Source organism: Brevibacterium sp. S111 (assembly GCF_004745075.1).
Classification (GTDB): domain Bacteria; phylum Actinomycetota; class Actinomycetes; order Actinomycetales; family Brevibacteriaceae; genus Brevibacterium.
On record NZ_RHFH01000008.1, the window covers coordinates 1 to 230,686 of the forward strand.

At 66.2% G+C, this 230,686-nt stretch carries 203 protein-coding genes, 2 pseudogenes and 1 riboswitch (1 of these 206 cut by a window edge); of the genes and pseudogenes, 95 read left to right on the plus strand and 110 right to left on the minus strand.

The window, feature by feature from the left end; all coding sequences use genetic code 11:
• Positions 1-67: 67 nt before the first annotated feature.
• Positions 68-907: an alpha/beta hydrolase gene (locus EB836_RS10340; RefSeq protein WP_240689838.1), complete on the minus strand. Its 840-nt coding sequence runs from the start codon at positions 905-907 to the stop codon at positions 68-70.
• Positions 908-954: 47 nt separating this feature from the next.
• Here EB836_RS10340 and EB836_RS10345 point away from each other — a divergent pair, with 47 nt between their 5' ends.
• Positions 955-1,536, plus strand: a complete 582-nt coding sequence (locus EB836_RS10345; RefSeq protein WP_167854425.1) for a CGNR zinc finger domain-containing protein — start codon at positions 955-957, stop codon at positions 1,534-1,536.
• A 190-nt stretch (positions 1,537-1,726) separates the two neighbouring features.
• Here EB836_RS10345 and secA2 read toward each other — a convergent pair whose 3' ends face one another.
• The 4 genes from secA2 to EB836_RS10365 form a co-directional block, all read right to left on the minus strand.
• The gene (gene secA2, locus EB836_RS10350; RefSeq protein ID WP_135540113.1) at positions 1,727-4,066 is read right to left on the minus strand and encodes an accessory Sec system translocase SecA2; all 2,340 of its coding nucleotides are present in this window, start codon (positions 4,064-4,066) and stop codon (positions 1,727-1,729) included.
• Positions 4,067-4,338: 272 nt separating this feature from the next.
• The gene (locus EB836_RS10355; RefSeq protein WP_135540115.1) at positions 4,339-4,785 is read right to left on the minus strand and encodes a protein-tyrosine phosphatase family protein; all 447 of its coding nucleotides are present in this window, start codon (positions 4,783-4,785) and stop codon (positions 4,339-4,341) included.
• A gap of 10 nt (positions 4,786-4,795) precedes the next feature.
• Positions 4,796-5,431 carry a transcriptional regulator gene (locus EB836_RS10360; RefSeq protein ID WP_135540117.1) on the minus strand — a complete coding sequence of 212 codons (636 nt, stop codon included), beginning with the start codon at positions 5,429-5,431 and terminating at the stop codon, positions 4,796-4,798.
• On the minus strand, positions 5,428-5,823 hold the full coding sequence (locus tag EB836_RS10365; RefSeq protein ID WP_135540119.1) for a DNA-binding protein: 396 nt from the start codon (positions 5,821-5,823) through the stop codon (positions 5,428-5,430). The genes EB836_RS10360 and EB836_RS10365 overlap by 4 nt, the downstream gene beginning before the upstream one ends.
• A gap of 59 nt (positions 5,824-5,882) precedes the next feature.
• On the opposite strand from EB836_RS10365, the gene EB836_RS10370 reads away from it, so the two are divergent.
• The 5 genes from EB836_RS10370 to EB836_RS10390 all read left to right on the plus strand — a co-directional run bounded on the left by EB836_RS10370 (position 5,883) and on the right by EB836_RS10390 (position 10,868).
• Positions 5,883-7,040 carry a PEP/pyruvate-binding domain-containing protein gene (locus EB836_RS10370; RefSeq protein ID WP_135540121.1) on the plus strand — a complete coding sequence of 386 codons (1,158 nt, stop codon included), beginning with the start codon at positions 5,883-5,885 and terminating at the stop codon, positions 7,038-7,040.
• 64 nt (positions 7,041-7,104) lie between these two features.
• Positions 7,105-7,707 (plus strand): histidine phosphatase family protein, encoded by a 603-nt coding sequence (locus EB836_RS10375; protein WP_135540123.1) that lies wholly within the window; start codon positions 7,105-7,107, stop codon positions 7,705-7,707.
• A gap of 61 nt (positions 7,708-7,768) precedes the next feature.
• On the plus strand, positions 7,769-8,710 hold the full coding sequence (locus EB836_RS10380; RefSeq protein ID WP_240689841.1) for an ATP-binding cassette domain-containing protein: 942 nt from the start codon (positions 7,769-7,771) through the stop codon (positions 8,708-8,710).
• On the plus strand, positions 8,707-9,510 hold the full coding sequence (locus EB836_RS10385; protein WP_135540127.1) for an ABC transporter permease: 804 nt from the start codon (positions 8,707-8,709) through the stop codon (positions 9,508-9,510). The genes EB836_RS10380 and EB836_RS10385 overlap by 4 nt, the downstream gene beginning before the upstream one ends.
• 470 nt (positions 9,511-9,980) lie before the next feature.
• Positions 9,981-10,868, plus strand: coding sequence for a helix-turn-helix transcriptional regulator (locus EB836_RS10390; protein WP_346763088.1), 888 nt, complete (start codon positions 9,981-9,983; stop codon positions 10,866-10,868).
• Here EB836_RS10390 and EB836_RS10395 read toward each other — a convergent pair.
• Positions 10,801-11,487, minus strand: coding sequence for a hypothetical protein (locus tag EB836_RS10395; protein WP_135540131.1), 687 nt, complete (start codon positions 11,485-11,487; stop codon positions 10,801-10,803). The genes EB836_RS10390 and EB836_RS10395 overlap by 68 nt on opposite strands.
• Before the next feature lie 338 nt (positions 11,488-11,825).
• On the opposite strand from EB836_RS10395, the gene EB836_RS10400 reads away from it, so the two are divergent.
• Positions 11,826-12,185, plus strand: a complete 360-nt coding sequence (locus EB836_RS10400; RefSeq protein ID WP_240689843.1) for a DNA cytosine methyltransferase — start codon at positions 11,826-11,828, stop codon at positions 12,183-12,185.
• A 125-nt stretch (positions 12,186-12,310) separates the two neighbouring features.
• Here EB836_RS10400 and EB836_RS10405 read toward each other — a convergent pair.
• A pseudogene (locus EB836_RS10405) lies at positions 12,311-13,551 on the minus strand (integrase core domain-containing protein).
• A gap of 239 nt (positions 13,552-13,790) precedes the next feature.
• Here EB836_RS10405 and EB836_RS10410 point away from each other — a divergent pair.
• The 16 genes from EB836_RS10410 to EB836_RS10485 all read left to right on the plus strand — a co-directional run bounded on the left by EB836_RS10410 (position 13,791) and on the right by EB836_RS10485 (position 28,694).
• Positions 13,791-14,219 carry a hypothetical protein gene (locus EB836_RS10410; RefSeq protein WP_135540135.1) on the plus strand — a complete coding sequence of 143 codons (429 nt, stop codon included), beginning with the start codon at positions 13,791-13,793 and terminating at the stop codon, positions 14,217-14,219.
• An 11-nt stretch (positions 14,220-14,230) separates the two neighbouring features.
• On the plus strand, positions 14,231-14,404 hold the full coding sequence (locus EB836_RS18170; RefSeq protein WP_167854426.1) for a hypothetical protein: 174 nt from the start codon (positions 14,231-14,233) through the stop codon (positions 14,402-14,404).
• A gap of 262 nt (positions 14,405-14,666) precedes the next feature.
• Complete coding sequence (locus EB836_RS10415) at positions 14,667-15,761, plus strand: ArdC-like ssDNA-binding domain-containing protein (protein WP_135540136.1); 1,095 nt, start codon at positions 14,667-14,669, stop codon at positions 15,759-15,761.
• 38 nt (positions 15,762-15,799) lie between these two features.
• Positions 15,800-16,693 carry a bifunctional DNA primase/polymerase gene (locus EB836_RS10420; RefSeq protein ID WP_135540447.1) on the plus strand — a complete coding sequence of 298 codons (894 nt, stop codon included), beginning with the start codon at positions 15,800-15,802 and terminating at the stop codon, positions 16,691-16,693.
• A complete protein-coding gene (locus EB836_RS10425; RefSeq protein WP_205683350.1) occupies positions 16,690-17,514 on the plus strand; it encodes a DUF2637 domain-containing protein in 825 nt (274 codons plus the stop codon). The genes EB836_RS10420 and EB836_RS10425 overlap by 4 nt, the downstream gene beginning before the upstream one ends.
• Positions 17,495-17,884 carry a hypothetical protein gene (locus EB836_RS10430; RefSeq protein ID WP_135540138.1) on the plus strand — a complete coding sequence of 130 codons (390 nt, stop codon included), beginning with the start codon at positions 17,495-17,497 and terminating at the stop codon, positions 17,882-17,884. Before EB836_RS10425 ends, EB836_RS10430 begins: the two co-directional genes overlap by 20 nt.
• 101 nt (positions 17,885-17,985) lie before the next feature.
• Entirely contained in the window at positions 17,986-18,855 is an 870-nt protein-coding gene (locus tag EB836_RS10435) for a hypothetical protein (RefSeq protein ID WP_135540140.1), read from the plus strand.
• A 31-nt stretch (positions 18,856-18,886) separates the two neighbouring features.
• A complete protein-coding gene (locus EB836_RS10440) occupies positions 18,887-19,975 on the plus strand; it encodes a ParB N-terminal domain-containing protein (RefSeq protein WP_135540142.1) in 1,089 nt (362 codons plus the stop codon).
• A 60-nt stretch (positions 19,976-20,035) separates the two neighbouring features.
• Entirely contained in the window at positions 20,036-20,716 is a 681-nt protein-coding gene (locus tag EB836_RS10445) for a hypothetical protein (RefSeq protein ID WP_135540144.1), read from the plus strand.
• 23 nt (positions 20,717-20,739) lie between these two features.
• Positions 20,740-22,389: a M23 family metallopeptidase gene (locus EB836_RS10450; protein ID WP_135540146.1), complete on the plus strand. Its 1,650-nt coding sequence runs from the start codon at positions 20,740-20,742 to the stop codon at positions 22,387-22,389.
• Entirely contained in the window at positions 22,389-22,655 is a 267-nt protein-coding gene (locus EB836_RS10455; protein WP_135540148.1) for a DUF6112 family protein, read from the plus strand. Before EB836_RS10450 ends, EB836_RS10455 begins: the two co-directional genes overlap by 1 nt.
• Positions 22,656-22,785: 130 nt before the next feature.
• Positions 22,786-23,112, plus strand: a complete 327-nt coding sequence (locus EB836_RS10460; protein WP_135540150.1) for a DUF6112 family protein — start codon at positions 22,786-22,788, stop codon at positions 23,110-23,112.
• A 41-nt stretch (positions 23,113-23,153) separates the two neighbouring features.
• The gene (locus tag EB836_RS18285; RefSeq protein WP_205683351.1) at positions 23,154-24,590 is read left to right on the plus strand and encodes a conjugal transfer protein TrbL; all 1,437 of its coding nucleotides are present in this window, start codon (positions 23,154-23,156) and stop codon (positions 24,588-24,590) included.
• Between the two features lie 5 nt (positions 24,591-24,595).
• Positions 24,596-26,077 carry a PrgI family protein gene (locus tag EB836_RS10470; protein WP_205683352.1) on the plus strand — a complete coding sequence of 494 codons (1,482 nt, stop codon included), beginning with the start codon at positions 24,596-24,598 and terminating at the stop codon, positions 26,075-26,077.
• 61 nt (positions 26,078-26,138) lie between these two features.
• Positions 26,139-27,089, plus strand: a complete 951-nt coding sequence (locus EB836_RS18175; RefSeq protein WP_167854427.1) for a hypothetical protein — start codon at positions 26,139-26,141, stop codon at positions 27,087-27,089.
• A gap of 120 nt (positions 27,090-27,209) precedes the next feature.
• Positions 27,210-28,694 (plus strand): ATP-binding protein, encoded by a 1,485-nt coding sequence (locus tag EB836_RS10485; protein WP_135540154.1) that lies wholly within the window; start codon positions 27,210-27,212, stop codon positions 28,692-28,694.
• 113 nt (positions 28,695-28,807) lie between these two features.
• Here the strand turns inward: EB836_RS10485 and EB836_RS10490 are convergent, their stop codons facing one another.
• Positions 28,808-29,173 (minus strand): hypothetical protein, encoded by a 366-nt coding sequence (locus EB836_RS10490; RefSeq protein WP_135540156.1) that lies wholly within the window; start codon positions 29,171-29,173, stop codon positions 28,808-28,810.
• Between the two features lie 116 nt (positions 29,174-29,289).
• Between EB836_RS10490 and EB836_RS10495 the strand changes: the two genes are divergently transcribed.
• From EB836_RS10495 to EB836_RS10510, 4 genes are all read left to right on the plus strand, one after another.
• Complete coding sequence (locus EB836_RS10495; protein WP_135540158.1) at positions 29,290-29,799, plus strand: hypothetical protein; 510 nt, start codon at positions 29,290-29,292, stop codon at positions 29,797-29,799.
• Entirely contained in the window at positions 29,796-31,580 is a 1,785-nt protein-coding gene (locus EB836_RS10500; protein ID WP_135540160.1) for a TraM recognition domain-containing protein, read from the plus strand. Before EB836_RS10495 ends, EB836_RS10500 begins: the two co-directional genes overlap by 4 nt.
• 87 nt (positions 31,581-31,667) lie before the next feature.
• Positions 31,668-32,243, plus strand: a complete 576-nt coding sequence (locus EB836_RS10505; RefSeq protein WP_135540162.1) for a single-stranded DNA-binding protein — start codon at positions 31,668-31,670, stop codon at positions 32,241-32,243.
• 17 nt (positions 32,244-32,260) lie between these two features.
• Positions 32,261-32,878, plus strand: a complete 618-nt coding sequence (locus EB836_RS10510) for a hypothetical protein (protein ID WP_135540163.1) — start codon at positions 32,261-32,263, stop codon at positions 32,876-32,878.
• A gap of 108 nt (positions 32,879-32,986) precedes the next feature.
• Here EB836_RS10510 and EB836_RS10515 read toward each other — a convergent pair whose 3' ends face one another.
• Positions 32,987-34,549 carry a recombinase family protein gene (locus EB836_RS10515; RefSeq protein ID WP_135540166.1) on the minus strand — a complete coding sequence of 521 codons (1,563 nt, stop codon included), beginning with the start codon at positions 34,547-34,549 and terminating at the stop codon, positions 32,987-32,989.
• Between EB836_RS10515 and EB836_RS10520 the strand changes: the two genes are divergently transcribed.
• From EB836_RS10520 to EB836_RS10535, 4 genes are all read left to right on the plus strand, one after another.
• The gene (locus tag EB836_RS10520) at positions 34,543-35,979 is read left to right on the plus strand and encodes an ATP-binding cassette domain-containing protein (RefSeq protein ID WP_240689845.1); all 1,437 of its coding nucleotides are present in this window, start codon (positions 34,543-34,545) and stop codon (positions 35,977-35,979) included. The two genes, EB836_RS10515 and EB836_RS10520, sit on opposite strands and share 7 nt — an antisense overlap.
• Positions 35,980-36,330, plus strand: coding sequence for a TraR/DksA C4-type zinc finger protein (locus EB836_RS10525; RefSeq protein ID WP_240689847.1), 351 nt, complete (start codon positions 35,980-35,982; stop codon positions 36,328-36,330). It begins immediately after the preceding gene.
• 113 nt (positions 36,331-36,443) lie between these two features.
• Entirely contained in the window at positions 36,444-37,943 is a 1,500-nt protein-coding gene (locus tag EB836_RS10530; protein ID WP_135540167.1) for an acyltransferase family protein, read from the plus strand.
• A 239-nt stretch (positions 37,944-38,182) separates the two neighbouring features.
• Positions 38,183-39,232 (plus strand): homocysteine S-methyltransferase family protein, encoded by a 1,050-nt coding sequence (locus tag EB836_RS10535; RefSeq protein ID WP_135540169.1) that lies wholly within the window; start codon positions 38,183-38,185, stop codon positions 39,230-39,232.
• Positions 39,233-39,375: 143 nt separating this feature from the next.
• Here the strand turns inward: EB836_RS10535 and EB836_RS10540 are convergent, their stop codons facing one another.
• From EB836_RS10540 to EB836_RS10560, 5 genes are all read right to left on the minus strand, one after another.
• The gene (locus EB836_RS10540) at positions 39,376-40,713 is read right to left on the minus strand and encodes an MFS transporter (protein ID WP_135540171.1); all 1,338 of its coding nucleotides are present in this window, start codon (positions 40,711-40,713) and stop codon (positions 39,376-39,378) included.
• 137 nt (positions 40,714-40,850) lie between these two features.
• Complete coding sequence (locus tag EB836_RS10545) at positions 40,851-42,482, minus strand: class I adenylate-forming enzyme family protein (RefSeq protein WP_135540173.1); 1,632 nt, start codon at positions 42,480-42,482, stop codon at positions 40,851-40,853.
• Positions 42,483-42,623: 141 nt separating this feature from the next.
• Positions 42,624-43,778 carry a helix-turn-helix domain-containing protein gene (locus EB836_RS10550; RefSeq protein ID WP_135540175.1) on the minus strand — a complete coding sequence of 385 codons (1,155 nt, stop codon included), beginning with the start codon at positions 43,776-43,778 and terminating at the stop codon, positions 42,624-42,626.
• Positions 43,779-43,822: 44 nt separating this feature from the next.
• Complete coding sequence (locus EB836_RS10555) at positions 43,823-44,965, minus strand: alanine--glyoxylate aminotransferase family protein (protein ID WP_135540177.1); 1,143 nt, start codon at positions 44,963-44,965, stop codon at positions 43,823-43,825.
• Between the two features lie 114 nt (positions 44,966-45,079).
• Positions 45,080-46,684: an NADP-dependent decarboxylating phosphogluconate dehydrogenase gene (locus EB836_RS10560; protein ID WP_276606435.1), complete on the minus strand. Its 1,605-nt coding sequence runs from the start codon at positions 46,682-46,684 to the stop codon at positions 45,080-45,082.
• A gap of 120 nt (positions 46,685-46,804) precedes the next feature.
• Between EB836_RS10560 and EB836_RS10565 the strand changes: the two genes are divergently transcribed.
• Positions 46,805-47,317, plus strand: a complete 513-nt coding sequence (locus EB836_RS10565) for a gluconokinase (RefSeq protein ID WP_135540179.1) — start codon at positions 46,805-46,807, stop codon at positions 47,315-47,317.
• A gap of 50 nt (positions 47,318-47,367) precedes the next feature.
• A complete protein-coding gene (locus EB836_RS10570) occupies positions 47,368-48,771 on the plus strand; it encodes a GntP family permease (RefSeq protein ID WP_135540181.1) in 1,404 nt (467 codons plus the stop codon).
• Between the two features lie 49 nt (positions 48,772-48,820).
• On the opposite strand, the gene EB836_RS10575 is transcribed toward EB836_RS10570, so the two are convergent.
• The 3 genes from EB836_RS10575 to rsmA are packed head-to-tail and all read right to left on the minus strand — an operon-like array spanning position 48,821 to position 51,530.
• Positions 48,821-49,597 carry an FCD domain-containing protein gene (locus EB836_RS10575; RefSeq protein WP_135540183.1) on the minus strand — a complete coding sequence of 259 codons (777 nt, stop codon included), beginning with the start codon at positions 49,595-49,597 and terminating at the stop codon, positions 48,821-48,823.
• Positions 49,597-50,547 (minus strand): 4-(cytidine 5'-diphospho)-2-C-methyl-D-erythritol kinase, encoded by a 951-nt coding sequence (locus EB836_RS10580; protein WP_135540185.1) that lies wholly within the window; start codon positions 50,545-50,547, stop codon positions 49,597-49,599. Before EB836_RS10580 ends, EB836_RS10575 begins: the two co-directional genes overlap by 1 nt.
• Positions 50,544-51,530 (minus strand): 16S rRNA (adenine(1518)-N(6)/adenine(1519)-N(6))-dimethyltransferase RsmA, encoded by a 987-nt coding sequence (gene rsmA, locus EB836_RS10585; RefSeq protein ID WP_135540187.1) that lies wholly within the window; start codon positions 51,528-51,530, stop codon positions 50,544-50,546. Before rsmA ends, EB836_RS10580 begins: the two co-directional genes overlap by 4 nt.
• Positions 51,531-51,646: 116 nt before the next feature.
• Between rsmA and EB836_RS10590 the strand changes: the two genes are divergently transcribed.
• The 3 genes from EB836_RS10590 to EB836_RS10600 all read left to right on the plus strand — a co-directional run bounded on the left by EB836_RS10590 (position 51,647) and on the right by EB836_RS10600 (position 54,971).
• Positions 51,647-52,864, plus strand: coding sequence for a class I SAM-dependent methyltransferase (locus tag EB836_RS10590; RefSeq protein ID WP_135540189.1), 1,218 nt, complete (start codon positions 51,647-51,649; stop codon positions 52,862-52,864).
• A 67-nt stretch (positions 52,865-52,931) separates the two neighbouring features.
• Positions 52,932-53,765 (plus strand): sulfurtransferase, encoded by an 834-nt coding sequence (locus EB836_RS10595; protein WP_135540191.1) that lies wholly within the window; start codon positions 52,932-52,934, stop codon positions 53,763-53,765.
• 339 nt (positions 53,766-54,104) lie between these two features.
• Complete coding sequence (locus tag EB836_RS10600) at positions 54,105-54,971, plus strand: C40 family peptidase (protein ID WP_135540192.1); 867 nt, start codon at positions 54,105-54,107, stop codon at positions 54,969-54,971.
• Positions 54,972-55,038: 67 nt separating this feature from the next.
• Here the strand turns inward: EB836_RS10600 and EB836_RS10605 are convergent, their stop codons facing one another.
• From EB836_RS10605 to EB836_RS10625, 5 genes are all read right to left on the minus strand, one after another.
• The gene (locus tag EB836_RS10605; protein WP_240689849.1) at positions 55,039-56,703 is read right to left on the minus strand and encodes a glycoside hydrolase family 3 N-terminal domain-containing protein; all 1,665 of its coding nucleotides are present in this window, start codon (positions 56,701-56,703) and stop codon (positions 55,039-55,041) included.
• 52 nt (positions 56,704-56,755) lie between these two features.
• The gene (locus EB836_RS10610) at positions 56,756-58,270 is read right to left on the minus strand and encodes a mannitol dehydrogenase family protein (protein ID WP_135540194.1); all 1,515 of its coding nucleotides are present in this window, start codon (positions 58,268-58,270) and stop codon (positions 56,756-56,758) included.
• On the minus strand, positions 58,267-59,226 hold the full coding sequence (locus EB836_RS10615; RefSeq protein ID WP_240689850.1) for a carbohydrate ABC transporter permease: 960 nt from the start codon (positions 59,224-59,226) through the stop codon (positions 58,267-58,269). Before EB836_RS10615 ends, EB836_RS10610 begins: the two co-directional genes overlap by 4 nt.
• The gene (locus tag EB836_RS10620; RefSeq protein WP_240689852.1) at positions 59,223-60,164 is read right to left on the minus strand and encodes a sugar ABC transporter permease; all 942 of its coding nucleotides are present in this window, start codon (positions 60,162-60,164) and stop codon (positions 59,223-59,225) included. The genes EB836_RS10615 and EB836_RS10620 overlap by 4 nt, the downstream gene beginning before the upstream one ends.
• A gap of 204 nt (positions 60,165-60,368) precedes the next feature.
• A complete protein-coding gene (locus EB836_RS10625) occupies positions 60,369-61,727 on the minus strand; it encodes a sugar ABC transporter substrate-binding protein (protein WP_135540196.1) in 1,359 nt (452 codons plus the stop codon).
• 130 nt (positions 61,728-61,857) lie between these two features.
• Between EB836_RS10625 and EB836_RS10630 the strand changes: the two genes are divergently transcribed.
• The 4 genes from EB836_RS10630 (at position 61,858) to EB836_RS10645 (ending at position 66,763) form a co-directional block, all read left to right on the plus strand.
• Positions 61,858-62,853, plus strand: coding sequence for a sugar-binding domain-containing protein (locus EB836_RS10630; RefSeq protein ID WP_167854429.1), 996 nt, complete (start codon positions 61,858-61,860; stop codon positions 62,851-62,853).
• Positions 62,850-64,421 (plus strand): xylulokinase, encoded by a 1,572-nt coding sequence (gene xylB / locus EB836_RS10635; RefSeq protein ID WP_135540200.1) that lies wholly within the window; start codon positions 62,850-62,852, stop codon positions 64,419-64,421. Before EB836_RS10630 ends, xylB begins: the two co-directional genes overlap by 4 nt.
• A gap of 6 nt (positions 64,422-64,427) precedes the next feature.
• Positions 64,428-65,525: a sn-glycerol-3-phosphate ABC transporter ATP-binding protein UgpC gene (gene ugpC / locus EB836_RS10640; RefSeq protein WP_135540202.1), complete on the plus strand. Its 1,098-nt coding sequence runs from the start codon at positions 64,428-64,430 to the stop codon at positions 65,523-65,525.
• Between the two features lie 110 nt (positions 65,526-65,635).
• Positions 65,636-66,763 (plus strand): glutamate--cysteine ligase, encoded by a 1,128-nt coding sequence (locus EB836_RS10645; RefSeq protein WP_135540204.1) that lies wholly within the window; start codon positions 65,636-65,638, stop codon positions 66,761-66,763.
• A gap of 403 nt (positions 66,764-67,166) precedes the next feature.
• Here the strand turns inward: EB836_RS10645 and EB836_RS10650 are convergent, their stop codons facing one another.
• From EB836_RS10650 to EB836_RS10695, 10 genes are all read right to left on the minus strand, one after another.
• The gene (locus tag EB836_RS10650) at positions 67,167-67,472 is read right to left on the minus strand and encodes a hypothetical protein (RefSeq protein ID WP_135540206.1); all 306 of its coding nucleotides are present in this window, start codon (positions 67,470-67,472) and stop codon (positions 67,167-67,169) included.
• Positions 67,473-67,688: 216 nt separating this feature from the next.
• Positions 67,689-68,300 carry an NUDIX hydrolase gene (locus EB836_RS10655; RefSeq protein ID WP_135540208.1) on the minus strand — a complete coding sequence of 204 codons (612 nt, stop codon included), beginning with the start codon at positions 68,298-68,300 and terminating at the stop codon, positions 67,689-67,691.
• A complete protein-coding gene (gene tsaD / locus EB836_RS10660; protein ID WP_135540210.1) occupies positions 68,287-69,366 on the minus strand; it encodes a tRNA (adenosine(37)-N6)-threonylcarbamoyltransferase complex transferase subunit TsaD in 1,080 nt (359 codons plus the stop codon). Before tsaD ends, EB836_RS10655 begins: the two co-directional genes overlap by 14 nt.
• Positions 69,363-69,962 carry a hypothetical protein gene (locus EB836_RS10665; RefSeq protein WP_135540212.1) on the minus strand — a complete coding sequence of 200 codons (600 nt, stop codon included), beginning with the start codon at positions 69,960-69,962 and terminating at the stop codon, positions 69,363-69,365. Before EB836_RS10665 ends, tsaD begins: the two co-directional genes overlap by 4 nt.
• Entirely contained in the window at positions 69,959-70,906 is a 948-nt protein-coding gene (locus EB836_RS10670; protein ID WP_135540214.1) for an aldo/keto reductase, read from the minus strand. Before EB836_RS10670 ends, EB836_RS10665 begins: the two co-directional genes overlap by 4 nt.
• A gap of 101 nt (positions 70,907-71,007) precedes the next feature.
• The gene (locus EB836_RS10675; RefSeq protein WP_167854430.1) at positions 71,008-73,353 is read right to left on the minus strand and encodes an HtaA domain-containing protein; all 2,346 of its coding nucleotides are present in this window, start codon (positions 73,351-73,353) and stop codon (positions 71,008-71,010) included.
• Positions 73,354-73,400: 47 nt separating this feature from the next.
• Entirely contained in the window at positions 73,401-74,657 is a 1,257-nt protein-coding gene (locus EB836_RS10680) for a hypothetical protein (RefSeq protein ID WP_135540218.1), read from the minus strand.
• A gap of 2 nt (positions 74,658-74,659) precedes the next feature.
• Positions 74,660-75,505, minus strand: coding sequence for a heme ABC transporter ATP-binding protein (locus EB836_RS10685; protein WP_135540220.1), 846 nt, complete (start codon positions 75,503-75,505; stop codon positions 74,660-74,662).
• A complete protein-coding gene (locus EB836_RS10690) occupies positions 75,502-76,713 on the minus strand; it encodes an iron ABC transporter permease (protein WP_135540221.1) in 1,212 nt (403 codons plus the stop codon). Before EB836_RS10690 ends, EB836_RS10685 begins: the two co-directional genes overlap by 4 nt.
• Complete coding sequence (locus tag EB836_RS10695) at positions 76,710-77,777, minus strand: ABC transporter substrate-binding protein (protein ID WP_240689853.1); 1,068 nt, start codon at positions 77,775-77,777, stop codon at positions 76,710-76,712. Before EB836_RS10695 ends, EB836_RS10690 begins: the two co-directional genes overlap by 4 nt.
• Here EB836_RS10695 and EB836_RS10700 point away from each other — a divergent pair.
• Both EB836_RS10700 and EB836_RS10705 read left to right on the plus strand, forming a co-directional pair.
• The gene (locus EB836_RS10700; protein ID WP_101639127.1) at positions 77,769-80,243 is read left to right on the plus strand and encodes an HtaA domain-containing protein; all 2,475 of its coding nucleotides are present in this window, start codon (positions 77,769-77,771) and stop codon (positions 80,241-80,243) included. The genes EB836_RS10695 and EB836_RS10700 overlap by 9 nt on opposite strands.
• Before the next feature lie 142 nt (positions 80,244-80,385).
• The gene (locus tag EB836_RS10705) at positions 80,386-81,024 is read left to right on the plus strand and encodes a biliverdin-producing heme oxygenase (RefSeq protein ID WP_101639126.1); all 639 of its coding nucleotides are present in this window, start codon (positions 80,386-80,388) and stop codon (positions 81,022-81,024) included.
• Here the strand turns inward: EB836_RS10705 and EB836_RS10710 are convergent.
• From EB836_RS10710 to EB836_RS10725, 4 genes are read right to left on the minus strand one after another with little or no spacing between them, the layout of a single operon-like run.
• Positions 81,021-81,530, minus strand: a complete 510-nt coding sequence (locus tag EB836_RS10710; protein ID WP_101639125.1) for a GNAT family N-acetyltransferase — start codon at positions 81,528-81,530, stop codon at positions 81,021-81,023. The genes EB836_RS10705 and EB836_RS10710 overlap by 4 nt on opposite strands.
• A complete protein-coding gene (gene tsaB, locus EB836_RS10715) occupies positions 81,527-82,330 on the minus strand; it encodes a tRNA (adenosine(37)-N6)-threonylcarbamoyltransferase complex dimerization subunit type 1 TsaB (protein WP_101639124.1) in 804 nt (267 codons plus the stop codon). The genes EB836_RS10710 and tsaB overlap by 4 nt, the downstream gene beginning before the upstream one ends.
• Positions 82,327-82,929, minus strand: a complete 603-nt coding sequence (gene tsaE / locus EB836_RS10720; protein WP_135540223.1) for a tRNA (adenosine(37)-N6)-threonylcarbamoyltransferase complex ATPase subunit type 1 TsaE — start codon at positions 82,927-82,929, stop codon at positions 82,327-82,329. The genes tsaB and tsaE overlap by 4 nt, the downstream gene beginning before the upstream one ends.
• Positions 82,926-84,158: an alanine racemase gene (locus EB836_RS10725; RefSeq protein WP_101639122.1), complete on the minus strand. Its 1,233-nt coding sequence runs from the start codon at positions 84,156-84,158 to the stop codon at positions 82,926-82,928. The genes tsaE and EB836_RS10725 overlap by 4 nt, the downstream gene beginning before the upstream one ends.
• Before the next feature lie 253 nt (positions 84,159-84,411).
• Here EB836_RS10725 and EB836_RS10730 point away from each other — a divergent pair, with 253 nt between their 5' ends.
• Positions 84,412-85,089 carry a hypothetical protein gene (locus EB836_RS10730; protein ID WP_135540225.1) on the plus strand — a complete coding sequence of 226 codons (678 nt, stop codon included), beginning with the start codon at positions 84,412-84,414 and terminating at the stop codon, positions 85,087-85,089.
• A gap of 16 nt (positions 85,090-85,105) precedes the next feature.
• On the opposite strand, the gene EB836_RS10735 is transcribed toward EB836_RS10730, so the two are convergent.
• Together EB836_RS10735 and EB836_RS10740 are read right to left on the minus strand one after the other, a co-directional pair.
• Entirely contained in the window at positions 85,106-86,725 is a 1,620-nt protein-coding gene (locus EB836_RS10735) for an NAD(P)H-hydrate dehydratase (protein WP_135540227.1), read from the minus strand.
• Positions 86,726-86,828: 103 nt separating this feature from the next.
• Entirely contained in the window at positions 86,829-88,145 is a 1,317-nt protein-coding gene (locus tag EB836_RS10740) for a M20 family metallopeptidase (protein ID WP_101639119.1), read from the minus strand.
• 72 nt (positions 88,146-88,217) lie between these two features.
• Here EB836_RS10740 and EB836_RS10745 point away from each other — a divergent pair, with 72 nt between their 5' ends.
• The 5 genes and pseudogenes from EB836_RS10745 to EB836_RS10765 all read left to right on the plus strand — a co-directional run bounded on the left by EB836_RS10745 (position 88,218) and on the right by EB836_RS10765 (position 92,660).
• Positions 88,218-89,453, plus strand: a complete 1,236-nt coding sequence (locus tag EB836_RS10745) for a histidine kinase (RefSeq protein WP_101639118.1) — start codon at positions 88,218-88,220, stop codon at positions 89,451-89,453.
• Positions 89,450-90,120, plus strand: a pseudogene (locus EB836_RS10750) (response regulator transcription factor). Before EB836_RS10745 ends, EB836_RS10750 begins: the two are co-directional and overlap by 4 nt.
• A gap of 111 nt (positions 90,121-90,231) precedes the next feature.
• Positions 90,232-91,137: an ABC transporter ATP-binding protein gene (locus tag EB836_RS10755; RefSeq protein ID WP_101639117.1), complete on the plus strand. Its 906-nt coding sequence runs from the start codon at positions 90,232-90,234 to the stop codon at positions 91,135-91,137.
• Between the two features lie 2 nt (positions 91,138-91,139).
• Entirely contained in the window at positions 91,140-91,889 is a 750-nt protein-coding gene (locus EB836_RS10760; protein ID WP_240689855.1) for an ABC transporter permease, read from the plus strand.
• 3 nt (positions 91,890-91,892) lie between these two features.
• Positions 91,893-92,660: an ABC transporter permease gene (locus EB836_RS10765; RefSeq protein ID WP_101639115.1), complete on the plus strand. Its 768-nt coding sequence runs from the start codon at positions 91,893-91,895 to the stop codon at positions 92,658-92,660.
• Positions 92,661-92,699: 39 nt separating this feature from the next.
• On the opposite strand, the gene EB836_RS10770 is transcribed toward EB836_RS10765, so the two are convergent.
• Positions 92,700-93,170: a holo-ACP synthase gene (locus EB836_RS10770; RefSeq protein WP_101639114.1), complete on the minus strand. Its 471-nt coding sequence runs from the start codon at positions 93,168-93,170 to the stop codon at positions 92,700-92,702.
• A gap of 75 nt (positions 93,171-93,245) precedes the next feature.
• Entirely contained in the window at positions 93,246-95,120 is a 1,875-nt protein-coding gene (glmS, locus tag EB836_RS10775) for a glutamine--fructose-6-phosphate transaminase (isomerizing) (protein ID WP_135540229.1), read from the minus strand.
• A gap of 176 nt (positions 95,121-95,296) precedes the next feature.
• Here glmS and coaA point away from each other — a divergent pair, with 176 nt between their 5' ends.
• The 3 genes from coaA (at position 95,297) to EB836_RS10790 (ending at position 100,521) form a co-directional block, all read left to right on the plus strand.
• Positions 95,297-96,334: a type I pantothenate kinase gene (coaA, locus tag EB836_RS10780; RefSeq protein WP_135540231.1), complete on the plus strand. Its 1,038-nt coding sequence runs from the start codon at positions 95,297-95,299 to the stop codon at positions 96,332-96,334.
• A gap of 347 nt (positions 96,335-96,681) precedes the next feature.
• Complete coding sequence (locus EB836_RS10785; protein ID WP_135540233.1) at positions 96,682-98,544, plus strand: ABC transporter ATP-binding protein; 1,863 nt, start codon at positions 96,682-96,684, stop codon at positions 98,542-98,544.
• A gap of 270 nt (positions 98,545-98,814) precedes the next feature.
• Positions 98,815-100,521: a BTAD domain-containing putative transcriptional regulator gene (locus tag EB836_RS10790; protein WP_135540234.1), complete on the plus strand. Its 1,707-nt coding sequence runs from the start codon at positions 98,815-98,817 to the stop codon at positions 100,519-100,521.
• Here EB836_RS10790 and EB836_RS10795 read toward each other — a convergent pair.
• From EB836_RS10795 to rplM, 5 genes are all read right to left on the minus strand, one after another.
• Positions 100,490-101,917: an FAD-binding oxidoreductase gene (locus tag EB836_RS10795; protein WP_135540236.1), complete on the minus strand. Its 1,428-nt coding sequence runs from the start codon at positions 101,915-101,917 to the stop codon at positions 100,490-100,492. The genes EB836_RS10790 and EB836_RS10795 overlap by 32 nt on opposite strands.
• A 434-nt stretch (positions 101,918-102,351) precedes the next feature.
• A complete protein-coding gene (locus tag EB836_RS10800; RefSeq protein WP_135540238.1) occupies positions 102,352-103,332 on the minus strand; it encodes a hypothetical protein in 981 nt (326 codons plus the stop codon).
• A gap of 262 nt (positions 103,333-103,594) precedes the next feature.
• On the minus strand, positions 103,595-104,947 hold the full coding sequence (glmM, locus tag EB836_RS10805; RefSeq protein WP_135540240.1) for a phosphoglucosamine mutase: 1,353 nt from the start codon (positions 104,945-104,947) through the stop codon (positions 103,595-103,597).
• A gap of 249 nt (positions 104,948-105,196) precedes the next feature.
• On the minus strand, positions 105,197-105,706 hold the full coding sequence (rpsI, locus tag EB836_RS10810; protein WP_135540242.1) for a 30S ribosomal protein S9: 510 nt from the start codon (positions 105,704-105,706) through the stop codon (positions 105,197-105,199).
• Between the two features lie 32 nt (positions 105,707-105,738).
• The gene (gene rplM, locus EB836_RS10815) at positions 105,739-106,182 is read right to left on the minus strand and encodes a 50S ribosomal protein L13 (protein ID WP_135540244.1); all 444 of its coding nucleotides are present in this window, start codon (positions 106,180-106,182) and stop codon (positions 105,739-105,741) included.
• A gap of 268 nt (positions 106,183-106,450) precedes the next feature.
• On the opposite strand from rplM, the gene EB836_RS10820 reads away from it, so the two are divergent.
• The gene (locus EB836_RS10820; protein WP_135540246.1) at positions 106,451-109,084 is read left to right on the plus strand and encodes a hypothetical protein; all 2,634 of its coding nucleotides are present in this window, start codon (positions 106,451-106,453) and stop codon (positions 109,082-109,084) included.
• The gene (locus EB836_RS10825) at positions 109,081-111,453 is read left to right on the plus strand and encodes a hypothetical protein (protein ID WP_240689857.1); all 2,373 of its coding nucleotides are present in this window, start codon (positions 109,081-109,083) and stop codon (positions 111,451-111,453) included. Before EB836_RS10820 ends, EB836_RS10825 begins: the two co-directional genes overlap by 4 nt.
• 403 nt (positions 111,454-111,856) lie before the next feature.
• Here EB836_RS10825 and EB836_RS10830 read toward each other — a convergent pair whose 3' ends face one another.
• The 3 genes from EB836_RS10830 to EB836_RS10840 form a co-directional block, all read right to left on the minus strand.
• A complete protein-coding gene (locus tag EB836_RS10830) occupies positions 111,857-114,451 on the minus strand; it encodes a bifunctional UDP-sugar hydrolase/5'-nucleotidase (RefSeq protein WP_135540248.1) in 2,595 nt (864 codons plus the stop codon).
• A gap of 278 nt (positions 114,452-114,729) precedes the next feature.
• Complete coding sequence (gene truA / locus EB836_RS10835; RefSeq protein ID WP_135540250.1) at positions 114,730-115,584, minus strand: tRNA pseudouridine(38-40) synthase TruA; 855 nt, start codon at positions 115,582-115,584, stop codon at positions 114,730-114,732.
• Positions 115,581-116,201: a LemA family protein gene (locus tag EB836_RS10840; RefSeq protein WP_135540252.1), complete on the minus strand. Its 621-nt coding sequence runs from the start codon at positions 116,199-116,201 to the stop codon at positions 115,581-115,583. The genes truA and EB836_RS10840 overlap by 4 nt, the downstream gene beginning before the upstream one ends.
• Before the next feature lie 230 nt (positions 116,202-116,431).
• Between EB836_RS10840 and EB836_RS10845 the strand changes: the two genes are divergently transcribed.
• Positions 116,432-117,613, plus strand: a complete 1,182-nt coding sequence (locus tag EB836_RS10845; protein ID WP_240689859.1) for a glycosyltransferase family 1 protein — start codon at positions 116,432-116,434, stop codon at positions 117,611-117,613.
• Positions 117,614-117,660: 47 nt separating this feature from the next.
• On the opposite strand, the gene EB836_RS10850 is transcribed toward EB836_RS10845, so the two are convergent.
• The 10 genes from EB836_RS10850 to EB836_RS10895 all read right to left on the minus strand — a co-directional run bounded on the left by EB836_RS10850 (position 117,661) and on the right by EB836_RS10895 (position 127,361).
• The gene (locus EB836_RS10850; RefSeq protein WP_240689861.1) at positions 117,661-118,239 is read right to left on the minus strand and encodes an isochorismatase family cysteine hydrolase; all 579 of its coding nucleotides are present in this window, start codon (positions 118,237-118,239) and stop codon (positions 117,661-117,663) included.
• A gap of 99 nt (positions 118,240-118,338) precedes the next feature.
• On the minus strand, positions 118,339-119,043 hold the full coding sequence (locus tag EB836_RS10855; protein ID WP_240689863.1) for an energy-coupling factor transporter transmembrane protein EcfT: 705 nt from the start codon (positions 119,041-119,043) through the stop codon (positions 118,339-118,341).
• Positions 119,040-119,768 (minus strand): ABC transporter ATP-binding protein, encoded by a 729-nt coding sequence (locus EB836_RS10860; RefSeq protein WP_135540254.1) that lies wholly within the window; start codon positions 119,766-119,768, stop codon positions 119,040-119,042. The genes EB836_RS10855 and EB836_RS10860 overlap by 4 nt, the downstream gene beginning before the upstream one ends.
• A complete protein-coding gene (locus tag EB836_RS10865) occupies positions 119,765-120,484 on the minus strand; it encodes a biotin transporter BioY (protein WP_135540256.1) in 720 nt (239 codons plus the stop codon). The genes EB836_RS10860 and EB836_RS10865 overlap by 4 nt, the downstream gene beginning before the upstream one ends.
• A 218-nt stretch (positions 120,485-120,702) precedes the next feature.
• Positions 120,703-122,286 carry a glutamine-hydrolyzing GMP synthase gene (gene guaA / locus EB836_RS10870; RefSeq protein WP_135540257.1) on the minus strand — a complete coding sequence of 528 codons (1,584 nt, stop codon included), beginning with the start codon at positions 122,284-122,286 and terminating at the stop codon, positions 120,703-120,705.
• 56 nt (positions 122,287-122,342) lie between these two features.
• Complete coding sequence (locus tag EB836_RS10875) at positions 122,343-122,780, minus strand: DUF3817 domain-containing protein (RefSeq protein ID WP_135540259.1); 438 nt, start codon at positions 122,778-122,780, stop codon at positions 122,343-122,345.
• A 2-nt stretch (positions 122,781-122,782) separates the two neighbouring features.
• A complete protein-coding gene (locus EB836_RS10880; protein WP_135540261.1) occupies positions 122,783-123,775 on the minus strand; it encodes an SURF1 family protein in 993 nt (330 codons plus the stop codon).
• Positions 123,776-123,806: 31 nt separating this feature from the next.
• Positions 123,807-124,940 carry a GuaB3 family IMP dehydrogenase-related protein gene (locus tag EB836_RS10885; protein WP_135540263.1) on the minus strand — a complete coding sequence of 378 codons (1,134 nt, stop codon included), beginning with the start codon at positions 124,938-124,940 and terminating at the stop codon, positions 123,807-123,809.
• A gap of 143 nt (positions 124,941-125,083) precedes the next feature.
• Positions 125,084-126,151: an IS110 family transposase gene (locus EB836_RS10890; protein ID WP_135540265.1), complete on the minus strand. Its 1,068-nt coding sequence runs from the start codon at positions 126,149-126,151 to the stop codon at positions 125,084-125,086.
• Positions 126,152-126,401: 250 nt separating this feature from the next.
• On the minus strand, positions 126,402-127,361 hold the full coding sequence (locus EB836_RS10895) for a LysR family transcriptional regulator (RefSeq protein ID WP_135540267.1): 960 nt from the start codon (positions 127,359-127,361) through the stop codon (positions 126,402-126,404).
• Between the two features lie 161 nt (positions 127,362-127,522).
• On the opposite strand from EB836_RS10895, the gene EB836_RS10900 reads away from it, so the two are divergent.
• The gene (locus EB836_RS10900; protein ID WP_240689864.1) at positions 127,523-128,239 is read left to right on the plus strand and encodes a LysE family translocator; all 717 of its coding nucleotides are present in this window, start codon (positions 127,523-127,525) and stop codon (positions 128,237-128,239) included.
• 46 nt (positions 128,240-128,285) lie between these two features.
• Here EB836_RS10900 and panC read toward each other — a convergent pair whose 3' ends face one another.
• Complete coding sequence (panC, locus tag EB836_RS10905) at positions 128,286-129,143, minus strand: pantoate--beta-alanine ligase (RefSeq protein WP_135540272.1); 858 nt, start codon at positions 129,141-129,143, stop codon at positions 128,286-128,288.
• Entirely contained in the window at positions 129,143-130,060 is a 918-nt protein-coding gene (gene panB, locus EB836_RS10910) for a 3-methyl-2-oxobutanoate hydroxymethyltransferase (protein WP_135540274.1), read from the minus strand. The genes panC and panB overlap by 1 nt, the downstream gene beginning before the upstream one ends.
• 369 nt (positions 130,061-130,429) lie before the next feature.
• On the opposite strand from panB, the gene nadA reads away from it, so the two are divergent.
• From nadA to EB836_RS10940, 6 genes are all read left to right on the plus strand, one after another.
• Complete coding sequence (gene nadA, locus EB836_RS10915; RefSeq protein ID WP_135540471.1) at positions 130,430-131,713, plus strand: quinolinate synthase NadA; 1,284 nt, start codon at positions 130,430-130,432, stop codon at positions 131,711-131,713.
• A complete protein-coding gene (nadB, locus tag EB836_RS10920; RefSeq protein ID WP_135540277.1) occupies positions 131,713-133,344 on the plus strand; it encodes an L-aspartate oxidase in 1,632 nt (543 codons plus the stop codon). The genes nadA and nadB overlap by 1 nt, the downstream gene beginning before the upstream one ends.
• Positions 133,338-134,201, plus strand: coding sequence for a carboxylating nicotinate-nucleotide diphosphorylase (gene nadC, locus EB836_RS10925; RefSeq protein WP_135540280.1), 864 nt, complete (start codon positions 133,338-133,340; stop codon positions 134,199-134,201). The genes nadB and nadC overlap by 7 nt, the downstream gene beginning before the upstream one ends.
• Position 134,202: 1 nt before the next feature.
• A complete protein-coding gene (locus EB836_RS10930; protein WP_135540283.1) occupies positions 134,203-135,381 on the plus strand; it encodes a cysteine desulfurase family protein in 1,179 nt (392 codons plus the stop codon).
• Between the two features lie 103 nt (positions 135,382-135,484).
• Positions 135,485-135,700, plus strand: a complete 216-nt coding sequence (locus EB836_RS10935) for a hypothetical protein (protein WP_135540285.1) — start codon at positions 135,485-135,487, stop codon at positions 135,698-135,700.
• Between the two features lie 58 nt (positions 135,701-135,758).
• Positions 135,759-136,286: a DUF1648 domain-containing protein gene (locus EB836_RS10940; protein WP_240689867.1), complete on the plus strand. Its 528-nt coding sequence runs from the start codon at positions 135,759-135,761 to the stop codon at positions 136,284-136,286.
• Here EB836_RS10940 and EB836_RS10945 read toward each other — a convergent pair.
• The 5 genes from EB836_RS10945 to EB836_RS10965 form a co-directional block, all read right to left on the minus strand.
• Complete coding sequence (locus EB836_RS10945) at positions 136,270-137,019, minus strand: TenA family protein (RefSeq protein WP_135540288.1); 750 nt, start codon at positions 137,017-137,019, stop codon at positions 136,270-136,272. The two genes, EB836_RS10940 and EB836_RS10945, sit on opposite strands and share 17 nt — an antisense overlap.
• A gap of 83 nt (positions 137,020-137,102) precedes the next feature.
• Positions 137,103-138,017: a bifunctional hydroxymethylpyrimidine kinase/phosphomethylpyrimidine kinase gene (thiD, locus tag EB836_RS10950; RefSeq protein ID WP_135540290.1), complete on the minus strand. Its 915-nt coding sequence runs from the start codon at positions 138,015-138,017 to the stop codon at positions 137,103-137,105.
• Positions 138,014-138,793, minus strand: a complete 780-nt coding sequence (gene thiE / locus EB836_RS10955; protein ID WP_135540292.1) for a thiamine phosphate synthase — start codon at positions 138,791-138,793, stop codon at positions 138,014-138,016. Before thiE ends, thiD begins: the two co-directional genes overlap by 4 nt.
• Complete coding sequence (gene thiM / locus EB836_RS10960) at positions 138,790-139,704, minus strand: hydroxyethylthiazole kinase (protein ID WP_135540295.1); 915 nt, start codon at positions 139,702-139,704, stop codon at positions 138,790-138,792. The genes thiE and thiM overlap by 4 nt, the downstream gene beginning before the upstream one ends.
• A riboswitch (TPP riboswitch) is annotated at positions 139,692-139,824 on the minus strand. (Overlaps the previous gene by 13 nt.)
• 87 nt (positions 139,825-139,911) lie before the next feature.
• Positions 139,912-140,376 (minus strand): helix-turn-helix domain-containing protein, encoded by a 465-nt coding sequence (locus EB836_RS10965; protein WP_135540298.1) that lies wholly within the window; start codon positions 140,374-140,376, stop codon positions 139,912-139,914.
• Between the two features lie 112 nt (positions 140,377-140,488).
• Between EB836_RS10965 and EB836_RS10970 the strand changes: the two genes are divergently transcribed.
• Entirely contained in the window at positions 140,489-140,995 is a 507-nt protein-coding gene (locus tag EB836_RS10970; protein WP_135540300.1) for an SRPBCC domain-containing protein, read from the plus strand.
• 35 nt (positions 140,996-141,030) lie between these two features.
• On the opposite strand, the gene EB836_RS10975 is transcribed toward EB836_RS10970, so the two are convergent.
• The 8 genes from EB836_RS10975 to guaB form a co-directional block, all read right to left on the minus strand.
• Positions 141,031-142,242 carry an ABC transporter permease gene (locus EB836_RS10975; RefSeq protein ID WP_135540302.1) on the minus strand — a complete coding sequence of 404 codons (1,212 nt, stop codon included), beginning with the start codon at positions 142,240-142,242 and terminating at the stop codon, positions 141,031-141,033.
• Positions 142,239-143,063: an ATP-binding cassette domain-containing protein gene (locus EB836_RS10980; protein WP_135540305.1), complete on the minus strand. Its 825-nt coding sequence runs from the start codon at positions 143,061-143,063 to the stop codon at positions 142,239-142,241. Before EB836_RS10980 ends, EB836_RS10975 begins: the two co-directional genes overlap by 4 nt.
• 95 nt (positions 143,064-143,158) lie before the next feature.
• On the minus strand, positions 143,159-144,253 hold the full coding sequence (locus tag EB836_RS10985) for a substrate-binding domain-containing protein (protein ID WP_135540308.1): 1,095 nt from the start codon (positions 144,251-144,253) through the stop codon (positions 143,159-143,161).
• A 70-nt stretch (positions 144,254-144,323) separates the two neighbouring features.
• Entirely contained in the window at positions 144,324-145,418 is a 1,095-nt protein-coding gene (locus EB836_RS10990; protein ID WP_135540310.1) for a LacI family DNA-binding transcriptional regulator, read from the minus strand.
• A gap of 252 nt (positions 145,419-145,670) precedes the next feature.
• Complete coding sequence (locus EB836_RS10995; protein WP_135540312.1) at positions 145,671-148,223, minus strand: GNAT family N-acetyltransferase; 2,553 nt, start codon at positions 148,221-148,223, stop codon at positions 145,671-145,673.
• Positions 148,220-149,635, minus strand: coding sequence for a SidA/IucD/PvdA family monooxygenase (locus EB836_RS11000; RefSeq protein ID WP_135540314.1), 1,416 nt, complete (start codon positions 149,633-149,635; stop codon positions 148,220-148,222). The genes EB836_RS10995 and EB836_RS11000 overlap by 4 nt, the downstream gene beginning before the upstream one ends.
• Complete coding sequence (locus EB836_RS11005; protein ID WP_346763089.1) at positions 149,632-151,248, minus strand: pyridoxal-dependent decarboxylase; 1,617 nt, start codon at positions 151,246-151,248, stop codon at positions 149,632-149,634. Before EB836_RS11005 ends, EB836_RS11000 begins: the two co-directional genes overlap by 4 nt.
• A 523-nt stretch (positions 151,249-151,771) precedes the next feature.
• Complete coding sequence (gene guaB, locus EB836_RS11010) at positions 151,772-153,298, minus strand: IMP dehydrogenase (RefSeq protein WP_135540318.1); 1,527 nt, start codon at positions 153,296-153,298, stop codon at positions 151,772-151,774.
• A gap of 156 nt (positions 153,299-153,454) precedes the next feature.
• Here guaB and EB836_RS11015 point away from each other — a divergent pair, with 156 nt between their 5' ends.
• Positions 153,455-153,763 carry a hypothetical protein gene (locus tag EB836_RS11015; RefSeq protein WP_135540320.1) on the plus strand — a complete coding sequence of 103 codons (309 nt, stop codon included), beginning with the start codon at positions 153,455-153,457 and terminating at the stop codon, positions 153,761-153,763.
• Between the two features lie 4 nt (positions 153,764-153,767).
• Here EB836_RS11015 and EB836_RS11020 read toward each other — a convergent pair whose 3' ends face one another.
• Both EB836_RS11020 and EB836_RS11025 read right to left on the minus strand, forming a co-directional pair.
• Entirely contained in the window at positions 153,768-154,430 is a 663-nt protein-coding gene (locus EB836_RS11020) for a GntR family transcriptional regulator (protein WP_135540324.1), read from the minus strand.
• 18 nt (positions 154,431-154,448) lie between these two features.
• Entirely contained in the window at positions 154,449-155,474 is a 1,026-nt protein-coding gene (locus tag EB836_RS11025) for a pseudouridine synthase (protein WP_135540327.1), read from the minus strand.
• Positions 155,475-155,624: 150 nt separating this feature from the next.
• Here EB836_RS11025 and EB836_RS11030 point away from each other — a divergent pair, with 150 nt between their 5' ends.
• Complete coding sequence (locus tag EB836_RS11030) at positions 155,625-156,071, plus strand: hypothetical protein (RefSeq protein WP_135540329.1); 447 nt, start codon at positions 155,625-155,627, stop codon at positions 156,069-156,071.
• Between the two features lie 37 nt (positions 156,072-156,108).
• Here EB836_RS11030 and EB836_RS11035 read toward each other — a convergent pair whose 3' ends face one another.
• Positions 156,109-157,809, minus strand: a complete 1,701-nt coding sequence (locus EB836_RS11035) for an acyl-CoA dehydrogenase family protein (protein ID WP_135540331.1) — start codon at positions 157,807-157,809, stop codon at positions 156,109-156,111.
• Complete coding sequence (locus EB836_RS11040) at positions 157,806-158,423, minus strand: TetR/AcrR family transcriptional regulator (RefSeq protein ID WP_135540333.1); 618 nt, start codon at positions 158,421-158,423, stop codon at positions 157,806-157,808. The genes EB836_RS11035 and EB836_RS11040 overlap by 4 nt, the downstream gene beginning before the upstream one ends.
• Before the next feature lie 137 nt (positions 158,424-158,560).
• On the opposite strand from EB836_RS11040, the gene EB836_RS11045 reads away from it, so the two are divergent.
• A complete protein-coding gene (locus EB836_RS11045) occupies positions 158,561-160,078 on the plus strand; it encodes an AMP-binding protein (protein WP_135540335.1) in 1,518 nt (505 codons plus the stop codon).
• 37 nt (positions 160,079-160,115) lie between these two features.
• On the opposite strand, the gene EB836_RS11050 is transcribed toward EB836_RS11045, so the two are convergent.
• The 13 genes from EB836_RS11050 to EB836_RS11110 form a co-directional block, all read right to left on the minus strand.
• A complete protein-coding gene (locus tag EB836_RS11050; RefSeq protein WP_167854432.1) occupies positions 160,116-160,784 on the minus strand; it encodes a DUF1707 domain-containing protein in 669 nt (222 codons plus the stop codon).
• Positions 160,785-161,042: 258 nt separating this feature from the next.
• Positions 161,043-162,464 (minus strand): ABC transporter permease, encoded by a 1,422-nt coding sequence (locus EB836_RS11055; protein ID WP_135540338.1) that lies wholly within the window; start codon positions 162,462-162,464, stop codon positions 161,043-161,045.
• On the minus strand, positions 162,461-163,237 hold the full coding sequence (locus EB836_RS11060) for an ABC transporter ATP-binding protein (protein WP_135540339.1): 777 nt from the start codon (positions 163,235-163,237) through the stop codon (positions 162,461-162,463). Before EB836_RS11060 ends, EB836_RS11055 begins: the two co-directional genes overlap by 4 nt.
• A gap of 210 nt (positions 163,238-163,447) precedes the next feature.
• Positions 163,448-165,040 carry a chaperonin GroEL gene (gene groL, locus EB836_RS11065; RefSeq protein ID WP_135540341.1) on the minus strand — a complete coding sequence of 531 codons (1,593 nt, stop codon included), beginning with the start codon at positions 165,038-165,040 and terminating at the stop codon, positions 163,448-163,450.
• A gap of 36 nt (positions 165,041-165,076) precedes the next feature.
• The gene (gene groES / locus EB836_RS11070) at positions 165,077-165,370 is read right to left on the minus strand and encodes a co-chaperone GroES (protein ID WP_039209993.1); all 294 of its coding nucleotides are present in this window, start codon (positions 165,368-165,370) and stop codon (positions 165,077-165,079) included.
• 394 nt (positions 165,371-165,764) lie between these two features.
• Positions 165,765-166,973, minus strand: a complete 1,209-nt coding sequence (locus tag EB836_RS11075) for a resuscitation-promoting factor (RefSeq protein WP_135540343.1) — start codon at positions 166,971-166,973, stop codon at positions 165,765-165,767.
• A gap of 319 nt (positions 166,974-167,292) precedes the next feature.
• Positions 167,293-168,264, minus strand: coding sequence for a TatD family hydrolase (locus tag EB836_RS11080; protein WP_135540345.1), 972 nt, complete (start codon positions 168,262-168,264; stop codon positions 167,293-167,295).
• Entirely contained in the window at positions 168,264-169,979 is a 1,716-nt protein-coding gene (metG, locus tag EB836_RS11085; protein ID WP_135540347.1) for a methionine--tRNA ligase, read from the minus strand. The genes EB836_RS11080 and metG overlap by 1 nt, the downstream gene beginning before the upstream one ends.
• A gap of 245 nt (positions 169,980-170,224) precedes the next feature.
• The gene (locus EB836_RS11090) at positions 170,225-171,289 is read right to left on the minus strand and encodes a hypothetical protein (RefSeq protein ID WP_135540349.1); all 1,065 of its coding nucleotides are present in this window, start codon (positions 171,287-171,289) and stop codon (positions 170,225-170,227) included.
• Between the two features lie 311 nt (positions 171,290-171,600).
• Positions 171,601-172,575, minus strand: a complete 975-nt coding sequence (rsmI, locus tag EB836_RS11095) for a 16S rRNA (cytidine(1402)-2'-O)-methyltransferase (protein WP_240689869.1) — start codon at positions 172,573-172,575, stop codon at positions 171,601-171,603.
• Entirely contained in the window at positions 172,572-173,003 is a 432-nt protein-coding gene (locus EB836_RS11100) for a DUF4190 domain-containing protein (protein WP_135540351.1), read from the minus strand. The genes rsmI and EB836_RS11100 overlap by 4 nt, the downstream gene beginning before the upstream one ends.
• 189 nt (positions 173,004-173,192) lie before the next feature.
• On the minus strand, positions 173,193-173,705 hold the full coding sequence (locus EB836_RS11105) for a DUF4190 domain-containing protein (protein WP_135540353.1): 513 nt from the start codon (positions 173,703-173,705) through the stop codon (positions 173,193-173,195).
• 164 nt (positions 173,706-173,869) lie between these two features.
• Positions 173,870-174,715 carry a DUF4190 domain-containing protein gene (locus EB836_RS11110; protein ID WP_240689871.1) on the minus strand — a complete coding sequence of 282 codons (846 nt, stop codon included), beginning with the start codon at positions 174,713-174,715 and terminating at the stop codon, positions 173,870-173,872.
• 166 nt (positions 174,716-174,881) lie between these two features.
• On the opposite strand from EB836_RS11110, the gene EB836_RS11120 reads away from it, so the two are divergent.
• The 3 genes from EB836_RS11120 to EB836_RS11130 all read left to right on the plus strand — a co-directional run bounded on the left by EB836_RS11120 (position 174,882) and on the right by EB836_RS11130 (position 179,822).
• Positions 174,882-176,867 (plus strand): phospholipid carrier-dependent glycosyltransferase, encoded by a 1,986-nt coding sequence (locus EB836_RS11120; RefSeq protein WP_240689873.1) that lies wholly within the window; start codon positions 174,882-174,884, stop codon positions 176,865-176,867.
• 775 nt (positions 176,868-177,642) lie between these two features.
• Positions 177,643-178,938 (plus strand): acylneuraminate cytidylyltransferase, encoded by a 1,296-nt coding sequence (locus EB836_RS11125; RefSeq protein ID WP_240689900.1) that lies wholly within the window; start codon positions 177,643-177,645, stop codon positions 178,936-178,938.
• Positions 178,935-179,822, plus strand: a complete 888-nt coding sequence (locus EB836_RS11130) for an N-acetylneuraminate synthase family protein (protein ID WP_135540355.1) — start codon at positions 178,935-178,937, stop codon at positions 179,820-179,822. The genes EB836_RS11125 and EB836_RS11130 overlap by 4 nt, the downstream gene beginning before the upstream one ends.
• 145 nt (positions 179,823-179,967) lie before the next feature.
• Here EB836_RS11130 and EB836_RS11135 read toward each other — a convergent pair whose 3' ends face one another.
• Complete coding sequence (locus EB836_RS11135; protein ID WP_135540357.1) at positions 179,968-181,803, minus strand: polysaccharide pyruvyl transferase family protein; 1,836 nt, start codon at positions 181,801-181,803, stop codon at positions 179,968-179,970.
• A gap of 213 nt (positions 181,804-182,016) precedes the next feature.
• Between EB836_RS11135 and EB836_RS11140 the strand changes: the two genes are divergently transcribed.
• The 4 genes from EB836_RS11140 to EB836_RS11155 are packed head-to-tail and all read left to right on the plus strand — an operon-like array spanning position 182,017 to position 186,760.
• On the plus strand, positions 182,017-182,988 hold the full coding sequence (locus EB836_RS11140; protein WP_135540359.1) for a glycosyltransferase family 2 protein: 972 nt from the start codon (positions 182,017-182,019) through the stop codon (positions 182,986-182,988).
• A complete protein-coding gene (locus EB836_RS11145) occupies positions 182,988-184,412 on the plus strand; it encodes a polysialyltransferase family glycosyltransferase (RefSeq protein ID WP_135540361.1) in 1,425 nt (474 codons plus the stop codon). Before EB836_RS11140 ends, EB836_RS11145 begins: the two co-directional genes overlap by 1 nt.
• Positions 184,405-185,514, plus strand: a complete 1,110-nt coding sequence (locus EB836_RS11150; protein ID WP_240689875.1) for a hypothetical protein — start codon at positions 184,405-184,407, stop codon at positions 185,512-185,514. The genes EB836_RS11145 and EB836_RS11150 overlap by 8 nt, the downstream gene beginning before the upstream one ends.
• Entirely contained in the window at positions 185,501-186,760 is a 1,260-nt protein-coding gene (locus EB836_RS11155; RefSeq protein WP_240689877.1) for a DUF6716 putative glycosyltransferase, read from the plus strand. Before EB836_RS11150 ends, EB836_RS11155 begins: the two co-directional genes overlap by 14 nt.
• A gap of 112 nt (positions 186,761-186,872) precedes the next feature.
• Here EB836_RS11155 and EB836_RS11160 read toward each other — a convergent pair whose 3' ends face one another.
• The 4 genes from EB836_RS11160 to EB836_RS11175 form a co-directional block, all read right to left on the minus strand.
• Positions 186,873-187,385, minus strand: coding sequence for a GtrA family protein (locus EB836_RS11160; protein ID WP_135540363.1), 513 nt, complete (start codon positions 187,383-187,385; stop codon positions 186,873-186,875).
• 150 nt (positions 187,386-187,535) lie between these two features.
• Positions 187,536-188,810 carry a metallophosphoesterase family protein gene (locus EB836_RS11165; protein ID WP_240689879.1) on the minus strand — a complete coding sequence of 425 codons (1,275 nt, stop codon included), beginning with the start codon at positions 188,808-188,810 and terminating at the stop codon, positions 187,536-187,538.
• An 81-nt stretch (positions 188,811-188,891) separates the two neighbouring features.
• The gene (locus EB836_RS11170) at positions 188,892-190,547 is read right to left on the minus strand and encodes a hypothetical protein (protein WP_135540364.1); all 1,656 of its coding nucleotides are present in this window, start codon (positions 190,545-190,547) and stop codon (positions 188,892-188,894) included.
• Positions 190,544-191,566 (minus strand): glycosyltransferase, encoded by a 1,023-nt coding sequence (locus EB836_RS11175; protein WP_135540366.1) that lies wholly within the window; start codon positions 191,564-191,566, stop codon positions 190,544-190,546. The genes EB836_RS11170 and EB836_RS11175 overlap by 4 nt, the downstream gene beginning before the upstream one ends.
• 380 nt (positions 191,567-191,946) lie before the next feature.
• Between EB836_RS11175 and EB836_RS11180 the strand changes: the two genes are divergently transcribed.
• The 4 genes from EB836_RS11180 (at position 191,947) to EB836_RS11195 (ending at position 195,183) form a co-directional block, all read left to right on the plus strand.
• The gene (locus EB836_RS11180; RefSeq protein ID WP_135540368.1) at positions 191,947-192,915 is read left to right on the plus strand and encodes a methionine ABC transporter ATP-binding protein; all 969 of its coding nucleotides are present in this window, start codon (positions 191,947-191,949) and stop codon (positions 192,913-192,915) included.
• The gene (locus tag EB836_RS11185) at positions 192,915-193,589 is read left to right on the plus strand and encodes a methionine ABC transporter permease (protein WP_135540370.1); all 675 of its coding nucleotides are present in this window, start codon (positions 192,915-192,917) and stop codon (positions 193,587-193,589) included. Before EB836_RS11180 ends, EB836_RS11185 begins: the two co-directional genes overlap by 1 nt.
• Positions 193,590-193,677: 88 nt before the next feature.
• On the plus strand, positions 193,678-194,514 hold the full coding sequence (locus EB836_RS11190) for a MetQ/NlpA family ABC transporter substrate-binding protein (protein ID WP_135540372.1): 837 nt from the start codon (positions 193,678-193,680) through the stop codon (positions 194,512-194,514).
• Positions 194,515-194,616: 102 nt separating this feature from the next.
• The gene (locus EB836_RS11195) at positions 194,617-195,183 is read left to right on the plus strand and encodes an antibiotic biosynthesis monooxygenase (RefSeq protein ID WP_135540374.1); all 567 of its coding nucleotides are present in this window, start codon (positions 194,617-194,619) and stop codon (positions 195,181-195,183) included.
• Between the two features lie 70 nt (positions 195,184-195,253).
• On the opposite strand, the gene EB836_RS11200 is transcribed toward EB836_RS11195, so the two are convergent.
• Both EB836_RS11200 and EB836_RS11205 read right to left on the minus strand, forming a co-directional pair.
• Positions 195,254-197,041, minus strand: coding sequence for a formate--tetrahydrofolate ligase (locus tag EB836_RS11200; protein WP_135540376.1), 1,788 nt, complete (start codon positions 197,039-197,041; stop codon positions 195,254-195,256).
• A gap of 129 nt (positions 197,042-197,170) precedes the next feature.
• Positions 197,171-197,533 carry a MerR family transcriptional regulator gene (locus EB836_RS11205; RefSeq protein WP_135540378.1) on the minus strand — a complete coding sequence of 121 codons (363 nt, stop codon included), beginning with the start codon at positions 197,531-197,533 and terminating at the stop codon, positions 197,171-197,173.
• Positions 197,534-197,587: 54 nt separating this feature from the next.
• Between EB836_RS11205 and EB836_RS11210 the strand changes: the two genes are divergently transcribed.
• Entirely contained in the window at positions 197,588-198,577 is a 990-nt protein-coding gene (locus EB836_RS11210; protein ID WP_135540380.1) for an alpha/beta hydrolase, read from the plus strand.
• Positions 198,578-198,675: 98 nt separating this feature from the next.
• Positions 198,676-199,227: a hypothetical protein gene (locus EB836_RS11215; protein ID WP_135540382.1), complete on the plus strand. Its 552-nt coding sequence runs from the start codon at positions 198,676-198,678 to the stop codon at positions 199,225-199,227.
• Here EB836_RS11215 and EB836_RS11220 read toward each other — a convergent pair.
• A complete protein-coding gene (locus tag EB836_RS11220) occupies positions 199,224-200,459 on the minus strand; it encodes an FAD-dependent oxidoreductase (RefSeq protein ID WP_135540384.1) in 1,236 nt (411 codons plus the stop codon). The genes EB836_RS11215 and EB836_RS11220 overlap by 4 nt on opposite strands.
• A 51-nt stretch (positions 200,460-200,510) precedes the next feature.
• On the minus strand, positions 200,511-201,113 hold the full coding sequence (locus EB836_RS11225; RefSeq protein ID WP_135540385.1) for a CueP family metal-binding protein: 603 nt from the start codon (positions 201,111-201,113) through the stop codon (positions 200,511-200,513).
• Positions 201,114-201,290: 177 nt separating this feature from the next.
• Here EB836_RS11225 and EB836_RS11230 point away from each other — a divergent pair, with 177 nt between their 5' ends.
• A complete protein-coding gene (locus tag EB836_RS11230) occupies positions 201,291-201,935 on the plus strand; it encodes a YdhK family protein (RefSeq protein ID WP_135540387.1) in 645 nt (214 codons plus the stop codon).
• Between the two features lie 20 nt (positions 201,936-201,955).
• Here the strand turns inward: EB836_RS11230 and galE are convergent, their stop codons facing one another.
• Positions 201,956-202,954, minus strand: a complete 999-nt coding sequence (galE, locus tag EB836_RS11235) for a UDP-glucose 4-epimerase GalE (RefSeq protein WP_135540389.1) — start codon at positions 202,952-202,954, stop codon at positions 201,956-201,958.
• A gap of 275 nt (positions 202,955-203,229) precedes the next feature.
• Here galE and EB836_RS18480 point away from each other — a divergent pair, with 275 nt between their 5' ends.
• From EB836_RS18480 to EB836_RS18180, 5 genes are all read left to right on the plus strand, one after another.
• On the plus strand, positions 203,230-203,646 hold the full coding sequence (locus EB836_RS18480; protein WP_240689881.1) for a hypothetical protein: 417 nt from the start codon (positions 203,230-203,232) through the stop codon (positions 203,644-203,646).
• Positions 203,647-203,757: 111 nt separating this feature from the next.
• Complete coding sequence (locus EB836_RS18485; protein ID WP_240689883.1) at positions 203,758-204,285, plus strand: hypothetical protein; 528 nt, start codon at positions 203,758-203,760, stop codon at positions 204,283-204,285.
• Between the two features lie 85 nt (positions 204,286-204,370).
• Positions 204,371-204,895 (plus strand): DNA starvation/stationary phase protection protein, encoded by a 525-nt coding sequence (locus tag EB836_RS11245; protein ID WP_135540391.1) that lies wholly within the window; start codon positions 204,371-204,373, stop codon positions 204,893-204,895.
• Between the two features lie 713 nt (positions 204,896-205,608).
• On the plus strand, positions 205,609-208,899 hold the full coding sequence (locus tag EB836_RS11250) for a choice-of-anchor G family protein (protein WP_167854433.1): 3,291 nt from the start codon (positions 205,609-205,611) through the stop codon (positions 208,897-208,899).
• A 328-nt stretch (positions 208,900-209,227) separates the two neighbouring features.
• A complete protein-coding gene (locus EB836_RS18180) occupies positions 209,228-209,371 on the plus strand; it encodes a GPGG-motif small membrane protein (RefSeq protein ID WP_167854434.1) in 144 nt (47 codons plus the stop codon).
• An 86-nt stretch (positions 209,372-209,457) separates the two neighbouring features.
• Here EB836_RS18180 and dgt read toward each other — a convergent pair whose 3' ends face one another.
• Positions 209,458-210,987, minus strand: a complete 1,530-nt coding sequence (dgt, locus tag EB836_RS11255; RefSeq protein ID WP_167854435.1) for a dGTP triphosphohydrolase — start codon at positions 210,985-210,987, stop codon at positions 209,458-209,460.
• A gap of 98 nt (positions 210,988-211,085) precedes the next feature.
• Between dgt and EB836_RS11260 the strand changes: the two genes are divergently transcribed.
• Positions 211,086-211,265 carry a hypothetical protein gene (locus EB836_RS11260; protein ID WP_135540397.1) on the plus strand — a complete coding sequence of 60 codons (180 nt, stop codon included), beginning with the start codon at positions 211,086-211,088 and terminating at the stop codon, positions 211,263-211,265.
• An 8-nt stretch (positions 211,266-211,273) separates the two neighbouring features.
• On the opposite strand, the gene EB836_RS11265 is transcribed toward EB836_RS11260, so the two are convergent.
• Positions 211,274-211,963 (minus strand): peptidyl-tRNA hydrolase, encoded by a 690-nt coding sequence (locus EB836_RS11265; RefSeq protein WP_240689885.1) that lies wholly within the window; start codon positions 211,961-211,963, stop codon positions 211,274-211,276.
• 172 nt (positions 211,964-212,135) lie between these two features.
• Between EB836_RS11265 and EB836_RS11270 the strand changes: the two genes are divergently transcribed.
• Positions 212,136-213,452, plus strand: a complete 1,317-nt coding sequence (locus EB836_RS11270; protein ID WP_135540399.1) for an MFS transporter — start codon at positions 212,136-212,138, stop codon at positions 213,450-213,452.
• 64 nt (positions 213,453-213,516) lie between these two features.
• A complete protein-coding gene (locus EB836_RS11275; protein WP_240689887.1) occupies positions 213,517-214,572 on the plus strand; it encodes an alpha/beta hydrolase fold domain-containing protein in 1,056 nt (351 codons plus the stop codon).
• Between the two features lie 92 nt (positions 214,573-214,664).
• On the opposite strand, the gene EB836_RS18185 is transcribed toward EB836_RS11275, so the two are convergent.
• The 3 genes from EB836_RS18185 to EB836_RS11285 are packed head-to-tail and all read right to left on the minus strand — an operon-like array spanning position 214,665 to position 216,832.
• On the minus strand, positions 214,665-214,841 hold the full coding sequence (locus tag EB836_RS18185) for a hypothetical protein (RefSeq protein ID WP_167854424.1): 177 nt from the start codon (positions 214,839-214,841) through the stop codon (positions 214,665-214,667).
• A gap of 27 nt (positions 214,842-214,868) precedes the next feature.
• The gene (locus EB836_RS11280; protein WP_135540401.1) at positions 214,869-215,750 is read right to left on the minus strand and encodes a YihY/virulence factor BrkB family protein; all 882 of its coding nucleotides are present in this window, start codon (positions 215,748-215,750) and stop codon (positions 214,869-214,871) included.
• On the minus strand, positions 215,747-216,832 hold the full coding sequence (locus EB836_RS11285) for an AI-2E family transporter (RefSeq protein WP_135540403.1): 1,086 nt from the start codon (positions 216,830-216,832) through the stop codon (positions 215,747-215,749). The genes EB836_RS11280 and EB836_RS11285 overlap by 4 nt, the downstream gene beginning before the upstream one ends.
• 160 nt (positions 216,833-216,992) lie before the next feature.
• On the opposite strand from EB836_RS11285, the gene EB836_RS11290 reads away from it, so the two are divergent.
• Both EB836_RS11290 and EB836_RS11295 read left to right on the plus strand, forming a co-directional pair.
• The gene (locus EB836_RS11290; protein ID WP_135540405.1) at positions 216,993-218,069 is read left to right on the plus strand and encodes a phosphatase PAP2 family protein; all 1,077 of its coding nucleotides are present in this window, start codon (positions 216,993-216,995) and stop codon (positions 218,067-218,069) included.
• Positions 218,070-218,408: 339 nt separating this feature from the next.
• Positions 218,409-219,959, plus strand: a complete 1,551-nt coding sequence (locus EB836_RS11295) for a DEAD/DEAH box helicase (RefSeq protein ID WP_240689902.1) — start codon at positions 218,409-218,411, stop codon at positions 219,957-219,959.
• 154 nt (positions 219,960-220,113) lie between these two features.
• On the opposite strand, the gene madM is transcribed toward EB836_RS11295, so the two are convergent.
• The 5 genes from madM to EB836_RS11320 form a co-directional block, all read right to left on the minus strand.
• On the minus strand, positions 220,114-220,878 hold the full coding sequence (madM, locus tag EB836_RS11300) for a malonate transporter subunit MadM (protein WP_135540407.1): 765 nt from the start codon (positions 220,876-220,878) through the stop codon (positions 220,114-220,116).
• Complete coding sequence (madL, locus tag EB836_RS11305) at positions 220,875-221,270, minus strand: malonate transporter subunit MadL (protein WP_135540409.1); 396 nt, start codon at positions 221,268-221,270, stop codon at positions 220,875-220,877. The genes madM and madL overlap by 4 nt, the downstream gene beginning before the upstream one ends.
• Positions 221,271-221,491: 221 nt before the next feature.
• Entirely contained in the window at positions 221,492-223,057 is a 1,566-nt protein-coding gene (gene crtI, locus EB836_RS11310; RefSeq protein WP_135540410.1) for a phytoene desaturase family protein, read from the minus strand.
• Positions 223,054-224,064: a squalene/phytoene synthase family protein gene (locus tag EB836_RS11315; protein WP_135540412.1), complete on the minus strand. Its 1,011-nt coding sequence runs from the start codon at positions 224,062-224,064 to the stop codon at positions 223,054-223,056. The genes crtI and EB836_RS11315 overlap by 4 nt, the downstream gene beginning before the upstream one ends.
• Positions 224,061-225,227 carry a polyprenyl synthetase family protein gene (locus EB836_RS11320; RefSeq protein WP_135540414.1) on the minus strand — a complete coding sequence of 389 codons (1,167 nt, stop codon included), beginning with the start codon at positions 225,225-225,227 and terminating at the stop codon, positions 224,061-224,063. Before EB836_RS11320 ends, EB836_RS11315 begins: the two co-directional genes overlap by 4 nt.
• 115 nt (positions 225,228-225,342) lie before the next feature.
• On the opposite strand from EB836_RS11320, the gene EB836_RS11325 reads away from it, so the two are divergent.
• From EB836_RS11325 to EB836_RS11350, 6 genes are all read left to right on the plus strand, one after another.
• On the plus strand, positions 225,343-225,921 hold the full coding sequence (locus EB836_RS11325) for a MarR family transcriptional regulator (RefSeq protein WP_135540416.1): 579 nt from the start codon (positions 225,343-225,345) through the stop codon (positions 225,919-225,921).
• Positions 225,922-226,055: 134 nt separating this feature from the next.
• A complete protein-coding gene (locus tag EB836_RS11330; protein WP_240689889.1) occupies positions 226,056-227,168 on the plus strand; it encodes a cytochrome P450 in 1,113 nt (370 codons plus the stop codon).
• Positions 227,168-227,524, plus strand: a complete 357-nt coding sequence (locus tag EB836_RS11335; protein ID WP_135540496.1) for a lycopene cyclase domain-containing protein — start codon at positions 227,168-227,170, stop codon at positions 227,522-227,524. The genes EB836_RS11330 and EB836_RS11335 overlap by 1 nt, the downstream gene beginning before the upstream one ends.
• Positions 227,514-227,837, plus strand: a complete 324-nt coding sequence (locus EB836_RS18490; RefSeq protein WP_135540418.1) for a lycopene cyclase domain-containing protein — start codon at positions 227,514-227,516, stop codon at positions 227,835-227,837. The genes EB836_RS11335 and EB836_RS18490 overlap by 11 nt, the downstream gene beginning before the upstream one ends.
• On the plus strand, positions 227,834-229,402 hold the full coding sequence (locus tag EB836_RS11345; RefSeq protein WP_240689890.1) for an FAD-dependent oxidoreductase: 1,569 nt from the start codon (positions 227,834-227,836) through the stop codon (positions 229,400-229,402). The genes EB836_RS18490 and EB836_RS11345 overlap by 4 nt, the downstream gene beginning before the upstream one ends.
• A protein-coding gene (locus tag EB836_RS11350) for a deoxyribodipyrimidine photo-lyase (protein ID WP_135540422.1) crosses the window boundary here: on the plus strand, positions 229,399-230,686 show its 5' portion. Its footprint extends 191 nt past the window's final position; the window shows 1,288 of its 1,479 coding nt (coding positions 1-1,288); its start codon is at positions 229,399-229,401; its stop codon lies beyond the right edge, outside the window. The genes EB836_RS11345 and EB836_RS11350 overlap by 4 nt, the downstream gene beginning before the upstream one ends.

Genomic DNA, 230,686 nt, shown 5'->3' on the forward strand with positions numbered 1-230,686 from the left:
CAGTGACGGGCGACACGGACGTGCCGCCCCACCGCTCAGAAGACCACCGAAATCACGGCAGTACCACCTATCCAGAAAACTGATACCAGGTACGTGGACTATCGGGACCAAGTAGCGCTACGCGCCATTCAAGGAGAGACGTGCTATCTCGGGTTTCTTCGACGTAGTCTCTCCACTTACTCAGCACTGGAGCTTGGGCCGCGAGCCCGTGATCTCCCCAAAGGGCCAACGTGGGAACGGTGACCCGGTACCCCACCTGATGGTCGTGTTCATCGTGATCGAGGTCTTCCCAGGTCGCTCGGTAGTCCTCGAATCCCGCATGCATTGCGCCCGGTTGCTTGAAGGACTCGATGTAGTGACCGATCATCGGTTCGAGACGGTCGCGCCGCAGTGTCCATCGATGGAATAAATAGCGAAGATACTCTTCTTCCCGACCAGATGTCATTGCCTCGGGGAGGTCGTGCTGCATATGGAAGAGCCAGTGGAAAAATCCGGCCGCCGTCGCGGTATCGGATTGGAACATCGCATGCGTGGGCACGACATCCAAGACCGCGAGCGTCCTGATCCGGTCAGCCTGGTCGAGCGCGAACCTGTGCGCTACTCGTGCCCCACGGTCGTGGCCGACCACATGGGAACGTTCGACGTCGAGTGCGTCGAGAAGTTCCACGATGTCGGCAGCCATGCGACGTTTGGAGTACCCGCCCTGGGGCTTGTCGCTGAGCCCGTAGCTGCGCAGATCGGGGGCGATGACCCGATAGGCGTCTGGCAGGAGCGGGGTGAGCTGATCCCAGCAGGCTGAGGTTTGCGGCCAGCCATGCAGGAGCACGACCGTCGGAGCATTCGGGTCAGTGTTCCCTGACAGCGTGTAGTGCAGGCGAATCGAAGGCAAGCTCAGAACATCAATCACAATTCGATACTAACCGCATAAAAGGGTTAGCTCATAGAATGAGGTCTGTGACTGCATCACAGCGTTTCGAGCCTTGGCTGTTCTACGGCGGATCAGTGGCGCTCGATTTCGTCAACACACTGCGAGACCGGGCTACGACGCCCCGCGAGACACTGACCTCCCCGGAAACACTGAGGGTGTGGGCAGGGCAAGCCCGGCTCGTTCCACCTGAATCTGGGTTCGGCGTCGAGACCTCCATCACGGACCAGGATCTGAGCGACTGCCTTGATCTGCGTGAGAGTATTGATGCCTTGCTTGTCCCTCAAACAGCGCTGCATTCGCGGCACATTTTGCTGGTCAACCGATGGGCTGCTGCGGCTCCGCGTCAGGAGATTGACGAATCAGACCCTGAGTTGGTCATAACCAAAATGGCATCGATAGAGAACGTGTTTGGAGTGCTCGCGGCAGATGCAATCTCGATTATTGCCCAAGGAGAACAGTCACGGATCAAGGTGTGTTCGCACCAGAGGTGCGGAATACGTTTTATCGATCGGTCACGCTCGCAGCAGCGCCTCTGGTGTTCCATGCAACGATGCGGCAACCGCGCTAAGGTCGCCCGCCATGCCGCCGGGCGAGACAACAAGTCTTAGCTCAGGCTGTCGGTAAGGTTGTGAACAGAAAGCACCGATCAGGACCGTGTTACTTTTGCAGGCCCACGGGGTTCCTTCCTCGGTGTAATACCGCGTCAACGGTGTCGAGAGAGAGCGGTCGTCATCGATCGCGTCGGTGAGCGCGCCAAGCTTCGCTGGCGGAGTAGCGGACGGTGGTTGGGGCTGGCGGTCAGGTGTACGTGATCGACGGTGGTCTGCCGCCCCTGATGAAGTTTCCGAGGTAGGCGACCACGCGGTCTGCTTCGGAGCCGAATGGGTTGTCGGTGACCATGTACGTCCAGGTCGATGACGGGCGGCGCAGGCCGAGATCGCCGAGGGTTGTGGCGTCGTCGGGTGCGTTGTCGAGAACCCGCCGGACTGCTGCGAGGGCGTCGGGGCCGAGGCTGCGGAACGAGTCGCCGGCGATTCGATTGAACTCGTCCAGCGGGTTCTGCCTACCCAGAACTCGCAGGTGGATGCCCTCGCGGACGGCGGCGAGGTGGTTCAGGTGATCGGTCCAGGCGCGGTCGAGCTGGTAAAGCACGACTTCCGTGGCGAGGCGGCGACGTTGCGCCGCCCATGCGCCCGCCCGGCCGGGAGCATCCGTGAAGACCTGCTGGAGGTAGTCATCGAGCGCGTCGGGTTCGGTGAGGAGGCGTTCGCGGGTATCCAGGATCGCCTGTCGATGCTGGTCGGTCATGGTGTGGTAGCTGCGGGTGGTGCGGTGCAGCTGCAGCAATTTGCCCTCGGCGACGCGCTGCGAGTGCTCGTAGAGACGCGCGAACTTCCGGTCGCCGATGAGCCCGTCTGGGGCGATGGAGCGGGGCTGGTCGCTGATGCGGAGCTGTTCGGTCACCACGTCGTCTTCGAGGCTGGTGTAGAACACGGACCTGCCGGGGTCGCCTTGCCTGCCCGACCTGCCGCGCAGTTGCCGGTCGAGGCGGGCCGAGTCGTATCGTCCGAGCCCGATGACGAGCAGGCCGCCGGTCTCGGCAGCTCCTGGACCGAGTTGGATGTCGACGCCTCGGCCGGCCATCTGTGTGGACACGGTGACCGCACCGTGCTCGCCGGCGCGGGCGATGATTTCAGCCTCGGCAGCGTCGTTCTTCGCGTTGAGTACCCGCGCTTCGACACCCAGCTCGGCGAGCAATCGGGCGAAGCGCTCAGAATCGGCCACGCTGCCGGTACCGATGAGCACCGGCTGTCCCGCATCATGGGCTGCACGCACGGCGTCGGCTGCGGCGGTGTCGCGTTGCTCGACGGTGGCGAACAGCCGGTCTGCGGCGTCCTCGCGGATGCAGGGGCGGTGGGTGGGGATGACCCCGGTCTTGATGTCGAGGTCTTCGGCGAGGCGCTCGGCCGCTTCGAGGGCGGTGCCGCTCATCCCGGTGAGGGTCCGATAGCCGCGGGCGACTGTCTCCACGAGCACCTGGTCGAGGATCTCAGCTTGCCCGGTCACCTCCAGTCCCTCTTTGCGCTCGATGGCGGCGTGGAGACCGTCCGGCCAACGCTGACGATCCGCGACCCGGCCACGGGCATCGTTGACCAGCTGCACCCGTCCATCGGTGACGAGGTAATGCACGTCGCGTTCGACCAGCGCGTGCGCGTGCAGTGCGACATGCGCCGCCGTCAACAGTTCGACATGCTCCTGCGCATATAGGTCATCGATGCCGAGCGCCGATTCGACACGAGCGATACCTGCCTCGGTGAACGCGACGCTGCGCCGGTCGCCCTCGACCTGATAGTGCTCCTCCTCGGTCAGTTCCGCGATGACCTGCGCCAAAGATGCTTCTTCTGGTTGCGGGTCGGCGTCGCCGGCGATCACCAGCGGCACCATCGCGTCATCGAGCAGCACGGCGTCGATCTCATCGACCACCGCGGCGTCCAATCCCGGCACCAGCCGCCGTGCCTCGGGGAGGCGCTGGCGGTCGCGCAGCAGATCGAACCCGATCTGGTGCACCGTCGCGTACACGACGTCAGCCCGGTACGCTTCGGAGCGATCCGGCTGACCCATTCCGTCGACGACCGCAGCGCAGGTTAGGCCGAACGCGGAGAACAACGGTTCTCCGGCATCGGCGTCTCGGCCCGCCAGGTAGTCGTTTGCCGAAAGCACGTGCACGCGCCGGCCGGCCGCGGCGAGACCGGCGGACACGAGGAACCCGACCAGCGTCTTGCCCTCGCCCGTGGCCATATCGACTACCCGGCCGCGTAGCATGCTCACGGCGGCGAGCAGCTGCACCTCGAACGGCTCCAACCCCAGCCGACGCCGCGCCACCTCACTCGCCACGCCGAGAAAGCGCGCCAGCTCGTCATCATCGTCCAAACTGATCGACACGGACCCAGCCGAACGTCTCAGAAGATCGTCGTCAGTGAAGCAACGCAGCGACGCGCGCTGGGAGACGATGCCCTCGACCAGCGACGCATACGTGCGCAGGTTCGCCGTGCCAGGATCCTGGCGGAAACGACTCACCCACCTCAGAGGGCGCTGCCACCACGCCCCCTGTTCACGCAACGGCTCGGGTCCGACCATCACCTCACGCTACCTGACCACCCTGACCGGGATCAGGGAACAGCTACTGGCACGGACTCGGCTCGACCTCGCTCAAGCCGCCTCCTGGAAGCGGTAAGTCCGCATCCGAGTAGGCTGAGCAGCGCAGAATCAGGCCAATCAGGACGCTCGTACTTTTGCAGGACTACGGGGTGTCTTTCTCTGTGTATAGACGGTTCAGTATCGATCGCATTATGTTAATCGGGGTCGTTCGCCTTTGCTGTCGCCATGATGAAAGCAGAAATGAGTAGTGATTATGTTCTCAATTGCGAGGAGACGTTGCCGATCCAGCGTCGTTGTTCCGGGGTTTCCACCGCTTGCGGATGGTAGTTCTTTCTTACCCAGGCCACGGCGGCATTGGCGGGTACCCCACCGATGATGGCGAGCGCGGCTAAGGCCGTTCCCGTTCGGCCTATGCCGCCGTCGCAGGCGATCTCGACCCGTTCGATTGCGGCTCGTTCGTACGCCTCATGGAGTGCTGCGACGGCGTCAGCCGTGGAGGTCGGGAGGGAGAAGTCCTGCCATAGAACCCAGCGGTGTGGCCAGAGATCGATACGCGGGGCGCGTCCCAGGAGATAGAACCCGAACTGAGGATCGAGTCCGTTGGGAAGCGGCGCGAGTAGGCCACGCCCTCGAACCCGGCGGCCATCGGGAAACTCAACCACGCCGTTACCGGTTTCCCATGTCTCGATCGCGTTCATGTCGCGGTGCCTATGCTTCATTTCGTCGGTCGATACAGAGGGTTGCGACGAGGTCTTCGTGGAGTTGGAACCAGACGCGGTGGCAGGAGTCGATGTCGGTCTTGTCGATCCAGTCAAGTTCCCCGCTCATGGCCCTGCGTAACGCCAACTCGTACCGCGCGACGTAGCCGTCGAACCTTGCGAGAACGGCAGATAGATTCTCGATCAAAGGAGCAAGTTCCGTTCCGAGGGCCGTCAGTTCTTCGAGAACCCGCCCATCCCATGCGCGATCGAAATGATCATTGGGCGCGAACTGATGCGTTTCGGTCGGTTTGATCTGCCAGTCGGTGACCGCTCGCAACAAGCGAGCGTTGAGCGGGAGGAAGACCCGGTAGGTGGACGCAACTACGCCATCGGGGTCGGCGCTCACGCGCTCTGCCGCGAGTTGGCGCTCGTTCTCCGCCTTGCCAAAGTCGGTGAGCGACCACCCATCGAGGTCGGCGAACGCGACGTGCTGCACCCACCCCGCATGTTCCGCGACGCTCAACTGGCGCAGCGCGTCGGCGTGGCTCGTTCCTGCACGCTCGGCAACCGCTTCGCTGTCGGCGAACCCCACGAGCCGCACGGCGTGCAGCACGAGTAGTGATGCCGCGGAATGATGGGTCATATTCGCTTGTCCTGCCGGGCGCTAAGGCGGTTGACGTACTGCTGGCACGCCTGTGGCGAGCGGAAGCCCATCGCCTCGGCGATCTGCGCCCAGGTCAGCCCCTCGTTGCGAGCTGCGAAGAGCAGACCGATCTCCACGCTCTCAACCTCGGCGCGAGCGGCCGGGAGCAACGAGAGCGCTCCCAGGAGTTCATCCGGGGTCAGTTCGGATGAACGCCACAGGGCGTACTGCGTCAGCTCGACCGCTGACGGCGGAGCCGGTTCAGGTCGCCACGGCCGCGGCTCCAACTGGTCTGCACCTTTGTCGAGAAGCATGCCTTGGGCGTTGCGCTCACGCTCGGCCTGCGCATGGTCGGCGGGGCCGGGTCGTTCGAGGTCGTGCTTGCGTTCCATGCCACCCATCCTGCTACGATCAACACACTGTTGTCAATACTTCATTGATTGGTGGTGTGATGCTCACAACGCTCTCCGAGGCGAGCCGGACGGACACGGGCGGGAAAGCGGCGACGCTCGGAGTGCTGCTGCGCGCGGGGCTGCCGGTACCCGATGGGTTCGTCGTGCCGAGCGGCATCCAGCGGACCGGCATCGAGGTCGGGCGCTCGTTGCGCGATGCGGTTGCCCGTGAACTGGCGCGGATGGGCGACCCTGTGGTGGCCGTGAGGTCATCGGCGACGGACGAGGACAGCGCAGAGGCGTCGGCCGCGGGCCAGTACGAGACCGTCCTCGGCGTGCGCGGCGCAGACGATGTGTGCCAGGCGGTCGCGACCTGCTGGGCTTCGGCCCGCGCCACGCGAGTGGGCGACTACTGGACTCGCTCAGGTGACACGTCGCCGCAGGCTTCGGGCATGTCAGTGCTCGTGCAGCCGGTCATCGAGGCCGATGTCTCAGGAGTCATGTTCACCCCTCAGCACGCCGATGAGCCGACGCGGATCGAAGCGTCTTGGGGGCTGGGTCTGCCAGTCGTGGGCGGTACCGTCGCCCCCGACGCCTACGAGGTCACCCCGGACGGGATCGTCGGCTTCTCGGCGGGAAGCAAGCAGACCCGTGTCGACCTGGATCACGAGCACGGCGGTGTCGCGACCAGTGCCGTCGCCCCCGACCGGCAATCCGCGCGCACCCTGGACGACGCCACGGTCACAGCCTTGGCCGACCTGGGCTGGATCGCGACTGCGCTTGGCGGGCCGCAAGACGTTGAATGGGCGGTTGCTGACGGCACTGTCTGGATTCTTCAAGCACGTCCGATCACCGCCGCGCTTCCGGCCCGCAAGGTTCATGATTCGTCCGATCAGGCCGGGGTGCTGAGCGGCACTCCGGGTGCTCACGGAACCGTCACCGCGGCGGCTCGTGTCGTGCGCGGGCCTTCGGACTTCCCGACTGTCCGCGCGGGTGACATCGTGATCTGCCCGTACACCGGTCCCGCTTGGACGCCGCTGTTCACTGTCGCCGCCGGGGTCGTCACCGAGACCGGCGGCGCGCTCTCGCACGCCGCGATCGTCGCCCGCGAGTACGGCATCCCTGCCGTGCTCGGCATCGACGGCGCCACTGCCCATATCGAGAACGGTGACCGAATCACGCTTGACGGGACAGCCGGAACTGTGACCGTTCTTTGACCCCAAACCCTACCCCCGACTGAAAGGAGAGCGGGAGCATCGTCATGATGCTCCCGACCCACTCATGGCAACCAGGTATCTCTACATTGCCCGGCACGGTGACGCCGACGCGTTCGGCAACCTCACTGACACCGGGCACGAACAGGCCCGCCTGCTGGGTCAGCGATTGGCGCATCTTCCCATCGACGCCGTGTACCACTCGCCTTTGCCACGAGCCGCCGATAGCGCCCAACAACTCAACATCTTCCTCACTGGCACTGCGCCCGTCAGCGGAGCACCCGAGCTGATCGACCACGTACCCTACGTGCCCACACCGGAAGAGACTCCACCGTCGTGGGTGCCGTTCTTCGACGGCTACGACACCAACGAGGCCGAGGCCGGGCACAAGATCGCCCGGAGCCTCACCGCGAGATTCGCCACACCGCCCGAGGGCGACGACGATGCGCACGAAGTGCTCATCACCCATGCCTACCCGATCGCGTGGCTCATCCGTCATGCCCTGGACGCACCGGCGGTGCGGTGGCTCGGCCTCAGCAGCGCCAACGCCGCTCTGACCGTGATCGAGAACCGGCCCGAGCTGCCGCCGAGCATCACCATGTTCAACGACATGAGCCACCTTCGCCCCGAACTGCAATGGACGGGTTTCCCCAAGACGCTGCGCCCCTGAACGCCGCGAGAAAGACAAGGAGATTCGAGTGAGTGACTATGTAATCGAGGCCGAGGGGCTGGTGAAGCGGTATGGCAAGCACACTGCGCTGGACGGCGTGGATCTGCGTGCCCGCCCTGGAACCGTTCTCGGCGTCCTCGGCCCGAACGGGGCCGGGAAAACAACGGCGATCCGCATCTTGGCGACCCTGACCGGCCTCGATGCCGGAACCGCCAGAGTCGGCGGCATGGACGTAACCCGCGACGCGGCCAAGGTGCGACGGATCATCGGTTTGACCGGCCAGTACGCGACGCTGGACGAAGAACTCACAGGAGTAGGCAACCTGATCCTGATCGGGAGTCTGCTCGACCTGCGCAAACCCGAGGCCGCCCGCCGAGCAGACGCGCTGTTGGATCGTTTCGGCCTGACGGAGGCCGCGGGAAAGCCCGTGGCTACCTACTCCGGTGGGATGCGCCGACGCCTCGATCTGGCGGCAAGCCTGGTCGGTCATCCTCGCGTCGTGTTCCTCGATGAACCCTCGGTCGGCCTCGACCCCGGCAAACGCGAAGAACTGTGGCGGATCATCCGCGAACTCACCACGGATGGCGTCAGCGTCCTCCTGACGACGCAGTACCTCGAAGAAGCCGACGCGCTGGCCGACGAGATAAGCGTGATCGACCACGGGCGCGTGATCGCCCACGGCACCCCGCCTGAACTCAAGCAGATCGTCGGTGGGCAGGCCATCGCCATTCGCCCCAAGAATCCCGTAGACGTGGAGAAAGCCGCTGCCATCCTCGCCGCCGTGTCCGGCCACCCGGTCGAGCACGCCGCTCAACAAGAGTTGGTCGCGCCAGTGGACAGTGACCGGGCGATGTTCGACATCGCCCGCCGCTTCGAAGCGGAGAGCATCGAGGTTGCCGAGTTCGCGTTACGGCTCCCCAGCCTTGACGAAGTGTTCTTCACCCTGACCGGCGCACCCGCCACCAGCGGCAAGACCGACGAGGCCGAAAGGAGCCACGCATGAGCACCGTCTCCATCACAGCCACCAGTTCTGAGAGACGCCCAGCGGGGCTACTACGGCACAGCCTGATCCTGGCCCGCCGGAGCCTGGCCAAGTCCGCCAGGAACCCCGGCGCACTGGTCAACGGAGTCGTCACACCAGCGATCTTCCTGCTGCTGTTCGTCTACCTGTTCGGCGGCTCAGTAGCAGGCTCCACCGACGACTACCTGCTCTATCTCTTCCCCGGAATCGTGGTCATGGGCGCAGGACTCTCAGGGATGCTGTCCAGCGGCCTGAGCATCAACATCGACATGAAGAAAGGCGTCTTCGACCGATTCCGCAGCCTGCCCATTGGACGATCAGCACCACTGCTCGGGTCGATCATGGCAGACATGGTGCGCTACGTCATCGCCATCGCTTTGCTGTTCGGTATCGGCTACCTCATGGGCTTCCGCGTCCAGACGGATACCGGATCAGCCTTGGCTGCAGTCGCGCTCGTGCTCGCGTTCGGATTCTGCCTGAGTTGGGTGACGGTGTTCCTCGGGGTGCTGGTCAAAGACGAGGGCGCAGTCATGGCGTTCGCGTTCATCGTCTTCATCCCACTCATGCTCGGTTCCAGTCTCGCGGCCCCCATTGACACGCTCCCTGAATGGCTCCAAGCCTGGGCGAACGTCAACCCCGTTACTCACGCGATGGACGCTGCCCGAGCACTGCTGGCCGGTGTGCCGACTGGAAACTCGATCATCCAGACCATCCTCTGGTCGGCTGGAATCTTGATCGCTTTCTGCCCGCTGGCGATCGCTGCTTACAACCGCAAACGTTGATAGTCGCACCGTTACCTCACCCGGCTGCGCTGCGGGCCATAGCCGACAAGCACTCACCCTTACCAGTCGCCCGACCCACCGCCGCGCCAGACTCGTCACCGATCTCAAACTTCTGGATGTACGGGGTTCTGCGGAGTCACAAAGCCAGCAGCTCTTGACTGGCGACTTCCTTGATTATGGACAAGAGGAAGAAGTCCACAGCGATCGTTGGACCCGTGCCGCCTTTGGTGACCACCGATGCTGAGCGAGAACTGTCCGACACCATCTCGTGCTTTCTGGCTCAGCTACGCGATCTGCCATCGGAGAGACGCCGTTGACAGAGGTCTGCATGACTTACAGGCAGTCGGATGAAAGCCGGAGGTAACGGCTTCCAGCCTCTGCTGGCGCGCACTCACACGATCCATCGCCCTATCGGGCCGCTGGCGTATGACTGCGTGAAGGTCATCATTGTCAGAGATGGATCAGCGATCTTGTTCAGTGAGTTCGGGCAGAAGCCGGTGCGCCCCGGCGACGTGATCCTGCTCGGACCGAACGTCCTCTGCGGTTCCGAGCCCGAAGGTCACATCACGGTCACCACGATCTACGCGGACACGGACTATGTGATCGATCAGGCGTTCTGGCAGTACGCCGGCATCGTCTACGACCGGCTGGATGCGCCGGTGTTCGTCAAGGAGACCTTCACCGAGCCGGCGCAGATCATCCGCCTCGGCGAGCAGCACGCGGGGCTGCTCATGCCGTGGCTGGATGAGCTTGTCGGGCTCAGCCTCGATGACGCGCACGCCCGGTTCCATCGGATGCAGGCACTCTGGTTCAACGTGATGGATCGCATCGCCCCGCACATCCGAGTGACCGACCATCGGGTCTCGCCCTCGCAGCGGGCGCGGAGCCTGCCGGTGCATCCGCGAGTGCGGCGCTTCGCCCCGACACGGGCGGAGGCCGACATGGTGCGTGCCGCGCTCAGCGGCGCGATCGCCAACCCCTGGACGCTGGATGATCTCTCCGAGATGGTGCATCTATCCACCAAGCAGGTCGCACGGGTGTTCACCGACGCCTACGGGAAGACACCGCTGGCGTATCTGACGATGCTGCGGGTCGAGGAGATGGCGCGGCTGCTGCGGGAGACCGATCTGACGATCGAGCAGGCGGGCCGCAAAGTCGGATGGCAGTCACGCAACCGCGCCTCCGAAGCCTTCCGACAGGCGACAGGCCTGACCCCGAGCCGCTACCGGATCATGCTGGCTACGCAGTACCGCCGCCATCACGACCAGCCCCGCGGCATCGCCGGTTCGACTACAGCGTGCGTCCCAGGCCTGTCCCACTCGGGCGTCGAGACTGTCCAGAATCGAAGGTCGAGCTGAACGGGTTCGGGAGCCGTCTGCGCTTCCCGCCCTGGTTGCGCAACTGCTCGATTTGACGCTGCTGCGCCGTAACGCGCTCGTTCAAGCTCTCCTGGCTGCCGTGCAGTTGCACGAGCTGCTGGCTGAGTGTGGCGTTCACTTCTTCCAGTCGTTGCGCAAGCGCCGCTTCAGCCGGCGCGGTTGCGACGGGTTGCATCTCCGCATTGACCGCAACGGCCTCGTCCAGCGCATCCGCGGCAGAAGCCTGGGTCAGGCGGCGGTGCGCGATGCGGCAGAACATCGCCGTGCGCGCGACCTCAGGGGAAAGGCCATCGGGGTAAGCCTCTGACAGGGCGTCTTCGATGAGCTGGATGCTCGGAAGGGTCAGCAGAACCGGAGCGGTGCTCTCGAACGCGGCGGCGAGAGATGCGCAGTCCTCGCCGACAGTGATGTGACCGTCGATCATCTTCTCCACCTGCGGCGTGATGCCCGCTGGGTCGGGTTCGCCCGGCTCGGGGAGGACGTGCGAGTCCCAGAGGTCGGCGCCGATGTCCTCGCGGTAGTTCCCGTAACGGCGCAGCTCCTGAGCCACCGCGCTCCGCTCGTCCTCGGCCAACACGAGCATCATCTGCTCCGCCATGACGGTCTCCTCTACGCCCGCACGACGCGTGCCGGCACGACCCTTCGACACCCAGGTGATCGGCTCCCTCCCGACCAGACTGCACCGTGTCAACCTAGGTTTCCCGCGATCTGCAAGAGGTGTGATCCCTCGTGGAGGGGTGCTGGTCGAGCACGTCTGGAAGGTCGGTGCGGGCCGGCCTTCGGGGTGCGCGGGGCGGTGTCGCTGGGCTGCTGAGGCGCGGCGCGCTGGCGCTGGGCCGGCGGATTCGGGGATGCGTGCACCTGGCAGGTGTTCTCCCGGCGTGGGGCTCCGCGCGGGGCCTGGTGCCGGGTCTCCACCGACCTGCCGGAGCCCTCATGCCTCACGCTGCCACCCCTGCCCGCCGACGCTGGAAGATCGGTTCGCTGTTCAGCGGGTACGGCGGTCTCGACCTCGCCGCCGAGCACTGCTTCGACGCGGAGACGGTCTGGTTCTCCGAGCTCAACGACCCCGTCGCTGGCGTCTTCGCCCACCACTGGCCGGATGCCCCGAACCTGGGAGACATCACCGACGTGGACTGGAGCGAGGTCGCACCGGTCGATGTGCTCTCGGGAGGGTTCCCGTGCCAGGACATCTCGACGGTCGGGAAGATGGCCGGTCTCGCGCCCGGCACCCGCTCGGGGCTGTGGTCGTTCATGGCTGAGGCGATCGAGGCGCTGCAACCCGGTTCGTGGTGATCGAGAACGTGCGCGGGCTGCTGTCTGCCCGCGCGGCCCGTCCCGAGATGCAAGGAGCAACCCCCGATGAACGCAACCCCGCAGACGCAACTGTGATGTCTCGGGTCATCGGTGACAGTTCTGCCTCAGGACATAGGTAACGTTTCGTGTCTCAGGACTTCGGTGACGGTTTGGTCCGTGATCTCCAGCCGCGGGACTTTCCGTTGCCCACGTAGCGGACACCGGGCTCGGGCAGCGAGTGCTCGATGAGCAGCTCCCCAGTTTGGGTGTCGAAGAAGCTGATCGTGTAGGAATCGATGATGACGTGCACGTGCTCACCGGCACGGTCGCGCCCGATCTGGTAGGCAACATCTCGGACCGTCACTCCACCGGTCACCCGCACTTTCCGCAGATACTCGCCCGGTCTGGCAGGCGGCGCAGTCTCGCGTCTCAGCGACTCCTTGGCCAGCGTGCCGGCCGGAGGGTCCGGGAACACGGGATCGACAAGCACTGGCTGCGGACGCGGAGGCTCGGCGACCTCAGTCGCCTCCCACGCGGCTTGCGGGGTGATCCTGCCCGGAAGCCCTTGGTGGCCCCGCTCGGTGTTATAGATGACATCGAACCGGTCAACCTGCTCCTGCAGCTCGGCGACCGACTCGGCCAGGGACTGCTTGTCGAGCCACCGGAACAGAGTCTGGTGAAACCTTTCGTTCTTGCCCTGTGTGGTGGGTCGACCGGGCTTTCCGGTGATCGCCTCGACGCCGAGCGAGGTGGCGTAGGTGACGAGCTGTCCTTCCCAGCCCCGCCGGGACGGGTTCAGCGCCATCCCGTTATCGGTCAGCAGGCGCTGGGGCACCCCACGCGAAGCGACGCCCTTGTTGAAGACCGCCAGAGCGCCCACGCTGGTCTCGCCACCTGCGACCTGGGAAGCGACCGCGACCCGGGAATGGTCGTCCTCGAGCTGGAAGATCACGCACTTGCGGCCCCAGGTGAGGACGTACTCGGTGGCGTCCAGCTGCCAACACGCGTTCGGCGCGGGATAGACGAACCTGCGGTAGGCGGCCCTCGGCTTCTTCCTCGGTTCGAAACGAGCGACACCGGCCTCGCGGAAGATCCGTGCCAGCGAAGCAATCGCGGGAGCGCCCATGCTCATCGCTTCCATCTTGTCATGCACGCTGATCGGTCCGTGATCCAGCCCCGAGGCCTCCAGTGAGGCGCGCACGTGAAGGGCGTGTTGTTTGGTCTCCTCTGTGATCCGGGTGGGGTTGGTCTGCGGGCGGCGTGAGCGAGGTTCCAGCACTGCGGCGGGGCCCTCTGTGTCCGCTCTCTTCCGCAGCGCGTAGAACGTCTTACGAGAGATGCCATGCTCCGCGCAGAACGTGCTCACCGCCCCACGTGGAGCATCATCGGGCCACCGGGCGATAGCGAGACGGACACGAGGCTCAACAGGCTGATTTCTACTCATCCACCCATCAGAGCGGTAGAAGTGTCACCACCAACACCGCCCACAGTGTCACCGATGTCCTGAGGTAGAACTGTTACCGAAGTCCTGCGACATAACACCCGCAGACGCAACCGTGCAGGACGCAACCGCAACCCTTCGCAATCTGGAATCCGACCGATGGGGTGTGGGAGACCAGTCAGCTCGACCTCTTCGGGCGCTCGGCGCCGTTCTCGGGGATTTGGCCGACCTCGGGCTTCATGCACGATGGCTCGGCCTACCGGCTTCCCGCGTCGGCGCTGCGCACAATCGCTTCCGGGTCTTCATCCTCGCCTACCGTGACGGCGCTGTTTCGGACGCCGCTGGCCTCGGACTCCTCGCGGGGCGGGGAGAGCCTGGACCAGGTGCGAGCGCGGCGGGGCACGATCGCCCTGTCGCATCAGATCATCGACTTCGCCCTGCACCGGCCGGATGGCTCGCCGGCCAGGCGGAACGAGTCGGAGACCCTGTTCGCGTTGATCGAGAGCATCTTCGCCGATGGGGGCGATACGCCTACGCCATCGCCCGGTGGGAGCACATCACCGGACGATGCGTCCCCGCGCCAGCGCTCGTGACCAAGGAGCAGATGCCGCGTCCAGCGCCGGAGTTCGTGGAATGGTTCATGGGCTTGCCGTCGGCCTGGGTCACGGGCCCCGAGCACGAACTGACACCGAATCAGCAGATCACCGCGCTGGGCAACGGGGTGCTGCCGCTCCAAGCGCTGACCGCGATCCAGGCGCTGACACCCGAGGGCGAATGACGCCGGACGCCGAGGGCTGCCCAGGTTCAGGACGTCGCCACCAGCCTTCAAGACCCCATCTCCGGGCTCCGTCACTGCGGCGCCCGGAGGGCTGGTAGGCCGGATTGTCCAAGGGTCAGGTGCAGCCGTTGTTCCTGATGGCCAACCTACCGATCTTGTTGTTCGCTGACCGTCTCGACTCGCCGGGTACGCCTGACTCACCTCGCAGGTGCAGGGCCAGCCACCGCTCCTGGTGGCTGGCCTACCGGGAGGAGGCTGCACGATGGCGACGAGGCAGGAGGAGGCCCGCCAGGCGCGGGAGGCGAAGCTCGACGAGCTCCACGAGAAGCTGACCGGCGCGGTCGAGCAGCTGGTCACGGGTGAGGACTGGGCCGATGCGCTGACGTTCGCCGCGAGGTTCCGGTCGCGCTCGTTCAACAACGTGATGCTCATCTGGGAGGCTCACGGGGCCAACTACGAAGCCGGAAACGTGCCCTCGCCGTTCCCCACGTATGTCGCCGGATACAAGCAGTGGCAGCAACTCGGCCGGCAGGTCGAGAAGGGCCAGGGCGGGTATCAGATCCTCGCTCCGGTCACCGGCAGGTTCGCCTCTGCGAACCCCTCGGACCCCGCCTCGTGGTATCGGCTGAATCGTGGCGAGAAGCCCAAGCCGGGCGAGGTGGTGCGCTCGCGGATGGTCGGGGTGCGTCCGGCCTACGTCTGGGATGTCTCGCAGACCGCCGGTGACCCGATCCCCGAGCCGCCGGAGCCGGCCCTGCTGGAGGGTGAGGCACCGGACGGGCTTTGGGAGGGGCTGGCCGGGCAGGTGGAGGCCGCCGGGTACGAGCTGGTGCGGGTGCCGCATGAGGGCATGATCGACGGCGCCAACGGGCGGACGAGCTTCACCGAGCGGTGGGTCGCGGTGCGCGAGAACATGGACCCCGCCGCACAGGTGAAGACACTGGCTCACGAGCTTGCCCATGTGCTGCTGCACGACCCCGACCAAGAGGACGCCCGCCAGCACCGCGGGATCGCCGAGGTCGAAGCCGAATCCGTCGCGCTCATGATCGGCGCTGCCCACGGAATGGACACCACCGGGTACACGATCCCGTACGTGGCCGGGTGGGCGGTGAACGTCGACGGCAAAGAGCCCGTCGAGATCGTCAAGGCCACCGGGGAACGAGTGCGCAAGGCCGCCGCCGGGATTCTCGACCAGCTCGACACCGCCCAGGTGCCCGATGGCACCCCGCCGGGTCTGACCCGCGAGATTCCGGACCGCAAGCTCCCGGAGCAGCGCTCGCCAGAACGAGGAGTGGAGCCGTTGCCTGAACCCGAGCGCGGCCGCGAGCGGTCTGGTGTCCAGGGGCGGGGGCTGTGATGGCCGCCCGGAGCAGGTTCACTGCCGCGGTGGCGCGGATGGATGCCTCCTGGACGCTGCCGCGGGCCGCGGCGGCATTCGCTGAGGCGGGGGTGCCGGTGTTCCCGTGCGCGCCGGAGGGCAAGCAGCCGATCACCCGGCGCGGGTTCCACGATGCGACCGCGGACACGGCGCAGGTGCAGGCGTGGTGGTCGCGGTTCCCGGCCGCGAACATCGGGATGCCCACCGGCGCCCGCAGCGGCGTGGTCGTCATGGACGTCGATGTGCACGGCGTCAACGGCTACGACGCCCTGCGCCGAGCGCGCCGGTCCGGGCTGGTGAACGGGTGGGAGACGATGGTGCGCTCACCGACCGGTGGCTTGCACATCTACTACCCGGCCGGGAGCGGCGAGCAGCCATCGTGGCAGGCCGGGAAAGCGGGGATCGACTTCCGCGGGGATCGCGGTTATATCATCGTCCCGCCCTCGCGCCGCCGGATCGACGGCGAGAGCGTGCTCTACCACCCCACCTCCTTCGCCCCGACCGACAGCCGGCCCCTGGACGCGCAGCGCCTGCGCGAGTTCCTGACCCCGCCCCGGCCCCGCCCGAAGGGGGTATGCCGGGATGGGGCGGCGCCGGTAGATGCGCAGCGGATGGCGTCATGGTTGGGCGGACAGAGCACGGATCGGAATCTCAAACTGTTCTGGGCCGCGTGCCGTCTGGCCGAGGGCAACGTGCCCGAGGACGAGGCACTGGATGCGTTCGTCCGCGTGGAGCAACCTGACTTCGGGGAGCGGGAGATCACCCGCACCGTCCAGTCGGCCTACCGCACCATCGCCACCGGGCCCCGAGGAACGCGTGGCCCCGAGACGCCATTGGCCGGGGCAGCCAGCGACCTCCTCACACCCGTCAAGGCAGACAGGCCGGCGTCGATGGGCAGGGGGCTGGGATGAACGCGCTCTGGGGCCGCCGGTGGGCGGTGGTCGCCGCGGCATCGGGCACGGTGCTGATCGGCGGCGGCGCGTTCTGGCTGAGCTTCGTCGCCCTGGCCGATCTGGCGGTGCGCTCGGGCATCGACGCGGGGCAGGCGTGGATATGGCCGCTGCTGGTCGATGGGCTGATCGTCGTCGCCACCGTCGCGGTCGTCGCCCTCGACCGGCACCGCTCGGCCTGGTATCCGTGGGCACTGCTCATCGCCGGCGCGCTGGTGTCGGTGACTGCGAACGCCGCCCACGCGATCGTGGCCGCCACCGCGTCCGTGCCGGGCCTGCTGGCCGCGACCGTCGCGGCCGTCCCGCCGCTGGTGCTGCTGGCGTCCACGCATCTGACCGTCGTCCTCACCCGCTCCACCAAGCCCCCCGAGGCCTCGACACCGCTGGCGGACGCGCTGGCCCGCGCACCGCGTCCGGCGCTGACCGAGGAGATGAGCGCGAGCCTCGTCGCACAGGTCGATCCTGTCCGGCCGCCGGAGCTGCCCGAGCGCGTTGCGCCAGCCGGCACCGAGCCAGAGACACCGCAGCCCCAGCCTCAACCTCAGGATGAGCCCGCCCTGACGCCGACGCCTGAACCGTCGGAGCCGGTGGGGGCCGGCCCGGGCCGTCGGGAGCGGGCAGAGGCGCTGCGTGAGGCGGGGTGGTCGAACAAGGCGATCGCCCGCGAGCTCGGCGTGCACGCCTCGACGGTTGGCCGCTGGTTCCCCCGGACCCCCGGCCCGGAGACCACGAAGGAAGAAGACAAGGAGAAGGAGTCTGATCATGAACCCCAACGAGTATGAGCATCCGGCCCGGCGCACACCGGCGCCTGAGGAGGCACGGCCCGACCCGGTGGAGGCGACGGGCGCACCCGATGCGATCCAGGCCGCCGACGTCGACCGCAAGCCCAACGCGGAGGCTGTTGATCCGGCGAAGCGGAAGGCCCGCGGGGTCGATTGGTTGCGCTCCTCGGACCTGCTGGCCCGTGGCAGCGGGGTCATCTCGCGCCTGGCCATCGACTTCGATGCCCATCTGGCCCACAAGGCCCATGATCCGCTGGCCCGCGGCGTCAAGGACGTGGCCTCCCGTGCGCGGGAGCTGCCGCCGATCTCGGCGTTCGGACGCGGCACCAGTCACGACAGCGCCGGGCGCGGCCCGGTCGGGATGAGCTGAGGTGACCGGCCATGACGACCACCGTGCCCGCCGATCTCGCAGGCCGCGCTTCGCGCGGTGGGGCGGGGTCGTGCACCTGCTCGCCAGGAGGTGCCTGAACCATGACGACCCCAACGATGACCGCCAGCGCCCCGGATGAGGGCGGCGGTGAGGACTACACGACCAGCGCCGGGTTGCGCGCCCTGCTGCGACGGCTCCACCAGGCCGGGGAGGGTGCGTGGGAGCACGACACCCTCGCCCGGGAGCTGATGCGGTTCGCCGCGGAGAAATACGGCGCGCTGGCCCGCAAGCACGGGTTGGACCCGTGGGAGGCCGCGTCCGCGGCGTTCGATGTGATGCGCACCCGCTCCGCCCGCGAGGCCGTCGATCCGTGGGGCGTGGTCACCCACGCGGTGCGAATCACCTGCATCGCCGAGGAACGCGCCCAAGGGCTGCTGTGCTCGACGCATCAGGCTCGCCGTCCGCACATCTCCGCGTTCCACGACGCCGAGCGCATCTCGGATCGGGAGACGCCGCTGTCGGAGTATCACCCGGCGTTCCAGGTCACCGACCCCGCACCCGAGGATCAGGCCGACCACGGCGAGGCAGCGTCGGCGCGATCATGCGTCTCGGCTGGCTCGGCGGTGGAGGACGCGATCGCTCTGGTGACGATGCTCGGCTGGGAGCCGGCAACCGCGCGGGCGTCGGTGGAGCACATCTGCGCAGCGCTGGCGAAAGCCGGGGCCAGGCACACCGCCTACGAGAACCTGCGCCGCGACAAGCATGCCCGCGCCTTTCTCGATCTGCCAGGCCGGTCGTGGACGGGGCTTCTCAAAGCGCTGCTGGGCAACCCGCACCCGGCGCTGGCGGCGACCAGCGCGGGCCGGGGTGTGCTGCTGCGGCTGCTGATCGGCGAGTCGCTGCCGATGCTGCTGTGCGATGACGACCTCGTGCTGACGATCTGCCTGGCCGCGCCCAAGCGCCGGAAGTAACACAACAAGGAAGGATCGGGGGTGAGCGGTAATGGGTATCGAGCTGGAACGCACGGTCGATTCGATCCAGGTCGGTGCCCGACACCGCACCGACCTCGGCGAGATCGAGGCGCTGGCGGCCTCGATCCACGAGCACGGCCTGTTGCAGCCGATCACCGTGACCCCCGAGGGGGTGCTGGTGTGCGGGCGGCGCCGGCTGGAGGCGATCCGCCGGCTGGGCTGGCGGAAGGTGAGCGTCTGGGTGCGCTCGGGCCTCTCGGACAGGCTCGGGCACCTGCTGGCCGAGCAGGACGAGAACCTGCACCGCAAGCCGCTGACCCAGCTCGAGGCCGCCGCCCTCTACCGGGAGCTCAAGCAGTTGATGGCCGAAGACGCCGCCCGGCGGCAGGCCGCCTCCCAGTTCAGCGCCGATCATCAGCCCGGAAGTGACGGTGGTGCAAAATTTGCACCACCGTCGAACGGGCCGGCAGGCAAGGCTCGCGAGCAGGCGGCGGCGATGATCCCCGGCGGTGCCTCGCATGCGACGTTGGAGAAGATCAGCCAGGTCCAGCGCATCGCCGACGACCCGCAGCAGCCCGAGCCGCTGCGGGAGCAGGCAGCCGCCGCCCTGGCGCAGATCGAGGCCGGCGGGCCGGTCGACCCGGCCTACCAGCGGGTGCGCGCCGCGGCGGCGGAGGCTGAGCAGGCCCGGCAAGCCGAGCTGCACGCGATGGCCGCCGACGCCGTCGCCCGCGTCACGACCTCAGGAGAGGGCAAACCTCGGAAGAAGCCCGGCTCCGCGGTGCCCGCGCAGGTGCCGGGGCGGTGGCCGGTGGCCGCGTTCGTGCAGACCTGGACCTCGTTGACCGGATGGTGGAACCACTACGACGCAGGCGAGCTCGCCGGAGAGCTCACAGAGGAGCAGGCCACGATCTTCCTGGATGTAGCCGAAGGCACGGCCGCGTTCGCCGCCCGCCTGCGCACCCTCCTCACCACCGACACCGGACAAGCCGAGGCAGGGCACGTCGAGGACAGCACCGATGCCGGTCCCGGCGGCGGGTCTGTCGAGACCGAGACCACTGCCGAGACCGAGACCACAGGCGAGACCGTGCCCTCGCGGCGGCATCTTCGCGCCCTCTAGATCGCGGACTCTCGCCCGGCGCCACTGTCGCGTGGGGTAGGGCCGGTGCACCTGGGCGGCATGAAGACTACCTCTGCCGACTCTCACTCACGTCAGCGTCTGATCGTGCTGCTGGCTGCCGGTCTGACCGTCCTGCTCCTCGCCGGGATCGGCGTCTACGGGCTGATCTTGGGGCCACGAACCGGGCCGCCCTCCGACGACGACGATGCGCCGGCGGCGACCGCGCCCTCAGAGCCTCCTCCCGCCTATCCCGAGCGGATCGCCCCGGTGCGAGCCAGCAGCGACCCGGACGTGTTCGCCCGCAACGTCGCCGAAGCGTTGTTCGCGTGGGATACCGGGGCGGGGTTCATGCCGCTGGACTACACCGCGGTGCTGATGGAGGTCGCCGACCCGACCGGCACCGAGCAGGCCGGGCTGGCCTCCGATATCGCCACCTACCTGCCCACGCGGGAGACATGGGGCGATCTGCGCCAGTACGCCACCACCCAGCACCTGGAGATCACCGACTCGTTCGTGCCCGAGGCGTGGGCGGACGCCGAGGCGCAGGCGCGACCGGGGCAACTGACCCAGGGCACCACGGCGATCACGATCGAGGGCGTCCGTCACCGAGCCGGGGTCTGGAACGACGAGGACGTCACCAGCGAGCACGAGGTGAGGTTCACCGTGTTTGTGATCTGTGAGCCCGCCTACGACACCTGCCATCTGCTGCGGCTGTCCGAGCTGGACAACCCCCTGCGCTGACCCGGAAGGAGAGGAGTGTCGTCGTGTTGAAGAAGCTCGCCATCGCCCTGCTCGCGCTGGTGCTCGCCGCACCGTTCATGTCGCTGGTGGGGATCGGGCTGCTGATGAACCCCGCCGCCACCGCGACGTGCACCGTCCCTGGCGGGAACATCATCGTCGGAGAGGTCCCCGACGAGCTCGACGTGGAAACCCGCGACGGGGAGACGTTCACCCTGAACCAGCAGCAGCTGACCCACGCGGCCACGATCATCGAGACCGGCTCGGGCATCGAGGGGGTCGGGCGCGACGGGATCATCATCGCGCTGATGGCGGCGCTGACCGAATCGACGCTGCGACAGCTGTCCAACACCAGCGTCTACCCGGAGTCGGCGGATTACCCCAACGACGGCGACGGCAGCGACAACGACTCCTTGGGCCTGTTCCAGATGCGGCCACAGGCCGGATGGGGCTCGGTCGAAGAGCTCATGGACACGACCTACCAGGCGGAGGCCTTCTTCGGCGGCCCGACCGGGCCGAATCATCCCTCGCCGCGCGGTCTGCTGAACATTCCCGGTTGGCAGGACATGGGCAAAGGCGAAGCGGCGCAGAGCGTGGAAGTCTCCGCGTACCCGGACAGGTACGACAACTACGAGCCCGTCGCCGAACAGATCATCGCCGCCCTCGCCGGCGCCGGCGGTCCCGCCACGGCCACCCCGGTCGCGCAGGCCGCGCCGGCGAACCCGTTGGCGGAGTCCTCGCGGGTGGTGTTCCCGTTGCCGGAAGGCACCTGGGTGCTCACCGACGAGTTCGGGCCGCGCACCCACCCGATCACCGGGGAGCAGTCCTTCCATACGGGAACGGACTTCTCGGCCCCCGACGGCACCGCGATCCTGGCGGCCGCGGATGGAACGGTGACCGTCGCCGAATACTCCGACCAGTGGGGCGGGCAGGTCGTCATCGAACACCAGATCGACGGCGCGACCGTGGCGACGGCGTACATCCATTCCTGGGCCGATGGCATCCATGTCGCTGCCGGCGACCAGGTGACGGCCGGGCAGCACATCGCTGATGTCGGCAGCTCGGGCATGTCCACCGGCCCCCACCTGCATTTCGAGGTCCGCGACGGCGGCACCGACGGGGAGCACATCGACCCGGCGCAGTGGCTCAACGCCAACGACGCCGCCGATCTGCCCGAGGCCGAGGTCGGCCCACCCGAGAACGGCTGCGACCCAGAGGGCGAGGGCGGCCAGGGCGGCGAGCCGGACCCGTTCGAGGGCGAGAACCCGGACGAGCTGGTCGATGACCCGACCACGGACGGGCAGATCACCCGCCGCACCCTCCACCTGTATGAGCAGACGGCCGCGGCGTTCCCCGAGACGACGTGGGCCTGCTACTCACCCCGCCCCGGCACGGTCTCGGAGCATCCGCTCGGGCGGGCGTGCGACCTGGCTTTCGGCAATGCCATCGGCCAGATGCCCACCCCACAGCAGCTCGAATACGGATGGGAGGTCACGAATTGGATGAAAGACCATGCCGAGGCCCTCGGGGTGGACTATCTCATCTGGCAGGACAAGATCTGGTCCCTCGCCCGCGATTCGGAAGGGTGGCGCGACTACGCCCACGGCACCGATATCACGACCCGTCATGAAGACCACCTCCATGTGACCGTCGCTGATTCGGGCGGTGATTCCTGATGGGCGTTTTCCCCGATTTCGAGGGCCTGGCCGGGATCGGTGACCTGGAAGAGGTCATCGGAGCATTGTTGACGTTCGTGCTGGTGATCGCGGTGCTGATGCTCATCGTATCGGGCATCATCTGGGCCATCGCCTCCTCGACGGGGAACTACGCCGCCGCCGGCAAGTCCCGCACCGGCGTGCTCGTCGCCCTGGGGGCGGCGATCCTCGCCGGCGGCGGGGTCGCGTGGATGAACTGGCTCATCGGCGTCGGCCAGCAGCTCTGACCCCGCCACTTGGCGGCATCGCGCTCCTTCCCGGCTCGCCGGGGGCGGGCGCTTCTGCGTGTCTGGGAAGGCGGGTGCACCTGATCGCGAGAACCCCTCTCTCGCCGTAGCCACAAAGGAGCGCCCTGCCATGACCATCCTGACCCTCGTCACCGAAGCCGCCAGCCTCGTGCCGGTCATCCCGGCCGAGATCGACATCAACCCCAATGACTCGGGGCTACCCGGAATCGACCAACTGCGCACCATCGTCGGCGCGATCATGACCGTCGGCCTGATTCTCAGCGTCTTGGCATTGATCGTCTCCGCGATCGTGTGGGGTTTCGGCTCCAATTCCTCGAATCCGCATTTGAGCGGGAGGGGAAAGATCGGCGTTCTGATCTCCTGCGGTGCGGCGGTGATCTGCGGCGCGAGCGTCACATTGATCAATTTCTTCTGGAACGTCGGCCAAAGCGTCTGAAACCGACTCGCGTCGACCCTGCTCTGTAAGGGAGGTTTGCGATGGCGCTGTGCGATATCCCCGTCATCTCCAATGTCTGCGATTCCGCCGGTGAGGCCGCTGCGTCGCTGATCTCTGCACCGTTCGACTGGTTCGCCCAAGCCGTCGGCGGGGCGGCGGGTTGGCTACTGGAGGCGATGTGGACGGTGTTCGACACCACCACGATGGTCGATGTCACCCAAGACGGCTACGTGTCCGTCTACAACCTGCTGTTCGGGATCGGGGTGTTCATCATCCTGATCTTCTTCTGCTTCCAGCTCATCCTCGGCCTGATCCGCCGAGACCCCATCGCCCTGAGCCGGGCGGCACTCGGGGCGGGGAAAGCCGTGCTCGGATCGTTCGTGGTCATCACCCTGGCCGCCCTCGCACTGGAGATCACCGATCAGCTGACCACCGGGATCGTCCAGGCCGCCGGGGAGACCACCGAGTCGATGGGCGACAAGATCATCCTGCTGGCCGCCGGGCTGACCGCCATCAACGTCTCCGCCCCCGGCGTCGGCGCGATCGTCACGATCTTCCTGGGCGGGCTGATGGTCGCCGCGATCGCGATCGTCTGGTTCAGCTTGCTGATCAGAAAGGCGCTGCTGCTGATCGCCATCGTGCTCGCGCCTTTGGCGTTCGCGGGGGCGGCGTGGGATGCCACCCGCGGGTGGATCGGCAAATGGGCCGCGTTCGTCCTCGCCCTGATCATCAGCAAGCTCGTGCTGGTCGTGGTGTTCCTCATCGCGATCACCCAGATGGCGACCCCCATCGAGGCGGACCTGACCGCGATCACCGAGCCGATCACCGGGATCGTGATGCTCGCGATCGCCGCGTTCGCCCCGTACATGGTATACCGCGTCATCGCGTTCCTCGGCTTCGACCTCTACAACGCCATGGGGAGCGAACAAGAAGCCAAGAACGCGATGAACCGGCCGGTGCCGGTCCCCGCCAAGCCGCAGGGCGACGGACCGAAGAAGGTCCTCGACGACGGCAACAACAAGGGAGGCGGAGGCGGCGGTGACGATCCGCCCCCACCCGGCGGCGGTGGAGGCGGCGGGAACCCGCCCCCGCCCGGTGGCGGAGGGGGTGGCGGCACCCCACCACCTCCCGGCGGCGGCGCCGGCGCGGGAGCCGGCGCAGGGGCGGGCGCGGGCGCTGGTGGTTCTGCCGCCGGAGCCGGGGCCGCAGCAGGACCCGCCGCGGCCGTGGTGATCGGCGCGGAGGTCGCCAAGAAGGCCGCCACCGCCGGCCCGGAGGCCGGGAAGGCCGTCGGCTCTCAGGCCGAGGCCGCCACCGACGGCGCCAACCAGAACACCGACAGCAGTGGCGGCGGCAGCGGTGGGTCGCCTGCCTCGCAGGCGCCCCCGCATCAGAATCCGCAGCCCCACGCCCCGTCTGGCCCGAACCCGCCTCCAGCCGGCGGTGACGCTAAGCCGCCGGCGGGCGGGAAGGAGTGAGACCTGTGAGCACAAAACACAGCATCGAGGACGCCGGCACGAGCACGGGCACCGAGTTGGTGCCGGTGAAGTTCTCCCGCTTGACGCGCCGCGGCGTGTTGTTGGGACTGTCCGCCTCGCAGCTCGCGGCCCTGGGCGTGGGCGTCCTGGCCCTGGTGGGCGCGTTCTACGCCGGCGGCGGGATGCTTATCGCCTACACCGCACCGGTCTGGATGCTCTCGATCGTGCTGACCTGGATGCGCATCGCGGGCCGTCCGCTCGTGGAATGGATACCCGTGGCCGGCTGGTGGCTCTGGCGCACCACGGGCGGCCAGCTGCTGTATCGGCGCCGGATCGTGGCGCCCCGGCCGGCGGGAACGCTCGCGCTGCCCGGCGACATGGCCAGGCTGCGCGAACATCTGGACCCCGAGACGGGAGCCGGGATGATCCACGACCCCCATCAGGGCACGTTGACGGTGGTGTGCCAGGTACGGCATCCCGCGTTCGTGCTGCTGGACCCGGCCGAGCAGCATCGCCGGGTCACGTCCTGGGGGCGGGTGCTGGCGACCGTGTGCCGGTCGGGGCGGATCGCGACCCTCCAAGTGCTGGAGAGGACCCTGCCGGACTCGGGCACCGGCTTAGCGGAGTGGTGGGCCGCCCACGGCACGCAGGATGACTCGTGGGCCTCGACCACCTACCAAGAACTCATCGACCGGGCCGGCCCCGCCGGGGAACGTCATGCGACCACCATCTCGCTGTCGCTGGACATGAAGGCCGCCGCCCGTCAGATCCGGACCGCCGGCGGTGGCCTGCGCGGGGCCGCCGGGGTGCTGCGGCAGGAGATGGGCACCCTGACCGCCGCGCTACGGTCCGCGGACCTCACCCCGACCGGGTGGCTGACACCGGGCCAGATCGCGGTGACCCTTCGCAGCGCCTACGATCCTGCGGTCGCGGCCACGCTGGAGCGCCACGGCGAGCTCGGTCAGTCTTTGGCGACGGCCGGACCGGTGGCGGTGAACGAGTCCTGGACGAGCCTGCGCACCGATTCGGCTCGTCACGTCGTGCTCTGGATCAGCGAGTGGCCCCGCTCGCTGGTCTTCCCAGGATTCCTGGCCCCGCTGGTGCTCTCCTCCGGGATCGGACGGGCGCTGTCGCTGCTCTACACCCCGATGCGCACCGATCAGGCCGCCCGCGACATCCGCAAGAAGAAAGTGGAGCACATCTCCGACGCGGCACAGCGGCGACGGATCGGTCAGATCGAGGACGCGAGCCAGACCGCCGAATACGAAGACGTGCTGCAACAGGAGGCCGATCTGACCGCCGGACACGGGGTGCTGCGTCCTTCCGGACTCATCGCCGTCTCCGCGCCGACGACCGAGGAGCTGGACGCGGCGGTCTCGGCGGTCGAGCAGGCCGCGATCCAGGCCTCCTGCGAGACCAGGCGGCTGGTCGGGCAGCAGGCCGCGGCGTTCACCGCCGCCGCCCTGCCCCTGGCCCGCCACATCTGACCCGGTCGCCGGGGTGCACCTGCTGGGCATCCGTGACCGTTCATCATCCGGGAGGCCCGTCATGCCCACGTTCTACGACCCTGTCGCCGACGCCAGCGAAGCATCGGAGGCGCTACGCGGCCTGGCCCACGCCAGCCGCGACTTCACCCACCCCGAAGACGCTTACGGGGTGATCGGCGACCTGCTTGCCGCGGCCCGCCGGTTCGAGCAGGTCCTCGACCAGCTCGCCCGCATCCATGCCGAGCCCGACGGCCGGGCCTTCGACGATCACGGCGACCAGGCCGCCGGCGTTCGTGACGCCAGCGAGACCGCGGTCGAGCTGAGCCGAGCCGCCCGCGTGCTCGGCCTGGCCGAGGAGCGGCTGAACGCCGCCTCGCAGGCTGCCGGACGCATCGCCTGGCACCCCGCCGCCGTGGACGCGGTTCAGGCGGAGGCCCCGGTGTCGCGGTGGGTGAACGTCGTGTTCCTCCAAGGCGGCGAGGCTGACGAGGTGCTGTGGCTGATCGACCGTGACGGCCCCGACGCCGCGATCGAGCACCTGGCCGGTTACGACTACGGCGCCGAGACCACGGACGCGGCGATGGAGAACGGCTACGTCTACGACACGCCACCGGTGGCCGCGCTCGACAAAGAGGCGACCTCGGGCGAGTACACGATGACCTACAACCCCGACATGGGGCATGTCGGCCTCTACCGCCGCCACCCGATCCCGCCCGAAGACAGCCTCGACGCCGAGACCCCCGCGCCCGCACCGACCGCCCCGGCCCAGGGTGCAGGCGGTGTCGCCGGTGGCGCGGCAGGCGCAGGAGCCGCGATGGGTGCCGGCGCGGCGACCGGTGCCGCAGCGGCGCTATCAAGACGGGCCACTGGGCCTCGCGATCCCGTCGCCCGCGGGCACCAGAGGCCCGCGCACACGGCGAAAGGCGAGCCGCCGATGCCGGAGACGGACGGGTCCTGGTTCGCCCATCCCGGAGTCGCGGCCGTCAAACGCGATCGCGGCCTCGGCCTCTGAGTCACCCCGGTTCGTGGTGCCGTCGATCCCCAGCGGGTCGGCGGCATCGCCGCGTTCCGGGGTCGGCCTGGTGCACCTTGGCCGCATCACCGTGTTCGCACCCGTCTGGGAAGGTCGCCGATGCCCACATACGAAAAGGAACGTCTGCATACCGCGGTGCTGGTCGCTCCGGCAGCGGAGCGGCGCCGGCTGCGCAAGCAGCGCCGCCAGGCCGCCGCGAAGCTCCAGGCCGAGCAGAAGCGGCAGGAGATGGCCGAGGCGAAAGCCAAAACCGCCGCCGAGCGTGCCGAACGCAGGGCCACCCGGTACCTGCCCGCCGCGGGAGAGCCCGGCCCGGCCGCGCTGAGATCGCCGGTCCGGTTCCGGCTGCCGCGGCACCAGGACACCTCCGCAACGCTCGCGGCACAGTACCCGTTCCTCGCCGAAGGCGGCCTCGGTGCTGCGGGCGTGTTCGTCGGCCAAGACCTCTACTCGGGAGGAAGCTTCGTCTACGACCCGTGGGTGCTGTACCAGGCCGGGGTCATCACCGCCCCGAACCTGGTGCTCGCCGGCATCGTCGGTTCGGGGAAGTCCTCGCTGGCGAAGTCGCTCTACACCAGGAGCCTGCCATTCGGCCGGCGCGTGTATGTGCCCGGTGATCCGAAGGGCGAGCACACCGAGATCGCCCGAGCGGTCGGAGGCCGGGCGATCCAGCTCGGCCACGGCCTGCCCACCAGGCTCAACCCGCTCGATGAGGGATACCGGCCCAGCGGGCTCAGCGACGCCGAATGGGAAACCACCGTCGCATCACGCCGCCGCGATCTGATCGGAGCGTTGACGGAGACGGTGCTGGCCCGATCGATGTCACCGTTAGAGCACACCGCGATCGACACCGCTTTGACCGAGACCGTGCGTGAGAACACGGTGCCGATCCTGCCGATGGTCGTCAACCATCTGCTGCACCCCTCCAACGACCCCGACGGGCGCCTGGCCGAGGACGGACGGATCGTGGGCCACGCGCTGCGCCGACTCGTCGCCGGTGATCTGTCCGGGTTATTCGACGGCCCCAGCACGGAGGTGTTCGATCCGACGCTGCCGATGGTCTCTCTCGATCTTTCCCGCGTCACGGAGAACTCCACCCTCGTATCGGTGCTGATGACCTGTTCGAGCGCGTGGATGGAGTCGGCGCTGCTGGACCCGAACGGCGGGCAGCGCTGGTGCATCTACGACGAAGCCTGGCGGCTGATGAGCGAGCCGGCGCTGTTGAAAAGGATGGATGCGCACTGGAGGCTTGCCCGCGCCTACGGCATCAGCAACATGCTGATCTTCCACAAGCTCACCGACCTGGAGAACGTCGGCGACCAGGGATCGGCCATGAGATCGCTCGCCAACTCCCTGCTCGCCAATGCGGAGTCGAGGATCATCTACCGGCAGGAGTCCGACCAGCTCGGCACCACCGCCAAGACCCTCGGACTCACCGGCACCGAACGCGAACTGCTGCCGACGCTGGGCACCGGGCAAGGGCTGTGGCGGATCAAGGACCGATCCTTCGTCGTTCAGCACCAGCTCCACCCGGCCGAATACGAGCTCTTCGACACCACCAGACGTATGGTCGAGAAAAGCTAAAAGTTCGCGCTATTTCTGAAGGTTTCGGCGGGAAATTTCTGCGGTCGATGATGTTGACAGACTAGTCGAAAGCGGATGTTCGGGGAAGGTGCTTTCTCACTTGCCGGGGCCGGCTATCGCGGCGGCGGCGAATCGTGAGCGGGTGCCGGGTCGATCTCGGCTGCGAGTACGGCGAGAAGCGCGGAGGCCTGTTCGGCGACGACGGTCTCCCGCTCGCGGGAGATGCCCTCGGTCTCCAGATCGGCGGGAGCCTGGTTCTCGGCGATCAATCGGGGAAGCTCCGCGCTGAGGACCGCAGCCCGGCGGAGCGCGCCAGGCGGGGAGCCCGCCTGTTCCCAGGCGCGGAGGACAGCCTGCCGGATCAGGTCCATCGCTTCGGCGTCGACTGAACCGATGGCGTCGAAGGCCATGTGCCGGGAGAACGCCCTGCTGGCCAGAGTGCGGGCTACTTCCTCGTCTCGGGTCGTTGCGACGTCCATGACTTCGACTCTAGGACGATCAACGCCCACCGGGTAGTGGCCCGGTAGGATCGCGTCCAGCGCGATGCCCAGCCTGGGGGCGGCATGCGCGGGCGCGGGCGGTGCACCTGGGCGGCATGAGACGACACGCCACCCAGCCCGAGCCTGCGCCGGTATCGATGCGCACCGTGATCCTCGACATCCAGACCGACGGGTCGATGACCGTCACCATCGACGGCGCCTCGTACCTGCCCGAGGAGGGGGCATGGGTGCGGGCGTCGTTCCCGCAGATCATCGACCACGCCAGCGATGAGCGCACCGTGCCGGTGCGGGTCGAGGTGCACGAGGCCGACGGCACGAGCTTCACCGAACTCCTCCCGGCCCGGTCACCCCGCCCCGAGCCGGCAGCCGAGCCCGCGCCGAAGCGGAAGAAGGACAAGCCGGCGTCGCCTGCGCTCATCGAGATCACCGGCGAGGGATTCGTCGCCGGCGAGGACGTGGCCTGCTGCGTCATCGTCTCGCACACCGACGCCACCCCGCACGGCACCGCCCGCGCCGTCCTTGAACCGAAGCAGGTCAAAGGGGTCGGTGAGGTGGTGCTGGTCGGGCGCATCTCCGGCACCGTCGTGACCCGGAGGCTGCCATGAGTACCCCGCAGGGCCGGCAGACCGGCAGCTTCGGCGACGAGCTGACCAACGCCGCGATGATTGCCCTGGTCGGGGTGTTCGGCCTCGCGCTCGTCCTGCGCGGCGCCGGGTCGGTGGCGACGTTCCTCACCGGCGTGGCGCAACCGGCGGCCGGGCCTGCCGCCGGGATCGGGGTGCTGTTCCGGCCGGGCGATCCCGCCGGCGCGCTCGATGCCCCAGGGTTGCATCCGTTCGCGTACTGGGCCGTGGCCGCGGTGCTGCTTGCCGGCCTGGTCGCCGGGGGCTGCTGGGTCTGGATGCGGCTGCGAAGGCATGCGCGCAAAGCCTCGACCGACCCGCACACCACCGCCGGCATCGCGACCCGCCACGAGGTCGCTGCCACCGCTTCCTCGACGGCTCTACTGAAACGCGCCCGGAACCTGCGGCCCTCGCTGGACAAGCCCGAGCCGGCAGACGTGGGCTACCGGATCGGCACCAGCCGGGGCCGGGAGGTCTGGGCATCGGTGGAAGACTCGATTCTGCTCATCGGACCGCCCCGAAGCGGCAAGGGCCTGCACATCGTGATCCCCGCGATCCTCGATGCGCCCGGCGCGGCCGTGGTCACCAGCACCCGCCCCGACAACCTCACTGCCTGTCTGCGCGCCCGCAAACGCGTCGGGCCGGTCGCGGTGTTCGACCCCCAGCATCTCGCCGAGGGATTGCCGGCGGGGATGCGCTGGTCACCCATCCGTGGCTGTCACGATCCGCTCACCGCGATGATCCGCGCCACCGGTCTCGCCTCGGCCACCGGTCTCTCGGCTGGCGGGGTCGAGTCCGGTGGGTTCTGGGAAGGCAAGACCCGCACCGCGCTCCAGGCCCTCCTGCACGCTGCGGCCCTGGATGACCGCTCACCGGCCGAACTGTTCCGCTGGACGCTCGATCCCTCCGCCGCGGCGGAGGCTGTCGCGATCCTCACCAACTCACCCGATGCGGCGACCGGGTGGGCGGACTCGCTGGAATCGATGATCGATGCCGACCCCAGGACCCGCGACTCGATCTGGCAAGGCGTCTCCTTGGCGCTCGGAGCCCTGGCCGACCCCAGGGTGCTCGACGCGGTCAGTCCCGGCCCCGGTGAGGACTTCGACCCCGAGAGGTTCATCCGCGACAAAGGCACCCTGTTCCTTCTGGCCACCGGCGCCGGAGCCGGAGCCAGCGCGGCACTGGTGGCGGCGCTGGTCGAAGACCTCGTGGAGACCGCCCGCCGGATCGCCGCCCGGTCGCCCGGTGCGAGGCTGGACCCGCCGCTGCTGCTTGCCCTGGACGAGATCGCGAACCTCGCCCCGCTGCCCTCGTTGCCGATCTTGATGGCGGAAGGAGGCGGCACGGGGATCACCTGCATGCCGGTCTTGCAGTCGCTCGCGCAGGCTCGCGACCGGTGGAACGAGAACCAGGCCAACGCGATCTGGGATGCGAGCATCGTGAAGATCATCCTCGGTGGCGCCTCCAGCTCCAAAGACCTCCAGGACCTGAGCACCTTGATCGGCGAGCGGGATGAGTACACCGACAGCGTCACCTTGGGCGATCACGGCACCCGCCAGAACCAGCGGTCGGTGCGCCGAGTGGCGATCTTCCCGCCAGACCGCATCCGCACCCTCGCTTTCGGCACCGCGGTCACTCTGCTGCGCGCTGCTCCGCCCATCGTGACCGACCTGCGCGCCTGGCCGGCCCACCCAGATGCCGCGCGGTTGAAAGCGGATCGCGAAGAGATCGAGTCTCTGCTGCGCCGCCCCGACCGCCCCTGACAGGTCGGATCGGATCGCCGTCGTGCACCTGGCTGGCACAGCGGACGACACCACCTGTGACCGTCCCCATCAGACAGGAGCAGCACGATGGCCGAACAAGAACACCCTGGACCAGGCCGGGAGCCCGAGCCGCAGGCGGATGTGCGCGAGTCCTTCAAAGGTCGCATCACATCCGAGCCGACTCTGGGCACCACGCAGACGGGCAAGGCGAAGTTCTACGCGAAGGTCGAGCAGCGCCACTGGCGCTACGAGGACGACGGCACCTACACGCGGCTGCCGAACACCTATCACGATCTCGTGGCCTACAAGGGCGTCGCCGTCCGTGCGTACAAGAACTATGAAAAGAACGACTTCTTCATCGCCGAGGGGCGCATGGAGGACTACCGCAGCAAGAGCACGGGGCAGATGAAGCAGCGGTTCGTCGCCACCGCGTTCGGTCACAACATGGCCCACACCGACTACGAGGTCGACCGCACCCCACGCCGCGAGCAGGCCCAGCGCCCCGCCGCCGAACGCGAGGCCGCTTCACGCCGACTCGCCGGAGGCGAGACCCCCGCACAGCCGCAGGCAGCCGAGCGTCAGACGCCCGAGCGTGAGGCACCGGCCGCGTTCGCCCCGCCGGAGCACCGGTCAGATCGGCAGCCGCCGGCGATGGGCCTGTGAGGAAGGGAGCCACGATCATGACCGAACCGACGTTCAACCAGACCGATCCTGACCGGCCGCAGACCGACGAGACCCCCGATGACGACCTCGACCTCGACGACGAGTACGACGAGGAGGGATATGACGGTGAGGAGGAGGAAGAACCCGGCCCGCCGCATCCGGTGAACTGGTATCTGCTGCGCGCCGACGAGCTCGAAAAGGAGTGGTACGCGCTCAACCGGTGGGTCGAGACCATCCGCCGCACCTACGGGCTCCCCGCCAGCGTGATCCCGCCGTTCTGGCACCGACACGACGAACTGCTGTGGGAACTCAGCAGCCTGCATCTGCACTGGCTCTGCGCCTACCACCCCGAGCAGACCGGCTCCGCCCCGTTCGGCTGGCACCGCGACTTCGCCGACGCTCGACAGCGGCTGCGCGAATGGGTCGCCGCCTCCGGCACACGCCTGGACCGCGACCGACCCACGAGGCAGACGACCTGGCCCGGCGAGGACCCCGCCGACCCTGTGGAGGACGTGTTCGTCGCCGACCGCGACCGCGACTTCGTCGAGTACGTCGCCGAACAGGTCGCCGAACGCCGCGCCGCCGAAGACGCCTTCTACGCCGGCGCCGACGCACGAACCGGGGAACTGCCGTGAGCACCACGACAGCACAAGACGTGAACGCCGAGCTCTCGCGGCTTCGTGAGCAGGGGCGAGAGCTCGGCGCATCGTTCCTGCCGCCGACCGAGCGACAGGGCGCAGCGGTCAGGACGATTCTGCTCGCTTCCACTGATACGTCTCGGGAACCGAGTAGCGAGGCGTGATCTTGATCCGGTCCGGATTGAAGAACGGCCCCACCTGGGTGGCCTTCTCCACACGAATATCCAGCAGCATCTTCAGCAACCGCCGCTTCTCGACCAGCTCAAGACGCTCCCACGCCGCCTCCAGGTCGCTCTCCTGAATGAACGAGAGCAGCCCCTTGTCGGTCACGGGAGGAACCGCAGCCTTCGCCGCACGCTCGATCTCCGGAACAAGCCTGCGTTCGATGCTGGTGAGCATCGACATGCTGATCCGACCCTCGGCGTACTCACTCGCCGCCTCGTCAAGCCGCGCACGCAGCGCAGCGGCATGCTCCTCGGCCTCGCGGACCCGTTCATTCCAGTCCTCCTCCGGGCCGACGATCACCGCCAAGCTCTCCGGCTTCGACAACCATCCCAGCAGCACGCCCGTGACATAGGCGTCGGTGTTGCGCATGTCGATGCTGACCCTGCGGCAGCCGGGGCGTCCGCAGCTGTAGTTGTCAGAGCGCAACCCGGTGCGCCTGCGTACTTTCGTCCCGTGAATCCGCACCAGCGGATGCAGGCAGTACCCGCACCTCGCGACGAACGTCAGCAGCCAGCGCGGATGGCTGGGGTTGTCCTCGGGAACATAGCGGGTGCGCCGGGCCCGGTCATCGAGGAGATGATTGACCTTCTCCCACTTCTTCATCGGGATGATCGCGGGCCAGTCCGCCTCGCCGATCACCTCGCCCTGGTACATGCGCAGCCCGGCGATCGTGGGGCTCTTGATGATCTGCCGGATCGTGGCGGTTGTCCAACCACGCGAGTGCTCAGAAGTCGGCTTCATCGGCGTGGGCACGCCCGCCCGATTGAGGCGAGTCACGATCTGGTTGATCGACCCGCCATCGAGGATCTCGTCAACCGCTGAGACGATGATCGCGGCCTTCTCCGGGTCGATCTCCTGACGCACGAGAGCACGCGTCTGCTCGTCGTAGACCCTCCGGTACCCGTAAGGGAGCCGCCCGTGCGGGCGACCCTTCTGCGCGTTCAGCCGCACTGTGCGCAACTGCCGGTCACGGATGATCGCCGCATCCTTCTCGGCGCTCAGGAACTCCAGCCCCATCATGAAGCTGTCATCGTGGCGCGAGAAATCGTAGACGCGGCCCTTGGTCAGATACAGAACCCCCGCCTCCTGGCAGGCGGCGCGCAGCTGCACGTAGGCCAGCAGCTCACGGCCCGCACGCGAGGGCTCCCACGTCACGAACGCGTCGTACTCCTTCGACGCGATCAGTTGCAAGGCCTCCTCGAAACCCTCGCGTTCGCGGGTGCGCCACCTCGACGCGGACCGGTTGGCATCGGTGATGACCTTCGCGACTCCCCACTTCTCCTGAGCGCACCAGGCACGGCAGTCCGTCTCTTGGTCATCGGTCGATCGCATGAGGTAATGGCGATCCATCGAGGCTCGCGTGTAGATGAGCGCGTTGACCTCGGAGGCAGGCGGTCGGGTAAGTGATTGCGTCTCCATGACTGACAGGTGCTCCCTTGGCATCTGCCATCGAATTGCTGGGTGAGCCGACGAACCACCTCGACGTCGACGGCATCGCCTGGCTGGCGCGGCACATGAAGAACCGGTGGCCGAAGAATGCCGGTGCTCTGCTGCTGGTCACCCACGACCGGTGGTTCCTCGACGAGGTGTGCTCGAAGACCTGGGAGGTCCACGACCGCATCGTCGAACCCTTCGAAGGCGGGTATGCCGCCTATATCCTCCAGCGCGTCGAACGCGATCGAATCGCCGCGGCCACAGAGGCCAAACGTCAGAACCTCATGCGCAAGGAACTCGCGTGGCTGCGTCGCGGCGCTCCGGCCCGGACCTCGAAGCCGAAGTTCCGCATCGAGGCGGCCAATCAGCTCATCGCCGACGTCCCCGAGGTGCGCAACCCCATCGAGCTGAAGAAGATGGCCACCGCGCGTCTGGGCAAGGATGTCGTCGACCTCCTCCACGTGTCCAAGAGTTTCGGCGACGACGTCATCCTCGATGAGGTCACATGGCGCATCGGCCCCGGTGAGCGCACCGGCATCCTCGGGCCCAACGGTGCCGGCAAGTCGACGCTGCTCAATCTCATCTCCGGAGAGGTCGAGCCCGATTCCGGTCGGGTCAAGCGCGGCAAGACCGTCCAGGTCGGCGTCCTCGACCAGCAGTTCAAGGACCTCGCCCGGATTGCGGAGTCCCGGGTGCGTGAGGTCCTCGCGGAGTCGAAGACGAACTTCACCATCGAAGGCAAGGACTACACACCGGCCCAGCTGCTCGAGCGACTCGGCTTCGCCAAAGAGCATCTCTCCGCTCGGGTCAAGGAGCTCTCCGGTGGGCAGAAACGTCGCCTCCAGCTTCTGCTGCTGCTCATGGCAGAACCGAATGTCATCATCCTCGACGAGCCGACGAACGATGTGGATTCGGACATGCTCGCGGCGATGGAGGATCTCCTCGATTCCTGGCCGGGCACCCTCATCGTCGTCTCCCACGACCGCTACCTGCTCGAACGTGTCACCGACCAGCAGTACGCGATCCTCGATCAGGGGCTGCGTCATGTCCCCGGAGGCGTCGAGGAGTACCTGCGGCTGCGGGCCGAGCAGGCCCGCACCGGTGGTGCGAGCGGTTCGGGATCGGCCTCGAACGGGGCCGCATCGGGAGCCGGCGGGACCGGTTCCGGTGGGGCCGCCTCGGCGACGGAGGGGTCGGCCTCCTCGGCGAAACTCACCGGTGCCGAGGCCCGCGCGGCGAAGAAGGAACTGTCGTCGATCGAGCGGCGGATGGAAAAGCTGAACACTCAGATCGCGAAGAAGCACGAGGAGATGGCCGCCCACGACCAGACCGATTTCGAGGGACTGGCCAAGCTCACGGCTGCGATCTCCGAGTCTCAGGACGAACTCGACGAACTCGAAATGCGCTGGCTCGAAGCGTCCGAAGCTCTCGAGGCCTGAGTGGTCGACGAAGCGACGATGCGAGACCTGCTCGAGGCGGAGCGGGCGGAGACGCAGGCGCTCATCGACCGTCTGACTCAGGGAATCGATGAGGTCTCGGCCGCTCGTGAGGGCGACAACAGCGACGACGAGCACGATCCGGAAGGGGCGACGCTCGCCTTCGAACGGTCGCAGGCCGCGACCCTGCTCGAACAGTCCGAGAATCGCCTCGAGGAGATCGCCGAGGCGCATCACCGCCTCGCCGCGGGCACGTTCGGGATCTGCGTCGACTGCGGTGAGCCCATCGCCGAGGCGCGGCTGGAGGCCCGCCCCTACGCGGCCAAATGCGTGAACTGCGCCGCCCGCGGCTAGTCGTTTCCATCCCCGTTCGCACGCACGAGTGCACCGTCGCACACGACCGGGCGACCGCCTCGGCGACGGTCTGAACTTTCCCCATATCCGGCCGGGTGCGGTAGTGTATCGGCGTGTCATCACGGGACTATCGCATCGACCGCGCCAAGGGAATACTCATCTTCCTGGTGGTTCTGGGCCACCTCCTCGCCAGGACTTCCCCATGGGAGTCGCCGATCCTGGGCGCACCGATGTACTTCATCTACATGTTCCACATGCCGGCGTTCGTCTTCCTCGCCGGGATCACGGCGAAGTCGAACAGGTTGGCGGAACGGGTGCTCACCTACTTCGTCCTGCTCGCGTCGGTGCTGCCGCTGATGTGGGCGTGGATGTGGCTCTTCGGGCTCGATCCGGACTACAGCTTCCTCACCCCGTTCTGGTACACGTGGTTCCTGCTGTCCATGGCCTGGTGGATGATCACGGTCCCCTTCATCGAACGCTTCCCCCGCACGATGCTCGTCGCCTCCCTGGTTCTGGGACTCTTCGGCGGGATGCTGCCGATCCTCGACACCGAACTCTCCGCGGCACGAACGATGGCGTTCTGGCCCTTCTTCGTCATCGGCAAGCTCTACGGCAAGCAGATCATCGAATGGGCCGGAGGGCTGGCGATCTGGCAGAAGATCGGCTTCAGCGCCGCCGCCCTGGCCACGATCGGCTACTTCTACTTCGACCAGATCGACTACAAGTGGTTCTACGGCAGCCTCAACTTCGCCCACTTCCATGTCAGCGTCCCCGAAGGTGTGGGTCTGCGTCTCATCATGGACATCGGTGCCGTGCTTATGACCCTGGCGCTGCTGTCGTGGCTGAGCAACACCAAGGACACCATCGCCATGATCGGCAAGCACAGCCTGGCCGTCTACGTCCTCCACGGCTTCGTCGTCCGCGGTCTCCAACCGGTCCTCGACGGCAGCCGCGATGTCCTCCACGACGCCTTCGTCCTGCTCATCTGCCTGGCCCTGGCCGTGGTGTGGACGGGCGTGCTCGCGTGGACTCCGTTCGAACGCGCCCTGCGCTGGTACGCCTCGACCGCGACGGCACTGATCCTCGCACCTTTCCCGTTCCTGCGACCGAAGTCGGAGCGCACCGGCCGCAGTGATTCTGCCGGTTCCAGTGTTGGTGCCGGTGCCGGTGCTGGTCACGGCGGGGCTTCCCTCGAGGGTGCCGGTCACAGCGGCGCTCACCTCGAGGGTGCCGATCAGGGCGCGGCCGCCTACGGCAGCTACCCGGGCGACGCCTACAGCGAGGGCGACGGACCGGACCGGCAGGGCCTCGGCCTCCAGCCTCAGCCGGGCACCGGCTATGCGCATTCGGTCGGTTTCGAACAGTCCCCCGTTCAGCACTTCCCCGGCTCTGACCATCAGCCGGGACAGCACGACGGGCAGCCGCACGTGTATCAGGAGGTCTCCCCTCCCGCCGGAGCCGAGCAGTATCGGCTGCCGGGCTCGCACCAGGTGCCGCAGAACAACGCAACCTACGAATCCACGCAGGAAGTCCCCGCCGGCACCGCCCAGCGTGCCGTGCGCTACCGCCGCCTGCCCGTCTATCTCAGCACCCCTCCGGACGACGACCGCTGAGCGCACGGGTGCGGTGAACCCACCGATCACGCGAACTCCGCGGTCATCGGGAGGACGGCACCGCCTCGGCGAGGGCAGCCCCGCCTCGGCGTGGGGACCATGTTCATTGACGTTTCGGGTCGTCGGACGTCGGAATATGTCGATGTGACACACGCCGCAGAGGCGGTTGATGGTGTGATACCAGAGTTCGGGTCGCCGCCCGGACGTGGACGATCCCCCACCATCGATTCGGAGTTCCCATGACCGCGACCAACGCCCTGACCCAACGCCTCGATGCCGGCCCCGTGATCTGCGCGGAAGGCTTCCTGTTCGAGCTCGAGAAGCGCGGATATCTGTCTGCCGGCGAGTTCGTCCCCGAGGTGGCCCTCGAGTTCCCCGACGCCCTGCGCTCCCTCCACGTCGACTTCCAGCGGGCCGGCTCCGACATCGTCGAGGCCTTCACCTACAACGGGCACCGCGAGAAGATGCGCGTGATCGGCAAGGAAGATCTGCTCGAACCGCTCAACCGCGCCGCCCTCCAGATCGCCCGGTCGGTAGCCGACGCCAAGCCCGGGAACTTCATGGCCGGCAACATTTCGAACTCGAACATCTGGGACCCCGCCGACGAGTCCAAGCAGGCCGAGGTGCGGGCGATGTTCGCCGAAATGGTCGCCTGGGCGGTCGAGGAAGGTGCCGACCTCATCATCGGCGAGACCTTCTACTTCGCCGGTGAGGCCATCGCCGCCGCCGAGACCGCCAAGGCCAGCGGCCTGCCCGTCGTCCTCACGCTCGCCCCGATGGCCTTCCAGGAGATGGCCGACGGGGTCGGGATCGTCGAGACCGCGCAGCGGCTCGAACAGCTCGGCGTCGACGTCGTCGGCCTCAACTGCTTCCGCGGTCCCGTCACGATGCTGCCGTGGCTGAGGGAGATCCGCTCGGCCGTGTCCTGTCACGTCGGCGCCCTGCCGATCCCCTACCGCACCACGGAGGACGAGCCGACGTTCTTCAACCTCTCCGACTCCCCCGCCGAGGTGGCCTCCCCGCACGGACGCACGTTCCCCACCGCTCTTGATCCCCTGCAGACCAACCGCTACGAGATCGGCGCGTTCGCCAAGGAAGCCTACGACCTGGGCGTCAACTACATCGGAGTGTGCTGCGGCGCGACCCCGATGCACATCCGCGAGGTCGCCGAGGCGGTCGGACTGACCACCGATGCGAGCCGCTTCTCCGAGAACATGGCCAACCACTTCATGTACGGCAGCAACGAACGGCTCGCCGACAACGTCGTGGCCCTCGGAGACACTGCCTGAGGCCTTGGAGCATCGCTCACCATTAGGGCCAATACATACAGTCAGCGCCGTAACCTCTCGACGCTACGGGAGGTTACGGCGCTGACTGTATCCTGTGCGACTACGCGGAGGCGATGGCGCTAGCGGTGCGTGGTACTCGGCGATCAAGCGACCTCGGTGACTGCTTTTTGGTTCGCAGAAATCGCCTGCACCTGTTCAGCTTTTGTAAAGTCATCACGGCGGAGGACGAGCAAAGCCGCAAGTGACACCACACCGGTACCGACGAAGAAGTACCATGGCGAGGTAATATCACCTGTCGCTGAGATGAACCAGGCAGCGATGAGCGGTGCGCTGCCACCGAAGATCGCGACGGGAAGATTGTAGGCGACAGCGATGCCGGTCGACCGGATCTTGGTGGGCAACAGCTCGGTCATCGTCGCGTATGTCGACGAGGCGTAGAACCCGAACGACAGTGCGCACGCTATGAGTGGGAAGAAGAAGCTCACCGGCGTTGCACCGGGAGCGGCCAGGAAGAACCATAGCATCGACAATGTCGCCGCGACTCCAGAAACAAGCAGCACGGGCTTGCGGCCCCATTTGTCCGACATGATTCCGCCGATCGGCATCACAGCCGCTGCGAGCACGCACGCAGAGATGATGAACCAGAAGCGCACGGTGCCGGAGAACTGAAGCATCTCACCAAGGAACGTCGAAGCGTAGGTGAGCACGAGGTAGAAGATCGAAGCGTGGACGGTGATGATGCAGAACACGAGCATGAGCGCGCGACCCCAGGTCATGGTTTCACGAAGTGGTGCTTTCGAACTCTCTCCGGCAGCGACGATCGCGAGGAACTCCGGGCTGTCTTCGAGCTTGAGGCGGATGTAGATGGCGATCATGCCCAAGACACCTGCGAAGAGGAATGGGATCCGCCAGCCCCACGCCAGCATCGCCGCTTCCCCGAGGACCGCCGACATGCCATTGGCCACAAGGCTGCCGAGCAGCAGCCCGAGGACTGCCGTGGTCATAAGCCAACTCGTCGAGTGGCCACGCTTGCCGGGACCGGCGTATTCGGCGATGAAGCTCGTCACCGTGCCGATTTCGCCTCCGGCGGAGAATCCTTGGATGCAGCGCAACAGCACCAGCAGGATTGGAGCGGCGAGACCGATGGTGGCGTAGGTGGGCAGTAGGCCGATAAGGCAGGTAGAGCCGGCCATGCAGATGAGCACGATGAGCAGAGTCTGCTTGCGTCCGATGCGATCTGCCATCGGCCCGAAGACCAATCCCCCGAGAGGCCGGATGAAGAAGCTGAGAGCAAAAACTGCGAAGCTGCTCAGCAGAGAGATCGTCGGGTCTTCCGAGGCGAAGAAGAGCTGTCCCATGTACACAGCGAGGAATCCGTAGATCCCATAGTCGTACCATTCGATCACATGTCCGGTGACGGCGCCGACGAAAGCTCTCCTGCGACGGAGCCCGTCTGCCTCGGTGATTGTGATTTCAGCCATTGCTGTTCCCTTCTCTCGCGCATCGTTGCGCTGAAATGATGTGTGCCGTCGTTGTACACACAGCGGTGGAGCGTCACTAGTGGTGTTAGTTTCCACGTGGTGGTTCTTCACACGTGGTACCGAAATGTGGTCTGGGGTCAGGACGCGTGCTTCGACTGCGCTCCGATCTTGAAACGGCGGATCTTGCCTACGCTCGTCCGCGGCAGCTCGTCGAGAACGTGCCACTCGCGAGGTCGGGCGGCTGGGGCAAGGTTCTCCTCTGCCCAATGCGCCAGCTTGCCGAGGTCGACTCCGGCACTGGAATCGGCAGCGACGACGTAGGCGTGTGGGACCACGTCGCGGATCGGGTCCGGCACAGCGATGACAGCGACCTCTAGCACGCCTGGGGCCTGGGCGAGTGCGGCTTCGATCTCAGTGAGGCTGACGTTCTCTCCCGAGACCTTGATGACGTCGTCGACGCGGCCGACGAACGAGAGGACTCCGTCCTCGTCACGTCGGGCGAGATCACCTGTGAGCAGCCATTCAGTTCCGTCAGCCCCTGTGTGGAAGGCCATGTCTGTGGTCGCCGGGTCGTCGAGGTACTCGAGGAACAGATCCTTCCCGCGATTGCCGGCGACCGCGATCATGCCGCTCTCGCCCGTATCGACGGGCTGCCTGGTGAGTGGGTCGAGTAGGTCGACACGTCGGCCTTCGAGCGGCTGTCCGATGACATCGCAGCGCGGTGGAACCGATCGGTCGTAACTGACGATCGCGATTGTCTCCGTCATCCCGTACAGTTGCCGAGCGGCGACGCTGACGAGCTCGGCGAACTGCTCGTGATGGTCGGGAGCGAGATTCTGTGCATACCAGACGTGTTCGAGTTCGGCCGGTGTCTGCTCAGCGGGCGTGCGGGCGAGGATCATCCGGATCGGAGCAGCGAAGAGGCTGGCGTGAGTGACCTCGAGTTCCCGCGCCCATTCGACCCAGCGACTGGCTGAGAAGTCCGCGGTCAGCGCCACCGAGGCACCCGCGCGGATGGCCGAGGAGAAACAGTAATATTGCGCGTTCGCGTGGAACAACGGCAGGGTCACGTACCACCGGTGGTGGGCTTGCAGATCTGCGGCCGCGGCCATGCGTTCGGCGACCTCGAGGTAGTTCGCATGGGTGAGTACGACTCCCTTGGGCTGCGAGGTGGTACCTGAGGTGAACATCACCGCGAGCCTGTCCTCGGATGCAGGCTCAACCCTATTGGCGTCATCGAGATCAACGTTCGGCCGTTCTTCGTCCAGATAGGTCGTTGCGGTCGGAGTCTGCAACAGCGGCGTCCCGGGTACGAGATCGGCTGCGGTTTCAGAGAGCTCAAGGATCGGCAACTGGGGCTGGGCGGCGGAGCCTTGCCGGTAGATATCAGCGCGTTCCACGCTACAGATCCCGAGTACCGGGGCGACCCTCGAGATCTGAGTATTGATGTCGTTCTTCGCCGAAGCGGGGTCGACGGGGACGATCCAGGCACCGATTCGCGCTGCGGCCAGCCAGATCGCAATGAATCCCGGGCAATTCTTCAGGCACAGGTGGATCGCGGCGCCGGAATGAACCCCGTGACCTGTCAATGCGGCCGCCGTCTGATCGACGATCCAGTCGAATTCGCGGTATGTCCACGCGGTGACCTCGCCGGACCTGTCTCGAAAGAGGAGGAACTCTCGCTCGGCCGCCTCACGGACAGCTGCCGTCCACAGCTGTGCGAAAGTCGAGTCGTTCTCAGCCGATGAGAAATGGTGCGATGATGTCACTGGTGAGCTCCGTTGTCGTCATTGACGGTGGTCTGATTTGCAGAATGTGACAATCGTCGCACGCGTCAGCTCACGAATGAACGGTGAGGTCTCTGAAAGATCTGGCCCGCTTTTGGAGTTCTCTCTAAACTCGAATCGGGTTCAAGATTCGTCGATGTCGAACGCGGCCAGCGCCCACGTGATGTCCAACAGCTCTTTCGTCCCGAGTTCAGCGATGCCGACCGTGTCGCGGAAGCGCTGAAGCCGGTAGCGCACGGTGTTCTCGTGCACGTGCAGCATCTCGGCCGTCTTCTTCACGTTCATCAACGTCCTGATCCACGTGCGGACCGTTTCGAGCACATCGGCACCGACTGCGGTGTCCGGGCGCAGCGGGAGGACGAAACGGTCGATGAGGTGACTGTTGAGGTCAGCCTGCCCAGGTATTGCCACCTGCCACGTGAGATCGGTCAAGGAGTGGACCCCCAGCGCTCCCCGGTGGGCGATCGTCCACACGTTCTCGCAGATCCGGGCAGATTCCGTGATCCGTGACAGCGGGACGAAGGGACCGATGGCCACCGGCACCGAGACGGTCCTAGGGGTGCGAGCCACGATACCTATGATGCGCGCATCCATCTGTGCGACCACTGCCGGTCGCCTGCCGTCCGAACCCGCCGCTTGCAGGGATTCGACGCTCGGCTCGCCATGACCGAATCCGCGGACGCTTCCGCCTTCACCCGGCGCGGCGCAGATAATGACGGCGTAGTCGCGATCGAAGTCAAGTCCGTAGCGACGTGCTTTGAGCAGGGCCTCTGGTCCCGGGTCCTCGGATTCCATGAGACTACGGATGAGGGAGCTGACAGCGAAGGATTCGCGCAGCGCGGCGGCCCCCGCCCTATAGCGGAACTCCGCGGCCGCTCCGGTTGTGAACCAATCGCCGAGCTGCCACAGCAGGGTCGACCCTTCCAAGGTCACCTGCGGTTCGAGCTCCTGGGCGGCCGCCTCGGCGATGAATGCCTCATGAACGACGTTGAGGCTGATGCGATATGCCCGGATGATGTCCTCGATGGGGACATTCTGGTCGATCCGGGCGCGCGTGGTCGCCCGCGATTCGGGCACTTCCTCCGCCTCGGCGATGACGCCGGTGGTGAGGACCTCGACCGCACGTGCCGCGTTCGTGCGCACGGATGCGAGCAGCTGATTACGCGGCACGTCGACATAGCTGGCCATCTCGGAATAGATCCGATCGGCGGCACTGTCGGCAATCGCGTCGTCGAGGTCCTTCACCTTCTGGGCGACCTGTGCAAGGCCGGCGGCCACTAAATCTCAACCATGATAGGACGACCGGTGGCTGCTGAAGCCACTCAGGCTTCGGCGGTCACACCGATCGAGTCGAGAGCGGCCTCAAGGCGGGCGATGGTGCCGTCGATGTCGCCGAGCTTGTCGAGTCCGAACAGGCCGATGCGGAAGCTCGAGAAGTCCTCGGGCTCATCGCACTGCAGCGGCACGCCCGCGGCGATCTGCACGCCGACTTCCTTGAAGCTGGCGCCGGTGGCGAGCTTCGGGTTGTCGGTGTGGACGACGACCACACTGGGCGAGGCGAACTCCGGTGCAGCAACCGAGGGCAGTCCGCGTGCGGCGAAGACGGCGCGCACCCGTTCACCGAGTTCGTTCTGTGCGGCGGCGAGCTTGTCGAAGCCGCGCTCTTCGCTCTCGGCCATGAGCTTCGCGTTGTGTGCCAGCGCATCGGTGGGCATCGTCGCATGGTAGGGCGCGCGGCCCTCTTCGTACTCGTCGGCGATGAACAGCCACTTCTTCAGGTCCATGGCGAAGCTCGTCGACGTCGAGGCTTCGACGGCGGCACGGCCGCCGGAGCTGAGCATGACGTAGCCGGCGCACGGGGATCCGCTCCAGCCCTTCTGCGGGGCGCTGATGAGCACGTCGACGCCGAGGTCGGTCATCGAGGCCCACACCGCACCCGAGGCGATGCAGTCGAGGACGAAGATTCCGCCGGCCTTGTGCACGGCTTCGGAGACCCGGCGGAGGTAGTCGTCGGGCAGGATCATGCCCGAAGCGGTCTCGACGTGGGGAGCGAACACGACATCGGGCTTCTCTGCCTCGATGGCCGCGACCACCTCGTCGATGGGCGCCGGTGACCACGACGACTGGTGGGCGTCGGTGTCCGGGGAGGCCTTGAGCACGGTCGTCTCCGACGCGATGGCACCGGCGTCGAGGATCTGCGACCAGCGGAAGGAGAAGAGACCGTTGCGCACGATCAGCGCCTTCTTCCCGGTCGCCACCTGGCGGGCCACGGATTCCATCGCGTAGCTGCCGCCGCCGGGGACGATGGCGACGGATTCGGCGTCGTAGGCCGAGCGCAGGATCCGGTTGATCTCCTGCATCACGGATACGAACCGCTTCGACATATGGTTGAGCGATCGGTCGGTGAAGACCACCGAGTATTCGAGCAGGCCGTCTGGGTCAACATCTTCGTGTGGCAAAGTCATATGCCTAACATAGCCACAAGTCCGCCATTCGGGCCACCGTCCTCGCTCATTGAGACTCCTCAGACCCTCGCCGAGGCGGCCGGTCAGATCTCGGACCCTCGCCGAGGCGGCCGGTCAGATCTCGATTTCGCTGCGGTCGCCCGACCACAGCGTGTGGAACGTGCCGTCCCGGTCGGTGCGTGCATAGGTGTGCGAACCGAAGCGATCGCGCTGAGCCTGGATGAGAGCGGCGCTGCCCCCTTCGGTGCGCAGCCCGTCATAGTAGGACAGGGTCGAGGCGAGACCGGGCACGGCGATGCCGCGCTCGATGGCCTGGACGACGGTGGCGCGCAGGGACTCTTGGCAGCGGCCGGCGACTTCGCGCACATAGTCCGAATCGAGCAGGGTCGCCGGCGGGTCCGCGGTGCCGAAGGCCTCAACGATGCGGTCGAGCAGACGCGCCCGGATGATGCATCCGGCCCGCCAGATCCCGGCGAGCTCACCGAGGTCGATGCTCCAACCGTGCTCGCGCGCGCCGGCGGTGATCTCGTGGAAGCCCTGCACATAGGCCATCACCTTGCCCAGCAGCAGGCCTCGGCCGATCTCCTCGATGCGCGCGGCACGATCGTTCGAGGCAGCGACGGCCGAAGCACTGGTGTTCGTCGCCGAGGTGGTCGCGGCCGAAGCACTGGTGTTCGTCGCCGAGGTGGTCGCAGCCGAAGCACTGGTATCCGCCGCCGAGGTGGCGGCCCCGGGACGGGGCCCGGCCAACCGGACTCCCTCGGCGCGCAGATCCGCGGCCGATGACAGCGAACGGGAGAAGACCGCCTCGGCGATGGTGGGGACCGGCACCCCGAGATCGAGCCCGGCCTGCCCGGTCCACGCACCGGTGCCCTTGGCCTTCGCGGCATCGGCGACGATGTCGACGAAAGGCCGGCCCGTGTCCGCATCGACGTGGGCGAGGACGTCGGCGGTGATCTCGATGAGGTAGGACTCGAGTTCCCCGGTGTTCCAGTCCGCGAACACCTCGGCGATCTTCGCCGGGGCCATCCCGAGCCCGTCGCGCAGGAGGGTGAAGGCTTCGGCGATGAGCTGCATGTCCGCGTATTCGATGCCGTTGTGGACCATCTTCACGAAGTGACCGGCACCGTCCTCTCCGATGTGAGCGACGCAGGCATGGCTCTTCGCACCTGCAGATTCGGCATCTGCGGTTTCGGCCCGGGCGGTTTCGACGCCGGCGGTTTCGGCACGCGCGGCGATCGGTTCGAGCAGCGGCCGCAGGCGCTGCCACGCGGCCGCCGATCCGCCCACCATGAGCGAGGGCCCGAGAAGGGCACCGACCTCTCCGCCGGAGATCCCGACCCCGGCGAATTCGATGCCCGTACCCTGCAGCCGTCGGCCCCGGGCGATCGTGTCCTGGAAGTGGGAATTGCCGCCGTCGACGATGATGTCGCCGGCAGCGAACACCTCGGCGAGGTCACCGATCGCCGAATCCGTGGCCTCTCCGGCGTTGACCATGAGGATCGCCACACGCGGTTCGGCGAGCTTGCCGGCCAGATCGGCCGGATCCGCGGCGACGAGGAGATCGGCTTCGGGGAATTCAGCGGCCACGGTGCGGGCACGGTCGACGTCACGGTCGTAGATCGCGACCCGTCGACCAGACCGGCGGGCGAGGTTCCGGGCCAGATTCGACCCCATCACACCGGTCCCGATCACTGCGACATCGGCCTTCATGAGCATTCCCCTTCCTCGGGAGGCGACGGTGTTGACAGTCACTCGCCACCAGCACTACGGTGCAATAAATCTGTTTTAATAGTCGATTATAGATATTTCTTCATATTTTATCGAGAGGTTTCGGACATGGGTCATCACCCTTTCCTTCCGCCGCTCGTCATCATGGGTGTCTCGGGAACCGGCAAAACCGTCCTCGGCGCGCAGGTGGCGCAGGCTCTCGACCGCCGATTCGTCGATGCCGACGATCTCCACTCCGCGGCCAACAAAGCGAAGATGGCCTCGGGTGTGCCGCTGACCGACGCCGATCGCGGACCGTGGCTGGACGCCGTCGCGGTCGAAGCCGCCCGCACCCCGGGCCCGGTCATTGCCTGCTCCGCCCTCAAACGCACCTACCGGGACCTGCTGCGCGCCTCGGCACCCGCGCTCGTGTTCATCCACCTCGACGGACCGCGTGATGTCATCGCCGCCCACCTGGCCCGCCGCGACCATGAGTTCATGTCCCCGGATCTGCTCGACTCCCAGCTGGCCACCCTCGAACCGCTCAGCGCCGAGGAGTCCCATGCCACCGTCGACGTCGACCGTCCGATTCCCGAGGTCCTCCATTCGATCCTCGACAGCATCGCACGGTTGAGACCGTGAACTGCCCGCCCACTGTCCACCCAACCATCTGACCTCAAGGAAGAGGAACCATGACCGACCTCGACCTGGCCTGGACTCTGTCCACGCCGGCACTTCTGGCAATCGCGGCAGCGGCGATCGGCCTGCTGCTCCTGCTCATCATCAAGGCACGGCTGCACGCGTTCATCGCCCTCGTCATCGTCAGCGTGCTCACCGCGCTGGCCGCCGGAATCGGCCCCGGTGACCTCATCGACGTCCTCTACGACGGCTTCGGTTCGACCCTGGCCAGCGTGGCCCTGCTCGTCGGGCTCGGCGCAATGCTCGGACGCATGCTCGAACTCTCCGGCGGCGCCGAAGTGCTCACCGATGCCCTCATCCGCCTGTTCGGGGAGAAGCGGGCGCCCTTGGCACTCGGCGTGACCTCGCTGCTGTTCGGCTTCCCGATCTTCTTCGACGCCGGCCTCGTGGTCATGCTGCCGATCATCTTCACGATCGCGCGCCGCCTCGGCGGGTCTCTGCTGCTGTACGCGATGCCCGCGGCAATGGCGTTCTCCGCCATGCACATCTTCGTGCCCCCGCACCCCGGCCCGGTTGCGGCCTCCGGTCTGCTCGGGGCGAATGTCGGACTCGTCCTCATCTGCGGAATCATCATCGCGATTCCCGCCTGGTACCTCACCGGTTACCTCTTCGGACTCATCATCGGCAAACGCATCGACGTCGCCGTGCCCGATGTGCTCTCGGCCGGCAGGAACGACTCGTTCGCCGACTTCGCCTCCCGGCCCAAGCTCGGCCACGTGATCTTCCTCCTCGCCCTGCCGCTCGTGCTCATCTTCCTCAACACCGGACTCAACTTCGCCGGTGAGGCCGGCTGGGTCGATACCGACTCGACGCTCATCGCGTCCCTGCGGCTGCTCGGCGAAACCCCGATCGCCCTGCTCATCACTGTCGTCGTGGCCATGTGGCTGCTCGGCTGGCGGCAGAACAAGGGCCGGTCGCTGGTCGAGACCGTCGTCGACTCCGCGCTCGGACCGGTCTGCTCGATCATCCTCATCACCGGCGCCGGCGGAATGTTCGGCGGCGTGCTGCGCGCCAGCGGAATCGGAGACTCGCTCGCCGACTCACTCGCCGCGCTCGGTCTTCCCGTCATCGTCGCCGGCTTCGTCATCGCCGCGATCGTGCGCATCGCCCAGGGTTCTGCCACGGTGGCGCTGACGACCGCGGCCGCGCTCGTCCAGCCGATCGTCGTCGGCAATCCGGACTTCTCGAGCATGCAGGTCGTGGCCATCGTGCTCTCACTGGCGGCCGGTTCGGTCTTCGCCAGCCATGTCAACGATTCCGGCTTCTGGCTGGTCTCGCGGTTCTTCGGCATGGACACGAAGACGACGCTGAAGACCTGGACGGTCGCCGAGACGCTGCTGGGCACCGTCGGCTTCGGACTCAGCCTCGCCCTCTACGGGGTCGTCAGCCTGTTCTGAGCTCGGCTCGACGAGTCATCGTCGGTCGTTCGGGCCGGGTGCGCCGCCGTCAGCGGCCGGTGCGCCGGGGTTCGTCGGCCCACACGCTGCCCATCTCGGCATCGGCCTTCGCCACGATCTTCGCCATCGCCTCTTTGGCCCGGTCGGCATCCTGCCCGCCGATGGCATCGGCAACATCGAAATGCCACTGCAGCGCGTCGGGGTGCGGGTACTTCGGCATCAGTCCCGCCCCGGTGCGGCCGGCGAGGATCTCACCGATGACGGTGTCGAAGGCGGCGAAGAGTTCATTGCCCCCGGCCCCGAGCACGGCCCGGTGGAACGCGACATCGGCGTCGAGGAAGGCGTCGACGTCTCCGCGTCGGCCCGATGCCCGCATTCGGGCGGCGAGCCCCATGATCTCCTCGGCGGCTTCCGCGGGAGCGTGCTTGGCCGCCAGACCGGCCGCTTCGGGTTCGATGGCGATCCGCAGTTCGGTGAGGGAGCGCAGCTGCCCGGCCGGGGCCTCGGTCATCCGCCACCGGATGACGAGCGGGTCGAGCAGCATCCATTCGGACATCGCGAGCACGACGAGACCGACCCGTCGGATCGGCTGCAGCATCCCTAAGGATTCGAGGACGCGCACGACCTCGCGCACCACCGACAGCGACACGTCGTAGCGGGCACGCAGATCCTCGGCCTTGATGATCGTTCCGGCCTCCAGCCGACCGGCGACGATGTCCTGTCCGACCTGATCGCGCAGCTGCTCATGGAGGTTTCCCCGGTTGCCCGTGGCCCCCGCTCGCTCCGAAGCCGCTTCGGCGAAGCCCCTGCCCTTCTCCCCCGCCATCACGGAACGTCCACGATGTGCGCGCCGGGGGCGGGCCCCGTTGTGCGCAGGGCTTCGTTGACGCCGCGCGTGGCCTGCAGCAGCACGGCCAGATCGAGGGCGTGGTGGGCGTCGCGGGCGAGGAACCCGATCGTCGGCCCCGAACCGCTGAGCAGGGGCAGCAGTGCCCCGGCGGCGCGTCCGGCCTCCATCACTTCGGCGATTTCGGGCATGAACGACACGGCCGCCTCGGTGAGGTCGTTGACCGCGAATTCGGCGAGCGTGTCCGGTTCGCCGGCAGCCAGCGCCGTGAGCACCTCGTCGGGCACCTGGGCCGGGGCCGGGGTGTCGTTGAGTTCGTCGAAGCGGGCATAGACGTCGGGGGTCGGCAATTGCCGCGCCGAGGTGGCCATCACCCAGTGGAAGACCCCGCGGGTGAGGACGGGGCTCAGCTGTTCGCCGCGACCGTGGCCGATGGCCGTGCCCCCGCGCAGCAGGAAGGCGACATCGGCGCCGACCGAGACCGCGCAGTCGTGGAGGACCTCGTCCTCGACTCCGCCGAGGAGGTGGGCGGCGCCGACGAGGGCAGCGGCCGCATCCGCCGATCCCCCGCCCATCCCGCCGGCCACGGGCACCTGTTTGTCGATGACGATGTCGAGGTCGCGCAGCACGTCGACGTCACGATCGTCCTCGAGGGCTGCGATGAGGAGGTCGACGGCACGGCGGGCGACGTTCGAATCATCGACCGGCACCGCGGAATCCGCGTAGCGTCCCTGGACGAGGATCGATCGTGTTCCGCCCGGGATGAGGGTGAGCGTCTCGCCGAGGTTGAGCGCCTGGAACACGGTCGCGAGCTCGTGGTATCCCTCGTCGTTCGCGGCCCCCACGCCGAGGTGGATGTTGATCTTGCCCGGTGCCTGAACCTTCACTGGGGCCGGGGTCGTCGTCGGTGGGTGCAGCGGGGTGGTCATTGAGACGGATCCTCCGCGGTGGCCTCGGCGGGGTCCGGAGCTTCGGCGGGTTCCGGAACTTCGGCGGGTTCCGGAACTTCGGCGGCGGCGAGTCGTTCGAAGTCGGTCACGGTCAGCGCCTCACCTCGGGCCTTCGGATCGATGCCGGCCGCGGTCAGCAGAGCCTCGGAGCGCTGCGGGCTGCCGGCCCACCCGGATAGGGCCGCGCGCAGGGTCTTGCGGCGTTGGGCGAAAGCCGCGTCGACGAGGCTGAAGAGGCGGCGCCGGTTGACCGGGTCACGGTCGGTGCGGGTGATGTCGATGCGCACGAGCCCGGAGTCGATGTTCGGGGCCGGCCAGAACACGTTCTTGCCGATCCGTCCGGCCAATCGCACGTCTCCGTACCACTGGGCCTTGACGCTGGGGACCCCGTAGGTGCGGGATCCGGGAGGGGCTGCGAGCCGTTCGGCGACTTCGAGCTGGACCATGACGAGCACGGTCTTCAGGCTCGGGAAGGTTTCGAGGAAGTGCAGCAGCACGGGCACGGCCACGTTGTAGGGCAGGTTCGCGACCAATGCCTCGGGCTGGTTCGCGGTCGCGGGCTGGTTCACGCTCGCCGTCGCGTCGGTGGCCGCGGCGGCAGCGGCTCCTCCGCTGTGCGGCAGCGTGGGCAGTTCGGTGACGCGGAGGGCATCGGCGTTGACGAGGGCGAAGGCCGCCTCGGTGCCGGAGAACCGCGCGACCGTCTCGGGCAGCTTCGCCGCGAGGACTTCGTCGATCTCGACGGCGGTGACGCTGTGCCCGGCCTCGAGCAGGCCGAGGGTGAGCGAACCGAGCCCGGGTCCGATCTCGACGACGTTCGAGGCGTCTTCGAGCCCGGCGGCGGTGACGATCGACCGCACGGTATTGGGGTCGATGACGAAGTTCTGCCCCTTCTGCTTCGTTGGGCGCAGACCGATGTCAGCGGCTAATTCGCGGATGTCGCGGGCGGTCAATAACGTCACAGCCAACAACTTACCGCACCACCCGGTCGGCACAATCACCCTGCGCACCGCGCGCCCGCCCGGCCCCGCCTCGGCGAGATGTCTGCACGGGGCCCGCGGGCGATAGGGTGAAGGCTATGGATCCGCAGACTCTGACCGAACTGCTCGACGTCGCCGTCCTCGACCGGCTCGACCGCATCGACGACTTGCCCGGCGACGAACTCGCCCGGTCATCCGCCCTGCGGAAGGAGGGCTTCTCCGCCGAGGTGACCGCCGCGCTGCTCACCCAAGCACAGCTGCGCAGAGAGGCCGGTGCCAAACTCGGTCCCTTCGCCGATGACATGCTCTTCACCCGCGACGGACTCGCTCAGGCCACCCGTTTGCCGGTCGCCGCCCACCACGCGCGCCGCCTCATCGGCGAGACCGCGGACGGTGAGACCTTCCGCATCGCCGACCTCGGGTGCGGGATCGGCGCGGACTCCGTCGCCTTCGCCGGGATGGGAGCGCAGGTATCCGCCGTCGACGCCGATGAGGTCACCGCCGCCGTCGCCGCGTTCAATCTCCGCCACCTCCCCGATGCCCCTGTCGACCATACCCGCGCCGAGGATGTCGATCTGTCCGATTTCGACGCCCTGTGGTTCGATCCTGCCCGCCGCACCATCGGCAAGTCCGACAGGCGCGGATCGACGGCTCGGATCACCGACCCCGAAGCCTTCTCCCCTTCCCTGTCCTGGGTCATCGACCAGGCGATCCGAGCGAAGGCGGCCGGGGTCAAGCTCGGCCCGGCTCTCGATCACGGCCTCGTCCCCGAGGAGGCCGAAGCCCAGTGGGTGTCCCACAACGGCGAGGTCGTCGAGGTCTGCCTCTATTTCGGTGCCGCCTGCCAGCGGCCGGGGCGCAGGGCCCTCGTCATGGGCGAGCGCACCCTGCTCGTCCACGAAGACGACCTGCCCGAATCAGATGAAGAGGGCATCGGGACGCTGGGGCGGTACCTACTCGAACCCGATGGTGCGATCGTGCGCGCCGGACTCGTCGCCGCTCTCTGCGCACCCCTGCAGGCCAGGCGGGTGCACCCGAAGATCGCGTACCTGACCACGGATGTCGAACCGAGCGGACCGGCCGCCGCCGGAGTCACCGCCTACACGGTCACCGATGTCCTTCCCGCGAAGATCCCGAGCCTGCGCAAGGAGCTCGTCTCCCGCGGCATCGGCTCCGTCGTCGTCAAGAAGCGCGGTGCCGACATCGTGCCCGATCAGGTCCGGCGCCAGCTCAAACTGCCCAAGGGGGACAAAGCCACGCTCGTATTCACCCGCCTCGGCGAGCGTCACGTCGTGCTGCTCACCCAACCCGTGTGACTGCACCGGCCGTGGTGTTGGCCTCACGGCATCGACCTCACCCCTCCGCCCCACAGAAGGAGAATCCATGACTCGCTCCGACGTTCTCATCAGTGCCGATGAGCTGCTCTCCCGGCTGCGGACCGCACCGGCGCCGAGGCTGCTCGACGTCCGCTGGACCCTGCCGAAACCCGATGGCCGCGACGACTTCGCCGCCGGACACATCCCCGGTGCCGTCTATGTCGACCTCGACACCGAGCTCGCCGACCACGACAGCACCGACCCCACTGCCGGTCGGCACCCGCTGCCCACGGCCGAGGCGTTCCAGGCAACGGTCCGGTCATGGGGCATCGATGCCGACACCGAGGTCGTGGTCTATGACGACAACTCCTCGCTCGGTGCCGCACGAGCCTGGTGGCTGCTGCGCTGGGCCGGGCTGAGCGCGCGAGTCCTCGACGGCGGGCTCACCGCCTACCGGAAAGCCGGCGGTGAGCTGGCTGCCGGCGACTCGGCTGAAGTGGAGCCGAGTTCCATCGTCCTGAGGCCGGGTTCCCTCCCGGTCATCGACGCCGATGCTGCGGCGGCCTGGGACGGAGTCCTGCTCGATGCCCGTGCCGGTGAGCGCTTCCGCGGAGAGACAGAACCGCTGGATCCACGGGCCGGCCACATACCCGGGGCGAAGAACGCCCCGGCCACCGAGAATGTCCCCGCGGGGACGTTCCTGCCCGAGACGGATCTCCGACAGCGTTTCTCAGCTCTCGGTGCCCTCGATCAGCCGGTCGGGGTCTACTGCGGGTCCGGAGTCACCGCCTGCCACAATGCTCTGGCGCTGGCGACTCTCGGTGTCGAGGCCAGCCTCTACCCCGCGAGCTGGTCCGGTTGGTCATCCGATCCCGACCGACCGGTCGAAACCGGCGACTGAAGCTCAGTCACCAACGCACTCGCGGTCACGCGCCGTTAGCATTCTTGGGTCGATCCACGGTGGTTTGCGCGCGAATAACGCCGCGGATCGCCCCGCAAAACACACTTCTCGAATGTCACGAAACGTTATTCAAGGCTGAGACTGCGCGCTGAATCACAGTCGCAATCGGGCGGAACCACAGCCTCTCACTTACCGTTTTCGTCAGAAATGACCCTGTGACCTGCGATTATGCACTAGAATCTGCCTGAGAATACTTTTGTAACAAAAACGTGACATAAGATCACGAATTCGTTACAGTGGAGGACATCGTCACACTCAGACAGGCAACGAGAGGAAATCGTGGCATCCAAGCAGCACGGCCGCCGCGCCGCGAACGCCAAGGCCAAGACACCACTGACCGAGCTGAGCGAACTGCTCGCAGCGAACTCCGGCGCATTCGGCCGCCGTGCCGCAGTCGTCGCCGCCAGCGGCGGACTGCTCACCGCAGCAGTCCTCCCCGCCGCCGGGCAGGGGGCCGACGATGAGGCGCAGGTCGCAGCCGAGTCCGAAAAGCAGGCACCGGTCGAGTTCAAGAACCAGACACCGACCATCGACGCTGGCGGCGCGTCGAAGGAGGGCGATCAAGAGGCTGAAGTCACCGTCGACACTGACGTCGTCACCGCCGAGGCCGCGCCCAAGCCGAAGCCGAAGCCCGAGCCGAAGGAGGAGCCGGAGACGACCGTCGCCGAGCCGGCTCCCGCTGAAGAGCCGAAGGAGGAGCCGAGCGAGTCCTCGGATGATGATTCCGGCAGCCCAAACGCGGGCTCGAAGGATGAGAGCCCGAAGAAGGATACCGGCGGCTCCGACGACTCGGGCCCGATCGATGGGTCCAAGGCCGAGCAGGTCCTCGGCTGGGCAGAGAAAGGCGTCGGTACCCCGTACGTCTTCGGCGGAACGTCGCAGAGCGGCTGGGACTGCTCCGGCTACACCTCCTGGGTCTACAGCCACGTCGGCGTCGACCTGCCCCGTCAGTCGGGAGCTCAGAAGGAATCCGGAACGGTCGTGTCTGAGTCAGAGGCGAAGCCCGGCGACCTCATCTGGCACCCGGGACACGTCGGAATCTACGCCGGCGACGGACAGATGTACGATGCCGGTTCGCCCGGATCCGGAACATCGAAGCGCAGCTACAGCTGGATGGGCGACGTCACGTTCATCCGCGTGCTCTGATCCCCACCCGGAACCGAACACACAGAGAACCCCTCGTCGGCACTGCGCCGGCGAGGGGTACTTCGGCTCACCCGCAGTCGGGAGCCTTCTCGCTGCCGTCATACTTCGCGGGCAGCTTCCCTGACGCCTTGAGGTCGCCCTTGAGCCACTTCGCTACGGCCCGCAGAGCATAGGGGTTCGAGTCATAGGCGGTCACCGCGGTCTTCGCTGGGGTGCTGCGCATCGTCCACGGGGCGGCTGTGCCCACAGCCACCTCGGCGGAGGTGTTCGGGCTCAGGCTCACCGAGGTTCCACCGGAGCCGACGGTGAGCCCCTCGGCCTTCGCCGCTTCACTCAGCTCCGTCTGTTCCTTCTCGCTGCCGCCGACGATGGAGATCGCATCGGTGCCGGCGAAGGAGCATTCGCCCTTGAGTACGGTCACGGACTTCTCGGCCACCTCGGTGAGGGTCTTCGCCGCATCCTTCGCACCGGAATCGTCCGCATCACCCGAACCGGAATCGGACTTCTCCCCTGCCTTCACGCTCTGCTGCGCGGCCGCGGTGGCCAGCTGCTGAGCGACGACGCGTTCGGACTTCTCGACGAGGTCCTTCTTCTTCAGCGTCCCGTCGCCCATCGCCGCGACGATCGCTTTCTGCGCAGCACCCGAGTCCGGGGGCATGAGCGCAACATCGGCACCGGCGGCGATCGCTTTGACGGACTCGCCGCCCTTGAGGTTCTGCGGCACGGCCTTCATGTTCAGCGCATCGGTGGTGATGACGCCGTCGAAGTCGAGGGTCTCACGGACCGCCGCATACGCCTTCGGGTTGAGTGTGCCCGGCGTCGTCTTCGCATCCGGCAGACCGATATGGCCCATCATCACCATCGGCACCCCGGCTTTGACCGCGGACTTGAACGGGAGGAGATCCGTGTCCTCGAGTTCCTCGATCGACTTCTCCGACACCGGCAGACTCTCATGCGAATCCACGCCGAGGCGGCCGTGCCCGGGGAAATGCTTCGCCGAGCTCGCCACCCCGCCGGACCGGTATCCCGTGACCGCGTCGCCGACGACCTCGGCGGCGTCCTTGTGGTCGGTGCCGGCCGAGCGGACGTTGATCGCCTTGTCCTTGGGTCCGACGGTGACATCGGAATCCGGAGCGAAGTCGATGGTGAACCCGAGGTCGGTGAGGTTCTCGCCCTGGACGCGGGTCGCCTCGGTGATGAGGTCGGAATCATCCGTGGCGGCCAGACCCATGAGCGGCGGGAACGGCAGCGCCGCGGTGCTGAGGCGGGACACGGGCCCGCCTTCCTGGTCGACGCCGATCGACACCGGCTGACCCTTCGTGCGCGCTTGCGAGATCTGCTTCGTCAGTGCCGTGACCTGGTCGGTCGTCGGGTTCTCCTGGAGGTTGTAGCCCATGACGATGACCCCGCCGAGGTGGTTCTGCTTGACCATGTCGACCGGGGTCTGCGTGTCCGTGCCGTCCCAGGTGCCGATGATGAGCGAACCGGCGAGTTCGTCCTCGGAGAAGTCGCCGACGATCTTCTCGGCTTCGTCCTCGAAGTCGGCCGGGTCAGCATCGGCCGGGTCGTCGAGGGAGGGCTCGGCGACCGCTTGTGACTGCGATTGCGACTCGGATCCGGCGGAGGGCTTCTGTCCGCCGGCAGAGGAGTCGGGGGCCTTCGCCCCGCCGGAGCAGCCGACGAGCGCGAGAGTCGTGGTCAGGGCCAGGATGCCGAGGCGAGAGCGCAACATCCCTCCATGCTAAACGGTTGCCCGGCCCGGTGCCCTCACGCGCCCGCTGGTCTCACAGTGCTTCGTGGGCTGCCAGGCGGCGTGCGGTCTCCTTCGCTCCGCGTTCGTGCAGCGATGTCAGTGCGGCGAGGTACGGTGCGGTGAAGCGGGGTTCTTCGGCGAGCTCGCCGAAGAACTGGGCCTGCCGGACGAAGGCCAGCGCGTCGGTTCCCTGTGTCGCGGCGACGGCCTGCAGCCGTTCGGCATAGCGGTCGACGATGGTGAACCGACCACCGGTCTCGTCATGCCCTTCGGCATACCGGGCCCACGAGGCGCAGATCGCCGCGGATACGTCGACCGGGTGTCCGGAGGCCAGGTTGTCCTTGACCACAGGCAGCAGCCATTTGGGGATGCGGTCGGAGGATTCGGCGCCGAGGCGGGCGAGGGTGTCGCGGATCTCCGGGTTGCTGAACCGTTCGATGAGCGAGTCCTTGTACGCCTCGAGGTCGATTCCCGGCAGCGGGGCGAGGCTCGGCGTGCCTTCCTCATCCATGTATCGGCGCAGGTAGGCAGGGATGTCGGGGTTCGCCATCGCCTCATGAGCGAAGGTGTAGCCGCCGAGCAGACCGAAGTACGCCAGTCCCTGGTGCCCGGAGTTGAGCAGGCGCAGCTTCATGTGTTCATAGGGCTGCACATCGTCGACGACCTGCACGTGTGCGTCTTCGTAGGGCGGACGGCCGGAGGTGAAGGAGTCCTCTAGCACCCACTGGAAGAAGGGTTCGGCCACGACCGGCCATGCATCGGTCACGCCCGTATCGGCGAGCAGGTCCTCCCGGTCGTCGTCGGTCGTGGCCGGGGTGATGCGGTCGACCATCGAGTTCGGGAAGGCCACGTTCTCACCGATCCAATCAGCGAGTTCGTCGTCGACGAGTCGGGCGAAGGCGGTGAACATCTTCGCCGCGACCTCACCGTTCTCAGAGATGTTGTCGCATGACTGCACCGTGAACGGTGCCACGCCTGCCGCCCGACGCGCCCGCAGGGCGGCCACGACGTAACCGAAGACGGTGGCCGGCAGCCGACCGGCCCGCAGCGCCTCGACATCGGCGACGATCGTCGGTTCTTGCGTGATGAACTCCCCGGTGACGGGGTTGACGTTGTAGCCGCCCTCGGTGACGGTGAGCGAAACGATGCGGATGTCCTCATCCGTGAGCAGCTCGAGCAGCCCGTGCGGATCATCGGGTCCGAACCGGTAGTCGATGATCGACCCGATCACCCGCCGCTCCTTCGCTCCGTCCGGATGCTTGAGGGTGAGCGAGTAGAGGTGGTCCTGCCCGGCCAGAGCATCGCGCATGCCCGCATCGTGAGGCAGCACTCCGGCACCGACGATCCCCCACTCGAAGGCACGACCGGTCTGGAGCAGATCGTCGATGACCATGGCCATGTGCGCACGGTGGAATCCGCCGACGCCGAAATGGACGATGCCCGGGCGCACCGCCGCCCTGTCGTAGGCGGGGACGGTGATGCCGGCTGCGGCGATGGCCGGGAGGTTGCCGGCGTTGAGGGTGAGTGCGGTTCGCGGTGCGGTCATTTGACGGCTCCCATCGACAGGCCTTGGACGAGTTTGTCCTGCGCGGCGATACCGGCAACGAGCACGGGTACGGAGATGATGAGCGAGGCCGCGCACACCTGGGACAGGAACAGACCCTGCGAGGTGACGAAGCTGGTGAGGAACACCGGCGCGGTCGAGGCTGCGGTGGAGGTGAGCACAGTGGCGAAGAGGAGCTCGTTCCAGGAGAAGATGAAGCAGATGAGCGCGGTGGCGGCAAGGCCCGGTGCGGTCAGCGGCAGCAGGATCTGGACGAACACCCGCGGCAGCCTCGCCCCGTCGAGTTCGGCGGCTTCGAGGACCTCGACGGGCACTTCGGCGAGGAAGGACCGCATCATCCACACCGCAATCGGCATGTTCATCGCCGAGTAGATGATGATGAGCAAAAGCCAGGTGTCGAGGATGCCGGTGGACTTCGCCACGAGATAGACCGGCAGGAGACCGGCGACCATCGGCAGCATCTTCGTCGACAGGAGGAAGAAGAGCACATCGGACCAGCGTTCGATACGGCGGATGGCCAGGGAATACGCGGCCATCGTCGAGAGCACGAGGACGATGAGGGTGGACACGATCGCGGCGACCGCGGAGTTGATGAGGAACGGCCACGGGTTCGCGCCGGTGCCGCCGCCGAAGAAGTTCACGTAGGAGTCGAGCGTGAGTGGGGCGAAGAAGCTCGGCGGGTTCGTCGATGCGTCGGTCTCGGCATGCAGGCTCGTCAGCAACATCCACAGCAGCGGCGAGACGAAGAGGAGTCCGACGAACCACGCGAAGAGGCCGAGCAGGATCTTGCCGACCCGACCTTGGCCGGGCCGCCTCGGTGCGTTCGCCTTCCGCCGAGGCGGCTCGACCGATCCGGGTCCGCCAGGTTCGGCCGGGGTGGGGGTCACCCCGGGCTCGGGCTGCGTTCCCACGGTCGTCGAGAGATCAGGGGTGCTCATGAGTTCTCCTCCTTGAGCAGGGTGGATGCGGTGCGCAGGGCGAAGGTCGCGATGATGAGGGAGGCGGCGACGACGATGACGCCGACCGCGGAAGAGACTCCGTAGTCCTGGGCGACGAAGAATTCCTGGTAGATGACGTACGGCAGGGTCGCGGTGCCCAGCCCGCCGGAGGTCATGGTGAAGACCATGTCGAAGTTCTGCACGATGTAGATCGTGCCCAGCAGGGCGGCGAGTTCGATGTAGCGCCGCAGGTGGGGAAGGGTGATGAAGCGGAAGGTCTGCCAGGGTCCGGCCCCGTCGACCAGCGCCGCCTCGTAGACGTCCATGGGTCGTGATTGGAGACCGGCGAGCATGATGAGCATCATGAACGGCGTCCACTGCCACACGAGCACGAGCCCGATGCCCAGCAGCGGCGAGGACGTCATGAGGTCCGGCTGCGGGGCGTTGTCACCGAAGACGGTGGTCAGCAGCCCGCCCAGCAGACCGTAGGAGGGGTTGAAGATCGCGTGTTTGAACAGCAGCGCCGCGGCCACGGGCACGACGAGGAACGGGGTGATCATCAGGGTGCGGACGAGTCCGCGGCCGATGAACTTCCGGTCAAGGAGAAGAGCGATCCCAAGCCCCAGCAGCGCCGAGGCGAGCACCACCCCGACGGTGAGGCCGACGGTGACGAGCACCGCCCGCAGGAGGTTCGCATCTGTGAACACGGTGATGTAGTTCTGCACGGTGCCGAAGCTGATGTCGTCCGGATAGGCCGCGTTCCAGTTCATGAACGAGATGATGATCGTGATCGCGAACGGGATCTGGGTGACGATGATGACGAAGATGAGCGCCGGCAGCATGGGCGCGCGTTTGAGCCATCGGTCCTTGGCACGGGGTCTGGGCGGCGTGATCGGCTGCGATGCACGCTCGGCGGCGGGTGCTGACACTTCGAACATCCTTCATCAGATCAGTGGTGGCCTCAGGCGGTGGTGGCCCCAGGCGGTGGTGGCCTCAGGCGGTGGTGGCCCCAGGCGGTGGTGGCCCCAGGCGGTGGTGGCCCCAGGCGGTGAGGCCGGGGCCGCGGGCGGAGGGTCCGCAATCACGGGACGGCCGGGGCTGCCTCGGGGCGGGTTCTCACCGTCCGCCCCGAGGCTGCGCGGTCATTTCTTGTACTTGTCTCCGACCTTCTCGGCTTCCTTCTGCCCCTTCTCCAGGGCCTTGTCGACGGTCGTGCGGCCGGCGATGGCGGAGCTGACATCCTCGGAGATGCCGGTGGCGAGGTCCGCGAATTCGGGGATCGTCACGAACTGCACGCCGAGGGTCGGGCGCGGCTGGACGCCCGGGTTCTCGGGATCGGCCGAGTTGATGGCGTCCTCGGTCTGCTTGTAGAACGGTTCGGCGGCCTTCTGGTAGTCGGGGTTCTCATACGTCGAGGTCCGCTTGCCGGCGGGCACGTGCTGCCACCCGAGCTCTTCGGCCACGGTCTCCTCGTAGTCCTTCGACGAGGCCCAGGCGACGAACTTCTCGGCGGCGTCCTGATTCTTGCCCGCGGCCTGGATGCCCCACGCCCAGGTGTAGAGCCAGGAGCTCGAATCCGTCTCCTTCACGGGCGCGGCGACGTAGCCGACCTTGCCCTTGACCGGGGAATCGTCGGCTTCGAGGGTGCCGGTGGCCGCCGTCGAGTCGTACCACATGGCGACCTTGCCCTGCTGCAGGTTCGTCAGGCATTCGGTGTACCCGGCCTGCGGGGCACCGGACTCGCCGTGGTCCTTGATGAGGTCGACGTAGAAGTTCGTGGCTTCCTTGAACTCCTTCGAATCGACTTGGGCGTTCCAGTCCTCGTCCCACCAGGTGCCGCCGAAGGTGTTGACCACGGTCGTCAGCGGAGCGAACATCTCGCCCCAGCCGGGCAGTCCGCGCAGGCAGATGCCCTTCGTGCCCTTCTCGGCACCGTCGACCTTCGCGGCGAGCTTCGCCACTTCGTCCCAGGTCGGCTTCTCCGGCATCTCCACACCGGCCTTGTCGAAGATGTCCGTGCGGTACATGAGGAACGAACCCTCGCCGTAGAACGGTTCGCCATAGACCTTGCCGTCGACGGTCATCGACTCGGCCATCGGAGTGAGGATGTCGTCCTGGTCGAACCCTTCGGCACCGGCGACACCCTCGTCCATGGGCGTGAGCCACTTGTTCTTCGCATAGGTCGGGATCTCGTAGTTCGACATCGAGGCCACGTCGTAGTTGCCCGCCTGAGCGGCGAACTCCTGACCGATCTTCGCCCGCACCTCGTTCTCGGGAAGCACGGTGTAGTTGACCTTGATGCCGGTGTCTTCGGTGAAGTGATCGGCCGTGAGCTTCTGGAGGTCCTGCATCTGCGGATTGTTGACCATGAGGACGTTGACCTCATCGCCCCCGCTTCCGGCGGAGCTGCCGCCGGCGCCGCCGCATCCGGACAGAGCCAATGCTCCAACCATTCCGATCGCCGCCCACGCGGCGCCTCGGCCTGTGATCAGGTGTTTCATCGTTGTGCCTTCCCTCGTCCTTGCGGGATCGACGCCCGCCATCGGGTCGCTGCGAGAAAATCATATGAGCATCGGTGCTCATATGTGCAATACTGTGTCACGAACCGATCAGATGTGCAACACTTCACATATGAGCGAACACACCGTCGTCGACGCCGAAGGGAGGACCGTGTCCACGGTGCCCACCGCACGCCACCGCCGCTTCCTCGCACAGCTGGCCCGCGACCACTACCTCGAGGGCCGGTCCAAGGTCGAGATCGGCAAGACCAACGGACTCAGCCGATTCCAGGTTGCCCGCCTCCTCCAGGAAGCCGTCGACACCGGGGTCGTGACGATCACCATCGAAGCCGACACGGGTGAGGAGAACGACCTCGCCGAACGCATCGCCGATGATCTGGGCCTGAGATCCGTTGTCATCGTCGACATCCCCGATGCCGCCGAGGCCTCCCAGCAGATGGGTCGGGCCGCCCTGAGCCTCGTCGGACGGCAGGCTCGGGCGGGGATGCGCATCGGCCTGTCGTGGTCGCGCACCCTCGATTCCGCGGCCGCCTTCACTCCGGCCCTGCCGCGCTGCACGATCGTCCAGCTCGCCGGTGCCCTGCGGCTGGAATCGCATCATCCCAGCTCCGAGATCTTCACCCGGCTCGGCCAGGACCCGGCCGTGAACATGGTTCGCCTGCCTGCTCCGCTGCTCGTCACCGAGGCGGAGACCGCCGACGACCTGCGCGCCCTGCCCGAGATCTCCGGCACGCTCGCCGCCGCCGACGACCTCGACCTCGCCGTCGTCTCGGTCGCCTCCTGGGCCGAGGGCCTGTCCTCGGTGTGGGAGAAGTGCTCACCGGCCCAACGCCGGGCCGGCATCGATGACGGGGCCATCGCCGAGGTCTCCGGGCGACTCTTCGACGCCGCGGGTGCGGACGTGACCACGATCGACGACCGGGTCATCGCCGTGACCCTCGACCAGCTGCGCCGCGCCGCGACCACCGTGGGCGTCGCCCGCGGGGCCGAACGCGCCCGAGCCGTGCGGGCAGCGTGTGCCGCGGGGATCCTCGACATCGCCGTCATCGACCGTGCCCTCGCCGAGGCGGTGCTCGCCGAGGCCGCTCCCGACGAGGAGGAGCCATGACCGCCGCCCGCCGCCTCGTCGCCGGCGTCGACTCCTCGACGCAGAGCTGCAAGGTCGTCATCGTCGACCCCTCCACCGGTGCCATCGTCCGCACCGGTTCGGCTCCGCATCCGCCCGGCACCGAGGTCGACCCGGAGCACTGGTGGAGCGCGCTGCAGCAGGCGATCACCGCCGCCGGCGGCCTCGACGATGTTGCGGCCCTGAGCATCAGCGGCCAGCAGCACGGACTCGTCGCCCTCGACGCCGAGGGCCGGGTCGTGCGTGATGCGCTGCTGTGGAACGACCTGCGCAGCAACACTGCCGCCCGCGATCTCATCGCCGAGGTCGGCGCCGAGGACTATGTCACGCGCACCGGGGTCCTGCCCGTCGCCTCCTTCACCGCCGCGAAGCTGCGGTGGCTGCGGGATGCAGAACCTGACAACGCCGCTCGCGTCGCCGCCGTTGCCCTGCCCCACGACTGGCTGACCTGGCGATTCCTCGGATTCGGGCCCGCAGACTCCTCCGTTCGCGGTCCCGTGCTCAACACCTTGGCCACCGACGCCTCCGATGCCAGCGGCACCGCTTACTTCGACCCGGCGACCTCCCGCTACGATCTCGACCTGTTCCGCATCGCATTCGGTGCCGCGGCGTGCGAGGCGACGGGACAACCTCACCTGGGGGCCGCCTCGGCGATCCTCCTTCCTCGAGTCCTCGGACCGCACGAATCTGCGGGGTCCAGCCCTGAGGGCATCCTCGTCGGACCCGGGGCCGGCGACAATGCCGCGGCGGCGCTGGGACTCGGGGTCACCGCGGGGGATGTCGTCATCTCCATCGGCACCTCGGGCACCGTCTTCGGCACCACCGAGAAGCCCGTCGCGGATGCCTCCGGCGCGGTCGCGGGATTCGCTTCGGCCGACGGCGGCCGCCTGCCCTTGGTCGCGACCCTCAACGCTGCCCGCGTCCTCGTCTCGGCGAGCACACTGCTGCGCATCAGCCACGACGAGGTCGCGGCCCTGGCCCTGTCTTCAGCCCCGGGGGCGAACGGGATCACGCTCGTGCCCTACTTCGAAGGCGAGCGCACCCCGAACCTGCCCGATGCAACGGCCCGGCTCGAGGGGATGACCTTGGCCAACGCCTCGGCGGAGAACGTCGCCCGCGCCTTCGTCGAAGGCATGCTGTGCGGGCTCGCCGACGGCCTCGAGGCCGTCCAGGCACAGGGCATCGTCGCCCAACGGCTGCTGCTCATCGGCGGAGCCGCACGCAACCCGGCGGTCCGGGAGGTCGCGCGTGACATCTTCACTGTGCCCATCGACGTTCCCGAACAGGCCGAATACGTCGCCGTCGGCGCCGCCCGCCAAGCCGCGTGGACGCTGACCGGGGCACTGCCTGACTGGCCCGTCGACCTCGTCGCCACCTTGCACCCGCGGCCCTCACGGGTGCGCGAACAGTACCGGTCTCATGCACACGAAGTCCCACCGTCTGCCCACGTGAACGAATCCTCTGCGTACGCAGTTCCACCGTCCACGACACACCGCTCACTGCCCGATCACCGCGGATCTTCGGATGCGAACGCATCCGTGAAAGGTTGAGAACCCATGGCCACAGTCACCTTCGACAAAGCACTGCGTCAGTACCCTGAAGCGCTGACGCCCTCCGTCGACGAGATCAGCCTCGACATCGCCGACGGGGAGTTCCTTGTCCTCGTCGGCCCGTCCGGCTGCGGGAAGTCGACGACCCTGCGCATGCTCGCCGGGCTCGAACCAGTCGACTCCGGGCACATCCGCATCGGCGACCACGACGTCACCGACCTCTCCCCCAGGGAACGCGATATCGCGATGGTGTTCCAGAACTATGCGCTCTACCCGCACATGAGCGTGCGCGAGAACATGGCCTTCGCTCTGAAGATCGCAGGCGTGTCGAAGGCGGATCGCCATGACCGCGTCGAGGAGGCCGCCCGGCTGCTCGACCTCGAACCGTTCCTCGACCGCAAGCCCAAGGCCCTGTCCGGCGGTCAGCGACAGCGCGTGGCGATGGGCCGGGCGATCGTCCGCTCGCCACAGGTCTTCCTCATGGACGAACCCCTGTCGAACCTCGATGCGAAGCTGCGGGTGCAGACCCGCGCGCAGATCGCTTCGCTGACCCGCCGCCTCGGCGTCACGACCGTCTACGTCACCCACGACCAGGTCGAGGCGATGACGATGGGCGACCGGGTTGCCGTCCTCGCCGATGGTCGCCTCCAGCAGGTCGACACACCGGCGAACCTCTACGACCGACCGGCGAACCTCTTCGTCGCCGGCTTCATGGGCTCCCCCGCGATGAACCTCATCGCGGTCACGGTCGAGGGTTCGTCGCTGCGCCTCGGCGATGTGGAGGTCTCCCTGACACCCGATCAGCGCGCACAGGTCACGGGAGACACGGTCACCGTCGGGGTGCGACCCGAAGATCTGCGCGTCGAGAACGATCGGGGTCTTGAGACCACGGTCGACCTCGTCGAGGAACTCGGTGCCGATGCCTACGTCCATGGTCGGGCGCAGCTGGCCTCGGGTGAGCAGACGGTCGTCGCACGCGTCGCCGGCCGATCGACGATCCGCCGCGGGGACACCGTGCGCGTCGCCCCGGATACTGCGCGTCTGCACCTGTTCGACACCGACTCGGGGCACCGCCTCGGCGAGGGCGAACGTCAGGCCGCATGAGGGAAGCGGGCTCGGATGGGGCCGCGCCCGGCAGCGACTGCGGGCGATCACACACTCCCATGTCCGCCACCGAATCAGGCGAATCGACCATGCGCGATTATGATCGGAGCATGGTCGATTTCGCTCAATCCCCCCGCTCCACCCTCGGTGTCGAGTGGGAACTGGCTCTGCTGGACTCACGGAGTCTGGATCTGACCCCTGCCGCCGAGTCCCTGTTGGCGGATATTGCCGAGCACGCTCCGGAGCTGGAGAACCACATCGTCGGTGAGATGCTCACGAACACCATCGAGCTCGTCACCGGCGTCCACTCCCAGGTGTCGACCGTCGCCGAGGATCTGGCCGCCTCGATCGGAGCGCTGCGAAAACTCACCGAGGCCCGCGGCGTCGAACTGATGTCGGCGGGCACGCACCCCTTCGCACAGTGGCAGTCGCAGGAGGTCCGCGCGAAGGACCGCTACCTCGAACTCGTCGATCGCACCCAGTGGTGGGGCCGGAACATGCTCATCTTCGGCGTGCACGTCCACGTCGGAATCGACTCCCGCGACAAGGTGCTGCCGATCGTCAACGCCCTGCTCGCCTATGTTCCCCACCTGCAGGCGCTGAGTGCTTCGTCCCCGTTCTGGGGCGGCACGGACACCGGGTATGCCTCGAACCGGGCGATGATGTTCCAGCAGCTGCCGACCGCCGGCCTGCCGTCCCAGTTCGACGAGTGGTCCGAATACGAGAAGTACGTCGACGACATGCTCACCACCGGCATCATCGACCACATCAACGAGATCCGCTGGGACATCCGCCCCGCCCCGCACTGGGGCACCGTCGAGGTCCGCGTCTGCGACGGCCTGCCTACGCTCGAGGAGATCCTCGCGATCACCGCCTTCATCCAGTGCCTCGTTGATGACATGTCCGATCGCCTCGATGCCGGTGAGACCCTGCCGACGATGCCCGATTGGTTCCACAACGAGAACAAGTGGCGCGCGGCCCGCTACGGCATGGACGCGATCATCATCGAAAACGCCGCAGCCGACGAACGGCTCGTCACCGATTGCTTGGCCGACGAGATCGAGCGCCTGACCCCGGTCGCCGAGCGGCTGGGCTGCCGCGAGGAGCTGCAGTCGATCACCTCGATCATCGACCGCGGCGTGCCCTACCAGCGGCTGAAACGGGTGCTGACCGAGACGGGTTCCCTCACCGAGGTGACCCGCTCCCTCATCGACGACCTCCGCAACTCCTACCGCTGAGGGTCGGCGGGCGGCCGGCGGACCCGAGTGGGTCTGCGCGGGTCTGGGTCGGGCCTGGGCGCCGAGACTACGATGGAGCGCCGAGACCACTACTGTGCGCACAGTGGTCTCGGCGCTCCACCGTTGTGTCGACGGTCATGGGGCCGCAGTCTCAACCGCCAAGTACTCCTGCAAGCCCTGATACTTCACTCCCTTCAGTCCGAGCCGGCAAACTTAGGTCGCTATCGGACATTCCGGCTCAAACTTAGGTCGCTATCGGACGTTCAGGCTCAAACCTAGGTCACAATCGGACATTTCTGAGCGCTGAAACTATCCGTTTGTGACCACTTCTTTCACGTAAGCAACATCCCGGCCGAACACCTTCAGCTCGATGCGTTGCCGCTCAATCAGCCTGCGAGGGCGATCACTCCGCGAGGACGAACGGATCGTGATTCCACGGTCCGTTGCGAAACGTCAGGACAACCGGCCCGTTGTGCGGCTCCGAATCGCTGGGAAGCACGGTCTTGTGGACTCCCAGGAGTCGCCCACCGCGGAAGTAGCGGATACCGACGCCGATCGTGGCACCGGAGGCATCGTCGATCTCCACCTCCGTGGAATCCGTCCATGACAGCGGATACTCCTTCGAATCGACTATCAGCGCTGGCTTCGCGAACAGTCGGACGAACCAGCCGTTGATCCAGTGCGGCTTGAGCTCAATCCTGTAAACCACTGCGCCCTCAGCCTCTCTCAGGGAAGTATTTGCTGACAGGCCGGTAGCCTGCGGCCCAAACTTAGGTCACAATCGGACATTCCGGCTCAAACTTAGGTCACAATCGGACATTTCTGAACGCTGAAACTATCCGTTTGTGACCTATATTTGGCGTCCGGTTCTATAGTCCGGAAAACATAGGTCACTATCGGACAGTTCCGGGCCCCGCATCACCCTTCACAGGTGGGGGCGCAGCAGCTCCAGCAGCGTCGGCAGCGACGCGGCGACTCCCGAGTGCAGTTCGTAATCGTCGAGCTCCTCAAGCGGCACCCATGACAGCTGGATGCTCTCCGGATCGTTGATGACGGCGTCGAAGCGGCGCAGGGTCTTCGCGATCACCGTCGTGTACGACCAGGTGTCGAGGTCGAGAACATGCGTCTCGAGGATCTCGATGCCCGAGCCGTCCTGGTCCGGCACCCCGGCTTCTTCCCAGGACTCGCGAACCGCGGCGTCGACGGCCGACTCCCCCATGTCGCGGGCCCCGCCGGGGAAGCCCCAGGTCCCGCCCTCGACCGACCACAGAGCCCGATGCTGCATGAGCACCCCGCGCTCGGGATCGACGAGCATGAGCCCGGCGGCCCCATTGAGCCCCCAATGCTTCTTCCCGTCCGATCCGTACGTCCATCCGTCCCCGGATCGCCGAGGCGGCCGACCGGCAGGCAGACGCGTTGACCTCGCGGCCCGTGCGTTGCGCTCAGCGGCGCTGTTCGCGGCCGCAGCCGAGTCGGCTCCGCTGCCGGCAGATGCACCGCCATCAGCTGTCTGCGGGTCGTTCTCAGACGAGGACATGATCGACATCCAGAGAAGAGACGGCGGCGAAGGACAGGTCGCTCGGGCCGATTCCGCGGGAGACCAACTCAGCACCGAGGGCGGCGACCATCGCACCGTTGTCGGTGCACAGCTTCAGCGGAGGCACACGCAGAGTCACGCCCGCCTCGGCGCAGCGAGTCGCGAGCACCTCGCGCAGATGGGTGTTCGCAGCGACTCCCCCGCCGAGGACAACATGATCGATGCCGGTGGTCTCGGCGGCCAGGAGGGTCTTCGTCACGAGCACGTCGACGACGGCATCTTCGAACCCGGCGGCGATATCGGCCACGCGCAGGTCGGTGCCGAGGGTCTCGGCCTTCGTCACCTCGCGCAGGGCCGCGGTCTTGAGCCCTGAGAACGAGAAGTTGAACCGGCGTTCGGGATCGCGCAGATCCTGCTTCTTCGCCAGCCCGCGTGGGAACTTCACGGCGGTTCGGTCACCAGGCGCCCCGGTGCCGTCGAGCAGGCCGAGGGCGGCCTTCGAGATGTTCGGCCCTCCCGGGTAGTTGAGCCCGAGCAGACGTGCGGTCTTGTCGAAGGCCTCCCCGGCGGCGTCATCGATCGTGGCACCGAGGAGTTCGATGTCCTCGACGACGTCGCCGATGCGCAGGATCTCCGTGTGCCCGCCGGAGACGAGCAGGGCGATGGTCGGCGTGGTCAGCCCGTCGACATCCTCGGCGACGAGGTCGACGGCGACGTGTGCGGCGAGGTGATTGACCCCGTAGAGCGGTTTGTCCAAAGCGGCGGCGAGCCCCTTGGCCGCACCGACGCCGACCATGAGCGCGCCGGAGAGACCCGGCCCCGCGGTCACGGCGACGGCGTCGATGTCGGTCAGCGCCACCTCGGCGGTCTCACAGGCTTGGGCGATCGCAGGGCCGATGGCCTGCACATGCGCGCGGGAGGCGACCTCGGGCACGACCCCGCCGAAGCGGACGTGTTCGTCCATCGACGAGGACACGGTGTTCGTCAACAGGGTGCGGCCGCGGACGATGCCGACGCCGGTTTCGTCACAGGAAGATTCGATGCCGAGGACGAGGGGTTCACTCATGATCCGTCCTCAGCGGTGTCGGCAGAGTCCGCGGTTTCGAGTGCGAGGTCGGAGTAGATGGCGTTGAGTTCGGGCTCGGTGGCCTCGGCGACGTCGAGCCCGAGCGAGCGGGCGAACAGGCGCAGGTGCGTGTCCCACATCGGTCCGAGATCGGCCGCCTGTGAGCGAGCGGATTCGGCGTCGGCGGCCGTCTGCGTGAACACAAGCACGGCCTCTTCCCCCGTTTCACCGTCGAGAGGGACGAGGCGGATGCCCAACACGCCGAAGTCACCGAGTTCGAGCAGCACGTGGTCGTACTCCTCGCAGCTGAGGATCGCTCCGATGAGGTCGACGTCCTCGAGTTCGAACGTGATCGGGCGAGCCGCCGGTTCCTCGGCTTCCGCCGACTCCTCGTCGGTCGACCCGTCCGCCGCCGAGCCCGGGGTCGCGACTTCGTCCGCATCCTCGCCGAGGCGGAACGGCGCGAACCAGGCGCCGGCACCTGCACCGTCGGTCAGCGCGTCCCACACCGTTTCGACGTCACGGGCCACCGGCATCTCGATGACGAGATCGGTGCCGTGTTCCCAGGAGACCAGGCGCGGGCTAGTCGCGGTCATGCTTCCACCCAGGCCTCGTCGAGGGCGGACTTCTCGTCGGCGCTCAGCTGCATCGTGGTGCCGATGAGCAGTTCGGTGAGCTGGTCGGGCACCCGCGCCGAGGCGATGGTCGAGGGGATGAAGTCGTGGCTGAGCTGCCATGCGATGGCGGTGGCCGTCATCGTCGCATCGTGGGCTGAGGCGACATCGAGGAGGACCTCGAGGGCTCCGAGCGCCTTCTGGTCCTCGACGAAGTTGGCCACCCGGTCACCGCGCACGCTGCCGGTGGCGTCACCACCGGTGTGCTTGCCGGTGAGGAACCCGGAGGCCAGGGAGTGGAAGGGCAGTTCGGCCATGCCTTCGGAGCGCAGATAGGCCTGCTTCTGATTATCGACCGCGGAGCGGGAGACGAGGTTGAACCGATCCTGGACGACGCGGTAGCAGGCCAGTGAGAACTTCGTCGAGATCCTGCGGGCGTTCTGCAGCCGCTCGAGACTGAAGTTCGAAGCACCGAGGTAGTTGACTTTGCCGGAGCGGACGAGGGCGTCGAAGGTCTCGGCCACCGCGACCTGGTCGACTTCGTCATCATCGGTATGCGCGTAGTAGAGGTCGATCCGGTCGGTGCCGAGGCGGCGCAGGGAGTCGTCGACGCAGTCGCGGATGTTTGCGGGGTCGAGGCCCTTGTGCTTCGGGTGCATGCCGACCTTGGTGGCGATGATCATCTCGTCGCGGTTGCCGCGGGCCTTCATCCATTCGCCGATGATCGTCTCGGATTCCCCGCCGGAGTTGCCCTCCACCCACGCCGAGTATGCGTCGGCTGTATCGATGAAGTTTCCACCGGCTTCGGCATAGGCGTCGAGGACCGCGAAGCTCTGATCCCGATCCGCTCCCCACCCGAACGGGTTTCCACCCAATTGCAGCGGATGGACGAAGAGATCGGTATCTGCCAATTGCACACGTGTCATGCCTCCAGCCTACCTTCCGGATATAGCGTGGCCGGGGCCCGGATCACGGTGTGAACCACCGCGGCCCGGGCCCTGTACCCTCGCTTCCGCTTGAGCGGTCGTCACCCGATGTCAGACGGGTCGAGGCCGATGTGGCGTCGGATTCCCGAGCGGATGCCGAAGCCGGCGACGATGGTCACGGCCAGCCCGGTGCCCATGGCGATCCATGCGCGCACCGGCACCTCGGATGCTGCCCGGACCTCTTCGGCCTCTTGAGCAAAGACGGTCTCGTCGTCGACCTCGTCGGTCTTCTTCGCATCGGCCTTCTTCGCGTTCTTTGCCGACTGCCCTCCGCCGGAGCCACCGGTGCCGCTCTGTCCTGACCCGGCCGCACCCGCAGCTGAGCCGCCGGCGTCGCCCGCGTTCTGCTGCTGTCCGCCGTTGCCTGCGGCGGCGCTGTAGTCTCCGGCCCCGGGCACATAGTCGCCCAGGGAGATGGTCATCGGTTCTGCTCTCTTATAGGGATCGCGGACTCCGCCCGAGGTGAACCAGTACGAGTACTGCCCTGTCTTGTGCTGGAAGTCGACGAAGTCCTGCGGGAACGCGCCCCAGTAGTCGGAGTTCTCCCCCGTCTTCTTCGCCTGCGCCGAGGCGTTCTCATCCGATCCGCCGACCGCATTGCCCGAGGACCCCTGTTTGCCCTTGCTGTCGTACTTCACGCCGAGGTAGTCGGGGGTGGCAGTGATATGGCCGTCATCGAGAAGGGCGTCGATGTCGATGTTCTTGAAGTTCGCCATCGTGATCGACTCGGGCTTGAGTGCCACCCACTTCGACGAGTCGAACATGTCGGCCCCATACCCGCTGAGGTCAGCTGTGAGCCGACCCTTTCCGTTCCCGTCGACCTCGAGCTTCGGGTCGGTTGCCGACCAGTAGGTCATTCCGCCGTAGAAGGCGACGGTGAAGCTGCCTTTCCACTGCACGGTCACGCCGTCATCGGCCTCGCTGACCTCGCCATTCTTGATCGCCACTCGCGATTGGGTCCATGAGCCCTTACGGGAGGTCGAAACCGCCTCGCCTGTGGAGTCGAGGCACCTGTCGTCCCACGAGGCTTCCTTGAATGTCGAACCCTCGGGCTTCTCGATCCTCACATTGCCCGACTTCGATCGGTAGTAGTCACCTCCGCCGCTCGGCCAGACCTTGGCGCTTCCGGTGTCCTTCGATTTGCCTGCGACGAGGAAGTTGCATCCGCCGTAGAACGCACCGCCGTTGGCCTCTTGGTTGATCGACCAGTACAGGGTCGCCGAGCCATCTGCCGAGCCGGCATTCTTGCCGCTATCGCCGGAGCCTTTGTCGCCCGAACCGTCATCGCCCGCACCGCTGCCGTCGTCACCAGGGTCGTCCGGGTTCGTCGGATCACCGCCATCGCCCGGCTTCTCGACTGGCTTTCCATAGGAGACGGCCAGCGGATTGGTCTTCTTGCGCGGCTGCAGCGAGGTGCTCGCCCCATCCGTCGTGTACCAGTAGGAGTCCTGGCCGGTCTCGACGTTGAAGTCGATCCAGTCCTGGGGCATCGCACCCCACCAAGATTCGTTCTCGGCGGTCTGTTTCGCCTGAATGTTGCGACCGTCTGTATCGGTCTTCACACCCAGGTAGTCGGGAGTGAACTCGAAGCCCTCATCCGTGACATCGACCTCGCCCTTCTGGATTTCGACGATGTCGCCGTCGCGAGGTTTGAGTTCCTTCCAGATGCTCGGGTCGTCCATGTCTGCGCCGTACCCGGAATAGGTGCCCGTGATGGTGCCCTTGCCGTCTTCGACCTCGAGCGTGGGATCGGAGATCGTCCAGTAGGTCATGCCGCCGTAGTAGGCGAAGGTCCACGACCCTTCCCACTGGATCGACGCGTTGTTCTTGTCGACGTCGATGGTTCCGCTGCCCCCGGTGATCTCGACGTGATCACCGGTGTGGTTGTTCTTTGCCTCGGCATTGATATTGCCGTTGACGGATTCAGCTTTGTCGGGGTCCTCCGCTCCGGTGAGACATCTGGATCCCCACTTTGTGTACTTCCCACTGGTCTTGACGATCGAGACCCTCCCATCGGTGAAGTTGCCCGACGCGTCGTCGCTGTCGGTCGGGAAGAGCTTTCCGGCATCGGCATCGGTCCAGACTCGTGACTGGCCGGCGTCTCCGGCCTTGCCCGGGACGAGGAAGTTGCACCCGCCGAAGTAGGCACCTCCGGTGGATTCGTCGTTGACCGACCATTCGAAGACCGCGTCGTCGATATTGAGCGGACCGTCCGTCTCCGTCGCCTCGTCCACAGGCGAGGCCGTCGAGGCGGTCGGTACCGAATATGGCGCCGTCACCGCCTCCGCCGGAGCAGTGAGCCCGAATCCGAGCAGCCCCAGAGCCGCGATCCCTGCCGCGGTGCGTGTGAAGACCTTGCCCCTGCGGGTGGATGTGTGAGTGTGCATCGTGGTTCCTCGTCCGTTCTCGTCCGGCTGGACGGTCCGTGAGCGTGTCATGATTTCGTCGTCGGAATGGTTGTGGTCTCGGCCTCGTCCGCGGCTACTTGGGACAGGACTCTGGTGTCCTTCCGGTCCTCGTCCTCAAAGAAGGCGATGACCTGTGGCGGAAGTTTGCCGTTGCCGGGGCCGAGGTCCTGGTGGTTCGCCTGAGCCACGGCGCGTTCGGAGCCGCGTTCGAGCTTGGCCAGCTGCAGCTTCTTCTTCCGCTGCATCGCTATCCGGCGTTTGGCCAGCTTGTGCTGGGTGCGGATCCGCTTGCGCTCACGTCGGTCACGTTCCTTCTCCATCGCTGCCGGACTGACTCCCAGCAGCAGGCTCTTAGCCGCGAGGTATCCGCCGATCCCGAACCCGAGACCGACCGCGATGATCGAACCGAGGACGAGCACTCCGGCGAGGATCGCGAAGAAGATCAGCCATGAGGTGCTCATCGGCGGCTCACTGGCCACCGGCGCAACATTCGGGTTCTGTGCAGGGTCCACGGCCGGAGCGTCGCCGCCATCGGAACCGTTGCCGGATCCACCCTCGTTGCTCGTCGTTTCGGCCTTATCCCCCGAGGCGGCCTCATCGTCTTTCTTCTTATCCTTGTCCCCGGACGATTTCTTCTCATCGTCGTTCTTCTCCGCATTCTTACCTGCAGCCGCCCCGGAGGCTGCGAAGTCGACCGGGGTGAAGGATTCGTTGTTCGCGTTGTCGACGCCGTGGGCTCCGACGGTGATGATCCCGCACTGGACCTCGCTGCAGTCGACCTGAGTCTCGTTCTGGGACCGGTCATAGGTTGTGAACGTCTCACCGGGGACGCGGATCGTGGCGTTCCAGGTTCCGTCGGCGGCGATCTCGCCGCCGTTGGCGGCATAGGCGGTGCTCGACCCGGGGAAGGTCACGAACACCTGATAACCGGTGGGGTTGGTCTCGTCGTCGTAGACGTAGCGGTAGTTCGTGCCCGTCGCCCCGCCCTTGCTCGGTCGCCAGCCTCCGGAGGCGTCGTCGACCCAGCCGAAGAGAACGTAGATGCCGCCGAATCCGCCTTCGACGGATTGGAATCCGGATCCCGAAAGCTCCAGTGTCGATTCGCCGTCGGCTTTCGGTGTGCCGGACACGGACACCTTGGGAGCCGCCTCGGCGGGGGTCGGGTGCAATATCGTCGCGGTCAGGCCCACGGCCACGGCGAGGAGTGCGGAGATCGTGATGAGTGCGAGGATCCGCTTCACCGGCACCGAGGCGACGGTCCGGTTGAGTGCTGTCGTGAGCATGATCAGTTTTCCTTTCGGCCGGCGCGCACGGGCACAACCAGAGGTGCACCGGTGTTCGGGTCGGCCACGATGGACACGGGGTAGTCGTAGACGTCGCTGATGCGGTCGGCGGTGAGCACCTCGGAAGGTGGGCCGTCGGCGATGATCGAACCGTTGGAGATCATCGCGATGCGGTCGGCGTAGGCGCCGGCGAGGTCGAGATTGTGGACGATGATGACCACGGCTCCCCCGGTCGACGCATAGTCGCGGGCCTGTTGGAGGACCAGTTCCTGGTGACGGATGTCCATCGGCGCCGTAGGCTCGTCGAGCAGCAGCGCCGGCGTCGCCTGCGCGAGCACGCGGGCCAAAGCGACGCGGGCTTTTTCGCCCCCGGACAGGGAGGTGAACTTCCGCGCCGCGAACTGGACGGTCTCGGTCCTCGACATCGATCCGGAGACGATGAGGTCGTCGTGCTGGGATTCGCGCATGCCGGCCCACGGGGACCGGCCCATCTCGACGACTTCGAGGACGGTGAAGGGGAAGGCCATCCCGATGTCCTGGAGAAGAACTGCCCGGCGCAGCGCGAGTTCGCGAGTCGACCAGGAGTATTCCGCCTCACCGTCGATGAGCACCTTGCCCGCGTCGAGCTCGACGTCAGCGGTGACCGCGTTGACCAGGGTCGATTTTCCGGCACCGTTGGGGCCGACGATCGCCAGCACCTCTCCGCACCGGATGTCGAGGTCGATGCCTGCGAGGATCGAGCGGTCGCCGAAGCTGACCTCCGCGCCGCGCACGGAGATGATCGGTTCGCCGGGTGCGGGGAATTCTGCGCGACGGACAGATGACCGATTGAGGGAGCCTATGCTCATGCCCAACCTCCCGATTCCTTGCGGCTGCGTCTGATGAGGTAGAAGAAGAACGGTCCGCCGACCAGCGATGTGAGCATGCCGATCGGCAGGTCGGCGAATTCGACGAGCGTGCGGGCGGCGAGGTCTGCGATCGACAGCAGCACCGCACCTCCGAGCACGCTGGCCGGCAGCAGCAGTCGGTGGCCGGGCCCGATGACCATGCGGATGATGTGCGGGACGACGAGGCCGACGAAGGCGATGATTCCGCAGAATGCGACCGCTGCAGAGACCAGAAGAGCGACGACGGCCATGACGATGATGCGCAGCCGTTCGACGTTGATCCCGACGTGGCGTGCGCTCTTCTCGCCCAGGGACAGGATGTCGAGTCCCGGAGCCAGGGTCTGGGCGATGATGATCCCGAAGACGATGAGCGGCAGGATCAGCCCGACCTGGGACCACAGACTGCCGTTGAAGCTGCCCATCTGCCAGAACACGATCTGCTCCCTCGCCGAGGTGGGTGCGGCGAAGGTGATGTAGGCGATCGCGGCTCCGGCGATGGCGTTGACCGCGACTCCCGTGAGGACGAGGGTGATCACTTCCGTGCGTCCTCCCGAGCGGGAGACCGTATAGACGACGAAGGTCGTGATCAGACCGCTGACGAAGGCAAAGGTCGGGGTGGTGAACGCACCGAGGAATGACCACCCGAAGAGGATCGAAGCGCTGGCACCGACTGCGGCTCCGGAGGAGACTCCGACGACTCCGGGTTCGGCCAGCGGGTTGCCGAAGACGCCCTGCATCATCGCTCCGGCAACGCCGAGTGCAGCACCGACGAGAACTGTCATGACCACGCGGGGGAAGCGCACCTGCCACAGGGCTTCCTCACCGAATTCGTGGCTCGGCCCCGGCAGCCAATCGAGGCCGACCTTGTGCAGGAGCGAACCGATGACTTCCAGCGGCGGAATGAAGAGCTGACCGATCGCGGCAGAAAGGACGCAGGCAGCGATGAGGGCGATGATCAGGAGCAGGAACAGGGTTCCTGCCCGCGCGGTGCGCTGACCGCGGATGCGTCCGAGGTCGAGGCCGTCGCCCTTTCCTGCGGGATTGAGACGGCTCGTCGGTTCAGCGCGGTTTCCTGCTGCGGAGTCGGCAGAGCTGTCACCACCCTCGCCGAGGCGGTCGCGGCGGGAGCGACGCAGTGAGCGGTCCCGTATCTCGGTGGACTCACTCATGCCTCATCCTCTTCCAGTTCCTCATTGATCTCTTTCAGACGCTTTTCGATGGACTTCGGCGGATGGTCAGGGTGGTAGGCGAGCTCGGGGGCGTAGATCGCGGTGCCGAGTGCCGCGAGCACCTGTGCCGAACGCGGGCCGAAGCTCATCACCTCGTAGTCGCTCATGTCGACGAGCCGACGGTTCTTGCCCGCCGGCGTCTGTTTGATGCCGGGCAGTTCGAGGGCCTTGTCGATGCCTCCGACCGAGGCCAGTCCCAGGGTCATGACGATGATGACGTCCGGTGCTGCCTTGATGAGGGCCTCTGAGTTCGTCGGTGACATGCCTTCGAATCCGACTTCGGCGGCGACGTCGCGGGCGGAGACGGACTGGATGAGCGAATCTGCTCCGGAGCCGACCCCGAACCAGTAGTAGATATTGCCTCGCAGGTAGAGGAAGACCGTCCGCGGGCGGTCGGCAGGATCCTCGGGAGCAAGCTTCGCGACTGCCTTCTGCGTGTCGTTGATCTCACGGACGGTGCGTTCGGCGAGTTTGTCACCGAGCTCGGGCACACCGAGCGCCTCGGCGACCTCTCGGACCTGAGGACCGGCCGAGCGCACGCCCTCGGAGTAGGACGAGGAGATGAAGATGACGGGGATGCCGGCGTTGCGCAGCTGCAGCTGTGCATCATAGGGGCCGATCGTCGTATCCGTGAGGATGACGTCGGGCGAGAGCGCGAGCACCGCCTCGGCGTTGATCTCGTGCCCGCCCTGGGTGATCAGCGGCAGCTGCTCGGCGCCGGGCACGAGCTGGGAGAAGTCGGTGGCGATGTCGCGGCCGACGAGGTTGCAGCCGAGGCCGAGGCCGACCACGGCGGCGGCGATCCCGCCGTTCTGGTTCATCGCCAGGATCCGGTCGGTCTTCTTCACCGTCTGCGCAGGACCATCGTTGCTCTTCACCGTCACCGGCAGATTCGCTTCGTGTGCGGCGGTGTCGGAGACCGGCGGGATCTCTCCGGCCTGGGTGTAGGCGGTCGTCTGCTTCGCCGTGTACGACGTTGAAAATGAGGAGAATCTATGACGCACAAGAGTGCGCGCGCACGGGCCGGGAAGGCTCGGCGCTTCACTTCGCCGCTGGCGGCGGGGGCGGCGATCGCGGCCGCCACCGGCCTGCTGGGAATGGGCATGAGCGCCCCGGCGTTCGGCGCAGTCGACAAGACCGTCGACGACGCCGTGTTCAATTGGTCGGTCAACGACGAATCCACCGGCGGCGCCTACTTCGGTGGGTGCAACTTCCTCATCGCCGGTGAGGCCGGAGACACGGGCATGGCCCGGATCTGGACAGCCGACGATGCCGGAACCATCTACCCGGTCGACGATGACGGCAACTTCACCGACGGGAACACCTCGATCGTGAAGACGAACGGCAAGGCGTCGAACTTCGCCGACCGCTGCACCGATGGTGACGGAAACTCGGTCAACGGCAAGGTCAACGCCGAAGCAGAGAACAACCACACCGGTGACCACATCGAGATCGCGAACGGCACGGGTACTGTCGACCCCGACAAGGACAGCGCTTCGATCCAGTGGGAGGGCTCCTGGTCCTTCGCCTACTACGGCGGCATGACCTACTGGACGATCTCGGATCCGAAGCTCGAGGTCAAGGACGGCAAGGGCACGATCACGGGAACCTATTCGGGCTTTGGCGCCGATATGGACGACCTGAGCATCTGGAAGAAACTCGATGCTCGCGACGGCGATATCGTCGAAATCCAGCAGGGCGAAGTCGACGTCACCGACGACGGCTTCGAATTCACCCCCGACTACCTCGGCGTGGAGACCGACACCGACGGCCGCAACCTGCAGTCCGAGAAGACCGCGGAGAACGAGTCCTGGTGGGGTGCGATGCCACAGGACTGGATCGACTTCAACGTCGAGACCGGTCAGGACTCGTACTGGTACACCACCGCCGGAGCGAGCACGTCGATCCAGCCGCGGAAGAAGACCAACCCGCTGACGGTCGAATACACCGCGCAGGCCCCGGCGCCGAAGGTTTCGACCTCACATTCGGTGAAGTCGGCCAGCGCCGATGACGGTCTCACCGTCAACGTCACGGGCGACGGCTACGACAACCTCCCCGAGGCCAGCACCGGCAAGCCTTCGGCGGGTGCCTACGCGGCGATCGTCGACCGTGACCTGGCGAGCAAGGACGTCACGGCCGGCAACACGACCGCCGTGCAGTACGTGATGCCTCCGCAGATCAAGGACGGCACAATCGACGTCGACGTGAACGCGAAGGCGACCGACCTCGACGAGTCCAAGGACTACGACGTGCTCACCTGGGTCGCCCATGGCCTGCCCACCGGTGACGCCGAGCTCTACCGCGAACCCATCGACCTGACCGATGAGCAGAAGAACGCCTTGTTCCCCGGTGAGGATGATGAGGATGACGCCGCAGCCGACGGTGCCGAGGCCGGTGACGACGGCGCTGCCGACGGTGCCGAAGGCGACAACGACGGTGCAGAAGGCACCGACGAAGGCGCCGCCGACGCAGCCGAAGGTGAAGCCGATGGCGCCGAAGGCACTGACGATGGTGCAGCCGACGCTGCTGAAGGCGAGGCAGACGACAATGCCGCCGAAGGTGACACCGACGGTGCCGAGTCCGACGATGAGGGTGCTGCTGACGCCGCCGAGGGCGATGACAACGGCGCTGCCGATGCTGCTGAAGGCGACAACGACGGTGCAGAAGGCGCCGCTGATGCTGCGGAAGGCAACGATGACGGCGCAGCCGATGCAGCCGAAGGTGATGCCGACGGTTCCGATTCGGATGCCGGTGGCGCTGCCGACGGAGATGATTCCGATGGCGGCTCCGATGGAGACGAGGATAAGCCTGCCAAGCCTGTCGTCAAGGACCAGACCGTCGGCAAGGACCGACTCGTCAAGGGCACGACCACCCCGAACGCCGAGGTGAACCTCGCGTGGACCCCTGTGGTCGACAAGGACGCCGGAAGCCAAGTCAAGGCATTCGCCGCGACTGTCCCGGCCGAGGACAACGTCACGGTGACCGCCGATGGTGAAGGCAACTTCTCCGCCAAGGCGCCGAGCGCCAAGGGCACTTACGCCTACTCGGCCATCACCACAGTCGACGGTGTGCCCTCCGACCCCGCCGAGTTCACCGTCACTGTGAACGAGGACGAGGCCGCCGATGACGACGCCGGCAGCGCAGGCGACTCGGACGGCGGATCAGCAGACGGAGCCGGAGACAACGCTGCGACCGATGGCGCCGAGGCCGGTTCCGACAGTGGTTCGAGCGCGTCTGAAGGTGCGGCCGACGGTGCCGAGGCCGACGCTTCCGGCTCCGACGACAGTGCCGGTTCGGGATCCGCAGGTTCGGGTTCGGCGGGATCGTCTACCGGAGGATCCGCTTCCGGCGGCTCCGACGGGTCGAACCTGCCGCGCACCGGTGCCGATCTGATGACTCTGCCGATCGCGCTCGGTCTGATCATCCTCGGCGCAGGTTCTGTTCTGTTCTCGCGGATGCGCAAGCGCTAAACTGGCCATAGACAAGTAATGTAGTGAGCCAGCGAGTCCGTCCCGGTTCGAAACTTGAGTTCCGAACCGGGACGGACTCACCCCTAAGACCCGCTATCGCGAACCGTCATTCGGATCGACGATCTCTCAACGAGGAAACATCATGTCTGAACCGTTCTCCGCTCGCCTCAAGGCCAGCACCGCCACCATCCACGACGAGGTCGAACACACCACTTTCATGGTCGACCTCATGGAAGGACGGCTCGACTCTCGGGCCTACGCTCTCCTGCTCAAGCAGTACGAGGTCATCTATCCCGTGCTCGAGTCCAAGTCGCGGGAGTTCGCCGACGATCCGGTCTTCGCGCCCTTCCACGACGCCGGCCTCTTCCGCTCCGAGCGCATCGCAGCCGACCTCTCCGCCCTCGACGGTGCGGAACTGCCTGTGATGCCCAGCGCTGCCGCCTATGCCGCGCACCTTGCCGGACTCGAACGAGCCGACCAAGTCATCGCCCACCACTACACGCGCTACCTCGGGGATCTCTCCGGCGGCCAGGCGATCGGCGCCCTCATGGGCCGTCACTACAGCCTGCCCGCGACCTCACTGACGATGTGGGACTTCGCGGCACTCGGCAAGACGAAGCCGTACAAAGATGCCTACCGCCGCCTCCTCGACGAAGTGGCGTCGACCGGCGGCGACGAGCAGATCGTCATCGACGAGACCATGGAGGCCTTCCGCCTCAACGGTGACCTCCTCGTCGACCTCACCGACGCCACCGAACAGCGCGCGGTTCCGGTCGCCTAGTCACCGATCCGCAGACGCATGAGCACGGCCGCGGCGCCCGGATAGTAATCCGGGCGCCGTCCCCATTCCACGAATCCGAAGGACGCGTACATCGCCAGCGCCGAGGTGTTGCGTTCGTCGACTTCGAGGTGGACGACCTCGGCGCCGCGGTCCTTCGCCCAGTCGATCCCCGCGTCGAGCAGGACTCGACCGATGCCCTGCCCGCGGGCCGCCTCGGTGGTGGCGATGGTCATGACATCGGCTTCCGCACCGGATGCGGACATGACGACCCAGCCGGCCAGCTCCCCCGCCGAGTTGGTGTTGCCCTGCGTCGCGGTCGAACCGTCGAAGGTCCCGTTCTCCCCCGCCGAGGCGGTCCTGGCGGCGAACATGATCGTGCCGTTCTGTGCCTTGACCGACCAGTAGTAGCCGAGAGTCCACGCGGTGGGCCCGAAGATCGCCGCATCGTGGTCGGCCACCTCGGCGAGGTCCCACCAGGGCAGCTCGGCGATGGTCACGGAGGTCATCTCAGTGAGCTCTCGCGCACCGGGGTCGCCTTCGCATCGGGTTCGCGCAGGTATTCCGGGATCGGTTCGCTCAGTTCTCGACCCGCGGCGAGTTCACGTGCTGCGGCGAGGGCGAGGTATTCGGCACGGGGGTCGGTGATGGACTCAGTGGTCGTGGCTCCGAGGGTGTCGGGGTAGAGGAGGAACCCGCGGCCGAGCTTCTCGCCGATCAGGGCCGTTGCTGCGGTCGCCGACTCGACGGATGCGGCCTCGTTCCCTGCCTGCTCGGTTCCGAACGGGTCGAACCGACAACCGTTGGCGGCGAGGACCGAGGCGACCTCGAGCGGTTTCGCTACGAATGGTCCGGCGCTCAACGAAGCATCGGCGGAGTCATAGACGCTGAAGTAGACCTCCTTGCGGCGGGCGTCCGAGGCGATGAGGACGGGGCCCGGGCCGGTCGAGCCGGCTGCCGAGGCACTCTCCGAGCCGGGTTCGGGCGAGCCCCCCGCCGAGCTGCGAACGAACTCTTCGGCGATCGCGGTCTGGGACAGCAGGCCCTTGACCGGGATTCCGCGGGCCTGGCCGACGGCGATGCCGGCGGCGATGCCCACTCGCAGTCCCGTGAAGGGACCGGGCCCGATGCCGACGACGACGAGTTCGGGCTGGGCCTCCGCGGCGAGCACGTCGGCGAGCGCGGGACCGATGAATTCGACGTGTCGACGCTGGTCGTCGGCCTGCTCGGCGGCGATGACCGAACCGGTGTCCGTGTCGACGAGGGCCACGGAGGCCGACTGCGAGGTGTCGATGCCCAGAATGATCATGATTCGTCTCCCTCATTCGCTGAGCCCTCGCCGGGCAGGTCCGCGGAGGCCGGGTTTTCGACGCTCACGTTCGCAGCTGCCGAGATATCAGCCTGGATTCGGGGCATGCGCGCGGCCCAGGCATCCCCGCAGCCGGTGAGGTCGACGGTGCGCCGTTCGTCCTCAGACTCGTCTGCGCCGTCGACCCCGATCAGTTCCTCGTCGTCGGACTCGTCCCACACCGGGGCGATGGTGATGTCTAGATGGTCGCTGCTGAGCTGCTCGGCCATGCCGGCGCCCCATTCGACGACCGTGATCGACTCATCCAACTCGGAGTCGAGGTCGAGGTCTTCGAGCTCCTCCCCGTCGGCCAACCGGTACGCGTCGACATGGACGAGCGCAGGGCCGCCGCTGCGCGACGGGTGAACGCGCGCGATGATGAACGTCGGCGAGGTGATCCGCCCGGCCACGTCGAGAGCCGTCCCCAGAGATTGGGTGAACGTCGTCTTCCCCGCACCGAGGTTGCCTGTGAGAATGAGCAGGTCGCCGGCTCGCAGATGATCGGCCAAGGCGGCGGCGAAAGTGCGCATCTGCTCCAAGGATTCGAGATGGAACCTCATCGTCCGTCTCCTTTCCGTACTGTGCGGTCGACACGTGCGCTGAGCTGGGTGACGATCTCGTAGTTGATCGTATTCGCCCAGGTCCCCCACTCGGCCGCGCTCGGACCGTCTGGCCCGAAGATGACGACCTCGTCGCCGATGGCCACCTCGTCGTTTCCAGCGCCGATGTCGATGATCATCTGATCCATGGCGATCCGCCCCACGACGGGGTAGCGACGACCGCGGATGGCCACCTCGGCCCGGTTCGATGCCGACCGCGGCAGGCCGTCCCCGTACCCACCGGGCACGAGCGCGAACCGGGTGTCGGTCGCAGCGGTGAACGTCAGTCCATAGGAGGCGCCGTGACCAGCGGGAATGTCCTTGAGATTGATGACGGCGGAGACTAGCCGCATGACCGGTCGCAGCCCGAGGACCGTCGGATCCCCGTCCTCGAGTGGGGACAGTCCGTAGAGCGCGAGCCCCACCCTGGCCGAGGTGCCCGGACACGGTCCCAGGGTGAGCGCGCCCGGCGAGTTCGCGATATGGACGTCCAGGTCATCCGATTCGCCGAGGCAGCCGTCCGCGGCGTCGAGCACTGCCCGCAGCTGCCCGTGGGCGGAGGAGAAGACCGCGCTCTGCGCTGCGGTCTCGGGGCGTTCGGGTTCATCGGCGACAGCGAAGTGGCTCATGATTCCGACGATGCAGATATCGGTCGTGGCACCGGGGCCGCGGGTGGGGTCGGTGTCGTCGGTGACAGCGCTGCGGCTGTCTTCGGCGTGGCGGCGCAGCCAGTCGAAGGCGCGGACGACTGCTTCCGGTGACAGGCCGTTGCGGCCGAGGCCGGTGTCGATCTTCAGATGGGCTCGGGCCGTGGCGCCGGTGCGGCGGGCCGCCTTCGTCAGTCGGTCGAGGGATTCGACTGTCGACACGCCCAGTTGGATGTCGGCGCGCACCGCCTCGTCGAGGTCGGTGGTGGGTCCGTAGAGCCATGCGATGATCTCGGGCTCGGGGCCGAGCAGGCTGCGCAGGTGAAGGGCCTCGGGGATCGTGGCCACACAGAACTCACGCCATCCGGCCGTGAAGAGGACGGGAGCGATGAGGTCGACGCCGTGGCCGTAGGCGTTGGCTTTGACGACGCATTTGAGGCGGGCGGGTGCGAGGCGATCGGCAAGGACAGCGGCATTGTCCCGCAGGGCCGCCTCGTCGATCTCGGCCCGTACAAGAGCCTCGGGGATGTCGAAAGATGTCACTGGATAAGACTACCGCCGACACCTGCCGCCGAGCAGTATCGGGACGGTCTGCCGGAGCCGGATGGGGTCGATCTCGCAGAGGCGGCGCACCGACGAAATCTTCAATGTGAGAATGCACCGTCCCCGGTCAGCACCTTCGCTACGCTGTTTCCCCGCGACCGTCGGCGCTTCCGGTGACGGCGTCGCGGTTGCAGCCGACGAGGCGTTCGGCGAAGAAGAGTTCGCAGAACCGTTCGATGAAGAAGGAGACATCATGCACACCACATCAGGTCGCACCATCGCGATCGTGATCGCAACCGTCATGTTCGCGGCGGTCCTCACGGTGACCGGACAGACCGGCCCCGCTGAGGCGGCCGCGAAGCACTGCACCGGCGTCGAGGCGAACGAATCGGTCACGGCGGCGAAAGCCATCGAGGTCAAGCAGCGGTCGACGATCACCGCCGATATCTACCTGTGCAGTAAATCCGGCGACCGGTACGTTCGCGACAGCGGTCCCTACAAGGCGCGGCTCGGCTCTGACGGAACGACGTCGAGCAAGAGCGAAGGCGACGGGAAGACTCCGAAGGGAGTGTTCTGGATGCGCGACGGATTCGGCACCTCGGCGAACCCGGGCCTGCAGAAGGCCTGGACGAAGGTCACCCGTGATCATGTGTGGGTCGACGGCGACGCGACGAAGGCCGAGGGCTACAACACGATGCAGCTGAAGTCGGAAGGATACGAGGGCGAATCGCTCTACCAGCCGAAGCCGTATAAGTATGCCCAGGTCATCGGCTACAACGAGGCCCGCACTCCAGGCAAGGGGTCGGCGATCTTCCTGCACGCGAACACGGAGTCGATGAAGACCGCCGGCTGCGTATCGATGTACGAGTCCAGCCTCGTCAAGGCGATGAAGTGGGAGGGATCGACGGAGACGCAGATCCTCATCCACTGAGACGGAGGCCCACGGTTCAGTCGGTGCCGTGGATGAGTTCCTCGACCACCTCGGTGAGGGCATCGGCGAACCCGGAGGCGGTGACGGCCCGCCCTCCGGCGGCGTTGTGCACGAGCACGCCGAGACCGGCCAGCCGCGCCCATTCGCGGTTCGGGACGGGCAGGTCATCGCCGTCGTAGCGGTGCCGTGCCGATGCGGTCGCGGTCAGCGTGCCGAGGATCCCGGCCAGTACGTCGCCGGACCCGGCGGTGGCGAGGCTCGCCGGACCCGGCTCGGGCAGGACGACCAGACCGTCGGGAGCGGCGATGACGGTGTGGTGGCCCTTGAGGAGCACGATCGTTCCGGTCAGCTGCGCGGCCTGCCGGGCCCACCCGACCGGGTCCTGTCCGATGCGGCCGGCTGTGATGATTTCGCCGAGGAGTCGGCTGAGCAGTCGGGCCAGCTCGCCGGCGTGCGGGGTGATGATGATCGGCCGCTCGGCCATCCAGGTGCCGACCATCGCCTCGGCTCGCCCGATCATCTCGAGTCCGCCGGCGTCGATGACCACGGGAATGTGTGATTCGCCGAGGGCGTCGACCGCGGCCTGGACGAATTCGGTTTCGGGGTCGCCGGGCCCGAAGACGAAGGCGTTGACCCGTCCGGAGGAGCTGACCACCTCGGGATGGAGGCCGAGGACGTACTCGGCGACGAGCGGGGAGCCGAGATAGCGGACCATACCTGACCCAGTGCTCACCGCCGAGGTGGTCGTGAGCACGCCCGCACCCGGATAGTCTTCGGAACCGGCAAGGACCCCGACGACGCCGCGGGAGTATTTGTGGCCGCTCTCCTGCGGCCGGGGGAAGTCCGATCTGAGGTCACCTGAGTCGAGCAGCTCGGCGACAGCGAGATCTGTATCGAGTCCCAGGCCGATGTCGATGACGTCGATCCTGCCGGTGAACTCGTGCACGCGCGGGTCGATGAGTTCGGCTTTCAATCCGCCGAAGGTCACGGTGCGGTCGGCATGCAGGCGGGTCTCGGCGTCGTCGGGATCCGGGTCGAGATCGGAGGGCACATCGACGGCGATGAGGCTCCCGGTGCGGTGCGGGGCCCAAACGGCGATGAGTTTCGCGATGTGGTCGGGCAGTCCGCGCCTGCCGCCGGTGCCGAGGATGCCGTCGAGGACGAGATCGGCGCGGGAGAGTTCGCGGTACGCGTCCGCGCGGGCAGACTCGGCGGAAGTGGGGCCAGCCGCCTCGGCGGAGGTGGAAGCGGCGCTGGTGGGAGCGGCGCTGGTGGGAGCGGCGCTGGTGGGAGCGGCGCTCGCCTCGGCCGTCGTAAACGCGATGACCTGTGCTCCGGCACGGCGTGCGGCGGTCAGCCCCTCGTCGTGAGTGCGGTCGAAGAGTGTGATGGCGGTGACGGCGGCACCGCGCCTGCTCAGAGTCGATGCGGCGAAGAGCGCATCCCCGGCGTTGTTGCCCGGACCGGCCAGCACGCACACCCTGGTTCCGGCGACCTGACCGAGGTGGGTGGTGAGCGTGTCGATGCCGATGTTCGCCAGCGCCCGGGCCGCACGGGCCATGAGCGGGACGCCGGCCTCGAGCAGAGGCACCTCGGCTTCCCGGATGATCTCGCTCGGGTAGGCGAACACGCTCATCGACTGCTCCTCTTCATGACACGGCTGCTGATTCGACGTCGCCCTGCATAGGACCTGTCCCTGCACCGTATGCCGTTTCCACTTTCCAGACCAGACTGCCGGGTCAGTTTTCGGCCAGCTGTGCCAGCCGGCGACCGGCCAAGTGGGCGAGGAACAGTGCCTGGTCGGCCAGGCCGTCATCGCTGTGGCGAGCGCGCGGTGAATGGTTGGCCTCTCGTTCGTCGACCGGCAGGTTCGGCAGCGCGACACCGAAGTGCCCATAGGCGCCGGGCACGGCGTCGAGGACGCGGGAGAAGTCCTCGGAGCCGGGCAGCGGGTTGGCCTTGCGCACGGTCCGCTCCTCACCGAAGAGTTCGGTGAAGGTAGAGAGGAAGAATTCGGCTTCGGCGTCATTGTTGATCGTCGGGGGAAGGATCTGTTCGTATTCCACCTCGGCGGACAGCCCGTGGGCGGCGACGAGGTCACGGACGAGGTTGGGCAGCTCTGCCTCGGCGCGGGAGGTCACGGTTTCGGAGAACGTGCGGACGCTGACGACGAGAGTCGCGAAGTCGGGGACGACGTTCGGGGCGGTGCCGCCGTTGAACTGGCCGACGGTGACGACGAGGGGATCGAAGATGTCGAAGCGGCGGGTGACGTACTCCTGCAGCTGGCCGACGAGCATCGCTCCGACCTGGATGGGGTCCTTGCCGGTGGCCGGGCGGGAGGCGTGGGTGCCTTTGCCGTGGACGGTGATCGTCATCTTCGAGAACGCCGCCATATAGGACCCAGGGCGGGAGCTGGCGACTCCGAGGTCGGCGTCGGCAGAGACGTGGATGCCGAAGGCGGCTTTGACGCGGGGTCCGGCGGCGTCGAGGACGCCTTCGTCGATCATCTTCCCGGCCCCGTCGAAGCCCTCCTCGCCGGGTTGGAACATGAACACGACGTCACCGGGCAGGGATTCGCGGTCGCGGTGGAGGAGTTTGAGTGCACCGACGAGCCCGGCCGTGTGCAGGTCGTGACCGCAGGCGTGCATCCTCCCCGAGGTGGCTGCGAAGTCGAATCCGGTCGCCTCGTTCACGGGCAGCCCGTCCATATCCCCGCGCAGCAGCACGGCGGGCACGCCCCCGGTCGAGTCGGTCTTCCGGGCGCCGCCGCGGAGTACGACGATGATCGAGGACAGATTCTCTCCCGTGCTCACCTCGATGTCGAGGCCTTCGATGGCCTCGAGGACGAGCTTCTGCGTGACCGGCAGGTCGAGTCCGACCTCGACGTTCTCATGGAGTGCGCGGCGGAGGGTGACGAGGCCGGGCGCGATGTCCGCGGCGTCCTCGGCGGTGGGCAGGTGGATGGGGGCGGCCGCCTCGGTGGGAGCCGGGATCGGGTGGGTGGCGGCGTCGGCGGTGGTGGTGGCAGTGGCGGCGTTGTTGGGAAGTGAGCTCATGTCCCGAGTCTATTGCCCTCGCACAGATCGCGGTTCCTCGCCCTCCACCGCGATCACGTTAGGCTTGTGGCGATGAGGCAACGATGGAGCAGTCCCTCGCCACCTGCTGGCTCACCACCCAGCGGGCACCGTCGCTATGACTCCATCAGATCGTGGTTCGACGCTCATCCGTTCGTCATCAACTCGATCATCGTGTTGGTCGTCTTCGTCTACAACCTCCCGATTCAGTTCTCATCGGTGCCCGAGGACATGTGGCCCGGTCTCGGCTTGCTCTTCTCCGTCGGACTCTGCGCTCCCTACCTTCTGAGGCACAGGCGCCCGCTGACGGTGTTCGTCACCATCAGCCTCGTCGCCGCGGTTCATCTCGCAATCGGCGTCGAGATGATGATCGCCGATGTCATGGTCCTCTTCGCCCTCTGCGCCTTGTCTTCGCGATTCCGCTGGCACATCTCCGTTCCCGCGACGACTGCCGTCATCATCATCCTCATCTTCGCCACATCCGCCCCGGTCAACGCCGGGTACATGTCGGTCGGAGACGTTGGCGTGCTCATCGCCATCACCGTGTGGACTAGCACGTGGGGTGCCCTGGTGAGAGTCCGACGCGACCATGAGCACACCCTTCGTGAACGCGCCGAGCAGCTCGAACGCGAAGCACAGGTCCAGCAGCAGATCGTTGCCGCGCAGGAACGAGAGCGCATCGCCCGCGAACTACATGATGTCGTCTCGCACAGCCTCAGCGTCGTCTCCGTCTTGGCCGATGGAGCCGCGGCGTCCGTCGATTCCCAGCCCGCCAAGGCGAAGACCGCCATGGAGGACGTCCGGGACACGGGACGCAGCGCCCTCCGGGAGATGCGCACCATGCTCGGAGTGCTTCGCACCGATGATTCCGCCGATGCGGCTCCCCAACCCGGCATCGACCAGCTGAGACAGTTGGTCGCGGAGTCGCAGACAGCAGGGTTTCCGGCCACACTCGATCATCGAGGCGAACGTTCTCCCCTGCCTGAGGGCCTGAGCCTGGCTGTGTACCGCATTGTCCAGGAGGCGCTGACCAATGTGCGCAAGCACGCCGGCACTCAGCTGACCGAGGTGCACGTCCGAGTCGATCAGACCAGCGACCAGGTCGCCATCCGCATCACCGATAACGGGAACTCAACATCGGCGAACCACGAACGTCAGAAGAACGGACACGGCCTCGTGGGCATGAGGGAAAGAGTCAGCGCCTACGATGGCACTCTGCACGCGGGATTCCGAAGACACCACGGTTTCGAAGTCCACGCCGTACTGCCGATCGGAGGTCGTCGGTCATGACCATTCGCATCCTGCTCGTCGATGATCAGGAAATGATCCGCAGAGGCTTCGAGATGGTTCTGGGCGGCCAACCGGATCTCACCATCGCCGGATCAGCTGAGAACGGCGCCGAGGCTTACGAGCTGGCGCAGAAAGAGGATTTCGACGTCGTCGTCATGGATGTGCGCATGCCATCGATGAACGGGGTCGTGGCCACCGAACTCATCTGCGGACTCGACGCCCCTCCCAAAGTCCTCATACTCACGACATTCGACCTCGACGAGTACGTCTACGATGCACTCCATGCTGGTGCCAGTGGCTTCCTCCTCAAAGACGCGAGCACTGAGGAACTTGTCTCCGCCATCAGACACGTCCACGCCGGGACGCCGTCGTGGCTCCCAGCACGACGCGCCGACTGCTCGAACGCTTCACAACCGCGGACGAAGACAAGACGATCGACGAGGGAAACGACGCTGCGCTCTCGGAACTGACCTCCCGAGAGAAGGACGTCGTCCGCCTCGTCGCCCAGGGACTGTCCAATGGTGAGATCGCCGAGGAGCTCGTCCTGGCACCGGGCACAGTTAAAGTCCACGTCAGCAACATCCTCACGAAGCTCGACGCCAGAGACCGGGTGCAGATCGTCATCGCCGCCTTCAACTCCGGCTTGGTGCGTGCTGCGACGTACTGAAAGTCTCCGCCACTGACGGCAGCGGTTCGGCTCCCTATGCCGTGAGACATAGGGGCAGAATATGTCTCCCGGGCGATGTGCTGCTGCGCCCGTCTTCGCGACGGTTGAGTCATGAGCAATGTGATCGAAACAGCGCACCTGACCAAACGCTACGGATCCCGTACCGTCGTCGACGACCTCAGCCTCCGCGTACCGCACGGCTGCGTCTACGGCTTCCTCGGACCCAACGGCTCCGGCAAGTCGACGACGATGAAGATGCTGCTTTCGCTCATCCGCCCGACACACGGGGACGTGCTGATCATGGGACAGCCGATGACCCGTACCTCGCGGCGTCGTCTGCTGGCCCACGTCGGATCGCTCATCGAGGCCCCTCCGGGATACGGGCACCTCACGGGTCGGGAGAACATGCGGATCATGCAGCGCCTCCTGGACCTGCCGCAGCGACAGATCGATTGGGCTGTCGACACCGTCCGCCTTCGCAGCCAGATGGGAAAGCGCGTCCGCAACTTCTCCCTGGGAATGAAGCAGCGCCTGGGCATCGCACTCGCATTGGCCAGACAGCCGCAGCTGCTAATCCTCGATGAGCCGACAAACGGCCTCGACCCGGCCGGCATCGAGGAGATCCGCGAACTGCTGAGGAACCTCGCCGCCTCCGGGGTGACGGTCATGGTCTCCAGCCATCTTCTCGGAGAGATCGACAAGACGGCGACCACGCTCGGAATCCTGTCGGAGGGACGTCTGCTCTTCCAAGGAACCCGGTCCCAGCTCATGGCCGCCTCGAGGCCGGACGTCATCATCGAAACGTCCGATCCCCGCTTTGCGCAGTCGATGCTGCGGCAGTCTCTGGATTGCCGCACCGACGGCAGGGCGACACGAATCGCTCAAGCCGATGATGCTGCGACGGCTCGCGCAGTCTCGACTCTCGTCCACGCCGGCGTCGACGTCTTCGAGGTGCGCCGCGATGACCAGACACTCGAAGACGTCTTCATCGATCTGACGAAGGCTGGTGGGCTGTGAGAATGAGACTCGTCGTCAACGAATTCGCGAAGATGCGTCATCTCCGGGTGGGCGCTCTTGTCCTCGTCCTCCTCACCGGAGTCGTCGGCCTCACGGCGTTTCGCGGCCTGGCATCGGGCATGACGGCTCAACTCGGCGATCCTGCCGGATTCCCGTGGAAGATCCTCCTGGCCGGTCTCGGATTCTCAGCTGGCCTCATCTCACCCTTGGTCATCGCGGCCATCGCCAGTCGTCAGGTCGAGGCCGAACACGCGGGCAATGGTTGGCTGCTGTCGGCAACGTCGGGGGTGACTCCAGGCAGGATGTGCCGGTCGAAGTTCCTTGCCCTCGGTGCCCTCGTCACCGCAGCGACCGTGCTCCAGAGTCTCATCCTCATAGCCATCGGGTTCGGGCTCGGGATCACCTCACCGTTGCCGCTGGAGCATTGGCTCGGGTATACGGCTGCTGTCATCGTCGTCAATCTGGCAGTTCTCGCTGCGCATCTGCTGCTGTCGTCGACGATCGAAAACCAGCTGGTGTGCATGGGAATCGCCGTCATCGGCCTCTTCATCGCGGTATTCGGTTCGGCTCTCCCGGACTGGCTGGCGATGCTGACGCCGTGGGGGTACTACGCTCTCACAGCACCGGCCGACTACATCGGCACCGATCTCGTCTACCTCGATATCCCCTACCTCCGGGTCATGCTGTTGGGGCTGGTCGGGGTCTGCCTGTTCTCACTGATCACCGCCCGATTTGACCGCCGGGAGGAATGAGCCATGAGGTACGTCAACATCGAATTCATCAAACTCCAACGCTCTCTGGCCTGGGCAGTCGTCATACTGCTGCCCGTCATCGCTGTCGCATCGGGGTCGATGAGCTCCCTTGCCGCGGACAGTGGCCTCGATGACGGGTGGCACACTCTGTGGATCCGGTCGATCGGCTTCTATGGGATGGCGCTTCTCCCGGTCGGCATCGCCATCCTCGCATCGCTGATCTGGCGGACCGAGCACCGGAACGGCAATTGGAATGCCCTCATGAGCACCTCGGTGCCGACGTCGACGACGGTGCTCAGCAAGACCGCCGCGGTGGCCGTCCTCTCCGCACTCATGCAGATCGTGCTCGTCCTCACCGTCGTGGGATTCGGAAAGATCCTCTTCGACCTCCCCGGGATGTTGCCACCCCAATATCTCATGAGCAGCGTCCTCGTCATCATCGCCTGCGTACCGGTCGCAGCACTGCAGTCGGGCCTGTCCACGTTCTTCCGTTCGTTCGCCGCTCCAGTAGCCATCGCCCTAGTCGCCACGGGAATCTCGACAACCGCCCTGCTGGTCGACATCTCGGCAGTCATTGCGGTGCCGTATGCCACTGCGACCTATGCGACACAGTTGGGCACGTCACTGGTCGAGGCGAGCAACACCTCGTTCGACGCTGCAGGCATCTCAGTCGGCACCGCCGGACTCGTCGCGGCGGTCTCGAGCGCAGCCACGGCAGTGATCGTCATCGTGACCACCTGGATTCTCAATCGTTCTGACACCAGAGCATGAGCCGGTCGAATCGTCGGGGCTCCTGTATTCCGGAAGCGATCAGCGTTCCGGTGCCTCGCCCAGGCGCGCATCCTTGCCGTACATCGAGTGGGTGAAATGCTCGGCGACTCCCTCGATGCCGGGACTCAGCGACGGCCCCTCCCCCTCGGCGATGACGAACGTCATCGTCAGGTGCGCATCGTGGGTGATCGACAGGTGGATGTTCGTGCCGCCGATGGCCCGGAAATGTTCGAGCACCAGCCCGCGCAGACGGAAGCTCGGGGCACCGGAGCGGGCAGGGACCACCTCGGCGGACTGCCACGGTAGCCATCCGGGGAAGCCGATCGCCTTCTTCAGCGCCTCCTTCGCGGAGAACCGGGCAGCCAAGGAGGCATCAGTGCGACGTTTGCCGTTGCGTTTGAGCTGCTCGGCCGGGGTGAGCAGACGGTCGAGGAGTTCAGGCACCCGTTCGATGTGCTCGGCGAAGCGCGGCACATCCGCAATGTCAGTGCCGATCCCTAGAATCGCCATAACCGAACCTCCTCAGAGAACACCAACCTGCTCAGGTGCCGGACCGGACATCGTCTGGTCCGGCACCGAGGCGGATCACTCGACCGTAACCGACTTTGCCAGGTTGCGCGGCTGGTCGACGTCGAGGCCCTTGGCCGTGGCGAGCTCCATCGCGAAGATCTGCAGCGGAACGGTCGTCAGCAGCGGCGCCATGAGCGTCGTCGTCTCGGGCACGAAGATGACCTCGGAGGCGAACTGATCGACCTCCTCGTCGCCTTCCTCGGCGATGACGACGGTGTTCGCACCGCGAGCGCGCACTTCCTGGATGTTCGAGATGACCTTCGCATGCAGCGAATCGCGGCCGCGCTTGGACGGCACGACGATGATGACGAGCTGACCGTCGTCGATGAGTGCGATCGGTCCGTGCTTGAGCTCACCGGCGGCGAAGCCCTCGGCGTGGATATACGCGAGCTCTTTGAGCTTGAGCGCACCCTCCATCGCCACCGGGTAGCCGACGTGACGACCGAGGAACAGCACCGAACCGACTTCCTGATTGCGGTCGGCCAGGGCGAGGACCTGCGACTTCGTCTCATCAAGGATGTGCTGTATCTTCTCCGGAATGGTCTGCAGTTCGTTAAGGATCGCTGCGATCTCATCGCGGAACTTATTGCCCCGCAGCTGTGCGAGGTAGAGGCCGAGCAGGTAGCAGGCGACGACCTGGGACAGGAACGCCTTCGTCGAGGCCACGGCGATCTCCGGGCCCGCATGCGTGTACAGGGCGGCGTCGGATTCGCGTGGGATCGTCGAGCCGAAAGTGTTGCAGATCGCGATGACCTTCGCACCCTGCTGACGGGCGTGGCGGACGGCCATGATCGTGTCCATGGTCTCCCCCGACTGGGAGATCGCCACAACGAGGGTCTTCTCCGTCACCACCGGATCCCGATAGCGGAACTCGTGGGCGAGTTCGACCTCGGTGGGGATGCGGCACCAGTGCTCGATCGCGTATTTCGCGACCTGACCGGCATAGGCAGCGGTGCCGCAGGCGATGACGACGATCTTGTCCACGGATTTGAGCACCGACTCGTCGATGTGCATCTCGTCGAGCGTCAGCCGACCCTCGGTGTCGAGACGGCCGAGCAGCGTATCGGCGACGGCCTGGGGCTGATCGTGGATCTCCTTGTCCATGAAGGACGCGAAGCCGCCCTTCTCCGCCGAAGCGGTGTCCCAGTCGACCTCGAAGCGCTCACCCTCGACGGGGTTGCCCTCCGTGTCGGTGATCGAGACCTCGTCGGGGGTGATCGTCACGACCTCGTCCTGACCGATCTCGACGGCCGTGCGGGTGTAGTCGATGAAGGCGGCGACGTCGGAGCCGAGGAAGTTCTCCCCCTCCCCGAGGCCGATGACCAGCGGCGAGTTCCGACGGGCGGCGACGACCTGACCAGGAGCGTCGGCGTGGACGGCCAGCAGGGTGAACGCGCCCTCAAGCTCGGTCGCTGTAGTGCGCATGGCGGCGGTGAGGTCACCGATGGCCCGGTAGTTCTTGGCCAGCTGAGCGGCGGCCACCTCGGTGTCGGTTTCGGAGAGGAACTCGACGCCCTCGGCCACGAGGTCCTTCTTCAGGTGCGCGAAATTCTCGATGATGCCGTTGTGGATGAGCGCGAGCTTGCCGCCGTCGGCCAGGTGCGGGTGGGCGTTGAGATCGGTGGGTCCGCCATGAGTGGCCCAACGAGTGTGGCCGATGCCGGTCTGAGCGGCCGGCAGCGGGTTGGCCTCGATCTCCTCGGTCAGCGCCGAGAACTTTCCGGCCTTCTTCGCCGAGGCGAGCTGCCTGTCGTCGGTCACGAGCGCGACTCCGGCCGAGTCGTAGCCGCGGTACTCGAGCCTCTTCAGGCCACCGAGCACGACGTCGAGCGCCAGATGATCGGCATTGTCAACGGGCGCCTTGGATACATAGCCAACGATTCCACACATGAGGGAGATTTTACGCACTCACGGCCGATCACGTGTATTTCGGCGAGTCACGATCGGGTCAACGTGACGAACTGCACGTGCGACGGAGACCTCGGCGCCGCCTCGGCGCGGGTGGGTGCGGAACGGCGGACCACCTCGGCGCGGGTGGCTTTCATGACCCATGACACAATGGGCGCATGAGCAAAGTCGATCCTCAGCTGGACCGCGCGCGGCGGCTCGCCGGCCTCTACACCGCCCGGCGCAGCGAGCCGGATACGACGTCCCCGTTCTGGGAATTCGATCGCGAGGTGTGGGGCACGCTCGCCCAGGCCACCCCGCTGCCGCTCAAGCAACGCGATATCGAACGTCTGCGCGGGCTCGGTGATCGGATCAACCTCGACGAGGTGGCCCAGGTGTACCTGCCGCTGTCTCGGCTGCTCAACCTCTACGTCTCCGCCCGCCGGGCGAAACACGACCTGACCCGGGAATTCTTCTCGCCGTTGCACGAACTCGGTTTGGAACCGCAGGAGGCCAAGCGGACCCCGTTCGTCATCGGCGTCGCGGGATCCGTGGCCGTGGGCAAGTCGACGACCGCGCGTGTGCTGCGTGAGCTGCTCGCCCGCTGGCCCGACACGCCGCGCGTCGAACTCATCACCACCGACGGGTTCCTCTACCCCAACGCCGAACTCGACCGGCGCCGCCTCAACGGCCGCAAAGGATTCCCCGAATCCTACGACCGGCGCAAGCTGCTCAAGTTCATCTCGGCCGTGAAGTCCGGTGCTCCCGAGGTCCGTGCGCCCGTGTACTCGCACCACACCTACGACATCGTCCCCGGCGCCGAGGTGGTCGTCCGCTCCCCCGATGTGCTCATCGTCGAAGGGCTCAATGTCCTTCAGCCCGCCCGTCCCCGCCAAGACGGAGCCGTAGGGCTGGCGATCAGCGACTACTTCGACTTCTCCGTCTACGTCGACGCGCGGTCGCGCGACATCCGACAGTGGTACATCTCCCGGTTCCTCAAGCTCAAACACGGTGCGTTCCAGGACGAGGACTCCTACTTCCACCGGTACTCACAACTCAACGACGACGAAGCGATCACCCTGGCCACGGAGATCTGGGACTCGATCAACTTCCCGAACCTGCGCGAGAACGTCCAGCCCAGCCGCGGCCGCGCCGACCTCGTGCTCCACAAATCCGCCGACCACACGATCCGGAAGGTGCAGCTGCGCAAGCTGTGAGCCGCGGTGTTCGGGCGGCCACCGGAGTGGATGCTCTGACGCCGTTCGGGGGAGGTGCTCGGGCGCGGCTCGAGGTGGGTGTTGGGGCGCGGTTCTAGGCGGGTGTGAGCGGGGTCGCCGGCGGGTGAGGAAATAGTTTCGCCCCTCGCGCAGTTGCACTGTGTGCACTGTTTTACTCTCCGCCGGAGGGCCACCCGCCCTCAGCGACGACCGGATGCGGGCGATCCCTGCATCAGCGTAGGTGCGGCGCAACTCTGCGGGATCTCTCGACCCGTTCGAGTGCCTCGTTTCCGATCGGCTGCGTCCTGCGCAGTCTCGGTCGCTTCGGCAGCAGAAAGGGACACACTATGAGTATGCCTTCCGCGCACCGTGTGATGTACTCCTCGGTCAAGAACCAGAAGACGCCGCAGACGACCATCCAGCCGGGCATCTACCGGAGGATCGCCGCGTACGCGACCCGGCACAAGCGCAAGCTCATCGTCTTCCTCGTCCTCTCCGTCCTCACAGCGGGAATCGGCGTGCTCAACCCGGTGCTCGCCGGTGACGTCGTCAACGCCATCACCGGCGGCGGGCCCGTATCGACAGTGGTGTGGCTGGCTGTGGCCATCGGCGGTCTGGCCATCGCCGACGCCGCGATCTCGATCACGAACAGGTATCTGTCCTCCCGCATCGGTGAGGGTCTCATCTTCGATCTGCGCACGGCCGTGTACGACCATGTGCAGTCGATGCCGATCGCCTTCTTCAACCGCACCCGTACCGGCGCCCTGGTCTCCCGGCTCAACACCGATGTCATCGGCGCGCAGCGGGCGTTTTCGAACACTTTGTCGGGAATCGTGTCGAACTTCGTGTCCCTAGCGCTGACCGTGGGTGTGATGGTCACGATCTCCTGGCAGGTGACGGTGATGTCGATCCTCCTGCTGCCCCTGTTCATCATCCCCACCCGTATGCTCTCGGGGAAGCTCGCCTCTCTGCAGTTCGAGGCCGCGAACAACTCCGCGGACATGTCCACGCGGATGACCGAGAGGTTCTCGGCCGCCGGTGCGACATTGATCAAGCTCTTCGGCAATCCGCGCAAGGAGAACGAGGAGTTCGCCGACCGTGCCGGTCAGGTCCGCGACATCGGCGTCAAGGTCGCGATGCTGCAGTCGACGTTCGTGTCCTCGCTGACGCTGGTATCGGCTCTGGCCCTCGCCCTGGTCTACGGTGTCGGAGGTGCTCAGGCCGTCCTCGGCAACCTCAATGCCGGGCAGGTCGTGACCCTGGCACTGCTGCTCACCCGGCTCTATACTCCACTGACCATGCTCGCGAACGCACGCCTGGACATCCAAAGTGCCGTCGTGTCGTTCCAGCGCGTGTTCGAGATCCTCGACCTCGTGCCCTACTTCAAGGAACCCGAGAAGCCGCGTGCGCTGCCGGCCGGCGGGTTGGACGTGTCCTTCGATCACGTCGACTTCGCGTATCCCAGCGCTTCTCAGGTCAGCCTGGCCAGCCTCGAAGACGTCTCCGTGCTCGATTCCCGCGGCGGCGACGAAGTCATCCACGACCTGAGCTTCACGATCCCCGCAGGACATACCGTCGCTCTCGTCGGTTCTTCGGGTGCCGGCAAGTCGACGATCGCCTCGTTGTTGCCGCGCCTGTATGACACCACCGGCGGGTCTGTCCGGATCGGCGGGGTGGATGTCCGCGACCTGTCATTCTCCGATCTGCGCGACGCCGTCGGCGTGGTCACTCAGGACGGTCATGTCTTCCACGAGTCCATCCGGGCGAACCTCGCGCTCGTCAACCCCGACGCGACCGAGGAGCAGATGCTCGAGGCGATCGACCGGGCGCAGCTGTCAACCGTCATCAATGCGTTGCCCGACGGCTTGGACACGGTCGTCGGCGAGCGCGGGTACCGTCTGTCCGGCGGTGAGCGTCAGCGACTGACGATCGCCCGGATGCTGCTCGCATCCCCGGAGATCGTCGTCCTCGACGAAGCCACCTCGGCGCTGGACTCGACGAACGAGGCGGCGATTCAGCGGGCGCTGGCTCAGGCGATGCACGGTCGCACGGCGCTGGTCATCGCGCACCGGCTGTCGACGATCCGGCAGGCCGATACGATCCTCGTCGTCGAGGCCGGGCGCATCGTCGAATCCGGTTCGCACGCGGAACTCGTCGGCCGCGGCGGCCGCTACGCCGAGCTCTACGCCACCCAGTTCGCGTCGAGCTGAGCGTCGACGGACCGCGCGTCGGAGCGACTCGCCATCACTCCACAGCCACACTCCAACGCAGCCGTCGACAGCTCGCTGATGGCTGCTCGTCGATCGCTTGCTGATGGCTGTCACATGGCAGTGATCGTCTTCGTATTCTTCCTCTGCCTCGCTCCGATCATCGACTGCTGAGATAGGAAACCGGAGGACGACGGGACAACGAACAGCCCGAAAGCTCGTGAGGTTCGTCGAGGTATTCCTCCTGGTGTCTTATGCCTCTACGCTGATCGGATGGAATTGCGCGTAATGGGGCGCGTGGAGATTCTCCATGATGGTGTGGCCCGAGGGGTACAGGGACGCACTCAGCGAGCCCTCCTGTCTCTGTTGGTTCTCCGGCTCCGGGCATGGACGCCGGCATCGCTCATCGTCGAAGCCCTGTGGCCGGACGGATGGTCCGAACGTGCTCACACGCGCCTCCACGTCCAAATCCACCGACTGCGTCGGCAGTTGGGAGACGGCGTTCTGCTGAGTTCGGCATACGGCTATCGCCTCGATCTCGCACAGTCCGCCGTCGATGCATGGCGCTTCGAACACAGCGCCCGATCCGCTCTTGCCGGTGACCTGCCCGATCACGATCTCGAGACCCTCCGCCATCTTGAACGCGTTGCGTCCCTATGGGAGGGCGAACCGTTTCCCGGCGTCGACCTGCCCGAGACCGCAGCCTGGCAGTCCGAGCTCAGGGACCTGTACACACAGGTGCGGGAGAAGTGCTCCGAATTCCATCTGGAGTTCGGCGACGGTCGCACGGCGCTCAGGCTGCTCACTCTGCTGACACAAGAACAGCCGGAGAACGAGCACGCCCAGGTTCTGCGATTGTCGGCACTGCAGCAGACGGGGCGGGCCACGGAACTGCCCGAAGCATTCACGCAGGTCAACCGCGCTCTCGCGGACCTGGGGCTCGATTCGGCCCCGGACCTCATCGCCCCTCACCAGCCGCTCTCGCGTCTGCGGGAAGAGGCGATCCGCTCCGACCTCGCCATCGTCGACCCGGCCGGTGAACTCATACCCTGCAGCGAGGACGAGACCGATCCGACGATGCGCGGATCGGTGCTGCGTCGAGAACTCGCGTACATCCTTATGGCCACAGGTCGACCCCATGAGGCACTGACCGTGCTGGAGCGTTTGGAGGCCCTCCACTCGGGGCTGGGACACGAGAATCAGTGTGCGATCCTGCTCCGGGACATGGTGGCAGTCATGGCGCTGATCGGCGACCTGCGCCGGGCTCTGCGCCTCCTCGGTGAGGCGTCGAGGCTCGACGGGCGAACGACGGGAACCGATGCGATGCTGCGGATCATCCGGGCCCTGGTCCTCACCCACATGTCTCGACTGAATCGAGCCGAGGAGTCACTGACCGCCGCAGGCGAGCCGACCGGGCCTATGTCACGCCAAGTCATGTGGTGGCGGACCCGAAGCCAGATCGACAGGAGGGCCGGTCGACAGCACCATGCCGTGGTCGGAGCTCTCACCGCTTTGGACATCGCCCGACGGGCCAGTGCCGAAACCGATGAGGGGCCGCTTCTGCTCGATGTCGCCTGTTCGAAACGTGATGCGGGCGATGTCGAGTGCTTCGACTGGTACCGAACCGCTCTCCTGTGCGCTCACGAGACGATGCGCATCCCCTTGGCCGCCGGTACCCATGCGTCGATGGCCAAAGCCCAGTTGATGTGGGGGCGGCCGAAGACCGCGATCGTGCACGCTCGAGCCGGACGCGAACTGGCACAGTGGTCCGGTTACTGGCTCTTCGCCGGTCGAGCCGCCGCACGCCTCGCCGAGGCGGAAGAGCAGATGGGGGATGCACCGTCCGCTCTCCGCCACCGACGTGAGGCGCAGTCTCACTACCGCCGCATCGACTTCCCGGTACCGTTCACACACCGCACCGCGGCGAGTCCGGGTGCAGGCACCGGGATCACCTGTGAGCCAGCGGCACTGGGTGATTAGCTGCGAACAGATTCTCAGGATCGTAGGCGCTCTTCACCCTCGTCAGCGTCAGCCATTCGCGTTCACCGTAATTGTCACCGACGTCGACCGGTTCTTCGGCGAAGTTGAGGTACCGACGCCCCGTGCTCCATGGCGACATCGTTCGAACCAGATGGGAAGCGTCCGAATGTCCGCGCGCTTCGTTCTCCGCAGTGTCGGCGATCGCCACACCGAAGAGCAGGAAACTCCCGTCCAATCGGCTGAGCACACCGCCGTCGGGATTTCGCCGTGATAGGGCTCCCCCGAGCTGACGCAGCTCCGCCGACAGCAGAGCGTGCTCGGTTCCGGGTCCGACTTCGGCAAGGAATGCGTCTACCGCCTCATCCGTCAGGCGCCCCAGCAGGGCTGTGTCGCCGGTGACCGGGGTCGGCCCCAAAGGATCCATATGGAGGCGGGCGATCGCGCTGGGCGGCACCTGGTCGAAGGTGTCGACCCGCGGGGACAGTGCCCTGAGCGGAGCGAGAATGCTGTCGGCCTGGTCTTCTCTTCCCAGGACGGCGCCGTCCATGCAGACGACAGGGCGACCTCCCACCGATTCCGGGATGTCCGGGGCCTCCGGGAGATTGAGGATGCGCATCGAGGTGGTGATCTCATCGGGGGCGCCATGTGCCCATTTCGCCCAGGAACGTACGACCCGGTCAGCATCGTCGATGTCCCAGACCATCATTCCTGCGTGCACGGTCTCCAGCGGATACAGCGAGAATTCGAAGGAGGTGACGATGCCGAAGCTGCCGCCTCCCCCGCGCAGAGCCCAGAACAGGCTCGGATGCTGACGATGGTCCGCACGGATCAGGGAGCCGTCGGCCAGGACGATCTCCACGGCGGTGAGACTGCTGGTGGCCATTCCGAGTCTGCGCCCGTACAGGAAAATCCCGCCGCCGAGCAGGTATCCGCCGACTCCGACATCTGGTGACGAGCCATGCAGGCAAGCCAGACCGTGGCGACCAGCGGCGTCGATGACGTCGCCCCACAGCGCTCCGCCCTGCACCTTCGCCATCGCTGTCGACGGATCGACCTCGACCGCGGTCATGGCGGAGAGCTTGACCAGGACGGTCGATGCGAGGTCGTGTTGGACCAACGGGCCTGCGTTGTGACCCGTGCTCACCGGGGCGACCTTCAGTCCGAGCTGTCGTGACGCGGTGACGACAGCGGACACCTCGGCGGCGGTGGTCGGTTCCGCGATCGCTGCAGGCAGCAGATCGACGGCGGTGTTCCACAGCGTTCTGGCACTGTCGTACCCGGCATCGCCGGGAAGATAGATCGTCACCGGCTCGACCATCGCGGCCAGTTCGGCGGCTGAATCGGTCGTATCCTCACGTGCGACATCGGTGAGGACCGGCTGGGATTGCAGAGTCATAGATCTCCGATCGTTGGAAGATGTGAGGTTCTGTACCGACGGCGGTCGACTCTGATCCGTCGTCGGATGGCTCGATCCTCCCAAGCGGCGCTTACATCTCGCTTACGTCGGCGAGCGGAGCCTTTCGTCGTGCTGCCCGCTGCCGGAAGCCCTCTTCGGAGGTCGCGAACGGCCCCACCCTCAGTTCTAGTCACGCGACCAGCCCACCCTTCTGCTCAAGTCACGCGAACAGCCCCACCCTCAGCTCTAGTCACGCCAACAGCCCAACCTTCTACTCAAGTCACGCGAATCTCGAAAAGGTCGTCACTGGCGGCGACTTTTTCGAGATTCGCGTGACCTGAGCGGCACCACCTGCGGCACAGCCGGCCGAGAGGCAGGACTCTCGTGCGGTCAGTGTGCCGTCTGCTCGCAAGATCGGCCGCAGTATTCGCGCGTTAGGCTGTCTGCGCGCTGCGCCGATTGACGCTGTCTTTGATGCGCAGGAAGAGGTCGCCTTTGAAAAGGTCTTTCCAAGTGATTCTGAAGACCTGAAAGCCAAGATTGCGAAGCGAATACTCCCTGCGACGCTCATGCTCGAAGGCCTGCTTCGGGTCGGCACCGTCGAGGTAGTACTTTCCTGCTCCATCGAATTCTGCGATGACGTGAGCCTTTGGATTGGCGAAGTCTGTCCGCGCAACGAATTCACCGTTCTCATCGAGAATGACCACTTGCGGTTCGAAGCCTGGCACTGAGTATTCGACGAACCGGACCGCCGTGATCGATTCGGCCACCGACTCCCGCCGGGCGTCGACGTTCGCGGCTACGGCATCGATGCGTCCTTGTCGGGTTCTCACAGGGTGACGAGCGCAGTAGTCTGCGAACTCTCGAGCTGAGATGAGCTTTCGACGGATCGCCTCGTCCACCACAGCGACAGAGAACGCCAGTGGGCAATCACGGGACACGTCCAGCAGGGTCTGAGGCAATGAAGTGACCCGGCAGCCCCTGACGATCTCAGTCTTCGCCTCCAGCGGCCTCTTCCAGACGCGAACGAAGGAACGCTGGACCCCGAACTCCGGGTGGGAGAATTCCACACGGGTGGGTGCACTGTCCTCGAAGTACGGGATCGACAGGCCGTGGACGATCAGGGCGCTCTGGTGAGAGAAGACCGCTCCGGCAGGAACATCATCGACATACGACCGCACGAGGATGCGCAGATCCTCATTCCGCTTGAGGGCCCCTGCCGACTCCTGCGGCAGGCTGATACCCGATGCAGTCCCAACACTCGCAATGAATCGGTGCGCCGGATCGTCGCAGACCGCCGTCACCACATACACGCCGCGGCGGACTCTCCTCACACAGCAGCGCTCAGCCAGCCGCAGTTGGTAGGAATTGAGCCCAGCGGCGCTGAGTTCTGCAGAAGTCAGGCAGGCGAACATGCACCCAGCATTCCGGAGCTGAGTGACCCACCACAAGGTTGGTTCCAGGGCCTGTGGATAACCGCCCACTCGAATCCACAGGCTCAAGTAGCACGAAACTCGAAAAAGTCGTCACTGGCGACGACTTTTTCGAGCTCCGCGCTACTTGAGCGATGTTGAGCACGACGGAAGGCTGCAAAGTCCGGTTGGCGGCAACCGATCGCCCCTTGACAGGGCGGCAACCGAGCGACCCCTTGACCGGGCGGCGGAGCGGCAGCACGGGTCAGAGCGCCAGATGCTCCTTGACGGTGGCAGCGAGACGTTCGGCCTGTTCGGTGGCGGTGTCCTCGGTGGCGGCTTCGACCATGACGCGAATGAGTGGCTCGGTTCCCGAAGCACGCAGCAGCACGCGGCCGGTGTCGGCCAGTTCGGCCTCGACAGCGGCCACCTCGGCGGCGACCTGCGGATGGTCGAACCCGTGTTTGTCCACGCCCTTGACGTTGACGAGAGCCTGCGGCAGCTGCGGGATCTCCGCGGCCAGGTCGGCCAGAGTGCGTTTGGCGTCCGCCATGCGCTTCATCAGGTGCAGCGCCGTCTGCACTCCGTCGCCGGTCGTACCGTGATCGAGCATAAGCACATGCCCGGACTGCTCTCCGCCGAGAGAGTAGCCGTCGGCGAGCATCCGCTCGAGCACATAACGGTCACCGACGGAGGTCTGCACGGTGGCGATGCCGTACTTGTCCATTGCCTGCTTCAGCCCGAGGTTCGACATGACGGTCGTGACCAACGTATTTCCGCGCAGCTCACCGAGCTCCTTGAGCCCGATCGCGAGGATGCCCATGACCTGGTCGCCGTTGACGACGCGCCCCAGGGAGTCCACGGCCAGGCAGCGGTCGGCGTCGCCGTCGAAGGCCACACCGAGGTCGGACTGGGTTTCGACGACGAGTCGCTGCAGCGGTTCGAGGTGCGTGGAGCCGACCCCGTCGTTGATGTTGAAGCCGTCGGGTTCGGCGGCGGAGACGATGACTTCGGCGCCGGCCTGGCGCAGTGCGGCGGGTCCGACGATGGAGGCGGCACCGTGGGCGCAGTCGACGACGACCTTGAGTCCCGACAGCGGACGCACGTTCCCGGCGTCGACGCAGCGCACGAGGTGCTCGGTGTATTCGTCCGCGGCGGCCGGGTAGCGGGAGATGCGACCGACAGCGGCACCGGTCGGGCGATCCCACTCCTCGTCGAAGATCGCGAGGATCTCGTCCTCGACCGCGTCGTCGAGCTTGGTTCCGCCGGCGGCGAAGAACTTGATCCCGTTGTCGGGCATGGGGTTATGGGAGGCGGAGATGACGACGCCGAAAGCCGCACCTGTGTCCTTGACGACCTGGGCGATGCCGGGCGTCGGCAACATGCCCGCATCGAGAACGTCGACCCCGGTCGAGGCGATGCCTGCGCTCAGTGCCGCGGAGAGGAATTCGCCGGACACGCGCGTGTCTCGCCCGACCACAGCGAAGGGGCGCTTCTCACCCGTCCAGCCGCGGCTGAGCACGCGTGATCCTGCGACCGAGAGCTGCAGCGCGAGTTTGGCCGAGATGTCACGGTTGGCCAGTCCGCGCACTCCATCGGTGCCGAAGAGTCGAGACATGTGGGGGTCCTTTCGTCAATGTCGGAGTCGATCTTAGTCGATCCCCTCGCCGAGGCGGCCGATCACGACCGGTGTCACCGCTGGGATCGAGGGGATGGGACGTGATCGCATCGAACGCAGGTTTCCGCGCCCGGATATGAGAATGCGGCCCCGAACCAGGTTCGGGGCCGCATTCTCACGTTCGTCGAACTGAACTGTCGATGACTGCGACTCAGTGGCAGACCAGTCGCAGCTTCTCGAACAGGTCGATCAGCGCTTCGAGAACTGAGGTGCCTTGCGGGCCTTCTTGAGTCCGGCCTTCTTGCGCTCGGGGACGCGAGCGTCGCGGCTCAGGTAACCGGCCTTCTTCAGCTCGGCGCGGTTGGACTCCGCATCGATCTGATTGAGCGAGCGAGCCACGCCCAGGCGGACGGCGCCAGCCTGGCCGGAGGGTCCACCGCCGGAGATGCGCACGATGACGTCGAAACGACCATCGAGGTCCAGCAGGGTGAAGGGCTCGTTGACGAGCTGCTGGTGCAGCTTGTTCGGGAAGTACTCTTCGAGAGTACGTCCGTTGATCGTCCACTCACCGGTGCCCGGAACGAGGCGCACGCGAGCAATTGCCTGCTTGCGGCGGCCGACTCCGTTGCCGGGAGCGGTCAGGGACTGTCCACGTCCACCAGCGGTGCTTTCGCCCAGGCCGGCAGATTCGGGAGTCTCGGAAGTGTATTCGGTGATCTCTTCTTCGACAGTTTCTGTCGCGTTGGTGGTATCAGCCACGGTTCTCCTCGGGATGTCTAGAGCTCAGGCGCTTACTGCGCGACCTGGCTGAGTTCGTACGGCTGCGGATTCTGGGAGGCGTGCGGGTGCTCAGCACCTGCATAGACCTTCAGCTTCTGCATCTGGGCACGTCCGAGACGAGTCTTCGGGACCATACCGGCGACAGCCTTTTCGACTGCACGCTCAGGATGAGTGGCGAGGAGCTCGGCGTAGTTCACGCTCTTGAGGCCACCGGGGTATCCGGAGTGGCGATAAGCGCGCTTCTTCTCGAGCTTCGCACCTGTCAGCGCGACCTTGTCGGCGTTGATGATGATGACGAAGTCACCGGTGTCGGTGTTCGGGGTGAACGTGGTCTTGTGCTTGCCGCGCAGGAGGCGTGCAACCTGCGAAGCAAGGCGACCGAGCACCTGGTCAGTGGCGTCGATGACGTGCCACTGGTGCTCAATGTCACCGGACTTAGCTGTGTACGTACGCAAAAGTAGCCTTCTTTTCGTATCTTGTCAGTGCAGCGCCGAATCCTCATCGGGTCGTGAGTCCAACTGGGTCCCAAGCGCTGGTTGTCTTCAATCGGGTGAACCTATCGACGCATTCCCCTCACCTACGGGCCTGCAACGCATGAGGCTATGTAAGGGAGTGCGACAAGCACACACAACGACAATCAAATATACATGGCCGCAGGCCTGGGGAGCAAACGCTCAGAGCGGTCTCAGACCCGCGCGAAACCTGAGCCGATAGTATTGATCTGTGCCGACTCACTCCAGCCTGCTCTCCCGACTTCCCGCATTGAGAATCCTCATGCTGGGTCTGCTGGTCGGGCTCCTGGCAGTCGGGCTCCTCACGGCCGGATTCGGAATCGGCTCCGACCAGGCGCAGGCCGCGACGGGGAGCACCACCCGCAGCGGGGCCACATCCTCGGAGAGCGGGACCGCCTCGGCGCAGGCCTCGACCGCCTCCCCCACCGCGGCCGATGACGCGACGACGGCCCCGGACGGGAAGACGATCGTCTTCGGCATACCGGGCCTGACCATCAACGATATCGACCGCGAGCGCACCCCGAACCTCTACCGCCTGCTGTCCAAGGGGGCGGCGGCCAACCTCAACGTGCGCACGATCGGCGCAGCCACATGCCCCGCCTCCGGGTGGCTGTCCTTCGGTGCCGGTGCCCGAGCGCGGGCCGGGCCCACCCCCGACGCCGAGGAGGTCGACGACGAGGACTCGGCCCGCTGCCCGACGATGATCGGCCCCACCACGAACTTCGATCACGATTCCGTCGACCCCGACGACGGGGCCGCCGACCCCGTCCGCGAGGGCGACGAGCCGGACGAGGAGTCCGCGAAGAGTGACGAAACTCATGGGCAGAAGTCGGTGGCCGGGGCGACCACGGCACAGATCGAGGGCTTCGACGCGGTCAAGGAGCCGAACATCGGCTCCGGTTACACCGTCGACTACGGGATGCTCGCCCGCATCGTCGCCGAACAGGGCAAGGGTGCACGCCAGGACACTCCCGCCGTCCATGAGGATGCCGTCCTCGAACCCTGCGTCGCCGCCGAGGGCCCCGGTGCCGCCTATGCCGCCGCCGACGAGAACGGAGTGGTGACGGACTTCGCGGAGAACGCGAACGCCACCGACTGCCGCCTCGACCTCGTCGATCTCGGCGCGATCGGCATCCGGTCCTGGCTGTTCGACCCGATCCCGAACTACTCGTACACCGTGCCGCCCGACTTCGACCGGGAGACCCGCGTCGCCGAGGCGGATCGCCGTCTCGGGGTCCGACTCAAGGAGATCCGGGAGAATGCGAAAGAGGGCGCGGCCGATCCGACGATCATCGTCGCCGGTCTCGGCGACAGTTCCGGACTTCCGCAGCTGCGGGCCTTCATCGCCTCCGGGCCCGGCTTCGCGCCGGGGTCTCTGTCCTCGTCGACGACCCGCACCCCTGGGCTGCTGCAGATCACGGACCTGGCCCCGGGCATCCTCGACATCCTCGGCGTCGACTCCCCCGCCGCCGTCGGCTTTGCACAGACGCCCAGCGACGACGACCCGCAGAAACGCATCGACGATCTCGTCGCCGAGGCGCAGAAGTCGACGACGATCCACCAGCACCTGGCGACGTTCTCACTCACCCTCGACATCGTCTTCTACTCCCTGTTCCTCCTCTGCGGTCTGCTGCTGAGCCGGTCGGTCCTCGCTCGCCGAGGCGGCGCCACCCTGGCACCACTCGTCCACCGCGGACTCGGCTGGGTCTCCCTCGGTGTCGCGGCACTGCCCATGGGAGCATTCCTCGCCGGGCTGCTGCCGTGGTCGCGGATGGCCCAGCCGGACCTCGGACTGCTGCTGTCGGTCCTCGGCACCGCCGCCGCACTGTTCGTGCTGGCACTCATCCCGCCGTGGGGTCGGACCTGGCGGGGCCGGGTCGGGGCACTGACCGGGGCGAATCTGCTCATCATCGCCATCGACCTGGCGACCGGTTCGCATCTCCAGGCGAATTCGCTGCTCGGCTACAACCCGATCGTCGGCGGTCGCTATTACGGTCTGGGCAATCAGGGTGCCGCGATCTTCATCGTCAGTCTCTTCATCTTCTTGGGCCTGACCGTGTCCTGGCTGCGCGCCCGCGGTCACCGACGCTTACTCGTCGTCGTCCCGATCGTCATCGGTCTGATCGCCGTGTTCGTCTCCGGCAATCCCTCCTGGGGCGCGAAGTTCGGCGGCACGATCGCCATCCTCGCCGGGCTCATGGTGCTGTTGGCGCTGCTGACGAAGATCCGTCTGTCCCTGGTCCGCCTCGGACTCATCGGTGTCGCATCCCTGGCCGTGCTCATCGGCATCGCCTTCCTCGATTGGCTGCGCCCGGCGGGATCACGGTCGCACTTCGGCAACTTCTTCGGCCAGATCGTCTCCGGCGAGGCCCTGCAGGTCATCGGCCGGAAGCTCGGCGCGAACCTCCACATCATCCAGGTCAATCCCGCCCTGGCCATCGTCACCCCGCTCGCGGTCATCGCCGTCCTGTTCTTCCTCCGCTACCTGCTCCACTTCCCGCGGTTCACTGCACACAGCAGTGGCCTCGGCGGCAGCGGCGGCCGCAATGGTCGGACTGCGCGGCTGGTGAACAAGTGGCGGGGCAAACTGCCGCAGGTGTTCGCCGACTCCGACCTTCACTTCGGGTTCCTCGCCGCCGCCACCGGGCTCGGCGTCGGACTCGTGCTCACCGATTCCGGAGTCGCCGTGCCCTCGACCGGAGCCATGGTGCTCCTGCCCTACCTGCTCGCGCTCAGTGCCGAACACGCCGAGGACACCGTGGCAACGACTTCCGGGACCTCATCAGGCGGCCCGCCGCCGGCGCGAATCGGTGATGACACCGGCACCGAGGAGGCCCACCGATGAGGTTCACCGTGCCCTCGATCGCCGGCCGAGTCCTCCTCGGCATTCTCGCAATCGCACTCATCTTCCTCGCCCTCCCCGATGTCGCGCAGGCCGACTCGGCCAGTCAGGCCGGCTCGGCCGATCGGGCCGGCCAAGCCCCGCAGGTCGGTCAGGCCGACCAGGCTGCGATGGCTGCACAGAATTCGGAAGGGGCGGGCACGCAGCGATCGGTGTCATCAGACGACAAGGCTGCCTCGGCGGATCCGGGTGCTGTGTCGATCAGCGTCTCCGGTTTCAGCTTCGAGGACCTTGACCCGCGCACCACCCCGCACCTGTGGGTGATGATGAAGGGCGGGCAGATCGGAACGATCACGCCTCGCAGTGTGCGGTCGACGAGTTGCCCGGTCGACGGCTGGCTCGGGCTCGGTTCCGGGCGGCGGGCGGCCGACGAACCCCGCGATCAGTGCCGCGAACCGGCCGCGCCCCTCGACGGCTGGGTGGCTGATTGGGACGTGTACGCGCAGGTCGCACGCAGTGACAACTACGATGCCTCCCTCGGCGCCCTCGCCGAGGCGGTGCCCGACATCCGCTCCTTCGGTGATGGGGCCGCGATCGCCGCCGCTTCCCCTACCGGCCATGTCGAGAACTGGTCGCCCGTCGGGTCCAACCTCGGCGCGGACGTGGCGAAGTCCGCCGGAGATGGCGAGCTCACCCTCGTCGACCTCGGCAACACCGCCGCCGACGGATACTCGCTGAAGAAGCTCGATGCCCAGGTTGGGGACATCCTCGAGGCGACCGGTTGGATGAGTGCGGACCGTCCGAACCGCCTCGGCGAGGGGACGGTTCCCGTTGTGTTCTCCTCGATCGCCGATGGCACGCACGAGGGTTCGTCGATGCAGGCGACGATGATGCTGCGACCCGGCCAGTCGGCCGGACTGCTCACCTCGTCTTCGACCAGGCAGCCGGGGCTCGTGCAGGTGCCCGATCTTGCGCCCACCCTCGTATCGCTCTCCGGTGCCGAGGAGATGGACAACGCAGCCGGTGCGCCAATGACGGTCGGGTCGACCGGGTCAGATTGGAAGGCGCGCTTTCAGGCCGTGCTCGACCGGCAGGTGGCGGTGAAGACGCAGAATGATCTCTCGACGTGGTTCTTCCCCGTCGTCGCGGTCCTCATGGTCGGGCTGCTGACCTGCGCTTGGTTCCTGCGGAAGAACCATCGCGAACTCGTCCATTCCGCGGCGTACCGCCTCGGCGTCGTGTTCGCGGCGATGCCGATCTCGACGTATCTGGTCAACGCGGTCCCCTGGGAGCGGGCGACGAACCCGGACATCGCGATGCTCGGGGCACTGGTCGGTTGGGCGCTGCTGCTCGGCGGTTTGGCGCTGCTCGGACCATGGCGAAACCACAAGTTCGGGCCGGTCCTCTTCGTCTCGGTCGTCACCGTCTGCGTCCTCGCCTATGACGTCGTCACGGGTTCGCAATTGCAGATGTCGACACTGTTGGGTGAGCCGCTTCTCATCGCCTCTCGGTTCTACGGGATCGGGAATTCGGCGCTGGCCCTCTACTGCTGTGCGCTGCTGTTGGCGGTCGCCGGTTTCGCCTCTCTGGTGACGAAGCCGCTGCACCGCATCCTCATCGTCACGCTTCCCGTACTCGCCTCGTGCGTGATCCTCGCCGCCCCGGGCTTGGGCACGAAGTTCGGTTCCGTGCCGACGCTCATCATCGGCGTCGCCTACCTCGTGCTGGCGGCGGCGAGCATTCGGTTCTCCCTCAAACGACTCGGGCTGACCGTGAGCATCGCCGGGGTCGTCATGCTCGCTGTGCTCTTCCTCGATTGGCTGCGCCCGGCCGATCAGCGCACTCACTTCGGCCGGTTCTTCGACTCGATCATCAGCGGTCAGGCGCTGAGCGTGCTCGCCCGCAAGATCGGGATGAACATCGACATCCTCACCCAGTCGTGGATGACGCTGGTGCTGCCGCTCATCATCATCGGCGTGTTCTGGATGGCGCTGGATCCTCTGCGCTTCGGCCTGCGCGGACTCCAAAACACTTACCTGCGGGTCCCGCTGCTGCGTGCGGCGATGATCAGCCTGGCGATCCTGCTGGGAGTCGGCACCCTCATCAACGACTCGGGCATCGTGGTTCCGGCCGTCGGCATCCTCTTCCTCGTCCCGGTCCTCACCCACCTCGAGACGTTCCGAGCGAGTCTGCCGCCGACGCCGGCCGGCACGGGCACCGTGGAGAACACCGTGGAGTCGGGTGCCGCAGTCGTCGATGCCGACGCTGACGCTGCGGACGCCGACGCCGCGACCGAGCCCGACACAGACGCTGCGGCCGGCGCCGCGGCCGAGCCCGACGCGTCCGAGCCCGAGTCGGGTTCTCGCAGCTGAAGCCGGTCGCATCACTCACCGTCAGCGGCAACTCCTACAGCTCGCAGCAATACGACGCCGAAGCGACAAAACACCCCGAAGCAACGGTGCACCGTGCCGCTACCAGGCAGTATTGAAGCTAACGGTGAGGGATGCTCGCTGAACGGTGGCGATTAGCGCGGAAACACCGACTGCAGGATGGAAGACCGGCCGTTGGGCGGAGCCTTGCATGCTTGAGGGCGAACGACAGGCCGGAGTCTTGCAGGCTGGAGGCCCGACGGCCGCCAGAACCCTGCGAACTAAAGACTGCGGGGCCGGAGAGAAGTTCTCTCCGGCCCCGCGGCCGCGTGCATGCTTCAGCGTGGACCTCGCTTCGGCGTGGGCCTCGGCTCAGCCCGGCATCTGCTTCAGCGTGGGCTTCGGGTCAGCTGGTGATCTTGCGGCGGCGAACCACTGTGACCGCGGTGCCACCGGCGACGATGAGCGCGAGAGCCGCAGCGACGATGTTGAAGGTCTCGAAACCGGTGCGCGGAAGATCGCCGCCGTCCTTCGAACCGTTCGCATCCGAACCGGATCCGTCAGACGAACCGCCGTCGGATGAGGCGTTCGCATCGGCACCGTCGGCAGAGGACGAACCGTCCGAGCCGCCGGCCGCGCTGTCGCCGCCGTCAGCACCGCCGCCGTCAGCTGCGCCACCGTCGGCCGCGCCTCCGTCAGCACCGCCGTCGGCCGAACCGTCGTCACCGGCCGAGGCATTCGCATCATCGGACACCGCAGCGGTGGCCTCGTACTCATGTGCCAGCGGCAGCGGGTTGTCATCCCACCACGGGCCCTCAGCGTTCGCCTGCAGGCTGAGCTTGACTGTCACATCCCCCGAAGCATCCTGCGGAGCGGTTACGGTCACCGGAGTCTGCGACTCCCCCGCCGGGATCGACTTGAGCGTGATCGTCTTCGCGGCATTCGCGTCGGCCTTCACTTCGGGCGCCTTGGCCTCGGAGTCCTTCGCGGATGCCGACTCAGCCGAGAACTTCGGGGCCACCTCGGCGGTGTATCCCTTCGGCAGGTCGACGGTGACGTCGATCGGACCGGCGACCTCGGACTTCGCGTCAGTCTTCAGGACGAAGTCGGCGCTGGCTCCGGGCGCGATGGTCTTCGGACCGGTCAGCTCAGCGGTGAGATCACCGCTGTCGATGACGTCATCGGCCGCATCGGCCTGGCGTTCGTTCTTGTCGGGTGAGACCGGCGTGTTCTTCTCGAAGTAGTTCACCCAGGTGTCGAAGTCGGTGAGGCCCGACTGCTCGAACGTGCCCTCGGCGAAGGAGGTGAAATTGTCACCACCGGCGGCGAGGAAGCTCAGCGTCGCAACCCGGTAGTCCTTCTCCTCATCGATCGCCTCGCCGTTGACCTTGACCGACTTCACATGCTGACCACGGTCGGCTTCGGAGTCATAGACGACGTCGAGCTCATCGGAGATGCCCAGGTGGAGGAAGGAGTTGCGCGCACCCTCAGGCTGCCACTGCTCTTCGAAGAGCCCGATGACATCGGCACCCTTCATCGTCACGACGCCGTGGTCGTTGGCGAACGGCAGCACCTCGTTGAGTTCGGCGGCCGTGACTTCGCACTTCTCTTCGGTGTTGTAGATGTGATCGCAGAGCAGATCGGTGCGCAGACCGCCCGGATTCGTGATTCCGAAATCCGCCTCGTCCAGCTGCGAACCCTCCACACCGTCCTTGAGCGCATCGGCAACGAGGTTGCCCAGCGTCGACTCGCCGCCGCGGTTCTCGTTGCCGTCGGAGAAGGCACGAGTGATGTCTTCGGTGATCTTGCCGTGGACGACAGATCCCGGAACCTTGGCCGCTTCGTCCGCCTCGGCGACGATCCTCTCAACCTCGTCCACGACCGGGGAGTCATAGCTCTGGTCCTCGGTCTCGATGAGGTTGACCGCATCCGTCGACCAGTCGCCCTCGCCGTCGGAGGTGAGCTGGACCTGCCCGACGTGAGTGCCGTAGTTGCCGGCCTCGAGGACCGGGCGGGTCCGGTCGGCGTCGCCGGGAACCGGAGCTTCGAAGCTGTAGGGCAGATGAGTGTGGCCGGTGAACAGCACGTCGATCGACGCATCGGCCTCGGTGACGAGCTTCTTGAACTCCGCGTTCGAGGCCTTCGCATCCTCGAGGCTCTCCGTCGACGACGCGCCGAGGTGGGCCTCGACGACCGTCATATCCGGCTGTTCATCGGCCGGCAGGTCTTCGATGTCGTCGGCGACCCGATTGACTGCGTCCGTGGGATCGCCGAATTCGATGGCTTCGATGCCCCCGGGCGAGACGAGCGTTGCAGTCTCCTGCGTGACGACGCCGATGACGGCCACCTTGACCCCGTCGACGTCGACGATCGAGTATTCGTCGAGTCCGTCGACGACGTCCTCGGTGCCCTTGGCGTAGACGTTCGCGCCGAGGTAGGGGAAGTCCGCTCCCTCGACGACGCGTCCGGTGAGGTCTTCGACTCCGCGGTCGAACTCGTGATTGCCCACCGCCGATGCCTGCACGCCGATCGCGTTGAGGACATCGAGCGTGGGCTTGTCCTTGGCCGACGACGAGTTGTACGGGGAGGCACCGATGTTGTCACCGGCCGAGAGCATGCCGGTGCCGCCCTTGGAGTCGAACGCAGCGCGCTGCTCCTCGACGACGGACGCGACCTGGGTTCCGGCGTCGGAGATGCGTCCGTGGAAATCGGTGATGTTGAGCAGCTGCACCTGGGTGCCGGCCTCTGCCTCCTGCGCCGAGGAGGTGTCGTCGGTCGACGTCGGCTCGGCGGCGGATCTCGCCTCATCGTTCGCAGCATTCCCACCGTCTGCGGCGGGATCGGTCGGGTTCTGCTGGGACTCGTCGGTCGGGGAAGACGCGGCTGAGGAGGGCTGCCCCTCGCCGAGGCCGGGTGCGGCGGCGGCCGGAGACAGGCCGGGCAGCGTCAGCATCGACACCGCCGCGCCTGCAGCCAAGACCTTTGACACAAGTGTGGACATGTATTCAGTTCCTTATGAGTTTCATCGGGCGCACATCAACGGTGCCGCGGTGGGAGACATGCCCATCCTGCAGTGCCGATGCGAACGTGAGGTTACCTTGAGGCAAATCTACACAGGATTCTCACAACTGGGAAGAGGGTTTCTCTCATAATCACGACACGTGTCATGAGATTCGACGCGGTTTGCGGCACGGAAGTCGACCCATTCCCGGTCAGCGAATCCGGTCCGCGATGCCGGCTCCCGGTCGCGGTGCGGGCCTGTTCCCGGCCTCGGCGGGCCTATTCCCGGTCGCGGCGGGCCATGGTCTGCGCGGCGCGGGCCGCGTAGTCCTCCGGAGCGGGGTACCCGACTTCGGTGAGGACGAGGCCTTCGGCAGGTGTGACGAACATCGGCACATCCGGGGTCAGCCCCGCGTCCGCCTCGGCAATGAGTTCCGCGGGACGGGTCACCTCCCAGCTGCCGGAACCGACCTTGATCAGCCCTCCGACGAGCGCCCGGACCATGTGGTGACAGAAGGCATCGGCGCACAGGTCGATGGTGATCACCGCATCCTGATCGCGGACCACCCTGAGTTCATGGAGGGTGCGGATCGTCGTCGCGCCCTCGCGCGGTTTGCAGAAGGGCAGGAAGTCGTGGAGGCCGTGGACCTCACGCGCGGCCTCAGCCATGGCTTCGGTGTCGAGTTCGCCCTTGTGCCGAGGCGTCACCATGGTCAGCAGCGGGTCGATGAAGGACCTGTGATCGGCGAGTCGGTACTGGTAGGAGCGCCACAGCGCGGAGAATCGGGCGTCGAAGGCCTCGGGCACCTCGGCCACGGCGTGGATCACGATATCGAAGAACTCACCCGCGGCGAGGACTCCGCGCAATCGGGAGAGCAGAGCCGCCTCGGCGGAGCGGTTCGACCGACCGACGAGCTTGGCGATCGCGTCCTCGCCCAGGTCGATGTGGACGACCTGCCGCCGGGCGTGAACACCGGCGTCGGTGCGGCCGGCAACGACGGTGGCGACCTCGGTGCCGGTGACGCGTTCGAGCCCGGATTCGACTGCGGCCTGGACGGTGCGCAGCCCCGGCTGCTTCGCCCACCCGTGGAAATCCGTGCCGCGGTAGCCCAGATCGATGCGGAAGCGCGTCACGATCGCCTGCCCACCGACGATGAGTTCGCCGAGGCGGCGCCGCCGTCGTCGACGGCAGCCTCGGTGAAGGGTTCGCGGGCTTTGAAGACGTTGTTGAACAGGCGGGAGATCGGGCGCCGGCGCTGCTGGTGGTAGCGCTCGACATTCGTGTTGTAGAAGCGGGAAGCCGTGAGGATCCGTTCGGTGAGCACCTGCAGCTGATCGTGCAGGAGTTGGATCGTCGTATCGATCTCCTCGTTCGCCACCGCCTGCTGGGATCGGGCGAAGTCCGAGGTCAGCGACCTCTCCGTGAGCGCGGTGGGGATGAGCGCGGCCTCGTTGATCGCCTCGGTGAGGGCGTTCTCGGCGGCGGCACCGCGGTGGTCGAAGGGGGCGCGTTCCGCGGAGGCGAGCGCGAGTTCGAGGGTGGCCAGGTCGTGTCCGGCGATCTGCTGGAGGGTGCCGATATACGCGGGCACGAGTGCGTGGCGGGAGCGGATTTCACCGCCGAGCTGCCGTTTGGCTTCATCGCAGACCGACCGAGCCATCGACAGCTGGTTGAAACGCAGAACCGTGAGGACGACGAAGGCGATGACGAGAGCGGCGATGAGGCAGCCGCCGACGATGAACCAGATCACGGCCGCTCCTCTCGTCTGTCCCTCAACCTGTGCACGCACGCCGCGCACACCGCGTCGCGTCTGTCCGAGGCCTCAGTTTACGCGCGGTTCAGATTCGTCGCGAACAGGCCACCGCCTGGACCCCGCAGCGCCTCCGGCCGAGTGCGGATGTGCACGATTTCGGCCAGATGTCGCCGCCTTGTCGCTTTCGAGTCACGTATTCGTCACCGAGCGGGCCTTAGCTGGAAGCCGTGAGAGTAGCGATCATTGCAGAGTCCTTCCTCCCCAACATGAATGGGGTCACCCACTCACTCCTGCGGGTCCTCGACCACCTGGCCGACCGCGGCGACGAGGTCCTCGTCATCGCCCCGGGCACCCGCAGGGACGGCCCGAAGGAGGTCACCGGCGCCCGCATCGTCCGGGTCCCTTCGATCGCCTTGCCGAAGTACCGACGCGTCCGCGTCGCGCCCGGCGGCGTCACCCGCATCCGCCGCCTGCTCCAGCGCTTCTCCCCCGACGTCGTCCACCTGGCCAGCCCCTTCGTCCTCGGCTGGCGCGGAGTCCTCGCCGCGCAGGCGCTCAACCTCCCGACCGTTGCGATCTACCAGACCGAGGTCCCCGCCTACGCCGCGCGCTACGGCATGCACGGCATCGAAGCCATGCTGTGGAACCATGTCCGCAACATCCATCAGCATTCCTCCCTCACGCTCGCGCCGTCGAGTTACACGATCGACCAGTTGGAAGACCTCGGTGTCGCCGAGGTGGCCCTGTGGGCCCGTGGGGTCGATTCCTCCCGCTTCGACCCCGGTCACCGATCAGAGGCCTGGCGACGATCTGTGGCCCCGAACGGAGAGAAGATCATCGGGTTCGTCGGCCGGTTGGCCGCGGAGAAACAGGTCGAAGATCTTGCCGTGCTCACCGATGTGCCCGGTGCCAAGCTCGTCATCGTCGGTGATGGACCGTGGCGGACCCGGCTGGAGCGGTCACTGCCGCGAGCTCACTTCACCGGCTTCCTCGGCGGGGAGGCCCTGGCACAGGCGGTCGCGAGCTTCGATCTCATGGTCGCCCCGGGTGAGCTCGAGACCTTCTGCCAGACGATCCAGGAGGCCATGGCCTCGGAGGTTCCCGTCATCGCCCCGGCCCGAGGCGGCCCGCTCGACCTCGTCGACTCGTCGCGCACCGGCTGGCTCTACACGCCGAAGGATCTTGGTGCCATGCGCGGGCATGTCGTCGACCTGCTCGGCGACGAGGCGAAACGTCGGGCCTTCGGGGCGGCCGGGCGTGAGCAGGTGCTCTCACGCAGTTGGAAGAGTGTGTGCTCGCAGCTCGTGGGCCACTACTCGCGGGCGATCGAGAATCCGGCTCCGCAGGTGCTCGGCCGCGGGTTCAGTTCGATGGTCGGCACCGGCCTCGCGAATCCTCTCCCCAACTAGGAGAGCTCTGCTGCTGAGCACCCGACGCGCGACATCTGCCGCCGCGACTACCGTTGATCCGCGAGGCTCGCGGTCCAATCGTCGACGGTGAGCACGCGCGCCTGTTTCGGGAACACCTTCTCGGTGAGCACCCGGTGGACTTCCGGGTCACGGTCGGCACAGGCATCGGAGAGCACGGTGAGTTCGAAGTCGAGGTCGGCGGCCTGACGCACCGTCGAGAGCACGACCCCGCTGGTCGCCACTCCGGCCAGCACGAGCGACCTGGCCCCGTACCCGCGCAGCAGCACCTCGAGGTCGCTGCCGGTGAAGGCGCTGATGCGGCGCTTCGTCACGATCGGCTCGCCCTGGTGACGGCCGAGGGTTTCGTGGATGCTCGTCGAAGCATGCGTTTCGACGACGTCGCCGTGAGCGGCGATCTGTGCGAACGAGGACGTCGCCGCCAGCTCCGGGTGCCCGTCCCGCAAAGCCACCCGCACCCACACGACGGGGATGCCGTGCTCACGGGCCGCCGCTACGGCATCACGAGCGCGTTCGAGGACACCGGTGGAGGCGAAGGCGTCGTCTCCGGCGATGCCGTTCTGAAAATCCATCGCCACGAGGACGGTGTCATCGGTGCCGGTCATCATGTCTCCTTCGGTTCGAGGGGATCGTAGGCTTCCCTCCGCCGAGGCTACTCCACACCCCCGATGGTCCGCTGAGTTCGAGCGCGGACAGTCCGAGTGGTCTCAGTCGACGATGCCGCGGGCGTCGAGGGCCCTCCCGGTGTCCTGCGCGTATTTGACCGACCGCAGGATCGCCGGCACCACTCGCGCCTTGATGCTCGAGTCCAATCCCCTGGCGCGGGCTGCCCGTTCGGCCTCTCCGAGCAGCCCGGAGATGTGCGAGATCGCCCGCACCATGAGACTCGCGGTCAGAGCGATCGCCTCGGTGTTCGCACCGAAGAACCGCAGCGGAGCGACGATGACGGCGAAGGTGTCGAGCAGCTGCGCGACCGAAGTCGTCAGCGTCAGCAGCAGGGCGGCCTGCACACAGGAGAACACCGTGCCGCCGACGGCCAGACCCGACTGCAGCGACCCGAAGAGATACTGCAGCCCCATGACGATCGTCACGAGCACGGCGACATAGAGCCAGGTGCGCAGGAAGTACGTCAGCCGCAGACGAGCGGTGAACCCGACGAAGACGAGGACTGCGAACATCGACCAGTTGATGATCGGATCACGGAAGATCAGCGCCACGATGCCGATGACCGCAATGAGTGAGAGCTTCACCCCGGTCGGCACCGCATGCAGCCACCCTCGGGTCGCCGCAACTCTGCCGAAGAGCTGCGGACGTGGTCTGATGCCGGCATTCTTCCGCCAGGTCGTACAGGCACCGTCGGCACCGGTGCGGGCGTCGTCGGCGTGCGCACCCGCCTGGGGGACCTCATTCATGGCGTATCGCTCATGATCATCTGACGGTAGGCGGCGACCGCCTCGGCGGGGGCGGCATCGGCGGCGATGCGGCCGTCCTCGACGACGAGGGCACGTTGGGCGATCTGCGCGAACTCGAGGTCGTGGGTGGTGAGGATGATGCGCACCCCGCGACGGGCGACGAGGTCCTGCAGATGCACGCGCAGCTTCTCCCTGTTGCGCAGGTCGAGCAGGGTCGTGGGTTCGTCGAGCACGAGGATCTGCGGGTCGACGGCGAGCACCGCGGCCAAGGCCACGAGTTGCCGCTGTCCGCCGGAGAGTTCATAGACGCTGCGCTCGGCGAGGTCGGCGATGCCGAGTTCGCCGAGCACGGCCAGGGCCGCGTCCCGCCGCCTGCCCTTCGGCACGGACTTGCGCAGGGAGAGTTCGATGTCTTCGATCGGGGTCGGCATGACGAGCTGCGCGGCCGGGTCGGTGAAGACGAACCCCACCCGCGATCGCACCTTCGCCGGATGCCGATACGGGTCGATTCCGTCGATGAGGACCTGCCCCGCATTCGCGGTGACCAGACCATTGACCAGCTGCAGCAGAGTCGACTTCCCCGAACCGTTCGCTCCGATCACGGCCACGACATCCTCGGTGAGGGTGAAGCTGACGTTCTGGAGGATCGGTCGCACGACGTCGCCGTCGGGGCCCTCGTCGAGGACCCCGACGCCGACATCGCTGAAGCTGATCTCCCGGGTCACTTGACGCCCGGTTCCCGCTCCGCCGCCGAGGCGGCCGCACCGTTGAGGTGCGCACCCGCGGCTGAGTCGACGCCCGCACCGACGAGCGAATCCATGCTCACGCCGCGACGGCGCAGCACATCGGGGAATGCCCGATGGATGAGGACGGCCACCGAGGCGGCGAGGATGTTCTTGATGATGTCACCGGGCCAGTAGGCGAGGTCGGCGACGGCGGCGACGCGAAGCGGCAGATCCGCGTTGATCGACATGCCGAGGATGCCCAGCGGGTGGTTGAGCAGGAGGCTGGCGGCGAATCCGCCGAGGAACAGGGCGATGCCGAGCCTCATCCCCCGGAAGCGACGCACGGCCCAGCGGGCGACGAGCCCGGCGGCCAGGGCGTAGAGAGTGAAGGAGAGGATGTAGCCGGCGCTCGGTCCGGCGAGCACACCGATGCCGCCGTTCATGCCGGAGAAGATCGGCAGCCCGAGCAGGCCGAGGACCACATAGAGCAGGGTCGCGGCCGCTCCCCGCCAGGGTCCGAGCACCATTCCGCACAGGGCGATGGCGAAGGTCTGCAGCGTGATCGGCACACCGGCGGGCCCGACCGGGACCGGGGGCATCATCGCAAAGGCCGCGAGCATAGCGGCGAAGACGGCGATGAGCGCGATGTTGCCGGCACGACCGGCCGAACGAGGACGGGTGATGCCCGCCGAGGCGGTGCTGTGGGCCTGAGACATGAGTACTCCGTTGTTCGTGTTCCACCCGGAGCGCAGCGGGTCTGCATCCGGAAATACCCGAGGCGACCCCAGGTTCCCCACCACTGTAACTGAACAGTGTTCAGGGGCGGAATCCGGGGGTCCTCAAGGTTGCCTCGGCGATGCCTCCACCGTTCGCGTGATCCCCTGTTCAGGTCCCAGGCTTCCCTGCGACGATCACACGATCGGTGGGCCGACGATCATTCCCATTCGATGGTGCCCGGGGGCTTCGAGGTGACGTCGAGGACGACGCGGTTGATGTCGTCGACCTCGTTGGTGATGCGGTTGGAGATCACGGAGAGCACATCGTAGGGGATGCGCGTCCAGTCCGCGGTCATCGCGTCCTCGCTCGAGACCGGGCGCAGCACGACGGGGTGGCCGTAAGTGCGGCCGTCTCCCTGGACGCCGACGGAGCGGACATCGGCCAGGAGGACGACCGGGCACTGCCAGATCTCCCCGTCAAGGCCCGCCTTCGTCAGCTCGGCGCGGGCGATGGCATCGGCCCTGCGGAGGATGGCCAGACGCTCCTCGGTGACTTCGCCGATGATGCGGATGCCCAGGCCCGGTCCGGGGAAGGGCTGGCGAGAGACGATGACCTCGGGCACGCCGAGTTCGCGGCCGATGGCGCGCACCTCGTCCTTGAACAGGGCACGCAGGGGTTCGATGAGCTGGAACTGGATGTCGTCGGGCAGGCCGCCGACATTGTGGTGGCTCTTGATGTTCGCGGTCCCCGATCCGCCGCCGGACTCGACGACGTCGGGGTAGAGGGTGCCCTGGACGAGGAAGGCGATGTCCTCACCCTCACCCTCCTGGGCTTCGAGCACGAGGTCCGCGGCGGCGTTCTCGAACGTGCGGATGAACTCGCGGCCGATGATCTTGCGCTTCTCCTCCGGGTCGGTGACTCCGGCGAGCTGGGAGAGGAACTGCTCACGCGCATCGACGGTGACCAGGCGGACGCCGATCGAGTCGACGTAGTCCTGCTCGACCTGTTTCCTCTCGTCCTCACGCAGCAGACCGTGGTCGACGAAGACGCAGGTGAGCTGGTCGCCGATGGCCTTGTGGACGAGGGCGGCGGCCACGGAGGAGTCGACGCCTCCGGACAGACCGCAGATGACCTTCTTGTCGCCGACGCGGGCGCGGATGAGTTCGACCTGTTCGTCGATGACCGAGGCGTTCGTCCAGTCGGCTTCGAGACCGGCGACGTTGAAGAGGAAGTTCTCGAGGATCTTCTGCCCGTTCTCCGAATGGAGGACCTCGGGGTGCCACTGCACACCGGCGAACCGCTTCTCCGGGCACTCGAAGGCGGCCACGGGGGTGTCCGGGGTGGACGCGAGCACGTCGAAGCCGGCAGGCGCCTCGGCGACGGAGTCCCCATGGGACATCCAGACCTTGTAGGAGCCCGGAGTCTCGGCCAGCAGCGACCCCGTGTCGGTCACCGACAGTGGGGTCGAGCCGTATTCGCGCTTATCGGTCTTCGCCACGCGACCGCCGAGGCTGGTCGACATGAGCTGGAACCCGTAGCAGATGCCCATGGTCGGGATGCCGAGGTCGAACACCGAGGTGTCGAAGCTCGGGGCACCTTCGTCGTTGACGCTCGACGGTCCCCCGGAGAGCACGATGGCCAAAGGGTTCTTCGCGGCGAACTCGGACGCCGGAGCGTCATGGGCGATGATCTCTGAGTACAGGCCCGCTTCGCGGATGCGGCGCGCGATGAGCTGGGCATACTGGGCACCGAAATCGACGACGAGGACAGGGGGCACCTGCGTGCTCTGGGTTTGCGTCATGCTCCAATTCTAAGCGCCGGCGAGGCGACACCCGAATTCGGGGTTTCGCGCGCCCTTCAGCTCTTGGGAGCGACGACGACGGCGGCTTCGAGTTCCGCGTCGACCTGGCGGTGGATACGACGTTCGAGGATGAACGACATCACGGGCACGACGCCGGCGAGCGCGAGGATGAGGTAACGGCCGAGGCTCCAGCGCATCTGCTGGTTGAGCCAGAAGCAGCCGATGAGGTAGACGACGTAGCACCAGCCGTGGCAGATCGCGATGGCCGCGGCGAGGTTGAAGCCGCCGAAGTTCAGGGCCGTGGCCGAGTCCGCGGCGATGAGGTACTTGTAGATCATCTCGACCGTGAGGATGAGCAGCATCGTACCGGTGATGAATGCCATCACCCGGTAGAACTTCAGCGCATTGCGCGCCGAGGTGAAGCGTTTGACGCTCCACACGTTCGACTCATCGAAGTCGGGGCGGGAGTCCAAGGACTCGTGTTCTTCGCTCACGCTCAGTTTCCTCCGGTCGTGCGGGTATCGGTGTTGCTGGTGTCTGCGGTCGTGCTCGTATCGGTGGCCGATCCGGGCTTCTTCCCCGGCTTCTTCCCCGGTTTCTTCCCGGGCTTCTTCCCGCCGTGGCGGTGGGCCGGCAGTCCGGTCAGGCCCGACATCACCTCGGGGTCGATGGCCGAGGAGCCGGCGGGCTTGACGACAACATACTCGACCCGGTTCTCCGGATCCTGAGAATCCTCGCCGAGGCGGCGCCGGACGAAGTCGTCGCGCAGCAGCTGGAACCACATGTAGAGGGCCATGGCGGCGAAGATGATCCATTCGATGGCGTACACCGCCGACTGCAGATCGAATCCGCCCTCATCGCGGGTCGTCGTGGTCGGGACCTGGGCGAGCCCATCGGTGCCCACCGAGGCGGCCGCCCCGTCGGCCTTCTCGGGAATGAGGAAGCCGGAATAGGTGAGCAGATCGGGGAACATGTTGATGATCTGTGAGGTCGAGACCGTGCGCACCTGCCCCTCGGGCAGGTCGTTGCCGGGTTCCGGCCCTTCGATCGGACCGATCCGGGCGGTGAGTTCGACATCGCCCGGCTTCGCACGCGAGGACATGGCGGCATCCTCGTCGGTGGTGAATCCGCGGACGACCGGAATCGCGATCGTCTTCTCATCGGCGCCTGCGGCGCTGACGCCCTCGCCGAGGTGGGCGTCGTCGGGGGCGAACATCGTGACCACCCAGTACCCGGACTCATCGTCCTGCATGCGGCCGGGGACGACGACCTGGGCGTCGGGGATCCAGTGGCCGGTCAGGCTGACCCGCTGGTCGGCGAGGATGCCGGGCATCGGGGCCTGGGCATCCATCACCTCGTTGAAGTCCTTGACCTCGTCGATGCCGGCGGAGTCCGCGACCTCGTTCTTGTGCTGGGCCCGGTCGACCTGCCATGCGGAGAGACCGACGAAGCAGGTGACGAGCACCAGGACGAGGAGCAGGGACCCCAACCATTTGGGGGTCAGAGCCAGGCGGAACAGTTCAGACCACCGAGCCAGTCTGGTAGGGCGAGACGGTGACGTCGACGCGCTGGAATTCCTTGAGGTCGAGGTAGCCGGTGGTGGCCAGAGCGCGGCGCAGGGCACCGGCGAGGTTGAGTTCGCCGATCGCGGTGCGGCCGGGCCCGAAGAGCACCTGCTCGAGGCTGCCGACGGTGCCGAGTTCGACCCGGTGACCGCGCGGCAGGTCCGGGTGGTGGGCTTCGGCACCCCAGTGCATGCCGCGCCCAGGAGCCTCGGTGGCTCGGGCCAGAGCGGTGCCGAGCATGACGGCATCGGCGCCGACGCCGAAGGCCTTGACGATCTCACCGCTGGTGCCCAGCCCGCCGTCGGCGATGACGTGGACGTAGCGTCCGCCGGATTCGTCCATGTAGTCGCGGCGGGCGGCATGGACGTCGGCGACAGCGGTGGCCATCGGGGCGTGGATGCCCAGGGTCTTGCGGGTCGTGGCCGCCGCTCCCCCGCCGAAGCCGACGAGGACGCCGGCGGCACCGGTGCGCATGAGGTGCAGGGCCGCGGTGTAGGTGGCGGCACCGCCGACGATGACGGGCACATCGAGTTCGTAGATGAACTGCTTGAGGTTGAGCGGTTCGGTGTGGGTCGAGACGTGCTCGGCCGACACCGTGGTGCCGCGGATGACGAAGATGTCGACACCGGCATCGACGACGGTCTTGTAGAACTCCTGCGTCCGCTGCGGGGTGAGCGCTCCGGCGACGGTGACTCCGGCCTCACGGATCTGCTCGAGGCGGGCGGTGATGAGTTCGGCCTGGATGGGTGCGGAGTAGAGCTCCTGCATCCGAGAGGTCGCCATTTCGCTGGGCAGCTGGGCGATCTCGGCCAGCAGCGGGGTGGGATCCTCGTACCGGGTCCACAGTCCCTCGAGGTCGAGCACACCGAGTCCGCCGAACTTGCCCAGGGCGATGACGGTCTCCGGCGACATCGCCGAATCCATGGGGGCGCCGATGAAGGGCAGGTCGAACTGGTAGGCATCGATCTGCCAGCTCAGAGACACGTCTTCGGGGTCGCGGGTGCGCCGAGCGGGGACGATGGCGATGTCGTCGAGCGAATAGGCGCGACGGCCGCGCTTGCCTTTGCCGATTTCGATTTCAGAACTCACGCCAACAGCCTATCCCACCACCCTCTGCGCCAGGTCTCAGCCCACTATGAGGAACGCAGCGTCTCCCTCCCAGAACTACCTGACGACGGCTCAGCAACCTCGCGCCAAGTTGCTGGGCCGCCGTCAGGATCCTTCTATGTCTGTCAAGCGGCTTGGCCGATCGAGTTCGTGGCCTCGAGAATGCGATACACAGAACGGGCCAAGTGACGCTTCATGCACCGGATGGTCTCCTTCTTCGTCTTCCCCTCGCCAAGCCGTTTAGCCATGTATGCCTGGGACCTCTTCTGGTGAGAAAGCCGCGTGATGGCCACCATGTACAACGCAGAATTCAACCGACGATCACCACTGCGATTAAGCCGGAACCTCACCACATTCCCCGACGACGCCGGTATCGGGCTGACCCCCGCCAGCTTCGCAAACGCAGCCTCTGAACGCACCCGCCCAGGATGCGACCACGCCAGGTAGAACACAGCCGCGGTGATCGGACCAAACCCCGGCTCAGCCAGCAACACCGCAGCCGGGCTGTCCTTGACCAAAGCTTCGATCCGGGTGGCGTAGTCCTTGATATCGGCATCGACTTCGACGACGCGTTTGGCTAACCGAATCGCTTCCCGACGAGCCTCGGTAAGTGCCACAGACTCGTTCCTGATCCGCCACTTCGCAACCGCGTGGATCTTGACGACCGACAGTTTCCGACGCGCATCCATACCGAGGTCATGAGTACGCAACAGCGCGGTGAGCGCATTGACAGTCCGGGTCTTCTCCCGGGTCATGGACTCCCGCGCCTTGACCAGGACCTGCAGTCCCTGACGCGGCCCATCAGCCTGTCGGGGGAACCGCAGCCGCGACTCATCCATCGACAGGACCGTGCCAGCGATCCGTCGGGCATCGATCCGGTCATCCTTGCCCGTGGCATGCCGGTCACGAGCATTCATGCTGGCGGCCTCGGCGACTGTGTACCCGTTGTCGGCAACATGGTCGGCAAGGATCGCCCCGTAAGTGCCGATACCCTCGATCACCCACAGGGTGTCGAGGTCCCCGCCGGTACGGCGACCGGCCCACAGCAGCGCCCGTTTCAGGCCAGCTTTCGTGGTCGGGAATGCAGCAGTGTCGACGTGCTCACCAGTGTTGGTGAGGACACTGTAGACGTGGTTCTTCGCGTGGGTGTCGACGCCAACGACAAACGCGTATAAATGCGAGATGATAGTCATGACGGTTCGTGATTCTCCTGTGTCAGAACGGATGAGGTCCGACCGTCAACGCGGTCGGCTCCGGTCCGGGAGATAGTCACGTCGAAACACTACTGTGATGAGTCACGTTCGGTCAGGAACGGACAACCTTCTGATCAAGTTATCGATGTGGGCCGAGCCGGTGCCGACCGCCCACCAATCACCAGACAGATCCCGACGAGGACATCGTTCGAGTCAGTAGTTCTGCGGGTCATGATGATCGATGGGACGGTCAGTCCCTACTCTGCCAGCCAGTCCCAGACCAGCCACTATCAATACTCACAGTAGTTCTGGGAGGGAGGTGGGCGGCGGCGACGTCCTCAGCGGCAGCGACGAAGGCCCGCACATGCGGCAGGTGCGCCTCCCGGTCGCGCACATGCATGACGACCCGACGCATCGGCACGGGATCGGTGAGGTCGACGGCGACGAGCCCCGGCGGCAGCTGCAGGGTCGACAGCCCCGGCAGCACCGTGATCGCCAGATTCGACGCGACGAGGGCGAGCGCGGCGAAGTCGTCCTCGCAGGCTGCGAAGCTCTTGCGTTCGAAACCGGCCGCCGCGCACGCATGATCGACGACCTTGCTCGACGGACCCGCCCACATGTCATAGTCGACCCAATGCTGGTCTTCGAGATCCTTGAACGGCACTGTCGCCAGCTCCGCGAATTCGTGCCGCTCGGAGACCACAACCCGGTAGTCATCGTCGAAGAGCGGAATCCGCGTCATCTCCGGCAGCCGGGTCTCCCCGCCCTGCGGGACCTCGGCCCGGATCTCGATGAGGCAGTGACTGCGCCGATTCTTCGCCGGTTCGTTGAGCTGGATGTCGAAGCGCAGGTTCGGGTGGTCGCGGGCGACGGATTCGATGATCCCAGGCAGCAGCCGAGCATTGAACGAGGTGAATGCGGCGATCCGCAGTCGGGGACGGCTGACGTTGCGGAAATTCTCGACGAGGTCGTCCAGTCTGGCCACCGAGGTGAACACCTCCCCGGACTCCTCGGCCAGCCGCCGACCGAACTCGGTGATCTCGATGCCGCGGCCCGACCGCCGATACAGGGGTGCGACGACGGACTTCTGCAGGGTCGTGATGTGCTGGCTGACCGTCGCCGGCGTGTAGTTGAGGTTCTTCGCGGCCGCGACCACAGACCCGGTGGCCACGACCGCGCGCCAGATCCGGAGCCGGTTGAGATCCCACATACGTGCATCGTAGCCGGAAACCATTCGGTATCGCCTGATGTTCGTTCACGATCAATTGCTTTTCCCGATTGTTGGCACCCCCGACAATGGAGACGTGCCCCAGGAGATGCGTCTCCCCACCCGCGGGGCTCGCTTCACCCCACTGCATCAGGAGGACAGCCGTGACCGGACCCGAGATCCTCACCATCACCGGCGCCGCCGCCGCGTTGGCGGTCACGCCCGGACCCGAGACGATCCTCACGATCCGCCTGTCGTCCCTGCGGCGGAAGGCCGGACTGGTCTATGCCCTCGGCACGGCCACGGGAACCGTGATCTGGATGGCCCTCGCGCTGACCGGAGTCTCCGCCCTGCTCACCGTCTACCCCGCCGCGGTCCAGGTGCTCAAGATCGGCGGCGGGCTCTACCTCTGCTTCCTCGGATTCCTCGCCGGCCGGCAGGCGCTGCGCCTGCGTCGCGAACTGCATGCGGACTCGGCGACCTCCGAGTCCACAGCCGACCAGACGGACCCACCCGAATCGCCCCTCGACGGCCCGGTCAGCGAGATCGCCACCGCCGTGGAGTCGACCGCCTGGGGTCACCTGCGCTCGTTCGTGTCCTATCGCCGCGGCATCATCTCCTCGCTGAGCAACCCGAAGGTCGGCCTGTTCTTCCTCGCGATCCTGCCCACCCTCGTGCCCGCGTCGCCGAGCGGAGTCGACTATGCGGTGCTCATCGCCCTCATCGTCGGCGTGCTGCTGGCCTATCAGCTCGTGCTCGCGTGCATGGCGAGCCTGGCCGCCTCGGCGATGGCGCACCGCAGCGCCGACTTCTTCATCGAGGCGGCCTCGACCCTCATCCTGTTCGTCATCGGCATCGCTGTCATCGCAATCCCGATCTGAGTGGCCATCCCCGGTCGTCGGAACGGCGCATTCCCTGCGGCCCGGCTCAGAATTCCAGGGGCAGATTGTCGATGAGGTGCGTGCCGCCGACATCCACCGACACGAGCAGCAGGGCCGATCCCCGAAAGTCGTCGGGGCAGGGCCGCAGTGTCGCCGCCTCGACGAGGCTGAGGTAGATGATCTCGAGCATCCCGCGCTCGGTCGCCGATTCGAGGACGGCACGGGCCGCCGATTCGACGGCGCCGGGCAGTCCCCCAGCACCCGTCGACGAACCCGCCGCCACCTCGGCGGCGGTGTCGAGGGCCCGCGGAATCGCCAGGGCACGGTCGCGGTCGACCCCGGAGAGGTATTCGTTGCGACTCGACATCGCCAGCCCGTCATCGTCGCGGATGACGGGCAGACCGATGAGCTCGATATCGAAGTCGAGGTCGGCGATCATCCTCTTGACCAGCACGAACTGCTGGATGTCCTTGAGCCCGAACACCGTGACATCGGGGTCGATGAGGTTGAACAGCTTCGCCACGACCGTGAGCACTCCGTCGAAGTGACCGGGCCTGGCCTCACCTTCGAACACCGCGCCCATGCGCCCGGCGACGACGCGGACTTCGGGCGCGGAAGGATACATCTCGGCCAGGGCAGGAGCGAAGACGAAGTCGACCCCGGCCTCCTCGCACTTGCTCAGATCGGCCTCAATCGGGCGCGGGTACTGGACGAAGTCCTCATCGGCGCCGAACTGCAGCGGATTGACGAAGATCGAGGTCACGACCAGGTCGGATTCGGCCCGGGCGCGGGCCATGAGCGCCTGATGACCCGAGTGGAGGGCGCCCATCGTCGGCACGAGGCCGATGCGCCCGGTCTGCTCGGACCGCCACCGACGCAGCGCCTGGATGCCTCCGACCTCCATCAGTCGAAGCCCCTCTCCGGTTCGGGGAAGATCCCGGACCGGACTTCGTCGACATAGGTTCCGACCGCCTCGGTGAGCACGGAATGCAGGTCGGCATAGCGCTTGACGAAGCGCGGGGCCCGCCCCGTACTCAGCCCGGCCATGTCCTGCCACACGAGCACCTGCGCGTCGCAGTCGGCGCCCGCTCCGATGCCGATGGTCGGGATCGTGAGTTCGGCGGTGACCTGCCCGGCCAGGGCGGACGGGACCATCTCCATGACCACGGAGAACGCTCCGGCAGCGGCGACCGCGCGGGAGTCGTCGAGAAGCGCCGAGCCCGCCTCCCCGCGACCTTGGACCTTGTATCCGCCGAGGTTGTGCTCGGCCTGCGGGGTGAAGCCGATGTGCGCCATGACAGGGATGCCCGCCGCCGTGATCGCCGCGATCCGCGAGGCCATGCGCGCCCCGCCTTCGAGTTTGACCGCGTGGACTCCGGCTTCCTTCATGAACCGCACAGCCGTGGCCACGGCCTGTTCGTCGGAGATCTCATAGCTGCCGAAGGGCAGGTCGGCGACGATGAGTGCGCGCGTCGTCGCCGAGGCGACTGCACGAGCCAGGGGAATGAGCTCGTCGACGGTCACCGGCAGGGTCGTGGCGTGGCCGTAGACGTTGTTCGCCGCGGAATCGCCGACCAGCAGCGCCTCGACGCCGGCCTGCTCGAACAATGCAGCCGTGTACTGGTCGTAACTGGTCAGCATCGCCCACCGCCGGCCCGCGGACTTGGCTCTGATGAGATCGAGAGTGCGGATTCGCCGAGGCGGGGCCGCGGGAGCGCCGCTTCGCCCGGTTCCCGACGGGGTCGACTGACCTCCGTACGGAGCCGGTTCCTCGGCGGATGATGTGGACGATTGCTGGTTCGGGTGTGCCGCGTCGGGCATGAGGATCCTTCGGATATGCGATGTCGTCGGTGCGGGCGCGGGCGGGTCGAGCCCGAAGCTCCGGTGAGGAGCCTCGGTCACTCTCACGGGGCGACCACCGCAGTGCACATCGGCTCGGATTGCGAGCCCGACCACAGCCTAGGCCATCCCCTGCCCCACGGCTATCACAAGCCCCCGGCAACAGCACCTCCACGCAGAACTCGGCCCGCTCCGCCGCCCGCGACACGACCGGCACGGAGTTGTGCATTGACCAGCGACGGGATTAAGCTCAAATCTGCGCAAACAATTAAACGCACAAGTGCGCAAAACATGTCGGGCGGTGTCTCGCGCTCCTCGCGCACCCGCAGCCCACCACAGCGAAGGACGATGATGACTACGACAGCCTCGATCGAACTCACCCTCAAGGACATCTCCGCCACGGGGGCCAACGACGACATGTGTTCGACGGAGCTGCTCGATGCCCCGTGGGACGTCGACGAACGCCCCGGCTACGGTCCCGGCGCCTCGCTGGCCGACACGATCCCGGCCGCCGCCCCACGTCAGGGTGAGATCCCCGAGGAATACAAGCAGGCCTCCGCCGAAGAGCTCGATGACCGCATCCGCAGGGCCAAGGAGAGCCTCGGCGATCGCGTCGTTCTGCTCGGCCACCACTATCAGCGGGTCGAGGTCGTCGAGCACGCCGACTACATCGGCGACTCGTTCATGCTCGCCCGGGCCGCGCAGAACCATCCGGAGGCCGAGGCGATCGTCTTCTGCGGCGTCCACTTCATGGCCGAGACCGCCGACCTGCTCTCGCAGCCGAACCAGTCGGTCATCCTGCCCAACCTCGCCGCCGGCTGCTCGATGGCGGACATGGCCTCGATCGATCAGGTCGAGGACTGCTGGGAACAGCTCGCCGAGGTCTTCGGCACCGAACCCGATGAGCACGGCCGCGTCCCGGTCGTCCCCGTCACCTACATGAATTCCTCGGCCGCGATCAAAGGTTTCTGCGGCCGCAACGGCGGCATCGTGTGCACCTCGTCGAACGCCGAGGTGGTGCTCGAGTGGGCGTTCGAACGCGGGCAGCGCGTCCTGTTCTTCCCCGACCAGCACCTCGGCCGCAACACCGCCGTGAACATGGGCATCGGTCTTGATGAGATGCCGCTGTGGAATCCGGCCCGTCCGCTGGGCAACAATGACGAGCAGACGCTCACCGACGCCCGCGTCATCCTCTGGCAGGGCTTCTGCTCCGTGCACAAGCGCTTCACTCCCGCCCAGATCGACAAGGCTCGGAACGAGCACCCGGATGTCCGCGTCATCGTCCACCCCGAATGCCCGCGCGAGACCGTGGCCGCCGCCGATGAGTCCGGGTCGACCGCGTACATCACGAAGGCCATCGCCGAGGCGACCGAACCGACGACATTCGCCATCGGCACCGAGATCAACCTCGTCCAGCGGCTGGCCGCCGAGCACCCGCAGCATACGATCTTCTGCCTCGATCCCGTCATCTGCCCGTGCTCGACGATGTATCGCATCCACCCCGGCTACATCGCCTGGGTGCTCGAATCGCTCATCGCCGGACGGGTCGTCAACCAGATCTCCGTCGACGCCGAGGTGGCCGATCCCGCCCGTGTGTCCCTGGAACGGATGCTCGCCGCGAAGCCGCGGATCTGATGAGCCGCGTCATCATCGCCGGCTCCGGGATCGCCGGTCTCACCTGCGCCCTGCGTCTGGCCGGCCGCCACGAGGTCACCGTGGTCACGAAGGGCAGCCTCGGTGAGTCGAACACCGCGTGGGCGCAGGGCGGGATCGCCGGGGTCGTCGGCCCCGATGACACCGTCACCTCCCATGTGGCCGATACGCTCACCGCCGGTGCCGGGCACTGCATCGACGAGGCCGTCGAGGTGCTGTGCTCCTCCGGTGCCGATGCGCTGTTCACTCTCGCGGCCGCCGGTGTCGAGTTCGACCGGGACGAGACCGGAGCCTGGGCGCGCGGCATGGAAGGCGCCCATTCCTTCGCCCGCATCTTCCACGCCGGCGGGGACGCCACCGGCCGTGAGATCGCCTCCGCGCTCACGGCCGCCACCCGCGCCGAGGCGGCCGCCGGGCGGCTCCGCCTGCTCGAAGACACCATGCTCGTCGACATCTCCACGACCGGCGAGCGCGAGGGCTGCCCCATCCGCGCCTCCGGAATCACCGTGCTTCGGGACGGACGTCTCGAACGACTGAGCGCCGATGCCGTCGTACTCGCCACCGGCGGTGCCGGGCAGCTCTTCGCCCACACGACGAACCCGGATGCGGCGACCGGTGACGGCCTGGCCGCAGCCCTCCGTGCCGGCGCCGAGGCCCGTGACCTCGAGTTCTTCCAGTTCCATCCCACCGCTCTGGCCGGTCCCGGGTTCCTCATCTCCGAAGCCGTCCGCGGCGCCGGTGCCCTCCTCCTCGACGAGCAGGCCCGCCGGTTCATGCCGGAGATCGACAAGCGGGCCGAGCTCGCCTCCCGTGATGTCGTCGCCCTCGCCCTGCACCGACGGTCGGCCGCTCAGCACGGTCGGCCCTGCGTCCTCGATGCCCGGGCCGTCTCCGAGGCGGCCGCCCGGTTCCCGAGCATCACCGCCGGCCTCGCCGCTCATGGTCTCGATCTGTCCCGAGACCTCATTCCGGTCACCCCGGCCGCTCACTACTTCATGGGCGGGGTGAGCACCGATCTCGAGGGGCGAACGACCCTCGCGGGCCTCTTCGCCGTGGGCGAGGTCGCCTGCACCGGGGCCCACGGCGCGAACCGCCTGGCCTCGAACTCGCTGCTCGAAGGCGCGGTCTTCGGCGCTCGCACGGCCGATGCGATCGACACGGATCGCCCCAGCGCCGTCGGGTCCGCAGAACACCGGCCCGGCCTCCCCCGCCTCGCCGGCCTCACTCGCCCCGAGTTGCAGGCTCTGACCTGGGATCATCTGGGCGTGGAGCGCACCGCGGGCGGCCTGCGCACGCTGCTCGGCCGCCTCGGCGAGGTCTCTCGGGACCGGGCCGGCACGGTGAACCGCGAGCACGAAGTGTTCGCCCCCGGAGTGGAGATCACCGCCGACCCACGCCGGCACACCACGATCGTCGAGCGCATCGAAACCGCGAATCTCACTCTCATCGCCGAGCACATGGCTCATCATGCGCTGGCACGTGAACACAGCCTCGGGGCGCATACTCGCACCGATGCCCCGCTCTCGAGCCCGGCGCCCGGCGTCGCCCGGCCCACCGGTGCCGCCACAGACCCGACCCCGCCCCGCCTGCTTGAGGAGGCCGCCGCATGCTGACCGCCGCGACCATCGATTCCGCGCTCCGCCTCGCCCTGGATGAGGACGCCCCCTGGGGCGACATCACCGGGGAGGCCTTCATCCCGGCCGGCGCCGCGGCTCGGGCCGATCTGCGGGCACGCGAGGACGGGGTGCTCGCCGGCATCGACGTCTTCGCCCGCGCCTTCACCCTCGTCGATCCGTCCGTCGCGATCGACCTGCACGCCGCCGACGGTGATGCCTTCACGGCCGGTGAGGTGCTCGCCACGGTCTCCGGCCCTGCCAGAGCGGTGCTGCAGGCCGAGCGGATCGCCCTGAACTTCTGCCAACGGATGAGCGGAATCGCGTCTGTCACCAGGCGCTTCGTCGATGCCGCCGGTGGTCGGGCGCGGATCGTCGACACCCGCAAGACCACTCCGGGCCTGCGGGCGTTCGAGAAGCATGCGGTGGTCTGCGGCGGCGGGCACAACCACCGGTTCGGGCTCTCCGATGCGGTCATGGCCAAGGACAATCATCTCGCCGTCCTCACCGGCGAGGGACTCAGCGTCGCCGAGGCGATCCGGCAGGCCCGCACCCGCCTGCCGCACACGACGAGGATCGAGGTCGAGGTCGATCGCCTCGACCAGGTGCCCGCGGTGCTCGAGGGAGGGGCGGACATCATCATGCTCGACAACTTCACCCCGGCTCAGCTGCGCGAGGGAGTCGAACTCATCAGCGGTCGCGCCGTCGTCGAGGCCAGCGGCAACGTCACTCTCGACACGATCCCTGAGATCGCCGCCACCGGGGTCGACGTCATCTCATCCGGGGCGCTGACGCACAGTGTCCGCTCGATCGATCTCGGTCTCGACCTCGTGCTGACGAATCCTGCGGGGAACTGAGATGAGCCGACGCCTCTACCTCGACACCGCGGCCGCGGCTCCCGTGCGGCGGGAGGCCCTCGAGGCAGCCTGGCCGTACCTGGCCGGTGCCTTCGGCAACCCGTCGAGCCACCACGAATTCGGGCGCGGGCCCGCCGAGGCCCTCGCCGATGCCCGGTCCCGCGTCGCCGCGGTCCTGGGGATGCGGGCCACCGACATCACCTTCACCAGCGGCGGCACGGAAGCGGACAATCTCGCGATCCTCGGCATCGCCCTCGGCGCACAGACGCAGGGCCAGTCGGACGGGACCCCACGGCCGCCTCGGCGACATATCGTCACCTCGGCGATCGAGCACGAGGCGGTGCTCGCCTCGGCGGAGTTCCTCTCTCGCGTCCACGGCTTCACCATCACCGAGGTGGACCTGCACCCCGATGGGACCGTGACGCCCGAGGCCCTGGCCGAGTCCATCCGTCCGGACACCACGCTGGTGAGCCTCGGCTACGCGAACAACGAGATCGGAACGGTCGCTGACATCCCGGCTCTCGCCGCGGCCGCGCACGAGGCGGGTGCCCGTTTCCACACGGATGCGGTGCAGGCCGCCGGGTGGCTGCCGCTGTCCGGACTCGGCGTCGATGCGCTCACGCTGGCCGGGCACAAGGTCGGGGCGCCGAAGGGCATCGGAGTGGCCGCGATCCGCGCCCGCGTTCCCGTCGAACCGCTCATCCACGGCGGCGGGCAGGAGGCGGGACGCCGTTCGGGCACGGAGAACGTGGCCCTTGCCGTCGCCTTCGCCACCGCCTTCGAACTCGCCGAGGCGGAGCGGACCGAAGCCGCCGCCCGTGTCCGAGCCATCCGCGATGAGTTCATCGCCGCGATCCTGGCAGCGGTTCCGGGCGCCTTCCTCACCGGCAGTCCGGACGCACGGACACCGAACCACGCGTCGTTCTGCTTCTCGAACACCTCCGGGGAGGCCGTCCTCCTCGAACTCGAGCGCCTCGGTGTCACGGCATCGAGCGGATCGGCCTGCGCGGTCGGGTCCGATGAGGCCTCGCATGTGCTCACTGCGCTGGGCATCGAGGCCGACGTCGCGCAGACCAGCGTCCGCTTCACCTTCCCATCGACCATCACAGCGGACCAGGGTCGGGCCGCTGCCCTGGCTGTCGCAGAAGCCGCCGAGAGCCTCGCCGTCAGCTACACGTGATTGTGTCCACTCTCACACTCACCAGGCGAGACGCCCCTATCATTATCTGCTCGTCGGGGAGAAAATAGGATCACGCATTCGTACCGGGTGTGAGGGGGCCACCATGGATCTGCTGATTCTATTCATGATTGCCGTGATGTTCTCGACGATCGTGTTCTTCATCGGGCGATACGCCTGCCCGAGACATGATCGCGTCCCTCTCATGGAGGTCGACCACGTGCTCCTGTGGACCACGCTGCGCCGCGGATGGCATGCGCTCGGGTCGTTCGGACCGATCACCCATTACCCTGAGGATCCTTCGGGTTCGGCTCGCGCCTGAGTTGTCGCTCGCGCCTGCCGCTGATCGACAGGACTGTCCCTGTTGTTAGAGTGACAGGGTGACGTCCTCCTCTCCGAATCCGCGCCGGTCCCCGATGGGCGAGTTCGCTGCGCTCGTGTTCGCGGTCGTCTCGGTCCTCGTGTTCATCGGTTTCGCCGTCTGGTTCTGGGTTCAGGCTCCGGACACCGTCGCGAGCCACTTCGATTCCTCGGGACAGCCCGACGACTGGTCGTCGAAGGCGGGCACGCTGGGCTGGCTCGTGCCGATCGGCGTCGGTCTTCCCCTGCTCTTTTCGAGCCGCTGGATCTGGGAGAAGCTTCCGAGTTCCATCATCAACATCCCGTTCAAGGACTACTGGCTGAACAGCGGCGAGCACACCTACCTCTATGACTGCCTCATGCAGTTCATGCGCATCACCGGCGGCGCCCTGGCACTGCTGCTGACGTCGGTGCTTGTGATGATCATGCGCGAAGGGCGCGGGGCGACGATGCCGACGGGGATGACGTTCATTCCCACAGGCGTCTTCCTCATCATCACCGCCGCGGCTCTCATCAACCTCGTCCGCCGGCTCAGCCCGCCGAGGTGAGCCCGCCCTGCGGCAGGAAGACGGAGGCGTCCCAGTTCTGCATCGCGTGTGCCGAGGCCCAGAAGTGCAGTTCGTAGACACATGCCTGTTCGAACGCCGCCCGCATCCGTGCCGCCTCCTCGTCCGGGGCCTTCGCGAGTTCCTGTTCGAGGATGACCACGGCATGACGGGTCGATTCGTCGAACTCCGGTGAGTCATAGGTCTGCACCCAGGTCCGGTACGGGTGGTCATCGGCCATCTGACCGGCCTGCTCGACGAGCACCTTGCCCATGTGGGCGTATACCCAGAAGCACGGCAGCACTCCGGCGACGCCTTCGCCGTAGGAGCGGCTGGCGGCCGTGGCGATGAGGAACGAGACGTAGCCGAGCGCCGTCGGTGAGGCCTTGGCGCCCGCGCTGCCGCCGGTGAGTTCAGCATGTGCGGCCGCCAGTCGCGAATCGGCGAGCAGCTCTTCGTGCATGCCTTCCTCGACCGTGATCGCCTCGGCTGCCGAGCCGGCCCAGAAGCGTGACTCGTCGCGGTCGACGGTCTTTGCGGCGAGGAAGGACATCGCCTTCGCGTAGCCGTTGAGGTAGATGCCGTCCTGGATGATGTAGTTCGTGAACGCCGTGACGTCGAGGCTGCCGTCGGCGAGCTGGGCGAGGAACGGCAGGTCTTCGATCTGTTCGATGATGGGGCGGACACGGTCCCAGAGCTGAGCGGTCTGGGGTCCGGCAGAGAAATCGACGGTCATGGGAACTCCTATGTACTCGTGTGACGTGCGGTTGTGATTCGTGTTGGTCAGATGGGGTGCCCGACCGTGCGGTGAGCGGTCGGTCAGGAAGGCTGCCCGCGGACGATGTCGACCTGATGGTCGACGGGTCCGTGTGCCCCATCCGAGTCGAGGCTGACCTGCCAGCCCGCGGCCGAGCTGAGAGCCCGGGCGAGGAAATCCAGGGCATTGCTGACAGCATCGCCGAGGAGCTCGGACCCGATCTCGGGGGTGCCGGTCACGGCCGCTCCCGCGCCCCCGTTCGCCGATGCTGCGCGTTCACGGCCGAGGACGGCCACCTCGGCGGTGATTGCGGCCGAGAGGGTGCACCCGGTTCCGTGCGTGTTCGCGGTAGCCACGCGGGGGTGGGTGAACTCGCGGACCGAACCGTCCCGGGTGGCGAGGATGTCGGTGACGTCTCCGTCGCTGCCGTGCCCGCCCTTGAGGAGGACGGCGCCGGGCCCACGTTCGAGCAGGCGAAGCGCCTGGTCACGCATCTGGTCGGGGGTCTGCGCTTCGGGTTCGTCCTCGGACAGGAGCAGGGCCGCCTCGGGGAGGTTGGGAGTGATGAGGTCGGCCACGGGCAGCAGGTGGGTGCGGACCGCGTCGACGGCGTCAGACTCGAGGAGGCGATGGCCCGAGGTCGCGATCATTACCGGATCGACGGTGTAGAAGCCCAGCAGGCCTTCGGCGGCGCGGGCGACGACGAGGTCGACGAGGGATCGGCCGCCGAGCATCCCGGACTTCGCGGCGTCGACGGGCATGTCTTCGAGCACGGAGTCGAACTGGTCGGCGACGAAGTCATCGTCGATCGGGTAGACCCGAGACACCCCGTGCGTGTTCTGGGCGAGGAGGGCGGTGATGACGCTCGTGCCCAGGGTCTTGCGCGCGGTGAAGGTCTTGAGGTCGGCGTGGACTCCGGCTCCCCCGCTGGGGTCGGTGCCGGCGATGGTCAGGGTGATCGGCGGGCGCGTGCTCATGCCTGGCCGCCGGCGGTGCTGCCTGCGCTGTCCGCGCGGCCGTCGTGATCGCGTCCCGCGAATGCAGACAGCAGGTCTTCGGCGGCGGCCTTCGGATCATCGGCCAGGCAGATCGCCGAGACCACGCAGATCCCGATCAGCCCGCGTCCGCTCAGGTCAGGAGCTCGGTCGGCGGTGATTCCGCCGATCGCCACGGCGGGGATGCCGGCCTCTGCGACCAGTTCGCCGAGGCGGTCGGGTCCGATGCCGTCGGGTGCGTCGGCCTTCGTCGTGGTGTCATAGACCGGACCGATGCCGACGAGGTCGACGACGCCGGTGGCCCGGGCGGCGGCGAATTCGGCGCTGGTGGCGGCCGAGAGACCGATGAGCGGCGCCTCCCCCACAGCGGCGCGCACCTCGGTGACGGTGGTGTCGGTCTGGCCGACGTGGATGTGGATGGTCTCGCCCTCGTCGATGAGGCGGCGGGCCACCTCGACGCGATCGTTGAGGACGACGGGCACGATGCGGTCGGTGCCGCGGGTGGCGGTGTCGACGGCGGCGATGACCTGACGGGCGAGCGAGTAGAACTCGCCGTCATCGATGTCTTTGTCGCGGACCTGGACGATGCCGACTCCCCCGGAGACCGCGGCCTGGACCGTCTCGGCAACGGTGCGACCGGCCGCCTCACACTGGGCGGAGTCGGTGACGAGGTAGAGGCGGGTGTCGATGCCGACGAAGCGGTCGGTGTCAGCCGCGTTGCACAGATCGTCGGTGATGTGCGCGGATCCGGCGGTCATGCCCGCGCGCCTTCGTCCGCGGCGAGTGCGTCGAGGCTGACCCTGGCATGTGCGAGCCGGTCGCCGTCGACGCTGTGGAGTGCGTCGAGGAAGTTCACCGAGTAGCTGCCCGGTCCTTTGGCTCCCTCGGCGGCGTCTTCGCCGGCGACCGCGAAGTGGGCGTGGGCGGCGACGACGGCTTCGAACCTCGCCGAGGCGGCCTCACCGCTCGTGGTGTGTTCCGATGCGTTCACCGCCGAGGCGTCGGCGTCGGGATCGGCGAGTCCACCGCGGGCGGCGGCGAGGTAGGCGGCGGTGACGGCTCCGAGCGAGCAGCCGGTGCCGATGACCAGCGGCATGTATTCGTGGCCGCCGGCGATGCGGGCGACATGGTCGGCGCCGTCGATGTGGGCGACGATCGCGTCCGTGGGTCCGGAGACTGCGACGATCGCCCCGGTTTCTCGGGCCAGCTTCGCGGCGGCGGGAAGGACCGCATCGACGTCATCGGTGGAGTCGACTCCGCGTCCGCCGAGGCCGACTCCGGCCAGCGCGGCGATCTCGGAGGCATTGCCGCGGATGGCGGTCGGGTGGTCGGCGGCGGCACGACGGATGCGGGAAGTGCGGAAGTCGACGGCCCCGACGCTCACCGGATCGAGGACCCAGGGCTTGCTGGCCGCGTTGGCGACGTCGATGGCGGCATCGGCGGCGAGCAGCTGGTGGTTCGAGGCGGTGCCGAAGTTGATGAGGACGCCGCTGGCGATGCCGGCGAACTGCCCGGCGTCGGCTTCGTGGTCGAGCATCGCCGGGGAGGCACCGATGGCCAGGAGCACGTTGGCGCTGAATTGCTGCACGACGGTGTTCGTGATGCATTGGATGAGTGGATTGCTTGCACGCAGTCGCGCATTGGCAGAACGCAGGTCGAAGTCAACCATGACGATCCCTTCGCTAGTATGGCCCAGATCAGGTTCGATGGGTGTTCTCTCAGCCTCGCCGAACTCCGCGTGGACTTCTCGGCCCGAGCGGAACGTCATGAGGCACCCCATGTCATTGGCTTCGACTCTATCAGCCCCGTCGGACACGGGCGACCCCTCAGCTCCACCCCGGCACCTGCCAGCACCCATTCGTATCGGGTGCCTGTGTCAGTCAGTTCGGTGCGACCACTTCTCCTCCGGCATGCCCGGACCCTTCGAGGCGGTGACGGCGTCAGGTTCCTCACCACAGGCATCGCAGCGGATCGAACTATGCACCTCACCCGAGCAGTCATCGTGCCGGTAGATGATCGGCCGCCCGGCAGGGGCTTGCCAACGATCGCCCCAGTCGGTGAACGCGATGAGCACTCCGCGCAGATCACGCCCCTTGTCGGTGAGATGGTATTCGACCCCGCCGGACCCCGAGTCCCGGGACATGATCCCCGCCTCGACGAAGCCATCGAGCCTGGTCGTGAGCACATTGGTCGCCACTCCGAGCCGTTTCTGGAAGTCACCGAAGCGGGTGACTCCCGCGAACAGCGCATTCCTGATGATCAGCAGGCTCCACCGTTCGCCGACGATCTCGAGCGAGCGCGCAATGGAACACACTTCGTTGTCATACGTTCTGCCCAGCATGAGAATGATTCTACCTTGATACTTGCATGATGAAATCAGGCGTGGGATCATCACTTCACCAACTTGTTTGATACAAGTTGCGATCGGCAGACAACGGCAAAGGAGCCTCGCCATGACCACAGCACATCCCACATCTACGCCCGACGCAATGTCATCGTCGGATTTCACCTTCACCTATGAGGTGCCGCAGTCACCGCAGGAGGTCTACGCCGCCGTGACGAATGTGCGGGGCTGGTGGTCGCAGCGCATCGACGGCGCGACCGACCGCCTCGGCGAATTCGTCTATACGGTGCCGCAGATCCACACCACTCGCGTGCAGGTCACCGAACTCGTCCCCGGCGAACGCGTCGTTTGGAGGATCCTCGACAATCGTTTCGGAGCGGGTGAGGACGTCGATGAATGGGCCGGGACGACCGTGCGCTTCGACATCGAACCGGCCGGCTCCGGTGCCCAGCTGACCTTCACCCATGTGGGGCTGACCCCGATGCTGGCCTGCCATGAGGGCTGCGCACAGGGGTGGACGCGCAATGCCCACGACAGCCTTCACCGGCTCATCACCACGGGCGCGGGAGACCCGATCACTCCGGCAGTCGAAGCGAGTCTGCTCTCCGACGCCTGACCGCCGGACCATACCCGAGGACGGACGGCTCTCGGCTAACCGCGGCCGACGTACCTCTGGCCGCGGCGGCTGAGTGCGTCGATGACGACGGCGGTGAGCAGGACGAGCGCGGTGATGATCTGCTGCGCATCGGAGTTGAAGCCGATGAGGTAGAGGCCGTTGTTGATGGCGCCGACGACCAGCGCACCGAGCACGGCCGCCCACGCGGTTCCGCGGCCGCCGAAGAGCGAGGTGCCGCCGATGACGGCTGCGGCGATCGCGTTGAGCAGGTCCTGCGTGCTCACCAGCGTCGATCCGGCGTTCGTCGTCACACCGGTTTTGACGAAGCCGAAGAGCGCTGCGAGCACGCCGGCGGCCATGAATACGCTGATGCGCACCCAGGTCACTCGGATGCCGGCGCGTCGGGCCGCCTCGACCTTGCCGCCGACGGCGTAGATCGAACGGCCGTAACGGGTCTTGCGCAGCACGAGATCGATGCCGATGGCGATGACCATCATGAGGAAGAACGGCATCGCCAGGCCGAAGTCCTGGTTGACGAGGACGAGGAACCCGAACACGATCGCGGTCAGCAGCACGATGCGCACGATCACCGAGGTCCAGCTCGGTGCATTGAGTCCCTCGCGGTGACGGCGCAGTTTCGAGTAGATGATGCCTGCTCCGAAGCCGATGATCGCGATCGCCCCGAACACATAGGCCCAGACCGCCGGGAAGTAGTAGCTGGCGAAATCGAAGGCGAAGGTGTCCGACATCGACAGGTTCTTCTGTGTACCCAGGGTCGTCAGCGTCAGACCGGTGAAGGCGAGCAGGCCGGCCAAGGTCACGACGAAGGCTGGGATGCCGACGACGGCGAAGAACCATCCCTGGATCGCACCGACGACGAGGCCGAGCAGCAGCATGATGATCAGCGCGATCGCCGGCGGCACACCCTGCCTGACCACGAGCACACCGAGCAGGGAGGCGGCCAGGCCGCCGAGCTGCGCAAGCGAGAGGTCGATCTCGCCGAGCAGCAGGATGAGGTTGATGCCCAGTGCCAGGATCGCGAGGAATGCGACCTGCGTCGAGAGGTTGACGAGGTTGGCCGGGGAGATGAAATTGCTGTCGGCGGTCTGGAAGACGATGACGATGACGACGAGGGCGAGGATGACCGGGAATGACCCGAGCTGGCCCTCTTTGACGCGGCGGATGAATGTGCTGACGATGCCTTCGGACGAGATCCGCTCATCGGTGATGAAGGAATTGCGGGTCATCGACGCTCACCCCTTCGTGCTGCGCGTTTGGTCACAACGTTGTCGCTGGCTCCGGTGATCGCTGCCACGAGCACATCGGTGCGTTCGTCTCCCGGGAAGTCGCCAGCGTCTTTGCCCAGACGCAGCACGTGCACCCGGTCGCACACCGCCTGCACATCGGCCATGTTGTGGCTGACGAGCAGCACCCCGAGGTCGCGTTCCTTGAGCCGTTCGATGAGGTTGAGCACCTCGGCGGTCTGCGCCACACCGAGCGCCGCAGTCGGCTCATCGAGCATGACCAGCGAAGGTTCGCCGAGGAGGGACCGGGCGATCGCGACCGTCTGCCGCTGACCGCCGGAGAGGGCGGCGATCGGTACGCGCACGCTCGGGATCTTCGCCGACAGGCTGCGCAGCAGCTCCCAGGACTTCGCTTCCATGGACACCTCGTCGAGGACTCCGCTGCGGGTCTTCTCGTGCCCCAGGAAGAGGTTGGCCACGACGTCGAGGTTCTCGCACAGGGAGAGGTCCTGGAACACGGTGGCCACTCCGGCCTTCTGCGCATCCTTCGGCGAGGAGAACTTCTGCGCCGCCCCATTGATGAGGAGTTCGCCCTCATCAGCACCGTGGACTCCGGCAATGACCTTGATCAAGGTCGATTTGCCGGCACCGTTGTCGCCGACGAGTCCGACGACTTCGCCGCGGCCGACGGTGAGATGGATATCGGTCAGAGCCTGGACGGCGCCGAACCGCTTGTTGATTCCGCGCAGTTCGAGCACGGTGTCCGTTCCGCTTCCCGGCGCCCACGCTTCTGCGGGAGCCGGTTCGGGTGTCTCAGATGTCATCTGTTCCTACTTGTCGCTGTCGATGACCTCGCCGGCCGGCGACCGAGGTGGTCGCCGGCACGAGGTCGGGCCTTGCGCGCGGCTTTGCGCACGGGTTATTTCACGCCTGCTTCGTCGCAGAGCTTCTCGACGTTTCCGGAGCAGATGTCGGAGGCCTTGATCTGATCACCGACGATGTCCTTGATGTTGTCCTTGGTGACAACCTTCGCCTCGACGAAGTCCGTCGGGGTGTCCTTGTACGTCGTGCCCGCATCGACATCCTCACCGCCGGCCAGAGCGATCGCGGCTTCAGCGGCGAATTCGGCCTGCGGTGGGATCGACTTGTAGATCGTGGCGTACTGGTCACCCTTGAGGATGTTCTGCAGTCCGTCGACCTCGGCATCCTGGCCGGTGATCACCGGATCGACCTTTGCCTTCTTCGTCGCGGCGATGACGCCGCCGGCGGTGCCGTCGTTGGCCGAGTAGATCGCGATCGGTTCCTCACCCTTGCCCTGCAGCTGGCCCTCGACCCACTGGCGAGCGTCGTCGGGGTTCCAGTCGAGGGTGTCGTGGCTGGCCGCGATGTCGACGCCCGCGCCCTTGAGGGTCTCTTCGGCACCGGCCTTGAAGTCCGCGGCGTTCGGGTCCTTCGGGTCGCCGTTGACCATCCACACCGGTCCCGACTTCGGATCGACGCCGGCATCCTTGAGTCCGTCGAGGACGGCCTGTCCCTGCAGGTTGCCGATCTTCTTGTTGTCGAAGGAGGTGTAGTAGTCGGCTCCGTCGAAGAAGCGGTCATAGGCGATGACCGGAATCTTCTTCGCTTCAGCCTTCGACAGCGCCGAGGCCACAGCCGAGGCGTCGACGGGGTCGAGGACGATGGCGTCGACGCCTTCGGTCACCGCGGCTTCGACCTGCTGTTGCTGCTGAGTCGCATCCTGGTTGGCGTTGCGGTATTCGACCTTGGCATCAGGGTTGGCTTCGACGACGTACTTCTCGAAGTTCGGTTTGTCAAGCGACTCATACCGAGTGGTCTTCGACTCCGGCAGCAGGAGCGCGATGGTGACGTCCCCGTCGCCTCCGGAACCGCTGTCGGCTTCGTCGTTGCCCTGGCCCTTCTGATTGCCGCAGCCGCTGAGCGCGAGGGCGCCGATCGCGACCGAGGCACCGAAGAGGGCCAGCTTCCTGTGGGACTTAAGGTTGTGCCTCATTGTGAACCTTTCAATCATTCTGACAACGTTGTCAGGCTGATGAATATGATTCGCTGATCGGACCCCGGTGTCAACTGTTTCGCGGCAGAATTCTTCCTCGCGCCTCAGGTCGTTCCTCACCGCTGCCACGTGCGATGACCTGGACCGGAAAGACATCTTGTCCCTTTTCTCCCCCGTCACCGAGGCGGCCGCCACGTACACCGGCACGGTCGCCGAGGCGGCCGTCGTCCTTCCCGTGCGCACCCCGCAGTCGTCGGACCGCCTCGGCGGCCATCGCCTCGACATCACGGTCGACGACCGTGACGTCGAGGAGTTCGGCGGTGGGGAAATCGTCGATGCCGACGAGTGCCGGCCATTCGTCGAGTCGGCGGCAGGCGTCGATGGCTCCTTGGGTGAGTGTGCCCGAGAGGGTGATGAGCGCGCTCGGGGCGCTGCGGGAGCCGAGCCAGGCGGCGACGACGTTCTTCGCGCTCGCTTCGTCATGGGCGTCTTCGCGCACGTAGGCCCGCCAACCGACGTCGTGGCGGCCGGCGAATGCGGAGCGGATTCCTTCGAGCCGGCGGGTGGTGATGATGCTCGTCGAGTGATCACCGATGACCCCGAGGGCGATGTGCCCGTGGTCGAGCAGCTGTTGGGCGGCCCGGAATCCGGCGGCGATCTCGTCACCGGCGACGATGCCGATCCCCTCGCCGCGGACCCCGGGGTCGAAAGACACGATCCGTGTGCCGGAGGTGGACGCGGCGCGGGTGTAGATTCCGGTCGCTTCAGGATGGGACCGCACGACGATGAGGCCGGACAGGTCGCTGGCGAGGCTCTCGTCGAGGAAGGTTTCCTCACGGTCGGGATCGTCGCCGGTCACGGTCACCACCGGGCGCAGATCGATGGCCGAGAGTTCCGCCTCGAGCGCTGCGAAGACCCTCGCCTGATACGGGTCGTCGGCGCTGGAGAGGACGACACCGACATAGGGTGAGCGCCCGCCGGCGCGCAGCCTGCGGGCCGTGGGGTTGAGGCGGAATCCGAGTTCCGCGGCAGCCTCTTCGACTTTCTCCGCGGTCGCCTGAGCGACATGCTTCTCCCCGTTGAGGACACGGGAGGCGGTCTTGATGCTCACACCGGCGCGCGCAGCGACTGTGGCCAGGGTCGGCCGATCGTTCCGCTTCGCCATGACCACACCTTTGAGTCGACCAGTTGCTTCAGTACTTGGACCGCGGCCGAGTCCAGCAGCCGCTGGACTGATGATAGCCGTACGTACCGATCGTACGAAGATGTGAGCAGGCAATTGAGCGTGGTGCGCCGAGCCGTGATCACGACCAGTTGGGTCAATGGCTGGCTTCTCAGACTGTTTTCAAAGGCAAAGACTCGCCGAGGCGGGCCCGGTCACGGTGCCCCACCTCGGCGAGCTTGGTGGTCGTCCTGCTCAGCGTGCCACAGGGTTGGGCATGGTGCCGGCGTAGAGCAGGGATTCGGCTTGGTTGCCGATGTCGACCATCAGCTTCGTGTTCCGCAGCTGCAGGCGGTTGAGGCAGGAGTGGGCGAAGCGTTCAGCACGCAGATCGACGTCCCCGCTGACCCCGCGGGCATGCTCCGGGTGATCGGATTCGTAGCCGTCGAGCACCTCGGCGACCACCGTCCAGAACCGTTCGGCACTGAGCAGACCGTCGGTGTCGAGGATCCCCGACAGGTGGCGCAGGACTCCGTCGAACATGTCGGTGAACACCGACAGCGCCTTCTCCTCCCCGGGCACGAGGGCGCGAATGCGTTCGACATCGGCGGGCAGTTCTCGGTGGCCGAGCACGGCGACCTCCTCGCCGATGTCCTTCATGAACGCCCCGGTGACCGTGTGCTCGTCGAGGACGAGGATGAGATTCTCCCCGTGCGGCATGAAGACGAGGTCGTGAGCGAGCAGTGCATGGACGAGCGGATACAGGTACGCCCGCAGGTAGCTGCGCACCCAGTCGGCGGGCTCCTGCCCCGAGGCGCGGATGAGCTCGCCGGCGAAGGAACGGCCCTCGTGGTCGCGGTGGAGCAGAGCGGCCATGGTGATGAGCTTCTGGCCCGGGGCGATCTGGGCGACGGGGTTCTCTCGCCAGAGAGCGGCGAGCATCTTCCGGTGCGGGTTCGTCTCCTTCGTCTGGTGGTAGACGTCCCCCGTGTAGCCGAGCGCGGCGCGTTCCCGCAACACTCGGAATCCGGTCTTCGCGAAGGTGTCGTCGGAGCCGATGAGGGTGGCGACCCAGTCATTGATGGCCGGGGTGTCACGCATGTACTTCGGCGACAGTCCGCGCAGGAACCCCATGTTCTGTACGGCGAGCGCGACTTTCACATACGGGGCGTCGGCGCGCGAATGGTTGAAGAAGGTCCGCAGGGACTGCTGTGCCTGGTGCTCATCGTCACCGTCGCCGAGCGGCAGCAGGTCTCCGCGGGCGATGTCCGCGGCGAAGGTGATCGCCAGCCGGTGATCGGCCTGCCAGGGGTGGATCGGCATGAGGTGGAAGTCCGCCGGATCCTGCCCGGTCGCCCGGATGCGGGAGTCGAAGCGTTCCCGTTCGGTCTCGCTGAGCGCCTCGCCGAGGTGGCCCGCCTCGTCGAGTCCTTCACCGAGGGAGAGGTGGCTGTGATCGCGTCTCACGGCCACCCATTCGATGTGGTTGAGTTCCCCGTTCTCCGGCGCCCACTTCCGGAAGTCGCTGAGTCCGAAGCCGATGCGACCGTTGTTCGCAAGGAATCCGGGGTGACCTTCGGTCATGGCCGCCTCGGTGGTCTGGAAGTCCGAATCGACGAGGGCACGGGCATTGGGCCGACGTCCGGCCCGGGCGTCCTCGAGCTTGTAGGCGGCCCCGGCCAGGGTCGAGGCGAGTTCTTCGAGGTAGGTCGAGATGAGGTCCTCGGGGATGGAGAGTGCGTCCTGGAGTTCGACGACGAGTTCCTGCGCGTCGAGCGGAACCTCGGTCTCGCCGTGCCACCGGCTGATGCTGTCTGCGTCGATGGCCCAGTGTTCGAGCGGGAGCACGCGGGCGGTGAAGGTGTAGCGTGCGGCCCCGTCGATGTTCAGTTCCCACCGGCGATCCTCTTCGCCCCGCACCTCTTCGATCTGTACGGGGGTGATGAGTCGTTCGTGAGCGAATTCGGACAGGGCTTTGGCGACGAGGTGGCGCTGCACGACGGAGAACGCGTCGGCGTTGAGGTGGGCGTAGGCAGTCGGTGCCGTCTCATCGCCCCGGTCCCGAGGGGATTCTCCGAGATTCCGACCGGCATGCGCGCCCGAGTGTTCGCCGACGAGCGGGGCGAGCGCACTGGCGTCGAAGTCGGCGCGGGTGCACGCACTCACGAGGGCTCGTTTCTCGATCTCGCCCATCATGATCGTCGCCTCGGTCACCGGGGTGAATCCGGCGGCCCGGTTCTTCTCGATGATCGCGGCGTTCCGTGCATCGGGTTCGACGACCACGCGGGTGCCACCGCGTCCGCCGGCATCGACCGGGCGCAGGCAGAAGTCGATGACCTCGGCCATGATGCGGTCGGTGAGTCCGTGCACGGCCGATCCTGCCGGTGGTGCGACGAGCAGGTGCATCCCGATATCACCGGGCCCGGTGGCCAGGACCTTCTGCGGGATGAGGCTGTCCGGGGCGTAGGTCTCGATGTAGAAGCAGTCGCTGCCGTCGACGGAGCCGACCCAGCCGTTGTCCTCCGCGGAGTCGCGGATTCCTTCCAGGTAGGCCCGGACTCCTGCCTCGTCGAGGTCGGTCATCATCCAGTACTGGGCACGCGGATGAGTGAGCCATTCGCAGAGCTGCGCGGTGTCCCGGTCGACGTCGAGCGCTCGGATGGTCACCCTCGCCGAGGCGGCCGTGAGCTTCACGGTCGAGTCCTCGGTCGCGGTCGCATCCTCGGCGGTCGCAGTCGAGGCCGCATCTGCGGTCGTGGTCGCGTCCTCGGCGGTCGGGGTCGGGGCAGTGATGAGTTCGATGGTCATGCGTGTGACATCTCCTTGGAGTCGTCGAAGGCGAAAGCGGCAGCGGGCACGGCATCGGATTCGTCCGCGGGTACCCCGAAGGTCTGGAAGGCGATGCGGTTCTCGATCAGATAGGGTTCTCGACCGGTGACCGCGGCCAGCACCACCGAGGCCCGCCATGGCCCGAACCCGAGGTCGGGGGCGGTGACTCCGTGGGTGTGCTCTTCGCCGCCTACGACGTGGATGGTGCCCTCGTCGTTGATCGTGTAGTGGCGGCTGACGTCGAGGCGGCCCCGCGAGTCCAGCCGCACCTCTGCCCCGAGCGGTGTCAGGAAGCCCGGCACCTGCGATTTGTATCCAGTGGCCGCAATCACTGCACGGGATCGTCGGGTGAAGGTCTTGTCCAGTGCCGTATTCCGGAAACCGAGGAGGTATTCTCCGCTCATCGGGTCGATCTCAGCGGTTTCGAGTTCGGCTTCGCAGATGAGGTTCGTGAGCAGTTCGCGTCCTCCGCGGCTGAGCCGATAGAGGGTGTCGTGGATGTCGTCGACGAGGTCGGCCGAGATGCCCTTGTACAGGGTGCGCTGCTCTCGACCGACGCGTTCACGCAGCTCATCGGGCAGGGCGCGGAAGTGGTCGGTGTATTCCGGGGAGGTCATCTCGAGAGTGAGCTTCGTGTACTCCATGGGGAAGAACCTCGGTGAGCGGGTCACCCAGTCCAGTCGCACCCCGCGGTTCTCGGCGTCGTCGATGAGGTCGCGGTAGATCTCGGCGGCCGACTGTCCGCTGCCGACGATCGTGATGGCACCCGATTGAAGCAGCGCCTCTCGGTTGTCGAGGTACTCGGCGGTGTGGATGAGGGGCCCGGTCGATGCGAAATCGTCCTCTTCCGCCAGTCCCCGCAGGGCCGGCGGCAGCACCGGCTGGGTGCCCACCCCGAGCACGAGGTGCCGGGCGCGGTAGGTTTCGGTCGTCACGATCTCACCGGAGTCGTCGGTCATCTCGGCGAGGGCGGTGAACACACCATCCTCCCTGGTCACGGACACAACGCGGCGGTTCCACTGCAGCGAATCCAGCTGGGCGGCGACCCAGCGGCAGTATTCGTCGAACTCGGCCCGCAGGGGGTAGAAGGATTCGCGGATGTAGAAGGGGTAGAGCCGCCGGCGCTCCTTGAGGAAGTTGAGGAACGAGTACGGCGAGGTCGGGTCGGCCATGGTGACGAGGTCGGCGAGGAACGGCACCTGGATGGTCGAGCCTTCGATCATCATGCCCGGGTGCCAGCGGAACTCGGGCCGTTGGTCGACGAACACCGCGTCGACGTCGTCGAGCGGTTCGGCCAGTGCGGCGAGTCCGAGTCCGAAGGGCCCGATGCCGACGCCGAGGATGTCGTAGATCCTGTGGGTGTCGTGGATGTCCTGGGACTGTGCACTCATGCTGCGCCTCCTTCGGTGGTGATGTGCCGTCCGGCGAGGATTCCGTGCCCGGTGGCGCGGACGAGGTCGAGGACCGCGGTAATGTCATCGATGCTGGTGTCGGGGTTGAGCAGGGTGACTTTGAGCCAGGGTCTGCCGTCGATCGTCGTGCGGGCGACGGCGGCACGGCCGGAGCGGAAGAGGACGCGGCGGAAGAGCGGGACGAGTTCGTCGGCCGTGTGCTGGTCCGCGGTGTACGGGGTGAAGCGGAAGAGCACGGTGGACAGGTCGGAGTCGCCGAGCACCTCGAAATCGGCTTGAGCCTCGAGCAGCTGCCGGACTTCGGTCGCGAGGTCGCAGACGGTGTCGATCATCGTCCCGATCTCGTCTGCTCCGCGGGCACGCAGCGTCGTCCAGAGCTTGAGCGCATCGAAGCGGCGGGTGGTCTGCAGAGACTTGTCGACCTGATTCGGTTCCGCATCGTCGGCCTGTGCTTCGGCTTCGGGATTGAGGTAGTCGTGGTGGTGGATCGTCGGCGCGAACAGGGCCGCATCCCTGACCAGCAGCGCCGAGGACGACACCGGCTGGAAGAACGTCTTGTGGAAATCGATGGTCACCGAGGCGGCCCTGCCGATTCCCTCGAGCAGGTGTGCTCGGCGCGGGGCCCAGAGCAGGCCGCCGCCGTATGCGGCGTCGACGTGCAGCCACACGTTCGCCGATTCGCACACCTCGGCGATGGACTTCAGGGGGTCGATGACGCCGAGGTCGGTGGTGCCTGCGGTGGCGACGACGGCCATCGGGGTCGCGTCGTTCGCGTCGATCGACAGCAGGCTCGCATTCAGCGCTTCGGCGTCCATGCGCCCGGTCGCGTCGGTCGGGACGGTGACGACCGCCTCGGCGTCGAGTCCGAGGAGGAAGGCTGCGCGGGAGACGGAGAAGTGAGCCTGGTCGGTGGCGAGGATCCGCAGACGGGAGAGCAGTTCCAGGCGGGTCGACGGGGAGGAGCCGCCTCGGCGGGTTTCGGCGTCATCGGATCCGCCGCGGTCGGATTCGTCGGCGTGAGCGGTCAGTCCGGTTAGGACGTTTTCGCGGGCGAGGAACAGCGCGTGGAGGTTCGATTGGGTACCTCCGGAGGTGAAGATTCCGTCACCGTCGGCGAACCCGAGGTGGCCGCAGGTCCAGTCGATGAGGCGCCGCTCCATGAGGGTCGCGACCTCGGACTGGTCGTAGGTGTCGACCGAGGTGTTGATGGCCGCGAGCATCGCTTCGGCGGCGACGGCGGGCACAGCGACCGGGCAGTTGAGGTGGGCGACGTAGCTGGGGTGGTGGAACCACACGGCATTGTCGGCATAGAGCGCGTCGGCCTCGCGCAGCGCCTCGGCGTTGCCGACTCCGGCCGTGTCGAGGTCGACGGCGTCGACGGCGGCCTGCAGCCCCGATCGATCTTTCGCCGAGGCTGCCCTGGCCGTGGTGCGGAATCGTTCGCCGAGTGCGTCGATGACGCTGTGCATGAGAGCCGAGTACTCGTCTGCACTGTGGGCACCGAGCAGGGCGTCGGTGCGGGGATTGTCGGGGGTATGAAGGGGTGCTGCGGCGGGTGCCGATTCGGTCTCGGAGAGCAGAGAAGTCGTCACTGTGAGGTTTCCTCCTTCGATGAACGAACAGCGGATCGCGGCTCGCATTAGGGAAACCTACCCTAACTGTCTGCGTTTCCGAAGAGCCTGTGACCTGGGATGACAACTACGGGCGTCGCCTGCTCATCTCGCATGAGGGCACCCTCCCCTGAATTCACGCGGCAAGGAACCCGTCCGCACTACGGGTGCATCGGCCGGATAATGAGCGAGTGGCATTCGTCACATCGGGGTGTGTCATCCAGCATTGTGAGACATTCGAGGCGGATGCAGCTCCTGAGTTCCGGACGCCTCGCGGGGAGTCTCAGCACAGAATCCCGCCCGGATCGTCCGAGATTCGACTCGCGACCCGCTGCCCACCAAAAATAGGTCGCTATCGGATACTCCTGTCGCCGGAAAGCATCCGATGCTGACCTAGATTTGCCGCTCGCGACCGCACACCCAAGAAGCCGCAGCCTCCGCGCAAACGCGGAAGCTGCGGCTTCTCATCGACCAGAGACCCCTCCGTCAGAGGTGCCTGCCTACGTCACTTCACGACGTAGTTCGGGGCCTCCACGGTCATCTGAATGTCGTGCGGGTGGCTTTCCTTCAGGCCCGCAGTGGTCAGCCGGACGAACTTGCCCTTGGACTTGAGCTCGTCGATGGTGCGTGCACCGACGTAGAACATCGTCTGGCGCAGGCCTCCGGTGAGCTGGTGGGCGACCTGCTTGAGCAGTCCGCGGTAGGCGACACGGCCCTCGATGCCCTCGGGGATGAGGTCGGTGTCGGTGGCGATATCGGCCTGGAAGTAGCGGTCTTTCGAGTACGACTTGCCGTGGCGCGGAGCCATCGCGCCCAGCGACCCCATGCCGCGGTAAGCCTTGTACTGCTTGCCGTTGATGAAGATGAGCTCGCCGGGCGACTCGTTGCAGCCGGCCAGCAGGGATCCGAGCATGACGGTGTCGGCGCCGGCGACCATAGCCTTGCCGATGTCTCCGGAGTACTGGAGTCCGCCGTCGCCGATGACCGGGACACCTGCGGCGCGAGCGGCCTGGGCTGCCATGTGGATGGCGGTGACCTGTGGGACGCCGACTCCGGCGACGACACGGGTGGTGCAGATCGAGCCGGGTCCGACTCCGACCTTGACGGCGTCGACACCGGCATCGATGAGTGCCTGCGCGCCGTCCTTCGTGGCGACATTTCCGCCGATGATCTGGACGTTTGCGAAGGCCGGATCGGACTTGATCGTCTTGATCATGTCCGTGACACCCCGGGCGTGACCGTTCGCGGTGTCGACGACGAGAACGTCGACTCCCGCCTCGGCGAGCATTCCGGCGCGCTCGTAGGCGTCGCCGTAGAACCCGACGGCGGCACCCACGCGCAGGCGACCTTCGTCGTCCTTCGTGGCCAGCGGGTATTCCTCGGTCTTGACGAAGTCCTTGACGGTGATGAGGCCCTGGATGACATTGTCGTCATCGACCAAGGGCAGCTTCTCGACCTTGTGCTCGGCCAGCAGTTCGAAGGCCTTCTCGGCGGAGACGCCGACGGGTGCGGTGACCAGCGGCATCTTCGTCATCGTCTCGGCGACGGTGCGGGTGGGGAATTCGCTGCGGGTGACGAAGCGCAGGTCGCGGTTGGTCACGATGCCGACGAGCACGTTGTTCTCATCGACGACGGGCAGGCCGGAGATGCGGTAGCGGCCGCAGATCTCGTCGAGCTCTTCCAGAGTCTTGTCCGCGGTGATCGTCAGCGGGTCGTTGATCATGCCCGATTCGGAGCGCTTGACGTAGTCGACCTGCTTGGCCTGATCCTCGGCCGAGAGGTTGCGGTGGATGATGCCCAGTCCGCCGATGCGGGCCATGGCGATGGCCATACGGGATTCGGTCACGGTGTCCATGGCCGCGGAGACGAGCGGGATGTTGAGCTCGATCTCCTTGGTCAGCCGGGTGGCGGTGGAGGCTTCTGAGGGGATGACATCGGTGTCGCCTGGCAGGAGGAGGACATCGTCGTAGGTGAGTCCCGTGAGGGAGAACGGATCGTTTGCGGCCTGTGATTCCTGCTCAGGATTTCCCATGAAGACAGCCTTTCGACGCGAAGATACGGTGGCTCAATGGTATCGGAGCCCGACAGGTGCCCGCCACGGGTGCAAACACCGAGCACTGTGAGACTGACTACACGACCGGCAGCGGTTGTCCGCGCTCACCGGCCAACGCCTCTGTAGCCTGGAGTCATGATCAAGACTCGTGAGATCCGCATGTTTCCCGACCACGGACACCGCTGGCCGCTGTGGGGCGATGTGCTGCATGACGAACTGTGCCTCGAGCCGTCTGACCTCGATCTCTCAGATGAGCTGATTCTGGACCTCCGGGCGCTCTATGACTTCTGGGAGCGCCATGACACCAGCTGCTGGACGACTCCGACAGCAACAGGGTGGGACACGAACGAGAATATGCGAGTGTGGGAACTGGCCGAGGCCGAAGCGAAGCGACGTCTGGCAGATGAGGTCGCCCAGTACGGCATCACCGTCGAGGCGCGCTGATGCACTAGCGCCCCTCGCCCACGGACCGTGCGAGGTCGAGCGTCGAGGCTTCGGAGTCGTCGAGGTGGATGCGCAGCAGCCCTTCGGCACCCTGCCGGTCTCCGGACTTCATCTTCTCGAAGATATCGCGGTGCGGGTTGGCCCAGTGTGAGTGGTACTTCCCCGGCTCCGGCGAGCGCGAGAACGTCGTCGACAGCCGGGCCATGAGGTTGAGGTAGAACTCGTCGAGCAGCGGGGATCCGAGCAGGCCGACGATCGCGCGGTGAAACGAGGCCGAATGCTCTTGTGCATCGGCCCAGGTCTCGTTCTTCGGCGCGGTCTCGGCGCGGATGACGGAGGCTTCGACGGCGGCCATCGCCTCATCGGTGGCGTCCTGGGATTCCTGGACGGCACGGATCTCGAAGACTCGGCGGGCACGGTAGAGGTCTTTGAGCTCGTCGATGCCGAAGGTGGAGACGAAGAATCCGCGGTTGGGCTCCTGGGTGAGCAGTCCGGCGTGGCGCAGCAGGCTCAGAGATTCGCGCGCGGTGTTGCGCGAAACGTTGAATTCCTTGGCCAGGGCACCATCGCGGACCGGGCTTCCGGCCGGGTATTCGCCATTGGTGATGCGGGTCCGGACAAGGGCGACGATGGCCTCTGAAGTGCAGCCGGGGGCATGTGGACTCATGGCACCAGGCTACCGTGTTCAGCCGGATTCGGAGCGGAATGCGGCGGGATCGAGTTCGAGATCGGTGGTGAAATGACGTGGACGCCCGGTGAGCGGATCCGCGAACGCGAGCTCCGCGGCCAGCAGCTGCAGCGGTGAACTGAAGTCATAGGGGTCCGGCGCGAGGTCGACCGGATAGACCGGATCACCGAGGATGGGCAGCCCGAGCGCGTTCATGTGCACCCGCAGCTGGTGGGTCTTGCCCGTGAACGGCTCGAGTTCGTACTCGGCGATCGCTTCCCCTCGCCGAGGCGGCCGTGCACTATCCGTTGACCGTTGGGGTTCCGGGTCGTGGGCAGGCAGGTCCGGTGAGCAAGTGGTTCGGACCAGCCGGATGCGGCTGAGTGCGTTCGCCTCCCCCTCGGTTTCGAGAACCTGCCTGGCGCCGACGGGCTTGACCAGGCGGGATCTCCTCTCAAGAGGAAATTCCAACTCCGCTGGCGGTGCCGGGGCCAGGGCGCGGTAGGTCTTGCGCACCGTGCGATCTTGGAACAGGCGTTGGTAGCGGCCGCGGGTCTCCGGCCGTTTGGACAGGACGAGGAGACCGGCGGTGATGCGGTCAAGACGGTGGATGGCCACGAGGTCGGGTTGGTCGAGGTCGACGCGCAGGCGGGTGACGACGCACTCGCGGACAAAGCGTCCGTTCGGGGTGCTCGCGAGGAAGTGGGGTTTGTCGACGACGAGGAGGTCCTCGTCCTCGAAGACGGTGCCGACTTCGAAGGGGATTCGCTCTTCGGGCGGAACCGGGCGGTGGAAGAAGTAGAACCCGCCGGGGATGACTGGGTCGTCCCAGCCCACCGGCAGCCCCGCCTCGTCGCGCATGTCTCCATCGGTCAGCAGGGTGCGGCGGGATTCGGGGGCCGCCTCGGGGAATTCGGTCTCGAGCCACTGCCCGATCGTGTCGGGAACGGGCAGGTGATTCTTCGCGTGGGTGGCCTTCCCACCCGGGGCGCGCAGTGCGGTCGCCGAGATGCCGTCTCGAGGCGGAAGCGGACTGCGGGGCATGGGCCCAGTCTAGGCGTTCGGAGGATGGCCCGACTGCAGCCTCGGTCGCACCCGCATTCTTTGGCTGCGGCGCGCACTTCTTCCGACGATTCCCGCAAATCTCCGAGGCGGCTTCCGATTCTTCGCGGGACACCCCCTATGGTGGGAGGCATGGACCACACCGAACTGACGGAGAAGTTCTTGAGGGATAGAGTCGTCACTCCGGTCGTTCTCGGCATATTCGCCGACGACGAATGGGAGAGTGTCGCATTGGAGAACGACGTGGACGACGATCGGATCGTCATTGCCAGAGTCGTCGTCTGCGGGGAGGCCGTCGAAGTCGTCCTCGACTATCCGGGAAACACGGAGAGTGTCTTCGAGATGCAGCAGCGGCTCGTCGAAGAGTTCAAAGCCTTCATCGAGCGGTCCGAATTCGGTGCGCATCGCACCTCGGAGTCGGACACGTTCAACACCCGACGCACCCCGAATGCGGTGACCCGCACTCCCCGACCGAACTTCCTCGGTCCCTCGGAGTGCACTCAGCGTCGTCGCCGCTATCAGGGTCGGGTCATGCGCATCGATCGTCGCCGCTGCGTCTCCGCCCACCGTCGCAGCTGAGACCGACCGAACCGCTCGTACACGAAGCCTGCGGTGCTTATGCCCGCTGGATAAGGAAGTCGATGTCGACGCCGTCCGGCAGAGCACCGTATTCGCGGCCCCGCTCGGCACCGAGGCGGGCGGCCGCAAAGCTTGATGCCACCTCGGCGGGAGCGGATTCGAAGAGGATCGCCGCCTGCATGAGCAGCGCCATCTTCTCCACGAGCACCCGGCCGCGCGCCTGCAGCGCCGCCTGGGCGGAGGCCTCTCCGCTCTCAAGGTCCTGCACCGCGGTCTGCAGCGACCGGGCCAGCGACTCATAGGCCGCATCGAAGTCCGCGTGCTTGCCGAGCCCGGTTTCGAGGAAGCCGAGGAAGGTCTTCGCGCTCCGCGGTTCGCGGGCCAGTGCGCGCAGCACGTCGAGGACGATGACGTTGCCGGAGCCTTCCCACACCGCCATCACCGGCTGTTCCCGGTAGCGGCGGGCCAGCGGAAAGGACTCGGTGTAGCCGTTGCCGCCGAGGCACTCGAGAGACTCATAGGCATGTTCGGGTCCGCGTTTGCAGATCCAGTATTTGCCGACGGCCGTCGCCAGTCGGCGGAAGTCAGCCGCCTCGGCGCTGTCATCGTCGTACGCGGCGGCCAGGTGCAGCGCCGTGTAGGTCGCCGCTTCGGCTTCGAGCTGGAGGTCGGCGATGACGGCGCGCATGAGCGGCTGGTCGATGAGCGTGGCACCGAAGGCCGCGCGTCCGCGAGCGTGCCAGACCGCCTCGGCGACGCATTGGCGCATGCCCGCGGCCGACCCGAGCACGCAGTCGAGCCGGGTCTGAGCCACCATCTCGATGATCGTGCGCACGCCCTTGCCGGCCTCGCCGAGCAGCCATCCGTCGGTGGCGTCGAACTCGATTTCGGACGAGGCATTGGATCTGTTGCCGAGCTTGTCCTTGAGCCTTTGGATGCGCACCGTGTTGAGTTCGCCGCCGGGCAGCACACGGGGCACGACGAAGCAGCTGGGGCCCTCGTCGAGCTGAGCGATGACGAGGAAAGCGTCGGATTGCGGGGCTGAGCAGAACCATTTGTGGCCTGTGATGAGGTGGTGGTCGCCGGAGGACACCGCATAGGTGGTGTTCGCGCGGATGTCCGATCCTCCCTGCTTCTCCGTCATCGCCATCCCGAAGGTCACGGCGGACTTCGTCGCCGGGTCGATCCGGCGCGGGTCGTAGCCGGATGCTGTCGCGCGCGGTTCCCAAAACACGGCGAGGGCGGAATCGGCGCGCAGGCTCGGCACGACGGCATGCGTCATCGACACCGGGCAGGCGTGGCCGGGTTCGATCTGGGAGAAGAGCATGAATCGCACGGCTCGTTCGACGTTGGCGCTCGGCCCGGGATGCGTCCACGCATACGAGTGGGCTTCCGCGTCGAGGGCATCGCCGATGATCCGGTGGTAGGCGGGGTGGAATTCGATCTCGTCGATGCGGTTGCCCCAGTCGTCGTGGGTGTGCAGCACGGGTCCGTGCACGTTGGCCAGGCGAGCATCGTTGATGAAGTCCGTGCTGCCGACGAGCGCGCCGATGCGCTCGAGATCATCCGTCGCAGCGTTCGGCGCATAATGGGCGAGCGCATCGACGAGGGCCCGGTTGAGCGTGAATTCGTTGATATCTCGCCGAGGCGGCGCCTGATTGAACACAGTATGCGTCGTCCGCGGCGTGGTGGAGTCTGCAGTGGCCCGGGCTGGGCCGGGGTCTGCGGTGGTGGTCATGGTTCTCCTAGTGCTGATCGGGTGAAGGCAGTCAATGCGGTGATGAGCGCCGTGATCTCTGCGGGGCGGGGATTCGGGGAGGCCGGGTCGAGAATGTCGACGAGGTTCTCTCCGATGCTGCCGACGATGGACCGGGCAGCCACCTCGGCGGGGACGGCCGCGGCAACGGCCTCGGCTCTGCGCGCCCGCTCGAGTCCGGCGGCGATGGCGGTGACGTAGCCTCGCCGCAGCCGAAGTCGTTCGCTCTGCACCGGCTCAGGCACCTCTTCGAGGAGCAGGGCGTAGGCGAGCCGGCGCCCGGCGACGGCGCGGCGGACGAAGACCTCGACGGTCGACTCGGCGACCTCGGCAACGGTGGAAGCCGCGGCCACCGTGTCTTCGATGACGGCCAGTTCGTGACCGGCAGCCTGGGCGAAGACGAGCCGCAGGAGCTCCTCGCGGTTGGTGAAGTACGTGTAGATCGAGCCGGCGCTGCAGTCGGCCTCACCGGCGACAGCGGCCACGCTCGCCGATGCGAATCCCCCGCGGGCGATGACATGCCGAGCGGCGCGTTCGATAGCGGCCCGACGCGCTTGCGCATTGGCGCGGGTGCGCGTCGTTTCGCGATAGCCCATACTCACCTCGGTTCGACGAGACCGACCGACACCGTCGAAGATCGCCGACGGTGTCGCCCTCTCGAGCACTCACTTCCCCAAAGAAATGAATCGTGGTTCAATTGTTTTAAGTATGACACTCGTCACAGGGAGAAGCAATGAAGCTCGGAACCATGCTCGACACCACCGTTCTGCGTCATCCGGACAAAGAGGCTCTGGCCTATGAGCATCAGCGCTTCACCTACACCGAGCTGCGCCACCGGGCGCTCAAGGCCGCTCAGGTGCTCACTGACAACGGAATCCGCCCCGGAGACGTCGTTGGCATCATGACGTTCAACGTTCCCGGGTTCGTCTTCGCCGCGTTCGGCGCCTGGTACCTCGGCGCCACCGTCGTGCCGATCAATCACAAGTTCCAGGCCCCGGAGGTCAAGTACACGGTCGAGCATTCGGGCGCGAAGCTCGGCATCGTCAGCACCGAACTCGCCGAGACAGCCCGTGCCGGAGGCCCGGACATCACCTGGCTCGAGACCGAGCCCAGCGCCCCGGGCAGCTTCGACACCCAACTCGATGCCGCCGAGGAGGCCGTGCCCGGTGACTTCACCGATGAGCAGGTCGCGCAGATCCTCTACACCTCGGGCACGACGAGCTCCCCGAAGGGCTGCGTGCACACCCACCGCAGCATCTCCCAGGTGGCGACGCTGATCAATCTCAACATGGGCTACCGAGCCGATGACCGCTACCTCATCTGCATGCCGATCTGGCATTCGGCACCCCTGAACATCAGCCTCGTCCCGACCCTCCAGACCGGCGGCACCGTCGTCCTGCAGCGGGCTTACCACCCGGTGGACTCGATGAAGATCATCGCCGAGGAGGGGATCACGACGTTCTTCGGCCCCACCGTCGCCTATGTCGCGCCGATCATGACCGCGAAGAAGCTCGGCATCGACTTCTCCGACTATGACTTCTCATCCATCCGCAGGTGGAACTACGGAGGGTCCCCGATCGACCGGTCGACGGCGGGAATGCTCATCGACACCTACGGCACGAACCAGTTCTACAACCTGTTCGGCATGTCCGAGATGGGTCCGACCGGATGCCTGCTCGGCCCCGAGGACCAGCTGCGCAAGGCCGGCTCCGTGGGCAGGACGGCGATGATCGGCAATGCGATGCGGGTGGTCAGAGCCGACGGGGCCGAGGCGGGGCCGGGCGACACCGGTGAGATCTGGTTCGCCGGCGACACCCGGATGCGCGAGTACCTCGGCAATCCGCAGGCGACCGAGGCGGCCTTCGACGGTGAGTGGTACAAGACCGGGGATCTCGCCCGCCTCGACGAGGACGGCTACCTGTACATCGTCGACCGGTCGAAGGACGTCATCATCGTCGGCGGGGAGAACGTGTTCTCCCTCGAGGTCGAAGAGGCGGTCATCGCCCATGACCGTGTCGCCGATGTCGCGGTCGTGGCCAAGCCTGATCCGCAGTGGGGCGAGCAGGTCGTCGCCGTCATCGCCACCACCGATGGTGAGGCCTTCGACGTCGAGGAGCTGCGGGACTTCCTGTCCGACAAGCTGGCCCGCTACAAGCTTCCGCGGGAGGTCATCATCACCGAGGAGCTCCCCCGCAACCCCTCGGGGAAACTGCTCAAACACCAGTTGCGCAGCCAGGTGGCTGCCGGCTGAGGGCCGACCGGGCATCAGCCCTGGCAGCGGACATCAATCACTTTGTCATTCTGCGTCGTTGGCGGAAGCCCGGCCCCCGAGCGATGAAGACTCCCGATCCGATGCTGCCGCGGACCCGGATGGTGGGGTACCCCTCCTGCGCGGACTCATTGGCTTTGAACGTGATGACGGCCATCGGGCTTCGAGCGAGCCCGGTGGAGTCGACTCCCCAGCTGTCGGGCACGATGAGCTTGAGTGTGCCGGTGCGGGCTGCGACGTCGATATCGATGGTCTGCAGGTCGGTGACCACATCGAGGAAGTTGAGTTCGAGCAGCACTCCTGCGGGCTCGCAGCGCAGATATGGCTTCACCGGCCAGCGACCGCGTCTGGTGAGGCCGGTCCACGGCGATCGCAGGATCTCTCGGCTGCCGGGGGACTCACCGGGGCGTGTTTCCATACGCGAACCGTCCGGGGTTCCGCTGACCGCAGTCCCCGAATTTTCCGACGGCAGCTCGGTGACGATGTCGGCGAGGATTCGATCAAGGTCGGCGGGAAATCGCGCGACTGCAACGAGTTCCATGCGGTCGTCGAGTTCTTCGACAGTGATCCTTCCCTCGCCGGCGGCGGTCCTCAAGACCTCGATGGCAGCATCTCGTTCGACGTCGCCGATGCGCACGGCGCGGTCACGGTGGTCAGGGTGGTCACGGTGGCGATCGTCTTCAGACACTTTCATCTTCCTTCCGCAGCAGTCCCGACAATACCGGTTCCTCCGCCCCTTTTTCTGTGGCTGCCGTAATCACACAAAGCGCACTGACCTCTTTCTGCAGAATCACGCGCCACGCTTCGGTGGCGGCGGGCGTGATCAGACCGAGCCGTCATGAGCTCGCGCCCACGCCAGTCTCCGTAGCCCTCGACCGGCGAACCGACCGATGCGCGGTATAGAACCGACCGACCGACGGCGGGGCCCACCCCCAGCCCACGCGTCTCACACGGCTTCGAGGGCCTGGACGGGGCTGATCGACGTCGCCGCTCGTGCAGGTTCGCGGCTGGCGACGAACACGGCGAAGAGGGTGCCGGCGATGACGGCGATGACGACCGCCCAGGGCACACTCGGGGCGAAGAGGCCGAGCAGGGGTGAGAGCAGTGTCAGCGCACCGACCCAGCCGAAGCCGATGCCCAGCGGCACGGCGACCACGCACGCGGTCAGGCTCAGCTGCAGACCCTCGGCGGCGATCATGCGGCGCACCCGCTTCGGGGTCTGCCCGAGCGCCATGAGCAGTCCGATCTCCTGAGTGCGCTGTCGCACGGAGAGCATGAGCGTGTTCGCGACGCCGATGATGGCGATGATCACGGAGAAGAGGATGAGGGCGAGCGCGAACAGCATCAACTTGTCGATGACGGTGGCCAGTGCGTCCTCGAGGCCACCCCAGCCCTCTTCGCCGAGTGATCGCGCATACCGCACCAGCTGAACGCGGAAGGTGGTCATGGCGGTGGCGAACATGACGATGAGCGTGATGCCGATGACGAGACCGATGACCGTGCGCGCATTCCGGGTGGGGTGGCGGGCGATCGTCGAGGCGGCCAACCGGGACACCGCGGTGCGCCCGCACAGCCAGCCGATCGCCGACTGCAGGGGCGGCAGGATCCACGGATGCCCGATGATGACACCGAGGAAGGTCAGGCCTGATCCGAGTGCGGTCAGCACCACGCTCATCAGGCTGATCCGGTGGTCGGCGGCCCCGATCACGGCGTTGACGAGGAACGTCAGCCCCATGGACAGCAGAACCAGCGAGGCGGTGAGTCCGCCGAGGGAGGCGCGGGCGTCCTCGGGCCGGCTCTCAACCGCCTGCGAGGTCGCCTCGATCGGTGAGATCCCCGTGATGCGGCGCGCGCCCAGGTACGCCGACAGCCAGGTCACCACGATGGTGGCGAGCGAGGGAACCGCCATGGTCGGGGCGAGGAGGGCGACCTCCTCGGTGTTGGCGTCGCCGAGGTAGTTCTGCGCCGCCGTCGCCAGCCCGGTCGACGCGGCAAAGGCGAGCAACGCGGCGGGAACGGAGATGATCAGCCCCTCCACCGAAGCGGCCCTGCGCAGCCGTTTCGATGACGCCCCGATGAGCCGCAGCAGGGCCAGTTGGCGGCTGCGACCGGCGATGATGATCGAGAACGTATTCGCGATGACGATTGCAGACACGAAGAGGGCAATGAGGAAGAAGGTGAACCCGACCATCGACAGCAGACTCTGCGCGGTCTCGGATTCGGCGATGATCTTCGCCGAGGACAGCCACGCGGTGAGGATCGCGATGCCCTGCATGATTGCGGTGCCGAAGAGAGCGGCGATGAAGACGACGAGGACGCTGGGAAAGAACTGCCGCGGGTTGCTCCGGATTTCACGCAGCGGGTTCATCGACTCACCGCAGATTCGGCGCGTTCGTCGATATCGAGCATGGTCGCGGCGATCGCCTCGGCGCTGATGGCATCGCCCAGCTCTGTCACCGGGGTGCCGTCGGCGATGAAGATGACGCGGTCGGCGTGGGCGGCGACGATCGGGTCGTGGGTGACGAGCACGATCGATTGGCCGAAGTCCCTGACGGCTTCGGACATGATCGCCATGACGTCGCGACCGGACTTCGCGTCGAGGTTGCCGGTCGGTTCGTCGGCGAAGAGGATGTCGGGCCGGGTCGCGAGCGCGCGGGCGATGGCGGTGCGCTGCTGCTGACCGCCGGAGAGTTCGTTCGGTCGGTGCTTGAGCCGGTCGGCGAGCCCGAGGCGGGCGACGAGGGTGGAGATCCAGGCCCGCTCCTCGCCGTTCGGCTTCCGGTCATCGAGTTCGAATGGCAGCCGGATGTTCTCTTTGACGCTGAGCGTGGGCACGAGGTTGAAGGCTTGGAAGACGAACCCGATCCGGCGTCGGCGCAGGGCGGTGAGTTCATCGTCGGCGAGACCGGTGATCTCCTGCTCGCCGAGGTGGACCGTCCCCGAGGTGGGACGGTCGAGCCCGGCGAGGACGTGCATGAGAGTCGACTTGCCGGATCCCGAGGGGCCCATCACGGCGGTGAGCCGCGCCGGTGCGATGTCGAGGCTGACCCGGTTGAGTGCGGTGACCGCGGCGCCGGAGGTGTCGAAGACCTTCGAGACCTCGCGGAGTCGGGCGATGGGCATCGGCAAGCCGGTAGTCATGGTGTCCCTCAAGCGTCGGTGCTGGCTGTCTGCTCCAGACTAACGATCATCGGCGCCCTTTGACATGAAAACTGACTGACCAGTAGGTGTGACCGGCCTGGACGGGCGGGGCAGTCCGTCCAACACTGGACGTGAATGCACGAGTGGCCCGGAACAGCTTGTTCCGGGCCACTGGCGCTGGTCAGAGGTGACTCAGACGGAGCGAATTGCTCAGTCCTCGTCCTCCTCGTCCTTCTTCTCGACGACCAGGGTCTCGGTGGTGAGAACCAGAGCGGCGATCGAAGCGGCGTTGCGCAGTGCCGAGCGGGTGACCTTGACGGGGTCGATGATTCCGGCACCGATGAGGTCACCGTAATCACCGGTCGCGGCGTTGTAGCCCTGGCCGGACTCGAGGTCCTGAACCTTGGCGACGACGACGTATCCGTCCTGTCCTGCGTTCGCAGCGATCCAGCGCAGGGGCTGGACGACTCCGCGCTTGACGATGTCAGCACCGGTGGCGGCGTCCCCGGTCAGACCGAGGTCGTTGCCGACGAGGACCTTCGCCGCGTGGATCAGAGCCGATCCACCGCCGGCGACGACGCCCTCTTCGATGGCGGCACGGGTTGCGGACACGGCGTCTTCGACGCGGTGCTTACGCTCCTTAAGCTCCACCTCGGTGGCGGCGCCGACCTTGATGACAGCGACACCGCCGGAGAGCTTGGCCAAGCGCTCCTGCAGCTTCTCGCGGTCCCAGTCGGAGTCGGTGTTCTCGACCTCGGCGCGGATCTGTGCGACACGACCGGCAACAGCATCGTCCGAACCGGCACCATCGATGATCGTGGTGTTGTCCTTGGTGACGGTGATGGTGCGGGCGTTGCCGAGCTCTTCCAGGGTGACCTGGTCGAGCTTCATGCCCATGTCCGGGGTGACGACCTGGCCACCGGTGAGGACGGCGAGGTCCTCGAGGATGGCCTTGCGGCGGTCACCGAATCCGGGGGCCTTGACGGCGGCGACGTTGATGATGCCGCGCAGCTTGTTGACGACCAGGGTCGACAGAGCTTCGCCCTCGATGTCCTCGGCGATGATGAACAGCGGCTTGCCGGCCTGCTGCACCTTCTCGAGGACGGGCAGGAGCTCCTGGATGTTGGAGATCTTGCCCTGATTGATGAGGATGAGAGCGTCGGAGAGCACAGCTTCCTGACGATCGGCATCGGTCACGAAGTGCGGCGAGAGGAAGCCCTTGTCGAACTGCATTCCCTCGGTGATCTCGAGCTCAACAGATGCGGCCTGGGACTCATCGATCGTGATGACGCCGTCCTTGCCCACCTTGTCGAAGGCATCGGCGATGAGCTTGCCGATCTCTTCGGACTGAGCGGACAGTCCGGCGACGTGCGCGATCTCCGAGGAGTCGGCGACGTCGCGGGCGATGGTGCCCAGCTGATCCGAGACAGCCTCAACAGCGGTCTCGATGCCGCGCTTGAGCTGACCGGGTGCGGCACCTGCGGCGACGTTGCGCAGTCCTTCGTTGACGAAGGCCTGAGCGAGAACGGTCGCGGTGGTGGTTCCGTCACCGGCGATGTCGTTCGTCTTGGTGGCGACTTCCTTGGCCAGCTGTGCGCCGAGGTTCTCGTACGGATCGTCGACCTCGACCTCACGGGCGATGGTCACACCATCGTTCGTGATCGTGGGAGCGCCCCACTTCTTATCAAGCACGACATTGCGGCCCTTGGGCCCCAGCGTCACCTTGACGGTGTCGGCGAGAGTGTTGACACCCTTTTCGAGTGCACGACGAGCTTCGTCGTCGAATTCCAATGATTTAGGCATTCGTCCTCCTGTCTGTGAAGTAGTTGTTCAGAGGATTCAGCCGATGACGGCGAGCACGTCGCGAGCCGAGAGCACGAGGAACTCTTCGCCTGCGTACTTGACTTCGGTGCCTCCGTACTTGGAGTAGATGACCTTGTCGCCGACGGCGACGTCGACCGGCACACGGTTTCCGTTGTCAGCAACGCGGCCAGGGCCGACTGCGACAACTTCGCCTTCCTGAGGCTTTTCCTTGGCGGTTTCGGGAATGACCAGACCACTGGCGGTAGTCTGCTCTGCTTCGACCTGACGGATGACAATCCGATCTTCGAGTGGCTTGATGGAGACCGACATTTCGGGCTCTCTCCCTTCGCTGGGTTCTATTTCATTGAGTCAGACGGCGGCTGCTGCCATGAACCTCTCGTCGTCGCGGGTGCCGAGCGATTCGACCGTCTTATGAAACTGGCACTCGATGAGTGCTAGTGCTAATTCTGACTCTAGAACGGCTTTAGCACTCGGTCAACTTGAGTGCCAGCAATTCTTCATGCTCTGGGCGAAAGTTCAGTTTGGGCCCACATGCTGGCCAGGCAGCCCGGCCGGCCTGACCCGACATCCTGTGAATGCAGAGAGCGTGGGCCCCGGGATCTCTCCGCGGGGCCCACGCCCATTCCGACCGCCTCAGCTCAGTTGTCGATATCTGTGGTCAACGGCGGTCAGCTCTTGTCTCAGTGACGGTTCTGGCCGGTGCTCAGGAGCACTGCCACTGACCCCAGCCCTCTTGCGCCTGCAACTTCTTCGCACGCTGGAACTGCTCCTGCGGGCTGGCATCAGACGGGTTGCCGCTGCCACCCATGGATTGCCAGGTCGAAGGCAGGAACTGGAACAGACCGAAGTGGGTGCCGTTCGAGGCCTTCGGATTGAAATTCGATTCGCACTCGACGATCGAATACCACTTGGAGCCGGGTCCGCCGAGCATCGCCTTGATCTCGGCAGTGCTCATCGAGCCGCCGGTCGAACCGGAGTCGCCGCCGCCGGTGCTCGAGTCACCGGAGTCCGAGCCGCCGGAGTCTGAGCTTCCGGAATCGGAGCCGCCGGTGTCAGCTGGGGTCTCCTTCTTCTTCGTGCCCTGGATGACGACCTTGGTCTTGGGTTCGGAGAGGACCTTCTCGTCCTTCTTCTCCTTCTTCACCTGCTCGCCGTTGATGGTCTTGACCTTGTAGACGACCTGCTTCTGTCCGTCCTTGCCTTCGGACTCGACCTTGGTCTCGCCCTGGTAGAGGGAGTCGGACTTCTTGGTCTCGACCTTGGCCTTGATGGCCTGCTCGTCCTTGACGGTCTTGTTCTCGACGCGGTTGACGGTGAGCACCTGGCCGTCGGAGAGCGAAGCGGACATCGGCACGGACAGGAAGTCGTCCTTCTTGAGCTTGACGCCCGACTCCGTGAGTGCTTCCTTCGCGGTGCCGACCGCGGCCGAGACCTTGTGGTCCTTGCCGTCGGCGACGATGGTGAGATCCTTCGCCGTAGTCACGTCGATGTCGTTGCCGTCTTCCTTCAGCCGTTGCTTGGCATCGGTGTTGAGGTCGGCTCCCTTCGCATCGACTCCGAGGTCGGCAAGCGCCTGACCCACGGTGTTCGCGTTGGTCCACTCGCTGGTCTTCTCTCCGTCGACGGAGAGCGAGACCTTCTTCGCGGTGTTGACGGTGATCGTCATGTCCCGGTCGACCTTCGTGTCGACGCCGGGCTTGACCTTGTCACGCTTATCGAGATCGATGTCGTGGCTGTCGAGGATGTCACCGACATCTCCGCCGAAGGTGCGGATCTCCTCGGCCTGCCCGTTGACCTCCAAGGTCACGGGCTTGTTCATGGAGACGACCGCGCCTGTGCCACCCACGAGTCCGGTAATGACGACCGCCTGTGCGGCGATCTGAACCTTGCGGTTCTTCAGAAAATCAATCACAAAATATCCCTGAGCAGAGTTTATCGACCAGTTCACTGTAACCGATTCGTTACACCGCTGGCAAAATATCACGGAAATGTAACGGTGTGAGTTTCCTGAGGACGCGTGTCACCTGGGGTTCCCCGTGTTTGCGGGGCGGTGCCGGTCGTGACATTCCCGCGCCGAGGCGGCCCACCGTTACGTGACCGCCGCCATGTTTCGCGGCCGTGTATCGCTGCCATCATTCGCTGCCGTGTATCGCCGCCATCATTCGCTGCTATGCATCGCCGCCGTGTATCGCGGCCAAGCATCGCAACGGTAAATCTGTCGCAGCGGTGATTCAGTCCCAGCTGCCGAGCGCTCTCTCCGCGTTGGCCCACACCGCCGAGCACAGATCCTCTTCGCTCATTCCGCGCACCTCGGCGAGTTTCCGGGCGGTGATCGCCGTCAGGTACGGCCCGCCGGGCTTACCGCGGTGCGGGTGCGGGGTGAGGAAGGGGGCATCGGTCTCGGTCAGCAGCAGGTCCAGCGGCGCGGCTGCCGCGGCTCGGCGCAGCTCCTCGGCGTTCTTGAACGTGAGGTTGCCTGCGAACGACATGAAGTAGCCTGCGGCCGCACACTCCCGGGCCATCGTTTCATCACCGGAGAAGCAGTGGAAGATCGTGACCTCGGGGGCGCCTTCCTCTCTGAGGATGCGCAGCACATCGGCGTGAGCCTCGCGATCATGGATCTGCAGGGCCCGACCGGTGCGCTTGGCGATCTCGATGTGGGCGCGGAAGGACCGCTGCTGCTCGGCGATGCCGTCCTCGCCCGTGCGGAAGTAGTCCAGGCCGGTCTCCCCCACCACACGCATCCGGTCGTGGGAGGTCACGAGCGTCTCGATCTCGGTCAGAGCATCGTCGAGCAGACCGCGTTCTGCCAGCCGCGGAGCCTCGTTCGGGTGGAGGGCCGCCCCGCCGAGCATCCACGTCCGGCCGTTCGCAGGAGGTGTGGGCACGGTCGAGCCTAGGGCCGGCTCGGAGATGGTGCCGGCGTATTGGGAGGCGATGAGCTCGGTCGTCCACCTCGCTGCCGGGAGATCGCATCCGATCTGGACGATACGGCGGACCCCCGCCTCGGCGGCGGTGTCGTGGAAGAAATCGAGGGAGGGGAACTCCTCCTCCGCATCCGGGGAGACCTCCGGTTCGGGTTCACCTGCGCCCAAGGGCAGACGCACACCCGTGCAGATGTCGAGGTGGGTGTGGGTGTCGACGATGGGGTGGGTCAGCGGTTCGGGCACCGGTGGATAGGTTCCGGCGGCGCGCGAGGCCATTATTCGGTTTCCTCCACGTACTTCGGGAACACGGGTTCGGGCTTCGGCAGCGGGGTGCCCGGCTCGAGCGGGAACTCCACGGCTGCGAACGATCGGGGATCGACGTCGGCGGCGGCCAGACCACCGGCGGCCGCCTCGGCGACGTTCGGGGCCAGAGCCGCGGAGGCGTATGCGGCCCCGGCGGCGACGCCGATGGCCGCTCCCGCACTCACGGTTGCCATCGCTTCGGCGCCGGACCCGGACTCGGTGGCGGTCGGCAGCACCTTCGCCCCGGCCTCACCGACTCCGGCGGGCACGCCGAGGAGGTCGAGGATCTTGCCCGCCGCATCGGGCATGACGGGCTGGATGAGGATCGAGATGATGCGCACGACCTCGATCGTCACCCACAGCACGGTGGCCATACGCTCCGGGTCGGTCTTCTTCAGCTTCCACGGCTCCTGCGCGGAGAAGTAGCGGTTGGCCTCGGACAGCACTTTCCAGCAGGCCTCGACGTAGAGGTGGAGGGCCTGGGTGTCGACGTGGCGGCGGGCCGTGTCCGGGACTGCACGTGCCAGGTTCAGAAGGGCCTCGTCCGCCTCGGTGAGGGTGCCGGGCTGCGGCACCTGGGCGTCGCAGTTCTTCTGGATCATCGACAGCGAGCGCTGGGCGAGGTTGCCGTACTCGTTGGCGAGGTCGGCGTTCTTGCGGGTGATGATCGAGTCCTTCGTGTACGAACCATCGTGGCCGTAGGAGAACTCGCGGAAGAGGAAGAAGCGCAGTGTGTCCAGGCCGAAAGCATCGACGAGGTCGAGCGGGTCGACGACGTTGCCGACGGACTTCGACATCTTCTCACCGGAGTTGAAGAGGAATCCGTGGGCGTGGACGCGTTTGGGCAGTTCGATGCCCGCGCTCATGAGGAACGCCGGCCAGTACACGCTGTGGAACCGGATGATGTCCTTGCCGATGATGTGGACGTCGGCGGGCCACCACTTGTTGAGGCGCTCGTCGTCGTTCGGGTATCCGGCGGCGGTGAGGTAGTTGGTCAGGGCGTCGATCCACACGTACATCACGTGCTTCTCATTGCCGGGGACCGGCACGCCCCAGTCGAAGGTGGTGCGGGAGACCGAGAGGTCCTTGAGCCCGGAGGCGACGAAGGAGGCGATCTCGTTGCGGCGGGAGTCCGGGCCGATGAACTCCGGATGGGTCTTGTACAGCTCGAGCAGCTTGTCCTGGTACTTCGAGAGGCGGAAGAAGTAGGACTCCTCCTCCGTCCAGGTCACCTCGGTGCGGGTCTCCGTAGACAGGCGCACACCGTCGACGACTTCGGTCTCGTCCTCGGTGTAGAAGGCTTCGTCGCGCACGGAGTACCAGCCGGCGTATGTGTCGAGGTAGATGTCGCCGGCCTCTTCGAGCTTGCGCCAGATCGCCTTCGACGCCTCATAGTGGTCCTCGTCGGTGGTGCGGATGAACCGGTCGAAGGTCGAACCGAGGGCCAGCTGGGTGTCGCGGAAGTTCTTCGCGTTGTCGTCGGCGAGTTGCTTCGGGGTGATGCCGAGCTTGTTCGCCGCCTGCAGCATCTTCAGCCCGTGCTCATCCGTGCCGGTGCAGAAGAAGACCTCGTGATTGTCCAGTCGCTTGAACCGGGCGATCGTGTCGGCCGCAATGTACTCATAGGCGTGCCCGATGTGAATGGCCCCGTTGGGGTAGGCAATCGCTGTCGTCAAGTAGTAACCCATAGGTCACACAGTCTAAGGGACGCGCGGTTGCGGGCGCGCACGGGTGCTTTCAGGCCGGGGGTGCGGGCGCGCACGGGTGCTTTCAGGCCGGGGGTGCGGGCGCGCACGGGTGCTTTCAGGCCGGGGGTGCGGGCGGGACTTGGCCGAGTCTTCGCGAATAGCCCAGTCTGCGGTGAGTAGCCCATATTTGAAGGTGGGCTATTCACCTCGGACTGGGCTGAAACGGTTCGCACCCCGGCACCAAATCACGGAACCAGCGGCTGCCCGCACCGACGACGCAGTTCAGGTGCTTGAAAGAAGAGCTTCTGCCCGAAGGTCTTCGGGTTCAGAACCTCATGGAACTTGAAGCGCAACACCTTATAGCCCATCGCCAACAGTCGATTATGCTGTCGGCTCTCTTTGTTCATGACGTCAAAGCCGCCGTCAACGTACTTCTGGGTCCCATCCACATAGAGAGCGACCTTGTCCTCGCGAAGGAGGAAGTCGAGTCTTGTCAGAAGTCGGCCGTCATCGGCAATATTCACCTGCTGCACGAAGTCATGCAGCCCCAGAAGATGCAGGTTGAATGCGGCTCTGCTCTCCGCATAGCTTTCGGACAACGGCGAAGCGAGCGCGACCAGTCTCGCAGACACTTTGCCGCCCCGCGTCAGGCGGGCGATGGGCGCTCCGAATAAATCTGCGACTGCACCCGGCACCTCGTCCAGCAGGTGCGACGAATACCCGAGCCTGAAGATCAGATCTTCGTCGTTGCCGAGTAGATGCCATCTGATCACCTGTTCCATTGCGGCAAACGCCGCGGCGCTGCCGAGCTCGGCCCGCAGATCCAAGGCAGTTCGAGCCGGAGAAGTGACTCGGAGCCCCTCCACCTGGCAGACGTCTTCAGCTGAGATTGTTCGGCGTCGCCTGATCAGCTCGGGTGATTTGGTGCTTGACACGGGGTGGAACACCGACACCGGTTCATCCGGCTCGTCGAACATACCGATCCTGTGCAGCCGTGCCGCTGAGACCCCGAACACGGTGTCTTCTGCGCGGTAGTGAGGATAATGAAGGACCTGCAGACGCTTCAGATTCGCCTCGTATCTGCGCCGTTGGGAACGCTCCTTGTCGCGCTGTTCCTCGTGATACGTCATCCAAGCCGAGTCCGTGGCGAAGGGAGAGAAGTATCGGTGGGCACGGACTTCACACCGGCTGACTACCGAATAGACTCCACGCGAGACCTTCAGCAGACAGCATCCCAATGCACTACGGATATCTGCCGTGGAGGCTCCAGCATTGCGAAGATCCTTGAAATGCACGACGTTGTTCTTCATGCCGGCACACTGCCGAACCACGTTCTGATACAGCAATACTCAATTCAGTTGCTGTGGAGTCAGCTCCGGCGTCCACACAGCGACAACGTCTCAGCACGGAGTCCGTCAACAAGCGTCAGCGCTCGAGTCGAGCCGTCGTCAGCCTCCGGGAACGCGCGCCACTCGCCCCCGGGAGCACATGAGAACAGCGTCAACCAACCATTCAACCTCGCTCATAGCCCAGTTTGAGATGAATAGCCCACCTTCAAATGTGGGCTACTCACCCAACACTGGGCTGCCAGTTGTCCACACCCTGCTGCGCACGAGTCGCGTCACTCGCGGTGGAGCCACGCTTCGTAGACGTCGCGCTTCGACAGGCCGAACCTCTTCGCCACCTGCCCGGCCGCATCCTTCGCACGTATCCCGGACTCGACGAGTGCGCTGACCTCGCCGAGGTGATCCTCCGGAGCCGTCTCGACTTCGGTGGCACCAGCGAGCACGAGGGTCAGCTCCCCTCGCAGTCCCGCGGCGGCGCGCTCACGCAGCGAGCCGACGGTCCCCCGCAGTGTCTCCTCGTAAGTCTTCGTCAGTTCACGGCTGATGCTCATGGGTCGGTCTTCGCCGATGACCCCGGCGAAGTCATCCATCGCGTCGGCGATCCGGTGGGGACTTTCGAAGAAGACCATCGTCCGCTTCTCCGCCTTGAGCTCCTCGAGCAGGCTCTTGCGCTGACCGGATCTGCGCGGCAGGAAGCCTTCGAAGCTGAACCGGTCGCTCGGCAGCCCGGAGACCGCGAGGGCCATGAGCACCGCGGACGGGCCCGGCGTCGACGTGATCGGCAGTCCCGCCTCGGCGCAGGCTCTGACCACGCGATATCCGGGGTCGGACACGGCCGGCATCCCCGCGTCGGAGAGCAGCACCACGGTCTGACCCGCATTGATGAGCTCGACCAGCTCGGGAGCGCGATGGCCCTCGTTGTGGTCGAAGACGCTGATGATCCGGTTCGTGTGGCTCAGCTGCAGACGCTGCGCCAGAGAGAGGAACCGGCGGGTGTCCTCGGCGGCGATGACATCGGCGGTTTCGATGGCCTGCCGCATCCGCGGACTCGCATCGCCGAGGTTGCCGATCGGAGTCCCGACGAGGATGAGTCGACCGCCGGTGAGGTCCGGACCCGACCTCGCTGGGACGGCACGGTCGTCGTCATCGGGGTCGGGCACCTCGGCGAGGGTGTCGTTGGAGTCGGGCGCCTCGGCGGGGGTGTCGTTGGGGTCGAGCTGAGGCTCAGACGTGCTGGGGTCTTCGGTCAAGATGCGGCTGCTCCGGTGGCGAAGAGCAGAGCGAACGTACCGAAGTAGAAAAGGAGGATCACGCCCCAGAAGAGGAGCCACAGTCCCGTGCCGATATAGCCGACCCACAGGGCCGCGACTGCCATGCCGTCGCCGCGCTCGCCGCGTTCCTTGATCTGCTTGCGTGCGATATGGCCCATGATGACGCCGGCGATGCCACCGATGAAGACTCCGGAGACGACGCCGAAGATCGAGGCGCACATGCCGATGATGGCCAGCACATTGTTCGGCGGCAGCGGCTGGTAGACGTACCCCGGCCCACCGGCATACTGAGTGTTCGCCGCATATCCGGGATTCTGGCTGTACGACTGGGCACCGTAGCCGCCCGAGTTCGACTGGGGCTGCTGGTAGTACATGTCCGGATTGTTCCAGTTGTTCTGGCTGCTCATGATGAAGTCTCCTTGCGTCTGCCTTCAACGGTACAGAGTCGTCGATTGGGGCAAAAGGCGGGGCGGTTACAGGTCTGTCACAGTTGTGGGATCGAGAGTCGTCGTCTGTCGTGGGCCGTCGTCTGTCGTTGTCTGTCGTCGTATGCCCGGGCGGGGTCAAACACTCGTGGCGCGCCCGAGGCACGAGCCTCAGCTGATCGTTCCGGTTTCGGCAGCGATGGCGAATCCCATGATTAGCGCAATGATGCCCAGGTACACCAACCAGAACACGATCCAGAAGATCATGCTCAGGTAGCCCACCCACAGTCCGGCCACGGCCATCCCGTTGCCGCGTTCGCCTCGGCGTTTGATCTGCCTGCGGGCGATGTGGCCGAAGATGATGGCGATGAAGCCGAGGAAGAAGGCCGATGAGATGAACGAGATGACGGAGAGCACCAACGCGACGATCGCCGAGGAGTTCGTCGGCGCGACCTGCCGGTAGACGACGACCGGTGCCGCATTGCCGTAGCTGGCGACCGGTGCCGCGTTGCCGTAGGTGACGGGCCCGATTCCGGGTGCCGGAGTGGGTACGGAGACAGGGCCGTGCACAGGAGCTGGCGTGTGAGCCGCCGGAGCCTCCACCTGGGCCCGCGCTGCAGGGGTCGCCGGCGCACGGTTCGATCCGGTGTAAGTGCACCCGATGGGCAGTACGCGGGTATCCATGTCAGTTGCTCTCCGATGGCTGTGGCGGGTGTTCGAGACACCGTGCGATCCGGTTCTCGATGACTGATGTCAACGCTATCGGGGCGTGGGTGCCCTCAACGGCGAATCGTGTTCCAGTCCTGCACCACCCGTGACAAGGCAGCACCCACCTCCGCTGAGGCGGCTCAGTACCCGCTGCCGAGCATGGCCATGAAGCCGAGTCCGAAGAATCCGATCACAATGATGAGACCCAGCAGACCGAGCGCGATGCTGACGTAGCCCATGATGAGGCCGGCAATGCCCTGCCCACGGCCGTCTTCGCCGGTGCGTTTGATCTGCCCGAGTCCGATATGGCCGAAGATCACTGCCAGCAGCGGGGCGATCCACAGGAACATCGCGACGATGCTGAACAGGATGCCGATGACAGGCACCATGGACAGCAGGCCGCAGACGAAGCCGCCGCCGAGTCCGACGATGCCCATCCACATCGACCACACGGCCATCTTGTTCGGCACGGGACGCACGATCATCGGCTGGGCGCCGTAGGTCATCGGCTGGCTGTAGGAACCCTGTTGGCCGTAGCCGTATGAGCCGGGCTGACTGTACGAACCGTAGGAACCCTGTTGGCTGTAGGCATCGGGCTGGTTGTATCCGGCCGCCTGCCCGTACGCACCGTTGGCACCGAACTGGCTGTAACCGTCCTGGCTGTAGCCGCTCTGGCCGTAACTTCCGCCCTGGCTGTAACCACCCTGGACGTAGCTTCCGCCTTGGCTGTAACCACCCTGGCTGTAGCCGCCCTGGCCGTATTGCTGACCCTGCGAGTACTGCCCCGCGCCGGAACCGTACTGTTCGGCCCCGGGACCCGAGCCGTACTGCCCAGCACCCGAGCCATACTGTTGGCCCTGCCCCGAACCGTACTGTGGCTGGGATCCGTAGTTGTTGTTGACCTGCTGCGAGCCGACCTGAGGTGGGTCGCTCGGGCGATATTCGGGGTTGTTCGACACGTTCGGCACCGTTCTCCACTCAGACACTCTTCGTTCCCTACTACCCTAGTGGTGTCGACTGCAGAACGCCCAACGATCTCGGCACAATCGTCTCCGGCGGCGTCACGCTTCCCACCACGCGCAGAGGCTCGTCGCCTGCTCCCTGCGGGTCGCATGAGAGTCCGCCCCGCCGTGATCTCTAAACTGGAAGGCGATGACACACACCGCAGACTCCCCGGCCCCCACCAGGCGCATCGCCCGCGAGCGCCGGGCCAGGCACCGCGAAAAGGTCCGCGTCGGAGCCGCAGCCATGCGCCGGAAGACCTTCCACGCCGGCATGTGGGCGACCCGCGCCCCCGTGTGGATGTGGCCGGCGCTGCTCGTCATCACCGTCATCGGCTTGGCCCTGCGTCTGTTCCGCCTCGGCTTTCCCCACCGACTGATCTTCGACGAGACCTACTACGTCAAGGACGGCTACTCGGTCTTCAACTTCGGCTACGAACGCTCGTGGCCGGAGAACGCCGACGACTCCTTCAACGCCGGCGACCCCAGCGTCATCGAACCGAGTCCCGAATACGTCGTCCACCCGCCGTTGGGCAAATGGCTCATCGGCGCAGGCATGGACATCTTCGGTGCCGACGATTCGTTCGGCTGGCGCTTCTCCGTGGCGATCATCGGCACTCTGACGATCTTCCTCATGGGCGTCATCGCCTGGAAGCTGCTGCGCTCACCGTTCTTCGCCTGCGTTGCCGCCGGCCTGCTCGCCATCGACGGCGAGCACTTCGTCCATTCCCGCACGAGCCTGCTCGACATCGTGCTCATGGCCTTCGTCCTCCTCGCCTTCTTCTTCATCCTCCTCGATCGCGAATTCGTCACGAAGCGTCTGGCCACCTGGACCCAGCGCACCTCTGAGAGCGGAAGCCTCACCCCCACGCGCGCCGAACCGCACCGGCAGTCCCCCGCCGAGGCGGCCACCCCCTCCGCAGACTCCCACGGATCCGTCGCTTCCGCAGATTCCCCCGGATCCGTCGCTTCCGTACCGGTCTCCGTCCCCACTGCCGAGGAACGAAGGCGCCACCGGAAACGGCGGGACGAGATCAATTTCGGGCCCCGCCTCGGCGTGCGTCCCTGGATCATCGCCGCGGGAATCAGCATCGGTCTGGCGATGGGCGTGAAGTGGTCGGGCCTGTACGCGGCTGCGGTGTTCGGGATTCTCCTCGTCGCGTGGGATGTGCATTCGCGGCATCGGGCCGGGGTCGTGCACCCGTGGCTGGGCGCGCTCATTCGCGACAGCATCATGTCGTTCCTCAAGTTCGTGCCGGTCGCGTTCGTCACCTATCTGGCGTGCTGGTCGGGCTGGATCCGGTCGACCGATGCGTGGGATCGGCAGTGGGCGGCCGAGAACTTCGGCTGGTGGCAGTCGCTGCCGGACTGGCTGCAGTGGTTGCCGTCGCTGGCGCACTACCACTACACGGCGTATTCGTTCCATGTCGGTCTCGACTCCGAGCACCCGTACATGTCGAACCCGTGGGGTTGGATCGTGCAATGGCGGCCGACGTCGTTCTACTACGAGTCCTACGACCACGGTTCGATGGGGTGTGTGGCGGAGAAGTGCTCCTCGGCGATCACCTCGGTCGGCAACCCCGTCATCTGGGGACTGGCACCGTTCGCCCTGCTCATCTGCCTTGTCGTATGGATCATCCGCCGCGATGTTCGCCCGGCCGTCATCCTCGGCGGCCTCGCCGCGACCTGGCTGCCCTGGTTCGCCTACCAGGACCGGACGATCTTCACCTTCTACACGATCGTCATGGTGCCGTTCGTGGTGCTCGCCGTGACCTACTGCCTCTCGCTGCTGTGGGGTCACGCGGGCAGGGACCGTAGTCCGGCAGGGGGCGGGAGTGCGGCTCGTGGCGGTCGTGGCAACGGTGCGGCAGAGGCCGGGAGTGTAGGTCGTGCCGGGAGTGTAGGTCGTGCCGGGAGTGCAGCTCGTGCCGGGGGCAGCGGTGTGGCTGGGGTCGGCAGTGCAGCGAAGCGGAGATTCGTTCGCATCTCAGCGGCTCTGTTCGCTCGCCGATTCACTGTCGGCATCATCCTCGCGGCGGCAGTCCTCGCCTTCGCCTACTTCTGGCCCGTCTACACCGGCGAAGTCATCCCGTTCTCTGCCTGGAACGATCGCATGTGGAACATCACCTGGCGCTGACCGTCTGGCCGCGCGGTACCTGGCCGCTGAGCGTGTGGCGGCGGGGTACCTGGCCGCGGATCGTTTGGCCGCGGGATACCTGACCGCTGACCGTTTGACCGCTGGGTGCCGCGCTTCGTCGGCCCCTTCACGCCGCTACCCCGGGCCTGAAACCAGGTTTCGTGCACGCACTTCTACATTTCGTCCGGCCTCTTCCAGGTTTCGTCCACGAATTTCCACTTTTCGTCCAAGCAGCCAGTTCGCGTCCTGATGAAATGGACGAAAAGTGTTCAAGCGGCTCACCCACGACGCAAAGGGTGCTTCGCTGCCACAAGTCGTCGCCACCAGCCCATCCGAAGCCGCTGCCCGGGCCGCTCCAGCTGCCGCGCAAAGTTGTCGCGACCGCTACCTCAGCCGCCCGCAACCGCCACCTGCAGAAACGTTGCGCGCCGCCGCTCTCGTCGACGCTTCAGGCGGTCCGTCACGGCTTCGCCACCGAAGGGTCGCCTCGGCGACATGGCGTGTTCACCTGGAGGTAACACCGCGTCGTTAGCGTCGAATCATTGTGAATGAGCTTTCGACGACCCACGCACCCAACGCATCCGAGCAGACGCCGGCTGCGAGCACCACCACGGCCGCAAGCGAAGCGGCAGAAAGCGCCCCCACTGCCGCGAACGCTCCCGAGCAGACACCGGCAGAACGCACCACTTCGACATCGACCGGCACGCCACACGCCGAACCCACCACACCGACCGGCACGCGACGCGCCGAACCCACACCCCGCACACCCCGCGCGGTGGCCATCATCCCGGCGCGCGGCGGATCGAAGGGCATCCCGCTGAAGAACCTGCAGAAGGTCGCGGGAGTCTCGCTGCTGGCCCGCGCCATCAACGCCGCCCAGGCCAGCCCCAGCATCAGTCGCGTCGTCGTCTCGACCGACCACGACGGCATCGCGGCCGAAGCTCAGCGCGCCGGCGCCGAGGTGGCCCACCGTCCCGCCGAGATCGCCGGCGACACCGCGACCAGCGAATCCGCCCTCATCCACACGCTGTCGACCCTCGACGAGGACTTCGACATCACCGTGTTCATGCAGTGCACCTCCCCCTTCATCGACTCCGCCTCGATCGAGAACGCCGTCCGCACGGTCCGCGACGACGAGGCCGACGTCGTGTTCTCCGCTGTCGAGGACCACTCGTTCCTGTGGCTCCTCGACGACGATGATGCACAACAAGCCGTAGCCGTCGGACATGAGGCAAACTTCCGTCCCCGCCGCCAGGACCGAGCCAAGCACTTCAACGAGACCGGCGCCTTCTACGTCATGCGCACTGCTGGCCTGCTCGAACACGAACACCGCTTCTTCGGCCGCATCGGCATCGAGGAAGTCCCTCCCGAGCACGCCCGCGAGATCGACGACATGTCCGACCTCACCCTCGTCCGCGCCATCGCCTCCACCCAGGAGACCGCCCAGGTCATCGACGTCGACGCCCTGGTGACCGACTTCGACGGCGTCCACACCGACGACGGCGCCTACGTCGACGAGGACGGCAACGAACAGGTCCGCGTCCACCGCGGCGACGGCATGGGCATCTCCCGCCTCGTGAAGTCCGGGGTCCCGGTGATGATCCTGTCGAAGGAACGCAACCCGGTCGTGACCCGTCGCGCTGAGAAGCTCAACGTCGACGTCGCCCAGGGCATCGACAACAAGGCCCACATCCTCAACGCCTGGATCGACACCAACGGTCTCGACCCGGCCCGGGTGGCCTACGTCGGCAACGACATCAATGACCTCGAAGCCTTCGACGTCGTCGGCTGGCCCGTCGCCGTCGCCGACGCCCACCCCAAGGTCCTCGCCGCCGCCCGGGTGGTCCTCGACCGCCCCGGAGGCAGAGGCGCCGTTCGTGAGGTCTGCGACCTCATCCCGATCCCCGCCGAGGCGGCCGGCTCCCCTGCCGGCCCGACCCTGACCTCGCTGCGGACCGCCACCGGACACCCATCGACCTTCACAGACAGCCAACCGTCCACCCAGCAGCAACGGTCGTTGCTCACCAACCACGCAGCCTCGGCGCGTGCCAACCGAAAGCAGGTTTCATGACTGATCAATTCGCCCCCGTGGCCATCGGAGAACACCTCGTCGGCCCGAACCAGCCCGTGTACATGATCGGTGAGATCGGCATCAACCACAACGGAGACGTCGACATCGCCAAACAGCTCATGGACGTCGCCGTCACCGCCGGTGCCCAGGCTGTGAAATTCCAGAAGCGCAACCCCGAGGTGGCCGTCCCCGAACACCAGAAGTCGAAGATGCGCTCGACCCCGTGGGGCGAGATGACCTACATCGACTACAAGCACCGCGTCGAATTCGGCGTCGACGAATACACCGAGATCGATCGCTACGCGAAGGAAGTCGGACTGCAGTGGTTCGCCTCCCCGTGGGACACCGACTCCGTCGACTTCCTCGAGAACGAATTCGATGCGCTGTCCTACAAGGTCGCTTCGGCCTCACTGACGGACTTCGAGCTCCTGCGGGCCATCGCCGCCACCGGCAAGCCCGTCCTGTGCTCCTCGGGTATGTCCGACTGGGAGACCCTCGACCGTGCCGTCGAGGTCTTCGATCGCGACAAGCTCGTGCTCATGCACGCCACTTCGACCTACCCGCTGCCGCCCGAAGAGGTCAACCTCAAGGCGATCCCGGCCATGCGGCAGCGCTACGGAGTGCCCGTCGGCTACTCCGGTCACGAGCTCGGCCTCGAGGTCTCCTTCGCCGCCGCCGGCCTGGGTGCGGTGACCATCGAACGTCATATCACGCTCGACTCCTCGATGTGGGGCTCGGACCAGTCCGCGTCGATGGAGCCGCGCGAGTTCGCCTCGCTCGTCAAGGGTGTGCGCGTCCTCGAATCCGCGTTCGGCGACGGTCACAAACGCGTGATGCCGGGCGAGGAGTCGAAGATCGATTCGCTGCGCAAGGTCACGGTCTGACCCTCACCTGACACCCGACAGAGTCCGGACGCAAGCGCTGATTCGGCGCCATCACCTCACCGAGGCGGTGGCGCCGCTTCGCGTTCCCTCGCCGTTGGCAGGCTCGGTCCCCTCTACTCTCGCCGAGGTGGCCGAGCCGTTATCGTCAGCGTCGACGAATCGCGGTGAGCCGGCGGATCCTCCACCCGATTCCGTGCCGAATCTTCCGGGCGAGGACTCGTGCCACTTCACCGGCAGTGCGGCCGCGCTCGGCTTCGAGGGCCTGACGGGCGTGTTCTTCCGCGGCGGAGATATCGGCGATCCGCTGTTCGAGTTCGACGACCTCGGCGCGATGCCGTCGGGATTCGGCGAGCGCATCATCACGGTCTTCCTCGACACTTCGCAGTCGCGCCCGGGCTCGCTTCCGAACATCGTCGAGGGTCTGTGTGTGCTCTCGTCGGGCATGGGCGAGATCGCGATCGGCCCGAGCGAGGGCGCGAGCCTGCTGAGCCGCGACCTCCTCGGATTCGGCGATGGCAGCGACGTGGAACTCCTCGGCACGGATGTCCTCCGCGGCGCGCAGAGGCGAGCCGGCAAAGCCGTCCCCCGCGGCGCGCAGAGGCGAGCCGGCAAAGCCGTCCCCCGCGGCGCGCAGGGGCGAGTCGGCAAGCCCGTCCCCTACCGGACGCAGAGGCGAGCCGGCGAGGCTGTCCCCTGCTGTGCCCACGGGTGCCTCGGCTCGGCCGGGCAGAGACGGCGTCGGGTGGGACCGCGCACGCAGCGAGTCGCGGATGCCGGCGAGATTCTCCGCAGTGATCGTCGCAAACCGGGCACGGGTGTCGGCGAGGTCGGCCTGCAGCTCGGCACCGTGCGAGTACGCCTCCTCGAGGCCAGAGACCATCCGGTCGGCCAGCACATCGGCCGCCTCGGCGCGGTCCAACGCCGAACCTATGGGCAGCAACGCCGAACCCATGGGCAGCATGGAGGCGGCCGAATCCGCACCGCCCGCCTCGGCGACGGGTCTCGTTCCCTCCGGCCCGACCGGCACCACGAGCTCCGGGTGACCGATGTCGGCGGCGAAATAGCCGAGCTTCGCGTGCAGATCCAGGGAGACCGGGATCGAGCCGACCCCGAACGGGATCATCTGTGCGTGCCCGCGCCCGCCGAGCACATACGGAACCGAGGCGAAGAACTCGAGGCCGGAGAAGAACCCGACGTCATGGCCGTACAGTCGCACCTCTTCGACTCCGGCCACCTCGGCGACGATCCTGGCCGAGACCGCGGCGTCGTCGGGATGGAACGGTGTGCTCAGCACTGTCCACCCCTTGTCCACGAGGATCCGCGCGGCACGCACGGTCGCCTCGTGGATGGTCGTCGCGTCGTATCCGGCAGCGATCTGCCGCGCGTGGACGAGCATCTGGATCGCCACGGTCTTCTCTCGCGGGTCGGGTCTCCGCCCGGCCAATGGCGCGTACAGGTGATCGAGGATCGTCGTCGGGCACGGCTGGAACGCGATCCGCTCCCGCTGTCCCAGCACTCGGCTCATGGTGTCGATCGATCCGGTGTTGCGCAGGCCGAAGAAGGCCGACCGGTCGAGCACCTGTCCGACGTGGGTGCGCATGAGTTCGTCGAACTCCGGCTGCCCGGGGAACCTGTTGTCCCCGACCGCGTAGACGATGAGGGGCACGTCGAGGGCGGCGAGCGCCTCGGCGGAGATCTTCCACTGCCACCCGGACAGCCGGTTCGGGTTCGTGTCCTGGAGGAACAGTCCTCCCCCGCCGATGACGACGGCATCGGCGGTGGCGTTGATCCGGGCCACGGCCGCCTCGTCGACTTCGCGTCGCAGTGCCGCCGCCGAGGCGAACGTGAAGTTCGGCTCCGCCTGCCCGGAATCCGTCCCGCCGAGGACCCGGAAGGCGTCCCTGACCACCGGGAACAGTGCCTTGTCGCCGAAGTTGCCCCAGGTCGGGATGTCGAAGTGGAAGAGTCGCAGGCTCCGCATCGGCCAAGACTATGGGCGGCGGAAGAACACCAGGTGAACGAAGGCGAACATTCCCGGACACCTGCGCGCCACTTTCCGTTCTCTTCTCACTTCTACGATCGTTCGGACGTGCCAGCAGCCCACCCGGGCCGGCACCCGGACCACTCGGGCCGCCGCCCGGACACCGCGGAGGGGTCAGGTCCGCCCGTCCCCTCCGGCTCGCGAAAGGACCACATGCCCCCACCAGTCGTCAGCGTCGTCATCGCGGCGAAGGATGCCGAGGACACCCTCGGTGGAACTCTTCAGAGCCTGGTCAACCAGGACTTCGCCGCCAACGAACTCGAGGTCATCGTCGTCAACGACGGTTCGACCGATGACACTGCCGGGGTGATCGGCGACTATGCCGATCGGCTCAATCTCGTCGACATCCACAACCCGGAATCACGTGGGGTCTCCACCGCCCGCAACATCGCCCTCGAGGCCTCGACCGGACGCACCATCACCTACCTCGACGCCGACGACTGGTACGCCCCCGGTCACCTGCGTTCGCTCACCGACGCGATCACCGGACTCGGCGTGGATTTCGTGAAGACGAACTACCTCATCGTCAACGGCTTCAATCGGAAGCTGCGGCGGGCACCGTGTGCCAAGCACAACACGGCGCTGGACCCGCGCGACCACATCCTGCCGCATGACGCCTCGACGATGGTCGACTTCCCCGAATGCTGGACCGGCATCTACTCCCGGTCCATGGCCGTCCACGGGCTGCTCGACTTCAGCCCGGACCTGCGCACCTGCGAGGACCGCCCCTGGACGTGGCGTCACCACCTCGAAGCCGATTCCTTCGCCGTCGTCGACACGGCGGGCCTGTGCTATCGGAAGGGCAGCACCACCTCGTTGACGGCGATCTTCGACGAGCGTCAGCTCGACTTCATCCCCGCCTTCCGTTCGGTCTTCGCGATGCTCGAAGCCAGACCGGAGTTCCGCCGCTTCGAGCACAAAGCCGTGCGCAACTTTCTGTCCATCCTCTACTTCCAGATCGTCAACCGCGGCTCGTCGATGTCACGGGAGGTGCGCGAGAAGCTCAACCTCGGCGCGGTGCACACGCTCAAGACCATCGGCGACGACGTCATCGACCTCGCGCTGACGAATTACGGCGAACGCCGGCTGCCCGTGATCGACCCGATCGTCAGGAGGGCCCGCTGATGACCCAGATCATCGAGATCTCCACCCAGTACCAGCTCGCGAATCTGTCCGCTCTCATCCGCGCGGGCCGCCTCGGTGAGCCGCAGCGGCGCCGGATCCTCGTCGTGGCGAACAATTCCGTCTCTCCCGAGCTCACCCCGGCTGCCGATGCCATGCCCGGGTCGGCGGGGCTGCTGAGTGACTTCGACCTCGTCGTCGATTGGAACGCCACGATCTGGCCGAACCATCCGAAGGCGTTCGGCATCTCCGGCGAACGCGCCCCGATCATGGAGCGTGCCCTGCGCCGGGAGTGGGACATCGCCGAGGCGGAACCGCTTGAACTCATCGTCGAATCCCTGCCCAGCCACCCGGCCGGCGCTCTCACGCAGATCTTCGCCACCGCCGATATCAGCGTCCACTCCGACGGACTGATGAGCTACGGTCCGATCCGCAATCCGCTCACCCTGCCGCAGTGGCAGCGGCTGCGGGCGATCTGCTACACGGATCTGCTGCCGGGCATCACTCCCCGTCAGCTGGCCGAACACGGACCCGAGCGGGTGGTGCTGCCGGCAGCGGACCTCGCCAAGGTCATCGACGACATGACCGCCGAGGTGGCCGATGACTTGGCCAGTGCCAACCTCGATGCGCCGATCGAGTCCAGTGCCCTTGTGCTCGGGCAGTACCTCGCGCAGCTCGACCTCATCACGGCGGAGGAGGAACTCGACCTGCACCTGCAGATGCTCGACGTGGTCAAGGACGCCGGCTTGAGCACGGTGGTCTTCAAGCCACACCCCACCTCGGCGCGGACGACGATCGGACCGCTGCGGCGGCGCAGTGAGGAACTCGGACTCGATTTCGTCCTCGCCGATGTTCCGCTGCTCGCCGAGATCGTCGTCTCCGCCACTCGCCCCGAACTCGTCGTCTCCTGCTTCTCGACCGGGCTGGCGACCGCGAAGGGACTCTACGGGTGTGCGACCGCGGCCGTCGGCACCACGGAGCTGTTGGCCGCACTCGCGCCGTATCAGAACAGCAACCGCATCCCGCTGACGATCATCGACGCCCTCCACTCGGGCAGGTATGCCCTCCCGGGCACCCTCGCCGAGGCGGGGGCCGGGTCAGGTGCGCCCGCCGGACCCGGTGCGCCGCGTGACCTCAATCCGCTCATCGATGCCGTCACGTACTGCATGCAGTCGAAATCCGCCTCGTATCTGCGGCAGAAGGCGATCGACTTCCTCGACGGTGCGGTCGGCGGACCGGATATGAAGTACTTCAAGCGCAAACGCCTGACCGCGCTCGATCTGCCCGGGCGGCTGGAGATGCCCCGGCATCGGAAGACGCTCAGCGCTGCCAAACAGCGACTGATCTCCCAGGCGAAACGCACACAGCACGTGCTCAAGGACTACGGCATCACCGTCGATACATCGAAGCTGAGGAAGAATGGCTGAGCTGCTCATGGCTGAGAATACTGCGACGAACCCGAAGAAGACCCAGAAGACTGTCGAGACAACGGTCGAGAATACTGCCGAGACGACAGCGGAGAATACTGCCGAGAAGAAGGGCACCGGGCTCGCCTCGGTCGCCTTCGTCGAATCCCCTCTGCAGTTCCTCTCCGCTCTCGAATCCCACGAGCCGACCGAGGATCTGCTCATCCGAGCGCGGGCGAGCGCGAAGGGGATGACTTCCTTCCTCGACGCCTTCGACACCGACTGGCTGCCGAAGAACGTCCGCCTCGAACGCGACGGAGCGAAGCCGAAACTGCTGCGCAAGACGCACTTCGATCGGATCTACCTCGGCGATGCCTGCTCCGGTCAGGTGCACAAAGCCTTGGCGCTTGCGTATCTGGAGCGTCGCATGCCCGAGGTCGTCATCCTCGACGACGGTCTGGCCACGTATTCGACGATCGAGATCCTCACCGCCAAGCGCGGTCCCCTCGTCCGGCCGCGGCAGAAGCTCAAGGCCTCCCGCACGGTCATGGCCGCGCACGTCGCCGACCGGCTGCGGGGTCTGGCGACGGTGGGCAAACTGCGTTGGCATACCGCACTGCCGGTGGCGAAGCCGTTGCGCACAGCGTTCCTCAAGGTCGGGGGCGAGATCACCCGTCACAAGTTCGAACACCTCCAGACCCTGCCTACCGGCGGCAGTCACCCGCGTGACAACCCGGTCATCGGTTCGTCACTGGCCGCCGATGGGCTCATCGACGCGATGGCCTACCGGGCGTGGGTCGGTGACATCATCGACGCCCACGGGTCGATCACCTACTACCCGCACCGACGTGAGACCGAGGAGTTCCTCGCCGATCTCGCCCGCGATGATCGGGTGCGGATCAAGAATCTCGGTCTCCCGATCGAGCTGCGGCTGATCAACCTGCCGCCGGATTCGACGATCCGCAGCCTGCCTTCGACCGCCGCGGTGTCCTTGGCGGTGCTCAATCCGGAGGTCACCATCGACGTCACCGAGATCCCCGCGAAGTGGTGGACCGGGGCCTCGCCCGATAGTCTGCGACAGTCCCTCAACGCCCAATCGGTCAAGGCTGATGACGATTCCTGAACCAGCGGATCCCTACTCCAGTGGGCCTGTCCTGCCTCCGCGCCGATCACAGGGCTCCGAGCCGATCCGCATCCTCTCGGTCTCCGACAGCGAGTCCTATCTCAAGTGGGCGACCCAGCTGTTGTCGACCCTTCCGGATGTCGAGGGCCGAGTCTTCCTCATCGACAGTCCGATCCTGCCGACCGACGAACAGATCGCCAGCGCCGTCGCCGGCACCGATTGGCAGCACCGCGAGATCCCCGTCATCTCCCGCACCGACCTCGCCCAGATCATCGCCGACCACTCCCCCGACATCGTCCTCGGCGCCGCCACCGGACCGATCGTCGCCCAGGTCTTCCTCACCGCGCACACCCGCGCCGACCGCCCCGCGCTCGTGTCCGGTCTGCCCGGAATGGGCCTGCCGGCCAGCCGCAAGGGGATGAATTATCGCCGGCTCATGGATGCCTTCATCGCCCATTCGACCGCCGAGGTGGGCGCGTACACCGAGGCCAGCACCGCTGCGCAGGTGCCCTGTGAGGTCCTGCTGGCCCGCCTGCCGATGTTGCGATCGACCTCGGTTCCGCAGGTGAGAGGCTCAGCGAGGATCCCGCAGTCTCTGATCTTCGCACCGCAGGCGAAGGTCCCGCAGTCGGCGGAGGAGCGCACCGCGATCGTCGCGGCCCTCACGGATTTCGCTCACCGCCATCCCGAGTCCAGGACCGTCATCAAGCTGCGCTCCCGTCCCGGCGAGTTCGAAACCCATCACGAGCAGCACTCCTACGTTGAGATCCTCGATGAACTTCGCGAACAGGGCCGGCCAGGCGCCGATCGCGTCGAGTTCGGGTTCGGGCCCCTCGATGAGTTCCTCGTCCCCGGGGCCGGACTGGTCACCGTCTCCTCGACCGCGGCACTCGAATCCATCGATCGCGGCATCCCCACCCTGCTGATCTCGGACTTCGGTTTCAGCGCCGAGCTGCTCAATGAGGTCTTCGCCGACTCCGACGCCACCGGCACCCTCGCCGAGGTGGCCGCCGGGTCGATCGGGTTCCCCTCCCCTGAATGGCTGGTCCGCAACTACTTCCATCCCGTCACCGGTGCCCTGCGGCGTCACCTGGGGCTGCTCGCACTGCGGGCCCGGACCGGGCAGCTGCCGAACCGCCGATCGGCGGTGCTCAGGCAGAAGCGTGTGCTCATCCGTGCCGAGCTGCGGACCGTGACCCCGGCCCCTCTCGTACGCACCTACCGCAGGCTGCGCTACCAGCGCTGAGGCTCTCCCCAGCTCGGGCCGACCGCCGAGAAACTGCCTGGCTGCCGAGAAACGGGTGCAGGCCGCCGTGACTCGACGCTCCTCCCGTTTTTCGGTGGTGCTGCTGCGGAACTCAATCCCGGTCGTCGGGGACTCGGCTCGGCTCCTCCAAGGGCACGACCACCTCGGTGTCGGGGGCTTCGTCCTTGAAGACCCAGGTGCGGTAGGCGTAGAAGCGGAAGAGCATAGCCAGGCCGATGCCGATGACGTTCGTGGAGAGGTTGTAGGTCAGCTGATCGCGCATGTCGAGCAGGTACCAGGTGACACCGAGCGGGATGACCGAGATGACCATGCCAGCGAGGTTGACGGCGACGAAGAGGACGATCCCGCGCACGTTCGACGGGGTCTGTCGGTCCCCGTAGGTCCAGAGTTTGTTGCCGATCCACACGACGATCATGGCCAGAATCGTCGAGATGATCTTCGACTTGATCGGACTGCCCTCGAGCAGGGCGGGGATCGGACCGATGCCATAGGCCAGCAGGTTCGACAGCCCCACATCGACGATATAGCCGAACCCGCCGACGGTGAGGAACTTGAAGGCTTCCACCGCGAGGCGTCGAAGGCGGGCCGATGCAGACTCTTTCATGACTGCCCCCAGTCTATGCGGCGAAGTTCTGCACTCTCTGCAAGCCAAGCCGGGCGGCGTGGCCGCACACTCAGGGCCGCACGCGCAGGGCCGCACACGTCTGGCCGTGCCGGAGCGCGTGCGCGGCCCCACTGTCTCACCTGCCGTTTCCTACTTCACGTATTTGGGGAAGTCGGCCGGCGCGCCGGGTTGGGCCGCTGCACTCATGTCGATGCCGTAGTCGCGAGCGAATTTGAGCTCCGTGCCGGTGTAGATGCCCTCTTCACGCTCGTCCAGGGTGAAGACTCGGGCTCCGCGCAGTCGATTCCTGTCTGCTCCTTCGAGACCGTAGGGCGCGAAACCGGTCGCCGGGGAATAGCCGAGCTCGATGCCGTAGTAGCTGCCGGTGTAGCTGTTGATGTGATCGTGGCCGACGTAGAGACCGCGGATGTCCCCGCGATGGAGCATCGCGTTGAACATTCCGGAGTTGAAGGGACCGGGACACTCATCTTCGTTGCGTTCCCCGACGATCGAATGCTTCTTCTTCGCGCGCTCGTGGTCTGCGTCGCTGCGGGAGTCGATGCTCGCGAACCACATCGCCCGGTGCTCGTGAAGCGCGATGTGCTGGAACACCAGCCCGGGCACCGCGGCTCCGCGGCGCTTCTCGAGCTCGCGGGAGGTCTGCGCATACCATTCGACTTGATCGAAGCGCAGCCAGTCCCAGTCCGGGTAGCCTTCGAAGTCCTGGCCGGCGATCTCATCAGGTGCATAGCGACCGGAATCGAGCAGCCAGACGGCGAAGGCGTCCTTCTTTCCCTGCCCCGAGGCGATGGTGATCACCTGGTTCGACGTCCCGGTGACATCGGCACCGCGGGCGTTGAGATTGTGCCGATACTGGCCGATGAAACGGATTATGTCCTGTTCATCGAATCCGGTTTCACCTGTGCTGTCCTCGTCATGGTTGCCGAAGGTCAGCGCCCAGGGGATGCCACGCTCTTCCATCGGCAACACGACGTTGTTGATAGCCTGCTTGACCTCGTGGACACTGCTCGGTCCCCCGTCGATGACGTCGCCGTTGATGACGACGAAGTCCGGCTGCACATCATCGAGTACGGCTTCCTGAAGCTCGATGGTGCGCCGATCGGTGCGATGAGAGTCCTGCGTGTCGTTGAACTGCACGATCGTGAAGCGACCGTATTGCGGGAACTCGAGCTCACCACGCACGATCCCCGCACCTTTCCCCTGCCCATTCCCGTTGCCGCCCCCGGGCTTCGCGACGGCCTCGGCGGCCCCCGTCACGGCCATTCCGGCACCCAGCGCCGAGGCACCCGCGGCCTTGAGCATGCCGCGTCGGTTCCATGCTGCTGGTCCCCGGCGGGCATCGGCCGCCCCTGAACCGCGCCCGATTGCATCTCGATTCATATCGCCGGTGCCGTTGTCTGCCATGTCCAGGGACTCTCCTTGCTCGATTCGATTTCACCGGCGGCCGCCGGTCACGAGACCACAACCTAGGCAGTCGTTATGGCCTCAAGGTGAATTGTCCGTAACCGAAACATGAGGAGGTCGCCGACGTGAAGTGACTGTGCTGTCCGACGGCGTGACTGCGCCGCTTCGCGGTGCGCCCGCGCCGCGCCGCCACATCGCTAGGGCGAGCACCACGGCCACGCTCACCGCCAAGGCCGGCCAGAAGGTGTACCGGAAATGGTTGGCCGGGACGATCGGGAAATACCCGAAGATGTAGCACAGCGCCGAGAAGGCCAATGCCGTGATCTCGGGCCAAAACGTGCGTGGAGGCTCGGCCGATCCGTGGCCGAACACAGATCTTCCGAGCGCAGACTGCGCCGCAGCTGTTCCCCGCGCCGATATCACGGCAGAGCCCCCGTGTGCCCGCTTCCGTGCCCGGCCTGCGAGGCCGAGCAGGATGACGGCGACGAGGGTCCAGAACCAGGGGGTGAAAAGCATCGGGAACGTGCCCAAGGCGAAGTCCTCGACATAGGGTCGGACGATGAAATCGGCCTTGGGGTCCCCCTGCTCGATGCCGGCCCGTGTCGCTGCATAGTGCCACTCGTCGGGCCAGTATTCGACGCCGGAGCTGAAGAAGTAATAGGAGAACACGGCTGCGCGATATTCGGCATAGCGCAGCGGGTGGGTGATCACATGGTCGAGCCACAGTTGCCTGAGCGCATCCTGGTGGGCGATCGGTGAGAAGTCCTCTCCGCTCTCCCCTTTGCCGAAGCAGTTCCAGTACGAATCCCAGATCTCACCCTTCGCCCAGCACTTCTCACGAGCCGTACTGATGTGGTCGGTGAGCTCGGTCGGGGCGTCGGAGGCTTTGAGTTCAGCGTCGGGGACGGAGAACATCACGTCATCGAGGAAGATCTGGGAGATCTGCCCGGTCTTCTCCACACCCACCTGCGAAGCGATCGTCGCGTCGGTGACCTTGACGCCCGCGCCGATGAGGACGAGCACGACCAGCGAGATCACTGCGGTGAGCAAGACCGGACGCTTCTCCGCCCGTCCTCGACGCCTCCGCCACAGACTGCCCAGGCAGTACGCGCCGTAGACGGCGATGGGGACGACGGCGAAGATCGCGTTCTTCCGCACTGCGACTGCATAGACGAGCAGGACCAGCGCCGGCAGCCACACCGGCCAGGCTTTGGGCACGAAGCGGGTGATGGCAATGAGCAGAACAGCCAGCAGCAGCGCCACAGCCATCTGCGTGTCCTTCCACAGGGTCGTCATCTGCGAGATGACCCAGGGCGTGAACATGATGGTCGGCCCCAGCAGCGACACCCACTTCGGCGCACCCGAACGATGGACGAGCACCCCGACCAGCCAGGAGGCGGCAGCCAGCATTCCGACCTGGAGCACGAACAGGCTTCCCGCCTCACCGGTGATCCCTATGAGACCCCGCCACAGCACACCCATCACAGGCGGGTGCCAATCGGTGAAGGGATGCTTCCCGGTGGCCTGCAGGTACTGCTCGACGATGTCGACGTTGGCGCGGCCCGGATAGTACAGCCGAATGAACACCAGGGACCAGGCCAGGGTGAGCAGCGCCAGCAGTACGTCCCACATGAGAGCTGAGGCGCGCGCCGTGCGCCGAGGTGTACGGGAGAGGCCGGCGCCGATACCCCCGGTGGTCAGGAGGAGGCGAGGGGCCCGCTGTTTCGGATCGCTCATGAAGCCAATCGCGTCCGCACCTGCTCGGCGAGCCGATCGTCGCCGTCCCCCGGCAGCCCCGGCGTCCGTCGCTGGCCGACGGCAAACCCGCTGACGGCAGGCAGGCTGAGGTAGACCAAGCGTGAGGTCTCCCGTCTCGCCCGGCGCAGCCCGTCCAAGGTCAGCCCGACACTGCCGAGCAGGAAGGCCAGGCCCATGAGCGCGGTGGCGAGGATCGCGGTGGGGAACCGCGGCACCAGTCCGGTCTGCCAGAACTCCCACACCACGGGCAGACCGAACACGAGCGAGACGGCCGCGAGCAGCACGGTGAGCGTGCCGTAGAACAGACGCGGTCGTTCGTGCCGGACCAGCGCCGAGATGAGCCCGAGGATGCGCAGCCCGTCCTTGACGGTTGAGAGTTTCGACTCGCTTCCGTCGGGTCGGTCCCGGAAGTCGACGGCCACCTCGGTGGTGGGAAGGCGCAGAGACATCGTGTGCACGGTCAGCTCGGTCTCGATCTCGAACCGGCGGCTGATCGCGGGGAACGACTTGACGAAACGCCGGGAGAACACGCGGTAGCCCGAGAGCATATCGGACACCTGCGAACCGAACAGCCATCCGGTGAGTCGGTTGAACATCTTGTTCCCGGCCTCATGTCCGGGCCGGTAGGACGTGGTCTCCTGGTTGTCCTGGCGGACCCCGAGCACGTGGTCGTAGGGCCCGGTGATGAGGGTTTCGATCATCTCGGGCAGGTGGGCCGCCTCGTAGGTGTCGTCGCCGTCGATCATCACATAGATGTCAGCGTCGATGTCGGCGAAGGCCCGCCGGACGACGTTGCCTTTGCCCGGGGTGTTCTCTCGGCGCACGATGGCTCCTGCCGCGGCGGCGTGCTGCGCGGTCCGATCGCTCGAGCAGTTGTCGTAGACGTAGACCGTGATCCCCGGGACGGCGGCTCTGAGGTCGCCGACGACCTTGGCGACGGTGATCTCCTCGTTGCGGCAGGGAACGATCGCCGCTATTCTCACCGGTTCTGCGTGCATCTCCTGCCCCCTTGAGGTGTGGGCGCTCCGGTCGTGGTGTGGTCTCTCGGGTCGAGTCCGGCCCGGTGCGCAGATGAGTCGATTCCACTGGTTTACGCCTCGGACATGGACTGCGGGTTACGGGACGGGAAATAGCAATGCACCCTCCCCTGAGCATGCGCAGAAAGCGTGGATCCGCGTGCCGGCGGGCGCGGCCCGAAGAGTATGCGCTTGGTCACGAACTCCCGGTTATGCGTCCTTTTGTGACATCTTCCTGTGAGCTCTGCGTCGTTCCTTGTCATCCTGAATCGTCGGCCTTACTGGACCGTAGGTCGACCCATCCCCATTTTTCGCTGTCCACCACCGTGCGCGGCGACCCTCAACCACACGAGGAGGCGCCTGTGATCGAACTGCGCGCACTGCGGAAGGTGTTCGGAGACACCGTCGCCCTGGAGGAGATCGACCTCTCGATCCCGGCCGGAGAGATCCACGGCATCGTCGGCCGCTCCGGCGCCGGCAAGTCCACGCTCATCCGTTGCCTGACCGGACTCGACTCCCCCACCTCGGGCACCGTGTCCATCGACGGCGTCGATCTGACGAACCGGTCCGGCGCCGGTCTGCGCGAGGCCCGCCGCAACATCGGCATGGTCTTTCAGCACGTCAACCTCCTCGACTCGCGCACTGCGCTCAAGAACGTCGCCCAGCCGCTCAAGATCGCCGGCGTCGGCAAGGCCGAACGCCTGGCCAAGGCCCGTGAACTCCTCGACTTCGTCGGCCTCGGCGACCGCGCCGACAACTACCCTGCCCAACTCTCCGGAGGACAGAAGCAGCGCGTGGGCATCGCCCGGGCGCTGGCGGCCGAACCGAAGGTGCTGCTGTGCGATGAACCCACCTCGGCGCTGGATTCGTCGACCACGGAGCAGATCCTCACCCTCATCCGCTCCCTGCGCGACCGGCTGGGCATCACCGTCCTCATCATCACCCACGAGATGTCCGTCATCCGCGAGATCTGCGACTCCGTGACGTTGCTGGCCGACGGCAAAGTGGCGAAGACCGGGAAACTCGCCGAGGTGATCGCTGAGCCCGGTTCGGCCCTGGCGAAGGATCTCGTCCCCCTCCCACCGGTCGGCATCGACGATGGAGCCAGCCGCCTCGTCGAGGTGTCCCTGGCCGGCACCGACCTGCCCACCGTGCTCACCGCCGCGCAGAAGGCCGGAGTCAGCGCCGAGGCGATCCTCGCCGGAGCCGTCGAGACGATCGAAAGCCGCCAGATCGGGCGCCTGCGCTTCACGGTGGCTTCGGCCGACCAGTCGACGGGCCTGATCAGCGCGCTGAAAGCCGATGGAATCTACGCGGAGGAGGCTGCCTGATGAATGACCCCATGTGGTTCGACAACCCCGCGATCACGGATCAGATGTGGCCGGCGACCATCGAGACCCTGCTCATGACCGCCTGGTCGACCGGACTCGCCGTCCTCTTCGGGCTGCCCCTGGGCATCTGGCTGTTCACCGCCTCGAAGGGCGGACTGAACTCGAACCAGTTCGTCTACCGGGTGCTGTCCTTCATCGTCGACGTCACCCGCTCGATCCCTTTCATCATCCTCATCATCGCGCTCATCCCCTTCGCCCGCTTCGTCGTCGGTTCGGCACTGGGGTGGCAGGCGACCGTCGTGTCACTGACCATCGGTGCGATCCCCTTCTATGCCCGGCTCGTCGAGAACTCGCTGCGTGAGGTCTCGGAAGGAAAGGTCGAGGCGGCACTGATGATGGGCGCCTCGAACCGGCAGGTGGTCCGTCAGGTCTACGTCCCCGAGGCGAAACCCGGTCTCATCGGAGCCGCCACGGTCACCTCGGTGACTCTGGTGTCCTACACCGCCATGGCCGGTGCCGTAGGCGGCGGCGGACTCGGTGCGCTCGCGATCTCCTACGGCTACAACCGCTACCAGGGAGACACGATGATCGCCTGCATCATCGTCCTCGTCCTCATCGTCACGCTCATCCAAGTCATCGGCGATCGTCTGGCCCGTGCGGTCGACCACCGCTGAGCCGCCTCGGCGCGGGATGTCTCCCACAGCAGACCGCGGCCTCCCCTGAACCACTGACTTCAACCCACACCACACATCAAGGAGAATCATGAAGACCAAGCTCATCGCGATCGCAGCGAGTGCGACCCTGCTGCTCTCGGGCTGCGGCCTCGTCGGCGGCGGCACCGATTCCGTCGGGGAGAAGGACGGCGACCTCACGAAACTCACGGTCGGTGCCACACCGGTCCCGCAGGGCGATATCCTCAAGTTCGTCGACGAGAACCTCGCCGAGGATGCCGGCCTCGACATCGAGGTCACCGAGTACACGGACTACACGCTGCCGAACAAGGCCCTGTCCGACGGCGACATCGACGCGAACTACTTCCAGCACAAGCCCTACCTCGATTCCGAGGTCGAGGGCCAGGGCTACGAACTCACCGGCTTCGAACCCATCAACCTCGAGCCCTTCGCCCTGTTCTCGAAGGACATCAAGGACGTCAAGGACATTCCGAAGAACGCGAAGATCGGCATCAACAACGACCCGTCCAACCAGGGCCGGGCGCTGAAGATGCTCGAGGACGCGAAGCTCATCACCATCAAGGACGGAGTCGACGCGATCGACGCGAAGCTCTCCGACGTCGAGGACAACCCGAAGAACGTGAAGTTCGTCGAGGCCGATGCCGCTCAGCTGGCCCGCACCCTCGAAGACGTCGATGCCTCGGTCATCAACGGCAACAACGCCCTCGAGGCGGGACTGAGCCCGGCCAAGGACGGAATCCTGCTCGAGGAGGCCGAGGACAACCCCTACGGCAACTTCCTCGCCGTGCGCACCGAGAACAAGGACGACGAGAACATCAAGAAGCTCGACGAGCTCCTCCACTCCCCCGAGGTGAAGAAGTTCATCGAGAAGAACTGGTCCGACGGCTCCGTCCTCCCCAGCTTCTGACCCCAATTGCTACGTGACGGCGGCCCAGCAACCTCGCGCGAGGTTGCTGGGCCGCCGTCAGGTAGTAAGGGGAGGGGGTGAGGGGTCCTTATACTCGTCACTATGCCTCAGCACTCCCCCGTCACCGTGTCGATTACTCGCACCGTCGATCCCGACAACCACCGCCGGTTCAACGCCTGGGTGCAGGCGGGCCAGGAGCTGGCTCGGGAACGCGAAGGCTATCTGGGATCCGGATGGGTGCGCACCTCCCCGGACTCGCACGAATGGCATCTGCTCTACCGGTTCGCCGATGAGAAGTCACTGCGCGCCTGGGACGAGTCCGAGGACCGCCGCTGGTGGATCGAAAGCGCGGCAGAACTCGTCGAGATCACCCGAGTCGAGCATCGCACCGGCATCGAAGGATGGTTCGAACCGCAGGGCGAGGAGACGATCACGATCCCGGAGACGGTCGTGCCGCCGCGCTGGAAGCAGGCCGTGAGCATCTTCCTGCCGTTCTTCCCGCTCAGCCTGCTCTCAACATTCCTCCTACTGCCCCACCTGCAGAGCTGGCCGACGGTTCTGGCCGTGCTGCTCAACATCTGCATCCTCACACCGCTGATGACCTACATCTTCCTGCCGATGAGCACGCGGCTGCTGCGACCTTGGCTGCAGCGCCCGCGCCGCAGGTAGCCGCCTCGACAACGTTCGCCGAGGCGGCCCCACACCACACGGCCGCGGCCCCTACCGTCCGCCGAAGCCCTCAGAACAGTCCGGTGATGTTCCCGTCCTCGTTGACGTCGATCGTCAGCGCCGAGGGCTTTCGCGGCAGTCCGGGCATCGTCATGATGTCTCCGGCGATGACGACGACGAACCCGGCGCCGGCCGACAGCCGCACGTCCTTGACCTCGATGATGTGACCGGTCGGGGCCCCGCGCAGGCTGCCGTCCGTGCTCAGCGAGTACTGGGTCTTCGCGATGCAGATCGGTGCCTCGCCGTACCCTTCGTCGGTGAACTGCTTGAGCTTGCGTTTGACCTTGGGCGGCAGGTCGACATCGGCTGCCTGGTAGATCCGCTGCGCGATGGTCCGGATCTTCTCTTCGAGAGGCTGGTCGAGGTCGTAGCTGAACCGTGCCCGGGAGGCAGGATCGACCGCGGGCGCTTCGGCATCCCCGGAGTCCGTTCCCGCGACGAAGACCGAACCGTCATCGACTGCCGGACCGGCATCACCGGCACCCGCCCCGGCAGCAGCCTCGACGACGGCTTCGGCGAGCGCCAGCGCACCCTTGCCGCCATCGGCCCAATGCGTCGATTCGACCGCGGCCACCCCGAGCTCGCGCAGGTGCGCGATCGCCGCGGTCATCTCCTCGTCGGTGTCCGTGGGGAACCGGTTGAAGCACACGACCGGGGTCAGTCCGTAGATCTCGCGCAGGTTCCTGCAGTGCAGTTCGAGGTTGCTCATCCCGCCGAGGACCGCGTCGACGTCGGTGTCGTTGACGTCCTTTACGTCGACACCGCCGTGGTACTTCAGTGCCCGCAGCGTCGCGACGACGACCACGGCCGAGGGCCAGATGCCCGCGGTCCGACACTTGATGTCGAGGAACTTCTCGGCCCCGAGGTCGGCACCGAATCCGGCCTCCGTGACGACCCAGTCGCCGAGAGTCAGGCCCGCCTTCGTCGCGAGCAGGCTGTTGCAGCCGTGAGCGATGTTCGCGAAAGGTCCGCCGTGGATGAACGCCGGTGAGTGCTCGAGAGACTGGACCAGATTCGGTGCCAGGGCGTTGCGCAGCAGCGCGGTCATCGCCCCGGCCGCGCCGATGTCGGCCACGGTGATGGGTTCGCGGGCGCGACTGTGGGCGAGCACGATGCGCCCGAGGCGCTCCTTGAGGTCCGTCAACGAGGTGGACAGGCAGAATACGGCCATGACCTCGCTGGCGACGACGATGTCGAAGGCGTCCTCGCGGGGAACGCCTCCGTTGATGCCGCCGAGGCCGACGACGACTCCGCGCAGCGCCCGGTCGTTGAGATCGACAACGCGACGGATGTGGATGCGCCGCGGATCAACATCGAGGTCATTGCCGAAGTGGATGTGATTGTCCAGCATGGTCGCTGCGAGGTTGTTCGCTGCGGCGATGGCCGCGAAGTCGCCGGTGAAATGGAGGTTGATGTCCTCCATCGGCACGACCTGAGCATACCCACCGCCGGCCGCTCCGCCCTTCATTCCGAAGACCGGGCCCATGCTCGGTTCGCGCAGCGCGAGCACGGCCTTGCCGACCTCAGGTCGGCTGCGGGCGAGTTCGTTGAGGCCGTCGGCCAAGCCGATGCTCGTCGTGGTCTTTCCTTCACCGGCTGGGGTCGGGCTCATGGCAGTGACAAGGATGAGCCTGCCGTCCGAGGCGTCCGCTGCTGCGGCGTCGAGGACGTCGATCGGCACCTTCGCCTTCGTCCAGCCGTAGGGAATGATGTCCTTCATGTCGAGGCCGAGCCCAGCGGCGACGTCGACGATGGGATCGAGCTCGGCGCTGAGCGCAATATCCATATCTGTGGTCATAAGGCCATCATGCCGCTTTTCCGAGATTTTGTGACCATCACCGACCCGAGAATTCGCGCAATGTGCACTGAGTTCCGCCCACCGCAACAATCCCTCGCCGAGGCGGCCGTCCGTTACACCCCTCCCTGCTCATCCTGCATACTCCGAGCATTCCGGACACCGTGTCATGAGATCGTGCCGGCAACCGCGGACGTGGAGGAGGAACTTCTCCGCTGAGTCCAGTGAGGTCCGCTGCGCACGAATCGCCGACAGCCGAGCTGCGATCACCTCCGCACGTCCCGCTTCACCGCGGTGCAGAATCGCCCGGATCTCGGCGAGGCTCATGCCCACGCTCTGACACGACAGCACGATCCGGCACCGGCTCAGGTGTTCGGCCGAATAGTCACGGTGCCCGCTCGTGGTCCGGTCAGGCACGACGACACGTTCGTCTTCCCAGTGTCTGAGCACATGCGCGGCCATTCCCAAATGCGCGGCCGCATCCCCGATCTTCATGACTCCATGATGACACCTTGACTTCAGGTTGACCTGAAGTTCTACTGTCTCTTCATGAGCAACCCGGAAATCCGCACCATCACCGACCGCATCACCTTGAGCGACGGTAGTGAGGTCGCCACCACAACCGTCGAACCGGCAATCGACGGGGGCCAGGACGGTCAACGCAAGGGCCGCTTCGGCGAGGTCATCATCTGCCACGGAACCCCATGGTCAGCCGGGATGTGGCTGCCTCTCGCCCGCAAGCTCGCCCGGCATGGTCGCGTCCGCCTGTGGGACATGCCCGGCTACGGCGAGTCGATTCCCGATCTTTCGGATACGTCGGCACAGCCGACGGACAATCCCATCGCCGAGGCGGCCCACGCCGTTGATCTCATCACGCAACGACGCCGCCTGGCCGAGCTCATCGACCACTGGGAAGTATCGATTCCCCACGTCATCGCCCATGACATCGGCGGCGCTGTGGCGCTCGGTGCGCACCTGCTTGAGGAATGCGATTTCGCGTCGCTGTATCTGCTCGACATCGTCACTCTCGACCCGTGGGGTTCTCCCTTCTTCCGCCTCGTTGCTGAGAACGAAGGGGTCTTCGCAGCCCTCCCTCCCCGACTCCACCGTGCACTGGTCCGCGAGTACATCGCGGGGGCGGCGGCCACGCCTGCCGATGAGTCTCAGTCGAGCGAAGACCAATTGAGTCTCAGCGAGGAATGGATCGGTGCACTCGCCGCACCATGGTGTACCGACGCCGGTCAGGCAGCTTTCTACCGGCAGGTCGCCGCGCTGCGTCCCGAGCACACGGCGCCCATCGTCGACCGCCTCGGCGAGGTGCGCTGTCCGGTCCGCATCGGGTGGGGTGAGGACGACCCGTGGATTCCAGTCGAACAGGCGAATCAGCTGGCCCGCCTATTGCCGGACTCCTCCAGCACGCATTTCCCTGGTGTCGGACACCTAGTGCCTGTCGAAGCGCCCTCAGCCACGGCGGCAGAGCTCAGCGCCTGGCTTGACGCCCAACCTGCCGCCGGCTGCTCCCGCACTGCGATAAACTGACCGGTGAGACGCTGACCTCTGCGTCGTCGACGACAGGTTCGTCGCAGAATCGGCGTCTGCCCCCAAGCAATCCGACCACCCGCACGGAGCCGGCCACAGTGTTCACACACATCTTTCTCAACGGAACTGTCGGCGTCGGAAAATCGACGACAGCGGACGAGATCGCCGTCATTCTGGCTGAGGCCGGAGTGCCGCACGCTGTGATCGATCTCGATGGCCTGCGCCGCAGTTGGCCCTGCAACGATCGCGACCCCTTCAACCACGAGATCGAAATGCAGAATCTGTCAGCTGTCGCGTCCAACTATCGGGCAGCCGGAGCCGAAGTGCTCGTGCTCGCAGGCGTGCTCGAGGACAGAGATGAGATCCCCAGGTACCGAGCTGCCTGCGGTGGTGGCCCCATGGCCGTCTGCCGGATCACCGCTGATGAAGCCGCTGGAGAAGCACGACTGCGTGGACGCCACCACGCTTCGGATGACGAATTGAAATGGCACCTGGCGCGGTTCAAAGAGCTTTCGTCGATCATCGACGAGGCCGGCGCCTTCGACGCGGTCTTCGACTCTACCCAGAGGAAGGTGCGAGACGTCGCAGTCGATGTCATCGGGTACTCGAATCCAGACCTGCTGGAGCGTCTTGACGCACCGGAGGACTAGTCGAGGTCTGTGCGCTGCGACTCCCGGCGCGTGTGTTGCGTCTCCGATGAGCGCCGTCCGTCCACGTGAGAAGGATCGGAACGGGGCGGCGCGGTCGAAGAGCCCGCCCGGAACCGTTCGGGAACATCTCCGGCCCCCGTGGCAAGGTCGGCGGCAAATTCGCCGAGCAGCGGCGCGAATTTCGCCCCGTGCCCTGAACAGGCCGAGACGACGACGAGTCCGTCGACCTCGTCGATGACGAAGTCCTCGTTCGGTGTGTTCGTGAATAGGCACGTGGTCTCTGCGTACGGTTCCGGAATGAGTCCCGGCAGGTTCCGCTTCGCATAGTCGATCATCCGGGTCCGCATCTCCTCGGTGATCTGTCCGTCCTGGTCAAGCGCCGAACCGATCACCTTCCCACCGTTGAACTGTGCGAACTTCTGCCCCGCGAAACCGGCATCCCGCCCGCCGGGCAGCCCGTAGGTGAACATCTCACCGGATTTGTGGATGAACGTCGGCCAGGGTGTGCTCGGCCGTCCGTCCGCACCGGCATCGCGGTAGGGCATGTGGAAGGCCTGCTCCTGCCGCACTTCGAATGTCGGCAGCGCACCAAGGAACGTTTGCGGAAGACCAAGATCGGCGAGGAGGTCGGGCAGCCACCCGCCCGCTGCGACGATGACGCGGTCACCGTCGACGGATTCCCCCATCGCCGAGGTGACACGGAAGTCGCCCGCGGATCCTCGAGCCACCTCGGTGACCGTCCAATCCGTGAGGATCCGCGCCCGTCCGGTGTCCACCGCACGGTCGAGCATGGTTGTCACCGTGGTCTCGGCGTCGATGACCCCGGCGTCAGGGTGCCACAGAACCTCGGTGTCGAAGACGAACTGCGGCCACCGTTCGGTGGCACGTGCCGGTTCGAGGACCTCGTGCTCGACTCCGACCTCCTCGAAGATCGCGGCAAGCAGTTCCGTGTGCCGGGCGTCGCCGAAGTCGACGGCACCGGTGCGAGTGATCAGCTCGGTCCCCGATTTCGCCTCGAGGTCGTCCCACAGTTCGCGGGCGCGCACAACGAGTTCGGTGTACAGGCGATCCGGATAGGCGTACCGGAAGATGCGGGCCGAACCGTGGGAGCTGCCACGGTCGTTGGCCGGAGTGTGGCGTTCGAGCACGGTGACGTCTTCGCCGCGCGCGGTCAGGGAATACGCGGCTGCGGCACCGGCCAACCCTGCTCCGATGACGATGTGGTGGGGCATGACAGTTCTCCAGTTGAGTGGGTGAAAGCGGCCGGTCTCCTATTCTTCCGCTTACTGCAGTTGGAGGTCGGTCACGCAGGTGGGTCCGTCGCTCTTCGTCGAGAATTCGGTCGCACCGGTCTTGCCTTCGGCGGTGACCTCGATGGTGCCGCTGATGTCGGACGGCACCCAGAAACCGACGAATCCGTTGTCGAAGGTCGTCGTCGACTCGTCGACCAGCGCTTCTCCAGTCTCAGAATCGGTGATCACCACGTCCACGTCCTCTCCGCTCATCTCGCCGAGGCAGGTGGTGAGGCTGTGGTAGAAGCAGTCGTGCGTCTCATCGACGAACGGGGCGATGGACACGTAGCTCTTGCCCTGCGGCAGGGCCATCGTCGCTTCCTGCTCACCGTCGGTGAGAACGAGTTCGTCGGGCTGCACCGAAGCCATGAGGTCGGTGGGCCTCTCGTCGACAGGCAGGCGATCGAGGTGATCGACGATCCCCGTGACGTCGTCTGCGGCCAGATTGAGATCCGCAAGCAGCTCTTCGGCGGAACCCGGCCGCGCTGTCGCAGACTGGCCGGAATCCGTCGACGCACCTCCCTCGGCCTGAGGAGCGGAACAGCCGGTCAGGACCAGAGAGAGCGCGGCCGCCCCCAACACGAATCGCTTCATCTTCTTCTATCTCCCCATGTCACTACGGGTGCAGAGCACCTATGCCATCGTGGCAAGCATACCCTTCCGGGGTATACGGTGGTAACGACGGGTCGATCGGATGGGACGGCCTGAAAGCCCCTCATCCTCGGCCGTGCGAACCAGACTCGACAGTCTCACAGAATCAGGAGACCACCTTTGAAGAAGCTCACACCGACCGTCCGCTTCACAGCAGTCGCCGCAGCGATCGGGCTGGCGCTGGCAGGCTGCTCGACCGGCAGCGACGACGCCCGGGAATCCGGCGGCGGAGACTCTCACAGCAGTCACGAGTCCACCTCGAACGAAACCAATGGCTCCGATCACGAAGACATGAACAGCAGCGGATCCGAACACGAATCGGGCAGTCACGAAGGACACGCTTCCGATGGCGGTGGGCCACCGACGGGAATCACGAAGGCTGCCGACCCGAAATTCGACCTCGGCGACACAGTCACTCTTTCCGCAGATCACATGTCGGGCATGAAGGGAGCTGAGGCAACCGTCTCCGGCGCCTTCGACACGACGACCTACTCGATCAGCTACACACCGACCGACGGCGGAGATCCGGTCAAGGATCACAAGTGGGTCGTCCACGAAGAGCTTGAGGACCCGGGCAAGACGCCGCTGAAGAAGGGCGCGAAGATCACCGTCAATGCCGACCATATGCCCGGCATGAAGGGCGCCGAGGCGACGATCGACTCAGCGACGAACGAGACCGTCTACATGGTCGATATCACGACCGATGAGATGGAGATGACGAACCACAAATGGGTCGTCGAAAGCGAGATGAAACCCGCGCAGTGACCGCCGAGGTCTACTCCTGATCAGCTCTGCTTCTGCTCGGGCAGCATCCCGGCGGCTTCGACCGCGCTGCGGACGATCTCCTCGAGACCGAATTCGGCTTTCCAGCTCAGCAGCGCCGAGATCCGGGAGACGTCGGCGACCAGGGCCGGCGGGTCACCGGCACGACGCTCGCCCATCTCGGGGACGATGTCACGGTCGGTCACCTCGGCGACGGTGTCGATGACCTCCTTCACCGAGGCCCCTGTTCCGGTGCCGACGTTGAACACGGTCTCCGTGGTGCCGCCGGCCTTCATGTAGTCCAGTGCCGCGATGTGTGCTTCGGCGAGGTCCTTGACGTGGACGTAGTCGCGGATGCAGGTGCCGTCGGGGGTGTCGTAGTCATCGCCGAAGATGATCGGAGCCTTGCCGTCGGCCAGACGGCCGAGCACGATCGGGATGAGGTTCATGACCGCGGTGTCGGCGAGCTCAGCCCAACCGGCCCCTGCGACGTTGAAGTAGCGGAGTTTGACGGCATTGAACGTCTGCCCGCGCATCTGCGAAGCGGTGATCTGGTTGTCGATCATCCATTCGCCGATGAGCTTCGTCTGCCCGTAGGGGTTGATCGGCCTGCAGTCGAGGTCTTCACCGACCATGTCGACGTCGGGCATGCCGTAGGTCGCGGCCGAGGAGGAGAAGACGAGCGACTCGATGCCGGTGGCTTCGACGGCGGCGAGGATATTCGTCAGTGCACCGATGTTCTGCCGGTAGTACATGACCGGCTCTTCAACGGATTCCCCGACCTGCTTCTTGGCGGCGAAGTGGATGACGGAATCCACCTGGTGTTCTCTGATCGCCGCGACGAGGCGGTCCTCGGCATCGGGGGCAGCGAGGTCGAGGTCGACGACGGGCAGACCGTCGACCCGGGCTGCGAGTCCGGTGGAGAAGTCGTCGACGACGAGGACGTCGTCACCGCGTTCGGTGAGCAAACGCACCACATGCGAACCGATATATCCTGCTCCGCCGGTGACCAGAACTGCCATGGGCCGATCTCTCCTTCTCACTGTCTTCAGGGCCGGTTCCAGCCGTGTCGGGCGACTGCGGCGATGGGCCCTCTCGATCGCCGAGGCTGCACCGCAGACACGGGTCGAGACGTCCGTACCAGAATACGCGGTTCTCAGGCGGTGGCCGGACTCGGCACTGGGAGCTCGGTGGAGAAACGCTCGAAATTCGCCGTCGTACTGGCCAACACCGCGGAGCACTGCAATGGTAGGAGCTGTGTGATCCGGAATCTCGACCCTCAGACTAGGTTGGCGATATGAATCTTCTCCTCATCTCTGATCCTGGGCCCCCGACCCGACGAGCGAATTCGATCAAGGACGACCTTGAGGGGATTCTTCAGCAGGAGTTCGACGGGGAGGCCACTCTCGATCTGTGCGCTGAGACGCTTCGAGTCCAATCGAATCACCAATTGGAGTTGTCGACCCTCGATGCGATCGTCGACTCCTACCCGCAGGCTGACGTCGTCATCATGCTCACCGACATCCCCCGACACCCCCAGGGCAAGCCGCTCATCGCCGAGGTGCTGCCCGATCGAAAGATCGCCGTCATCTCGTGCCCCACACTGGGGGCTCTGACGACGAAACGTCGCCTGCTCAAGATCCTCACCAGCTGCGTCAACCAGCTCGTGCCCGATGGACACCCGATCGCGAAGAAGCACCGACTGCCCCGCTGAGGTCAGTGGTCGAGCAAGGCCGACTCGGGTCGACGCACCCTGCACGCGCACACGTTCACCGGCGGGCCGCGCCTCGTCCTGGGCATGACCATGGCCAATGAGCCTCTGCGGATGGCGCGAAAGCTCTCCCGGGCCATGGCCGCGGCGGCCGCGACGGGAGCGTTCGGCATCTTCTACAGCTCGATCTGGCAGATGTCGCACTCTCTGTCCACGTCTCGGCTTCTCTCAATCGGCCTCATCGCCCTCGTCGTCATGGTCGGCTGGCTCGTCATCGTCAATCGACTGTGGGACCGTCCGGTCAACGAACGGTTGGCGCAAGTCGTGTTCTACTACAATCTGTCGACGATCCTCACCCTCATCATCTGCGTCGCCAGTCTGTATGCCACTCTGGTCATCGGCATTCTCGTCGGTGGTCTCATCGTCATCGACCCGGACTTCATGGCCCAGACGATCGGACTGTCCGAGGCGAAGTTCACCAACTACCTCGACATCGCGTGGCTCAGCGCAGCGATGGGTGTTGTGGCCGGCGCTCTCGGATCGAGCTTCGACAGCGATGTCGATGTCCGCAATCTCACTCACGCCCAGCGACTCCGCGCTCGCGTCTACACAGCGGAAAGCGACGAGGATGAGTCCAGATGAGGGGGGTTACGTCCCTTCCGCACCGAGGCTATGGTGGTGACAGACTCCGGATTCACGCAAAACCGGAGAGATTGGAGCAAGAATCATGACACAGTCAGTGACAGTTCCCGATCCACATGGCTCAGAGAAGACCCCTCGCGAGAACGCCGAACACGGCTTTGTCGCCCCCGATGCCCTGACCAAGAATCTCCAGTCGGTGCTCGTCGACTTCATTGCCCTCAGCCTCATCGCCAAGCAGGCGCATTGGAACATCGTGGGCACGAACTTCCGCGACCTCCACCTCAACCTCGACGAGGTCACGGATATCGCCCGTTCGGGCAGTGATGAGGTCGCCGAGCGGATGAGAGCCCTCCATGGCTCTCCGGACGGACGACCGGCTGTGGTCGCCGAACAGTCCGGGTTGCCGGAGTTCCCGAACGGGGAGATCAGCACGCACGATGCCATCGACCACGTCGTCGCATCGCTCGAGGCCACCGTGGCCACGATGCGCAACTGCCACGACGAGGTCGACTCCGCAGATCCGACGACCGCGGACATCTTCCACGGCTACATCGCCCAGCTCGAGCAGCAGGCCTGGTTCATCAGCGCCGAGACCCGAGTCCCCCGCTGATACTGCGCTGACCCAGTCAGCAGTCCTGCCCACCGGGCCGCCTCGATCCTCAACGTGATCGAGGCGGCCCGGTTTGTTGTGTCCAGACACCACGACGCTGGCGGGGCCCAGCTCCTAGATCTCATTGCGGATGAGCGCTGGGTTCCCTCGACGGCGACGACGATGACTGCTCGCCCGGCGGTGATGCAGCAGTCAGCTGGTTTTCAGGGAACGAGCTGGCCGAAAGTCGATTTGGGGAATAGATCGTCACGGTTTCGGTCACAACCGTTCATATTTCGTCATATGAGATTACCTGTTGTTATCAATTTCTTCATATTAGTTCTTTCTACTCACCGGCGGGTCCGTCTCTGACGATGACGATCATTCGTGGAGAATTCGTGTCGGCAGATCACGCGACCGCACACATCGCATATCGATCCTGTGGCCTGCGATTACGGCCCAGCCAGCATCAGGCGAGCTTGCCTTCCGCCTAAGCTACTGAATGAACTATCGTTCAACCAATCTTGCCGATCCACCCCAAACCCCCACCGATGCCTCCGACACACCCGAGCATGCTACCGAGGGGTAAGTATAACGACGCTGTAACTTTATGAATTATTCACCCATTACTTTTTGATGACTCCGTAACCTTGTAAGGGATCTACCAGGAGACTGCCCGTTTCCGCCCAGACTCTCGTCTGCGAATGATCAGGATCCAAACGATGTGGAGAACCATGAAGATACTCAGAGGCCGGCCCGGTACCGGTCGGAAAGTTGCGGTGGGCACAGTCGCCGCGGCCTCGGCGCTCGCGCTGACAGCAATGACCGTGTCCCCGGCGGCAGCCGCCAGCCGACCAGACAACGGAGCACAGCAAGACGCCGAAGCGTGGGGTCAGCTCATCCAGTCCGAGCTTTTCGGCGGACAGCTCGCCGACGCAGCTTCGGCCTACAGCAGTTCACCGGATAGCCCTAAGGCAAGCTCGACACCACTTGACGTCGAAGCTCTCAACGCACTCAAGATTGATCTCGGCAACGGTGCTTCCCTCCCGCTGATCAGCGAAGGAGACGGACAGGGCCTGCTGCATCTGGGCAATGCCGGAGCTCTCAACGCTTTCGGACATGCTCCCGCGTACAACGAGGCGCTAGCCAGTGCCGGTGCCGTCGGTTCCGATGGTGCCCTCAACCTCGACGACATCGACGAGGGTAAGTTCGGCAATGCCAACGTCAATCTCACCGCCGTCCTCGAACAGCTCGGCCTAAACGGTGTCACCGATCAGGTCGTAGACGATCTCAGCCTCGAGCTTGGCGCGATCGCGTCGACAGCAGACACCGATGGCACTGATTACACTCCCGAATACGTTGTCGCCGATGGCGTTCTGACCGTTTCGAGCCCGGCAGTCGAAAAGATCTCCGGTGCACTGTCGGAAGTTGTCGACGGCGCTGGCGGCACTCTCGAAGAGGTCATCGGTGACGAAGGCTTGGTCAATTCCTTGGCGAGCATCGGCCTCGATCTCGACGTGCTGGTGGCATCGGTGAAGGTCGGCGGATCTGACACCAAGGTATCCGTCGATGTCGGAGACGCACTGAATGGCATCGTCGAGAACCTCATCAACGAGGAACTTGAAGACAAGTCGGGCATCGTCTCTATCGATCTCGAGACCGGAAAGGTCAAGGTCGATCTCTCTAAAGTCGTTGAAGGAGGAAACGGCGAAGACCTCAACGGCCTGGATCCGAACACTCAGGTTCTGACTTCCGCGACGATTTCCAAGATCACGACCGCAGTTTCTGATGCACTCGGCGCGCTGACCGAGAAAGTCACCGACACTGTCACCGACGCACTCAACGATGTCCACCTTGTCATCGATCTCCCTGCGTCGATTTCACTGCTAGGGCAGACAGTCGGAGGAAAAGTCACGGTTGATGCAACCCTCGGCCAGCTAGCCGGTACGGATACCTCCAAGCCGACCGTCACGACTGATCTTAAAATCAGCGTTCTCGGAACAAGTATCGGCGTAGGCCAGATCCTCAACGCCATCACCACTCCGGTGATCAATGCTGTTCTCGGCATCACAAAGCCGCTCATTGGCGGGATTCTCACTGCGACCTCGGATGAGATCTCGAAGAGTGTCACCGGCATCATCGATCCGATCCTCAGCTCGCTCGACCCCGTATTCGAAGCTCTCAACCAGGTTGTGGATCTCACGATCAATGAGCAGTCACCAGTTCCGGTGCCGCAGCAATCCGGAGCGAGCACTCATTCGGCACTCGACAACAGCTACGTCGACGGCGATAACGGTGATGGATTCACCGTCAATGCCGTGAGCTTGGAACTGCTTCCGGGCGTCAATGCCATCGACATCAACTTGGCTTCGTCCTCGGTCCGTGCGACTACGGAGGCTCCGGACCCGGGCGATGATGACACGAACACCAACGCCTCCGCATCCGCTGCGGCCTCGGCCAGCGCTGACGACGACAGCAACCCCGCTGCTCAGGCAGCAGCAGAAGCCGCAGCCGACGAGGACGCCAACAACACGGCCTCGGCAGCAGCCGACGAAAACGCTGAAGCAGCCGCGGCAGCTGCTGCGAACGAGGACTCGTCTTCTGAAGCATCGACTGATGCAACGACAGATGACAACGCATCGGCAACCGCTGCTTCGGAAGCAGCTGCGCAGGCTGACAACACAGACGACACGAACGCTCAGGCGTCCGCTACCGCTGACGCTGACCCAGCCGCAGCCGCCGAAGCCGCCTCGACCGCGGACTCGTCGAATGAAGCATCGGCCGAAGCAGCAGCCAACGCTGATGACTCGACCGATCCCGATGCGGCAGCCGACCCTGATGCTGCGGCGGACCCGGACGCTGCCACAGCCGATGATGCGGACGCCAACGTGAACGCAGCAGCCTCGGCATCGGCGTCGGCCAACGCTGACGACGACAGCAACCCGGCCGCTCAGGCAGCAGCAGAAGCCGCAGCCGACGAGGACGCCAACAACACGGCCTCGGCAGCAGCCGACGAGAACGCTGAAGCAGCCGCCGAATCCGCCGCAAACGACGAGGCCTCCTCGGAGACCTCGACCGACGCGACGAGCGAGACCAACGCCTCGGCACAGCAGGCAGCCAACGCCGCCGCAAACGCCGACGACACGGACTCGACGAACGCGAACGCCTCGGCCGCAGCTGATGCGAATCCGGCAGCAGCTGCATCCGCTGCCTCGACCGCAGACTCTTCCTCGGAAGCTTCTGCCAACGCAGCGGCTGACGCTGACGGCAACGACGACGGAGCCGCGGCCACCGCTTCGGATGACTCCGATGCGAATGCCAATGTGAACGCTGCCGCTTCGGCCTCGGCTTCGGCCAACGCCGATGACAACAACAACGCGGTCGCCGAGGCAGCCGCTCAGGCTGCTGCCAACCCCGACGCTGACACAGCGGCATCGGCAGCAGCGAACGAAAACGCAGAAGCAGCCGCCGAATCCGCCGCCAACGAAGAGGCCTCCTCGGAGACCTCGGCGGAGGCCACCTCGGATCCGAATGCTTCGGCACAGCAGGCAGCCAACGCAGCCGCGACCGCAGACAACGACGATGACACGAACGCACAGGCATCTGCCGCTGCGAACGACAACGCCGGTGCCGCCGCTTCGGCAGCGTCGACGGTTGACTCCTCCTCGGAGGCTTCGTCTTCGGCAGCGGCAGACGGCGACGAGGCCAACGCATCGTCGGCAGACGACGCGGACAAGGCTTCGGCGAGCGCCGACTCCGAGAAGGCAGCATCCGCTGACTCGGACCAGGCAGCCTCGGCCAACGCCGGATCGTCGGCCAGCTCTTCGGCCAACGCTTCGGCTGGCGCCAACGCCTCGGCCGGCTCGAGCACGAACGCCTCGGGCAGCAGCAATGGCGGAGACCTGCCGCGGACGGGTACCGACGGTATCCCGGCCATGGCCGGATTCGCCGCACTGCTCCTCGCCGGTGGTGCAGCAGCGGTGTGGGCGACCCGCCGCTACCGCGCCTCGGCAGGCAAGCACTGAGAATAGATCGGCTCAGACACTGAGCTGACGCCACAACGGCGGGGTCGGAGTGAGAACTCCGGCCCCGCCGTCTGCGTACGCGACGAGATCTGATTGTTCGCAAATGAGGCCCACAGCGCGTTTACAATGTAAACTCGCAGAAAGAGTTCGTTCGAGGTCGTCGAATGCTGTGGGCGAAAAGGCACCAGGGGTCGCGCCCACCAGCAGACCGTGCAGAAGAATCTCCCGCGGGCTCGGTGGGCCTCAGGATTGAGCCCCGCCACGCCCGCCCCGGTTCATCATCGGGTGGATGCCAACAACTGTTGAACAACAAGGAAGAGAGAAGATCATGGGTATCATCCTGTGGATCATCGCCGCACTCCTCGTCATTTCTGGAGTCTTCGCCATCCTGCGCAAGCAGATTCTGTGGGGAATCGTACTCATCGTCGTCGGCTGCCTCGTCGGACCTGGCGGCGTGAGCCTCTTCACCTGACGCGTATTCGCTCGGGCATCATCGGCGGGGTCGGAGTGAGAACTCCGGCCCCGCCGCTTTTGCGCCAGCGAGAACGCTCGCGAGACCTACAATCCTCGCCCGGCTTCCCAGGGCTCTTCGGAGGCCCCGGTGATGAGCGCGTTGACCGACATCGCCTGCGCATCGGTGAATGAGGCGACATAATCCACGACCGCTCGCGCCCGTCCCCGTCGGACGATCGCCGTGGCACCTTCTTCCCCCAGTGCTTCGGGATTGCGTGCGTACAGGTCCTGGTACTCCTGCGTGGCCGCCTCGACGGAATCGAGCAGGCGCCGCGGAATCCTGGTCGCCTCATCGGGGTCGAGCAGCCATTCGTGGAACTCTTCGACCAGCGAGGCGATGATCCGCGTCTGCCCGCGCTGATAGACGGCAAGGTCGGAGCGTTCGAGAACGAACTTCGCGTGGACGAACTTCAGCACGACGACATCGTGCCAGGCCTCCTGGCTCAGCCGCACATGACCGCTGCGGATATGCGGGTCCGGGTCGACAACGATCGAGGCCTGCAGCCGGTCGATCCACCGCCGCGTGAACCCGGTGACAGCCCGATCGGCTTCCAGTCCCCCGTCATAGGGAACACCGAGGAGCCCTTCGACGAGATCCCGGTTGACCCGCTCCACCGAGGCCCGGAAGGCCTCTTCGGAGGCAATCCACGGATCCTTCTCCCGGGTGTGCCGACGGATCGCCTCGAGCGCGTGGCCGGGCCGCCGCCGGTCGAGTTCGGAGACATCGAGGGCCGCGAGTTCGCGGCAGTCCCGCAGCCACCGCCCGAGCTCGGCAGACACGGACGTGTACTGCAGCACATTCGACCGATAGAAATCGTCGAGGTCGTGCACCGCATAGGCGATATCGTCGGCAACATCCATGACCGCACACTCAAGCGTCTGCTGATACCGCCCGATCGCCGGAAACGCCGAGAGCACATCCGCCATCTCATCGACCTCGGTGGCATAGGCAGAGAACTTCATCGCCCCCTCGGACACCTCATCACCGACGCCCCGCGGCATCCGTGCGGCCGAATCCGGCCGATCCCCGCTCCACTCCCCCCGCTCCCACGGGTACTTGAGCACCGCGGCCCGCACCGCCCGTGTGAGGTTGAGACCGCGTGCTGTCGCCTCGCAGCTGTCGAGTGCGGTGAGGATGCGAAACGTCTGCGCATTGCCTTCGAATCCGTCGTCGAGGCGCAGCAGCGTTCGCGACACCCGGTCGAGCTCCTTCTCGCCGAGGTGGCCAAACGGCGGGTGCCCCAAATCGTGAGCGGCCGCTGCCGCCTGCACGACCACAGGGTCACACCCGCCGAGGCGGCCGACGAGTTCCCGTGTCCGCTCATCGCCGTTGTTCAACGTGATCGCGATCGACCGGGCCACCGCGGAGACCTTAAGCGAATGGGTGAGCCGATTGTGGATGACGGTGCCGGAACCGGCCTGCGGGATGACCTGCGTGACCGAGGCCAGGCGGGAGAAGAACGGGGAGAAGCGGATCCGTTCGATATCGACGCGGAATTCGTCCTCTCCGGGGCGGGCCTCCTCGGCGACGTTGCGGTCACGGCCGCCGGTAGTGTGAAATCTCTGACGCTCCATCACCTCAGACTACCGAGTTCGCGCTTCGCTCGGGGCGAGATCCTTGAGACTCAGATCACGGTGACGTATTGTCAGAAGACCTGTAGGAGGTGGTCATTATGACCGGAGTCAATGAAGATTTCTACCAGCCCCAGACCCATCCCGGCGACATCATCGAAGTCGAGGACGAAGAGACCGGCGAAATGGTCAAGCACGTGATCTACCTCGACGAATTCGGCAACGGCACGAAGACGCGACCGCTGACGGAGGATGAGCTCAAAGACCTCGACGACGCCTGACCGGCTCTTCACCAGCGGGCACGCACTGCTTCGGTCGGGCCGTCGACTTCGGTGAAGCCGGCGTCGACGACGCTGACCTGCTGCTCGTCTGCAGCCCATGAGTTCGTCGTCGCTGTGATCACGCGCAGGCTGAAATCAGCTTCGCGCCACCGCTGGCGCACGGCCTCGGGCATCTGCTCGAATGCCAGCTGCGCGGCGTGACCGCATTGGGCGGCGGCTTTCCCGGTCGTCAGCGTCAGGTGCGGGGAGAGTTCGATCGTCACGACCGCATCGGCGGCGGGGACCGAAGTTTCGCCCTCATCAGGGAACTCGGTGCCGCCCACCTGGAGCTTCTTCAGCTCATGCGGCAGCGGTTCAACGGGACCGGGTGCGAACACGAATGCCTCGGCGGGGGCGAAGTCGTCGTTGCCGCCGGAGGTCACGCCCACGCATCCCAGGGCGCGAGCGTCGTCGAGCTTCTTGCCGTCGCCCCGGCGCACGACCTTGCGGATGGCTCCGTCGCGCCAGTAGGCGACGGCGTCGTGCCACTCGCCTCCCGGCTGGGCGCGCGGGTCGTCGAGGAAGGTGACGACGGCTCGGGCGGTGGCCTCGAGGACGTCGATGTGGCGGGCGATGGCGGTCTTCGACCGGCGCACGACGATCGGCAGGGACCAGGGGATGTCGTGGTCGGTTTCGTGTCGGCGCATGTGTTCGGTCAAATTCCCACTCCTGCTCGAACCTGTGAAGTGCGCAATCGCACTCCCGATCTCATAACGTCGCCGCCGGTGAGTTATTCCTCGACGATCCGGACAGCGGACGCTTCTGGCTTCCTGAATGGTGGTTCAGTTAGGGTGGGCCCGAACTGTCCCACCGACCCAGGGAACGAGAGTCGTGTCGAATTCGAGCCACCGCGAAGTCAGCGCCGCCGACCTGTCCCGAGGCAGACGCATCATGCTGCTCATCCTCGTCAGCATGGGCAGTTCGATCCTGTTCGCTCCGCCCTACCTCAAGAACGTCTTCTACGATCCGCTGCTCGACGCCCTCGACATCAACAATGCCCAGATCGGCTGGCTCGTCAGCGCCTACGCGATCACCGCAACGATCTGCTATCTGCCTTCGGGCTTCATCGCCGACCGCATCCGCGTGAGAACCCTGGCCACGACCGGTTACCTCATCACAGCGATGCTCACGTTCGTCTACGCAGCCCTTCCCGGCTTCGGCACACTGCTCGCCGTGTTCGTGGGGATGGGACTGTCGACGATCCTCATCTGGTGGGGTGTGCGCTTCAAACTCGTCCGGCTGATCTCCGACGCCGACGGCTATGCCCGCAACATCGGTCTCAGCTACGGCATCTACGGTGCCGTCGGGCTCGTCCTCGGTTTCGTCGAGGTCGGGATCCTCTCCGCCTTCGCCGAGCGCGCCGACCTCGGTGTGCGCACCATCCTGATGATGTTGGGCGGGCTCATCTTCCTCCTCGCCATCGCCTCCCATCTGCTCACCCCGCGCTTCGCCGGTGAGATCGAGCATCCCGGTGAAGGCTTCAAGCTCGCCGATCTCACTCGCGTCTTCGGTTCCCCCGTCGTCTGGCTGGCCGCCGGGACGATGTTCTTCGTCTACTTCGTCTACACGGGCGTGGCCTATACGACCCCCTATCTCTCCACGGTCTTCGCCGCCCCGGCCGCTGTGGTCTCCGCCGTCAGCGTGATCCGCACCTATGGGATCACTCTGCTGGCCGGCCCGGCCTTCGGTGCTCTGGCCACGAAGGCCCGTTCCCCGTCGCGGGTGATCATCATCGCTTCAATCGTCATCGCCGTCGCGCTGGCTGCCCTCATCGCCATTCCCTCCGGGCCGGTGCTGGTCATCGTCGCCGCAGTCATCGTCGTGGCCCTCGGCTTCCTCGCCAACGGCTGCTACGGGATCGCCTCGTCCCAGTTGAGCGAGGGCCGGGTTGGGCTCGACATGTTCGGGGCGGCATCGGGCCTGCTCTCGGTCATCGGCTTCCTGCCCGACACCTTCTCCAGCGTATGGTTCGGCGCCATCATCGATGACCGCGGGTCCGGGGCCTACCCGATCATCTTCACCATCCTCATCGCCTGTTCCCTGCTCGCCGCTGTGCTCAGCTACGCCCTGATCCTGTGGGTCAGGCGCACCGGCGGCCAGGCCGCCGTCGAAGAGTCAGAGGCACCCGATGCCCCCGCCTCCTCGTGAGCGCCGCATCGGCCGTACTCTGCCCCACGGGACCCTTTCACCGCACCAACCATCGGAGGCGAACATGCCCATCAACGAAGCCGCTGCTCCTTCAGCCGCAAACACCGAGATCCCCGCATTCATCCTCACCGCGATGACTGACCAGATGCGGACCGTGCTCGACACTCAGGCAGCACGAGCCGAGGAATGCACCCAGGCGGGACAGCGCGCAGTCGGTGCCGAGATGGACGCTGAGACCGCACGGCTGGCGGCGATGCGCGCCGAATACCGAGCCGAGCGCTCCTTCTGGAACGCGGGCGGACCGTCGATGGCCGATACCGTCGATACGGTCATCGACACCGCCGGGGCGCAGGTGCCCATCCGCATCCATCGCCCCACCGCCGAGGCGGTCATGCCGGGCATCGTCTTCCTCCATGGAGGCGGCTTCACCGTCGGTGACCTCGACACCCATGATCGGATCATGCGGGTCATCGCTGCCGAGAGCGGTGCCGCTGTCATCGGCGTCGACTATTCGCTCTCCCCCGAATCGAAATTCCCACAGGCTCTGCATGAGGTCGCCGGCGTCATCGACCATTTCGTCAACAGCGGCAAGGACTTCGGCGTCGACGGAACCCGCCTGGCGGTCGCCGGCGACTCCGCCGGGGCCATGCTGACACTCGGTTCCGCTCTGCTGCTGCGCGACGACCCCGAAAGCATCGACGCCGATCCCCGGACCTTCTCCGCACTGCACGCTCTGCTGCTCTTCTACGGCGGACACGGTCTCGTCGATTCCGCGAGCAGGCGTCTCTACGGCGGTGGCTGGGACGGAATGAGCCGCGAGGATCTCGACTCGATCACCACCGAGCACTTCGCCTCACCGGCCGATGCCTCCTCGCCCTATGTCGACCACCTCGAGGCCGATCTGGCGGGTCTTCCCCCGGGCTTCATCGCCGCGGCCGGGCTCGATCCCCTCCGCGATGACAGCGAGGCACTGTCTGTGCGACTCGAAGAGGCCGGCACACCGGTCGCCTACCACCTGTATCCGGGAGTGCTCCACTCATTCCTCCACTTCGGTCGGATGCTCGACGAGGCCGGAGATGCCCTCACCCGCAGCGCCGCTTTCGCTGCCGCACGCTTCTGAGCCGGCCGCCGGACACAGCACACCTCAGCGGCCACCGACACAGTACAGAGCCCGGCACCTGGATCAGGTGCCGGGCTCTGTGAACGTGGTCGTCAGTAGTGTGCGGGCGGGTCGCTGGCAGGAAAGGACTCGTCTTCCCACTCATCGACAAGTTTGTCCTGCTGTTCCTTGTCGACGGAATCGGTTCCGGGCTTCTCTGCGAGGTCGTCCCTGGCTTCTTCGGGCACCCGGGCCGGCGACTGCTCGTTCTTCTCGTTGTCATCAGACATGGAGACCATCCTTTCTCTGGTACGACACTATGCTGACATCGATTGGTCCGACACGGTAGTGGCCCGCTCCCGCTCCCGCTCGATCTCCGCGTCGAACTCCGCGCCGAGGAGCAGGGAGAGGTTGACCATCCACACCCAGGCGAGCCCGACGATCACACCTCCGATCGACCCGTAGGTGACGTTGTAGCTGCTGAAGCCGTTGATGTAGATGACGAAGCACGCCGACACGGCGACCATCACGAGCAGAGCGATGAACGCGCCGAGGCTGACCCACCGGAACTTCGGCTGCCTGACGTTCGGTGTCACGTAGTACAGCAGGGCGATGAGCAGCATGACGAAGAAGACGAAGACCGGCCATCTGACCACGTTCCAGATCAGCAGGGCCGTGGGGCCCATGCCGATGAGCTCGCCGAGAGTCTCCGCGATGGGCCCGGACAGCACGAGCAGAAGCCCCAGGGCGGACAGGACGATGAGCGTGACCACGGTGATGAGGAGCATGAGCGGCTTGAATTTCCAGTACGGGCGGCTCTCCTCGACCCGGTAGACCGTGTTCAGGGCACGACCGAATGCGCCGATGTATTTCGACGACGACCAGATCGCCAGGACCAGGCTGCCGATGAGGGTGGCACCGGCCGAGGGGGATTCGGTGAGTTCGACGATGATCGGGCGGATCGCCGAGGCGGCCTCGGCCGAAATATCGTGGGCCAGGGACAGCACCGCCTCCGTGGTCGATTCGGCTTCCCCGACCACGCCGAGCAGCGAGACCATCGCGAGGATCGCCGGTGCGGCGGAGAGCAGAGCGTAGAAGCTCAGACCGGCAGCTTTGTCGAGGCACTCATCCTCGAGCAGACGTCGCAGAGCGCCCTTGACGATCCGCCACCGATTCAGACCCGGCGAGGACCGTTTCATCTCTTTCCCACTCTGTAGTCTCTGGCCGCATGGACCATCGAGTTGAGAGTCGCGATGACCGGCACGGAGAAGAACGCACCGGCGATGCCCGCAACCGCCGCTCCTGCTGTCACTCCGAGGATCACCGCCAAGGGGTGGATCTTGACTGTGGGTCCTGTCAGCCAGGGCTGCAGGACATGGCTTTCGAGCTGCTGCACGACGATGACGATGCCGAGCATGAGCAGACCGTGGACCCAGCCGTTGAACAGCAGCGCCAGACCCACCGCGACTGCGCCGCCGACGATGGCGCCGACGAACGGGATGAAAGCGCCGAGGAAGACCACCGTGGCGATCGGAATCGCCAAGGGGACACCGAGGATCAGTGCGCCCACACCGATGCCGATCGCATCAGTAGCCGCGACGACGAGCTGGATCCGAATGAAGTTCGACAGGGTCTTCCACCCGGCCTCGCCGGCGGCGGAGATCCGCGCATGCGCCTTCTTCGGCCAGACGTGGACGACCCAGGTCCAGATGCCGCGGCCGTCGATGAGTGCGAAGAGGGTGACGAACAGGATGATGAAGATGCCTTCGACGACATGAGCGGCCGTCGTGCCCACCTCGGCGGCTCCAGAGCCGAGACCGGCCGCGTTATCCTGCAGCCACTGCCCCGAGGAGGAGACGAGGTCGTTGAGCTTGGCTTCGGTGAGCCCGAACGGCTGCGTGGCCAAGAACTGCTGTGCCGCGCTCAGCGACGTCGCCACCTGCTTCTGAATGTCCGGGATCTCGCTTCTGACCTGGAAGGTGATGATGAGGGTGAGTCCGGCCAGCAGGCCGAGGACGACGACCCAGACGGTGACCACTGCCAGCCATTTCGGCCACCGGTGCCTCTGCAGGAACGACGACAGCGGGACCAGCAGGGCCGAGAGGACGAGTCCGGCGAGGAACGGGACGACGATCTGAGCGATCTGCAGAGCGACGAAAACAGCGACGGTGATCCCCGCGATGATCACGAGCAGGTATCCGGTGAAGCGGGCCCCGATTTTCAGCCCCTCGGGGATCGGGTCATCGCGATTGTGAGATGCGTGCGGCGAACCTTCTGTCATGCACCAACACTAGTGCCCTGGGGCACACAATTGGTGGGTCGTTTTCCTCTCAGCGCCGAGGGCGGTCAGCCGGCTCCAAGAGAAATCCGAAGAAGCACAGAACCTCTTTCATTATGGTGTGCCGATGACCCGAATGCGACGCTGGCCCTACACTTTCGCCATGGCGCTGTCTCTGCTCATCGGAGCGGTCGCCGTGATCTCCTCGCTCTACCTCGACCTGCCGTTGCGGGATCCCGATGGTTTCCTCGGACCTTCGATCGCCCGCCTGCCCCTGCTGACGCTGGGAATCATCGGCTGCGGACTCGTGGTGGAAGCAGTGCGCAGAAGCGGTTGGCGGAACCTGCCGGCCGCGCTCGTCGACACCGTCAAGAAGGAGTGGAACAGCCACCGTCTGCTGTGCATCGGAGCCGGTCTGCTCAGCTTCTACGTCTGCTACGTCGCCTACCGGAACCTCAAGAGCGTGTTGCCGGTCTTCCGCGACGGCACCCTCTACGACCGGCAGCTGCTCCACCTCGACTACTGGCTGACCGGCGGCAACAGCCCGGCGCTGCTCCTGCACGATCTGCTCGGCACGGACATCGCGGCCAACGTCCTGTCGCTGGCCTACCTCGCCTATCTTCCGCTCGTGCCGATCAGCCTCGGCGCGTTCCTCGTGCTCAATCGCAACCACAGAATCGGAGCCTGGTACGCGACGACGCTGTGTCTCAACTGGGTCCTGGGCACCGTCAGCTATTACCTGCTGCCGTCGGTGGGTCCGGCGTTCAGCCGCCCCGAGTTCTTCCGGGCGCTGCCCGACACCGGGGTCACGCAGCTGCAGCAGGTCCTCAGCGCCGACCGGCTCGAGTTCCTCACCAATCCCGCCGGCAGCGACTCCATCCAAGGCGTCGCCGCGTTCGCTTCCCTCCATGTCTCCGTGACCTTCGCCGCCGCACTGTTCATGACACGGACGAATCAGAGACGCGGCATCCAGGCCGTCACCTGGATCTTCTTCGGTGTGACAGTCGTGGCCACCGTCTACTTCGGTTGGCACTACATCCTCGACGACATCGCGGGCATCGGCATCGGATGGGTCTCGGTGACGGTGGCGGCGTGGGCCACCGGTCGGCGCCGATCCCGCCGGAAACCGCGCGGGGACGATCAGCTGCCGGCGGAGCCTCGAATGCCCGAACAGGACCCGGCGACCGGAAGCACTGCGCCGGCGGATTCTGCTCCTGGCACTGCTGCCGCTATACTGTAGATACTTGCGAACCCGTTTTCGGGTTCCCTGCGTCGTCAGGACGCCTCGTCTCTGCAGCTGGGTGAGATCACCCGCGCATGTTTCCGAAGCCGTTTTCTCTCGGCGATCGAGAGCGCCGACAGCGCTCATTCCATGACCGGAAGCGGCTGACTGCCACCATTGCGCGGCATCGGCACGTCGTCCGGCACGTTGAAGGGCCACCCCATCACAACTTCACAGACACACACTGCTCCCCGCACCACCCGCACCGCCCGCAGCTCATCCGGCTCCGGCAGCGCCACCACAAAGAACACGACCGCTGCTCCCACCTCGTTCGCCGAGCTCGGCGTTCCCGCCCAGTTGGTCAAGTCCCTCGACAGTGAGGGCAAGACCTCCGCTTTTCCGATCCAGCAGGACACCCTGCCCGACACCCTGGCAGGACGCGACGTCCTCGGCCGCGGCAAGACCGGTTCCGGCAAGACACTGGCCTTCTCCATTCCGCTCGTCGCCCGCCTGGCCGAATCGCAGTCTGCGGGATCGGGTCGCCAGCAGGGACGCCGTCAGCCGCGGGGCCTCGTCCTCGCTCCCACGCGTGAGCTCGCCACCCAGATCACCGACGTCATCGACCCTTTGGCCAAGGCCGTGGGTCTGAAGACGACGACGATCTTCGGCGGCGTCAAGCAGCGGCGGCAGGAGGTCGCGCTCAACTCCGGAGTCGACATCGTCGTGGCCTGCCCGGGCCGTCTCGAGGACCTGCTCCAGCAGAACATCCTCTCGCTCGAGAACATCGAGGTGACCATCCTCGACGAGGCCGATCACATGGCTGACCTCGGCTTCCTGCCCGGCGTCACCCGCATCCTCAAGCAGACCCCGACCGAGGGGCAGCGGATGTTCTTCTCGGCCACCTTGGACAACGACGTCGACAAGCTCGTGCGTCGCTTCCTCCACAACGAGGTCCTCCACTCCGTCGACGAGCCGACTTCGCATGTCTCGGCCATGACCCACCACGTGTACGAGGTGTCCGTTGACGACAAGAACGAACTCGTCCACAAACTCGCCGCCGGCACCGGCCGCCGGATTCTCTTCACCCGCACGAAGCACCGCGCCAAACGCTTCGCCCGGCAGCTGACCGCGCAGGGAATTCCCGCCGTCGACCTCCACGGCAACCTGTCCCAGGGCGCCCGCGACCGCAACCTCGCCGCGTTCACCCACGGTGATGCGAAGGTCCTCGTGGCCACCGACATCGCCGCCCGCGGCGTCCACGTCGACTCGGTCGAACTCGTCGTCCACGTCGATCCCCCGACCGAGCACAAGGCCTACCTGCACCGTTCGGGCCGCACCGCTCGAGCCGGCAGCGCCGGTGACGTGGTCACGGTGATGACGCCCGAGGAGCGCAAGGACACCCAGACCCTGCTGCGCAAGGCCGCCATCAAGGCCACCCCGAAGAAGGTCACCGCCGACTCCCCCGAGGTCATCGAGCTCGTCGGTGCGATCGCCGAATACGTCGCCCCGCAGCCGAAGGAACCCATCCAGCCGCGGAAGAAGACCGAACCGGCCACGTCGAACGGCCGTTCGTCCCGCCGTCGCCGAGGCGGTCGTGGCGGACGCGGTGGAAGCTCAGGTCGCGACGGTGCCGGCAGCGGCGGCACCGTTCGCAGCGGTGAGGGCAATCGTCGCAGCGGATCCCGCGGCGGCGAAGCCCGCAGCGGAGAATCACGCCGCAATCCGCAGAGCACGCGTGGCAGCGGATCCGGTCGCCCCGGCCGGTCCGGCAACCGCAGTGCGGCAACCCGCACCAGCCAACCGGCCAATCGCCGCGCCGCGGAGTCGCGCGGGACGAACCCCGAGACCCGTCGCCGCAATCGCGTCCGCACCGGAGGTTCGGAGCAGGTCTACTCCACCAGCAGCTGAGTCAGCGAACACTCAACGGCTCGCTCCACGCACAGGAACTCGGTCTGCACCCCGAGAATCCTGTCGTGGAGCGGGCCGTTTCGTTCATCTCTGCCGCAGCATCCGCCCCTGACCTCCTGCACTCGGTGCCTTTCCGCACACGGTGCGCCACCGCTTAGCCGAAGATCGTGCGGACGGCGAAGAAGAGCACCGACGGAGCCAGCAGCAGTCCAAGGCCGGTGTAGAACGTCGAGGTCATCGCCCCGTAGGGCACCAGCCGCTTGTCCGTGGCGGCGAGACCGGCTGTCACTCCGCTCGTGGTCCCGAGCAGCCCTCCGAAGACGATGGCCGAACGCGGATTGTTCAGACCGATGTATTTGGCCACGAATGGAGTCAGCACCATTGTCAGGACCGACTTCACCAGGCCGGCCCCGACGCTCAGGGCGATGATTCCGCTGCTCGCGCCCAGGGCGGCTCCGGTGACCGGCCCGACGATGTAGGTTGCCGTACCGGCACCGATCGTGGTCAGATCGACCGGATCGCTGTAGCCGAACATCACGGCGATGACCACTCCGATGGCGAAGGACAGCACCACTCCCAGGACCAGAGAGATGATTCCTCCGAGGCCGGACTTCTTCATCTCTTCGAAGCTGGCGCCGAAGCCTGTGGCCACGATGGCCAGGTTGACCAGCATCCCTCCGCCCATGAGCCCGATTCCGGAGAAGAGGGACAGGTCGGCTAACCCGTCCTCGCCGCCTGTGGCGACTCCGCCGATATAGGCGAGGACGAGCCCGATGATGATGGCGATCGCCGAGGCTTGGAACTTCCCTCTGGTGAGGACCTTCGAAATGAGCATCGCAATTGCGGTGACGAGGCCCACCAGGGCGAATGCGACGACGAGGTCATTGTCCTGCAGGGTCGAGACGAGCGCGTCCATCATGCCTCCTCTGCGAAGACTTCGACGGGCTCGTCGATTCCTGGGGTCTTGACCCGGGCGAGCACAGGCACAAGCAGGAAGCTCACGGCCACGGCCGCCACTCCGGCGACGACGGCGACAGGACCGGCTGTGACAGCACCGACGACGTTCTGCGTGGCGGCCATTGCCACGACGATCGGGATGTACATTCCCGACCAGAACGAGATCCCCGCCGATGTCTCGGGTCTGAGTCGCCCGGACCGTGCCAGCAGGTTGGTGGAGAGTATGAGCAGGATCATGGCGATGCCCACGCCGCCGACATTCGCGTCGACGCCGAGCAGACTGCCCACAAGATTTCCGATGAAAGTGCCGATCAGCAGGCTGCCAGAGAGCAGGGCGACACCCAGAATGATCACAGGAATGACCTCTCTGTCGAAGGTTGAGTATGGCTCGGCATGACGCGAGCCTCGGACAGCTTAGCCGACGGCAAGACGTCTTGCTCACTCGTTCGGAGCAGGTTCGCTCGACCAAAAATTGACGCCGGCTCGAGCGGCGACTGACGCCGGGAGCGGACGCCGGCTCGAGCGGCGACTGACGCCGGGAGCCGACGCTGGCAGTCGGCAGTATGCGGCCAGCTTCAGACCGGTGTCGGCCCGGCCGAGTGGTCCCCGCGGATGCGCTTGGCGACGAGTTCGGCGCTGATGAGGCACATCGGCACGCCGATGCCGGGTGCGGTCCCTGCTCCGGCGAAGTAGAGTCCGTCCACGCGCTGTGACTGATTCTGCGCCCGCAGGAAAGCGCTCTGGCGCAGTGTGTGCGAGGGCCCGAGCATTCCGCCCTTCCAAGAGTGGAAGTCCCGGGCGAAGTCGGCCGGGCCGATGGTCTTGCGTACCCTGATCCGACTGCGCAGATCGTCGATGCCTGCCCAGACGCTGATTCGCTCGACCGCCGAATCCACGGCTGCTTCGACTGCGGGAGCACCGCCCCCGTCCGATCCGCCGGCACCGATCTCCACATCCGGCGGGACGGGAATGAGAACGAAGAGATTCTCGCAGCCATCCGGCGCCACCGCGGGGTCGGTCGCACTGGGTTTGCACAGATAGAACGAGGCCGGGTCGGGAATTGTTGTATCGGCGCCGAAGATCGCCTGCAGGTTCTCCTCCCACTCCTCGGCGAAGAACAGCGAGTGATGTCCGAGTTCGGGCACGGTTCCCTCGATACCGAGCAGAGCGATGATCGCTCCGGGCCCGCTGTCGATTCTCGACCACCATGATTCGGGATAGCTGCGTGCCCTCGGCGGAAGCAGCTCGGTCTCGGTATGGTGCAGGTCGGCCGCGGAGACGACGAGGTCGGCATGATCGACGCGTGACTTGCCATCGGTATCGGTCCATCGCACCCCGCGGGCGGTCACCCGTCTCCCACCCTCTTCGGTGACCACCTCGGTGACCTCGGCCGAGGTGATGACCCTGACGCCGGCGCTGCGGGCCAGCGCCTCCAGTCGTTCGACGACAGCCCAGAACCCGCCCATCGGATAGAACACTCCCTGGTCCAGATCGAAGGCGCTGAGCAGGTGGTAGATCGCAGGAGCCCGTTTGGGGTCGGTGCCGAGGAACACCGCAGGATAGGCGAGGATTCGGCGCAGAACCGGGTGTGTAAACCGCTGGTCGACGAACTTCTCCAAAGAACTCGACAGCAGCCGGATGAGCAGCGGGAAGGAACGGAGAACGTCCCTGCCGAATGCCGAGGCCAGGCGGGTGAAGGGGTTGTAGAGAAACCTGTTGCGGGCGACGTCTGCCGTCAGGCCCGCGGATCTCAGATACTTCCGCACCGCGGCACCTCCGCCGGGTTCGATGCTCTCGAACAGTTCGGCGACCGCATCGACCCCGTGGGGCACAGTGATGCTGTGCGGACCAGAGGCCCCGTCCGGTTCCGAGAAGACCTGATACCCGGGGTCAAGCAGCCGCAGATCCAATTGTTCGTCCGTGCTCGTGCCGAGCAGTTCGAAGAAATGGTCGTAGACGTCGCGCATGAGCAGCCAGGACGGTCCGGTATCGATTCGGAAGCCCTGCTCCTCGATGTTGCCCGCCCTCCCGCCGAGGTGGGGGTTGCGTTCGAGCAAGGTCACCTCGTGACCGTCGCGGGCCAACAGCGCAGAGGTCGCGAGCCCGGCGATTCCGCCGCCGATGACGATCGCCCGACTCATCGCAGCTGTCCCATCCGCACCTCGCAGACGGCCCGGAGGACAAGCGCCGCCTTGCGCGGACCCGCCACCGTGATCCGCCGTCGCGGGAGCTCTTCGGCCGGCACCACGGACAATCGGTCGGCAAGCGCCGAGAACAGCCGCAGGGCGCAGAGGACGGCCACGCGGGCATCGCTGGGCAGGAGCGGAATTGTCCGGTCCGCAGCTGCGATCTGTGCGCGGATGGCCGTGATCCACTCCGCCTGCGTCCGAGCGTCCACCGTCCCGTTCTCGCTGAGGTAGCTGCGGCCCAGGCGCTGCGTGTCATCACCGAGGTCGCGCAGGAAGTTGACGTTCTGGAATGCCGCGCCGAGGCTGCGGGCACCGTGTTCCAACAGTCGCTCTTCGCTGAGGGTGCATTCCTCGTTGCGCACGAAAATTCGCAGGCACATGAGACCGACGACTTCAGCGGACCCGTAGACGTATTCGGCGTGTGCCCTGCGGTCGAAGCGCAGCTGCGCCTCGGTGGCCGTGGTCGGCTGTCCTGACGAGGTCGTCTGCTGTCCTGACGAGGTCGTCGGCGGCCCTGACGGGGTCGTCTGCTGCCCCGGCGGGGTCGCCTCCTGTCCCGACGGGATCGTCTGCAGGTCCGTGCGCATGGAGGCGAAGAACGGCCGGGTCAGTTCGACTCCGATTCCGGCTGCGCGGGCGGTGCGGGCGAAAGCGTGGATGATGGGGTTGCTGCTGTAGCCGAGCCTCATGCCGCTTTCGGTCTCGGATTCGAGCTGATCGAGCATCCGACGCTGCTGTTCGGGGGCGAGGCCCGCTTCGGTCGCGACTCCGTCGACGAGTTCGTCTGCGACCCGGACCAGAGCGTAGATGTTGCGCACATGATCCCGGTGGCGAGGGCCGAGCAGTCGCGCCGCAAGACCGAACGACGTCGAATATGCACCGATGACCGACTTCGAGATCCGGTTCGACACGAACGAATAGCGTCCGAGGGGCCCCAACCGATCAACGTCTCGTTTCATGATCGCCTCCCGTCGAGCGCCTCGATGAGTTCGTCGAGGAGCCTTGCCATATCCGGCCCGATGAGCATCGGTTCGGCCGCAACGAGTTCTCGCGCGTTCGCGGAGAGCTCGTCGATGAGCGCCCGGATCTCGCCTTCTGCCCCGCAGACGGACAGCAGCGACCTCACTGTCGCACCCTCCTGCGAGCTGAGGTCCCCGGCACCGAAGTGCGGTTCGATGAGCGGCCAGGCTGAGGTGCGCCGTGCGAGGGCGATGATCGCCGTCTCCTTCCCCTCACGCAGGTCCGAATAGGCGTCCTTGCCATGTTCGTCGGACCTGCCGAAGGTCGAAAGCAGATCGTCCTGGAGTTGGTACGCCAGGCCCAGCAGAGCACCCGCCCTGCCGAGGATCGCCTCGGTCTCCGGTGACGCCCCGGAGAGGATCGCTGCGGAGTGCAGAGGCAGCTCGAAGGAGTACGTCGCGGTCTTCTGACGGCTCATCTCCACGACTTCGGCCAGGCCCGAATGGACTCGGCCTGCGCCGAGCGCCACGTCGGTCAGCTCCCCCGAGACCGATTCCATCACGGCCCGATCGAGCTGTTCGAGAAGCCGGGAATGCGAATCGCTCGGCAGCGCTGCGCTGAAGAAGATCTGGTGGGCAGCCGACAACAGCAGGTCTCCGACCAACATCGCGGTGCTGCGCGCCGCATGCAGCTGCGAGGCGACGGTCGCCTGCTCGGCCCCGGCGGCACCGCTGCCCGCCTGCCACTCCTCGAGCAGGAGGCCGATGAAGTTCGGACGCCCCCGCCGCATGAGGTCACCGTCGATGACATCGTCATGGAGGAGGAAGGCGAAGTGCAGCAGCTCGATACCGGCCGCGATGCGCACCGCCTGGTCTCTGGCCTCGGGACGGCACTGGAGAGCAGACACGGACGGCGAAGGGCCGGGGTCGGTGGGCAGTTCCGGATAAGGACAGGCGCGGAGTGCGTCGAAGGCTCCGATGAGAAGGCGCGGTCGCAGCAGTTTGCCGCCGAGCAGGCACCGCGAAGCGAGGTCCCACGCCTGGGCCGCCGTGGAGCCCAGTGCGGCCACCCGATCCGCTCGACTGTCGAGCACACGTCGGACCTCGGACTCGATTTCGGCTGTAACGGAGGGGCCGAACGCGATGCCCTGGGCAATGGTCATCGTTGAGTCCTTCGCTCGAGTGTTGATAACGTACTCGATATACTACACTCAAAGATATTATCTGCCGAAGGTTATTCTTCTACGCTCAAGGGGTGAAAGTCAGTAAGATGACACCATGGAGTCATCGGAGGCCCCGGGCGCTCACGACCCGATCACAGAGAACATGTACACCGGCTCAGAGCACAGCTTTCCCGGCGACCTCATCGACTCCTCCGACCTGTCGAGCACGGACCGCGAGCAGATTGCTCGGCTCATGAACTCACTCGCCCGACTGCGCGAAGCCGAGCGCACCCTCTCCGATGCCTCACGCAAGTTCATGAAACTCAGCGAGCCGGACATGCGTGCGTTGCACTACCTCATCGCCGCCAAGCGTCAGAACGCTGTGGTGACACCGAAGATGCTGTCCATCCACATGGCGATGTCGGCCGCCTCGGTGACGAAGCTGATCAATCGTCTCGAGCGGGAGGGCCACGTGATCCGGAAGCTGCATCCCAGCGACCGGCGCGCCTATGCCATCGAGGTCACCGAGCAGACGGCCCGCTCGGCACGCGAGACCGTCGGGCGCGCCCAGGCCAGGCGAATCTACGCCGCCGCCCAGCTCAGCAGCAGCGAACGCGATGCCGTCATCCGCTTCCTCGATGGGATGACGGACGAGTTGTCCCTGCGCAACGCCGATTGGGCGACCCAAACGTGATCTCGAGTCCCGCAGTCAGCCGCGGCCACCCAAAAGGCGGGCGCAAAGCCCGGCGCAACGGCGAGAGAAGCGCCCCCGCCGTCGAGGCCGAGGAAGGGATTTGGAGGGTTCGCGCCTTCGAACCGGCTCGAGCGGTGCTCCGGGCCCGGGGCCAGTCGACGCAGGCGGGCTTCACTGCGGAGAAGATCCCCCGCGGACTCTTCCGCGCCCATCCGATCCTCATCTCCGACGGCGCGGCTCACGACCGGCAGCGTCGGGAGGTCGCCCGTTTCTTCGCACCTGCCGTGATCGCCGACCGCTACGGCGAGCACATCGCCGCCGCCGCGCAGACGATCGTCGACGAAGCGGCGGTCACCGGGCGGTGCCGACTCGACGAGGCGGCCCTGCACTTCACGGTCGACGTGACATCACGGGTGGTCGGCCTCACCGAGTCCGATACCGCCGGCATGGCCGCACGGCTGGCCGCCTTCTTCCGCCAGCCGCCGGTCGATCTCGCCAAAGCGGATTGGGGGAGGACGACACGCCAATGGGTGCAGGCCGCGGTCAACGGCGTCGTTCCCATCCTGCGGTTCTTCGCCCACGATGTCCGCCCGGCCATCCGCGCTCACAGACGCGACCACCGCGGCGATGTCATCTCGCATCTGCTCGATTCCGGGTACAGCACCGGTGACATCCTCGTCGAGTGCATCACCTATGGCACTGCGGGGATGGTCACGACCCGCGAATTCATTGCGATGGCCTGTTGGCATCTGCTCGATGACGAGCAGCTCAGACGCGAGTATCTCGCCGCCGAGCAGCCCCGTCGGCTGGCCCTCCTCGAAGAGATCATCCGTGTCGAACCCGTCGTCGGCCACCTCTATCGACGCGCCACATCGGCCATCGACCTCAGCGACGCCGGTGGAACCACCATCCCCGCAGGCGACCTCATCGACATCTGCGTCCGCGCGGCCAACGTCGATGCCGAGGTGTACGGAGACGACGCCGAGGCGATCTGCCCGGGTCAAGGCGGCTCGGCCCCTGCCGCGGGGCTGAGTTTCAGCGACGGTGCCCACAGCTGCCCCGGAAAGCCGCTGGCACTGTTCGAAACCGATGCGCTTCTCCATAGGCTGCTCGCCAGCGGCCCGCGTCTGCTGACCGAACCCACGATCGAGTGGGACGAGCTCATCGAGAGCTACCGGATCCGCAACATCGATCTCGGATTCTTCGTGCCTGCTCGCCCCGCCCGCACGCCGCAGAGGAATCCATGATCGGCCACTGGGACTACCTCGGCCTCATGGCCGCCTGCCTGCTCATCACGCTGCCTCTCGAACTCGTGTTCTCGGCTCGGGTCTACCGTCGCTGGCCGCTTCTGCTCACGGCCCTGCTCCCGGTCGTCATCGTCTTCTCCGCCTGGGACATCATCGCCATCGCCCGCGATCACTGGACCTACAATCCGCGGTTCGTCACCGGGATCGACCTCGGGTCTCTGCCGCTCGAAGAGCTCGTCTTCTTCCTCGTCATCCCGGTCTGCGCGCTGCTGAGCTACGAAGCCGTCGGCACCACCATCGGATGGGCCGAACGCCGCCTCGCCCGTCGGAGGAAGGCGAGATCCGATGATCGCTGAGTACACCGTGATGACCGTGATCGGCATGCTTGTGGTCGTCGGACTCGAATTTTTCGTCTTCCGCAGCGGGATCTTCCGCCGCGCGAAGTACTGGGCCGCGCTGTTCATCTGCCTGGGCTTCCAATGCCTCGTCGACGGATGGCTGACGAAGCTGTCCGACCCGATCGTCGTCTACAACCCGGACATGTTCCTCGGCATCCGCTTCCCCTTCGACATCCCCATCGAGGACTTCGGTTTCGGCTTCGCCATGATCACAGCGGTGCTCATGCTCTGGCAGTGGAATCTCAACCGTCGCAGCGAGGAGGCGCAGTGACCCCGCGCGATCCCCATGCTCGCCGACTTCCCGCCGCCCCGGGACGTCTCCGGCTCCTGCGCCCGAAGACCGTGACGGTCATCGGGGCCGGCATCGCCGGCCTCTCGGCCGCGACGATTCTGGCCGAACGCGGAGCCGAGGTCACGATTCTCGAATCCGGGCCCCGCCTCGGCGGACGTGTCAGCGCCTGGCCGGTGGACGACGATCGGACGATGAGCCGGGGATTCCACGCGTTCTTTCGGCAGTACTACAACCTGCGCGACCTGCTCAGCCGCGCCGACCCCGGCCTCGATCGTCTTCGACCGATCCCCGACTATCCGCTCACCCGCCGAGGCGGCCCCACCGATTCCTTCGCCTCGATCCCCCGGACGCCCCCGTTCAATCTCCTCGGCTTCGTGCTCACCAGCCCCACCTTTCCCCTGCGGGGCCTGGCCCAGGTCGACCTCGCCGCGGCCGTGGAGCTCATCGACGTCGACTTTCCGACATCCTTCTCCCGTTATGACGGAGAGTCCGCGGCGGCGTTCCTCGATCGCCTCCGCTTCCCCGACCAGGCCCGGCACCTCGCGCTCGAGGTCTTCGCCCGCTCGTTCTTCGCCGACCCGGAGGACTTCTCCGCCGGTGAGCTCGTCGCCATGTTCCACACGTACTTCGCCGGTTCGGCCGAAGGTCTGCTCTTCGACGTGCCTGACGACGATTACGACACTGCCCTGTGGGCACCGCTGGGGCGGTATCTGCAGGATCTGGGCGTGCGGATCGAGACCCGAACAGCGGCCGAGACGATCGCCCGCTCGCCTCACGGCTGGAGCGTTGGGACATCGGCCGGCGTCGTCGAATCCGATGCCCTCGTCCTCGCCGCCGATCCTGCCGGGACTCGGCGCCTCATCGCCACGGCAGAGTCACAGACCGACGGTGCCGTGACCGGCCCGCACGGTATCGGAGCCCGGGAGAACGGGATGCCGGGCTGGTTCGCCCGAGTCGGCGGGCAGCGCAACGCCCCACCGTTTGCGGTGCTCAGGCTCTGGTTCGCCGAGGCGGTCTCCCCCGACCGTCCCGCGTTCCTGGGCACCAGCGGCTTCGATCTGCTCGACAACATCTCCGTGCTCGAACGCTTCGAATTCGGTGCCGGCCGGTGGGCGGAAGACCATGCAGGATCCGTGGTCGAACTCCACGCCTATGCCCTGGCCGACCTTCCGCCCGACGATGAGCTGGTGGAGCGGCTGCTGGCGGATCTGTACGAGGTCTATCCGGAGACGCGGCAGAGCGCGATCCTCCACCGCGAACTGCTCGTCGAGTCCGATTGTGGGCTCACCGACACCCGGCCCTGGAGCGACCGGCCGGGAGTCTCGACACCCCTGCCCGGCTTGGTCCTGGCCGGTGACCACATTCGGTGTGAGCTGCCCGTGGCACTCATGGAGCGCGCGGCGACGACCGGCTACCTCGCGGCCAACGAGCTGCTGGGCACCTGGCGGGTCGAAGGCACCCCGATCTGGTCACCGCCGCCGCAGGGTCTGCTGCGACGCGGTGTCCTTGGTCGCCTGCGGGGCATGAAAGGAAGCGGTCGATGAGCGAAGGCCCTGAACCCCTCACCCTTGTCTGGTTCCGGGATGATCTGCGCGTTGACGATCACGAGGCTCTGACGGCGGCATGCGCCGACGGGCAGGTGATCGGCATCTGGATCAGAGAGCGCCGCGATGACAACGGCCTGGGGCCCCGTCCGCTGGGTGGGGCCGCACGCTGGTGGGCGCACGAGTCCCTGCGCGTCCTTGAAGCCGAGCTGGCACAGCTCGGGATCCCGCTGCTCTTCGCCGCGGGCTCCGCCGCCGACATCATCCCTCAGGTCGCCGCGGACCTGGAGGTCGATGCCGTCCGCTGGTCACGCCGCTATGCGCCCGCCTCCCGCCGCCTCGACGCGCAGATCAAAGCGCAGCTCAACGAAGCCGGGTGCGCGGCGCACTCCCATTCCGGTGCGCTGCTCGTCGAACCGTGGACTGTCAGTCCGCAGGAAGGCGACTTCTACAAGGTCTTCACCCCCTTCTTCACGGCCGTGCGCGATCGCACGGTCGGAGACGTTCTCCCACCGCCTCCACAGCAGAAGGCTCTGCCCGAGGCTCGGCTGAGGTCGGTGGGCGCGCACTCCTGGGCGAGTGACCTCGACGGTCTCGGTCTCCTCGACGGAACCGGTACGGGCTCCGGAGACTTCGCCTCGGCCCGGACTCCGCAATGGTGGGCGACGACCGTGGCCGAGCATTGGTCGCCGGGGTGTCGGGAAGCAGCCCGACGACTTCGCAGTCTGAGCGAGGGCATCGACGACTATGCCGAAGCTCATGATGTCCCTGCCGATCCCGACAGCACCTCGGGTCTGTCACCGCGACTGCGTTTCGGCGAACTCTCTCCGCGGCAGCTGCTGAGATCGGCCTGGGATGTGCCGGAGGTGAGCGAGGACGACAGGCACGCGTGGATCAGGCAGCTCTATTGGCGTGAGTTCTCCTGGCACCTGGCCTACCACCTGCCACACGTCGAGACCGAGCCGATGCGGCCGGAGTTCGCGCACTTCCCCTATGAGGATGACCCCGAGGCGCTGGGGCATTGGCAGGACGGCACGACGGGGATAGCGCTCGTCGATGCCGGCATAGCTCAGCTGTGGCAGACCGGGTGGATGCACAATCGGGTGCGGATGGTCGCAGCGAGCTTTCTCACGAAGAATCTGCTCATCCACTGGTGGCACGGCGAACAGTGGTTCTGGGACACCCTTGTCGACGCCGATGAAGCCAACAATCCGGTGTCGTGGCAATGGGTGGCCGGGTGCGGAGCCGACGCGGCCCCGTATTTCCGGATCTTCAACCCCGAAC

What these genes read in the sequence shown, in the direction of transcription:
- EB836_RS11060 (WP_135540339.1), bottom strand. Translation starts at nt 163,237, where the DNA reads ATGACTACCGGCTTGCCGATGCCCATCGCCCGACTCCGCGAGGTCTCG.
- guaB (WP_135540318.1), bottom strand. Translation starts at nt 153,298, where the DNA reads ATGGGAAATCCTGAGCAGGAATCACAGGCCGCAAACGATCCGTTCTCC.
- EB836_RS10565 (WP_135540179.1), top strand. Translation starts at nt 46,805, where the DNA reads ATGGGTCATCACCCTTTCCTTCCGCCGCTCGTCATCATGGGTGTCTCG.
- nadC (WP_135540280.1), top strand. Translation starts at nt 133,338, where the DNA reads ATGCTGACCGCCGCGACCATCGATTCCGCGCTCCGCCTCGCCCTGGAT.
- EB836_RS10540 (WP_135540171.1), bottom strand. Translation starts at nt 40,713, where the DNA reads ATGGCTGAAATCACAATCACCGAGGCAGACGGGCTCCGTCGCAGGAGA.
- glmS (WP_135540229.1), bottom strand. Translation starts at nt 95,120, where the DNA reads ATGTGTGGAATCGTTGGCTATGTATCCAAGGCGCCCGTTGACAATGCC.
- EB836_RS18285 (WP_205683351.1), top strand. Translation starts at nt 23,154, where the DNA reads ATGGCGCTGTGCGATATCCCCGTCATCTCCAATGTCTGCGATTCCGCC.
- EB836_RS10705 (WP_101639126.1), top strand. Translation starts at nt 80,386, where the DNA reads ATGTCTGAACCGTTCTCCGCTCGCCTCAAGGCCAGCACCGCCACCATC.
- EB836_RS10510 (WP_135540163.1), top strand. Translation starts at nt 32,261, where the DNA reads ATGACCGAACCGACGTTCAACCAGACCGATCCTGACCGGCCGCAGACC.
- tsaD (WP_135540210.1), bottom strand. Translation starts at nt 69,366, where the DNA reads ATGAGTGAACCCCTCGTCCTCGGCATCGAATCTTCCTGTGACGAAACC.
- EB836_RS10485 (WP_135540154.1), top strand. Translation starts at nt 27,210, where the DNA reads ATGCCCACATACGAAAAGGAACGTCTGCATACCGCGGTGCTGGTCGCT.
- EB836_RS10665 (WP_135540212.1), bottom strand. Translation starts at nt 69,962, where the DNA reads ATGACCGCGACTAGCCCGCGCCTGGTCTCCTGGGAACACGGCACCGAT.
- EB836_RS10740 (WP_101639119.1), bottom strand. Translation starts at nt 88,145, where the DNA reads ATGAGCTCACTTCCCAACAACGCCGCCACTGCCACCACCACCGCCGAC.
- EB836_RS10710 (WP_101639125.1), bottom strand. Translation starts at nt 81,530, where the DNA reads ATGACCTCCGTGACCATCGCCGAGCTGCCCTGGTGGGACCTCGCCGAG.
- EB836_RS10490 (WP_135540156.1), bottom strand. Translation starts at nt 29,173, where the DNA reads ATGGACGTCGCAACGACCCGAGACGAGGAAGTAGCCCGCACTCTGGCC.
- EB836_RS11280 (WP_135540401.1), bottom strand. Translation starts at nt 215,750, where the DNA reads ATGAAACGGTCCTCGCCGGGTCTGAATCGGTGGCGGATCGTCAAGGGC.
- EB836_RS10595 (WP_135540191.1), top strand. Translation starts at nt 52,932, where the DNA reads ATGACTCGCTCCGACGTTCTCATCAGTGCCGATGAGCTGCTCTCCCGG.
- groL (WP_135540341.1), bottom strand. Translation starts at nt 165,040, where the DNA reads ATGCCTAAATCATTGGAATTCGACGACGAAGCTCGTCGTGCACTCGAA.
- EB836_RS10690 (WP_135540221.1), bottom strand. Translation starts at nt 76,713, where the DNA reads ATGAGTGAGTCCACCGAGATACGGGACCGCTCACTGCGTCGCTCCCGC.
- EB836_RS10385 (WP_135540127.1), top strand. Translation starts at nt 8,707, where the DNA reads ATGAGCACCGTCTCCATCACAGCCACCAGTTCTGAGAGACGCCCAGCG.
- EB836_RS10745 (WP_101639118.1), top strand. Translation starts at nt 88,218, where the DNA reads ATGAGGCAACGATGGAGCAGTCCCTCGCCACCTGCTGGCTCACCACCC.
- EB836_RS11275 (WP_240689887.1), top strand. Translation starts at nt 213,517, where the DNA reads ATGCCCATCAACGAAGCCGCTGCTCCTTCAGCCGCAAACACCGAGATC.
- EB836_RS11185 (WP_135540370.1), top strand. Translation starts at nt 192,915, where the DNA reads ATGAATGACCCCATGTGGTTCGACAACCCCGCGATCACGGATCAGATG.
- EB836_RS11150 (WP_240689875.1), top strand. Translation starts at nt 184,405, where the DNA reads ATGGCTGAGCTGCTCATGGCTGAGAATACTGCGACGAACCCGAAGAAG.
- EB836_RS11160 (WP_135540363.1), bottom strand. Translation starts at nt 187,385, where the DNA reads ATGAAAGAGTCTGCATCGGCCCGCCTTCGACGCCTCGCGGTGGAAGCC.
- EB836_RS10730 (WP_135540225.1), top strand. Translation starts at nt 84,412, where the DNA reads ATGCACACCACATCAGGTCGCACCATCGCGATCGTGATCGCAACCGTC.
- madM (WP_135540407.1), bottom strand. Translation starts at nt 220,878, where the DNA reads ATGATGGACGCGCTCGTCTCGACCCTGCAGGACAATGACCTCGTCGTC.
- EB836_RS10825 (WP_240689857.1), top strand. Translation starts at nt 109,081, where the DNA reads ATGAGGTTCACCGTGCCCTCGATCGCCGGCCGAGTCCTCCTCGGCATT.
- EB836_RS10605 (WP_240689849.1), bottom strand. Translation starts at nt 56,703, where the DNA reads ATGTTGCGCTCTCGCCTCGGCATCCTGGCCCTGACCACGACTCTCGCG.
- EB836_RS10580 (WP_135540185.1), bottom strand. Translation starts at nt 50,547, where the DNA reads ATGACCACCCCGCTGCACCCACCGACGACGACCCCGGCCCCAGTGAAG.
- nadB (WP_135540277.1), top strand. Translation starts at nt 131,713, where the DNA reads ATGAGCCGCGTCATCATCGCCGGCTCCGGGATCGCCGGTCTCACCTGC.
- EB836_RS10535 (WP_135540169.1), top strand. Translation starts at nt 38,183, where the DNA reads ATGACCGCGACCAACGCCCTGACCCAACGCCTCGATGCCGGCCCCGTG.
- EB836_RS10355 (WP_135540115.1), bottom strand. Translation starts at nt 4,785, where the DNA reads ATGAACGCGATCGAGACATGGGAAACCGGTAACGGCGTGGTTGAGTTT.
- EB836_RS10400 (WP_240689843.1), top strand. Translation starts at nt 11,826, where the DNA reads ATGCCTCACGCTGCCACCCCTGCCCGCCGACGCTGGAAGATCGGTTCG.
- EB836_RS11205 (WP_135540378.1), bottom strand. Translation starts at nt 197,533, where the DNA reads ATGAAGATCGGGGATGCGGCCGCGCATTTGGGAATGGCCGCGCATGTG.
- EB836_RS10430 (WP_135540138.1), top strand. Translation starts at nt 17,495, where the DNA reads ATGAACCCCAACGAGTATGAGCATCCGGCCCGGCGCACACCGGCGCCT.
- dgt (WP_167854435.1), bottom strand. Translation starts at nt 210,987, where the DNA reads ATGGAGCGTCAGAGATTTCACACTACCGGCGGCCGTGACCGCAACGTC.
- thiE (WP_135540292.1), bottom strand. Translation starts at nt 138,793, where the DNA reads ATGACCGCCGGATCCGCGCACATCACCGACGATCTGTGCAACGCGGCT.
- EB836_RS11225 (WP_135540385.1), bottom strand. Translation starts at nt 201,113, where the DNA reads ATGAAGCGATTCGTGTTGGGGGCGGCCGCGCTCTCTCTGGTCCTGACC.
- EB836_RS10890 (WP_135540265.1), bottom strand. Translation starts at nt 126,151, where the DNA reads ATGACTATCATCTCGCATTTATACGCGTTTGTCGTTGGCGTCGACACC.
- EB836_RS10590 (WP_135540189.1), top strand. Translation starts at nt 51,647, where the DNA reads ATGGATCCGCAGACTCTGACCGAACTGCTCGACGTCGCCGTCCTCGAC.
- EB836_RS11285 (WP_135540403.1), bottom strand. Translation starts at nt 216,832, where the DNA reads ATGACAGAAGGTTCGCCGCACGCATCTCACAATCGCGATGACCCGATC.
- EB836_RS11120 (WP_240689873.1), top strand. Translation starts at nt 174,882, where the DNA reads ATGACACACACCGCAGACTCCCCGGCCCCCACCAGGCGCATCGCCCGC.
- guaA (WP_135540257.1), bottom strand. Translation starts at nt 122,286, where the DNA reads ATGACGCAAACCCAGAGCACGCAGGTGCCCCCTGTCCTCGTCGTCGAT.
- EB836_RS10985 (WP_135540308.1), bottom strand. Translation starts at nt 144,253, where the DNA reads ATGAGGCACAACCTTAAGTCCCACAGGAAGCTGGCCCTCTTCGGTGCC.
- EB836_RS11260 (WP_135540397.1), top strand. Translation starts at nt 211,086, where the DNA reads ATGACCGGAGTCAATGAAGATTTCTACCAGCCCCAGACCCATCCCGGC.
- EB836_RS10760 (WP_240689855.1), top strand. Translation starts at nt 91,140, where the DNA reads ATGAGACTCGTCGTCAACGAATTCGCGAAGATGCGTCATCTCCGGGTG.
- EB836_RS18490 (WP_135540418.1), top strand. Translation starts at nt 227,514, where the DNA reads ATGATCGCTGAGTACACCGTGATGACCGTGATCGGCATGCTTGTGGTC.
- EB836_RS10575 (WP_135540183.1), bottom strand. Translation starts at nt 49,597, where the DNA reads ATGGCGGGGGAGAAGGGCAGGGGCTTCGCCGAAGCGGCTTCGGAGCGA.
- EB836_RS11000 (WP_135540314.1), bottom strand. Translation starts at nt 149,635, where the DNA reads ATGAGTGCACAGTCCCAGGACATCCACGACACCCACAGGATCTACGAC.
- EB836_RS11145 (WP_135540361.1), top strand. Translation starts at nt 182,988, where the DNA reads ATGACCCAGATCATCGAGATCTCCACCCAGTACCAGCTCGCGAATCTG.
- panC (WP_135540272.1), bottom strand. Translation starts at nt 129,143, where the DNA reads ATGGAGGTCGGAGGCATCCAGGCGCTGCGTCGGTGGCGGTCCGAGCAG.
- EB836_RS10735 (WP_135540227.1), bottom strand. Translation starts at nt 86,725, where the DNA reads ATGAGCGTGTTCGCCTACCCGAGCGAGATCATCCGGGAAGCCGAGGTG.
- EB836_RS18485 (WP_240689883.1), top strand. Translation starts at nt 203,758, where the DNA reads ATGGCGCGAAAGCTCTCCCGGGCCATGGCCGCGGCGGCCGCGACGGGA.
- EB836_RS11200 (WP_135540376.1), bottom strand. Translation starts at nt 197,041, where the DNA reads ATGACCACAGATATGGATATTGCGCTCAGCGCCGAGCTCGATCCCATC.
- EB836_RS11020 (WP_135540324.1), bottom strand. Translation starts at nt 154,430, where the DNA reads ATGAGTCCACATGCCCCCGGCTGCACTTCAGAGGCCATCGTCGCCCTT.
- metG (WP_135540347.1), bottom strand. Translation starts at nt 169,979, where the DNA reads ATGGGTTACTACTTGACGACAGCGATTGCCTACCCCAACGGGGCCATT.
- EB836_RS11325 (WP_135540416.1), top strand. Translation starts at nt 225,343, where the DNA reads ATGGAGTCATCGGAGGCCCCGGGCGCTCACGACCCGATCACAGAGAAC.
- EB836_RS10570 (WP_135540181.1), top strand. Translation starts at nt 47,368, where the DNA reads ATGACCGACCTCGACCTGGCCTGGACTCTGTCCACGCCGGCACTTCTG.
- EB836_RS18170 (WP_167854426.1), top strand. Translation starts at nt 14,231, where the DNA reads ATGCCGCGTCCAGCGCCGGAGTTCGTGGAATGGTTCATGGGCTTGCCG.
- EB836_RS10435 (WP_135540140.1), top strand. Translation starts at nt 17,986, where the DNA reads ATGACGACCCCAACGATGACCGCCAGCGCCCCGGATGAGGGCGGCGGT.
- EB836_RS10765 (WP_101639115.1), top strand. Translation starts at nt 91,893, where the DNA reads ATGAGGTACGTCAACATCGAATTCATCAAACTCCAACGCTCTCTGGCC.
- EB836_RS10420 (WP_135540447.1), top strand. Translation starts at nt 15,800, where the DNA reads ATGGATGCCTCCTGGACGCTGCCGCGGGCCGCGGCGGCATTCGCTGAG.
- EB836_RS11105 (WP_135540353.1), bottom strand. Translation starts at nt 173,705, where the DNA reads ATGGATACCCGCGTACTGCCCATCGGGTGCACTTACACCGGATCGAAC.
- EB836_RS10795 (WP_135540236.1), bottom strand. Translation starts at nt 101,917, where the DNA reads ATGACTCTGCAATCCCAGCCGGTCCTCACCGATGTCGCACGTGAGGAT.
- EB836_RS10990 (WP_135540310.1), bottom strand. Translation starts at nt 145,418, where the DNA reads ATGGCGAAGCGGAACGATCGGCCGACCCTGGCCACAGTCGCTGCGCGC.
- galE (WP_135540389.1), bottom strand. Translation starts at nt 202,954, where the DNA reads ATGGCAGTTCTGGTCACCGGCGGAGCAGGATATATCGGTTCGCATGTG.
- tsaE (WP_135540223.1), bottom strand. Translation starts at nt 82,929, where the DNA reads ATGAGGTTCCATCTCGAATCCTTGGAGCAGATGCGCACTTTCGCCGCC.
- EB836_RS11165 (WP_240689879.1), bottom strand. Translation starts at nt 188,810, where the DNA reads ATGGCAGACAACGGCACCGGCGATATGAATCGAGATGCAATCGGGCGC.
- EB836_RS18185 (WP_167854424.1), bottom strand. Translation starts at nt 214,841, where the DNA reads ATGTCTGATGACAACGAGAAGAACGAGCAGTCGCCGGCCCGGGTGCCC.
- EB836_RS11290 (WP_135540405.1), top strand. Translation starts at nt 216,993, where the DNA reads ATGGCGCTGTCTCTGCTCATCGGAGCGGTCGCCGTGATCTCCTCGCTC.
- EB836_RS10455 (WP_135540148.1), top strand. Translation starts at nt 22,389, where the DNA reads ATGGGCGTTTTCCCCGATTTCGAGGGCCTGGCCGGGATCGGTGACCTG.
- EB836_RS11155 (WP_240689877.1), top strand. Translation starts at nt 185,501, where the DNA reads ATGACGATTCCTGAACCAGCGGATCCCTACTCCAGTGGGCCTGTCCTG.
- EB836_RS10615 (WP_240689850.1), bottom strand. Translation starts at nt 59,226, where the DNA reads ATGAGCACCCCTGATCTCTCGACGACCGTGGGAACGCAGCCCGAGCCC.
- xylB (WP_135540200.1), top strand. Translation starts at nt 62,850, where the DNA reads ATGACCGCCGCCCGCCGCCTCGTCGCCGGCGTCGACTCCTCGACGCAG.
- groES (WP_039209993.1), bottom strand. Translation starts at nt 165,370, where the DNA reads ATGTCGGTCTCCATCAAGCCACTCGAAGATCGGATTGTCATCCGTCAG.
- EB836_RS11315 (WP_135540412.1), bottom strand. Translation starts at nt 224,064, where the DNA reads ATGAAACGAGACGTTGATCGGTTGGGGCCCCTCGGACGCTATTCGTTC.
- EB836_RS11175 (WP_135540366.1), bottom strand. Translation starts at nt 191,566, where the DNA reads ATGCACGCAGAACCGGTGAGAATAGCGGCGATCGTTCCCTGCCGCAAC.
- EB836_RS10995 (WP_135540312.1), bottom strand. Translation starts at nt 148,223, where the DNA reads ATGACCATCGAACTCATCACTGCCCCGACCCCGACCGCCGAGGACGCG.
- EB836_RS11190 (WP_135540372.1), top strand. Translation starts at nt 193,678, where the DNA reads ATGAAGACCAAGCTCATCGCGATCGCAGCGAGTGCGACCCTGCTGCTC.
- EB836_RS10785 (WP_135540233.1), top strand. Translation starts at nt 96,682, where the DNA reads ATGAGTATGCCTTCCGCGCACCGTGTGATGTACTCCTCGGTCAAGAAC.
- EB836_RS10685 (WP_135540220.1), bottom strand. Translation starts at nt 75,505, where the DNA reads ATGAGCATAGGCTCCCTCAATCGGTCATCTGTCCGTCGCGCAGAATTC.
- EB836_RS10655 (WP_135540208.1), bottom strand. Translation starts at nt 68,300, where the DNA reads ATGTCCTCGTCTGAGAACGACCCGCAGACAGCTGATGGCGGTGCATCT.
- tsaB (WP_101639124.1), bottom strand. Translation starts at nt 82,330, where the DNA reads ATGATCATTCTGGGCATCGACACCTCGCAGTCGGCCTCCGTGGCCCTC.
- EB836_RS10645 (WP_135540204.1), top strand. Translation starts at nt 65,636, where the DNA reads ATGGTCGATTTCGCTCAATCCCCCCGCTCCACCCTCGGTGTCGAGTGG.
- EB836_RS10980 (WP_135540305.1), bottom strand. Translation starts at nt 143,063, where the DNA reads ATGACATCTGAGACACCCGAACCGGCTCCCGCAGAAGCGTGGGCGCCG.
- EB836_RS10790 (WP_135540234.1), top strand. Translation starts at nt 98,815, where the DNA reads ATGGAATTGCGCGTAATGGGGCGCGTGGAGATTCTCCATGATGGTGTG.
- EB836_RS10375 (WP_135540123.1), top strand. Translation starts at nt 7,105, where the DNA reads ATGGCAACCAGGTATCTCTACATTGCCCGGCACGGTGACGCCGACGCG.
- EB836_RS11135 (WP_135540357.1), bottom strand. Translation starts at nt 181,803, where the DNA reads ATGCGGAGCCTGCGACTCTTCCACTTCGACATCCCGACCTGGGGCAAC.
- EB836_RS10895 (WP_135540267.1), bottom strand. Translation starts at nt 127,361, where the DNA reads ATGTGGGATCTCAACCGGCTCCGGATCTGGCGCGCGGTCGTGGCCACC.
- EB836_RS11040 (WP_135540333.1), bottom strand. Translation starts at nt 158,423, where the DNA reads ATGGGCTATCGCGAAACGACGCGCACCCGCGCCAATGCGCAAGCGCGT.
- secA2 (WP_135540113.1), bottom strand. Translation starts at nt 4,066, where the DNA reads ATGGTCGGACCCGAGCCGTTGCGTGAACAGGGGGCGTGGTGGCAGCGC.
- EB836_RS10500 (WP_135540160.1), top strand. Translation starts at nt 29,796, where the DNA reads ATGAGTACCCCGCAGGGCCGGCAGACCGGCAGCTTCGGCGACGAGCTG.
- EB836_RS11100 (WP_135540351.1), bottom strand. Translation starts at nt 173,003, where the DNA reads ATGAGCAGCCAGAACAACTGGAACAATCCGGACATGTACTACCAGCAG.
- EB836_RS10560 (WP_276606435.1), bottom strand. Translation starts at nt 46,684, where the DNA reads ATGCTCATGAAGGCCGATGTCGCAGTGATCGGGACCGGTGTGATGGGG.
- EB836_RS10610 (WP_135540194.1), bottom strand. Translation starts at nt 58,270, where the DNA reads ATGACCGCACCGCGAACCGCACTCACCCTCAACGCCGGCAACCTCCCG.
- EB836_RS10670 (WP_135540214.1), bottom strand. Translation starts at nt 70,906, where the DNA reads ATGACACGTGTGCAATTGGCAGATACCGATCTCTTCGTCCATCCGCTG.
- EB836_RS10625 (WP_135540196.1), bottom strand. Translation starts at nt 61,727, where the DNA reads ATGAAACACCTGATCACAGGCCGAGGCGCCGCGTGGGCGGCGATCGGA.
- EB836_RS10515 (WP_135540166.1), bottom strand. Translation starts at nt 34,549, where the DNA reads ATGCCAAGGGAGCACCTGTCAGTCATGGAGACGCAATCACTTACCCGA.
- EB836_RS10445 (WP_135540144.1), top strand. Translation starts at nt 20,036, where the DNA reads ATGAAGACTACCTCTGCCGACTCTCACTCACGTCAGCGTCTGATCGTG.
- EB836_RS10365 (WP_135540119.1), bottom strand. Translation starts at nt 5,823, where the DNA reads ATGGAACGCAAGCACGACCTCGAACGACCCGGCCCCGCCGACCATGCG.
- glmM (WP_135540240.1), bottom strand. Translation starts at nt 104,947, where the DNA reads ATGTCTCGACTCTTCGGCACCGATGGAGTGCGCGGACTGGCCAACCGT.
- EB836_RS11220 (WP_135540384.1), bottom strand. Translation starts at nt 200,459, where the DNA reads ATGCCCCACCACATCGTCATCGGAGCAGGGTTGGCCGGTGCCGCAGCC.
- EB836_RS10415 (WP_135540136.1), top strand. Translation starts at nt 14,667, where the DNA reads ATGGCGACGAGGCAGGAGGAGGCCCGCCAGGCGCGGGAGGCGAAGCTC.
- EB836_RS11250 (WP_167854433.1), top strand. Translation starts at nt 205,609, where the DNA reads ATGAAGATACTCAGAGGCCGGCCCGGTACCGGTCGGAAAGTTGCGGTG.
- EB836_RS10855 (WP_240689863.1), bottom strand. Translation starts at nt 119,043, where the DNA reads ATGAATGAGGTCCCCCAGGCGGGTGCGCACGCCGACGACGCCCGCACC.
- EB836_RS11140 (WP_135540359.1), top strand. Translation starts at nt 182,017, where the DNA reads ATGCCCCCACCAGTCGTCAGCGTCGTCATCGCGGCGAAGGATGCCGAG.
- EB836_RS11025 (WP_135540327.1), bottom strand. Translation starts at nt 155,474, where the DNA reads ATGCCCCGCAGTCCGCTTCCGCCTCGAGACGGCATCTCGGCGACCGCA.
- EB836_RS11245 (WP_135540391.1), top strand. Translation starts at nt 204,371, where the DNA reads ATGACACAGTCAGTGACAGTTCCCGATCCACATGGCTCAGAGAAGACC.
- ugpC (WP_135540202.1), top strand. Translation starts at nt 64,428, where the DNA reads ATGGCCACAGTCACCTTCGACAAAGCACTGCGTCAGTACCCTGAAGCG.
- EB836_RS10970 (WP_135540300.1), top strand. Translation starts at nt 140,489, where the DNA reads ATGACCACAGCACATCCCACATCTACGCCCGACGCAATGTCATCGTCG.
- EB836_RS10755 (WP_101639117.1), top strand. Translation starts at nt 90,232, where the DNA reads ATGAGCAATGTGATCGAAACAGCGCACCTGACCAAACGCTACGGATCC.
- EB836_RS10505 (WP_135540162.1), top strand. Translation starts at nt 31,668, where the DNA reads ATGGCCGAACAAGAACACCCTGGACCAGGCCGGGAGCCCGAGCCGCAG.
- EB836_RS10370 (WP_135540121.1), top strand. Translation starts at nt 5,883, where the DNA reads ATGCTCACAACGCTCTCCGAGGCGAGCCGGACGGACACGGGCGGGAAA.
- coaA (WP_135540231.1), top strand. Translation starts at nt 95,297, where the DNA reads ATGAGCAAAGTCGATCCTCAGCTGGACCGCGCGCGGCGGCTCGCCGGC.
- EB836_RS10800 (WP_135540238.1), bottom strand. Translation starts at nt 103,332, where the DNA reads ATGTTCGCCTGCCTGACTTCTGCAGAACTCAGCGCCGCTGGGCTCAAT.
- EB836_RS11195 (WP_135540374.1), top strand. Translation starts at nt 194,617, where the DNA reads ATGCCTCAGCACTCCCCCGTCACCGTGTCGATTACTCGCACCGTCGAT.
- crtI (WP_135540410.1), bottom strand. Translation starts at nt 223,057, where the DNA reads ATGAGTCGGGCGATCGTCATCGGCGGCGGAATCGCCGGGCTCGCGACC.
- EB836_RS10460 (WP_135540150.1), top strand. Translation starts at nt 22,786, where the DNA reads ATGACCATCCTGACCCTCGTCACCGAAGCCGCCAGCCTCGTGCCGGTC.
- EB836_RS10620 (WP_240689852.1), bottom strand. Translation starts at nt 60,164, where the DNA reads ATGTTCGAAGTGTCAGCACCCGCCGCCGAGCGTGCATCGCAGCCGATC.
- EB836_RS11045 (WP_135540335.1), top strand. Translation starts at nt 158,561, where the DNA reads ATGAAGCTCGGAACCATGCTCGACACCACCGTTCTGCGTCATCCGGAC.
- EB836_RS11090 (WP_135540349.1), bottom strand. Translation starts at nt 171,289, where the DNA reads ATGAAGAACAACGTCGTGCATTTCAAGGATCTTCGCAATGCTGGAGCC.
- nadA (WP_135540471.1), top strand. Translation starts at nt 130,430, where the DNA reads ATGACTACGACAGCCTCGATCGAACTCACCCTCAAGGACATCTCCGCC.
- EB836_RS18180 (WP_167854434.1), top strand. Translation starts at nt 209,228, where the DNA reads ATGGGTATCATCCTGTGGATCATCGCCGCACTCCTCGTCATTTCTGGA.
- EB836_RS10675 (WP_167854430.1), bottom strand. Translation starts at nt 73,353, where the DNA reads ATGCACACTCACACATCCACCCGCAGGGGCAAGGTCTTCACACGCACC.
- EB836_RS11055 (WP_135540338.1), bottom strand. Translation starts at nt 162,464, where the DNA reads ATGAACCCGCTGCGTGAAATCCGGAGCAACCCGCGGCAGTTCTTTCCC.
- EB836_RS10850 (WP_240689861.1), bottom strand. Translation starts at nt 118,239, where the DNA reads ATGATGACCGGCACCGATGACACCGTCCTCGTGGCGATGGATTTTCAG.
- EB836_RS10865 (WP_135540256.1), bottom strand. Translation starts at nt 120,484, where the DNA reads ATGTCTCAGGCCCACAGCACCGCCTCGGCGGGCATCACCCGTCCTCGT.
- EB836_RS11015 (WP_135540320.1), top strand. Translation starts at nt 153,455, where the DNA reads ATGATCAAGACTCGTGAGATCCGCATGTTTCCCGACCACGGACACCGC.
- EB836_RS10395 (WP_135540131.1), bottom strand. Translation starts at nt 11,487, where the DNA reads ATGGCGGAGCAGATGATGCTCGTGTTGGCCGAGGACGAGCGGAGCGCG.
- panB (WP_135540274.1), bottom strand. Translation starts at nt 130,060, where the DNA reads ATGCCCGACGCGGCACACCCGAACCAGCAATCGTCCACATCATCCGCC.
- EB836_RS10935 (WP_135540285.1), top strand. Translation starts at nt 135,485, where the DNA reads ATGGATCTGCTGATTCTATTCATGATTGCCGTGATGTTCTCGACGATC.
- EB836_RS18175 (WP_167854427.1), top strand. Translation starts at nt 26,139, where the DNA reads ATGCCCACGTTCTACGACCCTGTCGCCGACGCCAGCGAAGCATCGGAG.
- EB836_RS10945 (WP_135540288.1), bottom strand. Translation starts at nt 137,019, where the DNA reads ATGACCGTCGATTTCTCTGCCGGACCCCAGACCGCTCAGCTCTGGGAC.
- EB836_RS10770 (WP_101639114.1), bottom strand. Translation starts at nt 93,170, where the DNA reads ATGGCGATTCTAGGGATCGGCACTGACATTGCGGATGTGCCGCGCTTC.
- EB836_RS10425 (WP_205683350.1), top strand. Translation starts at nt 16,690, where the DNA reads ATGAACGCGCTCTGGGGCCGCCGGTGGGCGGTGGTCGCCGCGGCATCG.
- EB836_RS11080 (WP_135540345.1), bottom strand. Translation starts at nt 168,264, where the DNA reads ATGGCCTCGCGCGCCGCCGGAACCTATCCACCGGTGCCCGAACCGCTG.
- EB836_RS10975 (WP_135540302.1), bottom strand. Translation starts at nt 142,242, where the DNA reads ATGACCCGCAATTCCTTCATCACCGATGAGCGGATCTCGTCCGAAGGC.
- EB836_RS11030 (WP_135540329.1), top strand. Translation starts at nt 155,625, where the DNA reads ATGGACCACACCGAACTGACGGAGAAGTTCTTGAGGGATAGAGTCGTC.
- EB836_RS10440 (WP_135540142.1), top strand. Translation starts at nt 18,887, where the DNA reads ATGGGTATCGAGCTGGAACGCACGGTCGATTCGATCCAGGTCGGTGCC.
- thiM (WP_135540295.1), bottom strand. Translation starts at nt 139,704, where the DNA reads ATGGTTGACTTCGACCTGCGTTCTGCCAATGCGCGACTGCGTGCAAGC.
- EB836_RS10930 (WP_135540283.1), top strand. Translation starts at nt 134,203, where the DNA reads ATGAGCCGACGCCTCTACCTCGACACCGCGGCCGCGGCTCCCGTGCGG.
- EB836_RS10700 (WP_101639127.1), top strand. Translation starts at nt 77,769, where the DNA reads ATGACGCACAAGAGTGCGCGCGCACGGGCCGGGAAGGCTCGGCGCTTC.
- EB836_RS10830 (WP_135540248.1), bottom strand. Translation starts at nt 114,451, where the DNA reads ATGTCCACACTTGTGTCAAAGGTCTTGGCTGCAGGCGCGGCGGTGTCG.
- EB836_RS10555 (WP_135540177.1), bottom strand. Translation starts at nt 44,965, where the DNA reads ATGACTTTGCCACACGAAGATGTTGACCCAGACGGCCTGCTCGAATAC.
- EB836_RS11035 (WP_135540331.1), bottom strand. Translation starts at nt 157,809, where the DNA reads ATGACCACCACCGCAGACCCCGGCCCAGCCCGGGCCACTGCAGACTCC.
- EB836_RS10965 (WP_135540298.1), bottom strand. Translation starts at nt 140,376, where the DNA reads ATGCTGGGCAGAACGTATGACAACGAAGTGTGTTCCATTGCGCGCTCG.
- EB836_RS11320 (WP_135540414.1), bottom strand. Translation starts at nt 225,227, where the DNA reads ATGACCATTGCCCAGGGCATCGCGTTCGGCCCCTCCGTTACAGCCGAA.
- EB836_RS10360 (WP_135540117.1), bottom strand. Translation starts at nt 5,431, where the DNA reads ATGACCCATCATTCCGCGGCATCACTACTCGTGCTGCACGCCGTGCGG.
- thiD (WP_135540290.1), bottom strand. Translation starts at nt 138,017, where the DNA reads ATGAGCACGCGCCCGCCGATCACCCTGACCATCGCCGGCACCGACCCC.
- EB836_RS10630 (WP_167854429.1), top strand. Translation starts at nt 61,858, where the DNA reads ATGAGCGAACACACCGTCGTCGACGCCGAAGGGAGGACCGTGTCCACG.
- EB836_RS18480 (WP_240689881.1), top strand. Translation starts at nt 203,230, where the DNA reads ATGAATCTTCTCCTCATCTCTGATCCTGGGCCCCCGACCCGACGAGCG.
- EB836_RS10680 (WP_135540218.1), bottom strand. Translation starts at nt 74,657, where the DNA reads ATGCTCACGACAGCACTCAACCGGACCGTCGCCTCGGTGCCGGTGAAG.
- EB836_RS11210 (WP_135540380.1), top strand. Translation starts at nt 197,588, where the DNA reads ATGAGCAACCCGGAAATCCGCACCATCACCGACCGCATCACCTTGAGC.
- EB836_RS11170 (WP_135540364.1), bottom strand. Translation starts at nt 190,547, where the DNA reads ATGAGCGATCCGAAACAGCGGGCCCCTCGCCTCCTCCTGACCACCGGG.
- EB836_RS11130 (WP_135540355.1), top strand. Translation starts at nt 178,935, where the DNA reads ATGACTGATCAATTCGCCCCCGTGGCCATCGGAGAACACCTCGTCGGC.
- EB836_RS10495 (WP_135540158.1), top strand. Translation starts at nt 29,290, where the DNA reads ATGAGACGACACGCCACCCAGCCCGAGCCTGCGCCGGTATCGATGCGC.